The 230686-nt window shown below is 39.1% G+C and carries 186 protein-coding genes, 12 tRNA genes, 8 pseudogenes and 1 riboswitch (2 of these 207 running past the window's edge); of the genes and pseudogenes, 93 read left to right on the top strand and 113 right to left on the bottom strand.

The genetic code is table 11. The features are described from left to right. From J4861_RS07640 to J4861_RS07650, 3 genes are all read right to left on the bottom strand, one after another. Positions 1–1030 carry the 5' portion of an NCS2 family permease gene (locus tag J4861_RS07640; protein ID WP_211817769.1) on the bottom strand. The gene continues 272 nt to the left of window position 1, outside the view, so 1030 of the gene's 1302 nt are visible here — the first part of the coding sequence; its start codon is at positions 1028–1030; its stop codon lies beyond the left edge, outside the window. A gap of 30 nt (positions 1031–1060) precedes the next feature. Beyond that, on the bottom strand, positions 1061–1837 hold the full coding sequence (gene nudC, locus J4861_RS07645) for an NAD(+) diphosphatase (RefSeq protein ID WP_211817490.1): 777 nt from the start codon (positions 1835–1837) through the stop codon (positions 1061–1063). 91 nt (positions 1838–1928) lie between these two features. Further along, entirely contained in the window at positions 1929–3677 is a 1749-nt protein-coding gene (locus tag J4861_RS07650; RefSeq protein ID WP_211817491.1) for a bifunctional metallophosphatase/5'-nucleotidase, read from the bottom strand. Between the two features lie 719 nt (positions 3678–4396). Between J4861_RS07650 and J4861_RS07655 the strand changes: the two genes are divergently transcribed. The 4 genes from J4861_RS07655 (at position 4397) to J4861_RS07670 (ending at position 7421) form a co-directional block, all read left to right on the top strand. Further along, positions 4397–4594: a hypothetical protein gene (locus tag J4861_RS07655; RefSeq protein ID WP_211817492.1), complete on the top strand. Its 198-nt coding sequence runs from the start codon at positions 4397–4399 to the stop codon at positions 4592–4594. 176 nt (positions 4595–4770) lie between these two features. Next, positions 4771–4989, top strand: a complete 219-nt coding sequence (locus tag J4861_RS07660) for a hypothetical protein (protein ID WP_211817493.1) — start codon at positions 4771–4773, stop codon at positions 4987–4989. A 21-nt stretch (positions 4990–5010) separates the two neighbouring features. Continuing rightward, positions 5011–6747, top strand: coding sequence for a hypothetical protein (locus J4861_RS07665; RefSeq protein ID WP_211817494.1), 1737 nt, complete (start codon positions 5011–5013; stop codon positions 6745–6747). Between the two features lie 203 nt (positions 6748–6950). Beyond that, on the top strand, positions 6951–7421 hold the full coding sequence (locus tag J4861_RS07670; RefSeq protein ID WP_089366197.1) for an HU family DNA-binding protein: 471 nt from the start codon (positions 6951–6953) through the stop codon (positions 7419–7421). A gap of 120 nt (positions 7422–7541) precedes the next feature. On the opposite strand, the gene J4861_RS07675 is transcribed toward J4861_RS07670, so the two are convergent. The 6 genes from J4861_RS07675 to J4861_RS07700 form a co-directional block, all read right to left on the bottom strand. After that, the gene (locus J4861_RS07675) at positions 7542–9263 is read right to left on the bottom strand and encodes a DEAD/DEAH box helicase (protein ID WP_211817495.1); all 1722 of its coding nucleotides are present in this window, start codon (positions 9261–9263) and stop codon (positions 7542–7544) included. 59 nt (positions 9264–9322) lie between these two features. Next, the gene (locus J4861_RS07680; RefSeq protein WP_211817496.1) at positions 9323–10540 is read right to left on the bottom strand and encodes an LptF/LptG family permease; all 1218 of its coding nucleotides are present in this window, start codon (positions 10538–10540) and stop codon (positions 9323–9325) included. Between the two features lie 11 nt (positions 10541–10551). Beyond that, complete coding sequence (gene tgt / locus J4861_RS07685; protein WP_211817497.1) at positions 10552–11679, bottom strand: tRNA guanosine(34) transglycosylase Tgt; 1128 nt, start codon at positions 11677–11679, stop codon at positions 10552–10554. Further along, the gene (gene lon, locus J4861_RS07690) at positions 11679–14144 is read right to left on the bottom strand and encodes an endopeptidase La (RefSeq protein WP_211817498.1); all 2466 of its coding nucleotides are present in this window, start codon (positions 14142–14144) and stop codon (positions 11679–11681) included. The genes tgt and lon overlap by 1 nt, the downstream gene beginning before the upstream one ends. A 382-nt stretch (positions 14145–14526) precedes the next feature. Continuing rightward, on the bottom strand, positions 14527–15237 hold the full coding sequence (locus J4861_RS07695) for a tRNA1(Val) (adenine(37)-N6)-methyltransferase (RefSeq protein ID WP_211817499.1): 711 nt from the start codon (positions 15235–15237) through the stop codon (positions 14527–14529). 17 nt (positions 15238–15254) lie between these two features. Next, positions 15255–16286, bottom strand: a complete 1032-nt coding sequence (locus tag J4861_RS07700; protein WP_211817500.1) for a diacylglycerol/lipid kinase family protein — start codon at positions 16284–16286, stop codon at positions 15255–15257. Between the two features lie 195 nt (positions 16287–16481). On the opposite strand from J4861_RS07700, the gene spt reads away from it, so the two are divergent. The 13 genes from spt (at position 16482) to J4861_RS07765 (ending at position 26297) form a co-directional block, all read left to right on the top strand. Beyond that, a complete protein-coding gene (gene spt, locus J4861_RS07705) occupies positions 16482–17672 on the top strand; it encodes a serine palmitoyltransferase (protein WP_004360851.1) in 1191 nt (396 codons plus the stop codon). Between the two features lie 753 nt (positions 17673–18425). Next, positions 18426–18499 (top strand) — tRNA-Pro (locus J4861_RS07710). Positions 18500–18537: 38 nt separating this feature from the next. Continuing rightward, positions 18538–18610 (top strand) — tRNA-Gly (locus tag J4861_RS07715). A 43-nt stretch (positions 18611–18653) separates the two neighbouring features. After that, positions 18654–18735, top strand: a tRNA-Leu gene (locus J4861_RS07720). Positions 18736–18765: 30 nt separating this feature from the next. Then, positions 18766–18849 (top strand) — tRNA-Leu (locus J4861_RS07725). Positions 18850–18888: 39 nt separating this feature from the next. Continuing rightward, a tRNA-Gly gene (locus J4861_RS07730) sits at positions 18889–18961 on the top strand. 34 nt (positions 18962–18995) lie between these two features. Then, a complete protein-coding gene (locus J4861_RS07735) occupies positions 18996–19535 on the top strand; it encodes a hypothetical protein (protein ID WP_004360852.1) in 540 nt (179 codons plus the stop codon). A gap of 30 nt (positions 19536–19565) precedes the next feature. Beyond that, complete coding sequence (locus J4861_RS07740; RefSeq protein ID WP_174254473.1) at positions 19566–19973, top strand: single-stranded DNA-binding protein; 408 nt, start codon at positions 19566–19568, stop codon at positions 19971–19973. Further along, a complete protein-coding gene (gene gldE, locus J4861_RS07745) occupies positions 19973–21292 on the top strand; it encodes a gliding motility-associated protein GldE (protein WP_211817501.1) in 1320 nt (439 codons plus the stop codon). The genes J4861_RS07740 and gldE overlap by 1 nt, the downstream gene beginning before the upstream one ends. Further along, positions 21273–21779 carry a 4'-phosphopantetheinyl transferase family protein gene (locus J4861_RS07750; protein ID WP_211817502.1) on the top strand — a complete coding sequence of 169 codons (507 nt, stop codon included), beginning with the start codon at positions 21273–21275 and terminating at the stop codon, positions 21777–21779. Before gldE ends, J4861_RS07750 begins: the two co-directional genes overlap by 20 nt. Before the next feature lie 591 nt (positions 21780–22370). Then, positions 22371–23618 (top strand): phosphoserine phosphatase SerB, encoded by a 1248-nt coding sequence (serB, locus tag J4861_RS07755; RefSeq protein WP_211817503.1) that lies wholly within the window; start codon positions 22371–22373, stop codon positions 23616–23618. A gap of 198 nt (positions 23619–23816) precedes the next feature. After that, the gene (locus tag J4861_RS07760; protein ID WP_211817504.1) at positions 23817–25697 is read left to right on the top strand and encodes an IS1634 family transposase; all 1881 of its coding nucleotides are present in this window, start codon (positions 23817–23819) and stop codon (positions 25695–25697) included. A 42-nt stretch (positions 25698–25739) separates the two neighbouring features. Then, entirely contained in the window at positions 25740–26297 is a 558-nt protein-coding gene (locus tag J4861_RS07765; protein ID WP_211817505.1) for a transposase family protein, read from the top strand. Positions 26298–26350: 53 nt separating this feature from the next. On the opposite strand, the gene J4861_RS07770 is transcribed toward J4861_RS07765, so the two are convergent. Then, complete coding sequence (locus J4861_RS07770) at positions 26351–27703, bottom strand: alanine/glycine:cation symporter family protein (protein ID WP_211812620.1); 1353 nt, start codon at positions 27701–27703, stop codon at positions 26351–26353. 277 nt (positions 27704–27980) lie between these two features. Continuing rightward, positions 27981–28898, bottom strand: coding sequence for an IS982 family transposase (locus J4861_RS07775; protein WP_211817506.1), 918 nt, complete (start codon positions 28896–28898; stop codon positions 27981–27983). Between the two features lie 765 nt (positions 28899–29663). Between J4861_RS07775 and J4861_RS07780 the strand changes: the two genes are divergently transcribed. The 4 genes from J4861_RS07780 (at position 29664) to J4861_RS13565 (ending at position 32801) form a co-directional block, all read left to right on the top strand. Continuing rightward, positions 29664–29736: transfer RNA gene (locus tag J4861_RS07780), tRNA-Lys, on the top strand. 228 nt (positions 29737–29964) lie between these two features. Beyond that, positions 29965–30879, top strand: coding sequence for a site-specific integrase (locus J4861_RS07785; protein WP_211817507.1), 915 nt, complete (start codon positions 29965–29967; stop codon positions 30877–30879). 122 nt (positions 30880–31001) lie between these two features. After that, entirely contained in the window at positions 31002–32369 is a 1368-nt protein-coding gene (locus J4861_RS07790) for a transposase (protein ID WP_211816589.1), read from the top strand. Between the two features lie 204 nt (positions 32370–32573). Next, on the top strand, positions 32574–32801 hold the full coding sequence (locus tag J4861_RS13565; RefSeq protein WP_428842175.1) for a tyrosine-type recombinase/integrase: 228 nt from the start codon (positions 32574–32576) through the stop codon (positions 32799–32801). Here the strand turns inward: J4861_RS13565 and J4861_RS07800 are convergent. Further along, positions 32798–34003: an ISL3 family transposase gene (locus tag J4861_RS07800; protein ID WP_211815863.1), complete on the bottom strand. Its 1206-nt coding sequence runs from the start codon at positions 34001–34003 to the stop codon at positions 32798–32800. The two genes, J4861_RS13565 and J4861_RS07800, sit on opposite strands and share 4 nt — an antisense overlap. Before the next feature lie 160 nt (positions 34004–34163). On the opposite strand from J4861_RS07800, the pseudogene J4861_RS07805 reads away from it, so the two are divergent. The 3 genes and pseudogenes from J4861_RS07805 to J4861_RS07815 all read left to right on the top strand — a co-directional run. Continuing rightward, positions 34164–34586 (top strand): annotated as a pseudogene (locus J4861_RS07805) (TraG/VirB4 family ATPase); the annotation flags it as partial. Between the two features lie 11 nt (positions 34587–34597). Continuing rightward, positions 34598–36043: a hypothetical protein gene (locus J4861_RS07810; RefSeq protein WP_211817509.1), complete on the top strand. Its 1446-nt coding sequence runs from the start codon at positions 34598–34600 to the stop codon at positions 36041–36043. A gap of 57 nt (positions 36044–36100) precedes the next feature. Continuing rightward, entirely contained in the window at positions 36101–36952 is an 852-nt protein-coding gene (locus tag J4861_RS07815; RefSeq protein WP_211817510.1) for a GAS domain-containing protein, read from the top strand. A 49-nt stretch (positions 36953–37001) separates the two neighbouring features. On the opposite strand, the gene J4861_RS07820 is transcribed toward J4861_RS07815, so the two are convergent. Next, positions 37002–38882, bottom strand: a complete 1881-nt coding sequence (locus J4861_RS07820; RefSeq protein ID WP_211817123.1) for an IS1634 family transposase — start codon at positions 38880–38882, stop codon at positions 37002–37004. Between the two features lie 519 nt (positions 38883–39401). Here J4861_RS07820 and J4861_RS07825 point away from each other — a divergent pair. Next, a complete protein-coding gene (locus tag J4861_RS07825; protein WP_211817511.1) occupies positions 39402–39608 on the top strand; it encodes a hypothetical protein in 207 nt (68 codons plus the stop codon). Positions 39609–40020: 412 nt separating this feature from the next. Here J4861_RS07825 and J4861_RS07830 read toward each other — a convergent pair whose 3' ends face one another. Beyond that, positions 40021–41562 (bottom strand): sulfatase-like hydrolase/transferase, encoded by a 1542-nt coding sequence (locus tag J4861_RS07830; RefSeq protein WP_211817512.1) that lies wholly within the window; start codon positions 41560–41562, stop codon positions 40021–40023. Positions 41563–42053: 491 nt separating this feature from the next. Between J4861_RS07830 and J4861_RS07835 the strand changes: the two genes are divergently transcribed. Continuing rightward, positions 42054–42782 carry an HAD family hydrolase gene (locus J4861_RS07835; RefSeq protein ID WP_211817513.1) on the top strand — a complete coding sequence of 243 codons (729 nt, stop codon included), beginning with the start codon at positions 42054–42056 and terminating at the stop codon, positions 42780–42782. Between the two features lie 175 nt (positions 42783–42957). Here the strand turns inward: J4861_RS07835 and J4861_RS07840 are convergent, their stop codons facing one another. The 3 genes from J4861_RS07840 to rplU form a co-directional block, all read right to left on the bottom strand. Next, complete coding sequence (locus tag J4861_RS07840; RefSeq protein WP_013263974.1) at positions 42958–43362, bottom strand: OsmC family protein; 405 nt, start codon at positions 43360–43362, stop codon at positions 42958–42960. 640 nt (positions 43363–44002) lie between these two features. Beyond that, on the bottom strand, positions 44003–44293 hold the full coding sequence (gene rpmA / locus J4861_RS07845) for a 50S ribosomal protein L27 (RefSeq protein ID WP_004361192.1): 291 nt from the start codon (positions 44291–44293) through the stop codon (positions 44003–44005). A gap of 16 nt (positions 44294–44309) precedes the next feature. Continuing rightward, positions 44310–44627: a 50S ribosomal protein L21 gene (gene rplU / locus J4861_RS07850; protein ID WP_013263975.1), complete on the bottom strand. Its 318-nt coding sequence runs from the start codon at positions 44625–44627 to the stop codon at positions 44310–44312. Between the two features lie 832 nt (positions 44628–45459). Here rplU and J4861_RS07855 point away from each other — a divergent pair. Both J4861_RS07855 and J4861_RS07860 read left to right on the top strand, forming a co-directional pair. After that, positions 45460–46026, top strand: a complete 567-nt coding sequence (locus J4861_RS07855) for an NUDIX hydrolase (RefSeq protein ID WP_211817514.1) — start codon at positions 45460–45462, stop codon at positions 46024–46026. Positions 46027–46057: 31 nt separating this feature from the next. Further along, positions 46058–46306 carry a hypothetical protein gene (locus tag J4861_RS07860; RefSeq protein WP_211793154.1) on the top strand — a complete coding sequence of 83 codons (249 nt, stop codon included), beginning with the start codon at positions 46058–46060 and terminating at the stop codon, positions 46304–46306. Here the strand turns inward: J4861_RS07860 and J4861_RS07865 are convergent. The 6 genes from J4861_RS07865 to J4861_RS07890 all read right to left on the bottom strand — a co-directional run bounded on the left by J4861_RS07865 (position 46286) and on the right by J4861_RS07890 (position 52166). Further along, positions 46286–47647: an MATE family efflux transporter gene (locus tag J4861_RS07865; protein ID WP_211817515.1), complete on the bottom strand. Its 1362-nt coding sequence runs from the start codon at positions 47645–47647 to the stop codon at positions 46286–46288. The genes J4861_RS07860 and J4861_RS07865 overlap by 21 nt on opposite strands. 56 nt (positions 47648–47703) lie before the next feature. Beyond that, on the bottom strand, positions 47704–48381 hold the full coding sequence (locus J4861_RS07870; protein ID WP_211817516.1) for a DUF4230 domain-containing protein: 678 nt from the start codon (positions 48379–48381) through the stop codon (positions 47704–47706). A gap of 2 nt (positions 48382–48383) precedes the next feature. Continuing rightward, on the bottom strand, positions 48384–49052 hold the full coding sequence (locus J4861_RS07875) for a DUF4230 domain-containing protein (RefSeq protein ID WP_211817517.1): 669 nt from the start codon (positions 49050–49052) through the stop codon (positions 48384–48386). Positions 49053–49386: 334 nt separating this feature from the next. Further along, positions 49387–49842 (bottom strand): HU family DNA-binding protein, encoded by a 456-nt coding sequence (locus tag J4861_RS07880; RefSeq protein WP_211817518.1) that lies wholly within the window; start codon positions 49840–49842, stop codon positions 49387–49389. Positions 49843–50346: 504 nt separating this feature from the next. Continuing rightward, positions 50347–51933, bottom strand: coding sequence for an Lcl C-terminal domain-containing protein (locus J4861_RS07885; RefSeq protein ID WP_211817519.1), 1587 nt, complete (start codon positions 51931–51933; stop codon positions 50347–50349). Between the two features lie 32 nt (positions 51934–51965). Beyond that, positions 51966–52166, bottom strand: coding sequence for a hypothetical protein (locus J4861_RS07890; RefSeq protein WP_211817520.1), 201 nt, complete (start codon positions 52164–52166; stop codon positions 51966–51968). A gap of 1148 nt (positions 52167–53314) precedes the next feature. On the opposite strand from J4861_RS07890, the gene J4861_RS07895 reads away from it, so the two are divergent. From J4861_RS07895 to J4861_RS07905, 3 genes are all read left to right on the top strand, one after another. Continuing rightward, positions 53315–54523 (top strand): L-serine ammonia-lyase, encoded by a 1209-nt coding sequence (locus J4861_RS07895; protein ID WP_036922943.1) that lies wholly within the window; start codon positions 53315–53317, stop codon positions 54521–54523. A gap of 517 nt (positions 54524–55040) precedes the next feature. Next, positions 55041–56435, top strand: coding sequence for a DUF2130 domain-containing protein (locus tag J4861_RS07900; RefSeq protein WP_211817521.1), 1395 nt, complete (start codon positions 55041–55043; stop codon positions 56433–56435). A 20-nt stretch (positions 56436–56455) separates the two neighbouring features. After that, complete coding sequence (locus tag J4861_RS07905; RefSeq protein WP_211817522.1) at positions 56456–56911, top strand: DIP1984 family protein; 456 nt, start codon at positions 56456–56458, stop codon at positions 56909–56911. A 251-nt stretch (positions 56912–57162) separates the two neighbouring features. Here J4861_RS07905 and J4861_RS07910 read toward each other — a convergent pair. Further along, positions 57163–58368 (bottom strand): annotated as a pseudogene (locus J4861_RS07910) (ISL3 family transposase). 1010 nt (positions 58369–59378) lie between these two features. Here J4861_RS07910 and J4861_RS07915 point away from each other — a divergent pair. Beyond that, positions 59379–60586, top strand: a pseudogene (locus J4861_RS07915) (ISL3 family transposase). 203 nt (positions 60587–60789) lie between these two features. Here the strand turns inward: J4861_RS07915 and eno are convergent. From eno to J4861_RS07935, 4 genes are all read right to left on the bottom strand, one after another. Next, positions 60790–62097, bottom strand: a complete 1308-nt coding sequence (gene eno, locus J4861_RS07920; RefSeq protein ID WP_211817523.1) for a phosphopyruvate hydratase — start codon at positions 62095–62097, stop codon at positions 60790–60792. 126 nt (positions 62098–62223) lie between these two features. Continuing rightward, complete coding sequence (locus tag J4861_RS07925) at positions 62224–62799, bottom strand: LutC/YkgG family protein (RefSeq protein ID WP_211817524.1); 576 nt, start codon at positions 62797–62799, stop codon at positions 62224–62226. Then, positions 62792–64174 carry a lactate utilization protein B gene (locus tag J4861_RS07930; protein ID WP_211817525.1) on the bottom strand — a complete coding sequence of 461 codons (1383 nt, stop codon included), beginning with the start codon at positions 64172–64174 and terminating at the stop codon, positions 62792–62794. The genes J4861_RS07925 and J4861_RS07930 overlap by 8 nt, the downstream gene beginning before the upstream one ends. A 34-nt stretch (positions 64175–64208) precedes the next feature. Beyond that, the gene (locus J4861_RS07935; RefSeq protein ID WP_211817526.1) at positions 64209–64940 is read right to left on the bottom strand and encodes a (Fe-S)-binding protein; all 732 of its coding nucleotides are present in this window, start codon (positions 64938–64940) and stop codon (positions 64209–64211) included. A 169-nt stretch (positions 64941–65109) separates the two neighbouring features. Here J4861_RS07935 and J4861_RS07940 point away from each other — a divergent pair, with 169 nt between their 5' ends. Beyond that, entirely contained in the window at positions 65110–66978 is a 1869-nt protein-coding gene (locus tag J4861_RS07940; RefSeq protein WP_211817527.1) for a DNA topoisomerase 3, read from the top strand. A gap of 303 nt (positions 66979–67281) precedes the next feature. Here J4861_RS07940 and J4861_RS07945 read toward each other — a convergent pair whose 3' ends face one another. From J4861_RS07945 to J4861_RS07960, 4 genes are all read right to left on the bottom strand, one after another. Further along, entirely contained in the window at positions 67282–67737 is a 456-nt protein-coding gene (locus J4861_RS07945) for a hypothetical protein (RefSeq protein ID WP_211817528.1), read from the bottom strand. A gap of 521 nt (positions 67738–68258) precedes the next feature. Next, positions 68259–69401 (bottom strand): cytochrome d ubiquinol oxidase subunit II, encoded by a 1143-nt coding sequence (locus tag J4861_RS07950; RefSeq protein ID WP_211817529.1) that lies wholly within the window; start codon positions 69399–69401, stop codon positions 68259–68261. Beyond that, positions 69398–70933: a cytochrome ubiquinol oxidase subunit I gene (locus J4861_RS07955; protein ID WP_211817530.1), complete on the bottom strand. Its 1536-nt coding sequence runs from the start codon at positions 70931–70933 to the stop codon at positions 69398–69400. The genes J4861_RS07950 and J4861_RS07955 overlap by 4 nt, the downstream gene beginning before the upstream one ends. 79 nt (positions 70934–71012) lie before the next feature. Then, positions 71013–71228 carry a DUF4492 domain-containing protein gene (locus J4861_RS07960; RefSeq protein ID WP_004361154.1) on the bottom strand — a complete coding sequence of 72 codons (216 nt, stop codon included), beginning with the start codon at positions 71226–71228 and terminating at the stop codon, positions 71013–71015. Between the two features lie 193 nt (positions 71229–71421). On the opposite strand from J4861_RS07960, the gene J4861_RS07965 reads away from it, so the two are divergent. From J4861_RS07965 to J4861_RS07980, 4 genes are all read left to right on the top strand, one after another. Further along, positions 71422–72927, top strand: a complete 1506-nt coding sequence (locus tag J4861_RS07965) for a TolC family protein (RefSeq protein WP_211817531.1) — start codon at positions 71422–71424, stop codon at positions 72925–72927. 120 nt (positions 72928–73047) lie between these two features. Beyond that, positions 73048–74034 carry an HlyD family secretion protein gene (locus J4861_RS07970; RefSeq protein ID WP_211817532.1) on the top strand — a complete coding sequence of 329 codons (987 nt, stop codon included), beginning with the start codon at positions 73048–73050 and terminating at the stop codon, positions 74032–74034. 296 nt (positions 74035–74330) lie between these two features. Then, positions 74331–75512 (top strand): ABC transporter permease, encoded by a 1182-nt coding sequence (locus J4861_RS07975; protein ID WP_211817533.1) that lies wholly within the window; start codon positions 74331–74333, stop codon positions 75510–75512. 89 nt (positions 75513–75601) lie between these two features. Then, entirely contained in the window at positions 75602–76897 is a 1296-nt protein-coding gene (locus J4861_RS07980) for an ABC transporter permease (RefSeq protein ID WP_211817534.1), read from the top strand. Between the two features lie 552 nt (positions 76898–77449). Here J4861_RS07980 and J4861_RS07985 read toward each other — a convergent pair. From J4861_RS07985 to J4861_RS07995, 3 genes are all read right to left on the bottom strand, one after another. After that, the gene (locus J4861_RS07985; protein ID WP_211817535.1) at positions 77450–78214 is read right to left on the bottom strand and encodes an SDR family oxidoreductase; all 765 of its coding nucleotides are present in this window, start codon (positions 78212–78214) and stop codon (positions 77450–77452) included. A 115-nt stretch (positions 78215–78329) separates the two neighbouring features. After that, complete coding sequence (locus J4861_RS07990; RefSeq protein ID WP_211817536.1) at positions 78330–79211, bottom strand: DMT family transporter; 882 nt, start codon at positions 79209–79211, stop codon at positions 78330–78332. Next, positions 79192–80115 (bottom strand): DMT family transporter, encoded by a 924-nt coding sequence (locus tag J4861_RS07995; RefSeq protein WP_036922986.1) that lies wholly within the window; start codon positions 80113–80115, stop codon positions 79192–79194. Before J4861_RS07995 ends, J4861_RS07990 begins: the two co-directional genes overlap by 20 nt. Before the next feature lie 360 nt (positions 80116–80475). After that, positions 80476–80574, top strand: a riboswitch (TPP riboswitch). Between the two features lie 92 nt (positions 80575–80666). Between J4861_RS07995 and thiD the strand changes: the two genes are divergently transcribed. The 8 genes from thiD (at position 80667) to J4861_RS08035 (ending at position 89478) form a co-directional block, all read left to right on the top strand. Beyond that, positions 80667–81482: a bifunctional hydroxymethylpyrimidine kinase/phosphomethylpyrimidine kinase gene (thiD, locus tag J4861_RS08000; protein WP_211817537.1), complete on the top strand. Its 816-nt coding sequence runs from the start codon at positions 80667–80669 to the stop codon at positions 81480–81482. Next, positions 81479–82114 (top strand): thiamine phosphate synthase, encoded by a 636-nt coding sequence (locus J4861_RS08005; RefSeq protein ID WP_211817538.1) that lies wholly within the window; start codon positions 81479–81481, stop codon positions 82112–82114. Before thiD ends, J4861_RS08005 begins: the two co-directional genes overlap by 4 nt. Next, positions 82111–83688: a phosphomethylpyrimidine synthase ThiC gene (gene thiC / locus J4861_RS08010; protein ID WP_211817539.1), complete on the top strand. Its 1578-nt coding sequence runs from the start codon at positions 82111–82113 to the stop codon at positions 83686–83688. The genes J4861_RS08005 and thiC overlap by 4 nt, the downstream gene beginning before the upstream one ends. Positions 83689–83726: 38 nt before the next feature. After that, positions 83727–84500, top strand: coding sequence for a sulfide-dependent adenosine diphosphate thiazole synthase (locus J4861_RS08015; RefSeq protein ID WP_211817540.1), 774 nt, complete (start codon positions 83727–83729; stop codon positions 84498–84500). 10 nt (positions 84501–84510) lie between these two features. Then, a complete protein-coding gene (locus tag J4861_RS08020; RefSeq protein WP_211817541.1) occupies positions 84511–85098 on the top strand; it encodes a thiamine phosphate synthase in 588 nt (195 codons plus the stop codon). Positions 85099–85812: 714 nt separating this feature from the next. After that, positions 85813–86802, top strand: a complete 990-nt coding sequence (locus J4861_RS08025; RefSeq protein ID WP_036864285.1) for a 2-hydroxyacid dehydrogenase — start codon at positions 85813–85815, stop codon at positions 86800–86802. A 306-nt stretch (positions 86803–87108) separates the two neighbouring features. After that, positions 87109–87684: a porin family protein gene (locus J4861_RS08030; RefSeq protein WP_211817542.1), complete on the top strand. Its 576-nt coding sequence runs from the start codon at positions 87109–87111 to the stop codon at positions 87682–87684. 435 nt (positions 87685–88119) lie between these two features. Further along, positions 88120–89478, top strand: a complete 1359-nt coding sequence (locus J4861_RS08035) for an MATE family efflux transporter (protein ID WP_211817543.1) — start codon at positions 88120–88122, stop codon at positions 89476–89478. A 196-nt stretch (positions 89479–89674) separates the two neighbouring features. Here J4861_RS08035 and pncB read toward each other — a convergent pair whose 3' ends face one another. The 5 genes from pncB to nrfH form a co-directional block, all read right to left on the bottom strand. Beyond that, positions 89675–90880, bottom strand: a complete 1206-nt coding sequence (gene pncB, locus J4861_RS08040) for a nicotinate phosphoribosyltransferase (RefSeq protein ID WP_211817544.1) — start codon at positions 90878–90880, stop codon at positions 89675–89677. Between the two features lie 174 nt (positions 90881–91054). Next, entirely contained in the window at positions 91055–91843 is a 789-nt protein-coding gene (ccsA, locus tag J4861_RS08045) for a cytochrome c biogenesis protein CcsA (RefSeq protein ID WP_211817545.1), read from the bottom strand. Then, the gene (locus tag J4861_RS08050) at positions 91840–93153 is read right to left on the bottom strand and encodes a cytochrome c biogenesis ResB family protein (protein WP_211817546.1); all 1314 of its coding nucleotides are present in this window, start codon (positions 93151–93153) and stop codon (positions 91840–91842) included. Before J4861_RS08050 ends, ccsA begins: the two co-directional genes overlap by 4 nt. Before the next feature lie 195 nt (positions 93154–93348). After that, positions 93349–94845 carry an ammonia-forming cytochrome c nitrite reductase gene (gene nrfA, locus J4861_RS08055; RefSeq protein ID WP_036925488.1) on the bottom strand — a complete coding sequence of 499 codons (1497 nt, stop codon included), beginning with the start codon at positions 94843–94845 and terminating at the stop codon, positions 93349–93351. Positions 94846–94864: 19 nt separating this feature from the next. Beyond that, positions 94865–95497: a cytochrome c nitrite reductase small subunit gene (gene nrfH / locus J4861_RS08060; RefSeq protein WP_211817547.1), complete on the bottom strand. Its 633-nt coding sequence runs from the start codon at positions 95495–95497 to the stop codon at positions 94865–94867. A gap of 959 nt (positions 95498–96456) precedes the next feature. Between nrfH and J4861_RS08065 the strand changes: the two genes are divergently transcribed. The 4 genes from J4861_RS08065 to J4861_RS08080 all read left to right on the top strand — a co-directional run bounded on the left by J4861_RS08065 (position 96457) and on the right by J4861_RS08080 (position 100736). Beyond that, on the top strand, positions 96457–96963 hold the full coding sequence (locus tag J4861_RS08065) for a Fur family transcriptional regulator (protein WP_013263943.1): 507 nt from the start codon (positions 96457–96459) through the stop codon (positions 96961–96963). Then, a complete protein-coding gene (locus J4861_RS08070; protein WP_211817548.1) occupies positions 96960–98234 on the top strand; it encodes an adenylosuccinate synthase in 1275 nt (424 codons plus the stop codon). Before J4861_RS08065 ends, J4861_RS08070 begins: the two co-directional genes overlap by 4 nt. Before the next feature lie 101 nt (positions 98235–98335). After that, complete coding sequence (gene hisS, locus J4861_RS08075) at positions 98336–99694, top strand: histidine--tRNA ligase (RefSeq protein WP_211817549.1); 1359 nt, start codon at positions 98336–98338, stop codon at positions 99692–99694. Between the two features lie 169 nt (positions 99695–99863). Continuing rightward, a complete protein-coding gene (locus J4861_RS08080) occupies positions 99864–100736 on the top strand; it encodes an endonuclease/exonuclease/phosphatase family protein (protein ID WP_211817550.1) in 873 nt (290 codons plus the stop codon). 285 nt (positions 100737–101021) lie between these two features. On the opposite strand, the gene J4861_RS08085 is transcribed toward J4861_RS08080, so the two are convergent. The 3 genes from J4861_RS08085 to J4861_RS08095 form a co-directional block, all read right to left on the bottom strand. After that, on the bottom strand, positions 101022–102137 hold the full coding sequence (locus J4861_RS08085; protein ID WP_211817551.1) for a nucleotidyltransferase family protein: 1116 nt from the start codon (positions 102135–102137) through the stop codon (positions 101022–101024). A 13-nt stretch (positions 102138–102150) separates the two neighbouring features. Then, positions 102151–104067, bottom strand: coding sequence for a polysaccharide biosynthesis protein (locus J4861_RS08090; protein ID WP_211817552.1), 1917 nt, complete (start codon positions 104065–104067; stop codon positions 102151–102153). A 167-nt stretch (positions 104068–104234) separates the two neighbouring features. Beyond that, positions 104235–105617 (bottom strand): toxin-antitoxin system YwqK family antitoxin, encoded by a 1383-nt coding sequence (locus J4861_RS08095; protein ID WP_211817553.1) that lies wholly within the window; start codon positions 105615–105617, stop codon positions 104235–104237. A gap of 149 nt (positions 105618–105766) precedes the next feature. On the opposite strand from J4861_RS08095, the gene J4861_RS08100 reads away from it, so the two are divergent. The 4 genes from J4861_RS08100 (at position 105767) to sucD (ending at position 109863) form a co-directional block, all read left to right on the top strand. Beyond that, on the top strand, positions 105767–106678 hold the full coding sequence (locus J4861_RS08100) for a phosphate acyltransferase (protein WP_211817770.1): 912 nt from the start codon (positions 105767–105769) through the stop codon (positions 106676–106678). Positions 106679–106708: 30 nt separating this feature from the next. Continuing rightward, positions 106709–107773, top strand: a complete 1065-nt coding sequence (gene buk, locus J4861_RS08105; protein WP_211817554.1) for a butyrate kinase — start codon at positions 106709–106711, stop codon at positions 107771–107773. 65 nt (positions 107774–107838) lie between these two features. Continuing rightward, positions 107839–108978: an ADP-forming succinate--CoA ligase subunit beta gene (gene sucC / locus J4861_RS08110; protein WP_004361105.1), complete on the top strand. Its 1140-nt coding sequence runs from the start codon at positions 107839–107841 to the stop codon at positions 108976–108978. A gap of 12 nt (positions 108979–108990) precedes the next feature. Then, positions 108991–109863 (top strand): succinate--CoA ligase subunit alpha, encoded by an 873-nt coding sequence (sucD, locus tag J4861_RS08115; protein WP_211817555.1) that lies wholly within the window; start codon positions 108991–108993, stop codon positions 109861–109863. A 146-nt stretch (positions 109864–110009) separates the two neighbouring features. Here the strand turns inward: sucD and J4861_RS08120 are convergent, their stop codons facing one another. The 3 genes from J4861_RS08120 to J4861_RS08130 all read right to left on the bottom strand — a co-directional run bounded on the left by J4861_RS08120 (position 110010) and on the right by J4861_RS08130 (position 113106). Then, positions 110010–110420 (bottom strand): hypothetical protein, encoded by a 411-nt coding sequence (locus J4861_RS08120; protein ID WP_211817556.1) that lies wholly within the window; start codon positions 110418–110420, stop codon positions 110010–110012. Positions 110421–110695: 275 nt separating this feature from the next. After that, a complete protein-coding gene (locus J4861_RS08125) occupies positions 110696–111613 on the bottom strand; it encodes an IS982 family transposase (protein WP_211817557.1) in 918 nt (305 codons plus the stop codon). A 290-nt stretch (positions 111614–111903) separates the two neighbouring features. Continuing rightward, positions 111904–113106 carry an esterase gene (locus tag J4861_RS08130; protein WP_211817558.1) on the bottom strand — a complete coding sequence of 401 codons (1203 nt, stop codon included), beginning with the start codon at positions 113104–113106 and terminating at the stop codon, positions 111904–111906. 781 nt (positions 113107–113887) lie between these two features. On the opposite strand from J4861_RS08130, the gene trxA reads away from it, so the two are divergent. Both trxA and J4861_RS08140 read left to right on the top strand, forming a co-directional pair. After that, complete coding sequence (gene trxA / locus J4861_RS08135) at positions 113888–114397, top strand: thioredoxin (protein WP_211817559.1); 510 nt, start codon at positions 113888–113890, stop codon at positions 114395–114397. 9 nt (positions 114398–114406) lie between these two features. Continuing rightward, positions 114407–114763: a MarR family transcriptional regulator gene (locus tag J4861_RS08140; protein ID WP_211817560.1), complete on the top strand. Its 357-nt coding sequence runs from the start codon at positions 114407–114409 to the stop codon at positions 114761–114763. A gap of 156 nt (positions 114764–114919) precedes the next feature. Here the strand turns inward: J4861_RS08140 and J4861_RS08145 are convergent, their stop codons facing one another. Next, positions 114920–116461, bottom strand: a complete 1542-nt coding sequence (locus J4861_RS08145; RefSeq protein ID WP_211817561.1) for a RapZ C-terminal domain-containing protein — start codon at positions 116459–116461, stop codon at positions 114920–114922. Positions 116462–116583: 122 nt separating this feature from the next. Beyond that, complete coding sequence (locus tag J4861_RS08150; RefSeq protein ID WP_013263827.1) at positions 116584–116793, bottom strand: hypothetical protein; 210 nt, start codon at positions 116791–116793, stop codon at positions 116584–116586. A 260-nt stretch (positions 116794–117053) separates the two neighbouring features. Between J4861_RS08150 and J4861_RS08155 the strand changes: the two genes are divergently transcribed. The 8 genes from J4861_RS08155 (at position 117054) to J4861_RS08190 (ending at position 127782) form a co-directional block, all read left to right on the top strand. Beyond that, entirely contained in the window at positions 117054–118274 is a 1221-nt protein-coding gene (locus J4861_RS08155; RefSeq protein WP_211817771.1) for an HD domain-containing protein, read from the top strand. A gap of 50 nt (positions 118275–118324) precedes the next feature. Continuing rightward, positions 118325–119365, top strand: a complete 1041-nt coding sequence (gene lpxD, locus J4861_RS08160; protein ID WP_211817562.1) for a UDP-3-O-(3-hydroxymyristoyl)glucosamine N-acyltransferase — start codon at positions 118325–118327, stop codon at positions 119363–119365. Positions 119366–119370: 5 nt separating this feature from the next. Next, on the top strand, positions 119371–120759 hold the full coding sequence (locus J4861_RS08165; protein ID WP_211817563.1) for a bifunctional UDP-3-O-[3-hydroxymyristoyl] N-acetylglucosamine deacetylase/3-hydroxyacyl-ACP dehydratase: 1389 nt from the start codon (positions 119371–119373) through the stop codon (positions 120757–120759). An 18-nt stretch (positions 120760–120777) separates the two neighbouring features. Beyond that, the gene (lpxA, locus tag J4861_RS08170; protein ID WP_211817564.1) at positions 120778–121548 is read left to right on the top strand and encodes an acyl-ACP--UDP-N-acetylglucosamine O-acyltransferase; all 771 of its coding nucleotides are present in this window, start codon (positions 120778–120780) and stop codon (positions 121546–121548) included. Between the two features lie 114 nt (positions 121549–121662). After that, positions 121663–122574 (top strand): tRNA (adenosine(37)-N6)-dimethylallyltransferase MiaA, encoded by a 912-nt coding sequence (miaA, locus tag J4861_RS08175; RefSeq protein WP_211817565.1) that lies wholly within the window; start codon positions 121663–121665, stop codon positions 122572–122574. 77 nt (positions 122575–122651) lie between these two features. Next, the gene (locus J4861_RS08180) at positions 122652–125177 is read left to right on the top strand and encodes a transglycosylase domain-containing protein (RefSeq protein ID WP_211817566.1); all 2526 of its coding nucleotides are present in this window, start codon (positions 122652–122654) and stop codon (positions 125175–125177) included. Between the two features lie 296 nt (positions 125178–125473). Beyond that, positions 125474–127249 carry an AAA family ATPase gene (locus tag J4861_RS08185; protein WP_211817567.1) on the top strand — a complete coding sequence of 592 codons (1776 nt, stop codon included), beginning with the start codon at positions 125474–125476 and terminating at the stop codon, positions 127247–127249. Then, complete coding sequence (locus J4861_RS08190) at positions 127249–127782, top strand: hypothetical protein (protein ID WP_211817568.1); 534 nt, start codon at positions 127249–127251, stop codon at positions 127780–127782. The genes J4861_RS08185 and J4861_RS08190 overlap by 1 nt, the downstream gene beginning before the upstream one ends. A gap of 109 nt (positions 127783–127891) precedes the next feature. Here J4861_RS08190 and J4861_RS08195 read toward each other — a convergent pair whose 3' ends face one another. The 8 genes from J4861_RS08195 to J4861_RS08230 all read right to left on the bottom strand — a co-directional run bounded on the left by J4861_RS08195 (position 127892) and on the right by J4861_RS08230 (position 135186). Then, complete coding sequence (locus J4861_RS08195; RefSeq protein WP_004361090.1) at positions 127892–128377, bottom strand: ferritin; 486 nt, start codon at positions 128375–128377, stop codon at positions 127892–127894. A 463-nt stretch (positions 128378–128840) separates the two neighbouring features. Continuing rightward, complete coding sequence (locus J4861_RS08200; protein WP_211817569.1) at positions 128841–129857, bottom strand: branched-chain amino acid aminotransferase; 1017 nt, start codon at positions 129855–129857, stop codon at positions 128841–128843. A gap of 127 nt (positions 129858–129984) precedes the next feature. Continuing rightward, positions 129985–130173, bottom strand: a complete 189-nt coding sequence (xseB, locus tag J4861_RS08205; protein WP_013265025.1) for an exodeoxyribonuclease VII small subunit — start codon at positions 130171–130173, stop codon at positions 129985–129987. A 40-nt stretch (positions 130174–130213) separates the two neighbouring features. Then, complete coding sequence (gene xseA / locus J4861_RS08210) at positions 130214–131518, bottom strand: exodeoxyribonuclease VII large subunit (RefSeq protein WP_211817570.1); 1305 nt, start codon at positions 131516–131518, stop codon at positions 130214–130216. Between the two features lie 28 nt (positions 131519–131546). After that, positions 131547–132968 carry a S8 family peptidase gene (locus J4861_RS08215; RefSeq protein ID WP_211817571.1) on the bottom strand — a complete coding sequence of 474 codons (1422 nt, stop codon included), beginning with the start codon at positions 132966–132968 and terminating at the stop codon, positions 131547–131549. A gap of 97 nt (positions 132969–133065) precedes the next feature. Then, positions 133066–133138, bottom strand: a tRNA-Lys gene (locus J4861_RS08220). Between the two features lie 39 nt (positions 133139–133177). Next, a tRNA-Lys gene (locus J4861_RS08225) sits at positions 133178–133250 on the bottom strand. A 520-nt stretch (positions 133251–133770) separates the two neighbouring features. Beyond that, complete coding sequence (locus J4861_RS08230; RefSeq protein ID WP_211817572.1) at positions 133771–135186, bottom strand: threonine/serine exporter family protein; 1416 nt, start codon at positions 135184–135186, stop codon at positions 133771–133773. A gap of 688 nt (positions 135187–135874) precedes the next feature. Between J4861_RS08230 and J4861_RS08235 the strand changes: the two genes are divergently transcribed. After that, positions 135875–136675: a hypothetical protein gene (locus J4861_RS08235; RefSeq protein WP_211817573.1), complete on the top strand. Its 801-nt coding sequence runs from the start codon at positions 135875–135877 to the stop codon at positions 136673–136675. 361 nt (positions 136676–137036) lie between these two features. Continuing rightward, complete coding sequence (gene tnpC / locus J4861_RS08240; protein WP_211815788.1) at positions 137037–138470, top strand: IS66 family transposase; 1434 nt, start codon at positions 137037–137039, stop codon at positions 138468–138470. Positions 138471–138515: 45 nt separating this feature from the next. Here the strand turns inward: tnpC and J4861_RS13415 are convergent. Continuing rightward, a pseudogene (locus tag J4861_RS13415) lies at positions 138516–138803 on the bottom strand (helix-turn-helix domain-containing protein). Between the two features lie 136 nt (positions 138804–138939). After that, a pseudogene (locus J4861_RS13570) lies at positions 138940–140819 on the bottom strand (IS1634 family transposase). Between the two features lie 264 nt (positions 140820–141083). On the opposite strand from J4861_RS13570, the gene J4861_RS08255 reads away from it, so the two are divergent. Further along, the gene (locus J4861_RS08255) at positions 141084–141428 is read left to right on the top strand and encodes an ISAon1 family transposase N-terminal region protein (RefSeq protein ID WP_211813866.1); all 345 of its coding nucleotides are present in this window, start codon (positions 141084–141086) and stop codon (positions 141426–141428) included. Between the two features lies 1 nt (position 141429). Then, positions 141430–142413, top strand: a complete 984-nt coding sequence (locus tag J4861_RS08260) for an ISAon1 family transposase (RefSeq protein ID WP_428842164.1) — start codon at positions 141430–141432, stop codon at positions 142411–142413. A gap of 148 nt (positions 142414–142561) precedes the next feature. Here the strand turns inward: J4861_RS08260 and J4861_RS08265 are convergent. The 7 genes from J4861_RS08265 to dnaN form a co-directional block, all read right to left on the bottom strand. Continuing rightward, positions 142562–142636, bottom strand: a tRNA-Arg gene (locus J4861_RS08265). A gap of 88 nt (positions 142637–142724) precedes the next feature. Further along, positions 142725–144407 (bottom strand): tetratricopeptide repeat protein, encoded by a 1683-nt coding sequence (locus tag J4861_RS08270; protein WP_211817575.1) that lies wholly within the window; start codon positions 144405–144407, stop codon positions 142725–142727. Positions 144408–144430: 23 nt separating this feature from the next. Then, entirely contained in the window at positions 144431–146101 is a 1671-nt protein-coding gene (gene recN, locus J4861_RS08275; RefSeq protein WP_211817576.1) for a DNA repair protein RecN, read from the bottom strand. 63 nt (positions 146102–146164) lie between these two features. Beyond that, complete coding sequence (gene porD, locus J4861_RS08280) at positions 146165–147049, bottom strand: type IX secretion system protein PorD (RefSeq protein WP_211817772.1); 885 nt, start codon at positions 147047–147049, stop codon at positions 146165–146167. Beyond that, entirely contained in the window at positions 147027–148238 is a 1212-nt protein-coding gene (gene coaBC / locus J4861_RS08285; protein ID WP_211817577.1) for a bifunctional phosphopantothenoylcysteine decarboxylase/phosphopantothenate--cysteine ligase CoaBC, read from the bottom strand. Before coaBC ends, porD begins: the two co-directional genes overlap by 23 nt. Positions 148239–148242: 4 nt before the next feature. Then, positions 148243–149097, bottom strand: coding sequence for a 3'-5' exonuclease (locus J4861_RS08290; RefSeq protein WP_211817578.1), 855 nt, complete (start codon positions 149095–149097; stop codon positions 148243–148245). Positions 149098–149192: 95 nt separating this feature from the next. Further along, positions 149193–150317: a DNA polymerase III subunit beta gene (gene dnaN, locus J4861_RS08295; protein WP_211817579.1), complete on the bottom strand. Its 1125-nt coding sequence runs from the start codon at positions 150315–150317 to the stop codon at positions 149193–149195. Between the two features lie 211 nt (positions 150318–150528). On the opposite strand from dnaN, the gene J4861_RS08300 reads away from it, so the two are divergent. Continuing rightward, positions 150529–150930: a DUF3127 domain-containing protein gene (locus tag J4861_RS08300; protein ID WP_211805747.1), complete on the top strand. Its 402-nt coding sequence runs from the start codon at positions 150529–150531 to the stop codon at positions 150928–150930. Positions 150931–151501: 571 nt separating this feature from the next. On the opposite strand, the gene J4861_RS08305 is transcribed toward J4861_RS08300, so the two are convergent. The 12 genes from J4861_RS08305 to J4861_RS08360 all read right to left on the bottom strand — a co-directional run bounded on the left by J4861_RS08305 (position 151502) and on the right by J4861_RS08360 (position 164911). Further along, on the bottom strand, positions 151502–152869 hold the full coding sequence (locus J4861_RS08305) for a transposase (protein WP_211817580.1): 1368 nt from the start codon (positions 152867–152869) through the stop codon (positions 151502–151504). 435 nt (positions 152870–153304) lie between these two features. Beyond that, on the bottom strand, positions 153305–154741 hold the full coding sequence (locus J4861_RS08310) for an NADH-quinone oxidoreductase subunit N (protein ID WP_211817581.1): 1437 nt from the start codon (positions 154739–154741) through the stop codon (positions 153305–153307). A gap of 12 nt (positions 154742–154753) precedes the next feature. Next, positions 154754–156265, bottom strand: coding sequence for a complex I subunit 4 family protein (locus J4861_RS08315; RefSeq protein ID WP_211817582.1), 1512 nt, complete (start codon positions 156263–156265; stop codon positions 154754–154756). 4 nt (positions 156266–156269) lie between these two features. Then, entirely contained in the window at positions 156270–158324 is a 2055-nt protein-coding gene (locus J4861_RS08320) for an NADH-quinone oxidoreductase subunit 5 family protein (RefSeq protein ID WP_211817583.1), read from the bottom strand. A gap of 12 nt (positions 158325–158336) precedes the next feature. Next, positions 158337–158645 (bottom strand): NADH-quinone oxidoreductase subunit NuoK, encoded by a 309-nt coding sequence (gene nuoK, locus J4861_RS08325; RefSeq protein WP_004360908.1) that lies wholly within the window; start codon positions 158643–158645, stop codon positions 158337–158339. Further along, positions 158642–159181 (bottom strand): NADH-quinone oxidoreductase subunit J family protein, encoded by a 540-nt coding sequence (locus J4861_RS08330; RefSeq protein WP_211817584.1) that lies wholly within the window; start codon positions 159179–159181, stop codon positions 158642–158644. Before J4861_RS08330 ends, nuoK begins: the two co-directional genes overlap by 4 nt. A 12-nt stretch (positions 159182–159193) precedes the next feature. After that, entirely contained in the window at positions 159194–159730 is a 537-nt protein-coding gene (locus J4861_RS08335) for a 4Fe-4S dicluster domain-containing protein (protein ID WP_211817585.1), read from the bottom strand. 12 nt (positions 159731–159742) lie between these two features. After that, entirely contained in the window at positions 159743–160834 is a 1092-nt protein-coding gene (nuoH, locus tag J4861_RS08340; protein ID WP_211817586.1) for an NADH-quinone oxidoreductase subunit NuoH, read from the bottom strand. Between the two features lie 44 nt (positions 160835–160878). Then, complete coding sequence (locus J4861_RS08345; RefSeq protein ID WP_211817587.1) at positions 160879–162453, bottom strand: NADH-quinone oxidoreductase subunit D-related protein; 1575 nt, start codon at positions 162451–162453, stop codon at positions 160879–160881. An 18-nt stretch (positions 162454–162471) separates the two neighbouring features. Next, entirely contained in the window at positions 162472–163398 is a 927-nt protein-coding gene (locus J4861_RS08350) for an NADH-quinone oxidoreductase subunit B (protein ID WP_211817588.1), read from the bottom strand. Beyond that, a complete protein-coding gene (locus J4861_RS08355) occupies positions 163389–163739 on the bottom strand; it encodes an NADH-quinone oxidoreductase subunit A (protein ID WP_013264896.1) in 351 nt (116 codons plus the stop codon). Before J4861_RS08355 ends, J4861_RS08350 begins: the two co-directional genes overlap by 10 nt. 281 nt (positions 163740–164020) lie before the next feature. Beyond that, positions 164021–164911 carry an ATPase gene (locus J4861_RS08360; RefSeq protein WP_211817589.1) on the bottom strand — a complete coding sequence of 297 codons (891 nt, stop codon included), beginning with the start codon at positions 164909–164911 and terminating at the stop codon, positions 164021–164023. 185 nt (positions 164912–165096) lie between these two features. On the opposite strand from J4861_RS08360, the gene J4861_RS08365 reads away from it, so the two are divergent. Continuing rightward, positions 165097–167460, top strand: coding sequence for a mechanosensitive ion channel family protein (locus tag J4861_RS08365; protein WP_211817590.1), 2364 nt, complete (start codon positions 165097–165099; stop codon positions 167458–167460). A gap of 640 nt (positions 167461–168100) precedes the next feature. Here the strand turns inward: J4861_RS08365 and J4861_RS08370 are convergent. Then, positions 168101–168634 carry an outer membrane beta-barrel protein gene (locus J4861_RS08370; protein ID WP_211817591.1) on the bottom strand — a complete coding sequence of 178 codons (534 nt, stop codon included), beginning with the start codon at positions 168632–168634 and terminating at the stop codon, positions 168101–168103. A gap of 268 nt (positions 168635–168902) precedes the next feature. On the opposite strand from J4861_RS08370, the gene kdsA reads away from it, so the two are divergent. The 3 genes from kdsA (at position 168903) to J4861_RS08385 (ending at position 172063) form a co-directional block, all read left to right on the top strand. Beyond that, a complete protein-coding gene (gene kdsA / locus J4861_RS08375) occupies positions 168903–169661 on the top strand; it encodes a 3-deoxy-8-phosphooctulonate synthase (RefSeq protein WP_211817592.1) in 759 nt (252 codons plus the stop codon). Beyond that, complete coding sequence (locus J4861_RS08380) at positions 169658–170629, top strand: KpsF/GutQ family sugar-phosphate isomerase (protein ID WP_211817593.1); 972 nt, start codon at positions 169658–169660, stop codon at positions 170627–170629. The genes kdsA and J4861_RS08380 overlap by 4 nt, the downstream gene beginning before the upstream one ends. Before the next feature lie 87 nt (positions 170630–170716). Next, the gene (locus J4861_RS08385; protein ID WP_211817594.1) at positions 170717–172063 is read left to right on the top strand and encodes a phospholipase D-like domain-containing protein; all 1347 of its coding nucleotides are present in this window, start codon (positions 170717–170719) and stop codon (positions 172061–172063) included. Between the two features lie 27 nt (positions 172064–172090). Here the strand turns inward: J4861_RS08385 and J4861_RS08390 are convergent, their stop codons facing one another. Both J4861_RS08390 and J4861_RS08395 read right to left on the bottom strand, forming a co-directional pair. Then, positions 172091–172705, bottom strand: a complete 615-nt coding sequence (locus J4861_RS08390; protein WP_211817595.1) for a response regulator transcription factor — start codon at positions 172703–172705, stop codon at positions 172091–172093. Positions 172706–172759: 54 nt separating this feature from the next. Beyond that, on the bottom strand, positions 172760–173716 hold the full coding sequence (locus J4861_RS08395; RefSeq protein WP_211817596.1) for a LuxR C-terminal-related transcriptional regulator: 957 nt from the start codon (positions 173714–173716) through the stop codon (positions 172760–172762). A 474-nt stretch (positions 173717–174190) separates the two neighbouring features. Here J4861_RS08395 and J4861_RS08400 point away from each other — a divergent pair, with 474 nt between their 5' ends. The 3 genes from J4861_RS08400 (at position 174191) to J4861_RS08410 (ending at position 177221) form a co-directional block, all read left to right on the top strand. Next, complete coding sequence (locus J4861_RS08400) at positions 174191–175339, top strand: replication initiation protein (protein ID WP_211817597.1); 1149 nt, start codon at positions 174191–174193, stop codon at positions 175337–175339. 114 nt (positions 175340–175453) lie between these two features. Further along, positions 175454–176506, top strand: coding sequence for a hypothetical protein (locus J4861_RS08405; RefSeq protein ID WP_211817598.1), 1053 nt, complete (start codon positions 175454–175456; stop codon positions 176504–176506). A 13-nt stretch (positions 176507–176519) separates the two neighbouring features. After that, the gene (locus J4861_RS08410; protein ID WP_211817599.1) at positions 176520–177221 is read left to right on the top strand and encodes a hypothetical protein; all 702 of its coding nucleotides are present in this window, start codon (positions 176520–176522) and stop codon (positions 177219–177221) included. Positions 177222–177603: 382 nt separating this feature from the next. On the opposite strand, the pseudogene J4861_RS08415 reads toward J4861_RS08410, so the two are convergent. The 14 genes and pseudogenes from J4861_RS08415 to J4861_RS08480 form a co-directional block, all read right to left on the bottom strand. Continuing rightward, positions 177604–178011 (bottom strand): annotated as a pseudogene (locus J4861_RS08415) (transposase); the annotation flags it as partial. Positions 178012–178201: 190 nt separating this feature from the next. Then, positions 178202–178744, bottom strand: coding sequence for a 5-formyltetrahydrofolate cyclo-ligase (locus tag J4861_RS08420; protein WP_211817600.1), 543 nt, complete (start codon positions 178742–178744; stop codon positions 178202–178204). After that, positions 178741–180420: a S41 family peptidase gene (locus J4861_RS08425; RefSeq protein WP_211817601.1), complete on the bottom strand. Its 1680-nt coding sequence runs from the start codon at positions 180418–180420 to the stop codon at positions 178741–178743. Before J4861_RS08425 ends, J4861_RS08420 begins: the two co-directional genes overlap by 4 nt. Positions 180421–180579: 159 nt before the next feature. After that, positions 180580–181080, bottom strand: coding sequence for a dCMP deaminase family protein (locus J4861_RS08430; protein WP_211817602.1), 501 nt, complete (start codon positions 181078–181080; stop codon positions 180580–180582). A gap of 85 nt (positions 181081–181165) precedes the next feature. Continuing rightward, complete coding sequence (locus tag J4861_RS08435; RefSeq protein ID WP_211817603.1) at positions 181166–183253, bottom strand: M3 family metallopeptidase; 2088 nt, start codon at positions 183251–183253, stop codon at positions 181166–181168. 743 nt (positions 183254–183996) lie between these two features. Further along, positions 183997–184440: an HU family DNA-binding protein gene (locus J4861_RS08440; protein ID WP_211817604.1), complete on the bottom strand. Its 444-nt coding sequence runs from the start codon at positions 184438–184440 to the stop codon at positions 183997–183999. 345 nt (positions 184441–184785) lie between these two features. Next, positions 184786–186378 (bottom strand): Lcl C-terminal domain-containing protein, encoded by a 1593-nt coding sequence (locus tag J4861_RS08445; protein ID WP_211817605.1) that lies wholly within the window; start codon positions 186376–186378, stop codon positions 184786–184788. Positions 186379–186434: 56 nt separating this feature from the next. Continuing rightward, entirely contained in the window at positions 186435–186656 is a 222-nt protein-coding gene (locus tag J4861_RS08450; RefSeq protein ID WP_346267020.1) for a hypothetical protein, read from the bottom strand. A gap of 672 nt (positions 186657–187328) precedes the next feature. Continuing rightward, a complete protein-coding gene (locus tag J4861_RS08455) occupies positions 187329–187994 on the bottom strand; it encodes a Crp/Fnr family transcriptional regulator (RefSeq protein ID WP_211817774.1) in 666 nt (221 codons plus the stop codon). A 53-nt stretch (positions 187995–188047) separates the two neighbouring features. Next, positions 188048–189064, bottom strand: a complete 1017-nt coding sequence (locus J4861_RS08460; protein ID WP_211817606.1) for an FAD:protein FMN transferase — start codon at positions 189062–189064, stop codon at positions 188048–188050. Between the two features lie 150 nt (positions 189065–189214). After that, positions 189215–189907, bottom strand: a complete 693-nt coding sequence (locus J4861_RS08465) for a DUF6048 family protein (RefSeq protein WP_211817607.1) — start codon at positions 189905–189907, stop codon at positions 189215–189217. After that, the gene (locus J4861_RS08470) at positions 189861–190364 is read right to left on the bottom strand and encodes a DUF6452 family protein (RefSeq protein WP_211817608.1); all 504 of its coding nucleotides are present in this window, start codon (positions 190362–190364) and stop codon (positions 189861–189863) included. Before J4861_RS08470 ends, J4861_RS08465 begins: the two co-directional genes overlap by 47 nt. Before the next feature lie 142 nt (positions 190365–190506). After that, entirely contained in the window at positions 190507–191460 is a 954-nt protein-coding gene (locus J4861_RS08475; protein WP_211817609.1) for a glycosyltransferase family 2 protein, read from the bottom strand. Positions 191461–191512: 52 nt separating this feature from the next. Next, entirely contained in the window at positions 191513–192052 is a 540-nt protein-coding gene (locus J4861_RS08480; protein ID WP_211817610.1) for a DUF4199 domain-containing protein, read from the bottom strand. A gap of 259 nt (positions 192053–192311) precedes the next feature. Between J4861_RS08480 and J4861_RS08490 the strand changes: the two genes are divergently transcribed. Then, positions 192312–192385, top strand: a tRNA-Thr gene (locus tag J4861_RS08490). Between the two features lie 194 nt (positions 192386–192579). Here J4861_RS08490 and J4861_RS08495 read toward each other — a convergent pair. Both J4861_RS08495 and J4861_RS08500 read right to left on the bottom strand, forming a co-directional pair. After that, positions 192580–192780, bottom strand: coding sequence for a hypothetical protein (locus J4861_RS08495; protein WP_013263873.1), 201 nt, complete (start codon positions 192778–192780; stop codon positions 192580–192582). Between the two features lie 125 nt (positions 192781–192905). Then, positions 192906–193595 (bottom strand): HAD family hydrolase, encoded by a 690-nt coding sequence (locus J4861_RS08500; RefSeq protein WP_211817611.1) that lies wholly within the window; start codon positions 193593–193595, stop codon positions 192906–192908. Positions 193596–194092: 497 nt separating this feature from the next. Between J4861_RS08500 and nrdD the strand changes: the two genes are divergently transcribed. Both nrdD and J4861_RS08510 read left to right on the top strand, forming a co-directional pair. Next, positions 194093–196252, top strand: a complete 2160-nt coding sequence (gene nrdD / locus J4861_RS08505) for an anaerobic ribonucleoside-triphosphate reductase (protein ID WP_211817612.1) — start codon at positions 194093–194095, stop codon at positions 196250–196252. 148 nt (positions 196253–196400) lie between these two features. Then, positions 196401–196744, top strand: a pseudogene (locus tag J4861_RS08510) (IS4 family transposase); the annotation flags it as partial. 239 nt (positions 196745–196983) lie between these two features. Here the strand turns inward: J4861_RS08510 and J4861_RS08515 are convergent. Beyond that, positions 196984–197358, bottom strand: a complete 375-nt coding sequence (locus J4861_RS08515) for an Imm50 family immunity protein (RefSeq protein ID WP_211817613.1) — start codon at positions 197356–197358, stop codon at positions 196984–196986. A gap of 162 nt (positions 197359–197520) precedes the next feature. Here J4861_RS08515 and J4861_RS08520 point away from each other — a divergent pair, with 162 nt between their 5' ends. Further along, a complete protein-coding gene (locus tag J4861_RS08520; RefSeq protein ID WP_282958360.1) occupies positions 197521–197667 on the top strand; it encodes a hypothetical protein in 147 nt (48 codons plus the stop codon). A gap of 370 nt (positions 197668–198037) precedes the next feature. Here the strand turns inward: J4861_RS08520 and J4861_RS08525 are convergent, their stop codons facing one another. After that, positions 198038–198625 carry an SMI1/KNR4 family protein gene (locus J4861_RS08525; RefSeq protein ID WP_211817614.1) on the bottom strand — a complete coding sequence of 196 codons (588 nt, stop codon included), beginning with the start codon at positions 198623–198625 and terminating at the stop codon, positions 198038–198040. 78 nt (positions 198626–198703) lie between these two features. Beyond that, entirely contained in the window at positions 198704–199060 is a 357-nt protein-coding gene (locus J4861_RS08530) for a hypothetical protein (protein WP_346267023.1), read from the bottom strand. Between the two features lie 48 nt (positions 199061–199108). Between J4861_RS08530 and J4861_RS08535 the strand changes: the two are divergent. The 5 genes and pseudogenes from J4861_RS08535 to J4861_RS08555 all read left to right on the top strand — a co-directional run. Beyond that, positions 199109–199392: pseudogene (locus J4861_RS08535) on the top strand (RNA-binding protein); the annotation flags it as partial. Positions 199393–200081: 689 nt separating this feature from the next. Continuing rightward, the gene (locus tag J4861_RS08540) at positions 200082–203402 is read left to right on the top strand and encodes a glycosyltransferase family 117 protein (protein WP_211817615.1); all 3321 of its coding nucleotides are present in this window, start codon (positions 200082–200084) and stop codon (positions 203400–203402) included. A 206-nt stretch (positions 203403–203608) separates the two neighbouring features. Further along, complete coding sequence (locus J4861_RS08545; protein ID WP_211817616.1) at positions 203609–204241, top strand: polysaccharide deacetylase family protein; 633 nt, start codon at positions 203609–203611, stop codon at positions 204239–204241. Between the two features lie 116 nt (positions 204242–204357). Next, complete coding sequence (gene queG, locus J4861_RS08550) at positions 204358–205350, top strand: tRNA epoxyqueuosine(34) reductase QueG (protein WP_211817617.1); 993 nt, start codon at positions 204358–204360, stop codon at positions 205348–205350. Between the two features lie 466 nt (positions 205351–205816). Beyond that, positions 205817–206140, top strand: coding sequence for a cupin domain-containing protein (locus J4861_RS08555; RefSeq protein WP_004360870.1), 324 nt, complete (start codon positions 205817–205819; stop codon positions 206138–206140). Positions 206141–206403: 263 nt separating this feature from the next. Here the strand turns inward: J4861_RS08555 and J4861_RS08560 are convergent, their stop codons facing one another. Next, the gene (locus tag J4861_RS08560) at positions 206404–206784 is read right to left on the bottom strand and encodes a hypothetical protein (protein WP_013264595.1); all 381 of its coding nucleotides are present in this window, start codon (positions 206782–206784) and stop codon (positions 206404–206406) included. A gap of 196 nt (positions 206785–206980) precedes the next feature. Here J4861_RS08560 and glyA point away from each other — a divergent pair, with 196 nt between their 5' ends. Continuing rightward, the gene (glyA, locus tag J4861_RS08565) at positions 206981–208261 is read left to right on the top strand and encodes a serine hydroxymethyltransferase (protein WP_211817618.1); all 1281 of its coding nucleotides are present in this window, start codon (positions 206981–206983) and stop codon (positions 208259–208261) included. Between the two features lie 403 nt (positions 208262–208664). Here glyA and J4861_RS08570 read toward each other — a convergent pair whose 3' ends face one another. Next, complete coding sequence (locus J4861_RS08570) at positions 208665–209966, bottom strand: M64 family metallopeptidase (RefSeq protein WP_211817619.1); 1302 nt, start codon at positions 209964–209966, stop codon at positions 208665–208667. A gap of 568 nt (positions 209967–210534) precedes the next feature. Here J4861_RS08570 and J4861_RS08575 point away from each other — a divergent pair. Further along, positions 210535–210610: transfer RNA gene (locus tag J4861_RS08575), tRNA-Thr, on the top strand. Positions 210611–210613: 3 nt separating this feature from the next. Then, a tRNA-Gly gene (locus J4861_RS08580) sits at positions 210614–210684 on the top strand. Between the two features lie 108 nt (positions 210685–210792). Here the strand turns inward: J4861_RS08580 and J4861_RS08585 are convergent. From J4861_RS08585 to J4861_RS08595, 3 genes are all read right to left on the bottom strand, one after another. Beyond that, on the bottom strand, positions 210793–211785 hold the full coding sequence (locus J4861_RS08585) for an ISAon1 family transposase (RefSeq protein WP_211816388.1): 993 nt from the start codon (positions 211783–211785) through the stop codon (positions 210793–210795). Further along, positions 211751–212137 (bottom strand): ISAon1 family transposase N-terminal region protein, encoded by a 387-nt coding sequence (locus J4861_RS08590; protein WP_211816387.1) that lies wholly within the window; start codon positions 212135–212137, stop codon positions 211751–211753. Before J4861_RS08590 ends, J4861_RS08585 begins: the two co-directional genes overlap by 35 nt. 102 nt (positions 212138–212239) lie before the next feature. Continuing rightward, a complete protein-coding gene (locus tag J4861_RS08595) occupies positions 212240–212698 on the bottom strand; it encodes a hypothetical protein (protein ID WP_013264535.1) in 459 nt (152 codons plus the stop codon). A 266-nt stretch (positions 212699–212964) separates the two neighbouring features. Between J4861_RS08595 and J4861_RS08600 the strand changes: the two genes are divergently transcribed. Together J4861_RS08600 and J4861_RS08605 are read left to right on the top strand one after the other, a co-directional pair. Beyond that, positions 212965–213195, top strand: a complete 231-nt coding sequence (locus J4861_RS08600; protein ID WP_036864078.1) for a YecH family metal-binding protein — start codon at positions 212965–212967, stop codon at positions 213193–213195. A gap of 64 nt (positions 213196–213259) precedes the next feature. Beyond that, positions 213260–213556 carry a glutaredoxin-related protein gene (locus tag J4861_RS08605; protein ID WP_211817620.1) on the top strand — a complete coding sequence of 99 codons (297 nt, stop codon included), beginning with the start codon at positions 213260–213262 and terminating at the stop codon, positions 213554–213556. A 167-nt stretch (positions 213557–213723) separates the two neighbouring features. On the opposite strand, the gene rny is transcribed toward J4861_RS08605, so the two are convergent. The 4 genes from rny to J4861_RS08625 form a co-directional block, all read right to left on the bottom strand. Then, the gene (gene rny, locus J4861_RS08610) at positions 213724–215265 is read right to left on the bottom strand and encodes a ribonuclease Y (RefSeq protein ID WP_211817621.1); all 1542 of its coding nucleotides are present in this window, start codon (positions 215263–215265) and stop codon (positions 213724–213726) included. Positions 215266–215302: 37 nt separating this feature from the next. Next, positions 215303–215593: a cell division protein ZapA gene (locus tag J4861_RS08615; protein WP_004360862.1), complete on the bottom strand. Its 291-nt coding sequence runs from the start codon at positions 215591–215593 to the stop codon at positions 215303–215305. An 11-nt stretch (positions 215594–215604) separates the two neighbouring features. Then, a complete protein-coding gene (locus J4861_RS08620) occupies positions 215605–215898 on the bottom strand; it encodes a hypothetical protein (RefSeq protein ID WP_211817622.1) in 294 nt (97 codons plus the stop codon). A 66-nt stretch (positions 215899–215964) separates the two neighbouring features. After that, positions 215965–216597 carry a hypothetical protein gene (locus J4861_RS08625; protein ID WP_211817623.1) on the bottom strand — a complete coding sequence of 211 codons (633 nt, stop codon included), beginning with the start codon at positions 216595–216597 and terminating at the stop codon, positions 215965–215967. 370 nt (positions 216598–216967) lie between these two features. Between J4861_RS08625 and rfbA the strand changes: the two genes are divergently transcribed. The 3 genes from rfbA to J4861_RS08640 are packed head-to-tail and all read left to right on the top strand — an operon-like array spanning position 216968 to position 220842. Next, entirely contained in the window at positions 216968–217858 is an 891-nt protein-coding gene (rfbA, locus tag J4861_RS08630) for a glucose-1-phosphate thymidylyltransferase RfbA (protein WP_211817624.1), read from the top strand. Positions 217859–217891: 33 nt separating this feature from the next. Next, entirely contained in the window at positions 217892–220405 is a 2514-nt protein-coding gene (locus tag J4861_RS08635; RefSeq protein WP_211817625.1) for a GumC family protein, read from the top strand. 11 nt (positions 220406–220416) lie between these two features. Beyond that, on the top strand, positions 220417–220842 hold the full coding sequence (locus J4861_RS08640; protein WP_211817626.1) for a BT0820 family HAD-type phosphatase: 426 nt from the start codon (positions 220417–220419) through the stop codon (positions 220840–220842). 365 nt (positions 220843–221207) lie between these two features. Here the strand turns inward: J4861_RS08640 and J4861_RS08645 are convergent, their stop codons facing one another. After that, positions 221208–223088 (bottom strand): IS1634 family transposase, encoded by a 1881-nt coding sequence (locus J4861_RS08645; RefSeq protein WP_211817627.1) that lies wholly within the window; start codon positions 223086–223088, stop codon positions 221208–221210. A gap of 829 nt (positions 223089–223917) precedes the next feature. On the opposite strand from J4861_RS08645, the gene clpB reads away from it, so the two are divergent. Continuing rightward, a complete protein-coding gene (clpB, locus tag J4861_RS08650; RefSeq protein ID WP_211812574.1) occupies positions 223918–226506 on the top strand; it encodes an ATP-dependent chaperone ClpB in 2589 nt (862 codons plus the stop codon). A gap of 735 nt (positions 226507–227241) precedes the next feature. Here the strand turns inward: clpB and J4861_RS08655 are convergent. From J4861_RS08655 to ppdK, 4 genes are all read right to left on the bottom strand, one after another. Next, positions 227242–227445, bottom strand: a complete 204-nt coding sequence (locus J4861_RS08655) for a hypothetical protein (RefSeq protein ID WP_211817809.1) — start codon at positions 227443–227445, stop codon at positions 227242–227244. A gap of 19 nt (positions 227446–227464) precedes the next feature. Then, positions 227465–228916 (bottom strand): hypothetical protein, encoded by a 1452-nt coding sequence (locus J4861_RS08660; protein WP_211817628.1) that lies wholly within the window; start codon positions 228914–228916, stop codon positions 227465–227467. A gap of 191 nt (positions 228917–229107) precedes the next feature. Continuing rightward, positions 229108–229347: a hypothetical protein gene (locus J4861_RS08665; RefSeq protein WP_211817629.1), complete on the bottom strand. Its 240-nt coding sequence runs from the start codon at positions 229345–229347 to the stop codon at positions 229108–229110. A gap of 216 nt (positions 229348–229563) precedes the next feature. Then, positions 229564–230686, bottom strand: the 3' portion of a protein-coding gene (gene ppdK, locus J4861_RS08670; RefSeq protein ID WP_211817630.1) for a pyruvate, phosphate dikinase. The gene runs 1601 nt beyond the window's last position; 1123 of the gene's 2724 nt are visible here — the last part of the coding sequence; its start codon lies off the right edge, out of view; the stop codon is at positions 229564–229566.

A 230686-nucleotide genomic window follows, 5' to 3' on the forward strand; every position in this document is an offset into this window, starting at 1 on the left:
TAAGTAGGAAGATAGGGGAGAGGAAGAGGGATACGATGAAGAAAAGACCTACTGTAAATGCTGTTACACCAGATCGACCACCTTCTGCAATACCGCTTGCGCTCTCAACGTATGTTGTCAGCGTTGAACTACCCAACATAGCACCACAAGTTGTACCGATAGCATCACTCATCATTGCTTCCTTAACGTGAGGGATGTTGCCATTTGGTTCAACTATACCTGTTTTATCAGCTAAGCCCATCAGAGTGCCGATAGTGTCAAAGATGTTTATTAAGAGTAGAGAGAATATTACCAATACAGTCTTAAGATTCAGAAGACCTGAAAAGTCAAACTTACAGAAGATAGGAGTTATGTCCTGTGGTGCAGAAACTGGTAGCCATCCATTAGGAAAAACCGTTACGCCCATTGGTATACCTATAATTGTTGTGATGATGATACCCCAGAACAAAGAGCCTTTGACGTTTCTTGCCATGAGCGCACCACTGAGTAAGATAGCAATAATACCAAGAATACAGGTAGGTGTGAAGGCTCCTAAGCCAACGAGGGTTGCATCGTTATTAACGATAATGTTTGCATTCTTCAGACCGATAAAAGCAATGAATATACCAATACCAGCTGATATGGCATAGCGTAAATTTGTCGGGATGGCATTGAGAATCATCTCTCGTACATTGAAAAAAGTAATTGCAATGAAGAGAACACCCTCAATGAGCATGATAGCAAGTGACTGCTGCCATGTAAACTTTAAAGATACGCAGAGTGTATAGGCAAAGAAGGCATTAAGACCCATAGATGGAGCTTGTGCAAAAGGAAGCTTTGCCATAAATGCTAACAACAATGTAGCTATAGCTGCTGCCAGTGCTGTACCAGTGAAGAGCGCTCCCTTGTCCATACCAGTACTTGCAAGGATACTTGGATTAACTGCTAAGATATAGCTCATAGTTAAGAATGTCGTTGCTCCAGCAATAATCTCAGTGCGGAGCTTCATCGACTTGGGGTTAAAGCCGAGGGCTTTTTCTAAGAAAGTCATCATTGTTTTAAGGTTTAAATACTCTTTAGTTTATATTGATGTTTTGTTTATCCAATCATCAAGAATCATTCTCGCTATTGATAAAGGCTCAGGAATGGTTGGTAGGTTGTCCTTTGTAAACCAGGCTCCTTTTGACAGTTCGCTTTGTTGTAGATGAATGTCCCCACCGTCATAATCGGCATTAAAACCTACCATCAGACCACAAGGATAGGGCCAAGGTTGTGAACCAAAGTATCGGATGTTCTTTATCTTGATTCCTGTTTCTTCTTCTACCTCACGGTGTACAGCTTCTTCGAGTGTTTCACCAGTCTCAACAAAGCCTGCTACCAGTCCATAGAAATCTGTTTTGAAGTTACGAGCATGTACCAAAAGGACTTCGTCGCCTCGGTGTACAAGAACGATGACTGCTGTTGCCAATTGTGGCCATACTTCTTTTCCACAGTTCGTACAACGCTTTGATATATCGGTGTGCATCTTCATCGGTGCACCACAAACGCCACAGAACTTAGTGTTATTATCCCAGTAAAGTAGTTCATGACACTTACCAGCCTTGAGATAAAGTTCCTTGGAAAGGTGGTAGAAGGATGGACGTAAGCCACACATCTCATACAGAGGATTGTCTGTAATTGGTTGGTCGATCATGACTGCCTTCACTTCTGTACCGTCTTCCATTGGTGTGACGTTCAGTACGTGTGTCCAAGGATGTAGTGTTACTGGAGCTTCTTCAGAAAGTGGAATGGTATAGCCTTTATCCACTTTCTCAAGCATAATATCTGTCTTACAGAAAACAAACCAGTATTTCTTCATTGGTCTCAGTATTAATCTTTTACCTGATTCTATTAACCCCTAAACTGTCTTTATGTTTATTGCTCTTAGGTTACTTTTCCTTCTGATTTGGTTATTCACCAAAGAGAAGTTTACGATCACGTGCAGCAGCAGGAACGGTCCATGTCTCTGGAATAAATTTCCAGTTATGGTTTGGCTGTGGATTCATCACACCAGCTTTCTTTATCTCTTCCATTAAATAATGGCGTTGGTCTTTTGGACTTTCCCAAATGATTCGACTCTTCAAAGAGTCACGTGGAATACCAGCACCCTTGGTTAATAACTCGCCACCACCATTAGCACGATAGCTATTAACTGCTACTGTATACCACTTATTCTCATCAAATGGTTCTCCATTACTCATGCGAAGGATATGTACCTTTTGTCCATCAGGTTTCGTAACATCGACTTCATAATCGATACCAGCTGCTGAATCAAAGTTGAATGAGAAGTTCTTGAAGCCAAGACGTTGTGCATCATTCTGTGTATTTGAGAGCAAAAGTAGATGATCTTCTGGGCTTTTCATTGTGTTACACCATAGGTCATAACTCATTTCAAGATGCTTACGAATCTCTTTACCAGTCAGACGCATGGTGCAGAGATTGTTCTCATATTTATAAAGATTGAACATATCAGCAACAGTGATAGGACCAGACTTGATAGATGCGTTGAATAATAAAGGTGCATTGAAAGCAATATCTGCCTTAGTAATCTCCAACTCCAAGTTGAGGATAAGGTCGTTGAAAGCAGAGTTGCCGAAATAACTATCTTTTGTATAGATAGTATTTTCAAATCTTCCAATTACCTGGTCGCTCCATGCTTTTACAGCATCAATCTCTGGTTGGAAGTGTTGAATGAAAGCTTCGTCAGCTTTGAGTTCTTTTACATCAACCAATTCACCCGTAGCTTTTGTTACGGTGTATTGACGCTTACCTTTGACAGTCTTAGGTCTAAGGGTTAATGTTGCTATCGCTACACGTTGTGCATTGTTAGCAGGGTCAAGGCAGATTACGTCTTTACCAACAATATTCTTTTCAATAGAACTATGTGGAGTATGGTCATGACCGAAGAAAACAATATCAAAACCAGGCATTTCCTTTGCTACTTTCTTCGAAGCATCTTCATCGTATTCAGGTGTCTTGATACCACCATCCCAGCCAGAATGGAACAAACCAACAATAACATCTGGCTTTTCTTTCGTCTTCACCTCAGCCATTGTTCGCTTGGCACAAGAGACCATTTCTTCAAAGCGTAGACCACTCCAGATACTCTCTTTCAACCAGTTAGGTATAGCAGGGGTGAGCATACCGATAACACAAACCTTAATACCATTCTTTTTCTTGATAGTATAATAAGGTAAGATATAAGGCTTATTAGTCTTTGTGTCGATAATATTTGCACCAAGGATAGGGAACTTCAGCTCCTTAAACCATTTGTCATAAACCTTATGTCCTGTTTCAATATCGTGGTTTCCAACCGTTGCTACGTCATATCCCATATAGTTAAGCACACTTGCAGCGATGTTAGTCTTCTCTGGTGCAACGTAATTATAATAGTAGGAGATAGGCTGACCTTGTAGGATATCGCCATTATCCAATAAATAGACATTGTCTTTCCCATCCTTCTTACGCAGCTCTTCTACTAATGTATAGACTCTTGCCATAGAACCGCTCTTAGGCTTTCGAGTGATGAAATCGTATGGAAAGAAGGAACCATGCACGTCAGTTGTTTCGATAAGTTTGATGGTAACATCCTTCTGTTGTGCCATAGTTGAAGAACTGAGTCCTAACATGATGGAAAGTAATATTGTTGAAAGTTTCATAATTTTATTTTTAATTCAACTGCAAAAGTACTAAATTATACGGAAAAAAACGAACTTGTTTTGTTATGTTTCAACGTCTCTTTTGATGGTTAGTTGAGTTGGGATAGTGTGTATGTCTTAAAGGGTAATATAGAATTGTTTGATAATGTGCTCTGTCGTATAAGAATGTGTAATTCATTTAAGGGGTCTTCAGCAATTTGGAGTGATACCTTTTGAGATTAGAACTCTGAAGAAACGTCACACAGAGAAATGGAGAGCACAGAGGATTGTTTATAACAAAGCTATTGTTGACACAGAGGCACCATTGGTGCGTGGAGAAACAGAGGATACTTGCGAGTTTTATTAATACTATTAATACTTTGGTCTACTTCATTACAAAGCAGTGGTTTCGCAAGATTTCTTAAAACGTTTATTACCAAAGTAATCAGCAACACATACACTACGGCTCTGTCGCTCTTTGTGCCTTCGGCACCTCCGTGATATTGTCTTTTATGCTTTCACCTCCGTGTTCTCCCCCTCTCTGTGTGACTTTTATATGTAGTAGGTTTACTTTATCACTCCAAATTCCTGAAGAACCATTTAAGGTGCATTGTAGGAAAATGTCAGGAGCACACGTCTTCTGTTGCTTTCATAAATAGTTGTTTTTATTTTTTTCTTGATTTGCTTTGATATTTTAATCTTTTTTGTTACTTTTGCGTCCGAATTAGAGATTAATCACGATGATACAAGCAATAAATTTTAATTTTAATAAGCGTAGCGCCTTACAAAACAAAGGTGTTCACCACGCTATTGCTGTATCTAATTCATTGATGGACGAGAGTAAGAAAGTTGAAAAAAAAATAGTAAATTATTTGGTAGTTCCAAATAATTTTATACTCTCTCTCTCTCTCTCTCTCTCTCTCTCTCTCTCTCTCTAGTAGAGCAGGCTTAACTAACTTTTTAATTCCTTTCGTACGCGCGCGAGGCTCGCCGTACAAACCCTGTAAACAAAGGACTTTTAGGAGTTTCCTTTGTTCTTTTTGGTGTTCTTATATAAACCAAAATATTGAGAAATTAAGAACGAGATAACAACTAATTTTATTTAATAAAAGCAATGGTAAAAAAAAGAAACATTTATTCTACACCTACGTGTAAGATTATCCAAATGGAGGCTTCTTGTTTTATTTGTAATAGTATAACACCTCATGGTAGCGCCTCCACAACTGTTTCATGGGGAACAGAAGAAGAACATGAAGGGGGAACCATATCTTTGGGTGATGAAACAACAATAGCTCCAAGCAAAAAATCTTTTTTTGGCGAGGAGAATGATTAACTAACTTACAAAAACTTTAATATGAGATCTTTATTAAATTTTAAATTATTTATTTCATGTCTGTTTGCAGTATGTTTGATGACTGCTTGCAATAATAGTGATGGACTTGGTGAGTCAGAGAACAAAAAGGTCAATGTCGTTGAGAAGATAAAGTTCAAAGTCAACTTTACAGACTACAACGAAGATGAAGAATTACAAGGAACGCGTAGCTCTTCATTGGTAGCAGGCGACACTTTGAATAAGCAAGTAGTGAATTTGGGAAATGGCTTACTAGCCCTTGTTACTATGCAAAAAGATTCTGTGCAAACAAGTCGTCACCCTGTTACACGGGCTCTCGATAATGAAACATATACCATGCTTGCTTATAAGAATGGTACTTTGGCAGGAACAGTAACAGGAACAGTAACTGGCGGGGTTTTCACAGCGACAAGTGCCAATGAAAGTATTCAACTTACTCCTGATACGTATGATTTTGTTCTTTATAATAGTAAAGTAAATCGTAGTGGGGATAATCTCTCCGTTAACCGTTCAGATATAGAATCTGCATTGATAGGTCGTACAACATATACTGTCACTGCTGCCCCGACAAAGCAGCAGGTTGTATTCCAAATGAAGCATGCAGGTGCAAGAATGCGTATCAAGTTGACAGGTTATATGAAAATTGAATCTACAACCAAAGGGGTTCTTTCATCAGTAAATTCGACAGATGTCCCAGGCACAGCTGTTTATAATGCATCCACAGGTGTTTGGTCAGCAGGAACTGGAGCATCTATAAGTGGAAATTGTACTTTCCCTGAAAGTTCGGAATGGCTTAACCCTGTGACATATACTAGTAAAAGTAATGAGTACCAATACTTCCTACCATCAACCGATGCTTCGAATCTTAAATTTACTTTTACAGGTGGTGAAATTTATAAAATAAATATGAGCGGGGCGTCTCTTAAGTTGTCTCCAAATCCTGTCCTAACCATGAAGTCTAATGCTTCTTATCTTGTAAATATAAAACTAATGTATAGTTTTCTGTATCTGTTCAGTGATGGAAGTACAGGACTTATTGATAAATCAATCTATGGTGGGGGAACTAAAACACCTGTAGGAGTCGTTGTAAGCCGTAGTAAGCGATTAGCTATAGCTTTAAAGAATGCTAATAACGGAGCAACAGTCCAATGGACAACCAACACAAGTCTTAATACATGGACAAATACTAACGTTTATCAGTATCAGGATGCAATGTTCCGTTATGATGGTGAAGATGAAACATGGAACCCTGCCAATAATCGACCTAACGCAGGAACAGTGGCAAAAGGAGATAATAATGCACTCTTCCCAGCTTTTTATCGTGCCGGGCATTATTCTGACGAGTTACAAGCTGCTGGTATTTCTATGACTGGAACATTATCAGGTAAGAAATGGCATCTACCAGCTTTTGGAGAAATGAGACTTATGACAGAAGCCCTTGGTTTTGCAAAGCCTGTAACTCCGTCATCATCTAGTTCTGAATTTTATGGGCAACCATGGTATCCAAGATTAGCTGATATCGCCTTTACCCAGGTAGGAGGGACAAGTATCCTTCTAAATGATGGTGGTATAAATCGGATTTATTATTGGACAAGTACTGATATAAATGGTTATGGTGGTGGTTGGCCTGGAGCTATTGGTTTATACAATGATGTATCATCCACAACATTTTGGTTTAGTGGTGGTTTAAATAATTATAAAACGAAATACCATTATGCACGAGCTTTTATCAATTACTAACATTCTGGACTTATTGTAAAGCATATATTGAATGTAGAGAAAAATCTATATGTTTGTCGTAAAATTATATTAAAATATAACGGCTTACAATATATGAATAAAGCAATTTGACAGAAATAATATATATGTTTTACAACGCTCCGTGGGCTAAAAGGTCTCGAGTCCACGGAGTTATCACAAAGAGAGACCACCTTAATAACAATATGGCTAATAAACCTATTCAATTTATCTTAAAAGAGCAGAAGTTGAACATTGGAAAACAGGCAGGGAAGACTGTAATTGTAGCTCGCCCGACAGGTAGGCAACGTGTTGACTTCCGCAACTTTTGTGAACGTATTGCTAAGTCAACAACCTTTAATGCGCAAGAGGTAGCTGCTGTGCTTAATCTTGCCAGCGAAACAGCTCGTGACATTGTAGCCAATGGCGACATCGTAGAGTTTGGCGACCTTGGAACCTTAACACCTTCGTTTAAGAGTAAGGCTGTCTTGAAAGGTGAACAGTTTCGTGCACAGCAGCACATTGAGAAACCTGTAGTAAAACTTCTTGCTTCTCGTAAATATTTCACACTAAATGATGTTACCTTTGAGCAGGTAACACCAGGGGAAAAGAAAGCAAAGAAGGAAAAGAAGACAGAGAAAAAGAACGAAAATCCAGGTCCTGTTCCTGCAGATTAATAAAGACACAATTCGTCAGTCTAAGATATTCAATGTAAAGTTCGCGAACAAATTCAAAAAAGTTCGCGAACTTTTTTGAATTTGTTCGCGAACTTTTTTGTGTTTGTCATAGTAGTATTTTTACTTCTTACCAAGTCCACGAAGCCACTTCAGAGGTTTTTTAATAAGAGCCTTCAAGCCTGATTCGTTGTTGGATGTTGATGGCAACTCCTCACGAATATCATATTTCGTACTTCTTCTTACAGACTTTTCTTCTGGTGTACGCTGGCGGTTGTTACGCTTCTTGCGCTTATTGTTAGGCTTCTTGTTCTGCTGATTGATAGTGTTTTCAGCATTACCTTTATTATTAGCAGGTTTCCGGTCATTGCGCTTCTCGTTCTCAGCTTTTGGCTGACGCTCCTGCTGCTTACCTTTATTCTGACGATTATTCTTCTTGTTTACTGGTTTACCCTCAGTTGCTGCAGGATTGTTATCTTGCTGCTTTTGAGGTCTATGGTTCTGTTTGTTTCCAGTCTTACGCTCCTGTTGGTTCGCGTTGTTCTCGTCAGTGTTGTTCTGAGTCTGCGGTGAAGGACGTCTGTTGCGCTGCTTGTTGTTTCCTTGTTTCTTGTCCTTGTGACTCTGATGGTCACGGTCCTTACGGCGACGGCTCTTTGCACTATTGCCACTCTTCTTAGGCTTTCCGTTGCTCTTATATTCAGGACCTTCTCCAAGTTCTGCAGGTAGTTGTGCCTTCTCAATCTCCTTCTCTAAGAATGATTCAATCTGCTGGAAGAAGTAGATATCGTCTTCATTCACGAAGGTAATCGCCTTTCCGTCACGGTCAGCACGTGCTGTACGACCAATACGGTGAACATAATCCTCTGCGTCATGAGGTACATCATAGTTGATGACCATTGCAATATCGTCGATATCAATACCACGTGAAACGATGTCGGTTGCAACTAATACGTCAATTTGTCCGCTCTTGAACTTGAACATAACGTCATTACGCTGTTCTTGATCGAGGTCAGAATGCATCTCACCACAGTTGATGTGCATGCGATTAAGCGATCCTGCAATCTGCTTTACCTTCTGTTTTGAACCTGAGAAGATAATGACACGCTTGAGATCTCCAGCCTTGAAGATATCCTTAATGATACCCATTTTTTGCGTTTCATAGCATATGTATGCTGTCTGCTTAATCTTCTCTGCAGGCTTACTTACAGCGAGTTTAATCTCAACAGGATTCTTTAGCAATGTCTTAGCAAGTTCTTCAATTTTTGCAGGCATTGTAGCTGAGAACATAATTGTCTGACATGTAGCAGGCAATTTCTTAGCAATAGTCATAATGTCATCAGCAAATCCCATGTCGAGCATACGGTCAGCTTCGTCAAGGATGAAGAAACTCACCTTAGATAAGTCTACGTTACCGAGAGAGATGTGAGAGATGAAACGACCTGGGGTAGCAATCACTACATCTGCTCCTAATGCGAGACTCTTCAACTCTTGGTCGTATCTATTACCATCATTACCGCCATAGACAGCAACACAAGATACACCATCAAGATAGTAGGCAAAGCCCTGCATACCTTGGTCAATCTGCTGTGCTAACTCGCGTGTAGGCGACATGATGACACAATTAATTGCTGACTCAGGGTAGCCACCATCAGCCAGTTTAGAGAGAACTGGAAGGAGGTAAGCCGCTGTTTTACCTGTTCCAGTCTGGGCAACGCCCAATACGTCGTGTCCTTTTAATATTTCGGGAATGCACTTCTCCTGAACTGGAGTACATTCATCAAAACGCATGTCATATAGTGCGTCAAGTACGTTATCGTTTAAATCTAAATCTTCAAAATACATATTTTACTGTTTTTCCCTTCATCATGAGGGTAGTTTTTACTTTTGTTTTATTCGCCTTATTAACTTGGTGCATGTCTATAGCAGAAGTAGGCGATGATAGCAAAGATAATGTTTGGTATCCACGCTGCCAATATAGGCGGTGTGTCATCCTGAATTGCAAAGGTTGCTGAAACGGTCTGGAGCATGATATAGCCGAAACTTAATGCCAAACCGATTCCAAGATAGAGTCCCATTCCACCTTTTCGCTTACGGGAAGAGAGGGAAAGACCAATGATAGTGAGGATGAAAGATGAGAACGACATTGCTATTCGCTTGTGGAACTCAACCTCATATTGTACCACATTACCAGAACCGCGACTGGTCTGCTTGGAGATATAACTCAGTAGCTCTGGGGAAGTAAAGGTCTCCTGTTGACCTTTAGAATAGACAAGGTCGGTCGGTTCCATGAGTAGAACGGTGTCCTTTGAGACTCCACTTTGGATATGCTCCTTTAATCCTTTGAGTGTACGTATCTTCCAGTTACTTACCTTCCAATGATACTTTGTGTCAGCAACGGTATCATACTGAATCTCCATTGCAGTCATGTGGCTGACAATCTTCTTGTTTTTAGTCTTTACAAGTGAGAATCCATAGCCCCGTTTATACTGGTCGTCGTAATGCTGAATATAAGCGGTGGTATTCTTTGCAACAAACAGTTGTACGTTCTCTGCCGATGTGTTCTTTTTAGAATTACGATAGAGAGACTCAAAGTTTTGGCGAATAACAGTCCCATGAGGTATCACAAAACTGTTAAGATAGAATGTTAAGCCTGCAATAAGAATACACGAAATCATGTAAGGGCGCATCAGTCGTCTGATAGACACGCCTGCTGCCATCATTGAAATAATCTCTGAGTTACCTGCCAGTTTGGAAGTAAAGAAGATTACTGCAATGAATACGAATAGTGGTGAGAAGAGATTGGAATAGTAAGGGACGAAGTTGGCGTAGTAATCAAAGATGATTGCTCGCCATGGGGCGTGATATTGCGTGAACTTAGAGAGGTTCTCGTTGAAGTCGAACACAATAGCAATGGAGATAATCAACAAGATAGCATAGATGTATGTACCTATGAACTTCTTAATGATATACCAGTCCAGAATACCAATATAACGAGAAGGAGAGAGCATCTGAAGTAGATGTCCTACCTTCTTCAAGACAGGAAAGCGTGCAAAAACACGTTGCCCGAAATGGTTAATCAGTTTCTTAATTTTATCAACAATCTCTTTAACCTTACTCATTTGGTTTCTTCTTAAATTCTTCTTCCTAACTGTTCAATGACAGAAGCTTTCCACTGTACGAAGTCACCCTGCTCAATATGTGTACGTGCATCCGTTACGAGACGGAGATAGAACGCAAGGTTGTGGATGCTGGCAATCTGCATTGCGAGCAATTCTCCTGCTTTGAAGAGATGATGGAGATAGGCTTTACTTGTGATAACATCAATGTCACAGCCATCTGGATCAATCGGTGAGAAATCATTTTCCCACTTCTTATTCTTCATATTCATCGTACCATTGTAGGTGAAGAGCATTGCATTACGGCCGTTACGGGTAGGCATAACGCAATCGAACATATCCACGCCGCGCTCAATAGCTTCAAGAATGTTCTGTGGTGTACCAACTCCCATTAGGTAACGAGGCTTGTCCTTTGGAAGAATCTCATTGACTACCTCAATCATCTCATACATTACCTCTGTTGGTTCACCAACTGCCAAGCCACCGATAGCATTACCATCTGCACCCTTATCAGCCACAAACTTTGCTGCTTCACGGCGTAAGTCCTTGTAAGTACAGCCTTGGACGATAGGGAAGAGACTTTGGTTATGACCGTAGAGCGGCTCTGTTTCGTTGAATCGTTTGATACAACGGTCAAGCCAACGCTGTGTCATTTCCAAACTCTTTTTGGCATATTGGTAATCGCTCTGTCCTGGAGGACACTCGTCGAAAGCCATCATGATATCAGCACCAATGATTCGTTCGGTGTCCATCACGTTCTCTGGTGTGAAGATATGCTTAGAACCATCGATGTGACTTCTGAACTCACAGCCCTCTTCTGACAGTTTACGAATACCTGTCAATGAGAAAACTTGGAAGCCACCAGAGTCTGTCAGCATTGGACGATCCCAACCATTGAAACCATGCAGACCACCTGCAGCCTTGATGATATCAAGTCCTGGACGCAGGTAAAGGTGATAGGTATTACCTAAGATAATCTGAGCCTTAACCTGTTTTCGCAACTCCTCAAAGTGTACACCCTTAACAGAACCGACGGTACCAACAGGCATAAAGATAGGAGTCTTTATCTGTCCGTGGTCGGTTGTGATGATACCTGTGCGGGCATCACTGGCATTATCTGTATGCTGAAGCTCAAATGTCATTATTTTGTTTCCTCCTTCTTTTCTTCAACAATCGTAAAGTCTACAGGGTGTTCTACCTTTTCATCGGTCAAAGCAAAGTCCCATACCTGCTGAATGTTCTCAACGAAGTGGAATTGAAGACCCTTACGATAAACCTCAGGAATCTCCTCAACATCCTTCTTATTCTCTGAACACATCACGATATCAGTAATTCCTGCACGTTTAGCAGCAAGTATCTTCTCCTTGATACCACCCACAGGAAGAACCTTACCGCGTAAGGTTATCTCGCCCGTCATAGCAGTGTTCTTACGCACCTTACGCTGTGTGAGTGCTGAAGCAATACTTGTTGCAATGGTAATACCGGCTGAAGGACCATCCTTTGGAGTTGCTCCTTCTGGTACGTGGATATGGATGTTCCACTGTTCAAAGATGCGATAATCTACGTTCAATGCGCTGATATGTGCCTTGACATACTCCAATGCAATGACAGCAGACTCTTTCATGACATCACCAAGGTTACCGGTCAGTGTTAACTTACCTGCTTTACCCTTAGAAAGTGAGGTTTCAATAAAGAGAATCTCACCGCCAACACTGGTCCATGCAAGACCTGTTACCACACCTGCATATTTGTTGCCCTGGTAGATATCACGTGTGAAAGGTGGCTTACCTAATAAGTCCTCTAACTTATCTGGAGTAATCTTCGTATAAGGAAGTTGCTTATCCATTGCCTGCTTGAAAGCCAACTTACGCATAGCTTTGTTGATTTGCTTCTCAAGTTGACGCACACCACTTTCGCGTGTATAGCTTTCAATAATCTTCTCCAACGTTGCCTTGGCAAACTTTGGTTTCTCTTCTAACTGATCTAAACCTGTGTTTTCGAGTTCTTTTGGTACGAGATGGCGCTTTGCAATCTCTACCTTTTCTTCCGTGATATAGCCTGAGACCTCAATAAGTTCCATACGGTCGAGTAGTGGACGTGGAATAGTATTGAGGTCGTTTGCCGTAGCTATGAACAATACCTTTGACAAGTCATAGTCCATATCCAGATAATTATCATGGAAAGCGTTGTTCTGCTCAGGGTCGAGTACCTCCAACAAGGCTGATGATGGGTCGCCATTAACAGTGTTCTGAGTAACTTTATCAATCTCGTCAAGAATGAAAACAGGGTTTGATGAACCTGCCTTCTGAATATTCTTGATGATACGTCCAGGCATAGCACCAATGTAAGTCTTACGGTGTCCTCTGATTTCAGATTCGTCGTGTAGACCACCGAGAGACACACGTACATACTTACGCTTCATAGCTTCAGCAATACTCTTACCCAAACTGGTCTTACCAACACCCGGAGGACCATAAAGGCAGAGGATTGGCGACTTCAAATTACCACGCAACTGAAGCACTGCAATGTATTCAAGGATACGTTCCTTGACCTTCTCCATACCATAGTGATCTTTGTCAAGAATACGCTTTGCACGCTTCAAGTCAAGATCGTCCTTAGTATATTCATTCCATGGTAGGTTGACCATTGTCTGCAGATAATTCACCTGCACACTGTAATCAGGGCTCTGTGGGTTTAAGGTGTCAAGTTTGTCTAATTCCTTTTGGAATATCTTGGCAATATCTTCTGACCACTTTTTATTCTTAGCCTTTTCAAGCAATTCTTTCTTGTCAGGTGCAGAATCGCCATCACCCAATTCTTCCTTAATATTCTTAATCTGCTGATGTAGGAAGTATTCGCGCTGCTGTTCGTCAAGGTCCTCACGTGTTTTTGAGCGTATATCCTGACGGAGATGCTGGAACTGAATTTCACGATTCAGCACCTTCATCAACGCAAACAGACGATCCTTGATAGAATTTTCTTCTAACATTTGAATCTTGTCTGTTACTGGGAATGGCATAGTTGAACACACATAATTCACTGCGACAACAGGATTATTAATATTGTCGAGTGCAAACTGTGTGTCATCTGGGATGTCATCGCTACCATGGATATACTCCTTAGTGACCATCTTCATGTCCTCAACAGCCGTAGAGAATTCCTTGTCTCTCTTTGGCTCAGCTTCTTCTGGTATAGCAACGGTATATCCCTTCATGTAGGGTTCAGTAGTTGTGATGTCCTTAATCTTACACTTACCAAGTCCCTGTAAGATGACCGTGCGGTTGTTCCCCTCGTAATTGCCAGGCATATCAAAGGCACGAACGAATCGTGCGTAGATACCTGTCATATAGACATCGTCTACTTGAGGGTCATTAATATTGCTATCTTTCTGACTTACAATTGCTATAATCGTGTTAGGGTTCTCTTCCAAGTGTTCGACAAGAGCCAGAGTTGGTTTTCTGCCAACGAGGATAGGGGAGAGAATACCTGGGAACATAACGAGGTTACGGGTTACGAAAATAGGGATTTCGCCATCAACTTGTACGTCCAAGTTTGGCATGTCTCCTTCGTAATCAGTAATCATTTGTATAGAGCTATTTTGTTTCATAAAGTTCTTTTATACCTACTTTTAGCTTGCAAAGGTACAAAATAAAACCGAAAGACTAAAAGAATAATAGTGCTTTAATTAGCTATCTTGTAAAAAGGTGGGTTATGTACGTAAGAAACAGGTGACAAATAGTAGGGTGTTCGTACTCCGCACATTTGGTGTTGATGCTTCGCACCATTGGTGTTAAGCCTCCGCACCATGTGTGCTGAGCCTCTTTGATCCGATAAAAGCTGGTGGGTGGGTCTGCCGTTGTAAGTATAATAAACTACAGTAAACCCTTAATGTCTTACTTGTTTGTTTATGTGTTTTTAGATGCCGATAGCTTTAAATACGTTTCTTTACAGAAAGATAGTTCTTATCTTATCGTTTATTGCCTTCTTACTTACTTAATGTAAAACGCTTGTGTAATATTTTGATACCACATTGTGCGTACTCCATTATCATCGTTTAGTAATTGTTCTTCTATCTTACATACTGCGGTAGTTTCCTTTCCAAACTCTATTAAGCAGCGTTTAGCAGGTTTTGAAGATTTTGTTTTAATGTTAGTTATCTTTAATATTGATAATCCGTTAAATATAGCTTCTGCTTCAAGTATATCTTTGTTATCAGAAGGGATGATAACGGAGAGTGTTCCGTTGGGTTTAAGAAGTCTTTTAGAATGGTAGATAAGCTCTTGGTGAGAGAGGGAGTCAGTATGTCTTGCAGTAGTTCTTTGTTGTAAAGGATTTTTTAACGAATTAATAAAGTAAGGTGGGTTGCATACAATTGCATCGTAGATCCCTCCTTCTTGGTTCTCACTGCAAGAGGCGTAATCTTGTAGGGAACTATTGAGAATGTTTATTCTATCATTAAATGGAGACGCTGAAACATTATGATGCGCATCTTCAAGCGCTCCCTTGTCAATCTCGATAGCATCAATCTGTGCTGTAGAGAAACGTTGTGCCATCATAAGGGCAATGAGTCCGGTTCCTGTTCCAATATCAAGGATTCTTGTACCACCTTTTGCCCAAGCTCCGAGCAATACACCATCTGTCCCGACCTTCATGGCCGTGTGATCATCAATGATATGAAATTGCTTGAAAGTAAATCCCATTCGTCTCGTTTCAGGACTTATACACCCAGTTTACGGAGCAGATTTTTGTTGAGTGCCTGTACCTTTCTACTTTGTTTAGTAAGGTCTTGTCTCATCAAGTCAATGTTGTAGAATATTTCAGAAAAGGCAGTTTGCAGCATATTGGGTTGTCTACAATCTTTCCCTCCTTTGGGATTGACTACGATGTTTATTCCCTTTGGTACCACAGAGATATCTACGTCAGCATCAGATGTGACAGGATCGCCGTCGTAATGAATAACTCCTTCTTTCTTGCGGCGTATATGAATATGTTTGGCTCTAAAAGTCTTTATCTTTAGGTTTTTATCCAATGTCTTGTTGAAAAGCTCAATGGCAACCTGTGGAGCTTCAATGAGGTCAAATGGTTCCATGATGATAATATCCAGCAGACCATCGCTCATAGATGCTTGCGGAGCGATATAGGCATTGTTACCATATTGTGAAGCATTTGCTGCTGATACGAGGAAAGCCTTATAGCGATGCGTTCCATCCTCATCTTCTATTACATAGGTTTCAGGCTCATAGCTTAATCCTTCTTCAAGAACTTTCTGCATATAAGTGATAGGTCCACGTTTGCCAGCCTCTGCAAATTTCATCGAAATGAAAGCATCAAAGCCCATTCCACAAGTGCAGAAGAACGGATGATCGTTGATGATACCATAGTCGAGTGCTTTAACATCATAACAGTTTAAGATGTCAATACATTTCTTTAGGTTCATCGGTAGGTTTAAATGCCTTGCAAGTCCATTTCCTGAACCACAAGGGAGTATGCCTAAAGCTGACTTAGTATTGATAAGTGACCTTCCAACTTCGTTGACCGTTCCATCTCCACCCACAGCCACAACGAGGTCTATACCTTCTTCCACAGCTTCTCGGGCAAGGTCGGTTGCATGACCTGCATGTTGCGTTTCTGCAATGCGATAGTCAAACTTGTCTTTATCGAGTCGTTCTTCAATAAGGTCTGGAATACCAGCTTTACTAACTGTACCCGATATAGGGTTTAGGATAAAAACTACTTTTTTCTTATTCATTGTGCCAAATAATCAGCGCATGGTTTATTTGTACAAAGATACATATTTATCAGTTATATCATGGATATTATGAGAGTAAAAATGTTTAAAAATCACTTTTCTAATCAAAAAGACTTTTTTGTCATTCTAAATTAGTATCTTTGCAGCCTAAAAATAATATTTAAGTAGTCAATGACTACACCACATTAAAAAATAATGGGACAGTTACAAGACAAGTACAAAAGCTACCGCGAGCCGCAGAAGTTTATGGATGCAGGTGTTTATCCATACTTCCGCGAGATTACAAGTAAGCAAGGAACAGAAGTTACAGATATTGATGGCAACGAGATTCTTATGTTTGGTTCTAACGCCTATACAGGTCTTCCAAACGATCCACGTGTGATTAATGCTGCTCAGCGTGCCCTTGAGAAGTATGGCTCAGGTTGTGCCGGAAGTCGTTTCTTAAATGGTACACTCGATCTTCATGTTCAGTTGGAGAAAGAGCTTGCTGCTTTTGAAGGCAAGGATGAGGCTCTTGTTTTTTCAACAGGTTTTTCTGTAAATGCTGGTGTCCTCTCTGTTGTAGTAGGACGTGGTGATTATGTTATCTGTGATGACCGTGATCACGCAAGTATTGTTGATGGACGTCGTTTGAGTTTTGCTACTCAACTTCGTTACAAGCACAATGATATGGAAGATTTGGAGCGTGTTCTTCAGAGACTTCCTCATGAAGCTGTTAAGCTGATTGTTGTTGATGGCGTCTTCTCGATGGAGGGTGATTTAGCTAATCTGCCAGCAATTGTTGAATTGAAGCACAAGTATAACTGCTCAATCATGGTTGATGAGGCACATGGTTTAGGTGTCTTTGGTCGCCAGGGTAGAGGTGTTTGTGATCATTTTGGCTTGACAGATGAGGTAGACCTCATTATGGGTACTTTCTCAAAGAGTTTGGCTTCAATTGGTGGCTTTATTGCTGGTGATAAGGATACTATTAATTATCTCCGTCATACCTGCCGTACATATATCTTTTCTGCAAGTAATGCACCTGCAGCAACAGCTGCTGCTTTGGAAGCTCTCCATATTATAGAGCAGGAGCCAGAACGTTTGGAGCAGTTATGGAAGGTGACTAATTATGCTTTGAAGCGATTTAAAGAAGAGGGTTTTGAGATAGGTGAAACAGAGAGTCCTATCATCCCTCTTTATGTTCGTGATATTGAAAAGACCTTTGTGGTTACAAAGTTGGCGTATGAGGCTGGTGTGTTTATCAATCCAGTAATTCCTCCAGCATGTGCTCCACAAGACACCTTGGTGCGTTTTGCTTTAATGGCTACTCATACAGAGGAGCAGGTTGAACGCGGTGTTCAGGCTTTGACTAAGATTTTTAAGGCGCAAGGCATCATTAAATAAGTATTATCTATTTCCTTATTTAAAGGGATTTATAATTTTAAAACGATGGGATTATTCTTATAGAGTAAACCCATCGTTTTTTTAATACCTTATATATATAGGGTGATGGGTGGTGGGTGTTGATGTTTTGTTGATACTTGAGTGTAGAGGGTGGTGTATGGAAATAATTAAGATTATGGTATTATTAGGCTAATTAGCCCAATAAGCCCAATAAGCCTAATTGGCCTAATGAGCCTAATAAGCCAAATAGGGCATATAACAAAAGATATTTATTTAATAACTGTTTCTTTGGGCTCATTCGCTTTTATTTCTTTTATTGTGTAGGATGTTCTTTCATGATGAGAAGTTTTATGAAAAGAATTTGTTGGTAATGTGTATAAAAGTTGTGGTTGGACTGTTATTACGAGTGACGACATAGAATGTTTTTTGGTGATTTAGGGCTTACAAGGATAGGAAAGTTTGTCATTTTACATCTATTGTTATCTTGCTTGAAAAGTACATTGTCATATGAAAACATTGTTTTGATTAAAAAATAAGATATTTTTTGAGTTTGGACTTTATAAGTGCTCTATCTTCTTATTTGCTTGTTTATCAATAACTTTGCGTTTGTTTGATACTATATGCAAGTGGGAATCGTAAGAAAAGTATTAATTTTTATTGAAAAAAAACATAGAAAAGTTTGGAGATATCGGAAATATATAGTACCTTTGCACTCGCAATTCGGAAATGAGTCAATCACTAATGAATATGCAACGGGGTGTAGCGCAGCTCGGTAGCGCATCTGGTTTGGGACCAGGCGGTCGCAGGTTCGAATCCTGTCACCCCGACTTTTGTCTAACTCTTTAGAGAAAGAGAGACGTTAAATGCGGCAATAGCTCAGTTGGTAGAGCACGACCTTGCCAAGGTCGGGGTCGCGAGTTCGAGTCTCGTTTGCCGCTCTTTGATATTCTGAATTACATAGAAGTTTTCTTCTAAGTAAATGCCCAGGTGGCGGAATTGGTAGACGCGCACGTTTCAGGTGCGTGTGTTTCACGACGTGCAGGTTCGAGTCCTGTTCTGGGCACTTTCTAAATCAGAATGTCTCGTATATGCTGGAGAGGTGGCGGAATTGGTAGACGCGCTACTTTGAGGGGGTAGTGAAAATTGTTTCGTGGGAGTTCGAGTCTCCTCCTCTTCACATAGAGTTTTGAAGTAAGTCGTTACTTACTTAGTAAATGCGGCAATAGCTCAGTTGGTAGAGCACGACCTTGCCAAGGTCGGGGTCGCGAGTTCGAGCCTCGTTTGCCGCTCTTTTTTTTAGAGAAACATACATAGCATTTCTTTATGAATTTATATTTGCGATATTTCGATAATGAAGTATTAGTACACAATGTTGAGGAAGCTTTGGATTTTTTAAGTTCTATTCCTGACATTCAACTCACTCCAGAATTGGAAGATGATATTAGAAATTATGCTTCCAACGATGTCTTTTATCCAAAACGTTATAAGGTTCGTCCTCGAGTTTATTTTATAGTCATTAAGACTGAGGCAGCTACTATGATGGATTTTAAGCAGAAAAAAGCCCTTCGTCCGGTTGTTGATGGAATCGTTCGTAAGGATAATCCTGCTATTATGCATCTCAATGAGGAACGTGAGGGATGGTATGAAGGTGAACTTGATTTTAAGCGTGTTGTTCTCATTCCTACTTCTGGTAAACATGAATATCGTGATACTCATTTCGTAGCACAGTGTAAGGCTGTTTCTGGATGGGATTGCTATAATCGTATCGTTGAGTATCTAAAAGATAGGGTTGACAATAGAAGTCAGTTCCCTTCTGCTAAAGGTAAGAATTTTAAGTTTAGATATTTAGGTATGTGGAAGTAATCCCACATGCCTTTTTGCTATTGCTTTCTTATGAATAAAGTAATGTTAATTGGTAATGTTGGTCGAGAGCCAGAGATAAAATATTATGAGGCAGACCAATGTGTTGCCTCTTTTACTTTGGCAACAACGGAGCGTGGATATACACTTCCAAATGGTACGGTTGTACCTGATCACACTGATTGGCATAACATAGTTCTCTTTAAGGCATTGGCTAAGTATGCTGAGAAGTATATTCATAAAGGCGATAAACTTTATATTGAGGGGCGTGTGCGTTATCGTACTTATGATGATAAGAAAGGTATGCGTCGTTATGTTACAGAGATTTATGGTGACAACCTTGAATGGCTTTCCGCATCCCGTAAATCTGAAAGTGTGTCTGGAGAGAAAGTAGATGATAATGCTTCCGATACTACAGATAATTCTAATTTACCTTTTTAATGGATAGTTTTTTAGTAGTTTTTTCTTCTTATATAAGTATTAATCCAATAGATATTAGTGTGATTCTTGCAATTCTATTGGCTGTTTTTCTACTAAGTCTTTCGGCTTTTGCAAGTGCGTCGGAGATTGCTTTTTTTAGTTTATCTCCAACTGATATAGAGTCGCTTGACCCAGATAAGAATGCTTCTGATAAACTTATTCAGCAGTTTAGAGACGATAGTGAACGTACGTTGGCAACAATTCTGATTACGAATAATCTTGTCAATGTTGCGATTATTATGCTGTGTAATTATATCTTTTCCAGTCTGTTTACCTTTAAGGAGGAGTGGTTACAGTTTCTCTGTGTGACAATTCTTTTAACCTTTTTGCTTTTACTTTTTGGTGAAATAGTTCCGAAGGTTTATAGTAGAAGAAATCCATTGGCATTCTGTAGAAGTGGTGTCAAAGGCATTGTTTTCTTTCGTAAGTTGTTTTGGCCTATTGAAACTATACTGTTGAAAAGTGGTGCTTTTGCTGAAAAAGTAGTTCAAAAGGAGAATCGTCAGTTGTCTGTTGATGATCTTGAACAGGCTTTAGAATTGACTGATAAGAATGATATTAAGGATGAGCAGGGTATGCTGCAAGGTATTATTCGCTTTGGAGATGAGACTGCAAAAGAGGTAATGACTTCTCGTCAGGATATTATAGATTTGGATATCCGCTGTTCATATGAAGATGTCTTGAAATGTATCGTTGATAATAACTATTCTCGTATTCCTGTTTATCAAGATAATCAAGATGACATACGAGGTGTACTTTATATTAAGGATCTCCTGCCTCACCTATCTAAGCCAACTAACTTTAGATGGCAGAGTTTGATTCGACCACCTTATTTTGTTCCAGAGACGAAGAAGATAGACGATCTCTTACGTGACTTCCAAGAGAATAAAGTTCATATAGCTATTGTCGTTGATGAGTTTGGCGGTACGAGTGGTATTGTTACTTTAGAGGACATTCTTGAAGAAATTGTCGGAGAGATTAATGACGAGTTTGATGAAGAAGAGCGTAACTATACAAAGTTAGGTTCTAATATCTACATATTTGAGGGTAAAACTCTCTTGAAAGACTTCTCTAAGATTCTTAATCTCCCAGATGATGAGTTTGATGAGATAGAAGGTGATGCTGACTCCGTGGCAGGTTTACTATTAGAAATCAAAGGAGATTTCCCTGCAGTACATGAGATGCTGGACTATAAGAACTATAAGTTTGAAGTCTTAGCTATTGAAGAGCGTCGTATTAGTAAAGTTAAAGTTACTGTTTGTGGTAAGGATAACGAATGATGCCGAGGGTAAGGTCGTCATTGGTCTGTTGGAGATAGAGAGAGGAAGACAGGCTGAGAAAGATGGGGTACATTGTATCTTAACGGAAATGTTAGGCTATGAACCTTTAGTAGAACATAATGAGGATGGTAAACCAATGGTAGAGGGCTATCATATAAGTATATCTCATACTCTTGGTTATGTTGCTGTTATTCTTTCTCGTGACTATGAAGTTGGTGTTGATATAGAATACGTTTCTGATAGAGTAAACCGTATATCATCACGTTTCCTAAGAGATGATGAGCTCTTTGCTGATACAAAAGATAAGCTTATTGTTTGGTGTGCCAAGGAAACTATGTATAAGCTCTTTTCTTCTGAACATTTAGCTTTAAAAGATATAAAAGTAGACCCGCAGTTAAGCTTAGTAACTAATATGAAGCGTAATATCACGCTTAAGTTTCAATGTGAGTGTTCTTCAAAGTACATTTTGACTTACACTTGGTATTAAGTATTATTTTATTTCTTCTTTACTGGTACATCTTAATCACAGATAATAGTTTTGATATCATAAATGAATATAATTGTATAAAAAATTCATTATGCAGTAAAAAATGTTTAAATAATTAATTAATTCAGTGTTTAACTTGCTTTTTATTTTCATTTTACCTATATTTGTATCAGTCATTAAGCGGATAACGTAATATATTTACCATTTAGTCTAATTAATAGGAGGTATAAACATGAAAGAAAGCAAAACACGAGAGTTCTTCGAAAATCATGATTTCGAGAATCAGAACAGTCAGGAACATACCGATGCGAATGAAACGCTTGGTGGTGAAATTTGGTACAACTAATGTTGTATGAGTTTAGATTATATATTTTATAATTGATTTTAGGAACGCACTTGCTCTATGAGTTTAAGTGCGTTTTTTTATTTTATTTAAACGTTTCGCATTGTCCCAATAGAGCAATTATACTGGTTTCATACTTATTTTAATGATTCTTACTTATAGTAAACCGCAGAGTATGTATAAATGATAATTGCTATTTGTTTACTTCGTCAGAAATGATTACTTTTGTATCTTTAAAAAAACATATTATGAACGAAGCAAACGTAAAAAGGGAAGAACTGATACTTATACGTATAACAGGACAAGATAGACCTGGATTGACAACAGCGGTGATGTCAATTCTCGCTTGTTATAATGCCCATGTCTTAGATATTGGTCAGGCTGATATTCATTCCACATTATCTCTTGGAATTCTTATTCGTATTGACGAGCAGGGGGCTGGGCAGGTAATGAAAGAACTGTTATTCAAGGCTACAGAACTTGGTGTAAATATCGGTTTTGCTCCTGTAACGGATGATGAATACGAAGATTGGGTAAATAGACAAGGAAAAAATCGATATATTCTCACGATTATTGGTAGGTCTTTGTCAGCTCGCAATATCGAAGAGGCTACTCGGGTGATTACAGAACAAGGTGTGAATATAGATTCTATTCTTCGTTTGACGGGTCGTCAGAGTATTCGTAAAAGTAATCAGAATGTCAGAGCATGTATAGAGTTCTCATTGCGTGGTACCCCAAAAGATTATCGACAGATGCAGGCTGATCTCATGCAGATGAGTCACGAACAAGGAATTGATTTTTCTTTGCAGGAAGACAATATGTACAGACGTATGCGTCGGCTAATATGTTTTGATATGGATTCTACACTCATTCAGACAGAATGTATTGACGAATTAGCAAAACGTGCTGGGGTAGGAGAACAGGTTGCTGCTATTACTGAGCGTGCAATGCGTGGTGAAATTGACTTTAAGAAAAGCTTTACAGAACGCGTTGCTTTGTTGAAGGGGCTCGATGCTGACGTCATGAAGGATATTGCCGAAACAATGCCTATAACAGAAGGTGTTGATCGCTTAATGACTGTTTTGAAGCAGTGTGGATATAAGATAGCCATATTAAGTGGTGGTTTTACTTATTTTGGAGAGTATTTACAGCGCAAGTACGGTATTGATTATGTATATGCTAATGAACTTGAGATAGATGAGAATAATAAACTTACAGGGCGCTATCTTGGTGATATTGTTGATGGTAAACGTAAGGCTGAGCTATTAAAGTTATTAGCACAAGTAGAGAAGGTTAATCTCGCTCAGACTATAGCTGTTGGTGATGGTGCTAACGATCTTCCTATGCTTTCTGAGGCTGGCTTGGGTATTGCTTTTCATGCTAAACCACGTGTACAAGCTAATGCTGAACAAAATATTACTACTATCGGTTTAGATGGTGTACTTTACTTTCTTGGTTTTAAAGATAGTTATTTGGGCGAAGCTGGTAAACTTTAATCTAAATAGCTCCATTAGATTCTGAACGTATTTAGCCCAAGTTTAACCGGCAAAATTATTTTTCATAAATTTTCGGGATGTTTTGTGTAGTATCAATTTGATAAATGGTTGATAATCAAGTATAGGGTATTGTAACGAGGAGTAAAATCTGATTTGTAGGACACAGTCATATCAAAATTATTTTGTTACTTTGCACTCATGCACGCAAATGTACAGACACGATTCAACCCTGCCACAGGCGACATGGCTCCTTATTATCGCATCAAGGAGTCATATCGTGATGTGCAGGGTCATGTACATTCGCTAATTCTGTTGAACATCGGGTTCGAACCTTCACTTACTGCTGTACAGGTTCGAAAAATTGCATACGCTCTTACCGAACGCTTCAAAAATAGAAGTACACCCTCGCTTTTCAAAGAACATCTTGACGGTCTTACTCCTATTGAACAGGCAAAGGCTGACGAATGGTGGATCCGTATGGAGAAAGAAGGTGGAATCGATCGGTTTAATAAGGAAGAGCAGAAGTCGCTGAGAAAATATGAGAACTATATTGACCTTGAGACGGCAAACTATACTGACGCAAGGAATGTTGGTGCAGAGTGGCTCTGCAAGCAGACAATAGACAAGCTACAATTAGAGGGTTTCCTGCGCAAAAACGGCTGGACGGAGAATGCAATACACACGGCTTTGTCAGCATTGATTGTTCGCACGGTATATGCAGTTTCTGAACGTTCATCTTATTATTATTTGCGCGATAACTCGGCTGCCGCTGAACTTTATAGTGGAGTTCCTGGCTGGACACCAGGAATCAATTCTCTGTATAAAATCACTGATAAATTATATGAACTAAAGGAACAGTTAGAGCATCATCTGTGCAGCATTACTGACGTTCTCTTTAATATAGACAACAAGTTGATGCTCTTCGACTTAACCAACTTCTATTTCGAGGGTAGCAAGCGTAATAGCGATAAAGCCAAGTTCGGTCGTTCAAAAGAAAAGCGCTCTGACTGTAAGCTACTTGTACTTGCATTATGTATCAATAAAGAAGGTTTTATACGTTATTCTTCAATCTTAGAGGGTAATACAGCAGATCCCAAGTCTCTACCCAATATGATTGATACGCTGGCAAAGAGGAATCCATCACGAAGCAAGGATACGCTTGTTGTCATGGATGCAGGTGTTGCCACAGAAGAGAACTTGGAGTTAATAAAGAAAAAGGGTTACAATTATCTCTGCGTATCCCGTACGCAAATGAAGGACTATACGCTCAGTGATGATAACAAGAGTGTTACGGTAATGGATGCCCGTCGGCAGAAGATAACGCTGAAAGAGGTTAAGACAGAGGATGATAAGGATTATTATCTCGAAATAACATCTCCTTCGAAAGCTATGACAGAGTCGTCCATGAACAGGGTTTGGAGAGAGCGTTTTGAGATGGAACTGCAGAGGATAAACAATGGAATCTCCAAGAAAGGTGGAACAAAAACCTATGAAAAGGTTGTTGAACGTACAGGACGTGCCATACAGAAGTACCCTTCTATAGCGAAGTTCTACCAGATAAGCTACATAAAAAACGAGAAGAAACCCAAGCAGATGCTGCGTGTAGACTGGGAGATAAAAGACCTCTCGGCAATGGAATCTGGTCATGGAGTCTATTTCCTCCGCAGCAATGTCAGGACACTTTCTGAACGTGTAACATGGGAATACTACAATCTCATTCGTGAGATAGAATGTACGAACAGACAACTAAAGAATGATCTCAACCTCCGTCCTATCTATCATCAGAAAGATGAGCGAAGCGACGCACACCTTTTCTTCGGTTTATTAGCCTACTGGGTGGTAAACACTATCCGTTGTCAATTAAAACGAGAAGGAGAATCCTGTTACTGGACCGAGATAGTACGACGTATGAGCACCCAAAAGCTCGTCACCACAAAAGGGAAGAATCCATTAGGTGAAACCATCGAGATGCGCCAATGTAGTAGTCCTTCGAAGCAAGCAAAACAGATATACGATAAGTTGAACTTAAAACACTCACCATTCAAAAAGAATAAAATTTGTAGGACACAGAGCCCATAAGAAAAACGAGGAAAGTACGGTAACAGTAACAATTAGGCGAAGGTGGGTATTAAACTTGGGCTAAGTATAAATTTGGATGGCAGCCATACTACAGCATTACGTGGTGGAGATTGTCAGAGCCATCAGGGACGCAAGAAGAGCAAGACTACAAATGCTATTTATGTAACTGACCGTCAGGGAATACCACTCGCCCTATCCACTCTAGTTGCAGGTTCTCACAATGATTTGTACAATATTTCGGAAGTGGTTAAAGAAGTGTTCTCACAACTCACAAAGTCTGATATTTCTACTGATGGATTATTTCTCAATGCTGATGCGGGATTCGATGCAAAAGAGTTTAGACACATGTGCCTAAGAATGGGTGTGTTTGCAAATGTAGCATTTAATTATAGAGCAGGGGGTGGGCAAGATTGCTATTTGTTTGACAATATACTGTATAAAGAAAGGTACAGCATAGAAAGAACAAATGCGTGGTTGGATTCATACAGAAGTCTGTTGAACAGATTTGATGTTACTTTGACCAGTTGGCAAGCATGGAATTATATAGCATTTATTATTATTCTGATGAAGAAAGTGAAAAAGAAACAAAAGTCAAGATAAGTTCAATAAGAAGAAACATCAAAAGAAAATAAAGATAGTAGTTGACAAAAGCCTTAAGAATTATTTTCCTTTCTGTGAGCTAAGAAGTTCTTGTATATCTTCTTTACCTGAGGGGCAAGGAAGATAATACCAATAAGGTTAGGAATTACCATCAGACCATTGAAGGTATCTGCCAATTCCCATACCATATCTGCCGCAAAGAGGCAGCCAAGAAAGACAAAGAGAACAACAAGTGCACGATAAGAAAGAATACCCTTCTTACCAAACATAAACTTGATATTCATCTCAGCAAACATATACCACCCTATAATTGTTGTGAAAGCAAAGAAGATTAAACTGATGGCAAGGAAGATAATTCCACCATTTCCAAAAGCTATCTCGAAACCTTCTTGCGTAATAGCAACCGATTTTAAGCTTAGATTTTGGAAAGAACCTGTCAGCATAATGACAAAGGCTGTTGATGTACAGATAAGAACGGTATCAACAAAAACACCTGCCATAGCTACAAATCCCTGCTCAGAAGGGTCTTTAACATCAGCCAGAGCGTGAGCATGAGGTGTTGAACCCATACCAGCCTCATTCGAAAACAGACCGCGAGCAACACCATAACGAATGGCATATTTCATCACCGTACCAGCGGCTCCACCTGCTGCTGACTTCATAGAGAAAGCATCTTGGAAGATTGTACGGATAACATGAGGCAACTGATCAGCAAACATGTAAATGATGACAAGCGAACCCAAGATATACACAATCGCCATGAAAGGAACTAAGAGCTCGGCAATAGCGGTGATTCGGCGTTGTCCTCCAATAATTACTACACCCACAACAGCTGCTAAAACGATACCTATTATATAAGAAGGTATATGGAAAGCATTATTCAAAGCTATTGAGATAGAGTTTGCTTGTACCATATTTCCAACGAATCCCAACGCAAGAACAATAGCAACAGAAAAACAAACAGCAAGCCACTTACTACCAAGTCCATAATAAAGATAATAAGCTGAGCCTCCAACCGTCTCGCCATGATACTCTTTCTTATACTTCTGAGCAAGTACTGCCTCAGAGAAAATGGTGCTCATTCCTAACAATGCAGATACCCACATCCAGAAGATAGCTCCCATACCACCACTTGCGATAGCTGTTGCCACACCACCAATATTACCAGTACCAACTTGAGCGGCTACAGCTGTGGCTAATGCTTGGAATGAATTAACTTTTGTTTCACCAGGCTTTCGCTTCTTAAATATTGGACCGAAAGCATACTTAAACGCCAAGTTTAGATGGCGAATCTGTGGGAAACCAAGGTAGACAGTATAGAAAATGCCTACTCCTAACAATGCGTACATGAGAAAACTATTCCACAAAAACTCATTGAACGCTTTTACATAGTCTAATACATTCATTGGCTACATAGTTTAGATATTAGTAATAGATTAGTGGATAATACCACTTTTGATTGTTTAGTAACAGATTAAAGACTCAATCTTACGCCGCAAATATAGTATTTTATCTTTTACAAAGCAACTATAAAAGCAACTTTTTGAGTTAATCACAGAATTACTTTTGTATTAACCTGAACTCGGGATAAATATCATCCCACTCTTCTGTTTGGTTTAGTACAACGGCTCTTTAGACTCAATCTTTTGATTGGGCCTAAAGATAATAATAAAACAGATTACTTTAGAATAATGTAAGCTGTCCCGAATGTTGCTCTATAGCAAAGTCTATGTTCACTGCTGGCTTCTTCTCAAAGAAGCTGTAAGCTGCAATAGCAGAGAGAACATTCATTGCGAAATTAAATATGCTTCTATGCCTTGAATGCACTAATTGAGCTACATTCTTTAGCTCATCATTGATAGTCTCTATTACAGATCTTTTCCTTAGAAGAAGTCTATCATAAAGTGGCATTAGTTTGTTTTTCATGTTACTCCTAATGCCAGTAACTAAATTTATTCCATCATTGAACAATCGCTCAAATAATCCTTGAGAAATGTACCCTTTGTCTGCAAACAATTTACCAAACACATTGTCTGTCAACCTGTTAAATACATTTTCGTCTCGGTCATCAACATTTGCTTTAGTAAGCATAAAGTTTAGAATCTCACCTCTTTCATTACAGATAAGATGTAGTTTGAATCCAAAATACCATCCCATTGTACTCTTACCCCTTGTTGCATAATTTCTAAAAACCTTATTGCGACAAATACGTTTATTATGGCAAACTGGAATACAAGTTGAATCCATAAAACTAATACCAGTACACCTCCCAAAACAACATATCTGCAGGAACATCATCATCTCTACAGAGACTCTTGCCTCTAATTCAAGAAAACGATTATAAGACAATTGATTTGGAAATAAATCTGCTAAATGCTCTTTTACGAAAAAGGTATAATAGTGACGAAAATTACGATAGGAATTAAAGTGGAAGCAAATTAATATCGTTATGATTTCAGACTTACTCATACGCCACCTACGATGGCGATGACATCCTTTATTCTTTTCTGAGAGACCTATTTTATCAGTTTCTAACTCAAATTCTTTGCAAAAGTCATCTGCAATACAGAAAATTTCAGTAATTTTGTCCTTGGTAATCATTGTTATATTTATTGTAATTGATTGATTTTCAACTATAAAGTTACAAAAATATAATGAGATTACCAACTTTTTGCAGACTTTTCTTATCCCGAGTTCAGGTTATTAACATTTTCATCATGTAGAGCTCAATATAATGCTATCTTATTATCTAATTAACGGTGTAATTATCATTCATAAACTCTCTTATATCCCTCACCTACCTACATTGAAAATCTCATCATGAAATACTTCAACTATACATACCGCATTGAAAAGACTTTACATAAATCCAAATAAACCTCTTATAATGAGGACGAAAAACACATGCAAACATCATCTTTCTAACCAACAGGGAATCAACCACTTAAGTTAAGGCATCTCAAAAGATGCTTAATAGGCTTCTTAAAGGGCGTTAGTAAGACCTCAAAAGGGCGTCTTTTGCAAGGCTATTGGGCGTTAATTGAAAGCCAGAAGAGCATGTATTGATAACGAGGTGACTCAAAATATTTTACAAATATAAGATAAACAGAAAATAAACTACTCTAACTAAGATTGTATCGGATGATATGTTAGCTTAACCCAAATCGGTCATTAGAGGCTAAACATATTGTGGTCTAATGACCGATTTGGGTTTAACTCCTATCCTTCTGCAAATCATCATGCATCAAACTTAAAGATTCATCAAATTGCAATGTATAAATAAAAAGGCACAAGAAAAGTTATAAATAATTTGGAATTATCAGAAATTCTTGTTACCTTTGCACTCGCTTTATAAAAGCATAGGGAGATTCGCTAGCTCAGCTGGTAGAGCACAACACTTTTAATGTTGGGGTCATGGGTTCGAGCCCCATGCGAATCACTTGGTAAATGAAAGAGAATAACTTATACAGTTATTCTCTTTTTATTTGATAATCAGCCAATTATGCGATATTTTAGAGTTCATCCTGCCTTAAAAAGATTATTTTTCATGGTGAATTTATGCGTTTTTAGTTACCGATATTTACCGATATTTACTTATCTTTGTACCCATAGTGATATCACTTGTGATACCACTTTTGATATTTTTCTTGTGATACCAAAATTTAAAATGACGATATTATCATATCCAACATCAAGATTTGTTTTCGATAGAAAGAATCGTTCCTCAGATAAAAGAAAGGGACTTGTACAACTAGAGATAAAACACGATCGGAAGCGTAAGTGGATTAGTACAGGTGTTAAATTGTACAAAGACCAATGGAATGAAAAAACCTATGTTGTTAATTGTTTAGACTCAGACAAGCTAAATGAGAGACTAATGCTTTGTAAGGATAAGATAGAATCCTATTTTAATTCCCTTATGGAGCAGGAAACTGTTTTTTCATGGGAAGACTTTGATATATTCTTAAAAAGAATGGATACCTCTTCTTCAGAGACGTTTGTAGATTATATTGCTCGTAGAATAGAAGAACGAAATGATATTAAATTATCAACAAAAATAAATCATCGTAAACTCCTTACATCTTTAGATGAGTTTGGAAAGATTCTTTATTTTTCAGATCTCACTAAAGGAAATGTTGCTGACTATTACAATTTTCTATTGGGTAAAGAAGTTTCAGTACAAGGGGTTACTCAGAAATTGAGACAAACTACTGTTAGTAGTTATATGAAATTTCTAAAAGTCTATATTAATGATGCTATCCAGCATGAGAAAATTGATAAAAATCCTTGTGATGGATTAAAAATAAAACGTGGTTTTGCAGAAGAAGGACGTTGGTTATCTATTGAGGAACTTAGTAAAATAGAAAATATAGAGAATATTCCTCCTTCTCTTAAGGTCATTCGTGATTTGTTCTTAATACAGTGTTATACAGGGATGGCATACACAGATTTAATGGATTTCAGTCCTGAAAAGCTTACAGTAGTTGATAGCGTTACCGTTCTTTCTGGTAAACGTAAAAAAAGTGGAGAGACGTATGTAACGGTCATCTATCCAGCTTTAGAAAAGTTGCTTGATAAATAGGGATATTCAGAATTTTTCTAACTAATTGTTTGTCAGCATAATATATTATTTGTACCTTTACATAAAATCCCCCGAACGACCCATCACGGGCAGAATCGGGGGAAAACTTAAAATAAATCGTCGTGAAGATACAAAAAATTTCTGATATAACACCAACTTTGCCCTTTACAGAGTTCGATTTTTTACAGAGCTATCGTGAAAGCTTTGCACAAAGCGAACTTGGACGCATTCATTCCCAGCTCCCACTAAAGGAGTTGGCAGCAGAGTATACGATCCTTAGCCATAAGAGCAAGCGAGGCAAAAAGCCTCTTTTCTCGGGTGAAGGAGAAATAGCCCTAATGTTCCTTAAGTCATACACAGGTCTGTCTGACGATGGTCTGATAGAAATGCTTAACGGAAGCATCCACATGCAGATGTTCTGTGGTGTTCTGATAGACCCCTCCTGTCCCATCAAGGATGGAAAGATTGTAAGTGCCATACGCAATCGTCTTGGTCAGTTTCTTGACATAGACAGCTTTCAGGGCATATTGTATGCCAAATGGAAAGACAACCTTAAAGACAAAGACCTGTGCTTGACGGATGCAACCTGTTACGAGAGCTACCTGCGTTTTCCTACGGATATCAAGCTGCTCTGGGAGTGTTGTTATTGGCTTCACACTCTGCTGGTCTCCGAGTGTAAACACCTCTCAGAGCGTATTCCGAGAAGCAAGTATAATAATATTGACAAGGCCAGGCTTGCATACGCTAAGCAGCGCAAGCACACAGCCTCGTCCACGCGCAAGCTCAGGAGAAGACTCCTGAGGCTTCTGTCCAAACTCCTGTCCCAATGGAATCGTCTGCGTAAACAGTACAGTCCTTGCATCTGTCTGTCGGCAGAACAAGAAAAGCGGCTGTCCGCTGTGCGTGAGGTATGCCTCCAACAGTCAGAACTATTCTCCGGCAAGGAAGTCAAGCACCGTATCGTCAGCATCGACCGCCCCTACCTCCGTCCTATTGTCAGAGGCAAGGAAAACAAGCGTGTAGAGTTTGGGGCAAAGGTCAACAACATACAGATAGACGGCATATCATTCATAGAGCACCACAGCTTTGAGGCATTCAACGAGGGTGTCCGTCTTAAGCTATGTATAGAATATCAAGAATCTTTGACGGGAATCAAAGTCAAGCGTGTAGGTGCCGATTCCATATACGCCAACAATGCCAACCGCACTATGTGTACAGAAAAAGGCATAACGACCTGTTTCACTAGAAAAGGTCCAAGACCCAAAGAAGAAGCTGAATGTCTCAAGACAGCGAGAAAGATTATTGGAAACCTCAGAGCTACGGTAATGGAGGGTAGCTTTGGAAATCAAAAGCAACACTATAGCCTTGGACGCATCAAGGCACGCAATATGTTTAGCGAGAGGCTACTACTCTTCTTCGGAATCCATACAGCAAATGCTGCCATTCTTGCCGCAAGGGAGATGGCTCGGAGGGTGAAGAAGGCTGCCTAATAAAACTTAAGGATAATTTTACAAGTCCATAGATAGTATGGAAAGGGCAGGTGTGCTCATATGACTCATTATTTGAGATTTTTGAACAAATAACACAGCATATTCTTTTTCTGGGACCTTCTCCAAGGAAAAGAATGCAGTTTTTGGCTGCCTTGGAGAGCTCTAAGAGGGAATTAACTGAAATTCCCTAAATATAATTATCAAATTCCAAAACGTACAAATCAATCTTACAATCGAGCTTTGAAGATTCTTAGTATGGCTTGTGATATAGACAAACCTTTGGCTACTCATTGGGCAAGGCGCACCTGCGGTATGCTTATGTTAAATAAAGGCTACTCAATAGAAGTCGTTGCTAAAGTACTAGGGCATTCAGATATAAAAACAACACAGCATTGTTATGCAAAAATACTAGATAAAAGGCTCTTCCGTTAAATGCGTAGACTCCTATCATGCAGTGCATATAGTCTTAATTTGAAGTATTCTTCATTTCTGAACCCATATATCTGTCTTTTCAAAACTTTTATTTTGTTGTTAATTCCTTCTATTGTTCCGTTTGTTATATAATGGTCATACCATGCTAATATGTATGTCTTGTATGCTCTAATAGTTGACGCCATTTTCATTAATGGTTGTATTTTGGATTCTATAGCTTGCTTTACCCATTCATCCAACACAGCTTTAGCCTTTTGCTTACTACACTGATTCCATATTTCCTTAAGATCTTCTTTGAGATAATAGGCAATCATTAGCGGACGGTTTAGGCTTAGTGCGTTCTCCAGTCTATTTCTGTGTGCATGATCAAAGATATCATTTCCATTTCTGAGTAACAACCAACGTGTTCCTTTGATTACTTTACGCTTGTTGATGTCCTTTTCCTCATGCCATAACTGTCTCCTTAGCAAGTCCAGCTTTTCGTTCATAAGCTTGGTTACATGAAAGTGGTCTACTACAAGTGCTGCATTGGGAAGATGCTCACTTACAGCTCGTGTATATGCGGCAGAAAGGTCTGTACATACTGCTTGTATATGCTCTTTGTCTTTGCCGAGCCGTTCCCAAAATCCATCAAGAGCATTCTTGCCATTACCATCACCGACATAAACAATATGACCATTATCCAAATCTACAACTATGGTCTTGTATACATGCCCCTTATGAGTGGCAAACTCATCAATGGAAATACGCCTTAACATGGAAAGGTCTGGGTTAGAGTAATTTGACTGTAGAAACTCCATCTGTATATTACGTACTACATCCCAGGATACCTGTAGGAACCATGATATATCTTGAATTGTTGCAAAGCGAGACAGGTCAAACACCATATTTGCAAAAGCTATAGTGTGCCGACGTTTTCCTTTCGCAAAGTCGATGTTTTCTTGTTTGATACAGCCGCAGTCGTGACATTGAATACGATGTACACGCATGTCCAGATAGGTCTTGCTCAGACCTATGGGAACACTTACAAAGCGACGAATATGACTGCCGTTACGATTAATATTATGACTTCCACATACAGGACAACAAAGTTTTTCCTTTGGAGTTTGGATTTCTAAAACTAAGTTATTACCTTCGTAGCGCAGATTCTGACAATCTTGTTGGGAGACGCCTAAGGCGTTTTGCATTATGCTGGTATTCATGTTCTTGAAGTTTGGTCACTACAAAGATACATAATACCAGCTTTTATATATAACTAATCAGAGATATCTATCCATTTAACGGAAGAACCATATTTATAGCCTTTATACGAAGATTTTAGAGGAGAAAATACAGACTGATCAATACCGCTGAATAGTTACTATCAACAACTCTGATGTGTTTATGCTTCTTGATCAAAATAAGTATAAGGAGAAGTTTGATAAAATCAAGACGGTCCTTGCGCTTACAGACATAGACTGTAAAAAGATATTTACCATTAATCGTTTGGATAATAAGGCTGATAGAAGTGCTTTCAAAGAGGTTTATATCAAGCGTGGCATCACAGGTGATGTTTATGGTGTTGAATAACCTCGTGAGTGTTATATGGCATATACGACAGAGAAAGCAGAGAAAGATGCTTTGAAGTTATATAAGCGAATGCTCTCTACTGATTATCAACATGCCATTGAGGTATTTTGTCGAGACTGGGAGCGTAGTGGTATCAAGAAATCATTAGAATTTTCAAAGAAAGTTCTTGCAGAAGGAAAGCCTCTGAACCTTCAGAAGAGTCTTACTTCAAATTAGAATATATCAATATGAAGCATTTTAAGTCTTATTTACGGTTTATATTATTCCTGCTTCTCACGGTTTCGTCCGTGAGGGCAGGCAATGCTGTTTCATGGGTTTCTATCAACCATGATCAGAAAACCGTTGAAGCAATGGTAGCTGCTTTATATACTGAAAATGAAACTGAGAAGGCTTCTAATGAGGCTCTCAATGAGATACTTGCTAATTACAAATCAGCAGCTCTTGCCTCTACTGGTATATATATGTCACCAGAAAAGATTTTCTACTGGGGTACTTATATGTTTCAGACCTGTGACGAGACTATCGAACTATGTAAGTTGTTTCAGTCAGTCTGTACTAATGGTAAACTCGGTTTTGAAGGTATCCGCTTTCGTGAGCTTGCTCCAGACTTAAAGAAGTTTGTAAATCCAGTGAAGATGGATTTAAAGAATTATGAGGAGAAACTCAATGACTTAACTTCTACAAAAGGTTTAGAGGATCTTGATGAGAATGATTTACAAGAAGCTCTCTATGACGTGGCACAAGCTGGCGTAAGCATTGCAGCCAGTGGTTGGCAGGGCGTAGATGATCTTGCTTTGAAACTTAATCCTCAGTCCAGGATTGTAAAAGCCCTGAAAATGAAATATACAGATGCCATGTATCTGTATGAAGGTTTTAGGGAAACACGTGAGCAGATGCAACGCCTTGCAAACATCAATGCTATTAAGAATACTATTCGTAACCTTATTGAAGTCAACGGACATGAAGTAGCAGACCGTATCTTTCATATTGCAGACTACAATGTGAATACCTATATGGCTGACTATGTAAGAAAAGAGTCGGATGGTTACTTCACTCAGCGTTACTATATCTATAGTGAAGATGCTGGGACTAAAGTTCTTTGCAACTATTCGCCTAAGCCCGATGATGATCGTGATAAGCCTTGGATTGGCTGGTTGCATTTTATTAGTCCAGAGGATAAAGTAGTCTGTCATATAATGACCCCATCAGAGGATGCTGCTGCAAGATCAACATCAGAGAGGCTATCTGGCTGGAGTCAAGCTTCAGTAGACAAATATAATATTGAGCATCCTGGTCATAATGCAACTATTACTTATTCTCTTTTACATGAGAACCTTAATGAGACTTACAAGCATTTATGGGGCAAAAAGCATACTAAGCGACACTGCTTTTATGGCTATGCTATTAAAGTTGTCGACATCTGGAATACAAAAAGCGTTGTCTATGATGCCGTCTTCGATAGTCGTACAATGAATAAGCAGGTCTTTGAGGAACAAATGAAGATAAAGCTTGCAGAACTCAATAGTGAAGGTGAGGAGGGTGTCTATAAGATTGGCTATGATGATCCTATCCCTTACCAGTCTGCTTCACCTTCAGAGTTAGCCCAAGCAAGCACAGCTACGTTTACTCTTGATTGTCAATCTGGAGAAAAGCTTGCATCCTCTTCTTTGTAATGGAAAGAGAACGGTGATCAGGGAAAGAGCCTAACTCCTTCCTCTATAAACTTTGCAATGGAAACGGAGTTGGACTTATCTTCTATGAAGAAGGACCTTAACGCTATGGACCGTCTTATAGAAGAAAATACCCAAGCTATGCGCCAAAAGAATCAGGAAATTGAATCTTTAAATAGTGAATATAAAAAGACGTTCACCCTTATGCAGGAGGAGTCACGTAGAGGTAACTATACCAAATATCAAGAATTACGTAAACAATTAAAAGATCTTGAAACAAAGATTCAAGCTTTGAAAAAACAATATAGTGACCTTGAGGTTGAGTCTTCTGTTTTGAAAGATAAGCGTGAAGAATTAAAGGATGACTATAATGATACTATCGATGGAGGTAATAGACTCCCTGCTATCATGAAGTCTCTTGAGTCAGCTTTTGGTCTTACATGGAAAGGTGATGGTCAATGGGATACAAGAGACGGTTCTTGTTACCGTTATACTCGTAAGGCAAACTATCGGAATCTTGGAGAGCTGACCTTTAAGGCAGAACTTACACTTTATTCAGGTCCAAAACATTTTATAGGTATTCGTATTCACAGAGCAAAGTTGAATATTGACTGGAAGCTGACAAATGAGAATCCTCATTCTGATGTCGTGGAGGTCATGCAGTTTAACAAAGAATGGTCAGATAAGGAAAAGGCTGATAAGGTTAATGACCGTATATCCTACTGGCTACAGAATAATTCTAACTGTACTTGTAGAGTAGAGTATAATAAGGAGAATAAGGATAGTCTCAATGATGTTGATGATGCAGCTCATCTACTCTGGGTTAGTGATCGCCTTGCTATAGCCAGTGAGATTGACAGTAGACTTTCAAAAATATATTCTGACTTACAATTTCTTTTAGCCCAAGTTTAACACCCACCTTCGCCTAATTGTTACTGTCACCGTACTTTCCTCGTTTTTCTTATGGGCTCTGTGTCCTACAAATTTTATTCTTTTTGAATGGTGAGTGTTTTAAGTTCAACTTATCGTATATCTGTTTTGCTTGCTTCGAAGGACTACTGCACTGGCGCATCTCGATGGTTTCACCTAATGGATTCTTCCCTTTTGTGGTGACGAGCTTTTGGGTACTCATACGTCGTACTATCTCGGTCCAGTAACAGGATTCTCCTTCTCGTTTTAATTGACAACGGATAGTGTTTACCACCCAGTAGGCTAATAAACCGAAGAAAAGGTGTGCGTCGCTTCGCTCATCTTTCTGATGATAGATTGGACGGAGGTTGAGATCATTCTTTAGTTGTCTGTTCGTACATTCTATCTCACGAATGAGATTGTAGTATTCCCATGTTACACACTCAGAAAGTGTCCTGACATTGCTACGGAGGAAATAGACTCCATGACCAGATTCCATTGCCGAGAGGTCTTTTATCTCCCAGTCTACACGTAGCATCTCCTTGGGCTTCTTCTCATTTTTTATGTAGCTTATCTGGTAGAACTTCGCTATAGAAGGGTACTTCTGTATGGCACGTCCTGTACGTTCAACAACCTTTTCATAGGTTTTTGTTCCACCTTTCTTGGAGATTCCATTGTTTATCCTCTGCAGTTCCATCTCAAAACGCTCTTTCCAAACCCTGTTCATGGACGACTCTGTCATAGCTTTCGAAGGAGATGTTATTTCGAGATAATAATCCTCATCATCCTCTGTCTTAACCTCTTTCAGCGTTATCTTCTGCCGACGGGCATCCATTACTGTAACGCTCTTGTTATCATCACTGAGCATATAGTCTTTCATTTTCGTACGGGATACGCAGAGATAATTGTAACCCTTTTTCTTTATTAACTCCAAGTTCTCTTCCGTGGCAACACCTGCATCCATGACAACGAGCGTATCCTTTGTTCTTGATGGATTCCTCTTTGCCAGCGTATCAATCATATTGGGTAGAGACTTGGGATCTGCTGTATTACCCTCTAAGATAGAAGAATAACGTATAAAACCTTCTTTATTGATACATAATGCAAGTACAAGTAGCTTACAGTCAGAGCGTTTTTCTTTTGAACGACCGAACTTGGCCTTGTTGCTGTTACGCTTGCTGCCCTCGAAATAGAAGTTGGTTAAGTCGAAGAGCATCAACTTGTTGTCTATATTAAAGAGAGCGTCAGTAATGCTGCACAGATGATGCTCTAACTGTTCCTTTAGTTCATATAATTTATCAGTGATTTTATACAGAGAATTGATTCCTGGTGTCCAGCCAGGAACTCCACTATAAAGTTCAGCGGCAGCCGAGTTATCGCGCAAATAATAATAAGATGAACGTTCAGAAACTGCATATACCGTGCGAACAATCAATGCTGACAAAGCCGTGTGTATCGCATTCTCCGTCCACCCGTTTTTGCGCAGAAAACCCTCTAATTGTAGCTTGTCTATTGTCTGCTTGCAGAGCCACTCTGCACCAACATTCCTTGCGTCAGTATAGTTTGCCGTCTCAAGGTCTATGTAGTTCTCATATTTTCTCAGCGACTTCTGCTCTTCCTTATTAAATCGATCGATTCCACCTTCTTTCTCCATACGGATCCACCATTCGTCAGCCTTTGCCTGTTCAATAGGAGTAAGACCGTCAAGATGTTCTTTGAAAAGCGAGGGTGTACTTCTATTTTTGAAGCGTTCGGTAAGAGCGTATGCAATTTTTCGAACCTGTACAGCAGTAAGTGAAGGTTCGAACCCGATATTCAACAGAATTAGCGAATGTACATGACCCTGCACATCACGATATGACTCCTTGATGCGATAATAAGGAGCCATGTCCCCTGTGGCAGGGTTGAATCGTGTCTGTACATTTGCGTGCATGAGTGCAAAGTAACAAAATAATTTTGATATGACTGTGTCCTACAAATCAGATTTTACTCCTCGTTACAATACCCTATACTTGATTATCAACCATTTATCAAATTGATACTACACAAAACATCCCGAAAATTTATGAAAAATAATTTTGCCGGTTAAACTTGGGTTAATGGTTTAGCAGAGGATATAGAGGAGGATATTTGTAATGAAATAATAACGCTTTTCTTAGATAAACGACCTATTATTAGGTGGTACTTAAATAGTTATTGGTGTCCGATAAAACTTTTTTGGAGTTATCTGTGTTAGATAAAATAGGCTTAAACTTATGATTTCATTAATTTATTTGGTTATTATAGGGCTTTCCTTGTCAAAATAAGCGCATTTTATAATGCTTACAGTTTAAAACTAAGAACCAAGCCCCTAGATAAGTAAAACGGCTGCAACACCGATGAATAAAGAGATACAGAACTTTCAGTTTATTTTTACCGGACAGCAATATTAAATAGTACAGAACAGTTAGAAATGGATATTGATGTAAGATTTGTAGATAGTCTGGATATTCACAATAAGATATGTGATTTCTTTACAGGTTTATCTTGCTTAATAAATGACAATATATTCTTATTAGACAATATTATTAAGGAAAAACCTTTGGTATTAATGATTTTCAAACCCCAAACATCACCTCAAATAATAGAAGATACTTTAAGTTTACAACAAGCTACTTAAACAGAACATTAAGTTTCTTCAGAAAACAAGTTAGTTATAATGTAGCATAAAAGAGGGGGATTACTTGGCATCTAACTAATGCCCTTTAAGGATTCTATATTACTCCGCACATATCGTGTTGCTGCTCCGCACGTATTGTGCTGTTGGTAAGCACTAAGCGTGTTGATGGCAAATCAGCTTGTAATTCATTATCAGAGTGAGCTCGGCTTATTGATAGAAGATAACTTTTGCTGTCACTTCTATCACTTTATATTCTCATCTAACTCATTAGTTTACAGAAGGATTACAAGATGTGTTGAAAGTGACAGCAAATTAAAACAAAACTATTCTTGTAAGATATGGAATAGTTTTGCTGTAACCTATATCGAAAGAATGGGAGATCTTAATTTCTTTCAAACATTAATTAATAGTACTATTTATTTCTCTCTTCTTTCAATATTAATTGCATACGAGAAACCTCATCAGGGTGCTCATCAGCAACATTTTTGGATTCAAAAGGACTGACAGTCATATCATAAAGTTGGGGAAAAGGAAGATTTCCTGTTTCAATCTTTGGTCCCCATTGAATCATTTTTGGTCCGTTACTTGGTTCAATGTACCGATATTGAGCGGTAAGCACTGAAAGGACATGTGTGTTAGATTGTCCAATTACATAGTTACGCCCCTTCAGGTCTTTACCAAGAAGGGTAGAAAGGTAGTCACGACTGTCAGGTGCACTACCTTTTGGAAATCTTGCTTGAACGAGTGAACCCAAAGAAGATAAAAGGTCAATCTGACTCACAAGTGCTTTAGACACCATTCCTCCCTTAATCTTACGAGGCCAAGATATAACTAATGGAACAGCTGTTCCACCTTCAAAAGCACTATATTTATTGCCACGGAAAGGACCAGCAGGGCTATGACCATTGAGGAGTTCTTCTGCACCATCCTGATATCCATCATCTACGACAGGTCCGTTATCGCTTGTAAGAATAACGAGTGTATTGTCATCTATCTTTAGTTCATGTAGTTTCTTCATTAACTGTCCGACAGTCCAGTCAAACTGAACGATAGCATCACCTCTCACTCCCATTGGATTCTTTCCCCGGAAACGCTTGTGAGGGAAGCGAGGAACATGAACATCATTTGTTGCGAAATACATAAAGAAAGGTTCTTTCTTATGGTTTTCAATAAATTTCACTGCGTGTACAAGTATTGAGTCGGCAAGGTTTTCATCCTTCCAAAGAGCCTTTCCACCACCTTTCATATAGCCAATTCTACCGATCCCATTAACGATAGACATGTCATGTCCATGACTCGAACGCATATTATATAGGAGTTCTGGATTCTTACGTCCTGTAGGTTCACCCTCAAAGTTTCGTACATAAGAGACTTCTATTGGGTGAGCTGGGTCATAGTTTGCAACCGAACCATTCTCTATAAAGACACATGGTACACGATCTGCAGTGGCAGCCATGATATAATGATAATCAAAACCAAGATCGCCTAACGACTCTGGCAAAGGTGCGTTCCAGTCTTGTTCGCCCCCCTTGTAACCCAGTCCAAGATGCCACTTTCCTATAGCACAGGTAGCATATCCACGACTCTTAAACATATCAGCCATCGTAAATTGACTCGGTTTTATAATCATACCAGCATTACCAGCAGCTACATCTGTACCTTCTCGACGCCAAGCATATTCACCAGTAAGAAGCGAATAGCGAGAGGGAGTACTTGTTGCAGCGACTGCATGTCCATTCGTAAAACGTATACCTGACTGTGCGAGCTTATTAATATTAGGTGTTTGAACATTCTTGGCACCATAACACTCTAAATCACCATAGCCAAGATCATCAGCCAATATAATAATTACATTTGGCTTATCTGTAGTTGTTCCACGTGTTTGAGCTAAAGCTTTCTGACCTGTTCCGATTGCAGAAGACACTAAGGCTATTGTCAAGAGTTTTTGTTCCATTTTGTTTTTAGTTTCCAATTAGGTAAATATTTGGACTTTATAGATGTTATTTATGAGAGAATAGTATTCAAAATATACATTTTCTTTCCAAATTTAAACGACCACAAAGAAAGCAAAAATATTTGAATTAGTCAAATTTTTCAACGTATTAATTACCTCAACATCGTAGTCGAAATAGGGCTTGTCAATGTTAATAGAGTACATAAATAAAATACGTTTATTAACGCATAGCTGCTGTTTGTCGATAAATATAATACATTTGCATATAATTAATAAAAGTAAAATTAACAGTTTTGTTGATAAAAATATTGATAAAAAACTTGTAATGACGGAAAAAAGGATTATCTTTGCTGCAAAAAGAAAGGAAAGGAGGATTTATTATTTTTGAAAGGAATTTTATTATTTACTGTCTACGACCAGCCTTTTATTGGACAAGGTTCAATAAAGAAGAGAATGTTCACGATAACAATAATATCTAATTTTTTAGGCTTATGACGGAGATTTCACTTATAGCATTTGATGCTGATGATACACTGTGGGGTAGTCAGACCTACTTTAATACAGTGGAAAAAGTGTACTGTGAGATTCTTGCCCCGTATGCTTCTGCAGATGAGGTGTCCCATACTCTCCGCGCCACTGAAAAGGCTAACATACCACTTCTTGGTTATGGAAGTAAGGCTTTCATGCTATCACTAATAGAGAATGCGGTCAAAATCAGTCACGGAAAGGTAAAGGGCTATGATATCGGACAGATTGTTGAGGTAAGCAAAGAATTGTTGCGATTACCAGGTCATCCTTTCGATGGAGTTAAAACAACATTGGCAAAACTGCATGACACTGGTAGATATCGAATGATTGTATTTACAAAAGGAGAACTGCTTGATCAGGAAAATAAGTTTCAACGCTCGGGACTACGTCCCTATTTTGATGATATTGTTATTGTATCGGATAAAACACCAGATGCTTATACACGACTTTGCAAACAGTTTGGTGTAAAAGCTGAGCAAGTATTAGCGGTCGGAGATTCATATTCAGAAGATGTAGCTCCAGTATTAAAAATAGGAGGATGGGCGATTCATATTCCAAATTATATGGATAATGAGGGCAGATCATATCTTAATAAGATTCATCCACATTTGATAAGATTATCAAGATTCGCAGAACTGACTAATTTCTTGAGTCCTAACTCCAGGTTAATTGATGAGTGTAAGCTTTCATAACGTAGACTTCTGGCTAAAAAGAAGTCTATTTGGAAGTTACTAATTAGTAGCATATAGAAGGAATAAAGTCCTGTCATAATCAGTTAATAAATTATGGCAGGACTTTTCTTTATATATAGATGATAAGCAGTTTGATAGCTAATTACCTTATATTGTCGACATATTAATAGTGCTTTTAATCGTACACAAAGGTGAAAACCTTTTCTGCAGTTAACGTATTACCCACAAAACATGCTTTGTTAGCAATATACTCAAACTTCTTACGCTGTTTTTCATCAAATGAAGCCTTAAGATGAAAAGTTATCGGAATACGAGTAACTGTGAACTTTTCCATATCTTCTTCGCACTCACCAACTTCAGCATAACAGCCAGTGAAGTCTACACCTCTACGCTCAGCTTGCAAACCCATAAGAGTTAGAACACAAGCAGATAATGCGTTACCTAATAGTTGAACAGGGTTTTGATTTTCTCCAAGGCCACCAACTGCTTTTCCAGCATCTGTTGTTACGAGAACTCCCGATCTTACGTGTTTTGCCTCAACGCGTCCCTTCCCTTGATAAATTGCTTTCGTTACTACCATAATAGATATTCTTTAATTGTGAATCAAAATAATTCTTTATAACTGAATTGATATGACAAATATAATATATTATGTTGAGAATAGCAACTAAAAGGACCATTATTTATTGTCGGATTTAAAAGCATATGGAAACCATAAATACTCAATGCAACACAGAAGGGTTACAAATCGTGAAGTATTCTGGTGGTAGTGTAAAGAAAATGGTTGTTAAATAATAATGCGACTTTTTTTATTAAGGAGTAAGAATAAGGGCTCAAATCATTCATTATGATTTAAGTAGGCTTTCTTTTAGTGTGAGTAGATTTAATCATTAACTTGATTCAGGAACAAACTAATATATAAAGAGTCATTTTAACCCAAATTGGTCATTAGACCACAATATGTATAATTCTTCTTACTATAGTGTTGTTTCCTAACATCTTTTATTTTCTTATCGGTATCTTGTGTGTCTTTGTAACTTGACGTAGCCCGCTATGCCTGCGTTACAAAGCCAAACAATCTGCTCGATAATAAAACAAAATATGTTTAGCCTCTAATGGCCGATTTGGGTTAAAGTACTCCTACAAAAGCATGAATCCCGGCTCCATAAGGAGACCGGGATTATGTTGTTTGTTTGGAATAGTTGTTTGTTTGTTTCGCTTTAAGCTTCTGGCTTTACAGTCTTAGCAGCGTAAACTTCCTCTGAAAGGACAGAAACAGTACTCTTATTGTACTTGCCCTTGTGGAAGTAAACAACACCGTCTGCAAGTGCATACAATGTGTCGTCCTTACCCTGTGCAACGTTCTCGCCTGGGAAGTGCTTGTTACCGCGCTGGCGAACGATAATGTTACCTGCGATAATCTTCTGGCCACCCCAGATCTTAACACCTAAACGCTTTGAAGCTGATTCGCGACCGTTCTTAGAACTACCTACACCTTTTTTATGTGCCATTCTTAAGTCCTCCTTGTTAAGCGTTAATTGATTTAATTTCTACCTGAGTGAAGTGTGAACGATGACCGTTCTTCTTTCTGTAGTCCTTACGACGTTTCATCTTGAAGACAACTACCTTGTCGCCTTTTACGAGAGGAGCTACTACCTCAGCTACTACCTTTGCGCCCTCGACAGTTGGTGCGCCTACTGTGACTGTTCCGTTGTTATCAACCAACAGAACCTTGTCAAACTCAACAGCCTTGCCTTCTTCCGCATCTTTGATGTGGTTTACGAAGAGCTTCTTGCCCTCCTCAGCCTTGAACTGCTGACCGTTAATTTCTACAATTGCGTACATTTTTTATTGTAAACGGGTTTGTACCGCTGGGCGGCTGAGCATCTATCCAGCACTTATTCTGAGCCCAAAACGGCATAATCGGTTGCAAAGTTACTAAAAATTAATGTTATGTAACATAATAATAAATGATAATTCTTGCCTAATTAACAATAATTAGAGCATTTATAGCACATAAAGTTACTTTGATATGGAATCAGTCAATAAAATAAGACATATGATGTATGATAAATACACTTGATGATTTCTTGTCAATATAACCAAGTATACGCACATAAAAGAAGCTACCTTCAAGTTTGATTGAAAGTTTCATAGAATATGATTAATGCCAAAAACTTATAACATTACTACGCATACTAAGCGTTGTTCAAGGAAACTCCATAGATGTTACAAGCTTTAGTAATTGTCATTTATATCTCATATCAAAGGAGCTATCGTCTAAATTATCAAGTTGACGTTCATCCTCTTGATAAACATTATCAAGATTAAACTCTTGTTCGTTGTGCATCTTTGGTTTACGTTTCATAGTTATATTCCTCCATAGAGTAGCTCCGCCGTAAAGCATACCTCTTATTATAATTGATTTAGGATACGGCAAGTCCTTGTTATCTTGTTTACAAATATATAAAATATAATTGATAGTTTCGTCAACAAAAATGATTTTCTTTATTGTTTTTTCTATTGTAAAGAAGGTTTAGGGTAGGGCAGAAGGAATATGAGTCTTTCGTTATTAGTAAAAAGTTAAGCGTAATAAAAGTAAATGGCAAGCATTATATTTGCACATTAAATTGGAATATAATAACTTTGTATCTACTGAATCACAATTAATGATGTTATGGACAAGAAAAAGCAACGTAATGATGAAGATATGAAATGGAGTATACTTGCATCCGAGCAACTTATTAATCGACCTTGGATGAAGGCTCGTCGTGATACTGTTCAGTTACCAAATGGAAAGATCTATGATGAGTATTATGTACTTTCATATCCAAAGTGGATTAATGTAATTGCTGAGACAGAAGATGGGAAACTTATCTTGGAACGTCAATATAGACACGGACTTGGCGTCGTGTCAACAGAGATTTGTGCAGGAGTAGTAGAAGAAGGAGAGGCTCCGCTACATGCAGCACAACGAGAATTAGAAGAAGAAACTGGGTACACTGGTGGTAAATGGGAAGAGATTATGACCATAGCTCCTAACCCAGGAGTTATGGATAATCTATGTCATTGTTTCTATGCTCGTGGCGTAAAAAAGACAAACAAGCAGCATCTTGATGAGACAGAAGACATAGATGTTTTTCTTTGTCCTAAGGAGGAAGTAAAACAAATGTTATTACGTGGTGAGTTTATTCAAGCATTAATGGTAGCTCCATTATGGAAATACTTTAGCATCAAAGATTGATTTAATTTCAAACATTCTAATAGATAAGAACATGATTACAAAAGATAGCATTGAGGCTGCCTATTGCTTTTTCCATCAGAAGTATCAAGTTTACGCATTCTCAAACAGCGAACGACAGAAAGATGACATCGAATATGCCATCAGTTCATATGTAGATGGGATGAGTCCAGAACTATACAAACTGTTAGCTAACGGTCGAGAGGAGTTTCTTCTAACACATAATAGATTTGCTGAAGATATGCAAGAAGCTATTAAAACACTATCCAATTTGTCTCTTTAGTCTTCTAATCAGCCAAATGTAGGCTGGAATAAGGAATATATCTGCCATTATCCATGCTACTGGGTCAGCATAACAAACACCTATCCATGCCAAAGCGGGTACTAACCAAATACTCACACCGCAGCGTGCTATCATTTCCATAACTCCACTCATCATACTCAAGTTACTATATCCAAGACCTTGAATACTGTATCGAAGAATGACGAGAACTCCCAATGAAGGATAGAACCAGTTTGAAATACGCATCAATTGTGCTGCATTTTCAATTACTTCCTGTTCATTTCCATTGACAAAAATCATCATCATTTTGTCTGCAAAAGGATAGATAATAATAACTGTAAGAACGAAATAAGCCATCATTATCCACATTGCATCATTCACACCAGTTTTTATTCGCTGAAGTTTCTTTGCACCAAGGTTTTGTCCACAGTATGTTGCCATGGCTACACCTATATTTTCAAGTACACAAGTGAAAAGGTATTTAATACGAATAGCCGCAGTAAATGAAGCAACATAAACTGTTCCTAAAGCGTTATTTGCACTTTGAAGCATGATAATACCAATAGAGGTAATAGAGAATTGTAGCCCCATAGGTATACCATTGTTCAGCAGAATACTTATTTTTTTGTTATCAAACTGACGTTCATCGCCGATAGGTACGAGGATTGTCATGTGTCGTTTGATAAACCACCAACATAATGATGATGCAAAAACCTGACTGAGGAAAGTTGCTATGCCAGCTCCTTCAACTCCCATTCCCAGTAACAGAATAAAAACAATATCAAGAAAAATGTTTAAGAAAGAGGATACAAGAAGAAAGTAAAAAGGCTGCTTAGAATTACCTAATGCTCGTATCTGACCAGATAAAAGATTATAGGCAATAGTGAAAGGGATAGTGCAAAACTGCAGAAAAAGAAAGATATAAGCATCATGAAAAACATCTTCTGGCGTGTTAACCATTCGTAGAATCTTATCACATAGGAAACAAGAAAGTAACGTGATGACTATGGCTAAAACTAAAGCAATACGCATAGCGTTGCTAACATAACAACGCATTTTATGGTAGTCCTTTGCTCCAAAAGCTTGTGCTACAGGTATAGCAAAGCCTGCACATGAACCATTACAAAAGCCCATGATGAGGAACATAATACTACTTGATGCACCCACAGCAGCCAATGCCCCTACACCTATCCATCTTCCTACTATTGCAGCATCAATAATTAGATACATTTGCTGCAATATATAACCAAGAATGAGGGGTATTGCAAATTTCAAGATAGCACGTGAAGGAGCGCCTTCTGTCATGCTTTCTATATGTTGTGTTGTTTCTTCTGATGCCATTATCCTTTTATAACCCCTCAATTATAAAACTGTGAACTTCCTAATAACTGTGTTTGTTATTGTTTCTTTGAGGCAAACTCAACCTTAATATTTTTATAGCCCATAGAACGGAGGAACTGAGTAAACTGTTGCTTAGCATTTTTTTCAGCTGTGCTAATATTCTCAATTGTCATACAACGAGCTAACATCTTTTTATAGGCGCGATTATAGAGTTGTTCACGATCAGCCGAAGTCCAGTCTCCTTTCTCAAAAAATGAGCGTGACTTTGCCTCGTCGATAAAGTTAGTGTCAAGTAATCCAATAGGTGGCAACTTTGCAACGATAACACTGTCATTCTCAACACGAAGCCAATGAGGTTCTGCCTGATGTAAGTCAACACCTAAACGAACCGTACCATAATAGATACGCACAAGTTCTGAATCAGAGAAGAAGCCACGACTCACCGTATCTATGAGTTCTTCATCATTGATTGCAAGAAATTCCCACTGACCTATATCTTGTATTTGTTGTATCTGTGTTGGCGTTATATCAATACGCTGGTCAGCAGATATACTTATCTCATTGGATGAATTAAACCAGTAAAACAGACCGCCACAAATACTAATGATGATTAAAAAGGTCAGCAGACAGCCTTTATTAAAGGATAAGAAACGACTGAGAAGTCCTTTCTTATTCGGCTTAATATCATTCTTCTTTTGCTCTGTTATTATATTTTCAGGTGTTCTTGTTTCCATTTTCAATCCTTTTTATTTACTTCAATCACCTGCCCTAAATCCTTAAGAGTAAACTTTTTGCGGAATGAGACAGTTATGTCAGATTCTTTATAACCCATAGCAGTAAAGATCGGAACAAGCTGTCGTGCAGCACTTTCTTGTGCCTGTTCGATGATACCCATCTGTGGTATAGAAGCTATAATCTGTTTTCTTCCTTGTGCCTCATAACTTGTAAGTTCAGCATCCGTAAAGTTATGACGTGTCAGTGCCACATATTCCTTCACCTCCTTATGATTAATCTTTGTTGAAGTAAGAACAATCTTTGGATCGGGTAGGGTAATGAGAAGTTCCTTACCTTGGCGTTGAATATTCTTATCACTAAAACCAGATAAGTCTATGTAGGCCTTCAATGTAGCGTCCATTGGGATTGCAATTCGACGGTCGCCTAATGGTAAAGTCACGCTGAAGTCTTGTTTCATGAACGAGCCAGACAGTTTCATCTTATCATCATGAGTGATAATCTTATGAATACGATATTCTGTCGTGTAAAGTCGTGAACATTGCTGTACCTGTGTTACCAGCATTGGAATCGTATCAATAACCTTTGCAACTGGCTCTTCAGTATTTTTTTTATCAGTACAAGCCACTGTCAGCAATGAAAAAAACGACAGTAGGAGGGCGAAATGTTTCATTCTAAATCTTTATAATTATCTGCGCAAAGATACAAAAAACACATGATAAAACACTTACTTGACTAATAAAAAGAAACAAAAAGGTAGAGTAGGGGGATAAGTAAACCTTACGCGTTGATGATAATTGTAAACAAAAACTTGCCCCATTACACCAAGAGTGGTGACAGGGGCAAGAAAACGAAAATTAAATTAATAAATTAAAAAGTATTGCTATTGATATCACATCAAGGGCATATCTCTAAAAACATGAAAAAAATTAATTCAGAATCTTTCAAAACCGAGTTTGTTTCCAAATCTGTTCTGTTAACCCAAAACCTTTCGCATTCAATGAGGGTTAAACGGTGTCTGGTACAGGTCCATTTTCCTCTTCTTTCTTTTCCTTTTCCTTTTTCTTCTTGTCTTTCCCTGCCTCTTCTGTCTTTCTCACCGATTCGTAGGAATTTACGGCAAGCTCACGTTTCAATTCTGTTCCAGGCGTAAAGACCACACGAGGCTTAATCGTCTCGGTCTTAAAAGCTTTTTCTGTTTCTGATCCTTTGCTCGCCAGTGTGACACGCATCGAGCCAAACTCGCCCAATTGAATGCTGAAACCATCACGGAGATAATGGGGCAAGCAATCAATAAAGTTATACAACACGTTCGACACATCACCACGTGTCAAGGACGAACGCCCCGCAATGTCACGCGCAATGTCGTCGAGCGACTTATGCCCAAGATTAACAGGGTTAGCATAAAACTTTACTTCCTCCCGCTTCTGCGGATTTTTCTTTGGTACTAAACGAATTTTCATAATTCTTCGTGTTTAAAGTTATACATTAGATTTTATTTATCATAGCGTAGGGCAGCACGCTTCAGCAGCTTTCTTTGCGCCTCTTCATGCTGCCCCATTCTATTTTCTTGGTTTGTTTCCTGCCTTTCATCGTCTCTTCTTCCTCCTTTCAGCACCCTCTTCCCGCCAGATACGTATTCCCTTGCTGCGCAATGCGTATCTACGTGCCGTTAGATGCGGTGAGCGTTGCTGCTAAATGCGGTGAGCGCTGCTGTTAGATACGCATCTAACAGCTGCGCAATGCGTATCTATAAGTAGCTAAATACGCATCCGTCAACACGTAGATACGGTGAGCGCAGCGACGGAATACGCATTCAGCAGAAATCCTGTCTGTTAGGCACTCCCCCCCTTTACTTCCCTTCGGTCAGTGACCGTTGGTTCGGGGGGGACCGGGGTGGGGTCTTACGGCGGTTCTTTTGGTGTCGCCTTTTAGAGGGCGACACCTATAAAAGGCAATCGCGAGGACTACTGAAGCGCCTCCGCCCTGAACCCGAAGCCGCGGTTGCTGTTGTACACGTAGACGCGACCACTGCCGAAGTACAGATCGTACGCGTCGTAACTGTCCCATGGGTAAGCACTTGACGACCAATAGTAGCCAACGTTGCCAACACGGTACAGCTGACCAGAGTTGTAGTAACCCAAGGCGGGCAGGTAGAAATATTTGTTTGCATCGGCTGCTGATGGGACACCTGAGTTGATGCTACTGCTGTTGTTGTTGTAGTTCTTCCATGTTGTACGCAAGTCGGTTGTATTATCGGCGGATTTCTCGGTGTCGTAATGATGCTCGGCTTGTAATACAGACTTCTTCTTAAACCACATGCCACCTTTATATAAATGACCCATGGTAGTCCAAAGTTCGTCTGCGTCCCAACGTGGTTCGCCGTACATACAATACCAAGACATCTCGTTTGCGTTTGGAAGGTCTTTACATGATGCGTGGGTAGCTGGATTACTTACGCCATAACCTGGGTAATACTCGTTGTAGTAACGTGAGTCAGCGTTGCTCTGGGGGTAATTTGATGAACTGCTACCGTTTAATGTTGGCTGACCTGTGTTTCCTGACAAGTGCTTTGTCCATTCGTAACCGTACCAATATTGATTCTGTGCGTCCCACATATAATAATGGTCGCCGAGGTAGTTCTTTACGTCAAGATTAGCAGTAATGTTGTAATACTTGTTCTGGTCGTAGGTTGCTGATGATAATGTCTTGGTTATAGTTCCCTCTGTACCTGTTGCAACGTCCTTAACCCAATAACGTATCTTTAGTATGTGGGTACCAGGCTTTATTACGACGTATGCACCGTTGGTAGCTGCGCTTGTAGCGTTATTGGTTAAAGGGAAGCCGTTAGGGTATGTTCCGCTACCACCTGTTGAAATAATAATCTGCTTGCCTGTACCAGTGCCTGTTAGTTCGCCTGTTGTTGGGTCGAGCGTGTAAGTACTGGTAATGTCATTGTCAGAATTTACCTCTACCTTAGTCAAGTAACAATTATGCAAAATTGTGTTGCTGGTACGTGGCAAGAAGAGAAGATAAGCTGCCTTGTGGTCGAGTGTAAAGTTAAATTTACGCTCGCTCGCTATGCGTGTTGCTGTTGCCATACCACAATCGCCTGATACACCAAAATGAGCGGTGCTGTTTGGCTCTGCCTGACTTTGGTTTGCAGCGATTGTTACTTGATCCTGATTGCCATTCTTACCAGGGTAATAAACTTCGTAAGACATGTGAGCTGTGTATGTGCCAGGTACTTTGAACTTAAAGTAAGCAGTTTTATCTGTTGGCGAATTGCTACTTGCGTTCCAAGTGCCGTTATCGTCCTTTACGTATATCTTATCGCCTGCTTCCCAAAAGAATTTACCGTCACTTTCCATAGATGTACGGGTTGTTGGGTCACCTGTTGAGAAAGTTGTTAGTCTTGCATCGTAATCTTTGCCATTTTGGTTCTGCGCTATTTCCTCATTGGCACAAGAAGCAAATGCCAAACCTATGCCGAACGTAAGCGCCAAGGACTTTAATCGTGATAAGAATGAATGTTGTTTCATTGTTTTCTTCATTTTTCGTTGTTCTTTTAGTTTATTACTTTTTGTTAGTCTTTCCATGATGGAGTTTCGTCCTCGCCTTCGTCCATCCAATCAAATGCCTTCTTTGCATCTCCTGATGTGCCACCTGATTGTGCAGGATTATGCTGACCAGGATAAGACGTATCCATCAAATAAGTGGTTTCACTTACCTGAACTATTTCACACTTTGGTGCAGAATAGTTCTTCTTTTGTTTCTTTTTATCCATTGTTTTATCAATTAAAATAGTTATTATTTCGTGCTTAATTTCTTTTATTTCGTTTACATAGGGACACAAAAAAGCGAACAAAGGAAACTCCGAAAAGTCCTTTGTTTACAGGGGTTACACAGCACACATCGCGCGCGTATGCGTGAAGAAAAAGTGGGGAGGTTAGGCCTGGCCTATATATGAGAGAGAGAGAGAGAGAGAGAGTACAAAATTATTTGGAACTACCAAATAATTTGCACTATTTTTTTTGTCTTTCTTCGTTAAAGAATTTAATGCAGCACAAATAGAGCCTACACCTTTATTTCCTAAGGTGCAAACTTTTACTGAATTAATATTCTTGATGACGCTCATTGTTATTACAAGTTAATTTTAATTTAACTGGGCGCAAAGGTAGTGAGAATATATGAAACAAACAAGAAAATAGCAAAAAAATAAAAACATTTGTCTCTCCTTGCTCTACGTTACCTTATTAAATAGCAAACATCTTTGCAGAGGGCTTGAATAATGAGGCTAAATCCGTTATCTTTTCTTTGTATCTTCGCCTTTGGTTTAAAACGATAGCTTGGGTCTCTGACGAAATATCACACAGAGAAATAGAGAGTACGGAGGGTTATCAAAACAAAGTTCTGGTAGGCACGGAGGCACCGTCGGTGCGTGGAGCATCGGAGGAAGTATGCCAGTTTTATCAGAGACTCTATACCCAAAGCATTTATCTCAGAAGTTATCAGGAATCTGTATGCTACACCTCTGTGGCATTGCCTTTACCTCCGTCCCCTCTGTGACTCTGTGTGCCTTTGATATAAGACTTTTAGTTTATCACTCCATATTTCGGAAGAGCCATGTTTTAGATTCGAGTTGCATGAAAATTATTTGCAGACGGAGGTTAATAGGAGGATAATTTGTAGAAGACGAGAGACATGGTAATGGATAGACAGGATATTTCTATTTCATTAAATAAATATTTGATAACGCCCTATCCTCATAATAACCGCTTAAAAGGAAAATTAGAAATATAACCTATAGGAACAGGTTTTAGATAATAAAAAATCATATTCGACAATTTAAAAGATGCTTTTCTGCATAATTGACGTTTTTTTTCGTACATTTGCAGCATAATAGTAAATTAGAAGTATTTGGGACAACCATATATGGAATCATTAAGAGAGATATTTAGAATCGGTAAGGGACCATCGAGTAGTCATACGATGGGACCACAGCGTGCAGCAATAATCTTTGCAGAACGTCATCCAGAAGCAGCAAGATTTGAAGTTACATTGTATGGTAGCTTGGCTGCCACAGGCAAGGGCCACATGACAGATAAGGCCATTATTGACGTACTAAAACAAATAGCACCAGTAGAAATAGTATGGGAACCTTCGGTTTTCCTTCCTTATCATCCTAATGGCATGTTGTTTCGTGCCTATAATAACAGTCAAGATCTCTTAGACGAATGGACTGTATACAGTGTTGGAGGTGGTGCTTTGTCAGAAGGAAAGGCCACAGACGACTACTTCCATAAGGAGTCTGTCTATGATTTGCATACACTTAAAGATATCCAAACATGGTGTGAGCATCATGGACGTGGTTATTGGGAGTATGTAAAACATTGTGAGGGAGATGATTTATGGGACTATCTGCGTGAAGTTTGGAAAACAATGCAAGCTGCTGTTGAGCGTGGTCTTGACAGTGAAGGAGCCTTACCAGGTCCATTGAACCTTGCTCGTAAAGCACCTAATTATTATATAAAGGCACGTGGATATAAGCCTTCTTTACAGAGTCGAGGAATGGTTTATTCATACGCTTTGGCAGTTAGTGAGGAGAATGCCTCTGGTGGTACGATTGTGACCGCACCAACTTGTGGTGCCTGTGGCGTTGTTCCTGCAGTTTTATATCACCTGTCAAAGGGGCATGACTTTTCTGAAACTAAGATATTGCATGCACTTGCAACAGCAGGTCTTTTTGGTAATATAGTAAAATATAATGCTTCTATTTCAGGTGCCGAAGTAGGCTGTCAGGGTGAAGTTGGTGTAGCATGTGCAATGGCATCAGCAGCTTCTTGTCAGTTGTTTGGTGGTAGTCCATCTCAGATTGAATATGCTGCAGAAATGGGTTTGGAGCACCATTTAGGTATGACATGTGACCCCGTGTGTGGTTTAGTACAGATTCCTTGTATTGAACGTAACGCTTTTGCAGCTTGTCGTGCATTAGATGCTCAGCTTTATGCATCCTTCAGTGATGGTAGCCATCGCGTTTCATTTGACCGTGTTGTAGAGGTTATGAAGCAGACTGGACATGATATTCCGTCTCTTTATAAGGAAACAAGTGCTGGAGGTTTGGCAAAGGATTATCAGATGTAAAGCTTATTTGTCAATATTACATCTGTCTGATACCTATCAAAGAAGATATATAGATGCTCTTAATGCTCAGTAAACGTTTTACCAGATATTGGTAAAAGCATTTACTGAGCATTGTTTCTTATAATAAGAAAGTTAATTAAGGACTCATCTATCTTATTCATATTAGAGTCTTTTAAACCTATGGACATATTGAAAGAAAATAAAGACTATGCCATTTTATTAGACTTATTCATTTGCAGATAATCTAATTTAAGGTGCTATTAAACAATAATCAACATTCCTTTATAGGGTTATTTCTGTTAGTAATAATGGTGAAACCAATAATTTAACGAGCAATTTACTATTTTTCTTGCTTAATCATTCAGATTGAGCAATTAATTTTGTATATTCGCATTCGGCTTGTTTATTTTATAGCTAACATAAATATAGATGCAGATAGAATGACGAAAAACAATAGAAATATTTATGGTCAGAATTCTGTGAGTAGACTTTTCAAATATCTAAAGATATCAGATTTATGAAAGAATTAATATGCCCTAACTGCCATAAGGCATTTACTGTTGACGAAGCAGACTATGCTTCTATCGTTAATCAAGTAAAGAATACAGAGTTTAACGAGGAGGTTAACCGTCGTATAGCTGAGCTTCATGAGCAGCACAAGGCAGAACAAGCCTTAGCAACTGCAAAGACAGAACAAACCTTTCAGCACCAACTTTCTAAGAAAGAACTTGAACTTGGTGCCAAAGATGCTGAGATTGAACGTCTGAAGAGTGAGAAAGAAAGTGAACTTACAAAGCTAAAGAGTTCATTCTCAGCCGAGATAGAGGTGCTTAAAACACAGTTAGAAAACATTGCAACTCAGAAGAAGAATGAGATGATGATTGCTTTGGCAGAGAAGGAGCAGCAGATATCTAAGCTTAACTCTGTCATAGAACAAAATGAAAATAAGTTGCAACTTGTACTCATGGAGGAACGTAGTAAAGCTCAGAAAGAGGTTCAAGCAAAGGACACTGAAATCTCTCAGCTTCGTTCTGCAGTAGAATTAGAGAAGCGTGAAGCACAACTTCATGAGGCATCACTCATCAAACATCATGAGAATGAACTTCGAATGAAGCAGGATTTAGTGGACTACTATAAAGACTTGAAGACCAAGATGTCTACCAAGATGGTTGGTGAAACGCTTGAACAGCATTGTAGTATAGAGTTTGACCAGTATATCCGACCAATGATGCCTACTGCTTACTTTGAGAAAGACAATGATGCAAGCGATGGTACAAAGGGAGACTTCATCTTTCGTGCGGAAGAAGATGGTACGGAGTATATCTCTATCATGTTCGAAATGAAGAATGAAATGGATACTACTGCCACAAAACATAAGAACGATGACTTCTTGAAAAAGCTTGATGATGACCGCAAAAAGAAAGGTTGTGAGTTTGCTGTTTTAGTCAGTCTTCTTGAAGCTGATAATGAACTTTATAATACTGGCATTGTAAACAAGAGTCATCTGTACCCAAAGATGTACGTTATTCGTCCACAGTTCTTCGTTCCATTTATTAATCTTCTTGTACAAACGTCAAAGAAGAGTTTAGAATATAAGAAGCAACTTATTCTTTCACAGAGCAAAGAGGTGGATGTCACCAACTTTGAAAATAAGATTGAAGACTTCAAAACTAAGTTTGGGCGACATTATGAGATGGCATCTAAGAAGTTTAATGATGCTATTAAGGATATTGATGCTACAATTATAAAACTTCAAAAGGTACGTGAGGAACTTTTAAGTAGTGAGAATAATCTTCGTCTTGCTAATAAAGACACAGACGATCTTACAATACGTAGGCTAACGTACATGAATCCTACGATGAAAGCTAAGTTTGACGAAGCCCGTAAGAATAACCAGAATATAACAGAATAATTACAAAAAAGCATATCACAATGAAATTAGCAGAGGCATTAGCTATTCGTAAGGATACACAAAAAAGAATAGAACAGCTTAAAAGTAGAATACTGAATAATGTTCGAGTACAGGAAGGAGATTCTCCATCAGAAGAACCTGAGGAGTTGATGAAAGAAATGGATGCTTGTCTGAATACTCTTTTCGCTTTAATATTCAAGATTAACAAGACAAACATGAATACTATTAGTGAAGGGCGGACTATTACAGAAATGATGGCAGAACGTGATATTCTCTCTATGCGTATTACGTCACTTCGAGAAATCTTTAATAAAGCGTCAGAATCTCAGGAGCGTTACAGCCGTTCTGAAATCAAAATGGTAACAACTATAGATATCAAGCCTTTAGGTAAGAAGATTGATGACTTATCTAAGCAATTACGCGAACTTGATATGAAGATACAGACACTAAACTTCACAACTGAACTAATGGAGTAATCTTTATAAAGAATATAAGAAGATTAAAGAAACATTTTAAGGTGTAGTCTTATTATGTTGTAGGTGTGAGCTAAAAAAACATTACATCAGAGTACGGGGTTTCTGAGGATTTATTTGCAGGTTGCATTTCCCAGCATATAATGTCTAAAAAGACTGGTACGGTGTACTTTGCATTTTGCATATAGCATTACCATTAGCTGACTATAACATATTTGACGAGGGTGGGATAGGGAATTTTTCTGGCTCTTCCGTTAAATGCGTAGACTCCTATCATGCAGTGCATATAGTCTTAATTTGAAGTATTCTTCATTTCTGAACCCATATATCTGTCTTTTCAAAACTTTTATTTTGTTGTTAATTCCTTCTATTGTTCCGTTTGTTATATAATGGTCATACCATGCTAATATGTATGTCTTGTATGCTCTAATAGTTGACGCCATTTTCATTAATGGTTGTATTTTGGATTCTATAGCTTGCTTTACCCATTCATCCAACACAGCTTTAGCCTTTTGCTTACTACACTGATTCCATATTTCCTTAAGATCTTCTTTGAGATAATAGGCAATCATTAGCGGACGGTTTAGGCTTAGTGCGTTCTCCAGTCTATTTCTGTGTGCATGATCAAAGATATCATTTCCATTTCTGAGTAACAACCAACGTGTTCCTTTGATTACTTTACGCTTGTTGATGTCCTTTTCCTCATGCTATAACTGTCTCCTTAGCAAGTCCAGCTTTTCGTTCATAAGCTTGGTTACATGAAAGTGGTCTACTACAAGTGCTGCATTGGGAAGATGCTCACTTACAGCTCGTGTATATGCGGCAGAAAGGTCTGTACATACTGCTTGTATATGCTCTTTGTCTTTGCCGAGCCGTTCCCAAAATCCATCAAGAGCATTCTTGCCATTACCATCACCGACATAAACAATATGACCATTATCCAAATCTACAACTATGGTCTTGTATACATGCCCCTTATGAGTGGCAAACTCATCAATGGAAATACGCCTTAACATGGAAAGGTCTGGGTTAGAGTAATTTGACTGTAGAAACTCCATCTGTATATTACGTACTACATCCCAGGATACCTGTAGGAACCATGATATATCTTGAATTGTTGCAAAGCGAGACAGGTCAAACACCATATTTGCAAAAGCTATAGTGTGCCGACGTTTTCCTTTCGCAAAGTCGATGTTTTCTTGTTTGATACAGCCGCAGTCGTGACATTGAATACGATGTACACGCATGTCCAGATAGGTCTTGCTCAGACCTATGGGAACACTTACAAAGCGACGAATATGACTGCCGTTACGATTAATATTATGACTTCCACATACAGGACAACAAAGTTTTTCCTTTGGAGTTTGGATTTCTAAAACTAAGTTATTACCTTCGTAGCGCAGATTCTGACAATCTTGTTGGGAGACGCCTAAGGCGTTTTGCATTATGCTGGTATTCATGTTCTTGAAGTTTGGTCACTACAAAGATACATAATACCAGCTTTTTATATATAACTAATCAGAGATATCTATCCATTTAACGGAAGAACCATTTTTCTTAAGTGCTATTGCTGAATTTAAATTCTAAGATTAAACATAAAGCAATAGATTCCTAATTTTTGAGAAAACAAAAATTCTCATTATAACATTAAACAAACGAACGCTACGATACCTTTAGCGGACCTATAAGAGAAAGGTACACTCTTTTCTAAGAATCAGTTTTGGTAACTTTCATTCAAATTTCATGATATATTGAAAGTTAGTAACATAAATCATTGAAAGTCAGAATCAGATGATAAAGTAGGGATTTATATGATTTTATAATTTGACAGTGAGTTACAAGTTATCTATTTATCATAATATTCATTATATATTAAGCATATAAAGAGATATTAAAAACCATTAGGCGTTAGTTATATTCTTACTTATAAAATTAGTAATCAAAGAGAAAATAAGTCTGTTTGCATAACAGAAACTATACAAATAAGCTAAAATGATAAAATAAGAAACAAAAAAACAGCTTCAAATAAAAATGAATAACTTTAAAACTTAAGAAATAAATCGTTTCTAAATATCATGTCATACTAACCTAATTAAAACATCTTTGTAAATAATTTTCACCCATTGCTTTTTAATTGAAGTTAAATTAGATGTCAATTAAGGCTTAATTGACTTGCTAAAGACGCCCTTTTGCAACCTTATTAACGCCCTTTTGAAGTCCAACTAAGCACCTTTTCTTTTGCTGTTTTGTAACTTGTTGAGGTTTAAATACTTACAAAGGACGTCCAGAATAGCATTTTTGAACATTATAAATGACTATTTTCAAGAATTAGTGTAAAGTTTTGTACACGACGAAAGTACTAAAATTCTAATTATTTTATGGTTCTTCCGTTAAATGGATAGATATCTCTGATTAGTTATATATAAAAAGCTGGTATTATGTATCTTTGTAGTGACCAAACTTCAAGAACATGAATACCAGCATAATGCAAAACGCCTTAGGCGTCTCCCAACAAGATTGTCAGAATCTGCGCTACGAAGGTAATAACTTAGTTTTAGAAATCCAAACTCCAAAGGAAAAACTTTGTTGTCCTGTATGTGGAAGTCATAATATTAATCGTAACGGCAGTCATATTCGTCGCTTTGTAAGTGTTCCCATAGGTCTGAGCAAGACCTATCTGGACATGCGTGTACATCGTATTCAATGTCACGACTGCGGCTGTATCAAACAAGAAAACATCGACTTTGCGAAAGGAAAACGTCGGCACACTATAGCTTTTGCAAATATGGTGTTTGACCTGTCTCGCTTTGCAACAATTCAAGATATATCATGGTTCCTACAGGTATCCTGGGATGTAGTACGTAATATACAGATGGAGTTTCTACAGTCAAATTACTCTAACCCAGACCTTTCCATGTTAAGGCGTATTTCCATTGATGAGTTTGCCACTCATAAGGGGCATGTATACAAGACCATAGTTGTAGATTTGGATAATGGTCATATTGTTTATGTCGGTGATGGTAATGGCAAGAATGCTCTTGATGGATTTTGGGAACGGCTCGGCAAAGACAAAGAGCATATACAAGCAGTATGTACAGACCTTTCTGCCGCATATACACGAGCTGTAAGTGAGCATCTTCCCAATGCAGCACTTGTAGTAGACCACTTTCATGTAACCAAGCTTATGAACGAAAAGCTGGACTTGCTAAGGAGACAGTTATGGCATGAGGAAAAGGACATCAACAAGCGTAAAGTAATCAAAGGAACACGTTGGTTGTTACTCAGAAATGGAAATGATATCTTTGATCATGCACACAGAAATAGACTGGAGAACGCACTAAGCCTAAACCGTCCGCTAATGATTGCCTATTATCTCAAAGAAGAGATCTTAAGGAAATATGGAATCAGTGTAGTAAGCAAAAGGCTAAAGCTGTGTTGGATGAATGGGTAAAGCAAGCTATAGAATCCAAAATACAACCATTAATGAAAATGGCGTCAACTATTAGAGCATACAAGACATACATATTAGCATGGTATGACCATTATATAACAAACGGAACAATAGAAGGAATTAACAACAAAATAAAAGTTTTGAAAAGACAGATATATGGGTTCAGAAATGAAGAATACTTCAAATTAAGACTATATGCACTGCATGATAGGAGTCTACGCATTTAACGGAAGAGCCTATTTTATTGCTATAAGACGTTGGATTATACATTAATAATTTATTGTATAACGAAGAAATCTATTTATGTTATGGGAACCCCAATAGCATTTGTCATAACTACAAACAATAAAAATAGGAGATAATCACTATTATAAGCAATTATCCCCTACTCTATAAAAATTCATTTAATCACACAAGGTGATAAAATGGATTACTTCAACTTTGTGTAACTATACTTAGCACAAGCACCAAGTTCCTCCTCAATACGGATGAGCTGGTTGTACTTAGCCATACGGTCTGTACGAGACATAGAACCAGTCTTAATCTGACCAGAGTTTGTTGCAACAGCGATGTCAGCGATAGTTGTGTCCTCAGTCTCACCAGAACGGTGTGAAGTTACAGTTGTGTAACCATGACGATGAGCCATCTCGATAGCCTCGAGAGTCTCTGTCAAAGAACCAATCTGGTTAACCTTGATAAGGATAGAGTTAGCTGCACCCATCTTGATACCCTTCTCGAGGAACTTAACGTTAGTTACGAACAAGTCATCACCAACGAGCTGGCAACGATCACCGATAGCAGATGTCAACTTAACCCAGTTCTCCCAGTCGTTCTCATCGAGACCATCCTCGATAGAGTCGATAGGATACTTTGTGATAAGGTGCTCGAGGTAAGCAATCTGCTCATCAGCGCTAAGCTTCTTACCATTAGGATCCTTTGGCATACCATTCTTCAACTGACGATAGTCATAGAACCACTTACCATCCTCGCATACAGCGAACTCAGAAGCAGCACAGTCCATAGCAATCTTAACATCCTTGCCTGGCTCATAACCAGCGTCCTTGATAGCCTGAATGATTGAATCGAGTGCATCCTCGATACCATCGAACTTAGGAGCGAAACCACCCTCATCACCTACTGCAGTAGAGAGACCGCGCTTCTTCAAAAGCTTAGCAAGTGCGTGGAATACCTCAGCACCCATACGGATACCTTCCTTCTCAGAAGGAGCACCTACAGGGCGAATCATGAACTCCTGGAATGCGATAGGAGCATCAGAGTGAGCACCACCGTTGATGATATTCATCATAGGTACTGGCAATACATAAGTATTTGCACCACCGATATAACGATACAATGGAATGTTCAATGCCTTAGCAGCAGCCTGAGCTACAGCCAAAGAAACACCGAGAATAGCGTTAGCACCGAGCTTACTCTTAGTAGGAGTATCATCGAGTTCAAGCATCTTGTAGTCAATAGCACGCTGATTCAGCACGCAGTCACCCTTCAAAGCTGGAGCGATAAGGTTGTTTACATTCTCAACAGCCTTGAGAACACCCTTACCCAAGAAACGGTTCTTGTCGCCATCACGAAGCTCCAGAGCCTCGTTCTCACCAGTAGAAGCACCAGATGGAACGCTTGCACGACCCATTACACCATTCTCGAGAGTTACCTCTACTTCAACTGTAGGATTGCCACGTGAGTCCATAATCTCGCGAGCATGTACTTTTTCAATCTTCATAACTTATATGTTTATTAAAAATCAGTTATATTTTTAACTTTCTTTTTCTCCTTGCAAAGTTAATAAAAAAAGTCGTAAACCTCTCCTAACAATACGTTATATTTATGTTTTTGACAAAATTAACGTTTATCCCATTATGATAACTGTAACTCCACGTGCTGCTTGTGCTCCCATGACAAGTGCTTGTTCAATATCGGCTGTTTTGCTTGGACCGGATATAAAACAGCCGTAACCATAGTCTGTCATGTTAATCTTTTTATATGCTTCATGCATATTATTGACGATATTGTTACGTTGAACGAGGATAACAAGGTTTTCTGATATGAAACAAACAACTCTTTCTTTCATTGTTTGTGGCACCCATACACATCCGTTCTCTGCTACAGCAATTTCTCCCTGAATGATTCCAACATCTGTTCCATTGAGGTCTTGTGCCTTTAAAACAGTGTCAGGATTAAGGTCTGCCTTTATTCCTTTTACACTTGAAGCCAATATCTTAGCATCAGGATAAGCCTTTTGTATCAGTGCATTGATATCATCTTCTGCCTTAGCCTCAATGACTTCACAGCCTACAATATGACTCATCTCGATAAATCGCTGTACTACATCTTGATATTTAATACCCTCAATAGGCTTCTCGGGCATATCAAACTGTTCTTTTGTATTACGTCGTAATTTGCTAAATAAATCTTCTTTATTCATGCTTCAATTCCTCCATTGCGTGCTTAAATATGACATGGAAAGGCTTTTTCGCAAACTTTGGCATTGTATGACCAATGCTCCATGGATTAAGCTTTATATCCATTAGCGATTCTGGTATGTGATTGGCTACTGATGAATTACGAAGTAAAGCATCATAAATATGATAGTTTTCGTAAACAACTTTCATTCCTTCTGCCATCACTTTCTTCTCTTTGTTCTCTGTTCCATACGTTTCAAGGCTCTGACGCCAGCGATAAATCTGACTACCAGGAGTTACCTTTGCAGGGCAAACACAATCACAACTCAAACATAATGAGCATGCAGAAACATTACCACTGTGCTGTTTTGAATTCTTTAGCATACCAAGATTAACTCCAATAGGACCTGGAATAAAGTAACTATATGAATAACCTCCTGAACGACGATAGACAGGGCAAGTATTCATACATGCACCACATCGAATACACTTCAGTGTCATCCAATGTTCTTTATTAGCAATCATGTCACTACGACCATTGTCTACTAATATTACATGCATCTCACCTCCTGGTCGTGCCTTACGGAATTGAGAGGTAAAGGCAGTTGATGGTTGCCCTGTTCCACTACGTGCTAATAAGCGTTGGAACACTGCCAACGAATCATAATCAGGAATAACTTTCTCAATACCCATGGCAACAATATGTAATTTAGGTACTGAAGTTGACATGTCAGCATTACCTTCATTAGTGCAGACAACGCAATCTCCTGTCGCAGCAACACCAAAGTTACAACCTGTAAGTCCTGCATCAGCATCCATAAAATCACCACGCAAATCTTCACGTGCACAACGTGTAAGATAAGTTGGGTCATGATTTCCTTTCTCTTTAGAGATTCCTTTCTCTTCAAACATCTCTCCAATCTCATCACGAGTCAAGTGAATAGCAGGCATAACAATATGCGCTGGCTTCAAATGCATGAGTTGAAGAATTCGCTCACCAAGGTCGGATTCAACGACATTGATTCCTCTCTTTATCAGATAAGGATTCATTTCGCATTCCTCGGTCAGCATTGATTTAGATTTAACGAGTTTCTTTACTTTATGAGATTCAAGTATCCCATAAACCATTTCATTAAACTCTTGTGCATCTTTTGCAAAATGAACAATAACACCATTACGTTCCAAACTATTAGAGAATTGCTCTAAATAGTCAGCTAAATGGGTTGCTGTATGCTCTTTTATTCGACTTGCATGTTCACGTAAATCCTCCCATTCTGGTAGCTCTGCCGCTGCAGCATCTCTTTTCTGACGTAATGACCAAAATGTACGGTCATGTCGCTCAACCTTCTTAGGGTCTTTCAGAAACTCTTTTGCTTTTTTAGAATGATATGTTGACATAACTCTTTTGTCTTTTATAACCTTTATATAAATATCATAAACCTGCAGCTAAGATCTCAGCTACATGCATGAACTTGATAGGATAGTGGTTCTTTCCTGCTACACCCTGCATGTGCATTAAGCATGAACTATCCGAACCAGTAATAAACTCAGCTCCCGTATCCATATGACGTTTCACTTTATCGTTACCCATGGCAGTGCTGATATAAGGTTCTTCAACAGCAAACATACCACCAAAACCGCAACATTCATCCTTGCGATCAGGTTCTTTAACTGTGATACCTTCCTTGAGTTTCAATAATTCAACTATCTTATTTACAGGTTTCTCTTGCAATTCAGAAGGTGTACTAAGCGTTAATTCACGTACACCATGACAAGAGTTATGAACAGACACGACATGAGGAAAACTTCCAGGAAGTTCCTTTACCTTCAGAACATCATGTAAGAATTCTACCAACTCCATTGTTTTCTTAGGTGTCTGACACTCATGATCGAGTATTTGTGGGTAATTAACCCGCACAAAAGCAGCACAAGATACACTCGGTGTTACGATATAATCGAAGTCTTTAAACTTATCCTCAAAACGTCCAGCAAGGTGATTTGACATACGCTGAAAGCCACCATTTGCCATTGGTTGACCACAACAAGTCTGATGTTCGGGATAGACTACATCTATTTTTAGCTTTTTCAAAAGCTTATAAGTTGCTACGCCTACTTGTGGATAAAGTGCATCGACGTAGCATGGAATAAAGAGACCAACTCTCATAATTTTATCTTTTCTTGTTCGTTTCTATGCTACAAATTTAGATAAAATTACTTAGATAGCATAGGAAAATCGCAAAAAAGACAGGGAATAAAATAAGTTTAATCCTTAACAAAGAATATTTTTCTTACCTTTGCAAAGGTAAAATGGCTTAAAACTAAGAAGAAATTGTATGATAGTTTGCATTGCAGAGAAACCCAGTGTTGCTAAAGATATAGCTCGAATCCTTGGTGCCAACAAGGCTTGTAACGGCTATATGGAGGGCAATAATTACCAGGTAACATGGACCTTCGGCCACCTTTGTGAGTTGAAGGAACCTAATGATTATTTTACGAACTGGAAATATTGGAGTCTTGCTGCATTGCCAATGATACCTCCACGCTTTGGTATTAAGCTCATTGAGGATGAAGGTATCAAGAAGCAGTTTGCTGTTATTGAGCAGCTTTACCAGTCGGCAGAGATGATTATCAACTGTGGTGACGCTGGTCAGGAAGGTGAACTAATTCAGCGTTGGGTAATGCAAAAAGCAGGTGTAAAGTGTCCTGTGAAGCGTCTTTGGATATCTTCGATGACGGATGAAGCTATTCGCGAGGGGTTTGCCAACTTAAAGGAACAAGAGCAGTATCAGCCACTTTACCTCGCAGGATTGTCTCGCGCGATAGGTGACTGGCTATTAGGAATGAATGCTACACGCCTTTATACATTAAAGTATGGTAACAATAGTTATGGCAGAGGTCAGGTTCTGTCAATTGGTCGAGTACAGACACCAACCTTGGCACTCATCGTACAGCGACAGAAAGAGATAGATAACTTTAAGCCAGAGCCTTATTGGGTATTAGCTACAGTGTATCGTGATACGCAGTTTACGGCAACAAAGGGTAAATTCACCTCTAAAGAAGAAGGAGAAAAAGCCTTCTCTACGATTGAAGGAAAGCCTTTTACGATTACAAGTGTGGCAAAAAAGAAAGGGGCAGAACAGCCTAAGCAGCTTTATGATCTCACCTCTCTGCAGGTAGATTGTAACCGTAAGTTTGGATTCTCTGCTGAGATGACACTCAATACGATTCAAACTCTCTACGAACGTAAGCTTACAACTTATCCGCGTGTTGACACACAGTTCCTCTCTGATGATATTTATCCGAAGTGTCCACAGATAATGAACGGACTCTTTCAGACTACCTTTGCGGGTAAAAAGCCTTATGCCGATATTGTAAAGACGTTGGGTGGCAAGCCATTGCCTAAGACAAAACGCGTCTTTGATTCCTCAAAGGTGACAGATCACCATGCCATTATTCCGACTGGTGTACTACCACAAGGACTGACAGATGCTGAGCAAAAGGTGTATGACCTCATTGCTCGTCGTTTTATCGCTGCTTTCTATCCTGATTGTAAATTCTCTACGACAACAGTATTGGGCAAGGTAGACGAGATAGAGTTTAAGGTTTCTGGCAAAGAAATATTGGATTTGGGTTGGAGAGTTTGCACTGATACCCCTGCAGGCTCCTCCTCTACCCCATCAGATGACAGCCAAGAAGGAACCGCAACAGCCTCCCCTCTACTTCCTACCTTTAAGAAAGGGGAATCAGGACCACACACCCCTACCCTTACTGAAAAGCAAACAACCCCTCCAAAACATTACACTGAGGCCTCTTTGCTTCGTGCAATGGAAACAGCTGGTAAGTTTGTTGAAGACGAAACCCTGCGTGCTGCTATGAAGGAGAATGGTATCGGGCGCCCTTCATCACGTGCAGGAATTATTGAAACGCTCTTTAAACGCCATTATATTCGTCGTAAAAGAAAGAACATAGAAGCTACTGATACAGGTATTGCACTGATTGATACGATTCACGAGAAACTTCTTACATCAGCCGAATTGACGGGTATCTGGGAAAAGAAACTTCGTGATATTGAAGCAAAGAAGTATGATGCTTCTCAATTTATTAATGAGTTAAAAGAGCAGCTTACTAACATAGTCAACGACGTGTTAGCTGACAATTCTTCACGAAAAATTGGTGAAGTAGAAGGTAATAAAGAAAAGTAAAAATGATAATCTTTCATTTTTCTGCAATCAACGGTATCTAAATAAAATAGAATAAGTAAAGAGCTGGCAGACTTGTAATCATACCTTCAATTAGACTTACCCACCATTTGTCTTCAAATATGACTGCAAATGAGGCAGATGAAAGTATGATAGATGGTACGTATATTACCAAGTTTAGATATGAAAAATAGCTTTGCGTTATGGCAGTTATGAAAAGAATCAAAATGGATATACATAAGAAAATGGCAATCCATACCGTATAAATTAATAATCTCTGTTTCATTTTTCTTTTATCTATGTTATTTACATCCTCTTTACATACCAATCATTGCCAATATATTCATATTCTTGCTTATGCAAATCGAAAAGGTATAATTTGTCATGATAGTCTTTATTTATTTTTATATAGTCAATGCCATTAGAAATAACTCTTATTATCTTCCCATGATCTATGCGACAATACGATAAATTTAATTTCTTGTAAGCCTTGAAAAACTTAATTATCTTGTTATCCTGTAAGGGATAGTTCTTTGGCTTTTTAGTTATTCTTAGATGATTATCTACAAACACAAGACCACTCCCCTTTTCCCTAAATAGTTCAAAAACAGTCACGTCAATATCTCTATTATAGATTAAGACACCATCTAATTGATTAAAATCATAGTTTATTATTTGACTACTATAGTTTACTTCGGAAGAACAACCACCGAAGATAAATAGAGTAATCAATAAAACAAATATCTTTATCTTCAAATTCATGCAGCTATTTTCTGCAAAGATATAAAAGATATTCTCTAAATCGAAATTTGAACTTTACTTTTTTTATTCCATTTTGATTGATACGATACAAAACTACTATTTTGTAAAGATAATTCTAAACACGCAAAATAAAAGATGCCCAATAAGGGTTCTATTAAGGCTTAATTGACCGCTAACTAAGGCTTAATTGAAGCCTTAAAGGGCGTTAGTTAGAAGCTAATTAAGCACCTTTTGTATTCGGACTTTGTAATCTATTGATTAACTGATAGTTGCAAGTGTCATTTTTAGTGGTCGTTTTTTGACTCTAAAAGTACTTTTTACAGAAATATTTGTAAACATATTTCAAGCGCCTAAATTGTCTGGTTTTTGTAAAAAAGTGAGGGTTATTATCTAATGAACAAGCTGAGTTGAAATGAAGTTTAGTACTTCTTTCTATAAGAAGAAGGGGTGAGAGAAGCTCATAAATAGATACTTCTCTCACCCCATAGACTTTTATCTATATAGAACAGGAGGACTAAAACTTAGTAAGCGTGGTCGTCCTCAGCAATTTCCTTACGGTCAATAGCCTTCTTGTCGATTGCACGCCAAGCATAAACAATGTATGCCAAAACGAATGGAACAAGGAAGCTAACATAGAACATAGCCTTCAATGTGAACTCGCTTGAAGAGCTATTCTGAAGTGTCAATGAACTCTGTGGATCGGCTGTTGATGGATAGTAAGCTGTGTTGTTCCATCCTGCAATGAGGAAGAGGACCAAAACAACCAATACCACACCAATACCTGCAGGCCAAATACCACGTACATACTCTGGCTTAAGAACAGTCTTAACGATTCCGAAAAGCAAGAGAACAACACCTACAAGCAGAATGATAGCTAATGGCCACATTGCTAATAAGTTGTTCAAATACTTCATTGGCTCCATAACGATTACACCAGCTTCATTTACTGCATAGCCCTCGCCTACCAATGTTACAATCAGGAAAGGCAAGAAGAACAGTAAGAAAAGAACAGTATTTACGAGCAGCTGCTTGCGAACACGTCCACGGATAATATCATCGTTCACATTATTATTAATATAGAGTGTGCCGAGGATACGTGCAAGGAATACTACTGAAATACCAAAGATAACTACCCAAGGATTGAGCAGTACGTCGAGTCCACGTGAACCATTTGCCCAATGAGAGATAACAGGCTGCATGAAGTCAGTAATGTTACCTTTCTCTACGATGAAGTTAGAACCTGTAAAGAAGGTTGCAACAGCTCCACCTAAGAGCAATGGACCAAGAATACCATTAATAATCAATCCTGTCTGGAAGGTACGAACACCAAAGAGGTTACCTGCCTTGTTCTGGAATTCATAGCTAATAGCCTGAATGATAAATGTGAAGAGAATCAATACCCACACCCAGTAAGCACCACCAAAGCTGGTACTGTAGAACAATGGGAATGAAGCAAAGAATGCTCCACCAAATGTTACAAGTGTAGTAAAGGTGAACTCCCACTTACGACCTGTTGAATTAATGAGCATGCGGCGCTCTTCTTCAGTCTTACCCAACTGGAAAATCATTGAGTTTGCACCCTGCACGAACAGCAGGAAGACAAGTAGTCCACCTAAAAGTGAGATGATGAACCACCAGTAGTGTTGCAGAAAATCGTATGTCATAGTTCTGGTCCTTTCTTAATTTGCTTACACATAATACTAACTTCAACTGTCAACATTGCAGTAAAGAGAACAAGGAAGAGGAAGAAGGTGAATGCGATACCTCCACTTGAGAGGTCGCTCACTGCTGCCCATGTTGGAAGCATATCCTGGATTGTCCATGGCTGGCGGCCAAATTCGGCAACAAGCCATCCACACTCACTTGCAATAAAAGCTAATGGGATGAGTGCAATACCTACTCTCTGTAACCAGCGTGGACGAGTTATATCTTTCTTATAAACAATAAATAATATCACTGCAAAGATAAGGATGAAGAAACAGCCAAGGCCTACCATAATGCGGAATGACCAGAAATTAACAGGAATGAATGGTACAACCTGCTTAGCATCCTTAATATATCCATAGCCAAAGTACTTCATATCCTTTTCAAGAACTTTGAGATTAGACTCTTTGTTCTTTCCTGCACGATAGTCTTTAAGTGCTTGGATGGCATTACGGCCGCGTTCCTGCTTCTCCTTCAGCGATGGTTCCATTGTGCCGTCAGCCTTCTTATAACCACGGATGATATCCTTTACACCTGGGACATAACCATGTGCATCCTTTGTTGCAAGGATAGAAAGCATGTTAGGTACAGCTATTCGCATAGGAGGTTCAGACTGGTTCATGTAATCAGGCTGCTCAAATGGGTTCACCCAAGCAACTGCTGTCAAACTCTGATCAGTACCTCCTTCATAGAGAGCTTCCATGGCTGCAAGCTTCATTGGCTGTGATTGCGCTACCATATAAGCAGAGTTGTGACCTGTAGAACCTGCTAAAAGAGAAGCTACAAGACCAACAGCAGCACCTACCTTAATACTCTCCTTTGCAAGCTCTATGTGACGCTTACGAAGCAGATACCAGCAACTTACACCAACTGTGAATGCTGCACCCAATATCCAAGAAGAAGTAATGGTATGTGTGAACTTGTCAATTGCAAATGGACTCAGTGCAACATCGAGGAATGAGGTCATCTCATTACGCATCGTATCAGGATTGAATGTACAACCGATAGGATACTGCATCCACGCATTAGCCACGAGAATCCACCATGCTGAGAGCGTTGCTCCCAATCCAGTAAGCCATGTTGATGCAAGGTGGAAGCCCGCTGAAACCTTGTTCCAACCGAAGAACATCACTGCAACAAATGTTGACTCCATAAAGAAAGCCAAGATTCCTTCGATGGCAAGTGGTGCACCAAAGATGTCACCAACGAACCAAGAATAATTGCTCCAGTTTGTTCCAAACTCGAACTCAAGGATGATACCAGTAGCAACACCCATGGCAAAGTTAATACCAAATAATCGCTGCCAGAAGCGAGTTGCAGTACGCCAAAACTCCTTTCGGGTGCGATAATAACAAGTCTCCATGATTCCCATTACGACAGCTAAGCCCAGTGTCAAGGGAACGAAAAGCCAGTGATAGATGGCTGTCAGTGCAAACTGTGCACGTGACCAGTCAACAGTTCCTGGATCAATGGCTAAAAGTAGGTTTTCCATTGTTTGTTGTTATTTATTAAAATGTTATGAATTGAATATATTGCTAACGGTAATAAATGATGATAATAATTGAAGTTCGTTATCTTTTCATCAGCTGTTGCTCAATGAATTCGCCCTCTTTTCCTTTTTCCGCATTCGCTTTTAGAAAGTTTGGAAAGAAGAAAATCTTTAACACAAGGAACATAATAGCCAACTTAACTATTATCACTGTCCAAAGTGTTTTACCCAATGTCATGTGCCGAAACCCGTCATAATAGAGGTCAAACGCACGATAAAAGAAATTGTTTTTGTTCACTGTATGAAATGTTTTCGTACTTGTATTTTATACAAACCTATCTTGCAAAGTTAAACATTTATTTCCAAAGTTGTTCTATATTTCCCTAAAAATAGGCATATTTTTGTATTTTAATGATTATCAGCCTACCTTTCCTTGTTAATCAATATAAAAAAGCTACTTTTGCAAAAGATATTTTTAGAGGCATTTAACAATGAAAAAGTTATTCACCATAGCAATGTTATTGGGTGTCACCTTGGGCATTCATGCACAGGAAGTGTACTCTCTGCAGAAGTGTCGTGAGCTGGCTTTACAAAACAATCGTCAGTTAAAGGTTTCGCGTATGACAGTAGATGTGGCAGAAAACACACGTAAGGCAGCTAAGACTAAATACCTGCCACGTATTGATGCACTCGCTGGTTATCAACACTTTTCACGAGAGATTTCACTTCTCAGTGACGACCAGAAGAATGCATTTAGCAATCTTGGAACAAATACCTTTGGGCAGTTAGGTGGTCAGATCGGACAGAACTTGACCTCTTTAGCACAACAAGGTATCCTCAGTCCACAGATGGCTCAGCAACTTGGTCAGCTCTTTAGCAATGTTGCGACACCACTCACTCAGGTAGGAAACAATATTGGACAAAGTATCAATGACGCATTTCGTTCAAACACAAAGAACGTCTATGCCGGTGGTATTGTTGTCAATCAACCTATTTATATGGGAGGTGCTATCAAGGCAGCTAACGATATGGCAGCTATTGGTGAGCAGGTTGCACAAAACAATATCAGCCTTAAACGACAGTTAGTCCTCTATGGAGTTGATAATGCGTATTGGCTTGCTATCTCCTTAAAGAAGAAAGAAGCGTTAGCAACTCGCTATCGTGATTTAGCTCAAAAGCTCAATGAGGATGTTAAGAAGATGATACGCGAGGGTGTAGCTACTCGAGCTGATGGATTGAAGGTTGAGGTAGCTGTTAATACAGCTGACATGCAAATTGCTCGTATTCAAAGTGGTGTATCATTGGCTAAGATGGCATTGTGCGAACTTTGTGGTCTTGATTTGAATGGTAATATACCTCTGTCTGATGAAGGTAATGCCGACCTCCCTCCTACTCCATCAACGCAGTTTGACAACTATACTGTCTCTTCTTCAGATACAACAGGGCTTAACGAAACTCGTCCAGAGCTACGCCTCTTACAGAATGCTGTTGATATGAGCATACAGAACACCAAACTTATTCGTTCGCTTAATATGCCTCATGTACTTCTTACAGCTGGTTATTCCGTGTCTAATCCGAATCTCTTTAATGGTTTTCAGAAGCGTTTTACAGATTTATGGAACATAGGAATAACAGTCCAAGTACCAGTATGGACTTGGGGAGAAAACAAATATAAGGTACGTGCAAGCAAGACCGCTACGACTATAGCACAGTTAGAAAAGGAAGATATACGTAAGAAAATAGACTTAGAGATAGAGCAAAATAGACTCCGTCTTAAGGATGCTAACAAGCAACTTGCTACATCTCATAAGAATATGGCTGCAGCAGAAGAGAATCTACGTTGTGCAAATGTAGGCTTTAAGGAGGGCGTTATGACGGTTACAGAAGTCATGGCTGCTCAGACTGCTTGGCAGACTTCACGCATGGCAATCATTGATGCTGAAATTAGTGTCAAGTTAGCACAGACTGGATTACAAAAGGCTCTTGGCGGTTTATAATACAAGTTTGAACTTTGATACTTGCGTTTCATGGAGTATTAGAAAGTCACCAACTCATATCTTAAAGGTTCATATTGCAAGAATAAAATACTTAACATATAAAAATCAAACCTCAAAAATATGTCAGCAAAATCACAACATAACAACATTCTATTAGCCGTGTTGGGCTTTGTTTCGGTTGTAGTTATTGTAGCCGTTATTGGTTATTTCACCATTGACCGCACAGAAGAGACCATACAAGGAGAAGTAGAAGTAAGTGAATACCGTGTTGCTTGTAAGTACCCTGGTCGTATCACAGATATTAAGGTGAAGGAAGGTGACTTTGTTCATAAGGGAGATGTCCTTGCAACATTAGCTATCCCTGAAGCAAGTACACAAGAGAAAGTGGCTGAAGCTGCGGCTGGTGCAACAGATGCTTTGAGTGCTTTAGCAGAAGGTCCTACACGTCGTGAGACTGTTGAAAGTGCTTATCAAATTTATCAGCAGGCTATTGCAGCAAATGATATTGCCGAAAAGACTTATGGCCGTATGCAGCGACTCTATGATGAAGGAGTGATGAGTGCACAGAAACGTGATGAGGCTATGGCAGCATACGAAGCAACAAAGGCTGGTGTACAAGTTGCTAAATCACAGTGGGAACTTGCTAAGAATGGTGCCCAGCGTGAGACAAAAGAGGCTGCAAGAAAGCAAGCTCAGGCTGCTCGTTCTGCAGTTGATGTTGTTCGTTCAGTCTTGAAAGAAACCGTACAGCATGCAACAGCAGACGGAGAGGTTGAAACAATCTATCCAAAGGTTGGCGAACTTGTCGGCTTAGGTAGTCCGATTATGAGTATCTCAATGGTTGATGATATATGGGGAACCTTTAATGTTCGAGAGGATCAACTCAAGGATATGAAGGTTGGAACAGTATTGAAAGCGTATGCTCCTGCTCTTGATAAGGACATCGAATTGCGTGTAACTTCCTTAAAGGATAAAGGTTCTTACGCAGTATGGAAGGCCACTAAGACCAATGGACAGTATGATTTAAAGACATTCCAAGTTAAGGCAAAACCAACAAAGAAGGTTGAAGGTTTAAAGCCTGGTATGTCGTTGATACTAAAGAAGTAGGACCTCCCCCAGCCCCTCCAAAGGAGGGGAGTTGCCTAACGGGATGTTAGTTCTCTAATAATGGCAAAAGCAAAACTCTTTTAGCACCTTCCATAGATGTGCTGATGGTAAACACATGTGGTGCTGATGGCTAACACCAATGGTGCTAAGGCTTAACACTAAAGACAGAGGGGCTTGCTTTACTAATAAGCTATTAAAAATTCATTATTTAAAGACCATCTAACAAAGACATTTAAAGGCAGTTTTCCTCACATAATATCCTTTTATAGAGGGAGTTGAGGAGACTTTTAATCATAATGAAGAAGTTACTCTTATACATAAGAAGGATTGTTAATCTCTCTGCTCGTGAAGTTGGATTGATGATACATAACCCCATCTACATCTGTTGTATGGTGGTTTTCCCTCTTGTTATCATCTTTTTCTTTACATCTCTGATGAGTACTGGGCAGCCAGAGAAACTCCCTTGTGGTGTTGTCGACAACGATAACACTTCTGTTACACGTGCTATGATTCGTCAGTTGGATGGTTTTCAAAGTACTCGTGTCGCAGGGCATTACAACAATGTATCTGAAGCACGTAAAGCCATACAGCGCAATGAGATATATGGTTTCCTCTATATCCCAGAAGGAACAACAGCTAAGCTTGTTTCTCAGCGGCAGCCAGAGGTATCTTTCTATTATAGTAATGTGACACTTGTTGCAGGCGGTATGCTTTTCAAAGACCTCAAGACCGTTACAACACTTAGTTCCGCAGCTGTTGGTGCTGCCAAATTACAGATGCTTGGCAAGACTCCTGATGAGATTAAAACAATCATTCAGCCAATAGGTCTCGACGTACACATGGTTGGTAATCCTTGGATGAACTATAATGTTTATTTAAGTAGTATTATGATTCCTGGTATTCTGGTGCTATTCATGTTTCTCATTACAGCCTACTCTATTGGAACAGAGTTAAAGTTCGGACGAGCAAAAGAATGGATGTCTATGGCGGGCAATAATATTCTTGTTGCTCTTACGGGTAAGCTATTACCACAGACCCTCATATTCTTGACTATCTTCTTGGGATATGAATGGTACGTCTATGGTTATCTGAACTTTCCACATCCGGGTGGTCTACACATGATAGTTTTCCTTACTATTCTTACCGTATTGTCATCTCAAAGTTTCGGTGTCTTTGTCTTTGGGTTAATGCCTTCTTTGCGAATGTCAATGAGTGTATGCTCGCTATGGGCAGTGGTAGGGTTTTCAGCTTGCGGTGCAACCTTTCCTCTCTTTGCAATGGATGGTATGATTGAAGCTTTGGCACAGATTATTCCGCTGCGTCATTATTATATGATTTATCAGATATGTATCTTCAATGGTTATCCATTGATTGATGCATGGGTAAATGTCGTTGCGCTGATAGCCTTTGCCTCACTTCCTATTCTTGTGTTTAGGAATATTAAACGGGCGATGGTTGAGTATGTGTATATACCATAAGGGATCTCTCCACTCCTTCCAACCAATGGTATTAGGTTTTACCTATTAAAATGAACTCTCGTAAAAGAGGACTCAATAAACTGTCAATTATGTCAGAAACAAAGAATACAACGAAGCCTACTAACAAAAAGAAAGCAAACTCAGGACCACTGAGTTTTCTGTCTTCGCTTTGCTATATATGGTGGTTAGAAACAAAAAGTACTGTTAAAGACGAAGGTGTGTTGATTTTCTTCCTCCTTGTTCCTTTGGCTTACCCACTGCTCTACTCATGGATATATAATAATGAAGTGGTGCGTGAGGTTCCTGTAGCTATTGTTGATTTATCTCACTCTGTCTCTTCTCGTGAGTTTATTCAAAACTTTGATGCATCACCCGACGTACGTGCTGCCTACTATTGCAATAATCTAAAGGAAGCAGAAGCATTGGTCGGAAAGCAGGCTGTCCATGGTGTACTTTATTTCCCAAGTGACTTTGATCGCACTTTACATCGTGGAGAAAAGGCACACGTGGGTGTTTATTGCGATATGAGTCTGATGCTTACTTATAAAGCTATTTATCAGACTGCACTGGCAGTATCAATGGACATGGGTACTGAATTAAAGAAAGGACATACCTTCTCATTTACAGAGCGAGATGAAGAGGTGAACACCGAGCCGATGATAGTAGATGCAGAACCCATCTTCAATACAACGGGAGGTTATGGCAACGCTATCCTGCCCGGTGTGTTGATTCTTATTATACAGCAGACATTGCTTCTTGGTATTGGTTTATCAGCAGGTACAGCACGTGAAAACAACCGTTTCCAAGACCTTGTCCCTATCGGTAAACACTACAATGGAATTATGAAGATAGTACTTGGCAAATCCTCTTGCTATTTCATGATTTATTGTGTTATGGCAGCATACGTAACAATGGTTGTACCCCATTTGTTTAACTTCACGATGCTTGCCCATCCTGCTGACCTCTTTTGGCTTCTTTTGCCATATCTGTTAGCGGTTATCTTCTTCGGTATGACTATCTCGTGTCTTGTGCGTTATCGTGAGAATGTAATGCTTTTAGTGGTGTTCACGTCTATTCCATTCCTCTTCCTTACGGGTGCTTCATGGCCACAGAGTAGTATTCCTGGTGGTTGGCAGGGTGTTAGTTGGCTTATTCCTTCTACCTTTGGTGTTCGTGGATACCTACGAATAGCCTCTATGGGTGCGACCATTGATGATGTATTGCCAGAAGTTCGTGCTTTATGGATACAAGCAGCTGTATATTTTGTTACAACCTGCTTTGTCTATAGATTCCAGATTATCAATGCTCGTAAACATGCTATCTCACACTATCAGATGATTCAAGATAGGATTAAGACTGCTCGTGAGAAGAAGTCTAAGGAATAATAAACATTCTAAGAAAAGGTTTTAGCATACAATGCTCTTTATTGATATAATAGAAAAGTAGAACCCTTTACAGCAGAAAGGACAACCCAATTTGTTAATATTTTTCATTAACCCTGTTCTTATCAAGGCTTAATAAGCTTTGAAAAGACGCCCTTTTGGCTTGCAAAAGGTGCCCTTTTGAAGTCTTACTAACGCCCTTTTGAAGGCCAATTAAGCACCTTTTATCATGCTTCCTCGTAATATCCTAATAACAAGATAGTTGCGAAGATAAACAAAACGACGTGTTTTTACCTAATTTCTATAAAGAGATTAAGGAGTAATGTAAAATAAATTCAAACACTGGCTATTCTAAAAAGTAAGTGTTTATAGTCCAATTTGAATTGAATAAGACAAATGGGAATATAAGTTTATACGTCTATTAGATATATCTACATTAGATTATAAACTTGTATTCCCATAACCAATATATCCTTTTATATCGCTCTTACAAGTGGAAGTATCCTCTCTTCTTTTCGTTAAATGCAATCTTTAAGTAAATCAGAGGAGAGAGACTTACTTTGATGTATCTCTATGTAACACACTTCCGCTTGCCTGATGCGTAGCAAGAACGAGCACTTCGGCAATCTGAACATGGGCAGGAGCGGAAGCAGCATAGAACACAACCTCAGCAATATCGGCACCAGTGAGTGGCTTAACACCTTCATATACTTTTTCTGCACGAGAATCATTGCCATGGAAACGTACGTTAGAGAAGTGGGTCTCTACCAATCCTGGTTTTACATTCGTTACACGTACAGAGGTATGTGCAAGGTCAATACGGAGTCCGTCGGTAATCGTCTTTACCGCTGCCTTTGTACCACAATAGACATTACCGCCTGCATAGGCTGCATCACCAGCCACAGAACCGATGTTAATAACATGTCCGCTGTCACGTTTTACCATTCTTGGAACAACAAGGCGTGTCATGGTTAAGAGTCCTTTGATATTGGTATCAATCATCGTTTCCCAATCTTCAAAGCTACCTTCGTATTCAGGTTCTAAGCCAAGAGCCAAACCAGCATTGTTAATTAAGACATCAATCTGCTGCCATTCGAGTGGTAGACTGTTGATAGCTGCAGTTGCCGCATTACGATTTCGTACGTCAAAAGCAAGTGCTAACACTCTCACTCCTTCTGCTTCGAGTTCTTTCTTTAGGTTAGCAAGGAGTTGTGCTCTACGGCCAGTAATGATAACATCATACCCTCCTTGTGCAAACTTACGTGCGCAGGCTTCGCCAATTCCACTGGTAGCACCAGTAATCAATACTATTTTTCTCATATTATGACTAAGTTATTATTGAAAGACAATATAGTTTAAGACGGATTTATAGAAAGGAGAACTTGCTCCCCTACTCGTTTCTTATCTAACAGTTAGTGTCTACAAAATACTACTATTATTTATTCGACACCGCCACACCTATTAATATCAACGCACTTCCGACATAGGCTATGGCTGTCATTGGCTCGTTGAGGAAGATAGCACTGGTTGCTACTGTGGTGATAGGGTTTAGGTATAGATAGTTCGATGATGTCATGGCACCAATCTTCGCAATGACTAATGTCCATAGAACAAAGCAAAGGAAAGACGCTACAAGACCAAGGAACAATAGGTTTAAGATTACTTTCGGTGTAAGAAGCATGGAAGTAGTTGCCGTCCATGGGTCAAAAAGAAAGGCTGGCAATACCGTTACAAGTCCGTAGAAGAAAATCTTACGTGTTATAAAAACAGCTGAATAACTGTTTGATATCTTCTTCATTAGTAAGGAATAGACAGCCCAACATAATGATGCCAATAACGTGAGGAGGTCGCCCCAAGGATTCAGATGTAGGACAAAACTACCATTGAAGATAACGATGGCAACACCCATTAAAGCTATTAGCGAACCGAGAATCAGTGACCAACTTGCTTTAATACTCTTCACAAAGGTAATACCAAGTAGTACTGTAAGCAGTGGTGCAGTACAAACAATGAAACTAACGTTATTGACATAGGTAAGTCCCACAGCATAGTTTTCAGCAAGGAAGAACACCGAACCTCCCGTTATACCTAATAAAACCATGATTAACTCATCACGCCATGTACGAGAAAAAAGCTGACGTGGCGAGATAAACCATATACAAATATAGGCAATAACAAAGCGTAGGAAAAAGATTTCCAACGGTGTCACCCCACTGTTATAAAGCACCTTCGTGTTTACAAAGGTAGTGCCCCATACGGCGACAATAGCAATGGCAAGAAGATGCCATAGTATGTTTTTATTCTTGATGTTCGGCATATTTCCTAAGAGGATTAGGTAAGGTTTTGCCCTTTGTGATAAGAATGATTACGGAAGTAATGATAAGTACACAACCAATAATAATAGATGTTGTGAGTGGTTCGCCCATGAGTGTGATACCAATAGTCATTGCAGTGAGTGGCTCAAAGGCTCCTAAGATAGCAACACTGGCAGAATCAATCAAGGTGAGTGAACGAACCAACGTAACATTACTGATAGTGGTTGGAATCAAACCCAATAGTATCAGTGAAAGGAAAGAGTCTGCATTCGTGATTCGTTGTACCCCTCCTGTCGTAAATGTTGCATAAAGGATTAGTAGCAACATTGCCATAAAGAAGATATAGAAATTAACCTTCAACGCTGGCAATTTACGAATACGCATGTTAGGGAAAAGTACCATATAGATAGCATACAGCAGTCCTGACGACATGGCAAGTGTAACACCCCACATCGACTTAATACCGTCTGTATGCCCTATTCCACCAAGAAAAGCTACACCAGCAATAGCAAGTAAAATGGCTAAGGATATGCGAATTGTAAGTTTTTCGTTAAAGAAAAGAATGAGAAGAACCTCCGTCCATACCGGATAAGAGAACAGCAGGGTAGTAGCTATACCACCAGGCATATATTCGTAACTACTGAAAAGGCATACAGCCGACACAGCATACAGAATCGAAAGGAACGTGATACGGAGTCCATCTCCCCATCGTATATGTAGATTTTGCTTACGCCATAAGAGGATCGCCATCATAAAAAGACAACCGAAGGCGAAACGATAGATTAAAACTGACGGCAATAACATTCCCGATTCCATTACAGGAATAGAGAAAAGCGGGATAGTACCGAACGTAATTGCAGAAAGGCTGGCATAACCATAACCCTTTATAGTGGAAGAATTATTCACGATTTAAATGTGTGTTGATTAACGCTAATATAAGTGCAAATTTACATATTTTTCTGCAATATATGTATTGAAAACTCCTATAAAAAGGTCAAGAATAGAGAATAATGACTATATCTGAGGTATGGCAACAATAAATAGCTTTCACTTTGGATAACTATTGCAAGGCATTTAGTACCCAACACCATTGGTGTTTACCATCAACACCATATGTGCGGGGCATCAACTCCTTGGCAAACATAGGCTTTTAATTAGGGAGGGAGCTATATAATATGACGTGCTAAACGTTAAATATAAGTTAAATATCAGGTAACTATTTCTTATTTAAGTAATAACATATACTTTTGTCAACAAATAAATAAATTAAGAAACAAGGGGTGCTTCACGGTTGTGTTGCTGAGATTATACCCATAGAACCTGACGCTGATAATGCAGCCGCAGGGATTGTCTCATTCTATACTTACACTTTCTTCGTCATTGATGAGACTGTTTTCTATCTCGTATCATCTTTTGAAAAACTGCAATAGACGTACCTCTACAAACCGATATGGTGCATGAGATATATTTGTGCATTGACAATTGCAGGCTCTGACTGTAGCGGTGGAGCTGGAATACAAGCAGACATAAAGACTATGTCAGCCTTAGGCGTCTATGCAGCAACTGCTATTACATCTATTACTGTGCAAAATACGAAAGGTGTACAGGCTGTTCATGGGGTGAGCCCTTTTATCGTTGCAGAGCAGATTAAGGCGGTTATGGAAGATATAAAACCTGATGCTGTAAAGGTTGGGATGGTAAATGACAGTGTTACTATACACGCCATAGCTGATACGCTGAAGTTTTATCCGAACATTCCGACAGTGATTGATCCGATTATGGTATCTACAAGTGGCTTTAGACTTATGAAACAAGATGCTTTAGAACTATTTTGTCAATCCTTGCTTCCTATGTCTACCCTACTGACCCCTAATCTTCCTGAGGCAGAAATATTGTCAAACATGAAAATAAAAAACATTGATGACATGGATATAGCAGCACAAAGAATCCTGAGTTTGGGCTGTAAAGCTGTCTTGATAAAAGGAGGACATATGACAGGAGATAGAAAGATAGACCGATTATATATGACGAATGGAATAGTACAAACTTTTACCCATAAGACAATAGACACCCAAAACACTCATGGAACAGGCTGTACCCTCTCCTCTGCTATCACTTCCTTTATAGCACGTGGACTGAATTTAGCTGATGCCATAGCTGCTGCAAAACACTATCTTTCTCAAACATTGGCGGCTGGTAAGGATATTCATATAGGCGAAGGACACGGACCTGTTAACCATTTCTTTAATCCTGAGAAACTAATAACTTTATGATACAATTTATTACACATGCCAATAATCGCTATGATTACTTAGATGGCGTTCGTATGGCACTTGAAGGAGGATGCCGATGGATTCAACTTCGAATGAAGGATGCTTCAGAAGAGGAGATTCTGAAGACTGCAGAAAGTACGAGAAAACTATGCAGACAATACGATGCAGTCTTCCTTCTTGATGACTATGTAGAACTGGTAGAAAGGTCAGGAGCTGATGGTGTGCATCTTGGTAAGAACGATATGCCTATCGATAAAGCACGTCGTCTTCTTGGAAAGGATAAAATCATTGGTGGTACAGCAAATACTTTTGAGGATGTCAAACGTATCTATTCTGCTGGAGCAGACTACATTGGTTGCGGTCCATTCCGCTTTACTACTACCAAGAAAAAGCTATCTCCTATCTTAGGGTTAAATGGCTATAGCCGTATCATTGAGCAAATGACTGCTTACGGGATTAATATCCCTGTCATTGCTATTGGTGGTATACTTCTACAAGATGTATCGGATATAATGCAGACAGGGGTAAGTGGCGTAGCTATTAGTGGTGCTATCCTTAATGCTAACAATGATGATAAGCCAGTTACCACAATGAAAAGATTTATCAATGAACTTAAATCAAACAATAAATGAAAACAGAATTCAAGTTTAGTTATCCTTCCTCTGAGAAGGTTTACCTAAGTGGAAGACTCTATCCTGAGCTCAAAGTGGGTATGCGTAAAGTACATCTTACTCCTACTGTTACTATCAAGAAAGGAGAAAGATGTGAGGAAAACAATGCTCCTGTGTATATATATGATACCAGTGGAGCTTACAGTGATCCTAATATTGATATCAACTTAGAGTGCGGACTGCCTAAACTACGACAGTCTTGGGTCATAAAACGTAAGGAAAGACAGACCCAAATGTATTTCGCCAAACAGGGTATTATAACTGAGGAGATGGAATATGTTGCCATCAGAGAGAATATGAATTGTGAGGAATTGGGTATCGACACGCGTATCACTCCAGCGTTTGTATGCAAGGAAATTGCCGAAGGAAGGGCTGTAATACCAGCTAACACAAAGCATCCAGAGTCTGAACCAATGATTATCGGGACAAACTTTCTTGTGAAGATAAACGCCAATATCGGCAATTCCTCCACATCTTCTGATATCGAACAAGAGATTGAAAAGGCGGTTTGGAGTTGTAAATGGGGTTGCGATACATTAATGGATTTATCTACAGGTAAGGATATCCATGAAACACGAGAACGGATTCTTCGCAACTGTCCTGTCCCTGTTGGAACAGTACCTATGTATCAAGCTTTTGAGAAAGTTAATGGAAAGATTGAAGCTCTTAACTGGGAAATCTTCCGTGATACCTTGATTGAACAGTGCGAACAAGGAGTGGATTACTTTACAATTCATTGTGGCATACGACTAAAGAATATACATCTTGCTGACAATCGATTGACAGGTATCGTAAGTCGTGGTGGTAGTATTATCTCTAAATGGTGCAAGGAACATCAGAAAGAGAGTTTCCTCTATGAGCATTTTGATGATATATGTGATATCTGTGCAAGGTATGATGTTGCAATATCATTGGGAGACGGACTACGTCCCGGTTGTACGCACGATGCGAATGATGCGGCTCAATTTGCTGAACTTGACACGATGGGCGAATTAGTTGAGCGTGCATGGGATAAGAATGTACAGGTCTTTATTGAAGGTCCAGGTCATGTTCCAATGCATAAAATCAAAGAGAATATGGACCGACAGATTGATAAGTGCCATGGTGCACCCTTCTATACATTAGGTCCACTTGTCACTGATATTGCTCCAGCTTACGATCATATCACGTCTGCTATTGGTGCATCTCTCATAGGATGGTACGGTACTGCCATGCTATGTTATGTAACACCAAAGGAGCATCTTGCCCTGCCTGAGAAAGAAGATGTACGTATTGGTGTCATCACTTATAAGATAGCTGCTCACGCAGCAGACCTTGCAAAGGGTCATCCAAGTGCTTCTATCCGTGATAATGCATTGAGTAAAGCACGTTATGACTTCCGTTGGAAAGACCAGTTTAACTTAGCACTTGACCCAGAACGTGCGCTTGAATATTACAAAGCAAGCAACTCAGTTGATGCGAACTATTGTACAATGTGCGGTCCACACTTCTGTGCTGCTCGTATTAGTCATTCTCTCAAGAACTGTGAGGAATAAGCAAAAGAATAACAATTATCCATAAATATAATTTTATTATGATTGAGACACAAGTATCAAAAGGTATTATTAGTACCTATTTCGACAAACTTCAGCGTAATTTACAACTTGATGTTGCCATCGTTGGTGGTGGTCCTTCAGGCATCGTTGCAGCTTATTATCTGGCAAAAACAGGGTTAAAAACAGCTCTATTCGATCGTAAGCTGTCACCTGGCGGAGGTATGTGGGGTGGTGCAATGATGTTTAACCAAATCGTTATACAGGAAGAAGCGTTGCACATTGTCAAGGACTTCAACATCAGCTATCAGCCTTATGAAAACGAACTTTACACCATTGACTCCGTTGAAAGTACCTCCGCTTTGCTTTATCATGCAGCTCATGCTGGTGCAACAATCTTCAACTGCTATTCTGTTGAAGATGTTGTTTTCAAGAATGATGTTGTAGGTGGTGTTGTAGTCAATTGGACTCCGGTTCTTCGTGAAGGACTACATGTTGACCCATTAAACATCATGTCTAAATGTGTGATTGATGGTACTGGTCACGACAGCGAGATATGTAAAGTTGTAGCACGTAAGAATGGTATCCAACTTGACACTACTACAGGCGGAGTTGTGGGTGAAAAGTCCTTAGATGTGGCTGAAGGCGAACGCATGGTCGTTGAAGGAACACATGAAATTTACCCTGGGCTCTATGTCTGTGGTATGGCTTCTTCAGCCGCAGCAGGAACTCCAAGAATGGGTCCAATATTTGGTGGTATGTTACTATCTGGCAAGAAGGTAGCCGATTTGATTATAGATAAACTAAAGAAATAAATATCATCTAATGAAATGGATAACCATTACCTCTCCCGAGTTTTTATCGGGAGAGGCTACCTTCATAAGTAAACTCTTTTCACAAGGGCTTGACTTATTGCATCTGCGTAAGCCAGAAGCATCATTAGAAGCCTACAAGCAGCTTCTTCTTCAAATACCCGAACAGTGGCACAGTAGAATCGTTCTGCACGAACATTTCGAATTGGCAGAAGAATATAAGCTTCATGGTATTCACTTGAATCGGCGCTGTTCTGTAGCTCCCAATGCTTATCATGGAAGCATCTCTTGCTCTTGTCATACAATAGAGGAAGTTATAACACAAAAAGACTCAAAAGACTATGTATTCTTGAGTCCTATCTTTGATAGTATTTCTAAGGTTGGATATCATGCAGCCTTCTCCCCTACCTTACTTAAGCAGGCTGCTATCGAGAATGTAATTGACGAGAAAGTAATTGCCTTGGGAGGTATAACTGCTAATAACATTCCACTTGTCAAAGAATGGCACTTTGGTGGTGTTGCGTTATTAGGAGATATATGGAAGCGTATGTCAGACCCACAAGTAGATGAATATCTGAACCATATTCGAACACTTCTTTAATTAAGTTCAGACTAATATGAATTCAAACTCAATAAAAAAGATTCTTCAATTGACCTTTTATTATTCCTCTAATAAATAAAAATACCTTTCATCTTGTTTCACTCTTCACCTTTCGCACTATTGGTGTTTACCATCCGCACCATTGGTGTTGGGCTTCCGCACCATATGTGCTGAGCCTTTACAAATTGATCAGAAAAGAGAAGAAAGCTTTATAAAGGCTCTTTTTCTTAGCGAAGAAAAGAGACTTGTTGATAAGGGACGTTATCAAGGTGAAAAAACTTAATCATGAGTAATTCTGAACCATTATACGCTACGTCATCAATTCATTCCAACTTTCTACTTTCTCATAACAACACAAATTCTCTAAAATAGATTTCCTGTCACTCCCATCATCAGATTATAGGTTGTAACTTGTTGGTTTATAACAAGTCTACACGAACTGTTAAAAGTGACAGCAAAATAAAATTAAAACTATCATAGTATTATAGCTTTCATTTCTGCTAAATGGTAAACTGTCCTATCTCATAAGGAACAACTATAAAAGATAATTATTTGCAAGAATTACAAATTATGTGTACCTTTGCATTGTCTTAAGTAAGTTGGATAACTTACACATTAAAGATTACCTGAGGAATCAGAAAGAAATAAAGAAATCCTTTTACCGTATAAAGGATTATCTATAGCACTTATAATAATTAAATTAGGTAAATAGCAATGAGGATAGCATTTTTCGACGCAAAGTCGTATGACATCGAGTCTTTCAACGAAGTAAACAAAGATTATAATTTCGATATTCGCTATTATCAAGAGCGTCTCAGTATTAGTACTGTGCCTTTGGCAAAGGGTGCAGACGTGGTTTGTATTTTCGTAAATGCAGAGTGCGATGCAAGAGTTATTGATGAATTAGTGAACAATGGTGTAAAACTTGTAGCTCTTAGATGTGCTGGTTTCAATAATGTTGACCTTAAAGCTGCTGAAGGTCGTATTAAGGTGACACACGTACCTGCTTACTCTCCACATGCTGTTGCTGAGTATGCTGTAGCGCTGATGCTAAGTCTTAACCGTAAGATTTATCGTGCTGTGAACCGTACACGTGATGGAAATTTTACATTACATGGTTTGTTAGGCTTCGACATGTATGGTAAGACAGCAGGTGTTGTTGGTATGGGGCGTATTGCTAAAGAGCTTATCAAGATTCTTCACGGCTTTGGTATGAATATTATGGCATACGATCTCTATCCAGATCAAGAGTTTGCAAAGCAGTATAATGTGAAGGTTGTTCAACTTGACGAACTTTATGCGAATAGTGATATCATCTCCCTCCACTGCCCATTGACACCAGACACAAAGTTCCTTATCAATAAGGAAAGTATTGCGAAAATGAAGAAGGGTGTGATGATTATCAATACTGGTCGTGGTCAGCTTATCCACACAGAAGACCTTATCGAAGGCTTGCGTACAAAGCAGGTGGGTTCAGCTGGTCTTGACGTTTATGAAGAGGAGAAGGAGTACTTCTATGAGGATAAGAGCGACAAGATGATTGACGATGACGTATTGGCTCGCTTACTGATGGTTCCAAACGTTGTATTGACCTCTCATCAAGCATTCTTTACAAAGGAAGCGCTCTACAATATCGCTGTTTCAACCCTTAGCAGTGTAAAAGAACTATCAGAGGGTAAGGAACTTAGTTGCCAGGTGAAGTAAATATTAGAATCTTATAATCCTCATAAAGATTATAAGGTCAGTATTAGGTATATAATAAGGTGGATTGAAAGAAATATCTTTTTCAACCCACCTTTTTCTATGTATTTTCTTTGTTATTGTATCATATAAATAATATTTAACGCAAAAACCTTTGAAGTTACATTAGTTTCGTTTAATTTTGCGCACATAATTAACGAAATATTCAATATAAAACTTCTCTATTGGAGGCTTTAAAAGGCTTATAAACGAGGAGTATAATAAAGGATAACTATAGAATAAAATATACTTAATAAAAAACAAAGAGTTATGAAAAAGATTTTAGTTGTAGCAGCACTGATGCTTTCATCAGTATCTACATTCGCACAGCATGCAGTCGGTTCATTCAACCTTCAGCCAAAGGTTGGTGTTAGTATTGCTAATCTTACAGAGGTTAAGGGCTCAGACCCTCGTGTAGGTCTTGTATCTGGTGTTGAGGGTGAGTATCAGGCAAGTGACATCTTCTCTGTAAGTGCAGGTGTACTCTACTCTATGCAGGGTGCAAAAGCTAATTTCGCTAATTTAGTTGATGCAACAAACCGCCTTGATTACATTAACGTTCCTATCATGGCAAACGTTTATGTTGTTAAAGGTCTTGCTGTTAAATTGGGTGTTCAGCCTGGATTTAATGTTAGCAACAAAATTAAGGTAAATAATCTTGATGCAGTTGAAAATCCAGCAAAGGCACAGTCTGTAGATGTTTCTATCCCAGTAGGTCTTTCTTACGAATACAACAATTTCCAGCTTGATGCTCGTTACAATTGGGGTGTTAGCAAGGCTTTCAAATTGACTGATGCTAAGAACAGCGTATTCCAGATTACTTTGGGCTACAAGTTTGACTTGTAAATCATTAAAACAAATACTATATTGTTTTGAGGAGACCACAGGGTCTCCTCTTTTCGTTTGTACATTATCGTCCTCATAAACCCGAATCGGTCATTAGACACAAAATGTATTGTTCTCTTACTATGGTTTTGTTTCCTAACCGATTCGGGCTAAAACGATAATATTAGAGGGCTTTACTCCTAATTACTTCATGAAAAGACTTTGGATGGATTTTTATGTTTCTTATATAATAAAGGTGGACTTTCTTACTTGTAAAAACACTCTTTTAACCCAATAAATAAACCGCCAGAGAATAGAGAAAGTGGTCTTTTCTTATCCTATACACCTCTTTTTTATCCTCAACTAAGATAAAGTAATTTATGAAAATTGTATGAAAATACAATATTTTTTCGTACCTTTGCAGCACACTTAGGATAATAAATAGCAAAAATTAGTATGTCATATCAATTTTCAAAGTACGAAACACACTATCGTAACCTTACTTATTTAGGCGTTCCAATCATTATCGGACAATTAGGAAACCTTATTCTTAACTTTGCCGATACACTTATGATTGGACATCATAGTACAGAAGAATTGGCTGCAGCGGCATTTGTCAACAATATGTTTACGTTAGTCATTATTTTTGCTATTGGCTTTACATATGCTATTACAGCACTTGTTGGTATTCTGTATGGACAGGATAAGACGCATCGTATTGGTGAAGTAATGAAGAGTGCTGCTGCAGCTAACACCTGTATGGCAATACTTTTATCTGCCATTATGATTGTTCTGTACTTGAACATTCACCGTTTGGGACAGCCAGAAGAGTTATTACCACTCATACGACCTTACTTCCTTATCCAACTTGTATCTCTCCCATTTGTATGTTGGTTTAATACTTTCCGCCAGTTCACCGATGGTATCACTGACACAAAGGTGGCAATGTGGATTCTTGTTGCAGGAAATGTAATGAATATCTTTGGTAACTGGGTACTTATCTATGGTCATTTAGGACTTCCAGAGATGGGATTGGTTGGTGCAGGACTATCTACAATGATTTCACGTATTGTGATGGCTTTCATTATGGTAGGCATCTTCTTCTTTAGTAGGAAATATAAAGAATACAAGAAGGGATGGAGCTTGGGCCAGGTGAAATATGCAGACTTCAAGCAGATTACAGTTCTTGGTATTCCTTTAGCATTACAAATGGGTATGGAAACTGCTGCCTTTAGCCTTTCAAGCTTGATGGTTGGCTGGTTCGGTACAGAATCCTTAGCGGCTCATCAGGTTATGTTGACGATTTCACAGTTAGGCTACATGATCTACTATGGCTTGGCAGCAGCGGTAGCAGTACGCATTAGTAACTTCATGGGACAACGTGACTATCTTGCTGTAAGACGAACAGCAACGGCAGGAATACATTTGGTTTTCTTGCTTGCCATACTCACTTCTGTGCCAATCTTTATTTGCCGTCATATCATCGGTGGTCTTTTCACTGATAACGTAAACGTTATTTCAATGGTTTCTATGACGATTATTCCATTTATGATTTATCAGTTTGGTGATGGCTTGCAGTGTAATTATGCCAACGCAATGCGTGGTACAGCTAATATTCGTCCATTAATTTGGATTGCGTTTGTTTCTTTCTTCATCGTATCTCTACCTTTAGGCTATCTCTTTGGAGTCGTTATGAACTATCAGCTGGTCGGTGTCTGGTTTGCCTTCCCATTTGGTTTAACACTGTCAGGCATACTTTACTATATCTACTATCAGAAGGGATTGAACAAGATAGAGTCTGGAGCAAAGATATAATTCATAATTATGATTACTACTACACTTCATAAGTATGATTATCATTATTTGCTATTCTTAAAATATGACCTTGATAATAGATTAAGAGCAATATAACTTCAAAAGGCGATAATAAGTAATGACATTAATTCATCAACTTATTATCGCCTTTTGAAGTATCCCTCTGCAATATTCGAGGTAAAAATTAGATAGAAATCTACTCTTTATAATTGATTGCCTCCATGAATCGCTTGATAACCTCTGGCTTACCCGTATGCTTACCTTTATCTTCAGAGATCTTACAGGTCTCGTTATAGAACGGCCATGACTCCGTAATCTTTACAGCGACCAACTTAATAACAATGTTCATTGGCTTTACATGTGGGAAATCATTGGTGAAGTGAGTACCAATGCCAAATGAAGGCTTCACTCGATTCTCAGCATAACGCTGTATCTCAATAGCCTTATCCGTATCTAAAGCATTTGAGAATAGCACCTGCTTATCACGTGCATCAATACCGAAAGAATTATATTTTGCAATAATCTTCTCTAACTGCTCAAAGTTATCACCAGAGTCTATGCGCAACCCCTTGAACTGATTAGCAAAGTCTTCAGAGAAGTTATAAGAAAATATATCCCACCCAAAGGAATCGTAAAGGTAAGTTCCCAAAGCACCTCGATAAGTCCTACGCCATGCTTCCATGGCCATATAGTTTGCCATCTGAGGGCCAAACATACCGCCAATAGCACAAATAAACTCATGCGCCATCGTACCAACAGGCATAAGATTATACTTCATGGCAAGGTGAATATTGCTGGTGCCGACAAAGCGTCCTTTCCATTCGCGACTGTCATAACAGTCCTTCATAGCACGAACAGCAGTATCCTCTGCTGTAAGGCTGGCACGGCGACGTGTACCAAAGTCTGAGAATACACATCCAGCCTCAAGTAATCGCTCTGTCTTATGGTAAGTCTTATCGTAAAGTTCTTGATAATCAAACTCCTGAGCTTGGTCGTTAAACATATAGAATAGCTCTGAAATGATGGCAAGAACCTTTACCTCTAACAGAATAGTATCAGCCCATAATCCTTCAAACTCAATATGAAGATGCCCATCCTCATCCTGCCATACCTTCACCCACTCACGTGAAAAGCGAAAGCCGCGAAGGTATGTCAAGAACCATTCTGGAAGATAATTGCACTTCTGTCGAAGAAAGTTTATTTCTTCGTCGGTAATAACAACCGTCTCAAGTAACTCTATTTGATGTTCCACTTCACGTGCAAAACCTTCTGGGTAGACCGTATCGTCACGGTCAACAAACTGATAGCAAACATGTGCACGTGGATAATTGTCAATGACAGCGCAGCACATTGTAAGCTTATAAAGGTCATCGTCTGTAAAGTGATTAATAATCTGTCTCATCTTATTATTGTTGAATTCAGTCGTCAAAAGTATAAAAAAGATATGGAAGAACAAAGGATTTTGTCAAAAATATGACTTAATGATAATATCAAGAGAAGCTATATGAGTAAAACAAAATCGGTTCATTAGAATTAAGAAATAACCTTCTAATGAACCGATTTGGAGTAAAGTCTTTTAATTTAAGTTATATGTATGTACACTCACACCTTGCGCTGACGGCAGATAATTAATTCCCCACCAGCACATCTGCAGTAAGATGAAGGCTATAATGAGTACCCATAAGGCTGGGCGAACAATGCGAGGACGATACTGACGATAGTGAACATAGACCAAATAAGCAAGCCAAGTAATAGCAGCCCATGTCTCCTTTGGGTCCCATGACCAATAATGTCCCCATGCCTCTTTTGCCCACAAAGCACCCATAAGCATACCAAGTGTCATAAATGATAGTCCAACGTAGGCAAGATTGTCAGTTATCTCCATCTCTTTATCTGTATCAGTTCCCTTCTTAAAGAAAAGAAGATAGACCGACATGACTACTGCTGCACCCAAAAGTGCGTATGCCATCATATACACAATTACATGAGGAGCAAACCATGGACTCTGCAAGGCAGGCATAAGCGTCTTGGAATGAATCTCAGGCTTGAAGATATTAACACATACAAACACTGTTGCAAGAAGTGTTGAGAAGCTCAATATCCATTTATACTGCCAACGACTAAAGACAATAATACCTGCCAAAGGAAGGAAAAAACTATACCATAAACGCGTTTCTCCCATCGTTCGAAGTGGTGGACGTTCCAATGTTATCCACATAATGAGAATGTAGGAAAAGAAGATTACAAGTCCAAGACCTGTTGCGCCAAACGCTAAGATACGACGGTTACGCCATGCAGCCCATGCACCTATAGCCCATAAAACTACTGATACAACTGCAAATATGATAAAATAACTCCAAATCATAGCTTAACCTCCTTCTTACGACTTGCTGTCAAGAACATTCCAACAGCTCCAAATAACAACATGAATATACCTACATAGACAACTGGCATCCAAGGGTCTGTTACAATCTCAAAGATACTTAGATTACTCCACTTGCCCATTTGTTCATTATAACTTAACTGATAGATTTTCCATCCATCAATACTAAAAGGTTTGTTAACCTCTATCTCGGTGTGAATATTCTTTCCATCCTGTGTATAGATGTCAACAAGTGAAGCGAAACGACGTGGCTCACGATTTGGCATAACCAATCTTCTACCATCACTAAGTTTCAAAGACTGATAAGGGAAAAGATAGCTTCCACAAGTGAGCCAACCAGTGTAGCTATGCTGCACACCCTTGTAGGGTGCATTGCCAGTAGTGACCTTCACCAATATCGCACAAGCAGTACCTGTTGCATCCGAAGCTATATAGCCATCCTTATTACGTGCCTGTCCTAAAGAGTCCATACGGATATTGCCCATCATACCACCAGGTATCTTACCCACCATCTTACTAAGCATAACTGGCATAGCATTATCAATGCGCTTGAGAACCTCAATCTTACAATCTAACAGTTGACCAGACTTTACATTCTTATCTAAAAGAATATTCTCTGGCTTTCCTTTAGGAAGCGGAAGTCCCATATTGTCAATAAGCATGAGCTTAGGTGGATATTCATCAATGGTAAACTTCTCCAGCTGTATTGCCACAGGGAGGTGATGAACAGCACTAAAAGCATCAAGACCACGCCACTCAACCTGTCCTTGCTCGCAAAACATCTTTACTCGAAGCATATCTGCACTACCAAGTGTACCGCATGTAAGAACAAGGAACAGTCCGACATGACTCGTTAGTGTTGGCAAGCGACGCCAAGAGAAATGTGCTATTTGATTCAAAGTGACTTCACCAACAATGGCTGTCATCCATAGGTAAACAAGGATAAACGGCCAGAAATTAAGCATCTTTGTTAGACCAAGTGGGTCAATGGGAGCTTTCCCCTCTGCCACTTGTTTGGTAAGTCCCATAAGAAGAGTGAGTATTGCAGCTGTAGCAATAGCTGGAATCGCCGCTTGCATGGTTGACATGAAACGACAGAAATAAGACCGCTTACGAAGTGCATAGACTATGATAAGTGCCAATACGAGTAAGATTAATGTAATAATGTTGGCTGGCCAAGCAAAGATACCCCACTCTAAGGGACCTATTGTTACCTGTAATAATCCACCTGTAACCAATAAACCAACGACTATTGCTGTACCTTCTCTAAGTGTATAAGGTTTATTCCACATAGTAAAAGAGGCTCTCCCCCACTATTAATAAGGTCTTGAAAAACTTTATTTTATGTTTGTGAAGTACGAGCAGATAAATGATTTCGTTTTGATATATAAAATATTAGGATACAAGAATATTCTTCAAATAGAATATTCCTATTTTACTGAACAAGATTCCTCCCCTAATGGGAAGGAATCCTGGGTGTAGTTTGTTTACATCGGTTTAGTTATAAACCGCTTATTCTTGCGTGCCTGCTCTATCCACTTCGGAACGATAGTGTCAAGGAACTGCTTCTTTTGTGCATTAAGCTTAGTCATATCTAAGCCAATGTAAGACTGTGCCTTAGCCTTAGTAGAAACGTCAGGAAGAGGAATCTGTCCTGTAAAGCCGTGACGAGCAACTACACGTGCGATCTGTAAGCGTGCATCCTTTGCATATTCCATTGCACTTCCAAGGAGTCGCATTACTTCTTGTGGAGCATGGAAAGCAGCACCGTGGCTGGCAACGGCATAGTCCCAACGCCACTGACCCTTACGAAGATCTTTCAAAACAGGCTCCATCTCAGCCTCAGTTGCACCCTTTTCCCATGCAAATTTAGCTTCAATATGTGCTGCAGCAAGTTCTCTTTCGACATGAGTACGGAAGTCATAAATCTTCTGTTGACGCTCATATACATTCTGACGAAGTGTTTCAGCATCTTGACGGTGACAAGTCTGGCAAGTACGACTGATGTTTGCTAATGGACTTGTAATATGATGATCTGTATATTTCACACCACCCTCAGAGATGTAAGGCATATGACAATCAGCACATGAAACACCACGCTGTCCATGGATTCCCTGTAAATACAATTCATAACCAGGGTGCTGTGCCTTTAGAATCTTCGCCTTTGATAATGGATTAATGTAATCATAGAAGCCAATACTATCGTAGTATTCCTCTGCTGCCTCACACGTCATACCCTTTTCTTGAGGGAAATGTAGATAGTTGCCATTCTCTTTCTCGAAGTAGTATTCCGTGTGGCACTGTGCGCAGACCAGGCTACGCATCTCTTGATGGCTGGCTTTTCTCACGTCTTTACCGACACGAGCCCATGCCTCATAGAGAGCAGGACGAGCGGGACGAAGTTCCATCGTCCTTGCATCATGGCAGTCAGAGCAACCGACGGTGTTCATGACCTCTGGTCCCCAGTCGCTCCACTTGGCAGCATAGAATTTATCAGTTCCTTTCTCACGCATTAGACGTGGAACATCAGGACCCTTGCAGGTCCAACAGGTTCCTGGCTGTATGTCATCTTGTCCATCAACACCTGGACTTCCTGTACGCATAATCTTACGTAAGTCATCAATACAATGACGGTGTCCACGTGGTGTATTATACCCTCTTGAGAAAGAATAGCCAGCCCATAGGATAACCATTTCGGGTCTCTCTGCCAGTACATCTACTTCCTGGGAAGAATTGTACTTACTCACGAAACTTGTGTCTTCTGTCATTGCCCACGTCTCATATTCACGTGGGAAATCAGCTGCAAATTTCTCATTCTGAGATACAATGGAGTCAGTCATCGGTGTACGTCTGTTGTTGAACACACTTACAACCTCAGCTCTTCTTTCAAGCATTGAAGAACAGAGCAGTCCAAGAATGAACACGAGAACCATTGCTCCTCCAAAGAGTAGCCAGCCTTGCCATTTCTTTAATGTCTTTGCCATAATTATCGATTTTTAGTTCTTATTTTTTCTTTCCTAACACTTTTTGCAACCAATCTGGAACAGGAGAAGGTGGCATTGGTTCCACATATTCTGCACCAGGGGTGCTTGAGAGAGAATTCATCTTCATGTGTGCTACATCACGATGACAATCCCAGCAGGCTTTACCTTCACCACGCTGAGCCTCCATGTAATCTATTCTGCCTGTATTTACAAACTCTTGATTTAATTGTTTATGGCAGCGGATGCAGTTATCCATTATCACTTCTGCCGATGCTGATTCTGCCTGAATAGTTTGCGATTCATTAAATGTAACAAAATAAGCTACATGCTTCATACCATCCATACCTTTAAAAGCATAGTGTGCAGCAACGTTATCATTAGGAACGTGACAATCGTTACATGTGGTGTTACGAGCATGTGCAGAGTGTGACCACGTAGCATAATAAGGTGACATGATATGGCAATTAATACATGCCGCTGGGTCATCACCTATTATATAGGTATGCATACGTAGAAGATAAAAGAATAACCCTGTTAATCCTACTATCACACCGCACAAAATAGATAATGTAACCTTTTGCCGATATGAGATGCATGATAGAAACTTATCTATCATACTTTTCAATTTGGTAGGTATGGTTTTTAGTTTCATAGGATTTATATCTTGTTTCGTGCACAAAGATATGTATTATTTTTCATTAGACAAGTAAAGAAAAAAGAAAAAATCATCATAAATTATGATTTAGACTAAATCTAATATATTTTTATCGTGAAGAAAAGAATTTATGTCCATGACAAGAATTACTTATTTCCATGAAGAGAAATGTTTTTTGGGTTCTTCTGTTAAATGTGTAGACGCTTTTCGTATTGCTATAAAGGAAAAAACGAAGTTACTCATTAAACAAAAACATGGCTTAGGCAGTCAACATTCTATCCATTTATCATCCACTTCATTGAAAACCTTTCCATTTTAAGACTTCGATAATCAATAGACAATAGATTGAAAAATCATTACATAACTTCAAGCAAGACATCTATAAATAACGGCAAAAACACATACAAAATATAGGTTTGTAACCATAAGGAAATCAATTAGTTACAAAGTAGTAAAGTAAAAGGTGCTTAATAAGACATCAAAAGGGCATTAGTAAGGAGCTTAAAGGGCACCTTTTGCAAGTCAATTAGGCGTCTTTAAGAAGCCAAAAGAGCATGTCTTGGCTTTGACCCACACGAAAATAATTTACAAACTTCTATTAATAAGGGAGTAAGTTGTTTATAAAAGACAGATAGACATCGCACCTAATCATATTTGTCATGTAGTTTATCCCCCTTTCTAAAACCCTCTAATTGGGGGTAATCATACCATGTATATGGATTAATCTCATTCTATTAACAATCTACGCATTTAACTGAAGAACCTTTTTTTATGAAAATAATTCGATATAGTACTTGTATAAAGAATAATACCATAGTGTAATAAACATGTAAAAAGAATTACAAGACAGCTTTTATACTATTATTCAAGCACAATGTTTTTAACTTTTTTTCATTACTATATAGTAGTTATATCATTTAAAAATAGTAACTTTGTGCGAATTTAATCAGTAAGTTGTGACTAAAGATATAGTCAAAAAAAGAGTTCGAGACATTCTGGATGAATACCTCGAAGCTAACAATCATCGCAAGACTTCAGAGCGATATGCCATCTTGGATGCGGTCTATGACATGGGAGAACATTTCTCCTTAGATGAATTAGGTGCAGCACTTGAAAAGAATAATTTTCGAGTTTCGCGTGCCACACTTTACAATACGATGCGTCTTTTCATCGAATTACGTCTCGTAGTCAGACATCGTTTTATCGGTCAAACCAAGTATGAGGCATGCTATAACAATGAAGATCATATCCATCAGATCTGTACGCTATGCGGAACAGTGACAGAGGTTGATTCCCCAGAGATTGCGGATGCTATAAAGAACACAAAGTTCCACCGCTTTCGCCGAGATGGTTTCTCCTTATATATATATGGCATATGCTCACGCTGCCAAGCTGCCTTGTCGCGTCAGAGAAGCAAGTTTCTTACACAGAAACAAGTAAAAAACTCACATAAAAGCAAATGAACACAGGTAAAGTAGACGTCCTGTTGGGTCTCCAATGGGGTGATGAAGGAAAAGGTAAGGTTGTAGACGTGCTCACACCACGCTACGATGTAGTAGCTCGTTTCCAAGGAGGTCCGAACGCAGGACATACTCTTGAGTTCGAAGGTCAGAAATACGTGCTGCGTTCTATACCATCAGGCATCTTCCAAGGTGGCAAAGTTAACATCATTGGTAATGGAGTTGTATTAGCTCCAGATCTCTTTATGGGTGAAGCAAAAGACCTTGAGAAGAGTGGACATCCTCTAAAGGAGCGTCTACATATCTCAAAGAAAGCCCACCTTATCATGCCAACACATCGTATCCTCGACCGCGCTTACGAAGCAGCAAAGGGTAAAGACAAGGTTGGAACTACTGGTAAGGGTATTGGTCCTACTTATACTGATAAGATCAGTCGAAATGGTTTACGTGTTGGTGATATCCTCTGCGACTTCGAACAAAAGTATGCTACTCATAAGGAGCGTCATATGAAAATGCTTGCAGCACTTGGTTGGACAGACTTTGAGGGCTTAGAAGAGACCGAGAAGCTTTGGATGGAAGGCATAGCATATATGAAGGAGTTTAAGTTTGTTGATTCTGAAAATGAAATTAACCACCTCCTTCGTGAAAGTAAACATATTCTTTGCGAAGGTGCACAAGGAACAATGCTGGACGTAGACTTTGGTTCTTATCCTTTCGTAACTTCATCAAATACAATTTGCGCAGGTGCTTGTACAGGACTTGGTATTGGCCCTAATAAGGTGGGCAATGTCTATGGTATTATGAAGGCCTACTGTACTCGTGTCGGCTCTGGTCCATTCCCAACAGAATTATTTGACGAGACAGGAAAGACCATTCGTGATCTCGGCCATGAGTATGGAGCTGTTACCGGACGTGAGCGTCGTTGTGGTTGGATTGACCTTGTTCAGCTTCGCTACTCTGTAATGGTAAATGGTGTAACTGAGCTTATTATGATGAAGAGCGATGTTCTTGATAGCTTCGAAACCATCAAGGCATGCGTTGCATACGAGTTACCAGATGGTACAGAAACAAAGGACTTCCCTTACGAGATTGATAACGTGAAACCAATCTACAAGGATTTCCGTGGTTGGAAGAAAGATATGACAAAATGTAAGTCACAGGATGAATTCCCAGAGGAGTTCCGTGAGTATGTAGCTTTCCTTGAGAACTATCTTGAGACTCGCATTGGTATTATCTCTGTTGGTCCTGACCGCGAGCAGACAATCGTTTTATAATCCCGTTTAGGCTGTGAATGGCGGCTATAAGCATTCTAAAAGCTTATATTCGTTTCTCACAGCCTAATATATTTTATTCGTAAAACATAAATACAAGACAAATGGCAAACAAACCTTCCATCCCAAAGGGTACCCGCGACTTCGGTCCAGATGAGATGGCAAAACGAAATTACATATTTGATACCATCAAGCGTGTTTACGCTCTCTATGGCTTTCAGCAGATAGAGACACCTTCTATGGAGACCTTACAGACGCTGATGGGCAAGTATGGTGAAGAAGGAGATAAACTTCTCTTTAAGATTCTGAATTCAGGAGATTACTTGAAGGCTGTTAGCGATGAGGAACTTAAGGAGCGCAATACACTTAAGATGCAGACAAAACTCTGCGAAAAGGGATTGCGTTATGACCTTACAGTACCTTTTGCTCGCTACGTGGTGATGCATCGTGATGAGTTGCAGTTACCTTTCAAGCGTTACCAAATACAGCCAGTATGGCGTGCAGACCGTCCACAGAAGGGCCGTTATCGTGAGTTCTATCAGTGTGATGCCGATGTAGTAGGCTCTGACTCATTATTAAACGAGGTGGAGTTAATGCAGATCATTGACACTGTATTTACAGAGTTTGGCATTCGCGTACAGATAAAGATTAACAATAGAAAGATTCTCACAGGTATAGCTGAAGTAATTGGTGAGAAGGATAAGATTGTTGACATCACAGTTGCTATCGACAAACTTGATAAGATAGGACTTGATAATGTAAACGAAGAACTGCGTAATAACGGAATCTCTGAAGAAGCAATAGAGAAGTTGCAACCTATCATTAAGTTAGAAGGAACCAATGAAGAGAAACTTGATGTTATTGCAGAAGTCTTGAAGGAGAGTGAAACTGGACTAAAAGGTGTTGAAGAAACGCGTTTTATCCTTGAAACATTGAAAGGCTCTGGACTAAACAATGAGATACAGCTCGACCTTACTTTGGCACGTGGATTGAACTATTACACAGGTGCTATCTTTGAGGTTAAGGCCCTTGATGTACAGATTGGTTCTATCACAGGTGGTGGACGTTATGACAACTTAACTGGTATCTTTGGTATGCCAGGTATCTCTGGTGTCGGAATTAGCTTTGGTGCTGACCGCATTTATGATGTTCTTAATACGCTCGACCTCTATCCAAAGGAGAGCGTACAGGGTACACAGCTTCTCTTTATTAACTTCGGAGAGAAGGAAACTGCCTACTGTCTGCCAATTGTTGCAGCTGCACGTAGGGCTGGTATTCGCACTGAAATGTTCCCTGACAAGGCTAAAATGAAGAAACAAATGAGCTATGCCAATGCAAAGAACATTGGTTTTGTTGCCCTTGCAGGTGAAACAGAAATGCAAGAAGGTAAGATAATACTAAAGAATATGACTACTGGCGAACAGGAGCTTGTAAAGCCAGAGGAGATAATTAGTAGATTTTAGAAGACACTCCCCTCCCCCTGTTAAGGAGAGGGGACTTCTTTTTTATTAATGCCTTTTATTAGTTTGCTTAGTAAGTAAGACACAAGCAGAAGCTAACTATATTACCACTAAACATAAAACTGTATGTAAAAGTATATTACAGATTGTGGAACAATAAAGAACTTAAATCATGAATAAACTAACAACACTATTCTTTGCATTGCTACTGAGCTGTAGCCTTTCGGCTCAACAACTCTATGTGGGCACTTATAATATCCGTTATAACAATCCAAATGACGAAAAAGAAGGTAACGCATGGGCACAACGCTATCCGCAATTATGTGACTTCATAAATTTTGAACAACCCGAAATATTTGGTACACAAGAAGTACTTGTAGACCAACTACATGATTTAATGAAAGGCTTAGATGGTTATGGTTATATTGGTGTTGGACGAGACGATGGTAAAGAAAAGGGAGAATATGCAGCAATCTTTTATAAGAAAGATCAACTAAGTTTATTAGATAGTGGCAATTTCTGGCTCTCTCCTACTCCAGAAAGAGCTTCTTTAGGATGGGATGCAGCGTGTATTCGTATTTGCACATGGGGAAAATTTCAAGATAAAATATCTGGTAAACAATTTTATTTCTTCAATACTCACATGGACCATGTGGGTACTGTGGCACGGAGAGAGAGTGCTCAATTAATTTTAAAACGCATTAATCAGTTATCAAAAGGGTTACCTACAATTTTGACGGGTGATTTTAATGTAGACCAAACAGATGAAATCTATCAAATCTTCTCTAACTCTGGGGTTCTACGTGATTGTTATACCAACGCTCTACAACGCATGGCACCTACTGGGACATGGAATGACTTTATGCAGGATAGTCGTAGTAAAGCCCGAATTGACCATATTTTCGTTTCTTCTGATTTTAAAGTTCCACATTATGCTATCTTTACCAACAGCTATTGGCTTGGTAAGTCACGTCGTAATATTTCTGATCATTATCCTGTCATGGTAAAACTTATATTCGCGCAAGATAAGACTCTTACAAAATGATACCCACCTTCTTTATACTAACACAATAGAAGTTGAACTGGATTACCTAATTACTCAAGCGCGATTTCAACTTTGATGATACAATACAAAGACTAAAACACCAATCGTGTTAGTACTGAACACCATTAGTGTTTACGCACAGCACCATTGGTGCTCACGTATGGCACTGCTATTTATCTTTATAAATTCACTTTTTACTATCAAATAGAAAATCTCTTAAATATAAGTCTTAAAGTAACATCCTTTCATCATCAAAATAGGTATAGTAACAAGAAGCTACCCTGATTAAATACCTTTCAAATCTCCTTTGATGGCCTTAAGTATTTTATGGGGAATAGACGAAAAGACAGAAGCTTTAATTTCTCGAGGTGAAAAACGGTAAAATCGATAGTAAAGTTTCAACTTTCTGTAGGTGGTAATAGAAAAATATTGAATTTTAAACTTAAATCTACGATTATGACCATGAAATCCAAAGTTGCCACCAAACCATACAACATCCATAAACTGATTCATTGCTTTCAAAGAATCCTTATCATAAGATAATGGTGATAGTGCATATTTTTCATCCATACCCAAAATATTTACCAATATCAACTGTACAACATCAAAAGCTTTTCTAAAATCTAATGCGTCTAACCAATCGAAGAATTTCTTCTTATCAATAAGATTATAATGCGTTTTCAATAGAACAGCAACATCAGAGAACTGACGTAATCCAACTCCCAACTCTACAAGATGATGGTAAAGATGAAGAAAAGTATACAATACATTTAAAGTTGGTTCCAACGTTGGAACCAAACACCCATCAACTTCAACAATGGTAGGAGAAGATGAACGAAAGATTTCATCCCATATTTTCTGAGATTTATTGCTTGCGAACTTCATCAAGCAATGATGTAACTCTAAAATAATAGAGTTATGAACTAACTCATAGTGTTGCTCTGATGGCTTTCCCTCTGTATGAATACCCCAAGTATTTGCCATTGCTAATATAACCTTAGGAAGATTTGTTTCATTACAATAGAAATCAATATCCCCTGGGGTACGAACAAGAGGATTAGAATAATATCGTCCTATAGTCTGCCCTTTAACAACAATAGATTCTATACCATTATCAACAAATAGCTTACACAATAAAAGTAACTCTGAATTAACAGCCTTATTAGAAGCTATTATCCTACCCTGCACTGCTAACACCTTCATAACATCTTCTCGGTCTAAACTAACGTTATTCCGAATCAAGCTGTTAGCAACCATTCCTAACACAGCCTGCTTTGAAGCCAACTCATAGACTGAAAGAAACTCAGAATGACTCAAAGTTAATTCCAGAGGAGTTTGCCATAGCTCACTTCTCAGAAGTTTTAAAAAGTTAGAATAAGAAGTTGACTGAAGCTGAGTCATATATAATATAGGATTATTTATCGAGCACAGAGTATTTACTATTATTACTTACATACTCTGGTACAATTTCTTTCATTTTTTCAACAATAGCCATATCATCGTAGGTGTGACTCAAAGCTATAAGTGATTCTATCTGCTTGTTTACCTCATTAAAATCGTACTCACGTACCTCTGCAATACGAATCTTCTCGTGGAAACTTGGAAGTGTATTTTCAGTTGTACTTAAGACCTCTTCATATAGCTTCTCGCCAGCACGCAAACCTGTATATTTAATTTCAATATTCTTAGCACCGGAAAGCTTAATCATTCGTTTAGCAAGATCAGCTATTCGAACAGGTTTACCCATATCGAACACGAAGATTTCTCCACCACCTCCGTGTGTACCTGCTTCAAGTACCAATTTACATGCTTCAGGAATCAACATGAAGAATCGAATGATGTTAGGATCTGTAACAGTAACAGGTCCTCCAGCCTTTATCTGCTTTTCAAACAAAGGAATAACAGAACCATTTGAACCTAATACATTACCAAAACGGGTGGTAACAAATTGTGTAGTAGGTTTACCATTTGCCTGCTCATTAATCATTTTGTTAAGGCTCTGACAGTATATCTCACAAATACGCTTTGAGCAGCCCATTACATTTGTTGGGTTTACAGCTTTATCTGTTGAAACCATAACAAATTTCTTAACACCGTACTTAACACTAAGGTCTGCAATAACTTTTGTTCCCCAAACGTTATTTTGTATACTTTCAGACGGATTATTTTCCATCATCGGTACATGCTTATACGCAGCTGCATGGAATACATAATCAGGCTTATAAGTTTGGAAAATCTTCTCCATTCTTTCCTGATTAGAAATGCTTGTAACAATAGTATGCGCCTTAATATCAGGCCATTCAAATTGCATCATCAAGCGAATGTTATGTTGAGGTGTCTCTGCCTGATCAATAAGGATTAGCTCTGCAGGTTTATAGACAGCAATCTGACGTACCATCTCAGAACCAATACTACCTGCAGAACCAGTAATCATAATCTTCTTATTACGTAAGAGATTACCAATGGAATCCATGTCAACATTAATTTGATCACGTGGAAGCAAGTCTTCAATACTAATCTCCTTAAGTTGAACCTTTGTATAATCATCATTTTGAGTCCATTCTTTCTCTGCTGAACTCATAAAGATTTGTACACCAAGACTTAAAAGTATATCCTGTAACTTAGCATCATTACGAAAGCGCTCATTTTGCAATGGAGAGACTAAAACTGCCTTTATTCTCAATGCTTTGATATGTTCTGCAAGATTATCATCTACAAGATAAATCTTCTCACCCATGAGAATTCGACCTTTGATATCTGGATCATGTGCAATAAATCCCTTTAATAAGAACTTACGTGGAACATTACTTCTAATACTTTTTGCCAAACCAACACCACCATCCTTCACACCATAGATGAAAGTGCGAATACCTTTATCTGTATTAAATAAGACATCATAAACTGACTTTGTTAATATACGAAAGGCCATCAGACCAATGGTCGCAACAAGATACATTGTTGCAATTTGTCTTCCTTGAAGACGAACAAATTCAAGATCCCAATGATAAACAACATAATGCATTGCCTCTGCAACAATAAGAGAGAGGAGCATAGCCAATACTACTCGTTGCAAATCAACAAAGGAAGAGTAACGAATAATCCCTGAATATGTACGAAAAATTCTAAAACCAATAAGGTTAAATATCATGTACATAAAGATTGTTTTACTTAACAAAACAATATGCTGAGGGGATACAGCACCATGATAATATAACCAAAAGACAAAGATACCTGAAAGATAACAGATAACAATGTCTATAGCCAATATAACCCAATATGGTAATGCATTCCTCGAAAGATACCAATCCAACAGTTTGTCAAATACTTTCATAATCACTTTAAATAGTTTACAGGTGATTGCTCATTATGAATAATGAACTTGTTTGTTCTCTTCTTAGCAGAAAATTAATTTTATGATGCAAATATACTCAAAAAAAACTAAATGATATACATCAATCGGGTAATATTTGATTTAATAAATCTAAAAAAACAACTGCATCATTTTATATCCATTTGAATATAATAAAGTCCTGCATAAAGGTTTGACTGATGAGTGAAGGTGACAATAACTTCACGCTCACCATAATCCATAGGTTTCATCTTTGGCTCAAGAATAAAATTTCCATCTGTTGACTTATAGTCTATACCTCCAAGAGTTTTATAACCAGCCTTGATAGCTTCTTGGGCGATGAGATACATTTCTTCTTCTGACCAAGTGAAAATATTAATACGATCTATAAGAAGATTATTCCCAGTAATTGTGCCGAAGAAGCCTATTTGCCTTGGCTTTCTACCTGTAACTTTATCCTTGCTATTCTGTACATCATAAATCATATTATGATGAAAAACAACTTCCTTCTGAGCTCCAAACCCATCAATTATTTGTGACGAATTTAACTGAAAATTATGACTAATGCTTGTTAGTACGTCTATACTCTTTGCTCTTTCATTTTCTTTGCTAAGCAAACTATGAAGATAAGTAAAATTAAACCATCCTTTCTGTGGTATTATACCAACTGAACACATCTTATCACTAATAGTTCCAGCTTTTTCATTTGGAGCATCTGGATACTTTATATTAGCAAGATATTTATCCTCCTTTAATGTTTGACTGGACGCAACCTCTTTCACCTTATTAATAGAATTAGTACGTCCCTTCTTTGCCAAATCATCATGTGCAGGCTGAGGTTCTTTAGATTCAGTTGTAGGATTACTATTTAATTTCTTTGTAGCTTTAAGCTCAACCTTTTGCTCTTTATTTTCTCTTGCTTTATAGATGCTTTTTGATTGTGCCATTATTAACGCCTCATCATGGCGATATCGTTCACAGAATTCATCTTCATTAGTGTTTTTATCAATGTAATGATCCTTTCCACCTTTAATCTCATTGACTTTAGAACCATTGCGCCAGATAGTAGTAAATTCTAATCGACCATTCTCTGTATAAGTATAACAAGGACCGTCAAGTAATCCATTGCGATATGATAACTTCATTCCAATGTTACCACTTGGAAAAAATGACAAAGCACGACCATTTGCTTTACCATTCTTATATTGTAACACAGACTCTACTCTACCGGACTTATGGAAAGTTCTACACACGCCATTTAAGACCGTGTTTCTATCATTTTGTCTGTTTATACTTATATAATGTTTCTCTGCTTGAAGTTGTCCTGTAATATAATAATCATAAAACATCTTCTGCCCCTTATCATCAATAGCCAAAACTCTATAGTAAGCAGCTTTATCAGCACTGCTAACTCCTTTCCACTGACTATCATAGAAAAAAGCACCATGAGGAATATAACTACGTGCTACACGTTGAGCTGTAGCAACTGTAAATAAAGTACTTACAAGTAAAACAAAGTACAAACGTTTCATATATAAATCTCTAATTCTTTTGCAAATATACACCAACCAATACAAAAAAAAGAATTTTCTTCTGTTTTTTTCTTTAAATATCAAGCATATTTCAAAACAAAGTATTATCTTTGTCACAATATAAAACTGTAACTGAAAATCGATTAACTATGCCTGGAGAAAGAAAGACTATCAATGACTTTAAGTTGCTCATTCATCTTCTTAAAGAAAGGAAGATTTGTAAACGAACAGTAGTTGTTTGGCCTGAAGAAAGCCATACACAAGAAGCTGTGTGTAAAGCTGTACACGATGGTTTCATTGAGCCCATATTAGTATGCTCTAAACAAACTATGGAAGACTATGCCAAAAAGAATGCTTTTCAATGTATTATTGCAGAATCGCCAGAGGATGCAGCTCGCAAAGCTGTTGAATTAATTAGAAGAGGTGAGGCTGACATTGTAATGAAAGGCTTTCTTAATACAGACGTCCTTCTACGTGCTATACTTGATAAAGAAGTTGGAATTTTACCGAAAGATACTGTATTAACACATATAACCGTAGCAAAGTTACCCGAGTATCCGAAATTACTTTTCTTTACCGATGCAGCTGTTATTCCTGCTCCAAATGACAAACAGCGAAGAGCACAAGTACAATATATTGTAGACTTCTGTCATGCCTTTGAAATAGAATGTCCTAAAATTGCTCTTATCCATTGTTCTGAGAAAGTGGACGAACGTCATTTCCCATATACAGCTTCATACAGAGCACTAAAGGCAGAATCTGAAACTGGTGCCTTTGGTAAATGTACAATAGATGGACCATTAGATTTGATTACTTCTTGTTCTGTTGAAGCAATGAAAATCAAACAAATAAACTCTCCCATCAATGGAGAAACTGATGCATTAATTTTCCCAGACATTGAAGCCGGTAATTTGTTTTATAAAACCGTTACCCTTTTCTGTCATGCGAAAACAGCAGCTATTCTTCAAGGTACCATGGCGCCAGTAGTGCTCCCAAGTCGTGGCGATACAATTGAATCTAAGTACTATAGTCTTGCACTTGCAAGTCTTATCTCCAGATAGTATATATATAAGGTATATAAAGAAAACATTATGGCTTACAAGATTTTAGCTATTAACCCTGGATCAACATCAACTAAGATATCACTTGCCAATGATGATCAGCCCGTCTTCGTTGCTGACATTGCACACTCAAGAAAGGAACTGAGTAAATTCAAGCGTATATCCGATCAGTATCATTTCCGCAAACAAGTTGTTATTGAGGAGTTAAAGAATAGGAATATCCCTTTGGATTTTGATGCCGTCATCGGACGTGGTGGACTTGCAAAACCAGTGTCAAGTGGTGTGTTTACAATCACAGAACAGATGATAATTGACCAGCAACGAGCTATTCACCAGCATGCTTGTGACCTTGGCTGTATGATTGCTGATGAGATTACGCGAGAGATTCCAGGATGTAAGAGTTTTATTGCAGACCCTGGTGTGGTAGACGAAATGGAACCAGAAGCGCGTTTGTCAGGTTCTCCTCTTATGCCGCGTATGTGTATTTGGCACGCCCTAAACCAAAAAGCTATTGGTAGACGATTTGCTAAAGACATGGGTACAACTTATGAAAAGCTTAACCTTATTATATGTCATTTAGGCGGAGGAATATCTATTGCAGCACATTCACAAGGGAGAGCTATTGATGCTAATAACGCATTGGATGGTGAAGGACCATTTTCTCCAGAACGTGCAGGAACATTACCTGCAGCCGACTTGATTCATCTTTGCTTCAGTGGAAAATATACTGAGGAACAATTATTGGAGAAAGTGAGTGGCCAGGCAGGTCTAATAGCTCATCTCGGAACAAATGATTTACGAGAGATAACAAATTGGATTAAGGCTGGTGACAAACATGCTGAACTCGTCGTTTCTGCTATGATTTGGCATATTGCTAAAAATATAGCAGCAGAAGGAGCAGTACTATGTGGCAACATTGATGCAATTCTGCTGACAGGTGGTATGGCAAAGTCAGACTATATTATTGAACGTCTCAAGAAACGTCTCTCCTATCTTGCACCGATTCATGTTTATCCTGGGCAAGATGAGATGCAAGCTTTGACAGAGAATGCACTGGCAGTTCTTCGAGGTGAACGCGAAGCAAAGGAGTATTAAATACTCCTACAAGTACAAGAACCCTAAACAATTAATACATAGTTTATAAATCAAAACTAAATCTTATGAAGGTACATGAATACCAAGCAAAGAAATTCTTTGCAAGTTATGGGCTTCCAGTAGACCGCAATATTATTTGCCGTACTCCTGATGAAGCTGTTGAAGCCTACAAGCAATTAGGTATTGAGAAAGCCGTAGTGAAAGCTCAGGTTCACACGGGTGGACGTGGTAAGGCTGGTGGCGTGAAACTTGGCTGTAATGAAGCAGAGATTCGTCAGCATGCTGAAGCTATCTTAGGTATGGACATCAAGGGGTTCATTGTAGACAGAGTACTTGTCAGCGAAGCTGTTGACATCGCTTCAGAGTACTATATGAGTATCCTTGTTGACCGTAAGTCAAAGTGTCCTATGTTAATGCTGAGCCGTGCAGGTGGTATGGATATCGAGCAGGTAGCAAAGGAGACACCAGAGAAGATTGAGAAGATTGTCATCGACCCAGTTATCGGAATGAGCGACTATCTCGCACGTGAGGCAGCCTTCAAGCTTTTCGATGACATGGCACAGGTTAAACAGGCTGTACCAATCTTCAAGAATATTTATAAACTCTTTACAGAGAAGGATGCCTCATTGGCTGAAATCAACCCATTAGTCATGTTGAAGGATGGTTCTTTGAAGGCCATTGATGCCAAGATGACCTTCGACGACAATGCCCTTTTCCGCCATCCAGATGTAGCCGAACTTTTTGAACCTACAGAGGAAGAACGCAAGGAGCGTGAAGCTAAAGACAAGGGATTCAGCTATGTGAACCTTGGAGGAAGCATCGGCTGCATGGTAAATGGTGCTGGTCTTGCAATGGCAACCATGGATATGATTAAGTTATATGGTGGCGAACCAGCTAACTTCCTCGATATTGGTGGTAGTTCTAACCCTGAGAAGATAGTTGAAGCTATGAAACTTCTCTTGAGTGATAAGCATGTAAAAGTAGTGTTAATCAATATCTTCGGTGGTATCACCCGCTGTGATGATGTTGCTAACGGACTCTTGGAAGCATTCAAGGTTATCGAAACAGATATTCCTATTGTCATCCGCTTAACAGGAACCAACGAGGCTGAAGGTAGAGCCATCCTTGAAGGAACCCACTTCACTGTCGGCACAAGTATGGCAGATGCTGGACATAAAGCTGTAGAACTGAGCAAAAAACTTTAAAACACAAGAGTTATGAGTATTCTAATCAATAAAGATACAAAGTTAATCGTACAGGGCATTACAGGTCGTGATGGTAGTTTCCACGCTTCTAAAATGAAGGAATATGGCACCAATGTGGTTGGTGGAACATCTCCTGGCAAGGCTGGTCAGGAAGTATGCGGCATCCCTGTATTCAACACAGTTAAAGACGCTGTTGCAGCAACTGGTGCCAACGCATCTATTATCTTCGTCCCTGCCCCATTCGCAAAAGATGCAATGCTTGAAGCAATTGATGGTGGTGTGAAACTCGTCATCTGTATCACTGAAGGCGTGCCAACACTCGATGCAGTTGCAGCACAGCGTTACGCAAAGATTAAGGGTGTAAAGGTAATTGGTCCAAACTGTCCAGGACTTATTTCTCCAGAGGAAAGTATGGCTGGTATTATGCCGACTAATATCTTCAAGAAGGGACATACGGGTGTTATCAGCCGTAGTGGTACACTGACCTATGAGGTTGTTTATAACCTCACACAAGCTGGTCTAGGACAATCAACAGCAGTTGGTGTTGGTGGTGACCCAGTCGTTGGACTTTATTTCGAGGAACTTCTCCGTATGTTCCAAGATGACCCAGAGACAGATAGTATTGCACTCATTGGAGAGATTGGCGGTGATGCTGAAGAGCGTGCAGCTAAGTTTATCAAAGAGCATGTTACAAAGCCTGTAGCAATATTCATCTCTGGTCAGCAAGCTCCTCCGGGCAAACAGATGGGACACGCTGGTGCTATTATCTCAAGCGGCTCTGGTTCTGCAAGCGAAAAGATTGCAGCTTTTGAGGCTGTAGGTGTACCTGTTGCACGTGAGACAAGTGAAATACCAGAACTCCTTAAGAAGCAATTAAATAAGTAAAAGGCTTGGTATTTAAACCACTTTCTATAAGATTTAGAGGAATATCCACTAAGGGTATTCCTCTATTTTATTTCTAATTGTCCTATTTTAAACCCGAATCAGTCATTAGAGCCCAATAATAAGAGACGCTTAGACTAAAAGCTTCATTACTTCCTCCCATGATATTGCTTTATATAACGGTACATAAAGCTTATCGAAATTAAACCTAATAAGAGAATTCCAACTCTAACCCAAATATCATCTTTTATATCATAAAATAGTGTATCATTCCATTCATTATAATATAAAGCCTTATATAGTTTTCCTTCATTAATATCTTTTCTGCTTACAGTAACGGTATAGTCCTTCCCCCCATAACGTACTATAATATATGAACTGATATTAATAGCTCCGCTATGCTTAGAAATGATTTCGTATGACTTAATAGGTCCAGCCTTAATTGCCTTATTATCATAATAAACCACAACTATGCTGTAGACTGAATATATAAGACCAGCCAGCACTACAAACAAGAGATATTTTCGTATTTGATGATATTCTATCTTATTGACTACCATAGTCATTAAACATTTACACCTTCTTTTAACCCTAATCTATCATTAGAGCCTAAACAGATTTTGTTTTATTGTCGAGCAGATTACCTGTCTTTGTAACGCAGGCGTAGCCGGGCTACGTCAAGTTGCAAAGACAGACAAGATGCCGACAAGAAAATAAAAGATGTTAACCTGAACTCGGGCTAAGTATCATACGACTCTTCTGTTTGGTTTAGTACAACGGCTCTTTAGACTCAATCTTTTGATTGGGTCTAAAGATAATAATAAAACAGATTACTTTAGAATAATGTAAGCTGTCCCGAATGTTGCTCTATAGCAAAGTCTATGTTCACTGCTGGCTTTTTCTCAAAGAAGCAGTAGGCTGCAATAGCAGAGAGAACATTCATTGCGAAATTAAATATGCTTCTATGCCTTGAATGCACTAATTGAGCTACATTCTTTAGCTCATCATTGATAGTCTCTATTACAGATCTTTTCCTTAGAAGAAGTCTATCATAAAGTGGCATTAGTTTGTTTTTCATGTTACTCCTAATGCCAGTAACTAAATTTATTCCATCATTGAACAATCGCTCAAATAATCCTTGAGAAATGTACCCTTTGTCTGCAAACAATTTACCAAATACATTGTCTGTCAACCTGTTAAATACATTTTCGTCTCGGTCATCAACATTTGCTTTAGTGAGCATAAAGTTTAGAATCTCACCTCTTTCATTACAGATAAGATGTAGTTTGAATCCAAAATACCATCCCATTGTACTTTTCCCTCTTGTTGCATAATTTCTAAAAACCTTATTGCGACAAATACGTTTATTATGACAAACTGGAATACAAGTTGAGTCAATGAAACTAATACCAGTACACCTCCCAAAACAACATATTTGCAGGAACATCATCATCTCTACAGAGACTCTTACCTCTAATTCAAGAAAACGATTATAAGACAATTGATTTGGAAATAAATCTGCTAAATGCTCTTTTACGAAAAAGGTATAATAGTGACGAAAATTACGATAGGAATTAAAGTGGAAGCAAATTAAAATCGTTATGATTTCAGACTTACTCATACGCCACCTGCGATGGCGATGACATCCTTTATTCTTTTCTGAGAGACCTATTTTATCAGTTTCTAACTCAAACTCTTTGCAGAAATCATCTGCAATACAGAAAATTTCAGTAATTTTGTCCTTGGTAATCATCGTTATGTTTGTTGTAATTGATTGATTTTCAACTATAAAGTTACAAAAATATAATGAGATTACCAACTTTTTACAGACATTTCTTATCCCGAGTTCAGGTTGTTAGGAAACAACACAAAATAAGAATTCTTGAAACATTGTAGTCTAATGACCGATTTGGCTTTAATTCCCTATAATCCTCCATATGTATCTTAATACAATTTCACGTCGAAAAAAGCACTTAATAAAAGCAACATCCCAAAGCAGTAACATGCATGTAGAGAATTAGGAGAAAGTTTTATCATATCCTCTTACTTGAAAAGCTTTTGCGCAAATGTTGCTAAATATTCTCTCCAGTTTCGCCAAGTATGTCCGCCTTTCGTCTTAAGATAAGCGTATTTATAAGATTCTTTATCCAATGCTGCACGGAGGTTTTCATCGTCGTGTGAGAGAAAATCATCCTTACCAATACCAATCCATATAAGCTTAGGAGATTTCTTACACAGCGTCTTAAACTTCTCGTCAATGTTCTTATAAATAGGAGAAAAACTATCACCATCCTTTGCCATTTGATTAAATGCAGCAGAAAATAAGCCAATATAATCAAAGGCATCAGGATTATTCAATGCAGTATAAATCGAATGAAAACCACCCATAGACAGTCCAGCAATAGCTCTATTTGCTTTATCTTTCTTCACACGATAAACCTTTTCTACAAACTGGATGATATCAGGAAATGCCTTTTCAAAGTTTCCGTCCATTGTTTTAGGGTATCGCATTGCAGCAGTAACAAATCCACGAGACCCCTCACCAGGTGCTGCTTCCTGTGAAATATTACCATTTGGCATTACCACAACCATTGGTTCTGCTTTCCCCTCAGCAATAAGATTATCCAGAATTTGTATGGCACGACCCAATTCTTCCCATGCATTCTCATCTCCTCCCATACCATGAAGTAAGTAAAGAACAGGATAGCTTCGCTTACTTGTTTCGTAACCAGCTGGCGTATAAACCGTCATACGACGTTTAAGCCCTGCTGTTGGACTATCATACCACACTTTTCTAACCGTTCCATGAGGTACATTCTTCACTGCATACAAGCCATCTACACCGTCGCCAACAAGCGCAACACTATATGTATTACCAATATCACGCACCATATATATGTTCTTTGGATCTGTTATCTTTACACCATCAACAATGAGATTATAACTATAAAACTCAGGCTTTAAAGGTGCAGTTGTCAGTGTCCACCGTCCATTTGTATCCTTATTCATCAACTGCGGACTCCAATCACCATCTGCATACTTATCTGGAGTTTCTTTCCCTGCATAGAGAAAATTACCTGTAAGTTCAACCTTCTTTGCATTTGGTGCAAAAAGACTGATAGTTAAAGTATTATCTGCATTTACCACAGGAGACACTATCTCGTCATCTTTCCAATTAAGAACCTCCTGAGCTGCTACTAATGAAATGCTTGTAAGGCAAGCAAAAAACAGAATAAACCTTTTCATGATTTCGTATTTTAATTTATATCATTAACTTAATTCTTAATCTATGCGCAATCAATATTCGAAGTGTAAACACTTATTCGATTATGATTATATACTTTATAGAGTCCAAAACATTATTACCAATGCGTAAGAAAGGTTTTAGATAAAAAATGAAGACTTCTACCCCACTTTCTTAGATACCTTTTACTTATGATACCACATAGAATCAGTAAATCCTAAATCGTTTTATAGTGTCATCAGTTTATGTCTTTTGGAACTTCACGACTCATCGGCAAAGGTAATTAAAAAACATATAAATTCAAATTCATAAACAAAAAAAACTAAAAGGCAAGTGCAATTAAAGAATATCTGCGCCCCCATTACGACACATACACTTTCTTTTAAGTTTCTTTCTTATTATCCAATTAAAGATATGTTTAGGCATAATAACTGATTCAACTTTAACAACAAGTTGATACCATTTCGGTAAGGTTTTGCAGTGTGTTTAGTGCTCCGCACCATTGGTGCGGACCCTTAGCACCAATGGTGTTAACCATCAACACGATGTGTGTTGACTAAAAGCACATCAAATGAAGATGGGAAAAGGGAAGCATTATCAGTACAAAGTTTCATCATCTTACAATCTAATAAAAAGTTAAAGTACAACGAATAATTTTCCATTGGAAATTTGGTGGGAAATAAAATAATAGTTATCTTTGCAACGTTTTCCTTAGGAAACAAAATAAACATTAACAAAACCGAGTAGTAAAAGAACTTCGGTAAATTAAAATTTACATATATAATGAAACGTACAGCAACACTTGTAGTGGCTATTATGGCATTAACACTGACAGCTTGTAAAGCAGATAACAATCCTAAAAAGCAGGATAACAGTGTCATGACAACCGAACAAACAGAAGTAAATAATCAAAATGAAGGAAAGGAAACAAAGATGAATGTAACAGAAATGAACTCAGAGATGTTCCAGCAGAAAGTGATGGATTTTAAGAATAATCCAAAGACATGGAACTTTAAGGGTGATAAGCCTGCTATTATTGATTTTTATGCAACATGGTGTGGTCCATGTAAAGCAACTGCGCCAATTCTCGAGGAAGTAGCAAGTGATTATGCAGGGCAGATTGACGTTTATAAGGTTGATGTTGACAAGCAGCGTGAGTTGGCAGCCCTCTTTGGCATTCGTTCAATCCCATCAATCCTCTTTATTCCTAAGGCAGGTGAACCTACAATGCAGAACGGAGCTATGAACAAGGCTCAGTTTGAAGAGGTTATTAAGTCTGTCTTGTTGAAGTAATGACACATAATGGACAATCATTGTATCAGTAAGATTCGCGAAATATTTCGTGTCATCACTGCTTTTGAATGTGGATTACAAGAGCAAATAGGCTTAAACATCAACGAAGCAATGCTATTGTATCTACTCTCAGAGAGTGAGAAACCTATGTTGGCTGGTGAAATAGCAGAAAAGATGGGCTTGACACGTTCGAATACTTCAAAGGTAATCGCCTCATTGGAGCAGGCGTCGCTTATTCGCCGCCGCGCTTGTTCAGAGGATGGACGCTGCCAAAGGTTTCACATTACAAAACATGGTTTAGAGAAGTTAGACCATTTGCATTGTGATTCCATAGCTGTTCCAGAGGAGTTAAAAGAAATCATATAAGATATATCGCAATCTTTCTGAACAAAAGTAAAGCTAAAATAAAGATAGGGACGTATAGCGTGTGAGTTGCCAACTGGCATTTTAATAACTCGCAAACTATACGTCCCTATTTATATCGATTATCTCAAGATACCAACTCTTTTGAATCCAAGAGAGTTACTTCGCCTTTAATATTTGCTCAATACCTTGTTCTCTATGCTTTATGCATACTTCAATTCCATACTTCTCATTAAGATGTTCAGCAAGATGTTGTGCACTATAAACAGAGCGATGCTGTCCACCGGTACAGCCAAATGAGAACATTAAATCAGTAAAGCCACGTTGCATATAACGTTCTACATGATGGTCAGCAAGCTTATAAACAGGTTTCAAGAACTCAAGTATCTCACCATCATCTTCAAGGAAGCGGATGACAGGCTCATCTAAACCCGTAATCTTCTTATAAGGTTCGTATCGACCTGGGTTATGCGTACTTCTACAATCAAAGACATAACCGCCTCCATTACCAGATGTATCTTCAGGAATACCCTTCTTAAATGAGAAACTAAAGACACGCACGACCAATGGTCCTTTACCATCATATTTAGAGAAAGTTGCAGGACCATCTAAAGGATTAGCCTTATAAACATCTTTCTCTGCTATTTTTAGTCCATCTGTTCTATTAGCTGCAGGCTTCTCAATATGCGCAAACTGTGGTAATAATGTGAGACGTTTCAACATATCCATCATGTATGGATATGGGAAAACATCAACACCTAATGCCAAGAGATCACGCAGATTTTGTATAGCAGGAGGAATAGAATCGATAAAATGCTTCTTACGTTCAAAGTATCCACGGAATCCATAAGCACCTAAAACTTGCAATGTACGGAAGAGAACAAACAATGACAAGCGGTTGACGAAATGACGTTTAGAAGGTACCTCAGTATAATTCTTAAGGCTCTGATAGTATTCAAATACCAATTCACGACGCAATTTGAAAGAATACTTTGCGCTTGCTTGCCATAAGAACGAAGCAAGGTCATAATAAAAAGGACCTTTTCTTCCACCTTGAAAATCAATAAAATATGGTTTCCCCTCCTTATCTAACATAATATTTCGTGCTTGGAAATCACGATAAAGGAAGGAATCCATCTGCTCCGATGTCAGGTCTTTTGCAAACATACGGAAGTTTGCTTCAAGTTTTAATTCATGGAAGTCAAGTTCGGTTGCTTTGAGAAAGCAGTACTTAAAATAGTTCAAATCAAAGAGTACACTCTCCTGATTGAATTCTGGTTGTGGGTAACAATTAGAAAAATCAAGTTCTCTTGCGCCGCGCAACTGAATATTTGGCAATTCTCTGATTGCATTGCGCAACAACTTTTGCTCGGCAAGATTATAGCGTCCACCAGCCTCACGTCCACCCCGTATAGCATCAAAGAGTGACGTGTTACCAAGGTCTGATTGTAGGTAACATAACTCATCAGCAGACACTGCTAAGATATGTGGTACTGGTAAACGTCGTTTCTCGAAATGTTTAGCAAGATAGATAAAGGCATGATTTTCATCACGACTTGTTCCTATAACACCAATGACAGTATCACCCTCTTCGTCAAACATTCGGTAATACTCACGGTTACTACCTGCCCCTGCTAACTTTTCTACGTTTGAAGGGTTACTACCCTTCCAATTCTTATATAGTTCTAATAGTTGCTCCATAATTCTTTAACTTATGTAGAAGCTTTGTAAACTACTATTAAACCATAGCTCTCGCACTACATAATGAAACATAAGAAATCACAACTTTACATGAAAAAAGCTGCAAAAAGTATATGTAAAGGTTAGTCGTCTTGCTCCTCAAGCTTTTTCTTTATATCTTCAGCTTGTTTCTCACCACGCTTCTTGTGGTCATACTGACGTAGTAAGCCATCTACCAACAGTAGAAGTGCAAGGACACCACCAGTAATAAGCCATGACCTTGTAATATAATATATGCCTCCAATAACGATGAAGAGCACAGCAAATTCTTTCCAGTTAATCAATTGTTTCATGCTACAAAGTTAACGAAAAGATTACAGATAAGGAATGAAAACAGAGAAGTTTTTATTTTAATTATTCTAATCTTATTAATTTATAGCTGTCAGCATATAGCTGTCTTATAGTCAAATATATTCTATTTTAGCGAGACAAGTCTGTTAAAGTGGCTTTCTTACATCTACACTTAGAATTATTTATATTAAAGGGCTGTCGTCTAAAGGAAATATACTATCTTTGTATTTTAATGATAAAAGAGCAAGATAACATAGATAAGATGACAGACGCAAAGATAATTAATGACCCTGTTTTCGGATTTATAAAGGTGCCACGTGGACTGTTACTTGACATAGTACGTCACCCACTTATGCAGCGATTGACACGCATCAAGCAATTAGGATTGACACAAGAGGTTTATCCTGGTGCGCAGCACACACGTTTTCAACATTCTTTAGGTGCCTTTCATCTTATGAGTGAGGCACTTATATCACTACAACAGAAGGGAGTGTTTGTCTTTGACAGTGAGGCTGAAGCAGTACAAGCTGCCATCCTAATGCATGACATTGGGCATGCTCCATTTTCTCATGTGCTTGAAAACACACTGATTAGTGGTATTACTCATGAAGAAATATCGCTGATGATGATGGATCATATCAACCAAGACATGCATGGAGCACTCAACCTTGCGATTAGTATCTTTAAGGATGAATACCCTAAATCCTACCTTCATCAACTGATTTCCAGCCAACTTGACATGGATAGGCTTGACTATCTCCGTCGTGATAGTTTCTTTACGGGAGTGACAGAAGGCAATATTGGCTCTGCACGTATTATCAAGATGCTTAACGTTGTTGATGATGCTTTGGTTGTCGAATCAAATGGTATTTATTCTATCGAGAATTATCTTACTTCACGTCGCCTTATGTATTGGCAAGTATATCTGCATAAGACAACCGTTGGATGTGAGAATGTTCTTATCAATGCTTTACATAGAGCAAAACAATTAGCAAAAGAAGGAGTTGAACTTTTTGCTTCACCAGCTCTTCGTTACTTCCTTTACAATGATATTACAGCTGAAACTTTCCATACAGATGACAAGGCATTAGATAATTATATAGCTTTGGATGACAATGACATATGGAGTGCTATTAAAGTATGGCAACAACATGAAGATAAGATACTTTCACTCCTATCTTCAAACATGATCAATCGAAAAATATTCAAAGTAGAAGTACGAGAAGAGGAGCCAACGACAGAGGAAATCAACAAACTTAAACAGCAGATTTCTGAACGATATGAGATAAGTCTCGCTGATTGTGATTACCTCATTGGAGTAAATCGGGTGCAGAAAGATATGTACAATCCTTATGATGACCATATTAGCATTCTGTACAAAGACGGAACATTGAAAGATATAACTGAAGCATCGGAGATTTTGAACATTGAATTACTCTCGAAAAAAATATGTAAATATTACCTATCTTATCAACGTTTCTAATAAAAAATCCCTATCTTTGCACAAATTATAATCAATAAAAGGCAATATAAATGGAATTCTCTGCGAAACAAATATCGCAATTTATACAAGGTCGTATTGAAGGTGACGAAAACGTAACCATTAATACCTTCGCCAAGATTGAAGAAGGTAAGAAAGGAGCTATCTCTTTTCTTGCAAACCCTAAATATATACACTATCTCTTTGAAACAGAGTCAAGCATTGTACTTATAGATGAAGACATTCAATTGGACAAGGAGATAAAGCCTACTCTTATCCGTGTAAAGAATGCACGAGACTGCGTTGCTAAATTGTTGCAACTCTATGAAAGTATGAAACCTAAGAAGCAAGGCATTGATTCTCTTGCTTTTGTTTCATCGAAAGCAACAATTGGCAAGGATGTCTATATCGGTGCATTTGCATATATTGGTGATGGTGTGACTTTAGGTGACGGCTGTCAGATTTATCCTCATGCAACTATCATGGATGGCGTGCAGCTGGGAAATAATTGTATTGTCTATCCAAATGCAAGTATTTATCATGGTTGTAAGATTGGCAGCAATGTTATCCTTCATTCTGGTTGTGTAATTGGTGCGGATGGTTTCGGCTTTGCACCTAATCCGGAAACTAATAGTTACGATAAAATACCTCAGATTGGTATTGTAACAATAGAAGATAACGTAGAGATTGGTGCCAACACTTGTATTGATCGCTCAACCATGGGCAGTACATACGTTCGTAAGGGAGTAAAACTTGACAACCTTGTTCAAATAGCACACAACAATGATATTGGTGAGAATACAGTGATGTCTGCTCAGGTAGGTATTGCAGGCTCAACCAAAGTTGGTCAATGGTGTATGTTTGGCGGACAGGTGGGTATAGCTGGTCATATCACTATCGGTGACAAGGTATTCCTCGGTGCACAGTCAGGTGTTCCTGGTAGCCTAAAGAGTAATCAGCAACTCATTGGAACTCCTCCAATGGAGCAGCGTCCATACTTTAAGTCACAGGCTATCTTCCAGCGTTTGCCAGAGATGTACAAGCAGTTGAATGCACTGCAGAAAGAAATTGAAGAATTGAAAAAGAATAAATAACATACATGGAAACAGTTAAGCAGAAAACTTTAAAGGGAAGTTTTTCCCTCTTCGGAAAGGGACTTCATACAGGATTGAGTCTTACTGTAACATTCAACCCTGCCCCAGAAAATACTGGCTATAAGATTCAAAGAATTGATCTTGATGGACAGCCTATTATTGATGCTGTTGCTGAGAATGTTGTTGATACACAGCGTGGAACAGTATTGGCTAAGGATGAGGCACGTGTTAGTACGATTGAACATGGTATGTCAGCCCTTTATGCAATGGGTATTGATAACTGTCTTATACAGATTAATGGTCCAGAATTCCCTATCCTCGATGGTTCTGCAACAATGTATGTTGATAAAATCAACGAGGTTGGTATCGTTGACCAGAATGCTCCAAAGGATTATTATATCATTCGCAAGAAGATTGAGATTAAGGATGAGAATGGCTCTGTAATTACGATTCTCCCTGACGAACAGTTCTCTATCACTGCGATGTGTAACTTTGACTCTAAGTTTATTAGCAGTCAATTTGCTACATTGGATGATATCAATACTTATGCAACCGAGATTGCTCCAGCACGTACATTCGTTTTTGTACGTGACATTATGCCACTCTTGCAGGCTAATCTGATTAAGGGTGGTGACTTGGATAATGCAATTGTTATCTATGAGCAACAGGTTTCACAAGAGAAACTCGACCAGTTGGCTGACCTCTTGAAGGTACCACGTATGGATGCGAATAACATTGGCTATATTCAGCATAAGCCTTTACAATGGGATAACGAGTGTACACGCCATAAGCTCCTTGATATCATCGGTGATATGGCATTGATTGGCAAACCTATCAAGGGCCGTATTATTGCGACTCGTCCAGGTCATACTGTAAACAACAAGTTTGCACGTCTGATGCGTAAAGAAATACGTAAGCATGAGATACAAGCACCAATGTATGATCCAAATGATGAGCCATTGATGGATAACATTCGCATCCGCGAACTTTTACCACACCGCTATCCAATGCAGTTGGTTGATAAGGTCATAGCAATGGGTTCAACAAGTATTATTGGTATTAAGAATGTAACCAGCAACGAACCATTCTTCCAAGGTCACTTCCCACAGGAACCTGTTATGCCAGGAGTATTACAGGTAGAGGCTATGGCTCAATGTGGCGGACTCTTAGTACTTTCTCAGGTTGAAGAGCCTGAGCGTTGGTCAACTTACTTCTTGAAGATTGATGATGTCAAGTTCCGTCAGAAGGTTGTTCCTGGTGACACGCTTATGTTCCGTGTTGAACTTCTTGGCCCTGTACGTCATGGAATCAGTTCAATGAAGGGTTATATGTTTGTTGGAGAGCGTGTTGTTGCTGAGGCTACATTTACTGCCCAAATTGTAAAGAACAAGTAATAATTACACAAGACAATTATGAACCAGATAAGCCCATTGGCCTTTGTTCATCCAGAGGCAAAACTTGGTGATAACAATATAATTGGTCCATTCTGTTATATCGATAAGAATACAGTTATCGGTGATAATAATGTGTTCCAAAACAGCGTAACCCTCCATGTTGGTGCACGTTTAGGCAATAACAACGAAATATTCCCAGGTGCCAGTATCTCTACAAAACCTCAAGATTTAAAGTTTAGAAATGAGGAAACACTTTGTGAGATTGGTGACAACAACTCTATTCGTGAGAATGTTACTATTTCACGTGGTACGGCTTCAAAGGGTAAAACAAAGATTGGTAGTAATAACCTACTGATGGAATGTGTACATATTGCACATGATTGTGTTATTGGTTCTGGTGACATTATTGGTAATGCAACCAAATTTGCAGGCGAAGTGACAGTTGATGATAATGCTATCATATCTGCCAATATTCTCTGTCATCAGTTCTGCCATATTGGTGGATACGTTATGATACAGGGTGGAAGCCGTTTCTCTATGGATATTCCACCATATATCATTGTAGGAAAAGAGCCTGCCCGCTATATGGGAATTAACCTCATTGGTCTTCGCCGTCGTGGCTTTTCAAATGAACTCATTGAACTTATCCACAATGCTTACCGCATCCTTTATGGAACAGGTACACGTGCCGAGAACATTCAGAAGATTAAGAACGAACTACAGATTACGCCAGAAATTCAGAAGATTATAGACTTCGTTGAATCATCAGAACGTGGTATCATTAAATAAAGACTATCCCCTCCCCTTTCAAAGGGAGGGGGAATCTTTAAAAGCGAACGAATAGGTTGAGTATTTCCACAACTTAAATAAATTGGAAAATATTATTTATAATCATTTATCAGCTTGAAAAACAAAACATTAATAGTCATCACTGGCCCAACAGGCATTGGCAAGACAGAAGCCACTCTCCGTATTGCAGAGCATTTTAATGTACCTGTTATCAATGCTGACTCCCGACAAATATTCTCTGAGATTCCTATAGGAACAGCAGCACCAACGGCAGAACAGCAGCTGCGTGTACAACACTATTTTGTTGGTAATCATCATTTAGAAGATTACTATTCTGCAAGTCTATACGAACAAGATGTACTTTATATTATTAACAGCCAGCACACACCTATCTCGTTACTCTCAGGTGGTTCAATGATGTATATTGACGCTGTATGTAATGGTATTGATGATATCCCGACGATTCTTCCTGAAATACGAGAGAAAATGATGAAACGCTTAGAAGCAGAGGGATTAGAACAGATGTGTAATCTGTTACGAGAACTGGACCCTGAGCACTGGAAGATAGTTGACAGGAATAATCCACGTCGTGTTATCCATGCCCTTGAGATATGTATCCAAACTGGAAAAACATATACATCTTTCCGTTCCAATACTATTAAAGAGCGTCCTTTTAATATCATCAAGGTTGGATTAAACCGTGATAGAGACGAACTCTATAATAGAATCAATCAGCGAGTATTAGACATGATTGAAGAGGGAATGATAGAAGAAGCACTACAAGTTTATCCTAAGCGAACTCTGAATTCACTCAACACGGTTGGATATAAGGAGCTATTTGAATACCTTGATGGCTTAACAACACTTGATGAAGCCATATTTAAAATACAGAGTAATACTCGAAGATACGCTCGCAAACAGCTCACATGGTATAAAAAAGATACCGCTTTTCAATGGTTTAATCCCGATAACATTGAAGAAATCTTAAATTATGTCCATACAATGATATCAAATACAAGTAAATAAGTACTTTTGTATTAAACGTATTATAGCAATATTATAAACATAGGCAAGTAGCTTTAAAACTTGAAGATTGTCAATCAATGATAAAGAAAATATTTAAATTCATTAGAAGTATATTCCGAGGAATTTTCAATTTCTTCCCATGGTACGCAAAACTGTATAAAGGTCGTGCTTGGTACACGAAGATGGCTGTCGGAACAGTATCTTTCTTTGTAGCTATCTTCCTCTATTTAGGAATGGTAGACATTAACTTCCTTTGGCTCTTTGGCAAGTCACCAGGTTTTATTGATATAAAAACTCCTCCAACCTATGCTGCATCAGAGATTTATAGTGCAGACTCTGTCCTCATTGGTAGATTCTATAAAGAGAATCGTACACCAGTAAAGTATGAGGAGGTAACCCCTGCCTTCTGGAATGCACTCATCAGCACAGAGGACGAGCGCTTCTATAGCCATAATGGTATAGACTTTATGGGTATCGGTGGTGCTATCAAGGATGCCGTAACAGGTAGTGGAGGTCGCGGTGCATCAACCATCACACAGCAGTTGGCGAAGAATATGTTCCGTGTTCGTACGCAATATTCTTCAGGTCTATTGGGTCATGTACCGGGCTTGCGAATGCTCATTATGAAGAGTAAAGAATGGATTATTGCTGTGAAGTTAGAGTTAATCTATTCAAAGAAAGAAATTCTGACAATGTATGCCAACACCGTTGACTTTGGCAACAATTCCTTTGGTGTAAAGACAGCTGCTAAGACTTATTTTAATACAAGTCCTTCAAAGTTATCTATTGATCAAGCTGCAACGTTAGTAGGTATGTTGAAAGCTACTACTTATTATAATCCAATCTTGCACCCAAAGAATTCTATTCGTCGTCGTAACACCGTGCTGTATAATATGGTTACACATAATGTATTACCACATGATGAGTACGCACTATACTCTAAGCGACCTATGAAGCTGGATATACACGTGGAAGAAAACTATGATGGTCAAGCCCAGTACTTTCGTGAGTATATATCAGAATACTTCAAAGATTGGATGAAAGACAATGGTTATGATCTTTATAGCAGTGGTTTAAAAATCTATACCACCATTGACACTCGTATGCAGAAGTATGCTGAGCAAGCTGCAACAAAGCAGATGGAAAAGGTTCAACAGACTTTTGATAACCACTGGCGAGGTATGCAGCCTTGGCGAGATGCAAAGGGAAATGAGATTCCAGGCTTTATTGAAGGTATTGCTGAACGTCAGCCTTTCTATAAGAAGCTATTACAGAAATACCCTAACCAGCCTGATAGCGTTCTCTACTATCTCAACAAACCACATAAGGTGACTCTCTTCGACTATGAAAAGGGGCATATTGAGAAAGAAATGTCATCAATGGACTCTATCCGTTATATGGTTAAATTCATGCACTGTGCTATGGTTGCTATGGAACCAGAGACTGGTGCGGTAAGAGCTTGGGTGGGTGACATTGATTTCAAAACATGGAAATATGATAAGGTTGTTGCACAGCGTCAACCAGGTTCAACCTTCAAACTATTCGTCTACTCAGAGGCATTCAATCAAGGACTGACCCCTTGTGATAAACGTCGTGATGAATATATCAGTATGCAGGTTCTCGATAAGAAGACTGGTCAGATGAAGACTTGGACACCACACAATGCCAATGGCAGATTCTCCAATGATTCAATCACACTGAAGAGTGCTTTTGCTCGCAGTATAAACTCCATTGCTGTACGCTTAGGACAGGAGATGGGCATAAAGAATATTATCCGTACAGCTCAGGAGATGGGTATCAAGAGTCCGTTGGATGATGAGCCTTCATTGGCACTCGGTTCAAGCGACGTAAACTTATTAGAATTGGTAAATGCCTATAGTACTGTAGCAAATGATGGTGAACATCATGTTCCAGTTGTCGTTACACGCATCTTAGATAAAGACGGAAACGAGGTATATGTAGCACCAAAAGACCACGAGAGAGCATTACCTTACAAGACAGCATTCCTCATGCAGGAAATGTTGAAGGCTGGTGTGAACGAAGGTGGTGGTACAAGTCAAGCATTACGTCATTATACTTTTGGGGATACAGACTGGGGAGGAAAGACTGGTACAAGTAATAACCACTCTGATGCTTGGTTTATGGCAGTCAGCCCTAAACTTGTCGTTGGTGCATGGGTTGGTGGTGAATATCGCTCCATCCACTTCCGTACAGGAGCCTTAGGACAGGGTTCAAAGACTGCACTACCTATCTGTGGAGAGTTTATTTACAGCTTAATGCGCGACAAGACTTTCCAAAAGTATCATGCTAAGTGGCAGTTAGATCCAGACGAGGATATCGACCCTTCAATGTACAACTGTCAACCTACAGTAGTTCGGCGTGCTGCTCCTGATTCTTTGCGTGACTTTACAACAGGACATAGACGTCATCAGGAGGAAGAGGAAGAACCTATCGACGGACACGAAAATACAGACGAGGGTGGCTTTATATTAGAACCAGCTCCACAACCTACTCCAGAACGGCAGGGCAATAGTTCTAATAATGAATCGCCTCAAATTATAAAGAAGGCGAAGAAGCCACGCAGTGAAGATATGGAAATTTAAGTAATTCATAATTCTTAAAATGGAACTTATGATTACTTTTGGTTGATAAAGAAATCAGAATACTTTGGTAATTGATTAATAACTATCAATTCTCTTCCTCAAACAACAAACTTCTATATATTCACAGAGATTTTTACCTCTGTGAGTATATATGAAGGTTTTTGTTTTCTCTATAGCCTCTTGTCAGTAAACTTAACAATAGGTTGTTGTAATTATACAGAAAAGGCGCAAGGCATAAATATAGCTTAGTAGCAAACATAACTACCAACTACAAAGGGAACTAAAGCCGCCAATCAATGTCACAAAAGAAGGTAAACATAGACGTAAATACGATTGACTTGGATAATACAGAGTTGCAAAAAGCACTTCAGATTATTCAGTTTACAAACAATTCCCTATTCCTCACTGGAAAAGCAGGAACAGGAAAGTCTACATTTCTACGTTACATTGCTGCAACAACAAAGAAAAAACATATTATTCTTGCACCCACAGGCATAGCTGCTATCAATGCAGGTGGTAGTACCCTGCATAGCTTCTTCAAACTTCCATTCTATCCTCTTGTCCCAACTGACAAGCGTTATTCTGCTCGTAATCTACGCAGCACAATGAAATACAATGGTGACAAGTGTAAACTTTTGCGGGAAGTCGAACTAATCATTATTGATGAGATTAGTATGGTTAGAGCTGACATCATTGACTTCATCGACAAAGTACTGCGCATATACAATCGTAATATGCGCGAGCCATTCGGTGGGAAACAGCTTCTCTTGGTAGGCGACATTTATCAATTAGAACCAGTTCTAAAGGAAGAGGATCGTCGACTCTTACAACCCTATTACCCAAGTAGCTACTTCTTTGATGCAAAGGTGTTCCAGGATTATCCACTTGTGAGTATTGAACTCAATAAAGTCTACCGTCAAAACGACCCTCACTTTATTTCCATTCTTGACCATATCCGTACTAATCAGGTCACTGACACTGATTTCAACCATATCAATGAACATGTTGGTGCAAGTTTGGAGAATACAAACAAGCCAGAAGGAGATCTCACCATTACCCTATCGACTAAGCGAGATACAGTAGACTGGATAAACAACGAAGGACTTGATAGCCTTGATGGAGACCCTGTGATGTTCTTAGGTGAAATCAAAGGAGAGTTTCCTGAGAGTAGCCTCCCTACTCCTATTGAGTTAAACCTCAAGGTGGGAGCACATATCATGTTTATCAAAAATGACATTGAGAAGCAATGGGTTAATGGAACCTTAGGTATTATTATCGGTATTGATGAGGAAGCAGGAATCCTCTATGTTCATACAGAAGAGGGAGATGACTTACAGGTGCAACGTGAGATGTGGGAGAATATAAGATACCGATTCAATGAGGAAGAGCAACGAATTGAAGAGGAACAAATAGGTACTTATATACAATTCCCCATCAAGTTGGCTTGGGCTATTACTGTACATAAGAGTCAAGGACTGACATTCAAGAATGTAAATATTGATTTCACAGGCGGTGTCTTTGCCGGTGGCCAGGCATATGTTGCTTTATCACGCTGTACAAGTCTTGAAGGTATTACACTCAAGGAACCACTGCGGAGAAATGAGGTCTTTGTAAGAAGTGAGGTAACACATTTTGCCAGACACTACAACGATAATAATATTATATCGACAGTACTCAAACAAAGCAAGGCTGATAAAGAATACTACGATGCTATATGTGCTTTTGATAAGGGAGACTTTGATGCTTCCCTACGTAGCTTTTTTCTTGCTATTCATAGCCGTTATGATATTGAACGACCAGCAGCTAAGCGATTTATCAGACGGAAACTGGACCTCATTAACCAGCTACGTCATGAAAATGAGGAACTTAAGCGACAACAAGATAAGAAGAATGAGTATCTCAAAGAGCTGTCAGTAGAATATGTTATGATGGGTAAAGAGTGCGAGCGTGAAGAAATGAATGAGGCAGCTATTGCCAATTATGAGAAGGCTATTGCACTCTATCCTGATAATCCAACAGCACAGAAAAGATTGAAGAAATTAAAACCTTCAACCGAAAAAGATAATAAATAATGGAAAAGAAAAAGAGTCTTTCAAAAATTATAGCAACAATCGTTTTTGGTATTGTTTTCATCATTATTACTATTGTATCTTGTAATCAAAGCAAAACAATAGAAGGCAGTAACAATGGAGATACTGTTGCCGCAAAGGAGTTTACACCACATGTTGAGAATGGTAAACTAAATATTGATTTACAGAGTATTACCTCTATTCGCTTTCCTAAGTATAAGACAACAAAAGCAATACCTTTTATACCCGACTCTGTTAGTTTAGCGGCTGATGAAGAATCGGTAGAAAGTGGCAACTATTCAGCAATACTACTTCTTGATACGATTCCAAGTAAGGAATTTTATCAGAAAATAGACCTTGCAGCACAGCATGATACGTGTTGGGATATTAACAAATTTGCTTATACTTACGAAAGAAAAGATAAAGCTGGAGGTGTGTATAAAGTCGTATTTAGTAAAGGTGGACAGCAGATATTTGTCACTCATCTGAATAAAGACATGATAAAAAATACGAATCAAAAGAAGCCGAACAAATAAACATCACAATAATTCTGAATTAAGTATAGCTTCTAATAGGTTTAATAAAACGCATAAAAAAAGTGTCAAAGCAAGTAGCTTTGACACTTTTTTATATCCTTTTTAAGTCTTAACGAGCCTGCTCAAGCTTGCTATCAATATGTGCAATAGCATGGCTTTCCAAGTGAGCGAATGAATCGAGAATATCCTTAACATTCTTCTCTTCCTCTACTTGCTCATCAATATACTTTGCAATGAAGTTCTGTGATGCGCGGTCCTTCTCCTCATCAGCAACATCTGCCAACTTGTTGATAAGTTCTGTAACCTTCTGCTCATGCGCAAAAGTATCAACAAAAGCCTCCTTAGCGTCTGTCCAACTTGTCTTAACGGCATCGATACTGGTAAGAATAACCTCACCACCACGATGAAGAACAAACTGAGCCATATCCATTGCGTGCTGTCTCTCCTCTTCTGCCTGCTTGTACATCCAGCCAGAGAAACCCTTCCAGCCTTCCTTACGGAACCAGCATGACATCTGTAAATAGAGATTTGATGACCACATTTCTGCCGCAATCTGCGCATTGAACGCATCCTGCATCTTCTTTGATATATTCATTTCTTATTCTTTTTAATTAGCAATTAATTACTTACTTTGTTAGTCACTAATAATAATTCCGACTGCAAAATTACAACATTATTATTATTTTTCCAAATTATCAGCCAAAAAATATGATTTTTCACATGCTTATTAAACTCATATCACACATCTATTTTATCATCCCAGCTATATTTATACTCCTTTTTAGATGATGTGTTATTGCCCCGCACATGTCGTGCTAATGGTAAACACCAATGGTGCTGGGCACTAATTAAGTTGCTATATATAGCTATGAAAAAGTGTATCTTATATTATTAGGAATATGGTTTACACCCAAACAGAAAGACAAACGTATTTCATCGTGCTTTTATATATCAAAAAAATTTGCATCAAAGCGGTTACTAAAAGTAAACCCAAACTTTGATACAAATCTTTGTTTTCTATACTTATCTTTATAAACGTATTCTCGTTCTACAAAATATTATTCAATTACTACAGTTGTCCAACCATGCTTGTCTTCTATCGTGCCATACTGAATACCACGGAGGGTTTCATAAAGCTTGGTAGACCATGGTCCTGGTTTGTCACCAAAACAATAAACCTTACCCGTCTCCATATCATCAAGATGTGATATCGGAGAGATAACTGCTGCTGTACCACAAGCACCAGCTTCTTCAAAGCTATCCAATTCATCTTCTGAGATAGGACGACGCTCTATCTTCATTCCAAGGTCTTCAGCAATCTGCATCAGACTCTTGTTCGTTATAGATGGCAAGATAGAACTTGACTTAGGAGTAACGTAAGTATCATCCTTGATACCAAAGAAGTTGGCTGCACCACACTCATCAACATACTTCTTCTCCTTTGCATCCAAATAGAATTCTGATGCATAACCTTGCTCATGTGCACGACGATTTGCTCTAAGTGATGCAGCATAGTTACCACCAACCTTATACATACCAGTTCCCAATGGAGCAGCACGGTCAACATCACGAACAATAACATAAGGATTAGCACAGAAGCCACCCTTAAAGTAAGGACCAACAGGGGTGACAAAGATTAAGAAGCAATATTCCTCTGCTGGACGAACACCCACCTGAGCAGATGTACCAATTAACAATGGACGAATATAGAGTGAAGCACCACTCTCGTAAGGTGGGATATATTCTTGATTAAGACGAACAACTTTTTTAACCATTTCTGCAAACAACTCTGTTGGTACTTCTGGCATTACAATACCACGACTTGTATTCTGCAAACGTTTTGCATTTTCTTCTACACGAAAAACACGTACTTTACCATCTGGACAACGATATGCCTTCAATCCCTCAAAAGCCTCTTGACCATAGTGAAGACAAGTTGCTGCCATGTGAAGTTTAAGATACTCATCTGAACTGACTTCTACCTCACCCCACTTTCTATTGCGATAGTAACAGCGAACATTATAATCAGTTGGCATATAGCCAAATGATAAACTTGACCATTCTATATCCTTCATATTATTTTCGTGTTAAGTTTTTATTCATGACAATTATCTACAAAAGTAAACAAAATATTCTTACCATGCAACCAAATAACAAGTTAATTAAACTTACATTTCGTTTTCTAAATAAGAAAAAAGAGAGTTATTGCTTTTCTAAAAGCTTCTGAATCTCGTTGTCGGTACGCTTAAGCTTTTGTTTACAGAGCTTTACTAACTCTTGAGCTTCTTTTAATTGGGCAGCCATAGAGTCTATATCAAGTTCTCCACGTTCCATTTTATCTACAATAGCTTCCAATTTATGAACTGCTTCTTCGTATTTTATTTCTTTCATTGCCTTTTTACATTTATAATATATGGAATAATATGCTCTTTTAGGATAAACGTTCCACCTTACTCTCTACCTCGCCAGTCTCAAAACGTGTTGTTATCGTATCACCTATCTTTAAGTCTTTAGCGTTACGAATTGTCTTACCATTACACAATGTAATACTGTACCCACGCTTTAAGAGTAAAGAAGGATCAAGTAACCTTGCCCGCTGCTCAAGTATATCGAGTCGATGCTGCTCAACAGACAGCTTATTTTGCAGTGTCAGTAACATACAATTTTGTAACGTGCTTAAATGAAATTCTGCCTGTTTTATAGCTTCATTCATTCTCATCACCAGCCGTTGGGATAAGCCTTCAAGCCAAGCATCCTGCTTTGTACGAACCACAGAGAACAATACTGGAATATGTGAACCAATATGTTGAATACGCATTTTCTCAACCTCTAAAGCCTTCTTCACACCATCGATTATTGCAGCTTGTGCGTTTTCTACTCTCATCAGCGTTGAAGCAAGATGGTCTATGAGATAAGCAGCAGCAGCAGTTGGCGTCTTCATACGTTGAAACGATACCATATCCAAGATGCTTTCATCACGTTCGTGTCCAATACCTGTTATAATTGGTAATGGAAAGTTTGCCACATTCTCAGCAAGATTCAAGGTATCAAAACCGCTAAGGTCGGCTGTTGCGCCACCACCACGAATGATAACAACACCATCGAAATCTTCTTCACGACTATTGATTTGATTCAATGCGTTTATTATACTCTGTTCAACAGAGTCGCCCTGCATAATAGCAGGAAACAATTCTACGTGGAAATAGAGTCCATAATCATTAGTTTCTAACTGACTACAGAAGTCACCATAACCAGCAGCGGTCTCAGAAGAGATAATAGCTATACGCTGAGCAAACATCGGAAGACAAAGTTCTTTTTGCAAATCAAAGACTCCTTCTGCCTTTAATTGACGGATAATCTCTTGCCGCTTACGCATCATATCACCCATCGTGTACTCAGGATTGATATCATCAACTATCCAAGAGAAGCCATACTGGGGATGAAATTGAGCATGAACTTGTAACATGACTTTCATTCCTGCCCGTATTTCCTGACCTGTAATACGAACAAAAGCTGGCTTAATAAGTGTCCAAATGTTGCTCCAACACTTTGCTGAAGCACGTGCTATAGGCACATTGCTCCCTGCGTTCTTCTCAATCAACTCCATATAACAGTGTCCACGATTCTCACGAGCCTCAGACAATTCTGCCTCCACCCAATAAGAACGTGACAGGGTTGTGTTTATAACATCTGTCACAAGACTGTTTAATTCAAATAACGAAAGTGCTTTGGTCATCTTTTAGAAATATTTGTTTCAATAACCACTACTGATTATTACGAGTTGCAGCCTGATAGGCTGACCAAAAGTCAGGTATACCATATCCCATTATATTGTCAGGAGATTGACAATTATTTCCCGATTGACGAACAATATCTAATATCTCTTTTGCAGATTTATTAGGGCATGCCTGCCACAAACAAGCAACCATACCAGCTATGAGTGGACAAGCGAACGACGTTCCATTGTCTGGTATGATATATCCCCTACCCGATACGACATTTGTTGGACATCCATAAGCCATTACATCTGGCTTAATACGCCCATCAGCTGTAGGTCCTATCGATGAAAAAGGAGCATTAACTTTATCAAGAGTAACCGCTCCCACGGTAAGAATATCATGAGCATCAGCAGGAACATTAATCTTCTTCCAAGTCCCCATACCATCGTTACCAGCACTATTTACAAGTATCATTCCCTTACTTGCCAAACGTGATGCTGCTTGAGAAATTGCTGCAGTTCGCCCATTTAAATCTGAGTAACGATAGTTCATAGATTTGTCATCAAAGCCGTGATAGCCCAAAGATGAACTAATGATATCAACACCTACAGAATCAGAAAACTCAACTGCAGCTATCCAAAAATCTTCTTCTGCAGGGCTTTCTGTCGAATAGTCTTCCGTACGAAGCAACCAGAAATCAGCTTTAGGAGCAGTACCCACAAACACCGTAGGCTGGTTCATCGCTATTGTTGACAAAGTCTTAGTACCATGATCCATCTCTTTATAGACATCATTATCGTACCCTGCAACAAAGTTATGTGTACCTTTTATATTGAGATTCCTAAAGGCAGCAATCTTATCCACATTCATAAAGCCTGCATCCAACACTGCGATAGTCATGCCTTGTCCCATAAAACCAAGGTCGTGCAGCTTTCTACCATTCAAACTCTCAATTTGCCCCTTACCCATACCATAATAGTCGTGAACCGTAGAATCAAGAGATTGAAGTTCAGAATTATAACGAACACGTTGAGAGAGTGGACGGATAGAGTCTGGAGAGACAAATACTAACTTACTATCTTTCACAAAAGACAATACTTTTAAGTCTTCTAACGTTTGGCGATTATTGCCACGCACAAGAACAGAGTTATTCCATTTACTCACAGCAACAACCTTACCACCTCTCTTCTTTATCTGTTGAATATAATCAGGTGATACCGGTAGGTCTGTCGAATCAAGCTTTAATCCCTGACGTTGACGTCGAAGAAGAGAAGCTTTTGATAGAAATTTCTCTGGTTTATCCAAGGAATAAGGTGTTCCATTCTTATCTTTTAAGGTAACACGGAACATATAACACTTTCCTCCTGGGTAACCAATCAAGCCACCACTCTTATTAGAAGCTAATAAAGTAGCGCTTACCAGTATAAATAGAAATGTAATATAACTTCTGAGATGACTTTGTTTCATAATCTGCAAACTTACACAAAATAATCGAATTATACCGCAGATATAGAAAGAAATTAAATAAATAAAAAGGATTTCCTTTATTAGGAAATCCTTCTTGTACACCCTTAGGGACTCGAACCCTAGACCCACTGATTAAGAGTCAGTTGCTCTACCAACTGAGCTAAGGGTGCATGCTAAACGAAAAGACCTGGGTTAGAAATCAATTCTTGTACACCCTTAGGGACTCGAACCCTAGACCCACTGATTAAGAGTCAGTTGCTCTACCAACTGAGCTAAGGGTGCTCATTTCGTTTTTGCGAGTGCAAAGGTATTACTTTTTTGCGAATTAACCAAACTTTTCTTTCTTTTTTTAGTCATAAATCAGTCGAATATATTAGACATTCACGCAGCAAGTTTAGTATAACTACATGATAATATGACAATTACAAAATGACATAGTACTAAGAGGATGCGATTATTTTTATCTATTTATAATTATCTTTCGCTCCAGACAAGTAAATTCAGACGCCTTTGATGTCTACTCGGCTTATGTAATTTAACCCAATTCGGTCATTAGAGCCTAAACATATTTTGTTTTATTATCGAACAGATTGTTTGGCTTTGGAACGCAGGCGTAGCGGGCTACGTCAAGTTAAAAAGACGGACAAGATGCCGATAAGAAAATAAAAGATGTTAGGAAACAACACAAAAACAAGAATTCCTGAAACATTGTGGTCTAATGACCGATTTGGGTTTAAACAAAATGAGGATGAAACCTACAACAGTTTCATCCTCGTAATATCGTTTTATAATGATTTCTCTATTATATATTATACTGATGCAAATCAACGAACTCACCACGCTGACGACGCTCATCAATCATACGTTGTAGCTTTGCTTTACGATGTGGCGCAATCCATTTCTTCGCGAAAATGTTAGGAATAGCAACACCAAGAGCAATACAAACTAAGACTAACGAACCATTGATTGCAAAAGACATGGCATGCGTTACTTCTCCAACAACACCCTGCATTCCCATAAAACCATAGAGTGCACGATACATTAATACACCTGGAACGATAGGGATAACAGCAGGAATAGTAATACACTGATGTGGTGTATGGAGAATATGAACAGCCTTAATATTAATGATAGATATTAATGCCGAACCACAAAGTGAACCAACGACTATTCCAAGTCCAAGACCAGCATTTCCTGTTGAAGGGTCAAGGAAAACGAAGTTACGCGTACAAACACAGATTATACCTCCAACCGCAATCCAAGGCATTAAACGATATGGAATATTATAAATCGTTGCAAAGCCCATAGCAGAAATTGCAGCAGCAACAGCATAGACATAGAAAGAGTGATGAGGAATTGTTGATAGGTTTTTAGCAAAGCCATCAAAACTACCACACTTAATTGCCAACATAATACCAAATGACATTGCTATGACAATAAGAAGCGTGTTCATTGCACGAACTAATCCTGTATTTATATGATTGTCTAACAAGTCATTAACAGCGTTTATTAAAGGTACTCCTGGAACAATATAAAGGGCACAAGCTAAGAGTGGATGCCAAGGAGTTTCTGTAAACAGAATTGGACGAAGGAACTCTGGTAGCGCTGCTTGAACGGTAGGTGTAGAGAGAAAAGATGACAACCATGCAAGAATTGTACTAACAAAAGCCGCAACTGCAAAGTTGGCATAAAGATTAGAACCAGAATGATTCAAGAACATACGAAGACGATTACCCAATATAGCGGCAATAGAAGCATAGAAGAAAGCTGTCCAATCACAACCGAACTGAATACAGAATCCACCACAAGCAAGTCCTGCACCAATAGCAATCATCCAATCCTTGTAATAGTGTTTACCATTAGCAATCTTCTCAAGTTCCTCTTCATACTTATCTAACGAATAGTCCTTTTGAATAGCACGCCATGAGAGTTTTGAAACTTCCTGAATAGCAAGCATATTAATTACATGCTTATCACAACGCTGCATCTTAGAAAAACTATGATATTCGTCACTAACATTCACCTGCAACATATAATAATCAATGTTCATGTGCAGATTCTCTTTTGGAAGTCCCAAATAAGCTGCTGTGCGCTCCATATTTCGCTTCACACGACTCGTATCAGCAGAACTTTCCATAAGAATTTGCCCTGTACGAAGGAGCAAATCGAGTTTTCTACGAAGGGTTTTCTTGGAACAATCCATCTGTTTTTCGTCCATACAAAACAATCTTTAAACTTTAAAACTTTTGCAAAGGTACAATTTATTATCCGTATAGGAAAATTACGCTGCTAAAAATCAAATCTTTAGCTTAATAATTATAGAACTTTGTTCTCAATGGTAAAAAGCTCATCAGACTTTTCGAGTAATACTACTATAGATTTTTACGACGCAAACCCCTACTCTCTTTTAGACCTATTCGTAATAAACAAGTTTTCTTATGCTTAGTAAATCTGTACATTGTAACCGTCCGCACCATTGGTGTTCACCGCCCGCACAAGATGTGCTAACCCTCCGCACAATATGTGCTGTCCCTCTGCACCAAATCATTTCACAAACAGTAAAATACGGTTTAATAGAAGTTTGAGAAGGTATATATCAAAGAGTCGATGAATAAAAACAAACGAGTTTCTTTCCCTCTCCTTATTCTTCAATGCCCAAAGAATCTTCTATCAATGCCGCAACGATAACAATTTTCTCGTAGAAAACGAAGTGGACGAGAAAAATCCGAACTATAAACATTGAGTTTCTTACATCTTCGTTAGGGAATCTCTTCAAAGCCGTTTTTCATCGAGGTGTTAATACCGACAACTTTCTGGTAACCAAAACCTTTCTGTAGGATAAATCGATTTTAATAGAGTGTTGTAACTATGAAAATAAAGCTTCTCAAATAATTATAAAATGCAAGATGTACAATAAAACAAATAATCTTCAAAAAGAAATTCCGATTTCTTTGGATTTCTCAAGAATGTTATATACTTTTGCTCATATCATTATGAGAAAATATGTTTTTACTGCCATTATAGCATCTGTAACTTTAACGAGTTGCTTTAGCTTCTTCCCCAATCGGTACGAGAAAGCTCTTGTATACAATGGTTTTCGAGTAAATACCAATACAGGGATAGCTACAAAAGTGAATATAAAAGGCTATTATTCTTTAGTTAATGATAGCACCGATTCTGTTACTGTAGGAGGTTCTTCTATCATTAGCAAGGGTGGCATGTCGACGCTTGCAGGGTATAATCCTTTTATCCTTTATGAGGATGGAACATACGGAAATATTCTTTTTAATGCTGTAGAAAAGGATTTTTATGCCAATGAGCATTATAAGAGAGCTAATGTGGAATTGGATAAGGAGTGTACTCCTTTGAATAACATATATCTTATGAGGAGTGGGTATTATAAGCTAAAAGAAGATACAATCTGTGTAACGACATATATATTTTATTTACTACGCACAGAACTGGTATTACTGAGGTATAAAATCATTGATAGTAGTCATCTGCTACTTTTAGATGAGACTTATATTTCTGGAAATAAAAATGAAAACGATACTTGTGTTCAGAATAGGATATTTGAATTTATCCCAGCTAAAACACTTCCTTCTCCATCTTTGTTCCCAATTAAAAAGAAAAGGTGGGCTTGGGCTAACAAGAAGGATTGGAAACAATTTAAGCATAGTATTGCAAGAACATCAAAAAACAAATAAGAATATACTATATTTTTTTACAAGTTTATCAGAGATACATTTTATAGCAGTTATTGCTTATCATCCTTTAACCCAAATCAATCATTAGAGCCTAAACATATTTTGTTTTATTATCGAGCAGATTATTTGGCTTTGCATTGGATCATTTTTGATTCTTTAATCTCAAAATCTACAGCGATAGTATTTATTGTTTTATTTTACGGTAGTTGACTTCGATTATCTCTTTGAGATTATCAGAATTTTCGTAACTATTCAGCGGTATTGATCAGTCTGTATTTTCTCCTCTAAAATCTTAGTATAAAGGCTATAAATATGCTTGTTTTTCTTGCGTATTTCAGATTTTCTTTGTACCTTTATACCTATGAAAGAGCAGGTTACGGACATATCAAAAGTATTACAAGGCATGACGGAAGAGATGCGATTATTACGTGCAACTGTTAATCAGCAGTATGCCGAGATTATCAAATTGAACCGTAACATAAATGCTTTGAACCTCCAAATTCGCAAGAAAGATACGGAACTTATAAACTTACGGGAACGCTTAGCTAAGTATGAAAAACCTGACAAAAACTCTAATAACAGCAGCACTCCTCCAAGCAAGGAGCGTATAAAGGATGAGGTTATCAGAAGAACAAGAAGCCTCCGTAAGCCAAGTGGTAAGAAGCCGGGAGGACAAAAGGGGCATGATGGGCATAAGTTGTCTTACTCTTCCATACCTGACGAGATAATTGATGAGATACCCAACTATTGCACTCGTTGCGGAGAATCTTTATCAGATGCAGAACGTGTGCTTGATTATGTGACGCAGGTTATTTCCATTCCAGAGTTGAAGCCCGTAATCAAGGAAATCCGACACTATGTGATGGTATGCAAGAACTGTGGTGAACGTATTCGGACAGTACCGAGACGGCGGTCAAACAACGTGGTATATGATTCAAGCATAAAGTCCTTAGTGGTTTATCTGAGTGTCGTACAATTTCTTCCTTACGGTCGCATAGCAAGTTTTTTGCGTGAGGTATTTGGACTCACTCCAAGCGAAGGCTCACTGGTGAACTGGGTAAATGAGGCAAAGAGAAATGCGCAACCTGTGATTGATAAAATTAAAGGATATATTAAGTCATCAGCAGTTGTTGGTTTCGATGAGAGCGGCTTGTACTGTAAGAAAAGACTCGACTGGGCATGGATTGCACAAACCGTTTATTACACACTGCTTTTCCGTGCTAATGGAAGAGGGTCGAAGGTATTAGCAGACAAATTTGGCGATAGCCTGGAACGAATGACTGCCGTTACCGACCGCCATAGCGCATACTTTGCACTCCATTTCCTCAATCATCAGGTATGCCTTGCTCACTTACTGCGCGAACTGCAATATCTCTCAGAGTTGAACACTAAGCAAGAGTGGTCTGGGAAAGTAACCAATCTGTTCCGTGAAGCCATTCACGAGCGGAATACCAATCCGAACAACGTTATAGACAAGGTGTCATGGACCCGACGTTTAGACAATCTACTCAAACAGAATATAGAGGAGCTTGGTAAAAAGTTTATTACGTTCAGAAAAGGCTTGGTCAAATGCAGAGATTACATTTTCAATTTCCTCGAAAATCCGATGATACCATTTGACAATAATGGAAGTGAACGTGGAATACGCAAGCTAAAAATCAAACTGAAGAACTCCTGTGCTTTTCGTTCAGACTTCGGAGCAGACGCTTTCCTTGAACTTCATTCGATTGTAGAAACAGCTAAGAAGCACGACAAAACTCCATATAATGCGATTCAAGCCTTATTTAAGGTTTGATAATATATATCAATTATCGCTGAATAGTTACGAATTTTCTTCATTTTAAGACGCATTGATTTCGAGGAGAACAGATATCTTAGCATTCAATAAACCCGTAATGTCTCTCTCCTTGCAATAACACTTGTGTTCAATCATTGAATAAGGAATTTTACCCGCATCTCTGTATGATTTCAAGGTATACTTACTGATAATCAAACGCTTACATGAATCTTCGTTATCAAGCCAGCCCTCCGCATTGAGCGGATTGCCGATGAATTATTCGATACAATGAATAAAGTTTGCAGAACAAAACAATTTATTAAAAATATATTTTCCTATCATTGATGTCATCCAAAAAGAGTCTATAAATTATTGAAATGCAACATCTTTATGTGAAGTGTTAAAAGTGACAGCAAAATAAAATTAACCCAAGTTTAACACCCACCTTCGCCTAATTGTTACTGTCAGCGTACTTTCCTCGTTTTTCTTATGTGCTCTGTGTCCTACAAATTTTATTCTTTTTGAATGGTGAGTGTTTTAAGTTCAACTTATCGTATATCTGTTTTGCTTGCTTCGAAGGACTACTACATTGGCGCATCTCGATGGTTTCACCTAATGGATTCTTCCCTTTTGTGGTGACAAGCTTTTGGGTACTCATACGTCGTACTATCTCGGTCCAGTAACAGGATTCTCCTTCTCGTTTTAATTGACAACGGATAGTGTTTACCACCCAGTAGGCTAATAAACCGAAGAAGAGGTGTGCGTCGCTTCGCTCATCTTTCTGATGATAGATAGGACGGAGGTTGAGATCATTCTTTAGTTGTCTGTTCGTACATTCTATCTCACGGATGAGATTGTAGTATTCCCATGTCACACGCTCAGAAAGTGTCCTGACATTGCTGAGGAGGAAATAGACTCCATGTCCAGATTCCATTTCCGAGAGGTCTTTTATCTCCCAGTCTACACGCAGCATCTGCTTGGGCTTCTTCTCATTTTTTATGTAGCTTATCTGGTAGAACTTCGCTATAGAAGGGTACTTCTGTATGGCACGTCCTGTACGTTCAACAACCTTTTCATAGGTTTTTGTTCCACCTTTCTTGGAGATTCCTTCGTTTATCCTCTGCAGTTCCATCTCAAGACGCCCTCTCCAAACCCTGTTCATGGACGACTCTGTCATAGCTTTGAAGGAGATGTTATTTCGAGATAATAATCCTTATCATCCTCTGTCTTAACCTCTTTCAGCGTTATCTTCTGCCGACGGGCATCCATTATCGTAACGCTCTTATTATCATCACTGAGCATATAGTCTTTCATTTTCGTACGGGATACGCAGAGATAATTGTAACCCTTTTTCTTTATTAACTCCAAGTTCTCTTCCGTGGCAACACCTGCATCCATGACAACGAGCGTATCCTTTGTTCGTGATGGATTCCTCTTTGCCAGCGTATCAATCATATTGGGCAGAGACTTGGGGTCTGCTGTATTACCCTCCAAGATAGAAGAATAACGTATAAAACCTTCTTTATTGATACATAATGCAAGTACAAGTAGCTTACAGTCAGAGCGTTTTTCTTTTGAACGACCGAACTTGGCTTTATCACTATTACGCTTACTACCCTCGAAATAGAAGTTGGTTAAGTCGAAGAGTATCAACTTGTTGTCTATATTAAAGAGAGCGTCAGTAACGCTACACAAATGACGCTCTAACTGTTCCTTTAGTTCATATAATTTGTCAGTGATTTTATACAGAGAATTGATTCCTGGTGTCCAGCCAGGAACTCCACTATAAAGTTCAGCGGCAGCCGAGTTATCGCGCAAATAATAATAAGATGAACGTTCAGAAACAGCATATACCGTGCGAACAATCAATGCTGACAAAGCCGTGTGTATTGCATTCTCCGTCCACCCGTTTTTGCGCAGAAAACCCTCTAATTGTAGCTTGTCTATTGTCTGCTTGCAGAGCCACTCTGCACCAACATTCCTTGCGTCAGTATAGTTTGCCGTCTCAAGGTCAATATAGTTCTCATATTTTCTCAGCGACTTCTGCTCTTCCTTATTAAACCTATCGATTCCACCTTCTTTCTCCATACGGCTCCACCATTCGTCAGCCTTTGCCTGTTCAATAGGAGTAAGACCGTCAAGGTATTCTTTGAAAAGCGAGGGTGTACTTCTGTTTTTGAAGCGTTCGGTAAGAGCGTATGCAATTTTTCGAACCTGTACAGCAGTAAGTGAAGGTTCGAACCCGATGTTCAAAAGAATTAGCGAATGTACATGACCCTGCACATCACGATATGACTCCTTGATGCGATAATAAGGAGCCATGTCGCCTGTTGCAGGGTTGAATCGTGTCTGTACATTTGCGTGCATGAGTGCAAAGTAACAAAATATTTTTGATATGGCTGTGTCCTACAAATCAGATTTTACTCCTCGTTACAATACCCTATACTTGATTATCAACCATTTATCAAATTGATATTACACAAAACATCCCGAAAATTTATGAAAAATAATTTTGCCGGTTAAACTTGGGTTAAAACCGGGACAGTAGATATTTAGGGTCAGTCCTAAAACCCAGTTGCAAGTCTACCCTCTTAAGCACATAATTTCATAAGTATTTATTACCTTTGCATCATGAAGAGTCACCAATTATTACGTTGCATCTTTCCAGATGTACTTGCCGACTACTTTGATGTGGTCGATATTCAAGAGAGTGTTTCTCAGTTTGATTTTTGGCTTGACGAGCGTAATTTTATGGAAAAGTCAGACCATAAGTTAGGCACCGTAAGCAGTTATGGTTTTACCAGCGAGCGTGTTATTCAGGACTTCCCCCTTCGTGGCAAAGCAGTTTACCTCCATGTTCGCCGTCGCAAATGGCGTGACAGTTCCAACGGAGAGATATTTACTTATTCATATGATGATTTGACGGCTGAGGGCAGTAAACTATCCCCCGAGTTCGTTTCTTTTTTAAAAGAATAGAATTGAGTCCACTGCAGAGAGCATCGCAAGTATCGGTGCTCACTATGGCGTAAATGGCAAGCTGTTATCCACACAGTACAAGGAACATCTCAGTGATTATCGTAGCTGGGATCAGTTAGATCATGCTCAAGACTGGCTATTGTTTGAAGACAACATAGGAGAGAATCTAAGTATTGATGAGACCTGTCTAAGTAGTGGCGAGGTTTATACTTTTCTGACCAACAAGGCGGGAAAGGGCAGAAAAGGGACTTTGGTAGCTGTGGTTAAAGGGACCAAGGCTGAGGACGTCATCCAAATTCTCAAGACGATAAACCTTTCTAAACGGGAGACTGTCAAAGAGATAACACTCGATTTATCATCTTCTATGATGCGTATAGCCCGCTCTGTTTTTCCCAAAGCACTTATTACCAATGACAGATTTCATGTACAGAAACTATATTATGATGCTCTGGATGACATGCGTATCGCTTACCGATGGATGGCAAGAGATAAAGAGAATGAGGAGATAAAAGAAGCTAAAAGTAAGGGAAAGGAATATATACCATTTAGATACAGCAATGGTGACACGCGTAAGCAGTTGCTCGCCAGAGCAAAGTTCATATTGACCAAGCACAAGACCAAGTGGACTGAAACACAGAAAGGTAGGGCACAAATCATCTTTGAACATTATCCGACACTGAAAAAGGCATATGACTTGGCTATGAAACTTACCGATATTTATAACATCAAGAGCATCAAGGATGCTGCAAGGCTGAAGCTGGCAAAATGGTTTAATGAGGTTGAAGAGCTGGGAGTGGACAATTTCTACACAGTGATTGACACGTTTGAAAATCATTATCAAACCATACTCAATTTCTTTGTAAACAGAGCTACGAATGCAAATGCCGAGTCATTCAATGCTAAGGTTAAGGCATTCAGGGCACAGTTCAGAGGAGTCACAGATATTCCTTTCTTTTTATATAGGCTTATGAAATTGTGTGCTTAAGAGGATAGGCTTGCAACTGGGTTTTAGGACTGACCCGATATTTAGTGGGGATAGGCATATTAAAAATATAATTTATAACGCTATATCACATTGATAATCAAAAGAAAAAGAGGAATACCCTTGCGAATATTCCTCTTATAACACTCAGTGATTCCGTTGGGGTTCGAACCCAAGACCCACAGCTTAGAAGGCTGTTGCTCTAATCCAACTGAGCTACGGAACCATCATGCGGGTGCAAAGGTACAGATTTAATTCGATTCTACCAAATTCCATTCCCCCAAATTTCGTGACAATAAACTTATCTGGTAAATTTATTTGTACTTCTGCAAGAAGGTATCAGCTTGTGTATTGCCAAGTTCCTTAGCCTTTTGAATATTCTTAAGACCTTCTTCCTTCTGTTTACTTTCGCATTGTGCAATACCAAGAATAAGATGAGCATCAGGCTGAGAGGCATCAAGTTGAATTGCCTGTTGAGCAGCACTGATAGCAGCATCAACCTTGTTTAAACGTAACAAAAGGCTACCTGCTTCTGTTGGATATAAGGCTTCCTTAGGATCAAGTTGTGAAGCAATGAGAATATCCTGCAAAGCTTGCTGCCACATACGTCCTTCCACCTCGCACTGTTCACGCATATAATAGAAAGCAGCACCAAGACGTCCTTGGTTAAAATATTCATATGTATAATAATCCTGTACAGCCTTTCTATATTCTCCCATCTTCTCTAATTGCTGACCACGTGTATAGAAATATGGTGCAGACGTAGATACATATGGTGTGTCACAAAGTTCGATACTCTTATTAAGTAAGTCGAGAATCTCCTGATCATTAGCTCCCAAATGCTGACGACTCTGTGCCATCTCTAAGTAAAGTTCTGGATTATTAAACTTAGTCTTTGTCAATGTTTCAAACTCCGTATAAGCTTTTGCATAATCGCCTTTCGCATAGATAATCTGTGCCTGAAGATGACGATAAGCATCGTTTGCTTTAGTAGTTTCAGCCTTTTTTATCTCATCCAAAGCCTTATCCAATGTCCATCCCACAGACTTTGTCTTTTCAGCAAACTCTTGAATAAGTGCATTACGATAAATAAGACGAGCAAAGTTATAATGTGCTTCATCCTTTGCAGTCACCTTACTAATAGCCGTTTGCATTGTTTTATCCGCATTAGCAAACTCACCTTTTGCAACTTGTATATTCGCTAAAGCATAATAACCATCATTTGCTTGTGGGAATTTTGAAATAAATTCGTTGACAATAGCTTCATGTATATTAGTAGGTTTCTCTGAAGAGAGCATCAATGCAACAACAGCCTCCTCTACTGTGTTTGGTAAACCTATACGAATATTGCTCTGTCGAAGAGTGATATCATTCTGTGAGAGGCCCTTAACAACAAAGTCCTTGGGGTAGTTTGCATCTGTTGAACTCTGTGATTCACCAGCAGAACTAAACAAACCAATAACCTGTCCTTTAGCATTAAATACCGGAGCACCATTCAACTTGTCAGTAGCTGAAGACTTCAGAATCGTATAATTATACTTATCCATGAACTTTTCAACACTTGACACATCAGCCTTCTCGGCATTACCACTCTTTGGCATTGGTGTAATCCATGCTTCATCACCTACAGAAACTGTTGTTGCCAAGGGAGCAGCAATAGTCTTACCACTCACTTGAAACTTAACTATATCATAAATCTCATTGACACCAAGCAAGCAATCCACCTCGTGTTTCTGTCCTTTAGCATCAATAATAACAGCTTTATCTGCTCCTATAAAGGGCTTCCAAGGGCTTACAGCAACACCATCAGTACTAATACATACACCATTAGATGTTGCTAAAATACTGCCATCTGCCTTAAAGGTTGTCAATGTAAAAGCTGCATCTGCAGCCTTCTTAATCGCACCAGGTTGAGCAGAAATGTTAGTAGAAACACCCAATATAAGGGCAATGGTCAAAATTAAAGTTTTCAGTTTCATGTTCATTATTTCTTTCATTGAATATTTTTAGTAAGGTATTATTATTTCTTCTTACTTAAATCTAATAGTTCACGAGCATTCTGTAAAGCTGCATCAGAAATATCAGCACCCGAAAGCATCTGTGCTATCTCATTCACACGCTGCTCTTGGGTCAACTCACGCATGTGACTGCGTGTCCCTTCTGCAGTTTCCTCCTTCTCTACTTTATAGTGTGAACTACCCAAAGCTGCAATCTGTGGGAGGTGTGTGATAGAGATAACTTGACGATTATTATTACCCATTTCTTGCATGATGAGTGCCATCTTCTGGGCAATTTTACCACTAACACCCGTATCAATCTCATCAAAGATGATTGTTGGTAACTTCACGGCACCACTTACCATAGCCTTTAACGATAACATTACACGAGCAATCTCACCACCAGAAGCTACCTGTGCAACAGGTTTCATAGCCGTACTTGTATTGGCAGAGAAAAGAAATTGAATCTTATCTGCACCGTCCATTGATAAAGGCTTTGGTGACAAATCAACCTTAAACCTAACATTCGGAATACCCAATGGAATAAGTCGGCTACTCATCTGTTCCTCAACAATCTTAGCAGCCTTACGCCTAAGTGCAGTCAACTTCTCTGCTTGCTTTTCACAAGTGGAGAGTTTTGTCTTTACTTCTTGCTCAAGTAATTCCAGTTCTTCATCACTATTATCAATATTCTTTAGCTGTTCAGCAATGTTATCACGAATCTCGATGAGTTCTTTCTCTGTTAAAACGTGATACTTCTGTTCAAGTGTATTCAGTAAGTCAAGTTGTTGGTTTATGCTATCCAGACGAGAAGGGTCAAAGTCAATATTCTCAACTTCACTACCAATCTCACCTGAAATATCTTTCAGTTCTATATGTACTGATGACAAACGTTGTACGAGTTCTTGTGCTTTAGGATATACCTTCTCAATATTTCCAAGACTATCCAGACTCTGGCCCAGCTTTCGAAGAACTCCGTTGTCATCATCACTCAACAGATTATCAGCCTCGTAGAAAGCTGTTTTGATATCTTCTGAATGAGAGAGCGTTTCACTTTCTTGCTCAAGTTCTTCTTGTCTGCCCTCAATTAGACCAGCATTGTCCAACTCATTGAACTGAAAACGCATGAATTCTTCATTTTCCTGTGCTTTGGAAATCTGCTCTTTCATATCTGAAAGACGTCTTTCAGTTTCTTTATAGTCTTGATATGCCGAACGATAATTAGCCAGTTCCTTACTATCTTGAGCGATAATATCCACAACATTCAACTGGAAGTCATCCTTCTGTAACAACAGATTCTGATGCTGTGAATGAATATCTATAAGTTGTTCACCCAATGCACGCATCATTTGTAACGATACAGGTGTATCATTAATGAAGGCACGTGACTTTCCTGTAGCCGTTAGTTCACGACGAACAATTGTATCTTCAGGTTCAAAATCAATATCTTGTTCCTCAAAGAAGGACTCAAACCCATAGTTAGAAAGGTCAAAATGTGCCTCAATTGTACATTTCTTTTCTCCTTTCTTTATCTGTTTGCTATCAGCCCTATTGCCTAACAGCAAACCAATTGCACCCAAGATAATACTCTTTCCCGCTCCTGTTTCACCAGTAATAACCGAGAAACCCGAGTGAAAAGTAATATCTAATTGATCAATCAACGTGTAGTTTTTAATATATAGATGTTTCAGCATATATTTGTCAATTATAATAATTGAAGTTAAGGCAGAGGATAACTGTGTCCTACAAAAAAATTACTATTGTTTTATTTTATCCCATGTAATATTCTGACTGGCATTGATACCAAAGAGAATATCGTAGACCAATTCTTTTTCTTTTTGTGTTCCTTTGCCTTTATATATATTAGCCAACTCGTCCTTCTTGTAGTCTGTCCATATTTGTGGTAACATACTTATTGGACGATTCTCATGTGCTTTCTTTAATCCATTCTCCAAAGCTGACGTGATATTTGTACGACCACGTTCTGCATTATTAGCCATTTCATCCAAACCTGTTCGGTAATAATCGTACTGCAATTGGCGGAAAGGCTTCATAGCACCATCAAGATAATCGTTGATAATAGCAAAGCGGTTGCGTGAATTATCAAAAGCTTTCCAACCCGTAAAGTTAAGATTCTGTGCATTATTCGTCAAAACCATGCAGCGTTGTAGGATATCATCACCACCCATAGGAGAAAAAGAGTCTAAATCTAACCCTATGATAAGATAAGCATAATAAGCTATCAGAGCCGTCAGTTGATTATCTATATTCTCCTCATTAAACTCAATCTGATCGAATTGAGCAAAGGTGAAATTAAAGTCACCATCTTGATTATTATAGAGTGTAGAACTATAAGCTGCATTATAAACAGGTCGGTTTGCTTGAATCAAAGCAGAACAAGTAAAGAGGTTGCTACTTGGGTCATATTTGCTAACTGTAATATTAAAGTTACAGTTTATACGTTCATTTCTTTGAAACTGATAATGAGTCCATTGCCGTGTATTAATAAACTGTTCTAAAGTCTGTTGTAGATTCTCAAAGACAGAAGCATCTGTACCCTGAATCTGATTATGATTCACGGTTACCTTTGCATTTAGCTCTTGCGCAGATAATTCTCCATTAGAGAATAGAAACAAGCTCATTAATAATATCACGAGCCACTTCTGTCTTTGGTTTCTTAGCATAACTCTTCTTACCTTCTTTGTTGATAATCGTTATTTGGTTATCATCTGCTTGGAAAGTTGTACCTGGAATTCTTGTTGAGTTCAAAACTATGAAGTCAGCATTCTTCTTTTCCAACTTTCTTTGGGCATTGCTTTCTTCTTCATTTGTTTCTAATGCAAAAGCAACAATGCGTTGTCCTTCTCCTTTCATAGTGCCAATAGTTGCGGCAATATCCTGAGTTGGCTTCAGTTTTAAGAGTAAATCGTCACCCACTCGCTTAATCTTTTGTTCTGCAATCTCTTCTGGACGGAAGTCAGCAACAGCTGCACAAAGTATTGCTGCATCACAATGAGGGAACTCCCCTACTGCTGCTTCATACATTTCCTTACAGCTTTCAACATCAACTCTCTGAATACTTTCAGAACAAGTAAGGCTCACAGGACCAGCAACAAGCACAATCTTTGCACCACGTCGACTGCACTCTTCTGCCAAAGCAAAACCCATTTTACCTGATGAATAGTTACCAATAAAACGTACAGGGTCAATCTTTTCGTATGTAGGACCAGCTGTTATAAGAATCTTTTTACCTTTTAAATCTTCTATATAAGATTGCGACTCCGATGAAGTAGAGAAGAAATCCGCCAAAGCCTTAACAATATTCTCTGGTTCTTCCATCCTTCCCTTACCCTCAAGACCACTGGCAAGAAAACCGCTACCTGGCTCAATAATATGATTTCCAAAGCTACGCAGTGTTCTTATATTCTTCTGCGTTGATGGATGCTTATACATATCTAAGTCCATTGCAGGTGCAATGAAGACTGGTGCTTTCATTGAGAGATAAGTCGTAAGAAGCATATTGTCAGCTACTCCATTTGCCATCTTACCCAGCGTTGCAGCTGTACAAGGAGCAATAACCATTGCATCCGCCCATAGTCCGAGGTCTACATGAGAGTTCCACGTACCATCCTTTTGTGAAAAAAACTCACTTACAACAGGTTTATGTGTTAATGCAGACAATGTGATAGGAGTAATAAACTCCTTACCAGCAGGCGTAATAACTACCTGCACTTCTGCTCCACTCTTTATCAGCTCACGGATAATAAGGCAACTCTTATACGCTGCAATAGAGCCTGTTATGCCTAAAACTATTTTCTTTCCTTTCAGCATTATCTTACTTATTATTAAACTCTCTCAGGCGAATACGTGTCAAAACCTGCTTTGTATTATAAGTAAAATCACTTGCAAGCATCCAACTGTAATAGCCAGGATCTTTACGCAGAACCTCTGCAACATCCCAACCTTTATATTTACCAAAGTTGAATACTTCATGACGACGTGGCTTTCCTGTAGCATCCAACAACTGGTTACCATCCTTATCAGTCATGTCACACCATACTATACGACCAGCAAAATCTACAAAGTCATTCATACGAGAGAACTCTGCAAGTTCATCTATGTCGTTATTCAATACACGATCCGCTTCTTCCTGATTGCCGGGAGCATACATATCAAGTTCACCCTGCAGCACACGCCATGTAGCTTCAGTATCCTGATCCGCCTTATGTGCTTCAAAGTCGTCCTCCATCTTCCTACCACAGTAGAACTTATAGGCAGCGGCAAGATTGCGGCGCTCCATCTTATGATAGATATTCTGTGCATCAATCAGACGGCACTTTGAGAAATCAAAGTCAACACCTGCACGCAGAAACTCCTCTGCCAACATTGGCACATCAAAACGATTAGAATTATATCCAGCAAAGTCACAACCAGCAAACTTATCTGATAACTCCTTAGCCTTCTGTTTGAAGGTTGGCGCATCAGCCACATCAGCATCAGAAATACCCGTCAATAGCGTGACCTCTGCAGGTATTGGCTTCTCAGGATTGATAAATATATTTTCTCTTTCTTCCTTTCCATCAGGATGAACCTTGATAAAAGAAATCTGGATAATACGGTCGTTTACAAGGTCAAGCCCTGTCGTTTCCAAGTCGAAAACTATCAAAGGCTTTGTCAAATTCAGTTTCATACGTCTGTGTATAATCCTATATATAATCATAAAGGAGAATGGCTATATAGAAGATACACAGCCATCCTCCCGATAAAATCTATCTCACTTGTTTCTTAATCGTTCAACAGCATCGGCATAATCAGCATGAGAATATCCTCATTCTCAGGCTGACTTCCTGGTACGATTACACCAGCACGTGATGGATCAGCCAACTGAATGACAACATCATCACTCTCAAGGTTATTCAATATGTCAAGCATGCTTGAGCCTTTGAAACCAATGCTCATAGGATTGCCACCATACTCACAGGTAACACTCTCCTTAGCACTTGTTGCAAAATCAATATCTTCAGCATTCAACTCTAACAAACCTGCTGATACATGGAAACGAATCAACTGTGAAGAGTCACTTGCAAAAGGTAACACACGACGCAAAGCACCAATCAATGACTTACGATCAATCGTAACTTGATTAGGATTATCCTGTGGGATTACACTGTTATAATTAGGATATTTACCTTCAATCAAACGACATGCGAGGTTGCCTTCTGCAAAAGAAATCTCTGCAGAACGCTCATCGAAACGAATGATCACATCGCCACCATCCTTTGAAAGAACATTCTTCAACAATGAAGCTGGCTTCTTAGGAAGAACAAATGATGCTGGAGAATCACTCTTAATAGAGAAAATCTTATTTCTTACAAGCTTATGACCATCACTGGCAACTACTGCCAAACCATCTTCCTTCAAATCGAAGTAAACACCATTCATCACTGGGCGAAGCTCATCCTGTGCTGTTGCAAAGAGTGAACGTGTCAGACTATCTGATAACTTCTCAGCTTGAAGCGTAATTGTTGTAGCATTATCTGATACAGACTGCGCCTTTGGATACTCATCTGCACCAAGAATTGGGAAGTTATAAGAACCATTCTGATAGGTAACATAAATCTTCATTTCATCCAAATTAACATCCAATGTCAATGGCTGCTCTGGGAGTTCTTTCACAGCATCAAGAATCGTATGATTGTTCACTGCAAAATTGCCCTCGCCTTCACAACTCTCAAGATTCAATGTTCCGCGCATGACATTCTCACTATCTGAAGCAGTAATAGTAAGCTGACCATCACGAACTTCAAACAAGAAGCAATCCAAGATAGGAAGAGAATTCTTACTATTAATTACTCGAGAGAGAGTCAACAACCGGCTGCTCAATGCAGTGCTTGAAAGGTTAAATCTCATTAGTATCTATTTTAGTTAATATTCTGTTACACTTATTAGATATCCAGACGGCTGAAACGTGTTCACTACCATCTTTCAACTTCATCGTACAAAAATACAAAAAAGGGACGTGAAAAACAAAAATTAAGTATAAAAGTTTCGCTTTTTAGAACTATTTTAGTAATTTCGCAAACAGAATAAAGTATTAAAACAACCAAAACAAGTAAGATAAATGGATTTACAAGGAAAAGTAATTGCTGTTCTTCCTGCACGTGAGGGAACTTCAGCTCGAGGACCATGGAAGTCACAAGAGTATGTGATTGAGACGCACGACCAGTATCCAAAGAAGATGGTTTTCAATGTCTTTGGTGCTGATAGAATTGAGCAGTTCGCTATCAAGGCTGGTGAAGAGCTCAACGTAAGTTTTGACATTGATGCACACGAGTACAACGGCCGTTGGTTTAATAATATTCGTGCATGGAACGTTCAGCGTGTAGACGCTACAGCTGCTATGGCTGGTGCGCCTGTTGCTGCAGCACCTGTCACTCCACAGCCAGCTCCTGCTGCGCCACAGGCTACCCCATTCCCTCCTGCACAACCTGAGGAGAATTCTACAGATGACTTACCATTCTAATAGAATTACACTATTTTCCGATATAGATAAAGACAGACTCTATGATTTTGTAGAGTCTGTCTTTTTGAATAAACCCAATCAGTCATGATAGGTTAACGTATTTTGTTTATTATCGAGCTGATTGTCTGTCTTTACAACGTAGGTGTCTTCTTTGTAAACATAAAACCACAACTACATTTTAAGAGAGGACTGTTTGCCTTCAAAAAGGTGCTTAGTTAGCTTGCAAAAAATGCCCTTTTGAACGCTTATTAACGCCCTTTTAGACACCAATAAAGCATCTTTTACGAAACCGCCTTTATAATCCTATGATAGTCTGATAGTTATCATACTGATAAATGATAAGATTATATTTACTTTTTTTGATGCTTATAAGACTATACTTAGGGAATTTCAGTTAATTCCCTCTTAGAGCTCTCCAAGGCAGCCAAAAACTGCATTCTTTTCCTTGGAGAAGGTCCCAGAAAAAGAATATGCTGTGTTATTTGTTCAAAAATCTCAAATAATGAGTCATATGAGCACACCTGCCCTTTCCATACTATCTATGGACTTGTAAAATTATCCTTAAGTTTTATTAGGCAGCCTTCTTCACCCTCCGAGCCATCTCCCTTGCGGCAAGAATGGCAGCATTTGCTGTATGGATTCCGAAGAAGAGTAGTAGCCTCTCGCTAAACATATTGCGTGCCTTGATGCGTCCAAGGCTATAGTGTTGCTTTTGATTTCCAAAGCTACCCTCCATTACCGTAGCTCTGAGGTTTCCAATAATCTTTCTCGCTGTCTTGAGACATTCAGCTTCTTCTTTGGGTCTTGGACCTTTTCTAGTGAAACAGGTCGTTATGCCTTTTTCTGTACACATAGTGCGGTTGGCATTGTTGGCGTATATGGAATCGGCACCGACACGCTTGACTTTGATTCCCGTCAAAGATTCTTGATATTCTATACATTGCTTAAGACGGATACCCTCGTTGAATGCCTCAAAGCTGTGGTGCTCTATGAATGATATGCCGTCTATCTGTATGTTGTTGACCTTTGCCCCAAACTCTACACGCTTGTTTTCCTTGCCTCTGACAATAGGACGGAGGTAGGGGCGGTCGATGCTGACGATACGGTGCTTGACTTCCTTGCCGGAGAATAGTTCTGACTGTTGGAGGCATACCTCACGCACAGCGGACAGCCGCTTTTCTTGTTCTGCCGACAGACAGATGCAAGGACTGTACTGTTTACGCAGACGATTCCATTGGGACAGGAGTTTGGACAGGAGCCTCAGGAGTCTTCTCCTGAGCTTGCGCGTGGACGAGGCTGTGTGCTTGCGCTGCTTAGCGTATGCAAGCCTGGCCTTGTCAATATTATTATACTTGCTTCTCGGAATACGCTCTGAGAGGTGTTTACACTCGGAGACCAGCAGAGTGTGAAGCCAATAACAACACTCCCAGAGCAGCTTGATATCCGTAGGAAAACGCAGGTAGCTCTCGTAACAGGTTGCATCCGTCAAGCACAGGTCTTTGTCTTTAAGGTTGTCTTTCCATTTGGCATACAATATGCCCTGAAAGCTGTCTATGTCAAGAAACTGACCAAGACGATTGCGTATGGCACTTACAATCTTTCCATCCTTGATGGGACAGGAGGGGTCTATCAGAACACCACAGAACATCTGCATGTGGATGCTTCCGTTAAGCATTTCTATCAGACCATCGTCAGACAGACCTGTGTATGACTTAAGGAACATTAGGGCTATTTCTCCTTCACCCGAGAAAAGAGGCTTTTTGCCTCGCTTGCTCTTATGGCTAAGGTTCGTATACTCTGCTGCCAACTCCTTTAGTGGGAGCTGGGAATGAATGCGTCCAAGTTCGCTTTGTGCAAAGCTTTCACGATAGCTCTGTAAAAAATCGAACTCTGTAAAGGGCAAAGTTGGTGTTATATCAGAAATTTTTTGTATCTTCACGACGATTTATTTTAAGTTTTCCCCCGATTCTGCCCGTGATGGGTCGTTCGGGGGATTTTATGTAAAGGTACAAATAATATATTATGCTGACAAACAATTAGTTAGAAAAATTCTGAATATCCCTAATTATGTAAACATTTTTGCGAGCAATTGATAACCTTTTGCAGGCTAATTTATACTCAGCACCATGGGTGCTTACCATCAGCACAACACGTGCTGAGCATTAGCACAATATGTGCTAAATAGTGATACATCAAGAAAAGAAGAGAGAAAAAGGGCATTATAATCATCGTATAATAAGAGATTAATGACCAACTGAAATAAAAAGCGGTATTATATCTCACCCCATTAAAACCTATAATCAGCAAAAATCGCCCAAGGATTTATTGAAACCCTTGGGCGATTTATATATTTATTTAATAAGTATGTAGCCTATTAAACTGCTGCTGCAATCCACTCATATACAAAGCTGCAAACACCGAAGAGGAGGATACCTGCCATGCAGATAGCCAAAGCAAACTTAGTGTTACAGTCACTCTTGAAGGTTGGCAATGGATTGTCTGTGCGAACAATATACATAGCCTTTACAATCTTAAGATAGTAGTAGAGTGAGATAACAGTGTTGAGTAATGCGATGAATACAACTCCGTAAGCCCATGCTCCCATTGTGGTGTTGATGTCAGCACCATTAACGCCTGACATGAAGATGAAGAACTTTGAGAACATACCTGCAAACGGAGGAATACCACCGAGTGAGAACATTGCTAAGGTCATCAGGAAGCTCAGACGTGGGTTGGTCTGATAGAAACCGTTGTAATCATCAATATTCGTCTTACCACCATTATTCTGTTCTACAACAGAGATAATAGTGAAGACTGCCATGTTAGCAACAACATAAATCAAAACGTAGTAACTAAGTGCAGCAACTGAATCTGCCCAATTATTACCAATAGCTGCCAACATAATATAACCTGCCTGAGAGATTGAACTGAAAGCCATGAAACGCTTCAACTCATTCTGACGTACAGCAAAGAGGTTGGCAATAGTAATTGAAAGAACAACTATAATCATCAGCAATACGTGCCAGTATTCCATCATGTCACCGAAGACATGGAAGAGAATGCTCAACAATGTGAAGGCTGCAGCACCCTTTGAGATTACGCTTAAATAACCAGTAACAGTTGTTGGTGCACCTTGATAGGTATCAGCTGTCCAAAAGTGGAATGGAACAAGAGAAATCTTGAAGCCAAGACCACTGAAGAAGAACACAAGACCCATGATTACCAATGGGGTTGCCTGCATCTTTGTAGCGATATCAGCGAAGTAAAGAGTACCAAACTGACCATAGAGGAAGCTGATACCATAGAGCATTACACCGCTTGAGAAGGTTGCTGTCAATATGAACTTAGCTGCACCTTCTGCAGAGTTCTTACGATACATATCGAAGGCAACAGTACATGCCAAAGGTACAGATGCCATTTCAAGACCGAGGAAGAACATCAGGAAGTTGCCTGAGCTCATCATGGTAAACATACCGAGCAATGTTGAAACGATAAGCATATAGAACTCTGCTTCTTTACCGCTCTTTGCAGCCCAAACACGGCTCTGAACGACAACAATAAAGATACCCATAGAGAGGATAGCCTTCATCACATCAACAGCAGGTGTTGTTTCATACATACCACCGAACAGACTCTGTGTGCCCATAGGATAAAGACACACGAAGGTGTTCAAAAGCAAGAGTACAGAAGCCAGCGGATTGAACCACTTGCGTTCTTCAGTCTTTGCCGTTGCAAAGTCAGCAACGAACAAAACAATCAGGATAGCAATGAGACTTGCCTCCGGAATCATCTTAAAGAAATCACTATACATTTCGCCAGTTTATTAAAGATTACCCAAATTTGGTATATATGTGAAGATGTGATCAAAGATAGGATGAACTGCGTCCATAATCATATTCTCAAAGAAGAGTGGGCAGAGACCTAAACCTGCAACGCAGAAGATTAGACAGCCGATAGCGAATCGCTCGTCCCATGTAGCATCATGTAACTCATAGAACTTCTTATTTGGAATTTTCTGGAAGAGAATCTTTCCTACCACACGTAAGATGTAAACAGCAGTGATTACAATTGCTGTACAAGCAATGATTGTTGCTACACGATGGAATGTACCTGCATTCTCAAATGAACCTATGAAGATTGTCATCTCAGCAACGAAGCCTGAGAAACCTGGCAAACCAAGGTTAGCAAGACCTGCTACTACATAAGATACAGCCAAGAATGGGATAACCTTCATAAGACCACCAAGGTAACGAACATCACGTGTTCCTGCACGGTGATAAATCATACCGATACATGCAAAGAACAAGGCTGTCATCAAACCGTGTGAAAGCATTTGGAGAATAGCACCTGTGATAGCAGTCTGTGTGGTCATAACCAAAGCAAAGAGTACCATACCACAGTGTGAAACTGAAGAATAAGCATTGATATACTTCAAGTCAGTCTGTACACAAGCTGAAAGTGCACCATATACTACAGAGATTGTTGTCAACACAAGGAATACTGGTGCCCACATCTCCAATGCATCAGGCATAAGGAACATTGCAATACGCAAACAACCGTAGCCACCAAGTTTCATCAATACACCAGCGTGGAGCATTGATACTGCTGTAGGCGCTGAAGCGTGACCGTCAGGAGACCATGTGTGGAATGGGAACAAAGCACCGAGTACACCAAAACCAATAAACACCAATGGGAAGAAGATATTCTGAATGTTCTTAGGCATAGCATGCATACGTGCTAACTCCATTACATCCATTGTGGTAGCACCACTAAAGTAGTAGATACCAAGGATGCCGAGTACCAAGAGAGCAGAACCACCCATCAACATCAAGGTAAGCTTCATTGCTGAATACTCCTTAGGACCAGTACCCCATACACCGATGAGGAGGTACATTGGAATCAGCGCAACCTCATAGAACATGAACATGGTGAACATATCCGTAGAGATAAAGAAGCCAAATACACCTGAAGACAAGAGTACAAACCAAAGGAAGTATTCTTTCTTCATTGGTTCAAGCTGCCAGCTGGCAAAAGTACCTGTGAAAACAATGATTGCAGAAAGCAAAATCATTACAACAGAGATACCATCTACACCTACCGAGAAGGCAATATTTAGAGGCTTGAACCACATTACGGAGTTTGTCAACAGCATCGCATCATGATTACCTGCGTTGCGCTGCTGAACGAAATAAACAGTCAGCCAAATTGCACCTATCAAAAGTGCCGTAGAGCCGGCTACCATCACACCGCGTACCTGATTATCATTCTTCGCTACCCAAAGAGCGAAAAGCATCAGGACGGGGATAATTACAAATACAGTTAATATCCAACTCATTTCTTTAAATCAAGCAAAGTAATACTAATGTTAATGCTATAGTACCAGTGATGAACCATACGGCATACTGACGAACATCGCCACTCTGCCATGAACGGATAGACTCACCAGCCTCCTGTGTACCCCAAGCCATGAAATTAAACGTACCATCAATAACGTGGCGGTCGAACCATGCGATTGGAATAGAGAAGCAACGGAATACGATCTTGTGTGTAAAGAACTGCCATGCGTTATCAATATAGAATCTGTTGAGGGCAGCCTTGTGCAAACGTGGGAAGGTACGCTGCAAAGCATCAGCAACAGGCTGCTTCTTGCCCATGTACATCCAAGTTGCAAGTGCGATACCGATAACTGCTGCAATGATACTGGTTGTAGCGATGCTCCAGTCGAGATGGATATCATAGCTGAGACCATTAGCACTTACAAAGTGACCAAATGGAATCCAACCTGCAGTGATAGAGATAATTGCGAGGAATACCAATGGACCCCACATTACGAAAGGTACTTCTTGTGGACGACGACGATTCTCTGGGTCCTGCTCGTAGTAAGACTCACCCCAAAAGATTACGTAGTAGAGACGGAACATATAGAATGCTGTCATACCAGCTACGAGTGTCATAATCCACTTTAAAGCCTGTCCTTCCACACCAGGAAGTGCATTACATGCTGAGATAATCTCATCCTTAGAGAAGAAACCTGCAAATGGAGGAATACCTGCAATTGCCAAGCAACCAATCAAGAAACAGATATTCGTAATTGGCATGTATTTGTGCAAACCACCCATATACTCCTTGAAGTTGCTACCAATAATAACAATAATAGCACCAGAGCAAAGGAAGAGCAGAGCCTTGAACATTGCATGAGTGAAGAGGTGGAACATTGCTGCCATATAGCCGAGACCACCATGATGGAGATACTCTGCACTATAGAATGAGCCGTGCTCCTTCTCATAGAAGCAAACACCAAGTGCAACGAGCATGTAAGCAATCTGTGAGATAGTAGAGAATGCTAAACCACGCTTAATATCACGCTGAGCACAAGCTACTGCTGCTGCATAGAAAGCAGTAAATGCTGCTATCCAAGCAATCCAATGGAGTTGCTCCTGTGCTCCAAACTGTACATAGATTGGTAACAATGATGCAACCTGGAAAACACCAGCAACAACCATCGTAGCAGCGTGAATCAAAGCAGATACAGGTGTTGGTCCCTCCATAGCATCTGGCAACCAGATATGCAATGGGAACATTGCAGACTTACCTGCACCACCAATGAACATCAAGAAGAGAGCTGTTGGAAGTACCCAAGCTAACTTTGGATTAGTAGCCAAGCCATTCAGTGTCTCAACAAGACCTGGGTTTACACTAAGATCATAATTAAATGTTCCAACATAGAAGCTGAAGAACAAGATACCAATCAAGAAGAACAAGTCAGCAAAACGTGTGACAATAAATGCCTTCTTGCTGGCATGAACTGCAGTGTGCTTTGGATAATAGAATCCAATCAACAGATATGAACATACACCTACCAACTCCCAGAAGAGATACATCTGGAAAATATTAGTTGCCACTACAAGGCCAAGCATTGACATCGTAAAGAGTGACAGGTAGGCATAGAAACGCTGGAAGCCGTGCTCATACTCCTCAAACTTATAATTCTCATCACGTTCAGCCATATAACCGAATGAATAGATGTGAACCATCAAGCTGACAGTAGTAATGACGATTAACATCATCACACTGATTGGAGAAAGGCGGAAACCAATGTTAAAAGTCAAAAGTTCAGTAAACTTCAACCATGTAATGTTGAAGACTGTAACAGTTGGGTATGTACCATTTGCCAAACGACCATCAGTTACATTGAAGGTCTCGCCCATAGCTGTATACTCACCAGTATAGAAGAAATAATGGTAAGCAGTGTAGAGGCTAAGCACAAATAGTGTTCCCAACATACAGGTGCCGATAATACCAGCGACCTTGCGAGGCATCTTCATACCGAACAAGCCAAGCACAACAGCGCTTAGGAACGGGAGAAGAAGTATCAAAAATGCGTAATCAAACATATTTGTTTCTCTTTATAATTTCATATTTTCAATACTGTTCACCTGATCGCTGTGGAAATGACGGTAAACATTGATGATAATAGCAAGTGCAACAGCTGATTCAGCAGCACTTACACCGATAGAGAAGAGCGTAAAGAACATACCCTCATATCCATCAGGGAAAAGTAGACGGTTGAATGCAGCAAAGTTGATATCTACGCTATTGAGAACTAACTCTACGGAGATAAGCATTGCAACAAGGTTGCGACGGGTTACGAAACCAAATACTCCGATAAAGAACAATAGTCCACTAAGGACAAAGAAATATCCTACTGGTATCATTTGCTTTCCTCCTTCTTTTTGTTATTCAATATAACTAAGCCACCAATGATACAAGCCAAAAGGAATACAGAGATGAACTCAAATGGGAGAACATAACCATACTTATCAGCTGTCATCAAATTACGACCGATGGTTTCCATTGTAACCTCATTTGATAAAGAATCACCGTTCACTACAGTGTGACGCAGAACTTGATTCTTTAACAGAACAAGGATTACTGTACCAAAACCAACTAAAGCAATGAAGGCTGCAAGGAAAGTACGCTTTCCTAACCAACGCTCAGAAAGACCCTGCAATGTACGCTTACTTACTAACTGAATAGCGAAAATGTACATCATTGTGATACCACCAGCATAAATACTGATTTGGGCAGTACCAAGGAATGTGTAATCGAGCAGGAAGTAGAGACCTGCAACGCCAAAGAGCACAAACAGCAATGCTGTCGCAGCTCGCATGATACGCTTCGTCGACACGCAGAATACGGCTGAAGCCAGTATAATAACGGCGAGAACCGCAAACATAATTAATCTTGCCATATCTCTAAACCTTTATTTCTTTTTAGTATTGAATGTTCCTACCTTCCAGTCTGCACCACCGTCGATAAGACCTGGCAGTGAACCTCCTTCATATACCTCCTTATCAAGGTGAAGGATTAACTTAGAACGGTCGAAGACAGCATTCTCAAAATCATTCGTAAACTCAATTGCATCGAAGTTGCAGGCATTAACACACAACTCACAGAACATGCAATCGCCTAAGTCATACTCATAATCAACGAGCTGTTTCTTCTTCTTACCTGTCTCTTCGTTGGTAACCATCTCAGAAAGAATCTTGATAGTACCATTTGGACAAGCCTTCTCACACATTGTACAAGCAGTACACTTGTGATTCTTTTCTTCGTCACGCTTGAAGACCAAACGGCCACGGTGACGCTTGGCTACGTGAAGGGTTGTCTTGCGATTCTCAGGATATTGCTCGGTAGACTTTGGTGTGAAGTATTCCTTCATGGTCACCTTCATACCCGTAGCAAGTGTCTTGAGTGCGCTCCCGACCTCACCCAAATATGATTGTTTTTTATCTTCCATTCTCTTTAACCATTAATAGTGAATCGTCCAACCGAATGCAACACACACTGTCATCAACACAAGGATAACCAATGATAGTGGCATGAGATACTTCCACTCTAATTTCAGAATCTGATCGATACGGAGACGTGGGAATGTCCACTTAATCCACATCAGCAAGAATACTACTGCGAATGTCTTACCAAGGAACCAAACAAGACCTGGAATATAATTCATAATAGCATCAAAGCCATCTAACCCAATGTTCAAAGGAGCCCAGCCACCTAAGAATACAGTAGTTGCAAGACCTGCTACAACAAAAAGATTAAGATATTCTGCCAAGTAGTAAAACCCAAATCCCATACCACTATACTCTGTATGATAACCTGCAGTCAACTCACTCTCAGCTTCTGCCAAGTCGAACGGACCACGGTTAGCCTCTGCATTACCAGCAACACAGAATACGAGGAAAGCCAAAGTAGCAGGAACATGTCCCTGTACGATCAACCACTGCCAAGGACCAGTCTGAGCTTCAACGATACCTGAAACCTGCATTGTACCAGTCAAGATAACTGCTGAAATCAAACAAATACCTAAAGACAACTCATATGAAATCATCTGTACGGCTCCACGCATAGCTGAAAGGACAGAATACTTGTTGTTACTACCCCATCCCGCAATAAACACACCAATAACACCAATAGAGCTAATGGCTGTTACAAGGAAAATACCTACATTGAAATCAAGGATATGAGCTCCCTTATTCCAAGGAAGGAAAGAGAATGTACCGACAGATGCTATGATCACCAAGAAAGGAGCCAAGTAATAAAGCAGTTTATCTGCCTTATCAACAGCAAAGATTTCCTTAATCAACATCTTCAATACGTCAGCAAAGACCTGTAAGGTACCCCACCATCCTACTCTGACAGGACCAATACGGCACTGGAAGTAGGCGCAGACCTTACGCTCCATAAAGATAAGCACAATTGCAAGCAAAGCATAAGCAAGAAGTATTGCCAGTCCCACCGCAACGCACTCAATCAGAACGGTCCAGAAATTACTCAAGCCACAAGTGACGCGAAGCAATTCATCGAACCATGTTGTTACTATTCTAAAATCGAACATAGTATGATTTTAATTCTTAATTGATTACTTTAAAGATAACCTCGTTAGCGGTCAATATCTGGAATAACGAAGTCGAGCGCAGCACCAGTAGTCACCAAGTCGGCAATCTTCTGACCACGCAACATCTTATCCATAGCACCAACAAGTGTCAGACCCATAGGACGGAACTTCAAACGATATGCAGTCTTGTCACCACGTGAATCCAGATAAGCACCAAACTCACCACTTGCACCCTCAACAGCGAAGTACCACTGTCCTTCAGGAACTTTGATGATTGGCTTCTGCTTAATATAGAACTCACCCTCAGGAATGTTGTCAATCAACTGCTCAATAATATTGAGACTCTGATAGATCTCCTGAATATGACAATAGTAACGATCCATAGAATCGCCATGAGTCAAAGTAATCTGCTCAAAGTTTACCTTTTCATACATAGCATATGGATGGTTCTTACGAACATCATTCTTCCAGCCACTTGCTCTACCAGCAGGACCAGTCACACCATAGCTGATACAATCCTGTTCATCCATAACACCAACATTACGGAAACGCTCATGGGTAATGACATTATCACCAAAGACATCAAGATACTCTTGAACCATTGGACGTAGATACTTGCAGAGTTCCTTAACATTTGAAACAAAGTTTGGATCAATATCAGCCTGCAAACCACCTATTCTATAGTAGTTCTGAATCAAACGACCACCTGTTGTCTCCTCCATCACATTCAAGACATGCTCACGATCACGCATACCATATAGGAAAGCTGTGAGGGCACCCAAATCCTGAGCACAACAAGATGTATAAAGGAGGTGATTATCAATACGCTGCAACTCATCCATAATTGTACGGATGTAGAGGATGCGCTCTGACAATTCAATACCCATACCTTCTTCGATAACACCAACAAGAGCATGACGATGCATCATTGCTGACAGATAGTTCATACGGTCAGTCAATGCCAAGGTCTGAGGATATGTGAACTGTTCACAAAGTTTCTCGATACCACGATGAATATAACCCAAGTGTGGATAAATCTTGGTTACAGTCTCACCATCCAACACCGTCTGTAGACGAAGCACACCGTGTGTAGAAGGGTGCTGAGGACCAATATTTACAACGAAGTTATCATCAGTAAACAGCGGACGCTGTGTACCAACGAGTTCACCATTGTTATTAAGATTCCACTCTGTAGTTGTATCAAGTTCTACATCATCCTCCGTAGTATACATGTTCTTAGCAGGATCCATGTCATAATCCTTACGGAGTGGATAACCCTTAAAGTCGTTTCTCAAGTAGAGACGACGCATGTCTGGGTGACCAAGGAACTTAACACCATAGAAGTCATAGACCTCGCGCTCTAACAAGTCAGCATCAGCCCAAATATTGTAGACAGAAGGAATAACATGCTCCTCTCCTACCTTCTTTGCAAGCTGCTTTACAGAACAACGCTCGTGTGTATTTGTATTCTCAAGAATATAGATACATCCAAGACCTTCCTCTGCGCCAAAGTCTTCGCCGACAACAGTTACAAGGTAATCGAAATGCTTCTCATTCTTCAGCTTTGCCATTTCTGAAGCAAAGCTATCAAAACCGAATTCTTTATTTTCTAATTTCATTCTCGCGTACCTTATATATTAATTGTTAGTAGCTGTCTCATCTGTAGCCTTGCTTGCAGCATCAATCTGATCGATTTCCTTACCCAGCTTCTCAACATCTTCTTGTGTCACTGGCTGGTTAACGACAATCGTATCTTTCTTTGGAGCAACAGGCTCAGAAGAAGTAGTAGCAGCTTCTGCAGGTTTAGCAGAAACATCAGCTGGTTTCACAGCGGCAGCTGTAGGCTTCACAACAGGACGTGCAGGCTTTGGAGCAGGATTTTTAGCTTCATTCCAAGCTGCTTCACGCTTCTCCTTAATCTCTTCAGGGTTGATACCTAACTTCTCACTAAAGATAAGTTCGGCATTACTCTTGCCCAACTCACACTCCTCAGCAGACTGCTTGTGGTTTACGCCACCAAAGAATTTCTCAATCTTCACCTTACGTTGAAGCTGCATCATACCATAGATAATAGCCTCTGGACGTGGAGGGCAACCTGGAATATAAACATCCACAGGGATAATCTCATCGATACCACGCATCACATGATAACTATCCTTGAATGGACCACCAGAGATAGCACAACCACCAACAGCAATTACATACTTAGGCTCAGCCATCTGGTCATACAAACGCTTTAAAGCTGGAGCCATCTTGTTGGTGATAGTACCAGCACACATAATCAAGTCAGCCTGACGTGGAGAATTACGTGTCACCTCAAAACCGAAACGTGAGAAGTCATAACGCGCACATCCAACAGACATAAACTCAATACCACAACATGATGTTGCAAAGGTAAGTGACCAAAGAGAGTTACTACGACCCCAATTGATAAGTTGATCCAAGTTACCGAGAACGAGGTTAGTTCCACCATCGTTCAATTCGCTTGCCATTTTGCTAAGCGTGTCATTGTCTTTCCATTCATCGTATGGAAGAGACTTGATTTTTGGCTTTCTTATTTCCATTCAAGTGCTCCTTTCCGCCAAGCATACGCAAGACCAAATACTAATACCAACATAAAGAAACCAATCGTAGCAAGTGCGAGAGGTCCAAATGTTTTTACAACAACAGCCCAAGGATAAAGGAATACGGTTTCCACGTCAAACATCAAGAAAAGAATGGCAAAGAGGTAGTAACCGATATGCACTGGCAACCAAGAGGTTCCGTAAGTCGGAATACCACACTCATAAGGCTCACCCTTCGCCGGATTATATGAACGCGGACCAATCCATTTAGCAATAGCATAAGCTGCTACCACCAAGAATGCGGCCGTTATCAAAACGGTAACAAAAAGTGTGAAATACATAAACTTTATATAGCTATAATTTAATTGTTCAATCTTGCTCTAAGAAAACATGTTTCAAAACGTGTGCAAAGATACAAAAATATTTGAGAACGTGTGCAAATTAAGCAGAAAAACATACCACTTTTTGCAAACTCCACTTTACAAACGATGTATTGGCAGATTTACAAGACGATAATATGAAGTCTATCAAATACGACATGTTTACTTCCTACGACAATTAGGTTACTAATGAAGTTGTCCATGAAAATATCTTATCGACAGCTTACATGAAAGAAAACAAATTAAGAATAGTATTCTATCAATCCATCTATTGGTGAGGCTATCACCTTGCCAACTTGGAAATTAAACGTACTGGCACTCGCTCTTAACTGTTCTTCAAAAGCTGCTGCAATCCCCCCAACAGCAGAAATTGTACGGACTGAGGTTGCTGTATACTTCAAGATATTTTTCTTAAAAAAGTTATCGAAGTTATATCTTACTAAAGATTCTAATTCAACGTATTGCAAGTTCTCTTTAATAAACTTTGAAATACCTCCTAAATAACGATTTGCAAGCGGTTGACGATAAACTTTATCAATGATTTCTGGATAGGTTAAACCACTCCACGCTAAATATAAATCACGTATTTCTGTAGATAAATCACCCTTAAAAATACCATTGAGTAGCAACTTGCCAAGTACTGCTCCACTACCTTCATCTCCTAAGATATAACCCAAAGGGGGAATATTTGCCACAATATTATCACCATCATACTGACAGCTATTGGCACCCGTACCCAAAATACAAGCAATACCTGCCTCGTGTCCACAGACAGCATGAGCAGCCCCTAACAAGTCACTCTCCACCTTTATCGACGCTGAAGGAAATGAAACCGTAAGTGCTTCACTCACAACTGAAGAAAGATTCTTTGTACAGCCTGCTCCATAAAAAGCTATCTGTGAGACATATTCTGCTATATCTTTCTTTGGTAAAAAGCTATCATTTTGCTCTGCAGCCTTGTATAGTGCAGGCTTTAGCTCCTGCTCTAAGACTTTCAAAATAACATCCTTCGACTGATGAAAAGGATTTACTCCTTGTGTACGAACTTTCAGAACATACTTGCTTGTATCTGTGGGCAAGCCAATCAATGCCCAGTCAGTCTTAGATCCTCCGCTATCAGCAATTAATATCATAGTATATTTTTTTCGTGCAAACTTACTATTTTTTATCCATTTATATGAATTATAACCCAAGAAAAGCACATACAAAGACATCTTTAGTATCATTTTACATTCCGATATAAGTCTAAATGACAAACTTTCCGTACCTTTGTAGACATTAAAACAATCATAAAAACTATTCTTTACAACAAATAGATATGCGCAAAAAGCTATTCTTTATCACCATATTGCTGTTCATCCTGACCCTTCCAGCAAATGCTGTACTGCAGGAGGACTCACTGAAAAACTCACTCCAAGTACTACGCCATGAATTGATTGCACAGCATCTTGAACAAACAAAACAGCTGAATAATTCAAGATTCATAACTGAACAAGTGACAAATCAGTTAAAAGAAATTGGTGATAAGTCTGCTCAAGTATCATTGATGCTTTATTCACAGAAGACGGATAACATCTTTGACCTTACCTATGCTTGCCAACAAGCAACTGAATTATGGAAAGACTTCCAAACAAAAACACGTCCTTTTCATGACCTTATCACGGAAAGTAACGAAGAAATAGCGCGCTACGACTCCCTTGTCAATGTGCTTAGCACGATGTACACATTCGGTCTTACTCAGAAAATGAAGACTGACCGAAACGTATGTCTTACTCTTGCTGTAAGTATTCGAAGAATGTTAAAGGAGCGCAATGATTCTTATCAAGAATATATACAATACTACAATTACAGCCAGCATCAGTTGCAGGCACTTGATGCCTATGCCCAAAAACGCTATGCCGAGATTCAGTCTGGCATCTTTACAAACACAGGAGATAGCTACTTCAAGGTTCTTAAATCGGTTCGTTTTCGTCTTAGTCAGATGAACACGACACTCTCTGAGAAATATACACCAAACACCGTAGTAGTATCTCAATGGGATGTAAAATGGATTATCACTCTCTTCAGTATGATTCTGATTTATGGTTTGATAGCCATTATCATTAATTATCTGAGTATTCGATTCCTTGTGACACGAGTCATGAAGACAAATCGTTTCGAGCAGAAGAATCAAAGTTTCCTTGCCAAGCGTACTTGTATTATTATGCTTGCTTCAGTCATTACATTCAGTATTGTACTTATCATTATCCGATTGTTCTCGCCTTCTAACTTCGTACACATGGCTTGCAGCCTACTTTTGGAGTACACATGGATGCTATCCGTCATTTTTGCATCGTTGCTTCTGCGTGTAGAAGGTTCACAGACACATAATGCTTATCGTATTTACTATCCACTGATTATGATTGGCTTCTTTGTCATCGCGTTTCGTATCGTGATGCTACCAAGCTCAGTCGTAACGCTTCTCTTCACACCTTTATTATTCATAGACACATTGTGGCAGGCAAGAATGATACACAAATATCATAAGCTTGTACCTCATTACGACTTATACTTTGCGTATATTTCGCAATTTGTATTCATCTTCTCACTTATAAGTGCATCGATTGGATACACAATGTTTGCCGTTCAGGTAATCATCTGGTGGTCAATGCAGTTGGCTTGTATTCTTACAATTGCTTTCTTCAAAGACTACCTCAACCAGTACAGGGAGAAACATCCAATAAAGAAACTATCACCAGCAAAGGTATGGCTTCTTCGTTTTGTTGACATTGTGCTCATTCCAACAACTTTAGTAATATCATTTATCCTTGCTATTTATTGGGCAACCGATGTCTTTAATCTTAGTGGATTGACATGGAACTTATTCCGCGCCAACTTTATTGACTCTGATAAGATACAGATTAGTGTTTACTCAATAGCTGTGGTAACTATCCTATGGTTCATCTTTAACTATCTGAATCTAACGATTCGAGATGCTATCAAGTTATATCTCAAACGCAATGACCCATCTACAGCCGAAGCACGTGCTACGATGTATATCAACGTATTACAAGTAATCGTGTGGGGAGCTTGGCTATTGATTACACTTGGTTTCTTTAAAGTCAGCAGCACATGGTTAGTTGTTGTAACAGGTGGCTTGTCAACGGGTATCGGTTTCGCCATGAAGGATATTCTTGAGAACATTTATTATGGTATTTCTTTGATGGCTGGACGTATTAAGATTGGCGATTATATCATCTGTGATGGCATACGTGGTAAGGTAAGTTCCATAAACTATACCTCGACAGTGATTGATGCACTCGATGGTTCAACAATTGCCTTTCAGAACTCACAACTCTTCACTAAGAACTATAAAAACATGACTAAGAACGATGGTTATGAAGTGGGAATTATTGAAGTAGGCGTTGCATACGGTACGAATGTAAAAGAAGTAAGAGAGCTTCTTATAGATGCTATCGCTAAACTTGGTATCACTAATGAAAATAAGGATATTATTGTCAGACTTAAAAGCTTCGACGATAGCTGTATTACACTGAAAATTCTTGTTTGGCTAAATGTGTTAACACAGGGAAATGATATATCAGTTGTTATGGAATGTATCTATGATACGCTGAACAATAACGGCATTGAAATCCCATTCCCACAGCGTGAGATTACAATTAAGCATCAACAAGAAAACTAACACATTAGCCTATTTACTTAGATATAAGGACTATAGGTAGGTAAAACACACTCCATTTTGTTAGTCAGAACAGGCTTACTTCGTCATATATATGATGACGATTATAAGCCTTTTTACCCTCTCCTACGATTGTGTTGAGGCTTAGCACGTGTGGTGCGAAGGCTTAACACCAATGGTGCGAAGGGCAAACTCCAAGCTATATATTATTGGAGAGAATACAACTCAACGTTTGGAACGATGAGTACCAGTATGTAATAAGAAATTTATTACTTGTTTTTTCTACATATATCAACAGCTATTATGCTAAAAAAGTTATTACAGAATAACAACATAAACTTAATTAAAACAACTCAAGAATACGCTTTTCAAAGATACTTATAACTATCATAAAATCAATTGATTACATATTACAGAAGTAAAAGATGCTTGTTTAGCATTTAAAAAGCGTTAATAAGAGATCAAAAGGGCATCTTTTAAAAGCCAAGTAAGGCTTAATAAAGACACCGTTAAGCATTGATTAGACCTGACAAAGAAAAGAAATATTGACAAATATAAGACCAATGGTTAGTATTATAACATAAAAAAGAGGGATGCAATATGCACCCCTCTATATAATTTAAACTTTGTTCAATTCAACTTATTAGAAGTTATAGTAAACACCGAAAGTAATGTTGTTGCCATCGAGGCTTGCACCCCAAGTGTGAGCATCTACGCTTGAACCCTTCAGCTTAACAGACTTCCAACCAGCAAAACCGACGTGAGCTATGAAACTTACCTTTGGGCTAACGTTTACAGATACACCTGGCTTCAAACCTACAGACCATGCGTTTATACCGCCTCTATAGTGCTGATAACCAAAACCACCATCAATGAAACCATTTACATATTTGCTGCGTGCGAAAGTGTAACGAACGTATGGCTCCAACTTAAAGTAGTTGTTAACTAAGTTCTCATTCGCAATGTTAACATTACTTTTACCCCAACCAACAACTGTACCGATTGCCCAATTCTCGTCGAGATTAATACCAACCTCAGGGAGAACCTGATAAGTTGTTACATTCTCAGAATTACCATCTTTTGATGAAGCAATACCTACGCTACCACCAACATAACCCTGTGCGCTTGCTGCAAGTGATACACATGCTACAGCAAATGATAATAAAATCTTTTTCATAATAGAAAACTTTTAAATTAATACTGAATTAAATCTATTTACCTTATGCTACATACCACTCATAAAGAGGTAATAAGCGTTGTTTTCTGGGTGCAAAGTAAAAGGTTTTCTATTAAACAACCAAATTTTATGCATAAGTTTTACTTTAAACATCTAAATGAACGTTAATCATTTGTCTGTTCACCTTATTATATATAACTTTGCAGTAACTCTTGGGAGAATATATCAATATTTTTGTAATAACAGGAGCATTATATACTATTGAATTATGATGAATAAACCTACTTTCATTGCAGGTCCCTGCGTTATTGAAAGCCAAGAATTACTCAACACGGTTGCTGAAGAGTTGGTTAGGCTTAATAAGAAATACGATATAGATATCATTTTTAAAGCAAGCTTTGATAAGGCTAATCGTACAAGCATACACTCTTTCCGTGGTCCAGGACTTGACAAAGGACTTATGATGCTTCAAACAATCAAGGAGAAGTACGGATTACGATTGCTGACCGATATTCATGAAAGCTATCAAGCTGAGGCTGTTGGAGAAGTTATTGACGTTATTCAGATTCCTGCTTTCCTTTGTCGTCAGACTGACTTATTAGTGGCTGCAGCAAAGACTGGTAAGATTGTAAACATCAAGAAAGCACAGTTTCTTAGTGGTAGAGATATGCGTTATCCTGTACAAAAGTGTCAGGAAAGTGGGGCTAAGGATGTGTGGTTGACAGAGCGTGGAAATAGTTTTGGGTATAACAACCTCGTTGTTGACTTCCGTAATATCCCTGATATGAAAGAAATCGTTCCGAATGTCATCATGGATTGTACGCATAGTGTACAGCGTCCAAGTGCAGGAGATGGTAAGACGGTTGGCGATCGTAAGTTTGTTCCTTCAATGGCATTAGCGGCTAAAGCCTTTGGTGCTACAGGCTACTTCTTTGAAGTTCACCCTACTCCAGACGCAGGACTATCAGATGCAGCTAATATGTTGGAACTTGAAAAGTTAGATGAATTAATAGGAAAACTGGTATGAACGAAGCAGAACAAAGATTGACACAAGTCAGAGCGTATGCTACGCAATGTATCAGAGAAGAGGCTGAAGCTACACTTAATTTGATAAATCAGTTAGATGAGAACTTTGATAAGGCTGTTAGCTTGATGTTCCATTGTACAGGTAAGGTTATCGTTACGGGTGTTGGCAAAAGTGGAAACATTGGTGCTAAGATTGCTGCAACCCTTTCTTCTACTGGTACACCTGCATTCTTTGTTAATCCTTTAGACGTCTATCATGGCGATTTGGGTGTAATGACAAAGGATGATGTTGTGTTGGCATTATCAAATTCTGGACAGACAGACGAGCTACTCCGCTTCATTCCAATGGTGCTTCACATGAATATTCCTATTATCGGAATGAGTGCCAATCCAAATTCGTTATTAGCAAAGTATTCTACAGCCCATTTGAAGGTGTGGGTTGAGAAAGAAGCGTGCCCTCTTAACCTTGCTCCAACCAGTTCAACAACGGCAGCTCTTGTCATGGGTGATGCCTTAGCGATTGCGCTTATGCGTGTACGCAACTTTAAGCCACAGGACTTTGCACAGTTCCACCCTGGTGGAGAGTTGGGAAAACGCTTGTTAACTACAGCACAAGATGTAATGCGTTCAGATGAACTTCCTATCATTCCAAAGGATATGCACTTAGGAGAAGCTATCATACATGTTAGTAAGGGCAAGCTTGGCTTGGGTGTATCGCTTGACAATGGGAAGGTGATAGGCTTGATAACAGATGGAGATATCCGTAGAGCTATGGAACGATGGCAGGCTGAGTTCTTTGACCATACAGTCAGTGATATTATGACAAGGGAACCGAAAATTGTCTTACCAACTACGAAGATTACAGAGATTCAACAGATTATGCAGCAGAATAAGGTACATACAGTGTTAGTATGCGATGAGGAAAGACACTTCTTAGGTGTTGTTGACCATTATAGTTGTATGCTGTAAAGATAGTTTTTATTATCTTATCTACGATATTTATATTGAGCAAAATAACCTTTGTTTGCCATAGGTTATTGTTTGCTATTGACGAAAATGAGAGAAAGAAAAGTGAACTTTAATACAAAAAAAGCCATTACATGCGTAATGGTATTATGTTACATACTATTTCCAACATATCTTTTAGCACAAACAGAGACACAAAACGCTGAATCTGGAGGGCATGAGATACTTACGAATAGAGCCGATTCTATGATTGTGAATCAGCTGCGCAAAAAGAATGTACACTTCTCTCATAATAACTCAGTAACCTTACTTACAACAGGTAAAGATAAGTTTAATGATCTATTCAAGGCCATTGACCAAGCACGCTCAAGTATTCACTTGGAATACTTCAACTTCCGCAATGATTCTATCAATGACGAACTCATACAACATTTAGCGGCAAAAGCGAAAGAAGGAGTTGAAGTTAGAGCAGTTTTTGATGGCTTTGGTAATGCAAGTAACAACCGTCCCATGAGGAAACGCCACCTGAAAGCGATTTGTGAAAAGGGCATTGAGATATATGAGTTTAAGCCAATGGAGTTCCCTTGGCTACACGATATATTCAACCGTGACCACCGTAAGATAGTTGTTATTGACGGAAAGGTTGCATATACGGGTGGAATGAATGTGGCTGACTATTATATTAATGGTACAGAAGTTGTCGGATCATGGCATGATATGCATTGTAGAATCGAGGGAGACGAGGTAAATACATTGCAGAATATCTTTCTTAATATGTGGTTTTTAGCATCTAAGCAGAGAATACATGGTGCTAAATATTATCGTGGAATCTCTAACGCTGATTATATAAAAGGCTTGAAACCTGATACTTGTGGATGTTCAGGAAGTAAAATGGTGGGTATTATTAACCGTGAACCACACATTTCAAAGGATATTATCCGTTATTTCTATGTGAATGCTATCAATGATGCAAAGGACAGTATAAAACTTATCAACCCATATTTTACACTGAGCAGAGCCTTGAAAAAAGCATTAAGAAATGCCGTAAAGCGAGGCGTAAAAGTAGAAATCCTACTGAGTGTAAAGAGTGATATCCCACTAACTCCTGATTGTGGATTCTATAATGCACATCAATTAATGAAGCAAGGTTGTACAATCTGGATGTATGAGAAAGGCTTTCATCACACGAAGATTATTACTGTAGACGGACAATTCTGTACCGTTGGTTCAGCCAATCTTAATGCAAGAAGCCTACGATGGGACCGTGAAGAAAATGCAGTAATAGTTGATGCTTGTACAACACATGAATTAGATGAACTCTTTGAAGCTCAAAAGAAAGATAGCTTTAAGCTTACAGAAGCAAAGTGGAAACAGTGGCGTACACCATGGCAACGTTTCCGCGGCTGGTTTGCTCATCTGTTATCTCCATTCCTATAACGGATAGAAAACAGCAAATTAGCCGTATTAAATCTTATTGATATCTATATAACCATTCATCACCGCATAGATGGTCAAGGCTGAAACACTCTTCATTCCAAGCTTATCCATAATATTCTTGCGGTGAGTAATAACGGTTGTAAGACTGATATTCAACTTCTCAGCAATCTCTTTATTAATCAATCCTTGAACTATCAAAGACAAAACCTCTATCTCACGATTGCTTAAAATCTTATTCTTTAATACTTGAGGGAGTTGCGGTAAGTTCTTACCACCTGAGTGACCATACTGCGCTATCTTTAGAATAGCTTTAACAAGCTCATCCTCAGGAACATTAATACAAAAACTATGGAAACCAGAAAGTTGTGCATTTGGGTCCTTTGTAATAGTCAGAACAATGGTCTTGTGGATACATTGAGAGAAGAATTGTCTATTTTCTAAGACAATTACTTGTGACACAAAATAATGATAATACGAATTTGGCTGTGCCTTTTCAAACTCTTGGAAGCTTGAAAAAGAATCAACAGTCATGATAGGCATAACATTCTGCAGTAGCTGTTTCAATCCTAACACAACAAGCGTGTTAGCATCAACGATAGCAATCTTGGGACGTCCCATATTCATATTAACTGGATGCTCCATCGTTTTATTTATAGAGTAATAGGGTGACTCACCCACCCTATTAACTGATTTCTGTTAAAGTTTCACGCTACTGATATCCACAAGATTATTAACAATCGCATAGATTGTCAATCCTGCTGGTGAATGTATTTGCAACTTACGAGCAATATTACGACGATGCGTAATCACCGTGTTAGTTGAAATACACAAATGGTCAGCTATTTCCTTGTTTGTCATTCCTTGTGCAACTGCCACAATTACATCCTTTTCGCGATCACTAAGAACCTCATTTGACACAGGATTCTGCGTAATCATGTTCGAAATCTTTACACTTACATCATTTTGCTTACTCTTTTGTTCTAAGCGTCTGATTACTGGAATAAAGATTTCTTCTTCTACCAAAGCATGCTGTTCAAGCCACGCTTCGCAATTATATATATCATATAATGTAGCAGTAAGACGGTTGTTATGATGCGCGTCGGAAGGCAGATACTTGATGATAATACTCTTCAATTCACGCAACTTCACGTCTGTTTGGCTATGATGCTTCGAATAAGTCTCTACATCATACTTATCATTCGCCTCACCCTTCAGCAGGCTATCAACATATGGAAAGACATTCTTCTCCTCATATTGCATGTGATTATGGATAGAATGAGCATACTCATCATAGAGGCGGAGAATAAGACGGGCAAGATTATCCGTTTCATCCAAAGAAGCACACAACTCTTTGCGTATGAAAGGTAACTTATATTCAAGATAGTAAGTATGGCTTGCTCTAAGGTATTGCATAAGAGTTGGAATAGACAATCTGTCTACATCATCAAATCCCTTGTATCCATTTATCGAAAAATTGACTACAGCCAAGAATGTGTAAGTGTCTACATTCTGATCATCACACACTTCTCTCACGGTCTTATCGCCAAAGCCCAAGCTGATACCAAAGCTCCCTAAGCTCTGTAACAGGTCATAATTATCTCTGATAAGATAAATCATCTTATCATCGGGCTCGTACATTTTCTGATTCTTCATCTTGTCACGTTGTAATGATATCGTATGCAAAATAACAAAAAAAAAGTCAATAATGCAATAGTTGTTGTCAAGTATTTAGTTTTTTATCATTAATTATCATCCTAAAAAATTACACTATAAAAGAGCTACTTAATCATCTAATATTCTTCTAACCCTATAATCTTACGATGTATTTATCTTGATATTGGCAACTTATTCTCCCCTTTTTATGAAGGTGTTTATGCCCCGCACATATCGTGCGATAGCTTAGCACCAATGGTGTTGTTGGTTAGCACCAATGGTGTTGATAACTAAACACCTTACTATATGTTGTAAATAAAAGAACGACTTGCTACTAAAATCGTTTCGCATAATACACTATAAACGACAAAGAAAAAACTATTTTTGTTTATTTAGTGGTTTGTTCCAAATAAAAGCGGTATCTTTGTAACTTCTAAAGTGTTATAAAATACATGATAAGCTAAGACAACTGATATGACAACAGATAAAACAGCCATTAGAAAGGTTACTCGTAAACGTGGAGCAAAAGCACAGAAAGCACCGTTGAAAAGTCGTACTATCTCGAATGACCTTATCCCTATTGAAGAAGAAACATGGCTTCTTCAGCCTATTGCCGTGACGATGATGCGTCATGACTATTCACTCATTCAAGTGAGGATTCTGGTGTCTATTGTTGAGAGTCTGCAATCAATCTTACATGGTATTTTAAATAACAAACGAGGATTTCAGCTCGACTTATTCCACACTGATGAGTTGGATGAGGACGGACGTATGCCTATAAAACTGCCATTCAAGGAATTAGGTGTCGACCCAAATCACTATCCTCAGTTGAGAAATTCACTGAAGATGCTTGCTTCTATTCCTGTAGAAATACCTTATAAGACAGCTGAAGGAAGAAAGTACACCAAGGCAACCAACCTTTGTGACGTATATATTCCAGAGGATCGTTCTTATAACAAATATGCTATTCTGAAGCTTGATCATAGTGTTGCAGAGCGTCTTGTATCGTTAGACTTTGGTTATCACCGCTTAGGCAAACAGATTGTCTTTGCATGTAAAAACCGCTACACCCAGCGTATCTATATGTTTATAGAGTCATGGGTGGACAAAGGTCGTACTGTCATTAAGACTTTGGAGTTCCGTAAGATGCTTCGTTTGGAGAACAACTATAAGAAGTTCTCAGACTTCTGTCGTCGTGTTCTTGACCCTGCCATGCAGGAATTAAAGGAGCTTGCAGAGAAAGGTTTCTGCGATTGTCACTTTGAGTATGAGAAGAAGTATGACCATGGTCAGCGTGGTGGTGAGCCAGATGAGCTTATCTTCATCATACACCGCACTAAGGATAAGATGAATCTACAATTGCAGGAAATGACACAGAACCAGCGTCGACAGTTCCAGCAATACCTTGTACAATACTTCGATTTCACACCAGTAAATGCGCAAGCAATGGCTGATCGTATCACAGCCGAAACCTATCAGGAGGCTGTACAGAAGCTTATGAGCCTACGCGATCGTTTTGCAAAGACATTCGTTAAGGACAAAGCTGCCTATACTTTCAAGAGTCTTGATGAAATGTTGAAGTCGAAGGAAGTTCCCAACACCATAGTAGAGGAAGTGGAATAACATATAGGAACTTTCCCTTACGGAATAGGAATTTACCTATTGGATATTTGAAACCAAACGACTACTTTTGCAATAGAGATATAACATAAGTAGTCATTCTTAAAGGTTACAGATATGAAAAAGAATATTTTATATACATTCGCTTTAGGTTGTTTAAGCCTTTCACTATCTTCATGTGGTACATACCTCTCTGCAGGGGGTGGATATGGTGGTCCTGTTTCTGTATATGACGATGGATATAATGTTGGATACAGCAGTACATACGGCAGAATTGGATATGAAGAGGCGCGACGACAGGCACTCTTCTTATCAGACAAGATGGCTTACGAACTTGGTTTGAGCGATGCACAGTATCAGGCTGTGTATGAGATAAATCTTGATTATCTCCTTAATATGCAGGGAGAACGCTCACTCTACGGAGACTATTGGGCACGTCGTAACAGCGATTTGTTCTATGTATTGAATACTCGCCAATATAATTATTACATAGGTGAAGATTACTTCTACCGTCCAGTTTATTGGTACAATAATGATTATGCTTATAGGGTTTACAATCGTTACACCGACCGCAATTATTATTACCGCTCACGCCCAGCAGAATACTACACCTATCGCGGCGGACGAAACAGATACAATGACAGCTATTACGCTGGACGCTTCGGTGCACGACGTAATCCACCTACGGTAACCAACCGTACAAGAACGAGCCAAGAGGTTTATCAGAATGGTGGCTCATGGAATTCTCCTCAGCAGAATAATGGCTATAGCAGCTTTGGTAATGCAAGGAGAGAGAATATGAACACAGCGCCAAGTAGGTCTTATAACGAGCAATTTGGGGGAGCAAGACCACAGTCTGAAAGACAGACTTATCAACCTCAACAGCAGCAGTATTCTGTTCCTCCACAGCCATCAGGTAGCAGGTCTTCATTTGGAAGTGCTTCTCGTTCATCAGCACCAAGTGCTCCAATGAATTCTAATCAGCCTTCATTTGGCAGTGCTTCTCGCTCATCAGCACCAAGTATTCCAATGAACTCTAATCAGTCTTCATTTGGAAATGCTTCTCGCTCATCAGTGCCAAGCGCTCCAATGAATTCGAATCAGTCATCATCGGGTTCAACCCGTTCAGATGCACCAACGAATAATAGTCGATTCGGTGGACATAGATAGTAGAAAAATATATATGAGAATAACGGAAATAAACCGCTTAAGAGTAGCCTCTGTAATGGTCAGGGGCTACTTTCATGCTTTCTTCTCGGGACTGGCTGATGCCTTATATCCAGGGAAGAAAAGATTAGAACCAAAGGAATATAAGCAATTATTGGTTAACAACTTTGATAACCTTTCAGGTCATTTCGTATCTGTACTCTTTCCTGTCCTTATCCGCCTGAACTACTCAGACCTTGAGACTGTGGCAGAAGATATGAAGCGACGTCATTTCTCTGAGACAACTTCTGCAAAGATTTTATTGCGTTATGCCTGTGGGAGCAAGGAGTTATATGACCTTGTAACAGCCGAATATCAAAAACAGATGTTTGCTCTGCTTGACGGACATTTACAGTCTGCTGAAGACTATTTTGCTGATTGCCCTACTTTAGTACATGAAAACAACGTACCTGTTTCACTCGCTATCCGCTCTATTGTTCGTGTACAAATGCAAGCCTATGCTGCAGGAATAACACAAGCAAAAACAGAGATTAACGGATTGCATCAGGCTACTGTATATCGTTTGATGATTGCAGGAATGATGACACTTCTGCATGAAGAGCCTGTAAAGTTTGAAGAGGAGAACTTGGAAATGATGTTCAGAAAGGTATCATTAAACTCTGATAACTTTGAACATCTCATGAATGAAATGAATCAAGCCTACGAAGACTTGGTTTAATACAAATATTTTTAAAACAAAGACTTTAGAAAGGTAGCACAGAAGCTCTCTTTTATCCGTCTCCATAAAGCAGTTATGCAACATCATTTTTTACGGCTTTTAAGATTAGAAATTATTTTACATTTTATTCTATAAAAGCTATTAGATGACGATATAATATGTCTTTCTTTAACGCATCTATAACCAATTGTAATTCAACATCTTACAATACAGCATAAGAAAAGGTGCTTAGTTGGCTTTGAAAAGGGCGTTAGTTAGACCTTAAAAGGGCACCTTTTACAATACAATTAGTGCTTAATTGGAATCCAATTAAGCACTAACTATTTTTATTGCAAGAATATTTTTTTCTGTGTTTTGATAAAAGTACTAACAAACCTTAAACACTTTCAAAGTATGCCTCATAGTCATCAGAGAGTGTATAGATGCTGTCCCTCTGCCCCATAATCTCTCGCAATTTCATCATCATCAACCATGCGGGAGAGTAATATTCGAGTTCAAGCTGATGCTGGATCTCCTTAGCCGACAGTACCTGCTTGATGGATGTCATCATGTGCGCAGTAGAGAACCAATCATACAGCGGTAGTTTGCTATGTTCCATAACGGTACCCTTTGTCAACGAGATTCTGTTGCCACAGTTCTCACATTGAAAGGATTTCCTTCCAGGCAGCCATTTATACTTTGTAGCTCCACACTTAGGACACACAACACCTATTTCCTCTCGAACAGCTCTAAGGTAGTTCTCGCAGCTATCCTCATCAGGGAACATCTGGAAGAAGTCTTTCAATAACATAGGTCTCATATTTGTGACAAATATAATTGATTTTCAGATTTTTACAATGGAGCTATATTGAAATTAACATACCTTAGTACTTTTATCAAAACACAGAAATATTTTTTTACATTATCTATAAAATCTAAAGATACAATACACTATCTTTTTGACTTATAGTAAAGTGATTTTTCCACAGATTCTCATAATCTTAGTAGATACATTCATCTACCTTTATATCTGTCTCTTCAGTTGGTATGTTTGGAAGGAACTGAAAAGGAAAACAGATACCAACCTTATATGCATTTGTGAGCAAAGGAAGAAAACGATCATAATAACCTTTTCCACGTCCAAGACGATTCCGTTCCTTATCAAAAGCCATACCTGGAATGAGCGCAAATTCTATAGAAGAGAAATCCGTAAAAGCTTCACCTATAGGCTCAAGTATTCCATAACTACTCGTTTCAAAGGAATTTGGATTACGATAGAGTCGAAGTTCCATTTCGGTATCACTGATGACAACAGGAAGAAGAATAGTCCTTCCTTCATTATGAAGTTGCTTGATGAGGTCATGTGTATATACCTCATCAGGCAGCGAATTATACAGAAGAACTGTCTTAGCACTTTGAAGACGTGGGTGATTGAGTACTCGCTGGATAAGTGGACATGACTCCTTTATCAATTCTTCTGTAGAAAACTGCTTCTTACGTGCCCTCACTTCTTTCCGTAAGGACTTTTTATCAAGATGTATCATCGCCGTAGAGGGATTATTTTACGTAGAGAATCAGAATGCTTCAGAGCCTTCTGCTTTGGTTTAAGCAAAAGTAGAGAAGGCATATGGAACACTCTGATAGCCTCTTTTACAGTTGCATCGTCACGGTTTACATACTCTATCCAAGCCTGCTCATCAAGTATATTATAAATGATACGGCTGTTAAGATAATCCTGCAGAAGTGAGTGTGAACGCATAATCATCAAATTACGTCTGCGCAATCCATTCTTTTCTGCAAAGTTAACGAAGTCACCTACAAGATTCTGATGTTCCAAGTAGTTTGCCAAAGGTTTCATTTCCCCAAAACTACTGAGTTTTTTTCTGTTGCTATCAGTATAATTGAAAGCATACTGAAGGATAAGTCCACTCATCACAGCTTCCTTATAATAAGAAGTTACCTTTGATGTATCCTCTGGTACAAAGATGTCTGGCGTAATACCACCGCCACCATATACAGTACGTCCGTTTACTGTATGATAAGCTGGTCCCTCATGTTTGATGCTATCCTGAGAGAAGAACTCACCATGCTGATAACGTGTGAGAATATCATTCTCATAGTCAGCATTATCACCAGGCTTGAATGGCTTTTGAATACAACGTCCTGAAGGAGTATAATAACGTGCTATTGTCAATCGAATCAAACTACCATCATTAAACTGAATTTGCTGCTGTACCAATCCCTTACCAAAGGAACGACGACCAACAATCGTGGCACGATCGTTATCTTGCATAGCACCAGCGAAGATCTCTGCAGCAGAAGCTGAACCTTCATTGATAAGTACAACCATAGGAATATGCTGATAACTTCCCTTACCATCACTACGATAATTAACACGTGGACTCTTTCTACCTTGTGTATAAACAATCAGACGATTCTTTGGAAGGAACTCATTAGCCATCTGTACAGCAGACTCTAAGATACCACCTCCATTATCACGAAGATCAATAACCAAGTGATCTGCACCCCGAATATTGAGAGTTTGCAAAGCTGCTAACATCTCTGCATAGGTTCTTTCGCCAAAACTCTTAATACGAATATAGCCTGTTGTATCATTAAGCATATATGCAGCAGAGACACTCTTCACAGCAATGTCACCACGTGTTACTGTGAACATCTTTACTCCCTTTTCACCATATCGCTTAACACCAATCTTTACCTTCGAATCCTTTGGACCCTTAAGGCGGTGCATAGCTTCCTCATTTGTAACGTCTTTACCAACAAACGATTTACCATTGATACTAACAACCTTGTCACCTGCTAACAAACCAGCCTTATCTGCGGGTCCATCCTTGATAACATTCTGTATACGCAATGTATCTTGACGAATAGTAAATTCAATTCCAACACCTGAGAAAGAGCCCTTCAAGTCATCCGTAGCCAACTGCACATCCTTTGCACTGATATAGACAGAATGTGGGTCAAGCTCTGACAGAATCTCGGGAATAGCCTTATCAACAAGTTCATCGATATTAACAGAATCAACATACTGATCATCGATGATATGCAACAGATTACTAAGTCGACTACTACCACTATTAATGATATTTAGACGATTACCTGAGAAATGATTGGCATAGAAAGTACCAATAAGAATACCGACGACAACACATAGTGCCATCAGTAACGGCATGAAATGATTGTTTTTACTCTGATTCATAAAAGCCTAACCCCCACTCTTCCAGATAAGATGAAAGCACCAAGAGGGATTCGATAAATACTTGTTATACTTTGTTTTATTAACAGTGGGGATAAACTATATTAGGTATGAGACCTATTTGATTATACTCCAACAGTTTACTCAAATTCTTATTCTTGTTTATAAAGACGCTGAAGAAGGACTACTGCCATCCTCAAGACTTTTATACTCTACTTCAACTCCAGCTCTTGTCAGTAGGTCTATACCATCTGTAAGACGATACTTCTCTGCATAAACAACTCGTCGAATACCTGCCTGAATAATGAGCTTTGCACATTCAATACAAGGAGAAGCTGTTACGTAAAGCGTTGAACCTTCACTATTGTTACCGCTTCGAGCGAGTTTCGTGATAGCATTGGCTTCAGCGTGGAGGACGTATGGCTTTGTTACGCCAGATTCATCCTCACATATATTTTCAAAACCACTCGGTGTACCGTTATAGCCATCGCTAATAATCATCTTATCCTTCACAACCAAGGCACCTACCTGACGTCGTTTACAATAAGAGTTCTCAGCCCAAATACGTGCCATACGAAGGTAGCGATAGTCAACAGCAGCCTTACCTCTTCTCTCTACAGAAGAAGATGTTGATGAGTGTTCTGATATATGTTCGTTATTCATTGTCTTGATAGTTTTTATAAATAAACATAGAAACAAACAGCAAAATAGCTATTATCCTTTATCTATTATCCGATTTTCAAAACTATTACTGCCCTTTCGTAAGTCCATCTCTCGCTTTCAACGCATCAATAGTTGGCTCTTGTCCACGGAAACGTTTGTAGAGAGTCATAGGATGTTCTGTACCACCACGTGAGAGAATATTATCTCGGAAACGCTGTGCAGTAGCTTGATTAAAAATTCCTTCTTTCTTAAATACACTGAAAGCATCAGCATCAAGGACCTCAGCCCACTTATAGCTGTAATAGCCAGCAGCATAACCTCCTGCCATAATATGAGAAAACTGTACTGTCATACATGTATCCATACGCTGCTCATCGATAATTGCTGGTGCCCATGCTTTCTTTTCAAAGGAAATGATATCCTCAGTGAACTCTTCTTTCTGAGTGTAATAAGCCATATCTAAGAGTCCGAAACTTACCTGTCTCAAACATGCTGTCGCAGCTCCATAATTACGGCTGGCTATTACCTTTTCTATCAACTTATCAGGCATTGGTTCACCTGTCTGATAATGGAAAGCAAAGGTACGGAGGAATTCTTTTTCTACAGCAAAGTTCTCCATAAACTGAGAAGGAAGTTCTACAAAGTCCCACCAAACATTGGTTCCTGATAGACTCTCGAAACGCGTGTTAGCAAATATACCGTGAAGCGAATGACCAAACTCATGCAAGAAGGTCTCAACCTCACCTAATCTTAACAATGCAGGCTTATCCTCTGTAGGCTTAGAGAAGTTCATAACAAGAGAGGCATGTGGGCGTACATTTGTACCATCACGCTCAATCCACTGACCTTGGAACTCTGTCATCCATGCTCCATCACGCTTTCCTTTACGTGGGTGGAAGTCAACATAGAGTACAGCCAAATAACTACCGTCCTTGTCGTAAACCTCATAAGGTTTTACATCTGGATGATAAACAGGTATATCCTTATTCTCTTTGAAGGTAATACCATAAAGACGTGTAGCCAAGCCAAAGACTCCCTTGATTACATTGCCTAACTCCAAGTAAGGGCGAAGCATCTCGGGATCAAGGTCGTATTTCTTCTTCTTCAGTAACTGACTATAATAAGCTAAGTCCCAAGGCTCCATCTTAAAGGCTGCGCCCTTTTCTTCCTTAGCTAAAGCTTCTACTTCCTCACGCTCCTCAATAGCCTTTGGTTTATAAGCCTCAATAAGGTCATTAAGAAGTTTATACACATTCTCAACCTTCGTAGCCATGCGATGTTTCATCACATAGTCAGCAAAGGTATCATAACCAAGAAGTTGAGCCATCTCTCTACGAAGATTTATCAGACGCTTACAAAGTTCAAGGTTGTTTGTGTCGTTGTCTTTTATACAGAGCGTGTTGCGAGCCATATAGAGGTCTTTACGCAGTTCACGCTGAGTACTATACATCATAAAAGGACCATAACTTGGAGCATCCAAGGTAAATACCCAGCCATCTAATCCATGCTCTTTTGCAGCTTCATGTGCCGCTTCACGTGCTGTATTAGGAAGTCCATCAAGCTGTTGTTCATCAGTAATGTGCAGAGTATATGCTTTATTCTCCTTCAAAACATTCTGTGAGAACTGCAGTGATAGCATAGAGGCTTCCTCAGTAAGCTTGCGCAAACGGTCCTTTCCAGCTTCATCCAATAAGGCACCACTACGCACGAAACCTTCATAACTTTTCTCCAACAGACAGTTTTCCTCTGGTGTCAACTCCCCATGATGTTCATAGACATACTTGACACGTTCGAAAATCTTAGGATTTAAACTAACATCATTACCATGCTTAGTGAGAATAGGACTCATCTTCTGTGCCAAAGCGTCCATTTCATCATTTGTTTCAGCACTGAGCATATTAAAGAATACACTCTCCACACGACTCAGAAGATCATAGTAATGCTTACGTCCTTTAACCTCATCCTCTGGTATAATCGTATTCTCAAAGGTTGGTTCATCGGGGTTATTAATAATCTTCTCAATCTGCTCGTCCTCACGGCGAATACCTTCCATCATTGCCTCTTCATAATCAGCAAGAGTAATACGGTTGAAAGGTACCGTATAATGCGGTGTATCATAAGGTAGGAAGAAAGGATTTATACGCTCTTTCTCCTCTGTTATATTATCTATCATTTCTTTTTCTGCTTTCTCTTAATTTAGGTCACAAAGGTAACTTAAAAAAAGGAGAAAGGTCATATAAAGAGATAGAATTTAACGCAATTTTATTTCTACATAACAAGTAAGGCCCATAAGTCTCTACCGCTTGAACTAAATATTTGTGGGTTTTCAGCAATTTGGAGTGATTCCTTTTGAGATTAGAACTTTGAAGAAAGGTCACACAGAGCAAAGGAGAACACAGAGGTTTTATATAGCAGAAATCGTTAGGCACAGAGGCACCGTTGGTGCGTAGAGGAACAGAGGATATTTGCGAGTTTAATTAATGATTTTGTCTACATCATTACAAAGCAGTGGTTTGCAAGATTTCTTAAAACGTTTTTACCAAAGCTATCAGCAACCCGTACACTACGGCTCTGTCGCTCTTTGTGCCTTCGGCACCTCCGTGAGATAGTCTGCTTTCATCTCCGTGTTCTCTCCCTCTCTGTGTGAGGTTTCTTCAAAGTTCCAATCTCAAAAGGTATCACTCCAAATTGCTGAAGATCCAAAAAACTTGCCCCTCAACACCAAGAGTGGTGACAGGGGCAAGAAAACGAAAATTAAATTAATAAATTAAAAAGTATTGCTATTGATATCACATCAAGGGCATATCTCAAAAACATGAAAAAAAAATCATTAATTCAGAATCTTTCAAAACCAAGTTTGTTTTCAATTCTGTTCTTTTCAATTAGGCGTATAAATACTTTCGCGTTCAGTGAGGGTTAGACGGTGTCTGGTACTGGTCCATTTTCTTCTTTTTTCTTTTTCTTCTTGTCTTTCCCTGCCTCTTCTGTCTTTCTCACCGATTCGTAAGAGTTTACAGACAGTTCACTCTTCAATTCTCTTCCAGGCGTAAAGACCACGCGCGGCTTAATCGTCTCGGTCTTAAAGGCCTTTTCCGTTGCAGCTCCCTCGCTTGAAAGTGTCAAGCGCATCGTGCCAAACTCTCCTAACTGCACGCTAAAGCCGTCACGAAGATAATGAGGCAGACAGTCCATGAAGTTTGCCAGTACGTTCTCTATATCACCACGTGTGAGCGAAGAACGCCCCGCAATGTCGCGCGCAACATCCCGCAAGGTTTTCTTCCCAAGATTTACAGGATTAGCATAGTACTTTTCTTCTGTCCGCTTCTGCGGATTCTTTTTCTTTTGGAGTTTAATCTTCATAATTGTTTTGTTTTTGAAAGTAAATATTTAAGTTTTTACAGCATTTCCATTCCTCGGAAATTCTCCTTCCCCCTCATCTATTTTCACTGTCAAAGGTAAGCCTTAAAATTACCTACGGTCAGAAGAAAATTTTCCTTTGTGAAAAATTTCTTTCCAACCATAGGTACGTAAATTTCTCACCGTAGAGAAATTTTCTTCCGACCCGTTAGAAATTTCTCGTTAACCCGTTTCCCATAAATTTCTAACACGTTAGAAATTTTCTTCAAACGGTTTGCTTATTTACTTTTTTTACCCCGTTAGGCACTCCCTCCCCTTTGGGGAGAGGGTCGGGGTGGGGTTTTAGGACTACTTGAACCCGCCGACTCTGTACCCGTTGCTGCGGTCGCCGTAGTTGTTCACGCTGACGTAACCACTGGCGAAGTACAGGTGGTACGCGTAGTTGCTGTGCCCTGGGTGAGCACTTGACGACCAATAGAAGCCGCCGTCGCCAACGCTGTACAGCTGACCAGAGCTGTAGTAACCCAAGACGGGCAGGTAGAAGTAATTACCTGCGTCGGCAGCGGAAGGGACACCTGAGTTGATACTACTGTTGGTGTTATTGTAAAACTTCCATGTTGTACGTAGGTCGGTTGTACCGTCGGCAGAAAACTCGGTGTTGTAATGGCCCTCACCTTGGAGCACGGACTTCTTCTTAAACCACATGCCGCCTTTATATAAATGACCCATTGTTGTCCATAATTCATCATCATCCCAACGTGGATCGCCGTACATTGCATACCAAGACAGCTCGTTAGCGTTGGGAAGAGTTGCAAAACTCTGGGTAGCGTCGAAGCGACCTGAACCGCCGCCCTCGTGGTACCAACGATTGTTAGCGTCGCTACTGCTCTGGGCGTAGTTTGATGAACTGTTACCATTAAGGGTTGGCTGACCTGTGTTTCCTGACAAGTGCTTTGTCCATTCGTAACCGTACCAATATTGATTCTGGGCATCCCACATGTAATATTTGTCGCCCTCGTAGTTCTTTACGTCAAGTTGTGCGGTCATATCGTAGTAGGTGTTCGAAGCGTATGCTGTGGATGTATATGTCTTTGTTATGGTGCCCTCCACATTTCTTGCCACGTCCTTTACCCAATAACGTACCCTTAAAGTATGAGTTCCTGGCTTAATCACCATGTAAGCTCCGTTAGTAGTTACGCTGGCGCTGTTGTTGGTCAGTGGGAAACCGTTTGGGTTGCTGCTACCGCCACTTGTGGTTAAGACTATCTTATTGCCGTCTGTTACTGTGGAAGCGTCTAATGCACCTGTAGTTGAGTTGACGGTGTATTTCACCGCGATATCGTCGTCTGAGGTTACTTCTACCTTTGTTAAGTAACAGTTCTGTAGAATTGTGTTACTTGTGTAAGGCTGGAAAACTAAGTAAGCTGGCTGATGCTCCAATTCGAACGCAAACTGATTTTTGCCTGTCACCTTATTTGCAGTAGCTGTACCGTAATCGCCTGCTGTGCCGAAGTGCGCGGTATTGTCTGGAGCTGTCTGGCTTTGGGCGGTTGAGATACTTACTGAGTTGCCGCTACTGTTTTTGCCCAAGTAATAAACCTTATAACTGCTACTTGCGGTAAACTTGCCTGGAACCATATACTTAAAAGCAGCCACCTTGCTCGTTGGAGCGTTCGTGCTCTTTCTCAATACGCCGTCGTCGTCCTTTACGTAGATATAATCGTCTTTCTCCCAATAGAAGTCACCGCTATTATAATTCAGTGACGTACGCGTCTTGTTCTCGCCACCAGCCACGAAGGTGGTCAAGTTCTTATTCTCTTCCTCGTTTGGCTTTGCTGGGTTCTGAGCCACGTCGTCCTTTGCGCAAGATGCAAAGGTCAGGGCAATGCCACACAGAGCGGCAAAAGATAATAGGCGCGTCTTTAACAAATGCTTTTTCATTGTCTCTTCTTTCTTTGTAATTGTAATCTTTAATCTGTTCATAACTCTCTCTAAACTTAGTCGTCCCATGAAGAAGTACTCTCCTCATTGTTCCCTTCCTCAAAGTGCTCATCATTCCATAAGCCGAAGGACTTCGCTGAAGCTGAAGGACCGCTGGCGTGGGTTGCCTTCCTGTGCTGACTCGGGAAGGACGTATCCATAAGATAAGTCGTTTCACTCACTTGGATTATCATGCAACATGGTGCAGAATAAACCTTCTTTTCTTGTTTCTTTCTCATTGCTTTCTTAATTTTAATGGTTCATAAAATAAATCTAATGAATTAATGATTTCTGAATATTTGTAAGTCGCTTTTTTTGCTTATCTTGATGTTGCTTGTGATCCTCCTTTTCTTCCTTGTCTTACCTCTCTTCCTCTAAAAGGCAGGCAGCATATCACTGCTGCCTGCCCGAACAATCAACGAGATAAAACAAACTATTATCAGAGAATTACAATTATTTGTTACGGTAATTTCAGTGCTTAAAACGTCCTTATTTTGCTTTTTTGACAGCTCGCAAACGGGCACAAAAAAGCGAACAAAGGAAACTCCGTGAAGTCCTTTGTTTACAACGGTTACGCCACGCTTCGCGCGCGCGTAGGATAAAACAAAAAATGTTGGCTTAGACGTTAGTAGCGCCTGTGTGTGTGTGTGTGTGTGTGTGTGTGTGTGTGTGTGTGTGTGTGTGTGTGTGTTAGCAAAATATCTGAGACTACCAAATATAAAGCACTAAAAAAGGCAAAGAAATCAAAGTTTCTTTGCTGCGCTATAGTCGTCGGATATGTCGTTAATAATCTCATCACGACCGCAAAGGTATAACATCTTTTTAGAACTGACAAGAAAATCTAAAAGAAATATGGTAAATATTTATCGAACAATATTAATACATTAGTAAGATGGTAGAAGAAAACGCTTTTATCCTCTTAAATCTTCCAACTGTGCGACAGTAATAATTCCTCTACTCATAGTCAATAACCCCTCACTTTGCAAGGTGTTGAGCATACGAGAGACATTTAGACGACTTTGATGTAACTCTTGCGCAAGGTCTTCCATCGTTATCCTTAACACTTTACGACCTGCTTGTGTAAGACAGCGAAGACGTAAAAAATTAACAAACTGCTGGCGAATGTCACTGGGCTGTTGCCTCCATGGGATATGACTCATTCGCTGTGCTTGCATAGAAATACTATTGAGAAGATTAAGGCGGAAAATAAGATAATTATCAAGTAGACGTAACACCTCAGACTTATCCAACGAAAGCAGGCTACAATCTGTCTGCGCTATAAAATCCTTTGTATAGCGTTGCATAAGTCCGAAGAAGTGTTCGGGCTGAATAACTGCTGGTGCCGACAATTCTTCCTCTATACGATAACGATGGTTGTCAGCATGACTTATCACACGAAGTGTACCATTCATTAGAAAGAATAGCTGTGTACATTTATCATCCATGCTTACAAGCGGTTTGTCTGCAATAAGTTTATGAAAGCCAAACTTTGTTTGCCCTACGATATCTGACAATTCATCCGTACTAATACCGATGAAAAGTGGCAGTTCGAGAAGTTTATCGTAGAGTTGGAGCATAGTAATAAAAAACATATATAGCCACCTTCTCAAGAGAAAAAGCGGCTATCTTTTTATTTAACAATTTTTCCTTTCATTGAAGGGCTATACCATACTTGCAAATTACCTTTCGCATCAGAATAGATGAAGTAAGCCATCAACTCTGGATGACGTTCGAGTAATTTACGTGCTTTCTCGATACCCATCACCATAAACGAAGTAGCATAAGCATCAGCTGTAGCACAGTTTTTAGCTAAGACAGTTGCAGAAAGAAGTGAATGCTGTACAGGATATCCAGTCTTTGGATCAATGGTATGAGCATATTTCTTTCCACCTTTATAATAGAAATTACGGTAGTTACCACTCGTTGCCATAGCCTTATCCGTAACATTCAATACCGTCTGTATCTCTTGATTAACCTTCACGCTATCATCTGTTGGCTTTGTAACACCAATCTTCCAAGGCAGACGCTGTTCACTATTACCCATCGTAACAATCTCACCACCAATCTCCACCATAAAGTTTTTAATACCATTACGAAGTAAGAAACGAGCAACAATATCAGAGCCATAGCCCTTAGCGATTGCAGAACAATCAAGCATAACACGCTTATCTGTCTTCTGAATTGTGTTACCAACAAGCTTCACCTTATGATATCCTACAACCTGATGCAAGCTATCTATAGCCTGCTTAGAAGGATGCTGACCAGTCTTAAAACCAAAGCCCCACATATTTACCATTGGAGCAACTGTGATATCAAAAGCGCCATCAGTTTCTTTAGAAATAGACTCAGCGAGTGTAAACACCTCACGAAACATCTCATTCACCTTCACAGGTTTGTTTTGATTAATCTGTGAAATCAACGAATTAGCTTCAAAAGTAGAGAAGGTCTGATTTACCTTCTTTAATTCTGCTTCTATCTGCGGCTGAAGATCTTCATTGCTTTGATAGGTAATATTATAAACTGTACCAAAGATAAATCCCTTGTTATGCTGATATGGCATTGAACGCTGACAACGAACAATAGCTATGGAACCGATTATCAACACAAGAAGAAAAGGAATTTGCCAATATAGTTTTTTCTTATTCATATAATGTTTTTATTTATTAAGAGTTAAGAGAAAGTTAGACTTAGAAGGGAATAACTTTTACAGTTAGGACGCACAAGCAGTACGTCCATTAGTAAAAACTATTAGAGAAACTAACAACAATTTCTCTCTGACTTCTAAATAACTATCTCATTATAGTTCAAAAAGTACATTAAAGGTAGCACCAAGCTGTGATGACCCACCACGACCATAACCAGGAACATACCAAGCTTCACCTATTTCTCCCATCTTATGAGCTACACGGAGTTTATAACGAACACTCCAACCCATACGAATAGGGCCTAAAATCTTTGCATCAACACTACCAACGAGTTCTGCCCAAAGTTGACTTCCCTTATTGCCAAGAGCACCATAAGAGGATTGTGTTCCCCAAATAGGGTCAGCAAGTCCTGGACTAAGAACATCATACTTAAACGAAGTGTAGCCTACTCTACCACCCACCATGAAGCGATAATCGTCATGCTTATTCTTAAGCATATTAAAGTCGCAACCCACTCGTCCATAAGGTGCACTCGTCTTAAAGTTCGTTCCTGTTGTTTCATCGGTCTTATCAGCTTGTCCTACACCTACTTCAACTACAGGGAAATATCTATCCTTGAGATTTACACGTAGCAAAGCTTCATACTGACCATATGATGCAAGCCAACGCATAGCAGGTCCAACGAGATCTACACCCACTGCTGCTCCCCTAAAGAAAGGAATACTATCCTCCTTTACCTTTGGCAAAGATGGTCGACGTTGCGCATTAGCTGTAGCTGAGCACAACAGAAATAATACATTAAGGATTAGTAAAAGTGATAAGTATATGTTCTTTCGTACCATCATAATCAATATTAGGATTACTGATTTCAACCTGACTCACACGTGTACCCTTTGCTGATACGGCAGTAAGGGTATGAAAGAATGCTGGCGGACAGTCAACACTCTCAAAATGACTTATATTTGTCTTTGACACCGTAACAGTATCAACAGTTGTTACCCCAGCCTTACTTATGAACACAAAGCGTAACTTGTCACTATCGCCACTATAGCTCATAGGCAAACTGAATTTTGTCGTGTTAACCTGTTTATTCAACAAAATCGTATCTGTTTTGTTCTCACGTATTACCGAGATAGTAAGTGTATCGTGCAAAGTATCGCCCTGTACAACATAATTAGCCCATACACCATTGGTTACAGGACAATCAATATCAGAACAAGAACTCATCCAGATTATTCCTCCAAAGAGAAGAGTAATCAAGAAAGCTTTACTTACTATATGCTTAATCTTGCTATAGTTCATTTCCTATTGAATTATATAAATAAGTAACATCAGTTGATAAGAGTTTTCAAACTTATTCTCACAGCTCTCCATTAAGTATGGCATATAAAAAGAGACTGTTGCTGTAATCATCTATCAAAAACTACAGAAAGGGGGACTTCTCCTACATTTCTTTCTCTATCTGATAGTCATTTCTGCGTGGATTACTGCGACTGATAAGGTCGCCAATAAAGCCGGCAAGGAAAAGCTGTGTACCCAATACCATCGCAACAAGAGCGATAAAGAAGGAAGCATGATCAGAAAGTAGGTCGCCATATACACCATTAACAAGCATAAAAACCTTTTCTACAATCAGCCAAAGGAATGCTATAAAGCCAATGAAGAACATAAACGAGCCCATCAAACCAAAGACATGCATTGGCTTCTTACCAAAGTTGGTGAGAAACCAGAGTGTCAATAGGTCAAGATAACCATTGAAGAAACGATTAATTCCAAACTTTGATTTACCATACTTACGTGCTTGATGCTGTACAACCTTCTCACCTATACGAACAAAGCCTGCTTCTTTTGCAAGATAAGGGATATAACGGTGCATCTCACCATATACTTCAATATTCTTCACTACATCACGACGATAGGCTTTCAAGCCGCAATTAAAGTCATGCAAATTATGTACACCACTAATCTTACGAGCCGTAGCATTAAAAAGTTTTGTTGGTATAGTCTTTGTCAATGGGTCATAACGTTTCTGCTTATAACCACTGACAAGGTCATACTTCTCCTCCATTATCATACGATAAAGTTCTGGTATCTCGTCAGGAGAATCCTGCAAGTCAGCATCCATCGTAATAACAACATCACCTTGAGCAGCATTAAAGCCACAGTAGAGCGCAGGGCTCTTACCATAGTTACGACGGAACTTTATAGCATGAACATGTTCCGCATCTTTATGATGTAAATCCTCAATGACATCCCAACTCCTATCTTTAGAGCCGTCATTGATAAATATTATTTCATACGTAAAGCCATTAGCGTTCATCACGCGCTGAATCCACGCGTGTAATTCTGGTAAACTTTCTTCCTCATTGTAAAGAGGAATAATTACTGATATATCCATATTCTATATTAGGAGTTTTCTATTAGAAATGAGGAGTTTATTAAGTTTAAATTTAAGATATCTGTCTCTTGCCTTTCTTAGACATAATAGCTGCAATAAATAGAGAGCATAAGCCACCTAACATTACGGCAGTAACAAAAGTGCTTGAGGCTAACGAGTAGGGTTGAAAAGCCTCTGGCAACGCTGCTATAAACTGGTCATATGGAACACCTATAGCTGCGAGAGTGCTTTTTCCCTCATTACTGGAATAGAGATTAGTAACCATCATGAGTAATTTCCCATTATCAAGATAATGCATATAAAGCCATTGCAGCAAGCTAAAGATAATTGCAGCATTAAAGAAAACACGTACACAATAAAAAAGACTACAACGAAAAGATATAACTCCATTACGTCCCTCCTCACGAAAAATCTTCAATCGATAAGCAACAAAGAAAGGAGTTGAAATAGAGAGTAAAAAACTAAATTGTGCCAAAACTGGCAGAATGGTTATACCCAACAAGCATGCGAAACTTGCTGCCCAAATGATAGCAAGATAAATACCATCATATCGAGTATAAGCTGTCAGTTGTTTAAAATCTTCATAAATCATGATACAAAAGTACGGAATATTTATTATAAATAATGTAGTACACTGCCAAATTTATGTTTTTTTGTTAAAAACAGAAAAAGTTTTGATTTCTCTTTGCCAGAAATAAATAATTTATATATCTTTGCACCCGCTTTACCAGCAATGGTAAAGCATTAGACGGGCAAGTCTCTTACGACCAGCTCCCTTTGAATCCCCCAGGACGGGAACGTAGCAAGGGCAGAAGGTTGTAGCGGTGCGATAGGAATCGCTTGTCCACCCCGCCTCTTTAGCTCAGTTGGCCAGAGCACGTGATTTGTAATCTCGGGGTCGTTGGTTCGAATCCGACAAGAGGCTCAAATTAATAGAATGACTAAGAACACAGAAGAAGGTATGTCGTGAGGCATACCTTTTTTGCATTATATGGCATCAGAAAAGTTTCTGATAACCTAATTGGAAGATCTAAAAAAAATAAGACGTCCCACAGAAACCCTAAATTATCAGGACTATATTTTATATTGGAATTACATTGTCAAGCAGGAGAAAGCCCCCTACTCCCAAATCTTCGCAGCGAGTTTGACAAATTCGACCTTACCATCAATGTAATCTGCAAAATATTCTGCTGCTGGTACACCATCAGGAAGATTACATGAGCCACAACCGCCACACGAAGGTGCCTTACAATGGAAACGTTCTTGAATAAACTCAATTCGCTCTTCTCGGTCTGAATATTCTATTTGTGGTGCTAACATCTAATTAACTATTTGTTTAAAAAGTATTTTATCTCCTTATAATAATCGATTTGCAAACTTACACAAAATATTCGATATATAATGAAATAATTACAAAAGTTTCAGCAAGTAAAAACAAAACAAGTTTACAAAACTTGCTTCAACTGTGTAAAATACTCCAACTTTAACAAATGAGGGTGTTCATACTCCTCTACAACTTCATGCTGCCATGTTGTATGAAAAGGAATATGAGCTGCCCAACCACCGAGTTTTAATACAGGTTCTATATCCGAACGAAAAGAATTACCCACCATCAATAACTGCTCAACATTAATAGAAAACCTCTCACACAATTGGTAATAAGATGCCTCTGTCTTATCTGAGACAACTATAATATCATCAAAATATGGCTTTAAGCCTGAACGATGAAACTTATTTTCTTGATCAAGCAGTTCACCTTTTGTAAAGACAACTAAATGGTATTCTCCTCTCTCATGTAAAACCTTCAAAGTTTCTTCAACTCCATCCATTGGCTTGCCTGGTAATTGGAGAAGTTCTTTCCCTAATTTTATAATCTTCTCAACCTCATCTGCTTTTAACCTTCCCCCACTTACCTCTATTGCATTCTCCAATAAAGATAATAAGAAAGCCTTACTCCCATAACCTAAAAGTGGCATATTTGCTGTTTCAACAGCAAAAAGAGCTTTAGAAATTTCATCGGCTGAGGCGTATGACTTTAATAGCTCACAATACTCTTTCTCTACCGCCTCAAAATAAGTTTGACACTCCCACAGAGTATCATCTGCATCAAAGGCTATTAATGATATATCTTTCATAACTTTATTGTTTCCACCTGCAAAATTACATTATTTATATATGTAACACAAATAACAGCCACAAAATAATCTCTATATTTAACTAACTACCTTAATGATGTAAGCGTCATTCTAAAAAGATCATTATAGACTTAACTTAAATAGGTTCTCCATAAAATTCAAATAATTATTTTCTTAGACTTTAGGATACATCCTTCAAAAAAAATCTTAGAAATGAAATAAACATCAATCCCTTTTGCCACCAAGAGTCCAAGCAAAAAAGTACAGGAAATTAGTAATTTATCCAATATTTTTTAGCCCAAATAATTTTTGCAGAATGAATAGTTTTATATAAATTTGCAACAGAAAGTTTATCAAAATGGAAAACTTTTGAAGAAGAAAAAATAGAAAAGTTATCCAAAACAGACAACTTTCACAAGAAAACAGTGTATAAAAATTACACCTTCTGATAGACAGTAATAACAGAGTTATAAACACCTAAAAAGATAAAATGAGCAATGGAAATGAAGAACTTTACAATCACAAAACGTGATGGGTCAAAGGATCGGTTCTCCCTCGACAAAATTATGAATGCTATTCTCAAGGCATTCGAAAGTGTCAACGAACCTACTGATTTGGGTACTTTATCAAAAATCATCGCTAACTTGAATATTCAAAACGACATCAAGGTAGAAGACATCCAGAATCAGGTTGAGTTGGCACTTATGAAAGAAGGCTATTATCAGGTAGCAAAAAGTTTCATCGTTTATCGTCAACAACATACTGAAGACCGTGAAACTCTTGAAAAGATGAAGTTTCTTTCTGACTATTGTGTTGCGTCAAATGCAGCTACAGGTTCAAAATTTGATGCCAATGCAAATGTTGAACATAAGAACATCGCAACACTTATTGGCGAACTTCCTAAACAGGGATTCATTCGTCTCAACCGCAGACTACTTGTTGATCGTATTAAGAAGATGTATGGTAAGGACTTGGCTGATGAGTATATTGACCTTCTAAACCACCATTTTATATATAAGAATGACGAGACAAACCTCGCCAACTATTGTGCATCCATCACTATGTACCCTTGGCTTATTGGAGGTACAAATTCAATTGGTGGAAATTCGACTGCGCCAACAAATCTGAAAAGTTTCTGTGGTGGCTTTATTAATATGGTATTCATGGTGTCATCTATGCTTGCTGGAGCTTGCGCTACGCCAGAATTCTTGATGTACATGAACTACTTTATCCAAAAGGAATATGGTAAAGACTACTGGGAGCGTGCTGATGAAGTTGTTGATCTTAGCCTAAGAAAGCGTACCATTGACAAGGTGATTACTGATTACTTTGAGCAGATAGTTTATTCACTGAACCAGCCTACAGGTGCCCGCAACTATCAAGCGATATTCTGGAACATTTCTTATTATGACCGCCCATACTTCGAGTCACTCTTCGGAAACTTCTATTTCCCAGATGGCTCACAGCCTGACTGGGAGAGCCTTTCATGGTTACAAAAACGCTTTATGACTTGGTTCAACCAAGAGCGTCTAAAGACTGTTCTCACCTTCCCTGTTGAAACAATGGCTTTGTTAGCAGAGAATGGTGATTGCAAGGATAAGGAATGGGGTGACTTTGCCGCTAAGATGTATTCTGAGGGACATAGTTTCTTCACATACATGAGCGATAATGCCGACTCACTCAGTTCATGCTGTCGTCTGCGTAATGAGATTCAAGATAACGGCTTCTCTTATACGCTCGGTGCTGGTGGCGTCTCAACTGGATCAAAGAGTGTATTGACAATCAACCTCAATCGCTGTATTCAGTATGCAGTCAATAACAACCTTGATTACAAGGAGTATCTGACGCATATTATCGAGTTGTGCCATAAGGTACAATTAGCATACAATGAAAACCTCAAAGAGTTACTACGTAATCACATGCTCCCACTCTTTGATGCTGGATACATCAACATTGATCGCCAGTATCTGACTATTGGTATCAATGGTCTCGTAGAGGCTGCAGAATTCATGGGACTTGACATCACACCGAATGAGGACTATAAGAAGTTCGTACAGACTGTACTTGGATTGATAGAAACACAGAATAAGGCTTTCCGTACAAAGGAAGCTATGTTCAACTGCGAGATGATTCCTGCAGAAAATGTGGGAGTAAAGCATGCTAAATGGGATTCAGAAGATGGGTATTTTGTTCCACGCAATTGCTACAACAGCTATTTCTATCGCGTTGAGGACAACTCGTTGACGATTCTTGACAAGTTCAAACTGCACGGAGCACCTTATATAGAACATCTAACTGGTGGTTCTGCACTTCACATGAACCTCGAAGAGCACCTCTCTGAGCCTCAGTATCGTCAGTTGTTGCGTGTCGCTGCACAGGAAGGTTGCAACTACTTCACATTCAACATTCCAAATACCGTCTGCAACGACTGCGGTCACATAGACAAACGTTATATGCACGAATGTCCACATTGTCATTCTCAGAATGTTGATTATCTCACTCGCATTATTGGTTACATGAAACGTGTTAGCAACTTCTCTGTACCTCGCCAGGAGGAAGCACACCGCCGTTTCTACGCAGGAGAAGATAAATATACAGTTAATACAACAAATGAGAAGTTATGTGAAGAAACGGTTACTGAAACCAAGAAAGCATAACAGACATTATTGTAACAACGCTTTAACTTACTAATAGGGCTGACAGACTTCACGTCTAATACACCTAAAATCATTTACGGACACACGCTTATGTGTGTCCGTATTTGTTTATATTCCTCTTCATAGAAAAAAGGAAACTAAGTAGTAGCTCGGATTAGGTGATTTTAAAGGTTGCTACTTTAATGGTCAGATAGCCGACGCAACGCTGTGTTACCTAACATATATAGACATGCCTTTGGAAAAATAATCACAAAACATCAAACCATGGGCGAACTCTTTTCGGATATGGAGGACGACCTCATGGCACTCATGTTATGGAAGAGAGTTCTTGCTTGTCTCGAGCGCATTCTTCGCGTTTTAGGAGAAACGCTTGGGGTGACACCCCCAACACCTTATGGCTACAATCAGCGGTAATAACAAAGCGATGTGCAAAATCCTCGTAATGGCTGAAGTATTGGAAAATGGGATAAGGTATATGGACACACTGCATAACCTCAGTTAGTCATGTGTTAAAAGTCAATGGATATAGGGGAACGACAGGCAAAGGGGAATGAGAAAAGACAATGTTTTAAGGGGGGTGGGAAACTTTAGTTATTTTGATAATTCCCATTTTAGAGCATTATCTCTGAAATTGAGCATATTAAAATACTCCTCAATGAGCCCACTTAATCTGGAATCAGTAACCTCTTTTGCAGTTATTAAATTCACTATTTACTCTTTAGTATAACCACTTATATTTTTATATACGCCCATCTTGCCTCAAATTTAATTTTATCACAATTCGCTTTATTCGTAAGAATAATGATATGTTCATTTCCTCGTAATCTCTCTATTCTAAAACAATAATTACTTCCATTATCTATATTAAAATTTATAATCCTCACCCCTATAAAATCAAATTCAATTTGAACTGTATTTACCTTGCAGTCTAACCATTTTAAAGGTAATTTATCAGGAAGTTCTGATGTATCTAATGTTAGTATAAGTTCGAGGTCTTCGCCTGGAACTACGATAATGTTTATTATTTCAACATCTTGGAGTTGAGGTATGTTTTTATATAGTGCTGTTAGACTACGTACATTTTCAAATAGTGTTATGTCCATCATTTATTTTATGAGATAATGTTTACTTATTTTGGGATTTCAATGTTATATAACTAACTAAAGTTTCCCACCCTAATAAATAGAGAAATAACAGTTTGTCGAATTTTCTTTGTAAATTAGTAATCGCTAAACAACTGATTTTAAAGACAAGACAACACAACAGTTATGGAAGCAAAAATAGAGAAAAAAAGCGAGTCATCCAAACTTTTGAGTATTAAAACTCGAATGAGTGATGATTTATTTTATCTTTTTGGTAAGTCTGGCTTTGGTCACTTGTTATCCCGCCTGTCATTGGAGAAACGCTTGGGGTGACGCCCCCAACACCTTATGGCTACAATCAGCGGTAATAACAAAGCGATGTGCAAAATCTTTGTAATGGCAGAAGCATTGGAAAATGGGATAAGGTATATGGACACACTGCATAACTTCAGTTAGTCATGTGTTAAAAGTCAATGGATATAGGGGAACGACAGGCAAAGGGAAATGAGAAAAACCTGTGTTTTAAGGGGTGGGAAACTTTAGATTATTATTTATTGTTTTTTTTATGTTATATACTCTAATAACGTTTCCGATTCGGATTTATTGTATACCCGTTGTTAGTACCCTTATAAGAGTGTTCGTCAATACCCTTGTATGGGTGTTCACTGATACCCTTATATGACTAATATCACGAGGCTTTATATTACCTTTTAATTGGGGTGGTATAAAGGTCTTCATCTATTTTTCTTCCCCTCTCATCAAACAGTGAGTATATCCTCTTTAACTCTGATATAAGCATTTGCTCGAACGTTTCCCATTGGAATAGGGAGGTTGCATCGTCTCTATCACAATAGTGCACGGTGCTTGTTCTTTTATCTATATAAAGATAAGAACCGTCCCAGTCATAACCGCCTATAAAGAAATGGTCGTCTGTGGCATTTCGAGGTCTTTCCCGAATGTTTGCCGTAATAATCGAAAACGGTTGGCGGCTTTCATCAGTGCTTCTTTTATAGTTTCTTCTTAAACCGTCTAAACAAAAGGTTCCAACCAATATGTCCAAGCCATTGCTTACATCTAACAAGAATTTTTTATAATCGATGGGAATTTCCATGCCCAATTCTTTCTCCAATGCTTGGACATCGTTCTTACTTAGCGGAGGATACAGGGTGTTTAGCCAAGCCTCGGGGGCTATATGGGGCGCTTTTTCTATAAGGATTGCACCAGTGGATTGGGATTCTTCAATACCCTGGTTCTGAAATCTATAAATTAAATCCCTATATGTTTTATTCATATTCTATTCTTCTATATACGCTATACTATTTATGGTAAAGGCTCATCATTAAAAATGAAGAATTTGACAATAGTTGATTTAATCTCTATTGATTTTCTTCCCACTTGATGGATTCCTGTAATTACCATTATGCCTACTAAGATGTTCTCCACCTTTCTTCACAAATTCAATATTTGACGGATCACCAGCATCTTCTGGATGTCCTTTTACACTATTAATGTGATGTCCTTCGTAACCCTTTACTTTTCCTGTTTCTTTTAATTCCTTTAATTCTTTCTTTGTCCATCTTCTGGAACCGCACCCTATCCTTTCCACCAATCTTTTCTCTGCTTTCCATGCATCTTTAACAGCTTTTTGTCTTAAATATTTAACTAAAGTTACCCACCCTAATAAATAGATAGAGAAATAACAGTTTGTCGAATTTTCTTTGTAAATTAGTAATTGCTAAACAACTGATTTTAAAGACAAGACAACACAACTATTATGGAAGCGAAAATAAAGAAAATAAGTGAGTTATCCAAACTCTTGAGTGTTAAAACTCGGATGAGTGATGATTTATTTCATCTTTTTGGTAAGTTTGGCATCAGTCACTTGTTATCTCGCTTTTCATTATAGATGATACCATGCTTGGGAAGAATGGCGTGAGAATGCAGGGTATTAGTCGTGTTTTCAATCATGTAAGAGGCAGATGTGTATTGGGCTATAAACTGCTACTTCGTGCATCCTTTGACAGCAAGACAACCATACCCTTTGTTTTTTTTCATCACTCCAGTCCAATTTGACAATATACAGCTAAGTGAAAAGTACTCCATCCCAATGGTGTTAGTACTTCGCACCAATGGTGCTTATCAACAGCACAATATGTGCTAAGCAACACTACAAGTATTTTAAAGTTTCTATATGCAAACTTATATCAAGATGTAAAAAAATGAATACTCATCTCAAACATTTGAATAGTTTAATCATCATTCTTAAACACAATCATTTGCGATTCCCTAAAACTTATTGGTATATCCATAATAACCAAATGGACTTTAATGCACCCATCCTCAGTATTCAGAGAACAAAGTATTTCTCTAAAAATAATTTTGCTGTCACTACTGTCATTCAAAATCATCATATAACTTGTTAGTTTACAGTAGTATTACATGAAATGTTAAAAGTGACAGCAACTTAAAATAAAAAATACTCTTGTAAGATGAGTAATATAATCCTTCTATTCGAGTATAGAACTTCAAAAAAACACATTTGCATAATCTTACCTTTATGCTTTAAACCAAGCAAATAAAGTCAATTCCAAACGTTAGTCATGTTCTTTTCATCACATTTTATTATAATTTCTCCACTCTCTTTATGTTGTTTTGATTAATATTATTATCTTTGCAGTGATTATTTCGAAATAAATATCTCTGTTTATCCGAGAAAGATGAGCAGACAGTAAATTCTAATCGTATAAATGAAACAATTCAGACTGGTGGACAACATCGTCGGATGGCTTGCATTCTTTGTTGCAGCTTTCGTCTACTGTTCCACAATTGAACCGACAGCCAGTTTCTGGGACTGTCCCGAATTCATTACAACAGGCTATAAACTGGAGATTGGACACCCTCCTGGGGCACCATTCTTTATGCTTACAGCCAATCTCTTCTCACATTTTGCAAGCGACCCAACAGAGGTAGCACGTATGGTTAACACCATGAGCGCATTGCTTTCGGCAACGTGTATCATGTTCCTTTTCTGGACCATTACCCACCTCTCACGTCGACTGATTGTGCGTGATGGTGAAGTTCCTTCACTTGCAAAAACTATCGCCATCGAAGGTGCAGGCCTTGTTGGTGCACTGATTTATACTTTCAGTGACACTTTCTGGTTTTCAGCAGTTGAAGGCGAGGTATATGCCTATTCATCAGCATTTACAGCTGTTGTATTCTGGCTTATATTGAAATGGGAAGATAATGCAGACAAACCTCATTCTGACCGTTGGTTGGTACTGATTACCTATATGACTGGTCTGTCTATTGGTGTGCACCTACTCAACCTCCTTTGTATTCCAGCCATTGCACTGGTTTACTATTATAAGAAGGTGCCAGATGCAAACTTGAAAGGTTCACTCTTTGCCTTGCTCCTTTCAGTAGTCCTCGTTGCAGCCGTTCTGTATGGTGTTGTTCCAGGTATTATCACAGTAGGTGGATGGTTTGAGTTGTTCTTCACGAATACACTTGGCATGCCATTCAACACGGGTACCATTATTTATATAGCCTTACTTATTGCTTCCTTCATTTGGGGCATTTATGAGACATATCAGGATAAGAACCCACGCCGTCAAAATATAGCATTCTTGGCAGCACTGGGACTGATTGGTATTCCATTCTATGGCTATGGATGGACAGCATTCTTTACAGGACTTGTTGTTCTTGCACTCGTTTACGTACTGCTTCAGTGGCAACGTCCATTTAACAAGGATGGCAAAAAGCAGCGTGTTGCACTTGTTTCTTCACGCATAAAGAATACAGCTTTGCTTTGTATGCTGATGTTGTTTATCGGCTACTCTTCATATGCTGTAATCGTTATACGCTCAACAGCCAATCCACCAATGGATCAGAACTCACCAGAGGATATCTTTACTTTGGGTAGTTATCTGAGTCGTGACCAATATGGTGACCGTCCATTACTTTACGGACAGGCATACTCAAGTCAACCTGCTGTGGCAGAAGATGGTATGCACTATAAGTTTGATGAGGGTGCACCAGTTTATGAGCGTAAGGAGAAGGCGTCTAAAGACGAGAAAGACTCTTACTTCATTGTCCGTCATAAAGCAACACAGGTATTCGAACAGAATATGTTATTCCCACGTATGTACAACCCTGGTTCTGCAGGTCTATACGAACAGTGGATGGGTGGTATTACTGGACATGATGTTGATGGCGTAAAGATGCCTACACAATGGGAAAACTTAAAGTTCTTCCTTTCTTATCAGTGTAATTTCATGTACTGGCGTTACTTCATGTGGAACTTTGCAGGACGACAGAACGATATTCAAGGTAACGGTGAACCAGAACATGGTAACTGGATTACAGGTATATCATTCATTGACAATTCGCTTTATGGTGACCAAAACTTATTACCAGATGAGTTGAAAGCAAACAAGGGACACAACGTCTTCTATTGTCTACCATTATTGCTCGGATTAATCGGTCTTTTCTGGCAGGCATGGCGTGGAAAACGTGGTATACAACAGTTCTGGGTCGTATTCTTCTTGTTCTTTATGACTGGTCTTGCCATTGTTATCTACCTGAATCAGACACCAAGTCAGCCACGTGAACGTGACTATGCTTATGCTGCATCATTCTATGCATACGCTATCTGGTGTGGATTAGGAGTATTGGCACTCTACGACTGGGCACGTAAACTCAAGGTTGCACCAGTATTATCAGCCTCTGTCATCTCACTTGTTTGTCTGCTTGTTCCTATCCAGATGGCATCTCAGACATGGGATGACCACGATCGTTCAGGTCGATATACTTGCCGTGACTTTGGTCAGAACTATCTTAATTCATTACAGCAGAAGGGTAATCCTATCATCTTTACGAATGGTGACAACGATACCTTCCCACTTTGGTATAACCAAGAGGTTGAGGGAGTGCGTACAGATACACGTGTTTGTAACCTTTCTTATTTGCAGACAGACTGGTACATCGATCAAATGCGCCGTCCAGCATACAACTCACCAAGTGTACCTATCTCATGGCCACGCCTTGATTATGTAAGCGGAACAAATGAGTATGTACAGATTCAACCAGAATTCAAGGAACAAATACGAGAGTTCTATAAGCAGGATCCTGTTTCAGCAAAGGCACAATTTGGTGACGACCCATTTGAATTAAAGAATATTCTCAAGTATTGGGTACGTTCAAAGAATGCTGACAGCCATGTTATCCCTACTGATACCATCTACATGACTATCGATAAGGAGGCTGTTCGTCGCAGTGGTATGATGCGTCCAGGTGATTCTATTCCAGATCGAATGGTTATCTCATTGGCAGGAAAACAAGCTTTATACAAGAATGATTTGATGATGCTTGAGATGATTGCTAACTGTAACTGGACACGTCCTCTCTATGTAGCTGTAACCGTTGGAGCTGAGAACTTTATGAACTTAGGTGAAAACTTCATTCAAGAAGGTCTCGTAAATCGTATTACTCCATTCTCTACAATGGACAATGCAAATTCTACAGGCATCAATATGCGTAACTTCGATACAGAGAAGACTTATGATGTCATGATGAATCGCTTCAAATGGGGTGGTCTTAGCAAGCCAGGACTTTACATCGATGAAACTGTAGCTCGTATGTGCTATACACATCGTCGTGAGATGGCTGACCTTGCACTTCACCTCATTGCAAAGGGTGAGAAGGCTAAAGCGTTGAAAGTATTACAGAAAGCTGAGAAGGAAATACCAAGCTATAACGTGCCAATCAGCTACATGAGTGGTTCATCAGATATGGCACGTGCATACGCATTACTTGGTCAGAAAGTAAAGGCACGCCAGCTGTATGATGATTTGTGGAAGATTTCACTTCAGTATGTAAACTACTATTTGAGTCTTGATCCTCGTCTCTTCAATATGTCTCAGAGTTCATGTAAGATGAATTTCCAGATTATGATGAATCTTGTTAACGAGAATGAGCAAGCTGATCGTGAATGGGCAAACAAACATGCAGCCCAGCTTAACAATCTTTTTGTAAGATTCAAAAATAGAGGTGGTGCATTGATGTAGGATTACTATAATCCTATTAAAGAGATTCAAAACTAAAAGCCAGAATCTGGTTGTCCTTAAAGACAGCCAAACTCTGGCTTTTTGCTTTACACTATCCGTTCTTAGCTTTACACAAACAGAATCTTAGTCGAATAGACGATAATAATATTAAAGTACAAATTCTTTCTCAGTCATTGAGAAAAGAGTTTAGGGATGTATTGAATAATATGCTAATAGAACAACCTGCACGTTGGCTACGTATCTTTTATCCACACGCTCTTTGGCGTATGGACAAGAACGATCACTCCATTTATCTCACATTTGATGATGGACCAATACCCGAAGCAACACCATTTATTCTCGACATACTTGACCAATTCAATGCAAAGGCAATGTTCTTCATGGTTGCTGACAATGTAAGAAAACATCCAGAAATCTATGAGGAAGTAATACGTCGTGGACATAAAGTGGGAAATCACACTTATCATCATCTTGGTTCTTTCAAACACTGGACACTAACCTATGCTGTAGATGTTACTAAGGCAGATGCACTTCTCAACACTCCTTATTTCCGTCCACCACACGGATGGTTACGCCATACAGTATATTGGTGGGTAAAACAAAATTATCGTGTTGTTATGTGGGACCTTGTAACACGTGATTATTCTAAATGGTTATCAGCTGCAGATGTTGTAAACAATGTAAAGCGATATGCTCGTAATGGGTCTATCATCACATTTCATGACTCTCTCAAAAGTATTGATAAACTTCGTACAGCACTCCCTGAATCATTGCAATGGCTTAAAAACCAAGGTTATGAGTTTAAAGTCTTCCCTGATGACCCTGCCGAAACATTTTAATCACACATTCCTCTATGGTATAAAAAATAAAAATATTGTGGTAGTAGTTTATGTTTCTCATTTAACTATCATCTAATTACACCCTTTCTTTCTATAAGGAAATTTAAACTCATTATATGTCATCAATAGATGCTTTATGCCCTAACATAAATAAGGAAGATTCAATTGTCGTCCAATCATCAACAATAAAATCTTTAGCACACTCTATGGGATTCTTTGCTTGTGGCATAGCAAAGGCAGCACCTGTTGATGAAGCTGTAGCACAGAAATATCGTAAATGGCTGGAGAATGGTGAAGAGGCTTCAATGGCATATATGACAAATTACTTAGAGAAACGACTTGACCCACGACTTCTCGTTCCTGGTGTACGGAGTATCGTTTCACTTGCTCTCAACTATGCTCCAGCTCAACAGCTACCTAAAGGCGAGTATCAAATAGCAGCATATGCACTTGGTTTAGATTATCATGACCTAATGAAGCAAAAGATGAGGGAATTAGCGATAAAGATAACAGAACGGTGGCAACTCCCCAAACAAGAAGAAGGCGAAGAACCCTCAGTACGTTGCTTCTGTGATACTGCTCCTGTCCTTGAACGTTATTGGGCACAGAAGGCAGGACTTGGATGGGTAGGACGCAATCATCAGCTCATCATTCCTCATGCAGGTTCTATGTTCTTTTTGGGTGAGATTTTCTTACCTTTTGATGTTGATGTATACGATGAAGCGATATCAAACCGATGTGGAAGTTGCCATCGTTGTATTGATGCCTGCCCTACTCGCGCAATCATCCCTGATGAAGATTTCCATGCAGAACGATGTCTTTCATATCAACTGATTGAAAATCGTGGAGAACTATCTGACGAAGCAAAAAGCCATATGGGTGATACAATATATGGCTGTGATCGATGCCAAACAGCATGTCCTTGGAATCGCTTTGCTACACCTAATACAGAACCAGCTCTCCAACCGAAGCCTGAGCTTCTCAGTATGAGCAAAGAGAAGTGGCACAATCTAACAGTTGAAGATTATCAACGGTTATTTAAAGGATCTGCAGTTAAACGAGTTAAATTCGAGGGTCTGAAAAGAAATATAACCGTAAAGAAAAAATAAGTCTTTCCTTAGATATATGTAGTAATAAAACCTCTTTAACAAGAGAGATTACTATACTTCCTACAAGAATAAGTTTATTTTATATTTGCTGTCACTTTTAACACTTTCTGTAACTATACTGTAAACTAAGTCTTTAGCCAAAGACCTTGAATGACAGAAGTGACAGCAAAATTAATTTTAAGGAAAAACATCTTATTATCAGTACTCAGTAGTAAAGTGCATCATCTATCTCAGTACTTTTAAAATTCTTTAGAAAAAGGAGTCAAACACAATTAAGAATCTTATCAATACCCCATTCAAAAAATGAGATGGACCAAATAAGTTACCATTATATCTACCTACAACGCACCATAAACAACTTTAATAGTAACATTTGTTCCCACTTTCTAATTTGGCACCAACTTTGTTGCATTTAATATAGAGAAATAAAACAAAATATTATAAATCAAATAAAGAAGATACAAACATGGCTAAAGTAGAAAAAGGAATTGTTTTCACTTCAAACAGTGTGATTGATTATGCAGAAGGTGGCGTAGTAAGTAAAGAATTGGTACACAGCAATGCTGGTAGTGTTACTTTGTTCAGTTTCGATGCTGGCCAAGGACTTTCAGAGCATACCGCACCATTCGATGCTTTCATTCAGGTTGTTGATGGAAAAATGGAATTGACCGTTGAAAACATAAAGCACGTGATTAGTGCTGGCGAAAGTTTCATCATTCCAAGTGGTGCACCTCACTCTGTGAATGCACCTGAGCGATTCAAGATGATTATAACAATGATTAGAGGGTAGGTTCGATTAGTTGACAAGTTAACGAGTAAACAAGGTGCTTGATAGAATATAGGCAATGAGTTAACGGGTTGACAAGTTAACAAGTAAACAAGTTACTTAATAATAAGATTTATAATAACTTATTAGTTGGTTAATAAAACGAGTTGGCAAGTTGAAATGATTAAAAGGGATTGAATCCTTCTTATCAAACAACTTGTCAACTCGTTTACTTGTCCACTCGTTTACCTGTCCACTCGTTAACTTATCAAATTGTCAACTATCTTCTACTTCACAATAGCTTGATAATCCTTTTCAAATGAACGAGGATGGCGACCTATCAAAACAGTATTCAATAAACAGTTAGCAACCAATTCTTCATTTGTAAGGTCAACCTTAGGTTCTTTCTTAACTTCCTTACCAAGAAGAACTTCCCACGGACCATTAAAGTCATGGTCATCTGCTCCATAGAACATCTCGTTAGTATCTGGATCTTCCATTAACTGATAACGAATCTGCTTCTTTGACGCAACTGGGTTAAGCGTTAACAATAAATTGTATGCATTACCAAACTGCACACGCAAATGGCGACCTTTAGGAAACATAAGTCCTATCTGTGGATAAATTTCATCAAACTCGTAAGCTTGGAATAACTCTTTTAGCTTCATAGATAATGTTGTAATATATTATCAATTAATACTTTCGACACACCATTGTAATGATGCAGACGAACCATTATAAATGCAAAGTTACATTATTTTTTTGATACACTTGCAAGTTAGAACATTAATTCGTATATTTGCAACGTATCACTAACCAGGGGTTCATTTACTGAAAATGATTCCCCATAAACATTCAATACACATGAGAAGAGACCAAGAAATTTTTGACCTTATTGAGATGGAACACAAACGCCAGCTCAAAGGTATGGAGCTGATTGCATCAGAGAATTTCGTCAGTGACGAAGTTATGCAAGCCATGGGATCTTACCTAACAAACAAGTATGCTGAAGGTTATCCAGGCAAACGCTATTATGGTGGTTGTCAAGTGGTTGACCAAGTTGAAACACTTGCCATTGAGCGCGTAAAGCAACTCTTTGGTGCTGAATATGCCAATGTGCAGCCTCACTCTGGTGCGCAGGCTAACCAGGCTGTGTTGCTTGCCGTGCTGAAACCAGGCGACACATTCATGGGACTTGATCTTGACCAAGGCGGTCATCTATCTCATGGTAGTGAGGTGAATACATCTGGTATCCTCTATAACCATGTTGGCTATACATTGAACCGTGAGACTGGTCGTGTTGACTATGACGAGATGGAGCGTCTCGCACGTGAGCACAAGCCAAAGCTTATCATCGGTGGTGGTTCTGCTTACAGCCGTGAGTGGGATTATAAGCAGATGCGCAAGATTGCTGATGAGGTAGGTGCATTATTAATGGTTGACATGGCTCATCCTGCTGGTCTTATTGCTGCAGGTCTGCTCGATAACCCTGTAAAATATGCTCATATTGTTACCACAACAACTCACAAGACACTCCGTGGTCCTCGTGGCGGTATTATCCTTATGGGTAAGGACTTCGATAATCCTTGGGGTTTAACAACCAAGAAGGGTGATTTGAAGCCTATGTCTATGCTCTTTAATTCTGCTGTATTCCCTGGTAACCAGGGTGGTCCATTGGAACATATTATTGCAGCTAAGGCTGTTGGCTTTGGTGAGAACCTCCTACCAAGCTGGAAGGAATATGCAACACAGGTGAAGAAGAATGCTTCTGTTCTTGCTCAAGCACTTGTTGAGAAAGGCTTCAGCATTGTTAGCGGTGGCACAGACAACCATTCTATGCTGCTCGACCTACGTCAGAAGTATCCAGACCTTACTGGTAAGGTTGCTGAGAATGCACTTGTTGCTGCTGACATAACAGCTAATAAGAATAAGGTGCCATACGATGAGCGTTCTGCGTTCCAGACCAGCGGTTTGCGACTTGGAACAGCTGCTATGACAACACGTGGCTGTAAGGAAGATATGATGTTACTCTGTGCTGACCTTATTGATGAGGTATTGTCAGACCCAGAGAACGAGCAGGTTATCAAGCGTGTACGTGAGAAAGTGAATGTGACGATGAAGGACTATCCTCTCTTCGCTTACTAAACACAAGATTTATAAAAGATATTATACAATAGAGGTGTACCAAATGATTGGTACACCTCTATTCGTAAAATTACCATATAACAAAATTAGCGTTTTCCAATACCCCACATTATCCATTAGCAATTTACAATATTCAATAAAACGGGTATAATATCTCCTAAATTCTCATCTTCAATCATTGTAATACAGCTCCGCACACATCGTGTTGATGCCCAGCACATGTCGTGCGGTGGGTAAACCCCAATGGTGCTAAGCACTAAACACAATACACGATGTAAGCAACTTCTTACATACCAAACGGCTTATGTATTCTCAGAACAATACTAAAGTAATACATAAGCCGTTTTTATGAGTTCATTAATACAATCCAATTCAATGGAATGTAAACTAAACTAACATTCCCCTACTCTCCCGTATAGAACTTAATAAGTTTTGTAAGTCCTAAATTGCAAGCAGGACAGAATTCAGGGTGCATATTTGTACGCATACGGCAGTCTGGATATGCGCGATAAACACCATGCTGAGAATAGCCTGCAGGTTCATAAACACCCACCTTCCACTTATCATAACGTGCATTAGGTTTATCAAGATCAGCTGGCTGAGGAGTTGGAACTGGTGTCTTCTTGTTAATAAGATTCTCCCATTTTCCATGGAAGTCAACTAAAGTTGTAAGGTTTGGCTCCCAAGGTTCTACATCAGTTGGATACATATTAATCTGCTCCTTTTCGTATGCATATTCATCACCCAGACCAGCAAAGGAATGTCCAAATTCATGTACAACAACAGGCTTGAAATAAGGATTACGCACCATTGAAAGGTTATAAGAGTTCAGAATACCACCGCCGCCATACTTCTCTGTATTTACAAGTACGATGATATGCTCATAAGGTGTACCAGCCAACCAGTCATGTAAATCCTTTAGATGCAATGTTGTCAGATAACGGTCACTGTAGAATGTATCAAAATGTGAGTGAAGTGCCGTGTTTTTCCAAATACCCTTTGATGGTTCAGACGTACCACTCTCCATAGATGGTGACTTAACAGCTACAACATTAAAGCGTTGACGCAGTGACTTAAATGGCTCATGCGCAAAAAGAGCTTCATTAGCAGTGCGACAATCTTCTATAAAGTTTGCCATCTCCGCCTCTGTATATCCCTCTGCAACATAAGCAATGTGAATACAACGTGTCGTGTCTGCAGCCTTTTGCAATGTTTCGTAAGGTGTTACAGAACGTTCACCAATGTGACGAATGAGAATATCCTTTGGATTAACAGTATGACTCATAGATACTGTTACCTCACGACGGTTGTTCCTTAGTTCTACTGTTATATCTACAGAATCCTTTGGGAAAGGAACGAGAAAGACATTTTCAAATGCTTTACCAGAAGGTTTCTTTGCCTCATCATACGTCAACCATTCCTGAAAAAGTGTTGAGAATGAATTTCGATAAATAACCTTTTGTGTACGATGGTCACGAACAATAACTTGACCATTTCCCTCGACAGGCACCTCAGCCAATCGTTCATGCTTACCATACCATCGTGGTATGCGTGACAACTCGTCTACAGCAATGGCCTGATGCTTAGCATTACCTGAAAAAATGTAATCAAGACGAAGCGTTGCATCCTCAAAGTAATGATTAAAATCCTGTGCTGCGGCAGTTAGTGTGACAACCAAGAACAAGAGCGTGATATTTTTTTTCATAAGGTTATAATGAATTAGGTTTCTACATTATGATCTATTACATCAATCATGAACAGGCATTTGTATAGCTTTACGCCTATTCTCAATTAGATAAATATCATACCATATATTATCGAATACAAAGTTATCAATAATAATGAAAAAGTCAAAACGAAATACCATAAATCACAACTGAAAAACACATAAATTATAAAACAATAAACAACAAAGAACTGTCTCAGCCAGAGTAAAGTCTATACTAACCCAAAATCGTTCATTAAAATACACTATAGATAGTTTGTTACTATGGCATTGTCTCCTAACATCTTTAATTTCTTATTCTTTGTAACTCAACATAGCTTACTTGACGTAGCCTGCTCGCCTGCACCCAAAAGACAAACACTCTGATCAACAATAAAACAAAAAGTGTGCAGGCTATAATGTGCAATTTAGATTTAAGAAACCAACAATATAATTTACCTTCCTTATAACTAAAATATATATCGCTTAACTACAAAACTAATAACAAAAACATAAATCAAAAATTTGGCTGTTTGTTTTTTTTAATGTAACTTTGCAACGCAATACCGCCGATATGGCTCAGTTGGTAGAGCAACGCATTCGTAATGCGTAGGTCCCCGGTTCGAGTCCGGGTATCGGCTCCATTTGCGGAATTAGCACATCGGTAGTGCACGGGCTTCCCAAGCCTGGGAGGCGGGTTCGATTCCCGTATTCCGCTCACTGATTATTAGATATAAAAATAAGGACAACTTAAGAAAGTTATCCTTATTTATTATTACAAGATTCAGTAGCATCTAAACAGTATCTTTTGGGGGGCAGTAGATATTTAGTGGGGAAAGGCATATAGTTTGGCAAGTCTAAAAAGAAAGAAACTTTTATCTACAACTCCTCTTAAGTTAGCCCTAAATAGTTTTATTTTTGCATTGAAGGATTCCGCAGCAGCGTTTGTAGATCTGTTAATATAAAAGTTAAGTATGTCTTCGTAATGTTCGTAGAAAGTTGCAGCAATGACATTAAAGGAATGAAAGCCAGCTTCTGCGACGTTATTATACCATTTTGCCAATGATAGTCTGGCTGCATCTTTGATAGTATTCTTAGCAAAAATCATTCTTAGCGAATGTGATAAACCGTAAGCCTTTTTAATGTCAGGATATTCTCTGAACAGTATTTTGGCTCTTAGCTTCTGTTCATCAGTCCATTTCTCTGATGATTTGAACAACAGGTACCTACTTCTTACCAGCAGTTCACTACGTGTATCTCCATTTTCAAAAGTCAGTGGTTGATACGCTATCTTTTCTAACTTCGCATTCTCTTTCTCGTCATTTGCTTGCTGTAAAGCTGCCCAGCGATACTCTATTCTCATCTGTTGCACGGCATCACTTGCAAGTTTCTGTATATGAAAGCGATCAATCACTCGTTTAGCTTTTGGAAAACAATGCCTTACAATCTTACGCATACTATCGGACAAGTCCAAGGTGACCTCTTCTACAGCTTCCCGTTTCTTCTCATCTATCTTATCCAATACCTTGCAGACATCCAAGGATTTGGTTCCAGCAACAATGGCTACAAGACATCCTTGCTTGCCGTGTTTGTCCCTATTAGTGATAATCGTATAGAGTTCACCATTGGACAAGGATGTCTCGTCTATTGCTATGTTCTTACCAATATTATCCTCAAAGAGAAGCCACTTCTGAGCATGAGACAACTGATCCCAGGACCTGTAACCGCTTAATGTTTCCTTGTATTGTTTCTCAAAACTACGTCCATTGATATGATAGAATTCCTCAAGCGTACGGCAGGTCACTGGGGATGTCTCCATACGTTTCTTTTAAAAAAGCTCCGAACTCTTTGGAATAACGAGTGCCGGAGGCTGTAATATCTATCTGCAAGGGAAGAGAGAAACTCTTACCTGTACGAATATCTATCCAGCGACGTCGACGAAGAACCAAAATAACCTTATGGTCACGAATCGGAAAGTCCGTCACCTCGACAGCTTCCATAAAGCCTTTTGATTCAAAATGAAGATCATCGGAAAGTTCTTTCTCCATCTTCTCATCAAGATAAATACGTAACAATGAAGTATCAGACTCTATCTTAACAATAGAGAAATAATGTAATACATCACTGGGTAAAACGAATTCGGCTAAATGATATAGATATTTTTCTTCCATGATACAAAGGAAAGAAAAATATATTAATTAAGAAAATTTCCCCACCTTTTTTCTACTGAGCCTCTTTTGGTTAAGACATGCTGCTTCCATTAGACACTACTACTAATCCCAACCTTTAATTTCTACAATATTATAATCAACATATTTCTTATCAACGACGATAATGAAAAATGGTTGTGTAAAGTAGGTTTGTGCCTTTCCTTGTTCTAACTTGTATTGCAATTCAAGACGCTTCTTCTTTAAAGTCAATGAAAGAGGTGCCAAGTCTGTCTTCCGATTTGTTTGCGGGAGAATATAAGCAATTGCAAAGTTCTTATTAAAATCAATCTTGGTTGGTTCACCGCCCTTACCCATAAAAGCTGCCTCACCAAACTCTTTTGCAAGAGTTTCCTGTGAAGTAATCTTCTTTATTATCGGTTTGGTCTCATTACCAATATGAAAATAATTACGAGCTTCTGTATAACTTACAATATTAGATTTCTCTACCCCCATTTTAGAAGTGCCACATGAAGATAACAACAACATTGTAGCTGCAAAAGCAAGCAAAAGTTTCTTCATCATAATATAATTACTATCAAATATTTTTATAAACACTATACTTCTCTAAGTGAATATGAAAGAGTCACTTAAGTAGTTTTTACATCAAATGTGACTGACATTTTACCAATAATATCTGTCAGCAAAGACAAAAGTAATTAAATTATGTCATATTATCACTTTTAAGCAATTAAAATTAGTTAATTTAACACATGGCACATCTTTTGCTTATATAAGATTGTACAAAGAATGATTCAATGCACGAATTTATTAACAAAATAGAATAAAATATGGCACATGGACATGATGTACTCCATATGATGGAGGGTAATAGTTATGAAACAAAAGAAGATTTAGTAAAGGCAATTATAGAGCACTTCGGTGAAGAGGAGCGTTTTCATACTTGTTCTATAGACGGAATGAACGCTGAGGAATTAGTAGATTTCTTGACAGAACGTGGTAAGTTTATGCCTGCTAAAGGGGGATTCACTGTTGATACAACTAAGATTTGTAATCACTAAGATAGTGAAAAATTGAGGTAAAAAATATAATAAACTTTAGAGTTGAATCTAAAAACATTTGATTATGATTAAAATATATGGAATGAATACTTGTCCTGACTGTATTGCAGTTGATAAGCGCGTAGAAGGTGACAACCGTTACGAGGTAATTGATATTGGCTCACATATAAAGTATCTTAAAGAATTCCTCCGTCTTCGCGATAACAATGCAGTGTTTGATGAAGCTAAGAAGCACGGATATGCTGGAGTTCCTTGCTTTGTCCTTGAGGATGGTACTGTGACACTGTCACCTGAAGAAGCAGGTATCAACCTTAATGAGGCACCAGCAGCATCTTGTCGCCTTGATGGTTCTGGCTGCTAATAGAGTAGATAAAAATAGAATAAAAGCCCTCGACAATCCGTGGAAATAACTCCATGCATTGCGAGGGCTTTTGTTTTTCATATAAATTACTTCAAATTATGAATAGTAAAACAAAAAAGCACTCCATATTGGAGTGCTTTCTATAATAAATCAAATTACTTCAAACTTTACTTTGCATAAGCAACAGAACGAATCTCACGAATAACCGTAATCTTAACCTGTCCTGGATAGGTCATTTCATTCTGTATCTTCTCTGCAATCTCAGAACTGAGCTTCTCGCTTTCTGCATCATCCATCTTGTCAGCACCAACGATTACACGGAGTTCGCGACCAGCCTGAATAGCATAAGTCTTTGTTACACCTGGATAACTCATTGCAATCGCTTCAAGATCATTCAGACGCTTGATATAAGCTTCCACAATCTCACGACGAGCACCTGGACGAGCACCAGAGATAGCATCACATACCTGAACGATAGGTGCAAGAAGTGTAGTCATCTCAACCTCATCGTGGTGAGCTGCAATGGCATTGCAAATATCTGGTTTCTCCTTATATTTCTCAGCAATCTTACCTCCATAAAGAGCATGTGGTAAATCAGTCTCTTCGTCTGGTACCTTACCGATATCATGCAATAAGCCTGCACGCTTTGCCTTCTTTGGATTCAAACCTAACTCACTTGCCATAACAGCACAAAGATTTGCTGTTTCACGGGCATGCTGTAAAAGGTTCTGACCATATGAAGAACGATATTTCATCTTACCAACAATACGAATCAACTCTGGATGGAGACCATGAATTCCAAGGTCAATAGCTGTACGCTTACCTGTTTCAATGATTTCATTATCAAGTTGTTTCTTAACCTTAGCAACAACTTCTTCGATACGTGCTGGGTGAATTCGTCCATCAGCAACAAGCTGATGAAGTGCCAAACGACAAATCTCACGGCGAACAGGATCAAAAGCTGAAATAACAATAGCTTCTGGAGTATCATCAACTACAATCTCAACACCTGTTGCAGCCTCCAAAGCGCGGATATTACGACCTTCACGACCAATAATACGTCCCTTCACCTCATCGCTATCTATATGGAAAACGCTTACTGAATTCTCAATAGCTGTTTCGGTTGCAACACGCTGGATGGTCTGGATGACTATTTTCTTAGCCTGCTGATTAGCATTTAGTTTTGCTTCATCAACAATCTCATTAATATATGAAGCTGCGTCAAGCTTTGCTTGATCCTTCAAACTTTCAATCAAACGCTTCTTAGCTTCTTCAGAACTAAGACCAGAGAGTTCCTCGAGTTTCATTCGCTCCAGCTCCTGCATCTTCTCAAGATCCTGCTGCTTAATCTGCAGCAGCTTCTTCTCATTATCAACACGCTGCTGCTGCTGATCAACATCCTGCTTACGACGATTAATCTCTTCTTGACGTTGATTCAATGCAACCTCACGCTGCTTCAAGCGATTTTCACCCTGCTGAATCTTCAATGTGCGCTGTTGAACCTCTTTCTCGAGTTCACTTTTCTTATTAAGAAACTTCTCCTTAACTTCAAGAAGTTTCTTTTCTTTAATTACCTCTGCAGCTTTCTCTGCTTTATCCATTGTATCTTTGTATTTTCCAGTTAAGATATAACGGAAAATAGCAAATCCACCAGCACATCCTGCTGAAAGGCATACCACAGCTATTATAACTGTTACTATTGGACTCATTGATTCTTTTTATGATTTAAATTAAATATTCTCACTATTACTTCAGTGCATCTTCAATTTCTGAAGTGAGTTTACTGAGAATATCATTGAATGGAGCAGTATCATTACGTACACCTTCTTTCTTATATCGCAATGCAATATCCAACATTGCCATATATATAATATCCTTATCCCCCTTCTTACCCTTAAAAAGAGTTGAATAAGTATTAATTGTGTCGGTAATAAGCTTGGCTGCCGAACGATAATACTCCTCATCCTCTCGTGGAACGTTTACGGAGAGTTCTGCATCATAGACATGCAATCTTATATGTAACTTATCGTCTGCCATTATATTCTGTTTTATTTCTCACTTAGAAGTGTGATACACTTATTTACATCTCGGATAAGTTTGGCCACACGCTTTTGCGCAGTTTCCATATCACCATCCGTAACTTCAAGCATTTTAGCCATCTTCAACGAGTTATAATCAGCTTCTGCTTGAGATAACTCACCCTGCAGTTGCTTTATCTCCTGGTCACGTTGGTCGACAAGCGCATATAACTCGTCATTTTCCTTCTTCAGTGCTTCGTACTGAAGAATCATCTGACGAACACGCGTCGCAAACGTATTCAGAATCTTCTCATTTGCATTCATAGCTAATCTATTCGTTTTGGCTACAAAATTACATTAAAGTTTCTATTTAAGCAAATATATGCTTAATTATTTTGACTCTGCCTCTTCAGCAGGTTTAGGTTCCTTCTTAGCAAGTGAAACTACTTGATAAACGAAGTCTGTGGTCCATTTACGACTAAATCCAAGACGCTGATTATATTGGCGAACTGACATAACAGCCTTAATAACACCTGGATCAGAGAAACTATTCTTTTCGTATATGTCATTTACAGTCTTCTCCGTCATCGTATAGATAGCTTTCTTGAAAAAGCCAGGAACACGCAACTTAAACTTCATCAAATTACCCACAAGCATCATCAAATCTTGTGTGAAACCTTGGAATTGATAAAGATAAGGCTGAATATCCTGCATCTTCTTACAATTCTTTTTGATACTTGCATCTATCTCATCAAAGAAGTTATCATCAACATTATAAATATTTTTCATAGTCTTTCGTACGCTTGCTTTTTCGCCAGGTCCCAACTTATTATTCAACGTAGGGACACGGAAAGTCTGCTTGTAGGTACGTAAATCTGGAAGCATTGCTAAATTATTGATACCCAAACGAGTTGCAAGCACTGCTTGAAAATAAACTCGAACAAGTGTCATATAGTCCTCCATACCACCAGTCTTTGACTGTGTAGCATCATTCTTCCCAAAGAGTTTTGATAAGAATCCCATATCTTTTGTTTAAAGTTTTAAAGTTATTAAGATGCACTTTTAATTTTTACTCGATTGCAAAGTTAATAAAAAAACATGAAATTCACCTATTCAGTAAATGATTTCTCATTTTCACAGCTTTTAATTAAATTAAATTTATTACCTTTGCAATCAAGATAGCAATATTGCAAATGAAAGCATGTAACAACAAATACTTAACGAAAGGATTGGTTGTCCTCAATGACTTGCTCATATTGAGTACAACCCTATTACCACCCATATTTACACTTAAAGCACATATGGTAGGATACGACTATAGGTATTTAGCGTTAAAGCATATAAAGGTAAACAATAACTACTAATTAAAAAACAGATATCAAACCACACTATTATGAAAGGAATAGTTCTCGCTGGCGGTTCAGGCACACGCCTCTACCCTATCACAAAAGGAATAAGCAAGCAGCTTATACCAATTTACGATAAACCAATGATTTACTATCCGGTATCAGTTTTGATGCTGGCTGGAATTAAAGAGATCCTAATCATCTCTACCCCATTTGACTTACCAGGCTTTAAACGTCTTTTAGGAGATGGAAGTAGTTTTGGAGTACGCTTTGAATACGCAGAACAACCTTCACCAGATGGTCTTGCGCAAGCATTTATCATAGGCGAGAAGTTTATTGGGAATGATTCTGTTTGCTTGGTCTTGGGAGATAATATTTTCTATGGAGCAGGCTTCAGTTCATTATTACAAAATAGCGTACAAATGGCTGAAAAAGAGAACAAAGCTACAGTATTTGGCTATTATGTAAATGATCCTGAGAGATATGGTGTTGCTGAATTTGATAAGACTGGAAAATGTCTTAGCATAGAAGAAAAGCCCGAACATCCAAAGAGTAACTACGCTGTTGTAGGACTTTACTTCTACCCTAATAGTGTTGTTGAGATTGCGAAGAATATTAAACCATCACCACGAGGAGAGTTAGAGATTACAACTGTCAATCAGTGTTATCTTAAAGAAGATAAATTAATGGTACAGACTCTACAACGTGGTTTTGCATGGCTTGACACTGGCACACATGACAGTTTGTCGGAGGCAAGTACTTTTATAGAATGTATTGAGAAACGACAAGGACTTAAGGTTGCATGCTTGGAAGAAATAGCATACAAAAAAGGGTGGATAACCACAGAGAAGCTTCGAGAAGAAGCACAACCAATGATTAAGAATAACTATGGTAAATATCTCCTTCAGCTTGCTGAGGAGAAGAGTAATCCAAAATAAATTCCTTACTGAATGATAAGAAAAGTAATAAATATGGAAGAAACAACTAAATTAGAGCAAGGGAAGGAACTTGAAGTTAATGAAAGTAACTCCTCCTTTGATTTTGCCACCTTGTATCGAACCATTGTACTCAACTGGTACTGGTTCGTACTGTCATTAATTATTTTCGGTAGTTTAGGAGCAATCTATCTTAGATATGCCACACCAATGTATCAGTCTACTGCAAAGTTGCTGATCAAGGACGAAAGTAATAGCAATAGACGTGGTTCCTCTTTACAGAACATGTCAAATCTTGGTATTATCTCAAATTCAACTGGTATTGATAACGAGATGGAGATTCTGACATCACACTCTATTGCAGAAGATGCTATTAGAGACTTGAAGTTATATGTTAACTACACAACAAAGGGAAGAGTTAAGGATATTATTCTTTATCGCAATCAGCCTCTTAACGTTGATGTAGATCAGACTCATCTTGAAAGATTGAATGCTCCTATTAACTTGAGCATCACAAGAGACAGTTTAACTTACACTGTTACTGGAACTTACTATGTACCAACTAACGACAATTCAAATGAAGGTCCATATTCTATTAATAGAAAGTTCACCAGCCTTCCTGCAACAATAGCGACTCGTGCGGGTATTATTACGATTAGTCCTAATTACGTACATTCATTAAAGAATGCAGATGTTCTTAATGTAAGTATTCTCTCACCAAGAATGGCATCTAATAAGTATGTCAACGAACTTCAAGTTGCACAGACAGCAAAGTCAACCTCTATTGCGCAGCTACAGCTTACAGACGAAGTACCACAGCGTTCTCTTGATTACTTGAAGCAGTTAGCAATTGTATATAACCGTCAAGCAAATGAGGACAAGAATACCATTGCACTTCGTACAGATAAGTTCATCAATGATCGTTTGGGTAAGATTAATGCCGAACTGGGCAAGACTGAAGGTCAGTTGCAGAACTATAAACAGCAAAATGGTATTGTAGAGTTGAAGATGAACGCAGGTAACTCTGTAGCAAATCAGAATAGCTCTGAATTAAAGCTTGCAGAGGTTGAGACACAGATTGAATTGTTCAATACAATTGCAAGAGAGGTTGAAAGTTCATCTCGTAATCTTTCTCAAGTAATTCCTTCTAATGTAGGTTTGGATGACCAAAGTTCTACATCTCTGATTAACAAATATAACGAGTTAGTACTTGAGCGTAATCGATTACTCCGCAGTGCTTCAGAAAGTTCTCCTGTTGTAGAGCCACTTACAGCACAAATTCGTGAGCTAAATGGTAACATTCGTCGTGCGATTGGTGCTGCACGTCAGAACCTACAGATTCAGCGTGATGCAGTTTTGTCACAAGTTAATAAGTTTAATGAACAGGTTGCTGAGACTCCACAGCAGGAACGAATGCTGACACAGATTGACCGTCAGCAGGAAGTAAAGTCTGGTTTGTACTTGATGTTACTCCAAAAGCGTGAGGAAAACAACATTTCTTTGGCAGCAACAGCCGATAAAGGTAAACTTATTGATGACCCACAGTTGTTAGGTAAGATTAGTCCAAAGTCAACATCAATTATGCTTGTTGCTTTACTAATTGGCTTAGTACTTCCAGTATTGGTAATCCTTATCTTACAATTCTTCCGTTATAAGATTGAGGGCCATGACGATGTTGCTCGCCTTACCAAGTTACCAATCATTGCAGACGTTGCTATTGCAAGTAATAAGGCGAAGGGTAAAGCAGATATCGTTGTACATGAAAACCAGAACAACCAGATGGAAGAAATCTTCCGTTCAATGCGTACCAACCTTCAGTTTATGCTTAAGGAAGGACAGAAGGTTGTACTCTTCACTTCATCTACTTCTGGTGAGGGTAAGACCTTTAACGCAGCAAACCTTTCTGTTAGTTTCGGTCTCTTAGGCAAGAAAGTTATCTTGGTTGGTCTTGATATTCGTCGTCCACGTTTGGCAGAGTTGTTCGGTATCAACGATCACAAGCATGGTATTACAAACCTTCTTGTAAAGGATAATCCAACGATAGAAGATATATATGAGCAGATTTTGCCTTCAGGAGTTAATAAGAATCTTGATCTCCTCATGGCAGGTCCAATTCCTCCAAACCCAGCAGAGCTTATTGCACGTAATTCATTAGATATTATCATTAATCTCTTGAAGGAGAAATATGATTATATCATGATTGATACCGCACCAGTCGGTCTTGTTACAGATACTCTTCAGATTGCGCGCGTTGCAAATGCTTCTATCTATATGTGTCGTGCAGACTATACTCCAAAGTCAAGCTTCAACTTGATTAATGCACTTGCAAACGAGAAGAAGTTCCCTAACATGGCTATTGTTCTCAATGGTATTGACATGTCTAAGAGAAAATATAGCTATTACTATGGCTATGGCGGTTATGGCAAGTATGGTAGGTATGGTAGAGCAAGCTACGGTACAAGCTATGGACAGTATGGAAACTATGGCAATTATGGTAACTATGCTAACAGCCACTATGGCAATAAGCACGATGACTCTATAAAGCGATAAACTAACAGACAATGATTATTGCAGTTGACTTCGATGGAACCATCGTAGAACATAAATATCCTAAAATCGGTAGCGAAATCCCTTTCGCTACCGATACGCTTAAAATGCTAATTAAAGATGGTCACCAACTTATCTTATGGAGCGTCAGAGAAGGCGAACTACTCCAAGAGGCTGTTGATTGGTGCCATGAACGTGGGGTAGACTTTTGGGCTGTAAACAAGGATTATCCTGAAGAAGAAAAAGAGAAGAACAATCATTTTTCAAGAAAGTTAAAGGTAGAAATGTTTATCGATGACCGTAATCTTGGTGGATTACCAGACTGGGGAACTATCTATCAAATGATTACCAATAACGAAACATGGGAAAGCCGTAACTTTGCGCATCATTCGTTTGAAGATCATAAACCACCTAAGAAAAAGCACTGGTGGAATTTCTAACAAATTAAATAGGATACTCTACAAGGGTATCCTATTTTATTTGTACTATAACTTACCAACAACACTACGTGTGCGGAGCATCAGCACCATATGTGCGGAGCATAAACACAATATGTGCTAACTTACAACACATGCATAAAGAACGAATAGTGAGAGGCGTTATAGCGAAAGAATATATTGGAAAACATAAACACTAAGCCTATATAAAAAGAACTTGCCAAACAAAAATAAGTTTCAATAAAAAAGATGTATCAAATATATTCATAAAATAGAATTACGATATATTTGATACATCCCCTATCTAACCCAAGTTTAACACCCACCTTCGCCTAATTGTTACTGTCACCATACTTTCCTCGTTTTTCTTATGGGCTCTGTGTCCTACAAATTTTATTCTTTTTGAATGGTGAGTGTTTTAAGTTCAACTTATCGTATATCTGTTTTGCTTGCTTCGAAGGACTACTGCACTGGCGCATCTCGATGGTTTCACCTAATGGATTCTTCCCTTTTGTGGTGACGAGCTTTTGGATGCTCATACGTCGTACAATCTCAGTCCAGTAACTGGATTCTCCTTCTCGTTTTAATTGACAACGGATAGTGTTTACCACCCAGTAGGCTAATAAACCGAAGAAAAGGTGTGCGTCGCTTCGCTCATCTTTCTGATGATAGATAGGACGGAGGTTGAGATCATTCTTTAGTTGTCTGTTCGTACATTCTATCTCACGAATGAGATTGTAGTATTCCCATGTTACACGTTCAGAAAGTGTCCTGACATTGCTGCGGAGGAAATAGACTCCATGACCAGATTCCATTGCCGAGAGGTCTTTTATCTCCCAGTCTACACGCAGCATCTGCTTGGGTTTCTTCTCATTTTTTATGTAGCTTATCTGGTAGAACTTCGCTATAGAAGGGTACTTCTGTATGGCACGTCCTGTACGTTCAACAACCTTTTCATAGGTTTTTGTTCCACCTTTCTTGGAGATTCCTTCGTTTATCCTCTGCAGTTCCATCTCAAAACGCTCTCTCCAAACCCTGTTCATGGACGACTCTGTCATAGCTTTCGAAGGAGATGTTATTTCGAGATAATAATCCTTATCATCCTCTGTCTTAATCTCTTTCAGCGTTATCTTCTGCCGACGGGCATCCATTACCGTAACACTCTTGTTATCATCACTGAGCGTATAGTCCTTCATTTGCGTACGGGATACGCAGAGATAATTGTAACCCTTTTTCTTTATTAACTCCAAGTTCTCTTCTGTGGCAACACCTGCATCCATGACAACAAGCGTATCTTTGGTTCTTGATGGATTCCTCTTTGCCAGCGTATCAATCATATTGGGTAGAGACTTGGAATCTGCTGTATTACCCTCCAAGATAGAAGAATAACGTATAAAACCTTCTTTATTGATACATAATGCAAGTACAAGTAGCTTACAATCAGAGCGCTTTTCTTTTGAACGACCGAACTTGGCTTTATCGCTATTACGCTTGCTACCCTCGAAATAGAAGTTGGTTAAGTCGAAGAGCATCAACTTGTTGTCTATATTAAAGAGAACGTCAGTAATGCTGCACAGATGATGCTCTAACTGTTCCTTTAGTTCATATAATTTATCAGTGATTTTATACAGAGAATTGATTCCTGGTGTCCAGCCAGGAACTCCACTATAAAGTTCAGCGGCAGCCGAGTTATCGCGCAAATAATAATAAGATGAACGTTCAGAAACAGCATATACCGTGCGAACAATCAATGCTGACAAAGCCGTGTGTATTGCATTTTCCGTCCAGCCGTTTTTGCGCAGGAAACCCTCTAATTGCAGCTTGTCTATTGTCTGCTTGCAGAGCCACTCAGCACCAACATTCCTTGCGTCAGTATAGTTTGCCGTCTCAAGGTCTATGTAGTTCTCATATTTTCTCAGCGACCTCTGCTCTTCCTTATTAAACCGATCGATTCCACCTTCTTTCTCCATACGGCTCCACCATTCGTCAGCCTTTGCCTGTTCAATAGGAGTAAGACCGTCAAGGTATTCTTTGAAAAGCGAGGGTGTACTTCTGTTTTTGAAGCGTTCGGTAAGAGCGTATGCAATTTTTCGAACCTGTACAGCAGTAAGTGAAGGTTCGAACCCGATGTTCAAAAGAATTAGCGAATGTACATGACCCTGCACATCACGATATGACTCCTTGATGCGATAATAAGGAGCCATGTCCCCTGTGGCAGGGTTGAATCGTGTCTGTACATTTGCGTGCATGAGTGCAAAGTAACAAAATAATTTTGATATGACTGTGTCCTACAAATCAGATTTTACTCCTCGTTACAATACCCTATACTTGATTATCAACCATTTATCAAATTGATACTACACAAAACATCCCGAAAATTTATGAAAAATAATTTTGCCGGTTAAAATTGGGCTAAAAGTGATTTGTTTTAGCACCCCTGTAAGTTTCTTACTATCAACAAGTTGCAAAAATAGATTTAAAAAGGTGCTTAGTAAGGCTTCAAAAGGGCATCTTTTGCAAGCCAATTGGGCGTTATTTGCAAGCCATTTTATGGTCTTTATAAAATCAATATACGAAAAATACGGACAAAAATGCGTCTTCAAAACTTGGAAATGATAAAGTTTACCTTTTGTATTTAGAATTATAAGAAATATCAAACAGAGCAACTTTAAGTTTCTTACTGCAAACTTAGAGTTGCTATAAGTGACTTATTATATAATTGCTTTAGCTCGTCCCTTTATATATTGGATAAGTCTTATATCTTTTCTTATCTTTGGATGGAACAAACAGATATGCCTTACGAAAGGTTTTCTATATTCTTTGGGGCTTACTTATTTATATCTGTGCATTTATATGCTGTAAACACCAAGAGAACTGAACATTGAAGAGCACGTTCCCAACCTCCTCCCCCTCCCTTTTCTAAAATCGACTAACTGACAATTTGTCTAAAACAAACGACAATTTGACACAAAACACCTATAGGCACAAGGTTTGAGATATAGGCAATAGAAACAAAAAATAAGAACAAGTTCCGAAACCTATTATAAAGGTGTAGGGCTATAGGAAGGAGATTTAAATATGACATTTGAGAAATTTACAATCAAAGCACAAGAAGCTGTTCAGAGTGCGATAAACATTGCACAGCGAAATGGACAGCAGACCATTGAGCCAGTACACATATTAGCTGGTGTAATGGATAAAGGAAAGGACGTAATAAATTACGTCTTCCAGAAAATTGGCGTCAATGCACAAGCTGTGGAGACTGCTATTCAGAATGAGATGAGCCACTTACCAAAAGTATCTGGTGGTGAACCTTACCTATCTTCTGAGACCAATCAGGTAATGCAGCGTACTATAGAGACCTCTCAGAAGATGGGTGATGAATTCGTTAGTATCGAACCGATGCTGCTCGCCCTACTTGCGGTGAACTCAACTGCAAGCCGTATTTTGAAAGATGCGGGTTGTACTGAGAAGGAGATGACAGCTGCTATCAATGATCTTAGACAAGGTCAGAAGGTACAGTCACAAAGTGGTGATGAGAACTATCAGTCATTACAGAAATATGCACGCAACCTTATCGAGGATGCACGTGCAGGAAAACTCGACCCAGTGATTGGTCGTGATGAGGAGATTCGAAGAGTATTGCAGATTCTTTCTCGTCGTACAAAGAACAACCCTATCCTCATTGGTGAGCCAGGTACTGGTAAGACAGCTATCGTTGAGGGCTTAGCAGAGAGAATCGTTCGTGGTGATGTGCCAGAAAACCTAAAGGACAAGCAACTCTATTCATTGGATATGGGTGCGATGTTGGCTGGTGCTAAGTATAAAGGTGAGTTCGAGGAGCGTCTTAAGAGTGTTGTTAAGGAGGTGATGCAGGCTGATGGTAACATCATTCTCTTCATTGACGAGATTCACACATTGGTTGGCGCAGGTGGTGGCGAAGGTGCCATGGATGCTGCTAACATCCTTAAACCAGCCTTAGCACGTGGCGAATTGAGAGCTATCGGTGCAACAACACTGAATGAATATCAGAAGTATTTTGAGAAAGATAAGGCTCTTGAGCGTCGTTTCCAGACCGTATTAGTAGATGAACCTGACGAGTTGGATGCTATCTCTATCCTTCGTGGATTGAAGGAACGTTATGAGAATCATCACAAGGTACGTATCCAAGATGATGCTTGTATCGCAGCTGTTAAGCTTTCTGAGCGTTATATCTCAGACCGCTTCTTGCCTGATAAGGCTATCGACTTAATGGATGAGGCTGCAGCAAAACTACGTATGGAACGCGACTCTGTACCAGAGGAGTTGGATGAAATCAGTCGTAGATTGAAGCAGCTTGAGATTGAGCGTGAGGCTATTAAGCGTGAGAACGACACAGAGAAGATTGCACAACTCGACAAGGAAATCGCTGAACTCAAAGAGCAGGAACATGGATTCCGCGCTAAGTGGGAAGGCGAACGTGGACTGGTGAATAAGATTCAGCAGGACAAACAAGAGATTGAGCAGCTCAAGTATGAGGCTGACCGTGCCGAGCGTGAGGGTAATTACGAGCGTGTTGCCGAGATTAGATACTCACGACTAAAGCAATTAGAAGACGATATCAAGAACATCCAACAGCAGTTGCAAGCGACACAAGATGGGCAAGCTATGGTGCGCGAGGAGGTTACAGCAGATGATATTGCTGAGGTTGTGAGCCGTTGGACAGGTATTCCTGTCACACGAATGTTACAGAGTGAGAAGGATAAACTGCTCCACTTGGAGGATGAACTACATAAACGTGTCATCGGACAAGATGAGGCTATCACAGCTGTAGCAGATGCGGTTCGTCGCTCACGTGCAGGATTGCAAGATCCGAAGAAGCCTATTGCATCCTTCATCTTCTTAGGTACAACGGGTACCGGTAAGACTGAGTTGGCAAAAGCATTGGCTGATTATCTTTTCAATGACGAGTCTATGATGACGCGAATTGATATGAGTGAGTATCAAGAGAAGTTCAGTGTAACTCGACTCATCGGTGCGCCTCCAGGATATGTAGGCTATGATGAGGGTGGTCAGTTGACTGAGGCTGTACGCCGCAAGCCTTACTCTGTCGTACTCTTTGATGAGATTGAGAAGGCACATCCTGACGTATTCAACATCCTTCTGCAGGTGTTGGACGATGGTCATCTGACAGACAATAAGGGACGAACAGTGAACTTCAAGAATACGATTATCATCATGACGTCTAATCTTGGTTCACAATACATCCAGCAACAGTTTGAACATCTTAACGATACTAACCGTGAGGAGGTAATCGACAAGGCAAAAGTTGCGGTAATGGATATGTTGAAGAAGACGATACGTCCTGAGTTCCTCAACCGTATCGACGAGACTATCATGTTCTTGCCATTGACAAAAGAGCAGATTGGTGATGTTGTTCGTCTGCAGCTCGAAAGAGTTAAGGATATGTTAGAGCCACAGGGTATTGAACTTCAGTGGACTGACCCAGCCATCAACTATCTTTCAGATGTTGGCTACGACCCAGAGTTCGGTGCGCGTCCTGTCAAGAGAGCTATCCAACGTTACGTATTGAACGACCTCAGTAAGTCATTGCTTGCAGGTACAGTCAACCGTGACAAGCCTGTTATCATCGACAGCTTTGGCGAGGGCTTAGTATTTAGAAACTAGAAAGGATTGTATTTAGAACTGAAAAAAGGATGTGTCCAGGCACATCCTTTTTAAATTTACATGTAATTTGCTTGGTTATAAACGATTCCTCAGATGCAATCCAACTTAATAAGGAGTGTCTAATAGCAGACATCAAACAAATTATTTTCAATATACTAAAAGTAGGGGCAGACGCTCCCGTCTGTTCGCTTAAATACATTTGTTAGTCAATGTGTTGTTGCTTACATAGCGGACAGACGAGGGAGTCTGTCCCTACTGGTAATGCTAAAAGCTCAAAGGTCAGTGCTGAAATTATATACGGTTAGCCGAAAATTTTTATTTGATAAAAATATTTTTCTAACCGCTTCCCCGTAAATTTCTAACCGTATATAAATTTACGGGGAACAGTATATAAATTTTCTTCTAACACGTTCCCCGTAAATCGCAAACACGTTGGAAATTTACGGGGAACAGCATATAATTTTTCTTCCAACAGCATACGAGTTTCTTTCTAACTTTTAAGTCAGAACTGTTAACATCAACGAAATGTACTTTCGTGGGGCACGGGTGTCGGACTCGTGCCCCACGGATCCGACACCCGTGCTTGATGAATTTGGCACCATAATAAGAGGCATAAAAAATAGTTCGCGAACAAAACAAAAATTGTTCGCGAACAAAATCAAAATTGTTCGCGAACTCTTTTTAGATTCTTCGCGAACAATTTTCTGCGTTTCTTATCAGTCGTTTAAATGCGTCTTAATTTCCCTTTGATTCCTCCGAATCAGCCTCCGAAAAATCAGAAGCAGATTCATCTTCTTCGTCAAAGAAATAATTAGCCTTTGCTTGTCCGCCACCGCCGGGGCCAGGACCAGGTCCAATAGGGATGGAAAGACAAATAAATTTCTCAACATTCATTTGCACAGCGGTACATTGTGGGGCGTTATAGGTTTTCTTTTTCATTGTTTGTAACTCCATTTGATTAAATCTTATAAAACTTCTTTCCATTCACGATGTAAATCTGACCACTTTCGAGCGCGTTATAATCGTTACCTATCAACTTGCCGTCAACAGAATAGAAAGGATATTTTCCGCTCTTGATGTCCTCATTTGTTTTGTTTTCGAGCGATTTAATACCGGTTGTATTGTTGTCTTCTTCGTCAAGCACCATTAAGAAACTCTTTGCTGGCACGGCACCTGTCGGACTACTGATAAAGCAACGGAAAGGAGCAATATAGTCGTTCGTTACGCCATTCTGCACTGCCCACCATTTGTTACCGTTCAAGTAATAAGCTTTCTTAGCATACGCCTTGTCGTTCTTTATTCTCAACGTGGTACCGTAGAACTTCCAATCGCTATCGGCACTTGCCATAACGGCTGTGCTCTCAATATCAGGCGTTGCGGGAACAGTCACATTGTGCATTGTCGGCAATGTATGGCTTGCGCCATCGGTTATCTGTACCAAGTAAGGCTTATAAGCCTCTAATCGTGTGCCGGCTGGAACAGGTGCAAAGCAGAAAGCCTTGTCGCCGTTCTCGTCAAATCCTTTTCTTATCAATGTGTAGGCGCGCATGCCATTTGGGAGATCGGTTGGATAAGGCAAGTAAAGGGTGCTAACTGCTTTGCCAACAACGTTGGAGAATACACGCTCGTATTTCGCTTGTGTAGCGGTGAACGTGCGTGGGCTCTCAAAGTCTTCTTCATCATCGATATGTAATGATGCACATACACCATCACGCACAACATTATCAGAACCTGTAAAGTTCGACTTCATGCGCCGATCGTTGAATTGGAAGTTCGTTGTAGCTTTAGTAAACAGAAGGGCATTATCGTGCGTAACAAAGAAAGCTAGATTTTGCCCCGGATCACCTGTAATATTATCCAAAGGACATTCCGAGAAGTCATAATAAAGAACATTACCTATAGCTGTTTCATCTTTCGCAAAATCTGCAGGTGGCCAACCTGCTAAGCCAAACTGACCAAACTCAGAAATATGATTTCCAGGTTCCGCAACTATTCTTCGTATGCAGGAATGAAAAAGTATCAACTGTGAACCTTCTAATGAAGCAGGAAGTACAAGTTTTTCAATCTCAAAGTAAGTACCGTTCATAAATAAACCTGACACAGATTTTACGGGATAAACATTTGTGCCATTACTGACTGTTGATGGCAAATGAAGGATATCCCCAGTATATTTACGATAATTCTGTGTCACTCCGAATGAATTGACAGCTGCTCTGTCTACCCACATTGGTCCTGTCGGACCATTGGTTATAGGATCCTTGATCAGAATTGCAGCATCACCAGCCGTATTCAGTTGATAAGTCCATATTGTTCCTTCTGAATCTGTATAGTGATATCTCGTTTGAGCAAAAAGGCTTCCTGGCAACAATCCTAAGAGAAGCAATAAAAGCGAATAAATCTTTGTTTTCATTTTGTTTGTTTTGAATTAAACTTGTTATTTTGTTTGTTATTTCTAGAATAATAGTCATTCTTATTTTGCCCTTTTTCTTCTCAATGATAGACACGAAAAAACAAACAAAGGAAACTTACGAAAAGTCCTTTGTTTACTGGCTTTACGGCACGCTTCGCGCGCGCGTATGCGAGAAGAAAAAAATGTGTAATTTACGCCTGCTCTACTAGAGAGAGAGAGAGAGAGAGAGAGAGAGAGAGAGAGAGAGAGAGAGAGAGAGAGAGAGAGAGAGAGAGAGAGAGTATACAATTATTTGGAACTACCAAATAATTTGCTATCTTTTTCTCGTTTTGAGATGTTAAAGAATCCAATGCAATAGCACGTGCATTTACACCTTTATTATATAAGGCGCAAACGTTAGCTTGATTGAATTTCGTTGTTTGTAACATCATTATTAATTGGGTTAATTCTCACTCAACGGGCGCAAAGGTAAAAAGAAATATTGGAATAACGAAAGAATTAAAGAAAGAAATATGAATTTAACGAGAAAATAATGGGATAAAAGATTGAGAGAATGCATACTTCACCTTATATTATATAAAGAAATTAGGCTGTGAACCTTGTTTTACCAAGGATTCACAGCCTAAATATCAAAACTAAGAAAGTATCTACATTTCTTCCACCGCTGCTTGTGCCGCAGCAAGTCTTGCGATAGGCACGCGGAATGGAGAACAGCTAACGTAGTTAAGACCTACACGATGGCAGAACTTAACAGAACTTGGCTCACCGCCATGCTCACCACAGATACCACACTTGAGGTTCTTGCGAGTCTCACGGCCCTTCTCAACAGCCATTTTGATAAGCTGACCAACACCCTTCTGGTCGAGAACCTGGAATGGGTCAACATCAAGAATCTTCTTCTCTAAGTAGCTTGGCAAGAAGCTGGCGATGTCGTCACGGCTATAACCGAAGGTCATCTGAGTCAAGTCATTTGTACCGAAGCTAAAGTATTCAGCCTTCTGTGCAATAACATCAGCTGTCAAAGCAGCACGAGGAATCTCAATCATCGTACCCACCTTGAATTCAACCTCAACGCCTTCCTTCTTGAAAAGTTTATTTGCAGTCTTGCGAATAATGTTCTCTTGAATATCCAGCTCATTAACAATACCTACCAATGGTACCATAATCTCTGGCTTAGGATTGAAGCCTTCCTTCTTCAACTGAACTGCAGCACCGAGGATAGCCTTAGTCTGCATTGCAGTAATCTCTGGGAATGTGTTACCCAAACGGCAACCACGAAGGCCCAACATTGGGTTGCTCTCAGAGAGTGCACTTACACGACTCTGAATAAACTGAACACTAACACCCATCTCTTCAGCCATGACTTCCTGTCCCTTAAGGTCATGTGGAACGAACTCATGCAAAGGAGGATCGAGCAGACGGATGTTAACTGGTAGACCGTCCATACACTTCAAGATACCGTAGAAGTCCTGCTTCTGATAAGGCAAGAGTTTGTCAAGTGCCTTCTCACGCTCCTCAGTAGTGTTTGCGAGAATCATCTCACGCATAGCCTTAATCTTCTCGTTCTCAAAGAACATGTGCTCTGTACGGCAAAGACCGATACCAACAGCACCGAAGTTGCTTGCTACTTCTGCATCGTGTGGAGTATCTGCGTTGGTACGAACAACCAACTTGCTATACTTCTTACAAAGATCCATCAACTCAGCGAAGTCACCTGTTACCTCAGCTGGACGAGTCTTAACCTCACCGAGATAAACTTCACCTGTTGAA

This window comes from Prevotella melaninogenica (assembly GCF_018127925.1).
In the GTDB taxonomy this organism is placed as follows: domain Bacteria; phylum Bacteroidota; class Bacteroidia; order Bacteroidales; family Bacteroidaceae; genus Prevotella; species Prevotella melaninogenica_C.

Excerpts from the sequence above, each read along its gene's own strand:
- nrfA (WP_036925488.1), bottom strand. The coding sequence starts at position 94,845 with ATGGCAAAGACATTAAAGAAATGGCAAGGCTGGCTACTCTTTGGAGGA.
- J4861_RS07770 (WP_211812620.1), bottom strand. The coding sequence starts at position 27,703 with ATGAATGTATTAGACTATGTAAAAGCGTTCAATGAGTTTTTGTGGAAT.
- J4861_RS08570 (WP_211817619.1), bottom strand. The coding sequence starts at position 209,966 with ATGAAAAAAAATATCACGCTCTTGTTCTTGGTTGTCACACTAACTGCC.
- J4861_RS08400 (WP_211817597.1), top strand. The coding sequence starts at position 174,191 with ATGACAACAGATAAAACAGCCATTAGAAAGGTTACTCGTAAACGTGGA.
- J4861_RS08430 (WP_211817602.1), bottom strand. The coding sequence starts at position 181,080 with ATGAATAACGAACATATATCAGAACACTCATCAACATCTTCTTCTGTA.
- kdsA (WP_211817592.1), top strand. The coding sequence starts at position 168,903 with ATGATGAATAAACCTACTTTCATTGCAGGTCCCTGCGTTATTGAAAGC.
- J4861_RS08360 (WP_211817589.1), bottom strand. The coding sequence starts at position 164,911 with ATGATATTAATTGCTGATAGCGGAGGATCTAAGACTGACTGGGCATTG.
- J4861_RS07990 (WP_211817536.1), bottom strand. The coding sequence starts at position 79,211 with ATGCCGAACATCAAGAATAAAAACATACTATGGCATCTTCTTGCCATT.
- J4861_RS08150 (WP_013263827.1), bottom strand. The coding sequence starts at position 116,793 with ATGAAACAATTGATTAACTGGAAAGAATTTGCTGTGCTCTTCATCGTT.
- J4861_RS07810 (WP_211817509.1), top strand. The coding sequence starts at position 34,598 with ATGAAGCATTTTAAGTCTTATTTACGGTTTATATTATTCCTGCTTCTC.
- J4861_RS08590 (WP_211816387.1), bottom strand. The coding sequence starts at position 212,137 with ATGGAAGAAAAATATCTATATCATTTAGCCGAATTCGTTTTACCCAGT.
- J4861_RS08385 (WP_211817594.1), top strand. The coding sequence starts at position 170,717 with ATGAGAGAAAGAAAAGTGAACTTTAATACAAAAAAAGCCATTACATGC.
- J4861_RS07865 (WP_211817515.1), bottom strand. The coding sequence starts at position 47,647 with ATGGCATCAGAAGAAACAACACAACATATAGAAAGCATGACAGAAGGC.
- J4861_RS08645 (WP_211817627.1), bottom strand. The coding sequence starts at position 223,088 with ATGCACGCAAATGTACAGACACGATTCAACCCTGCCACAGGGGACATG.
- J4861_RS07965 (WP_211817531.1), top strand. The coding sequence starts at position 71,422 with ATGAAAAAGTTATTCACCATAGCAATGTTATTGGGTGTCACCTTGGGC.
- J4861_RS08070 (WP_211817548.1), top strand. The coding sequence starts at position 96,960 with ATGAACACAGGTAAAGTAGACGTCCTGTTGGGTCTCCAATGGGGTGAT.
- nuoK (WP_004360908.1), bottom strand. The coding sequence starts at position 158,645 with ATGATACCAGTAGGATATTTCTTTGTCCTTAGTGGACTATTGTTCTTT.
- J4861_RS07885 (WP_211817519.1), bottom strand. The coding sequence starts at position 51,933 with ATGAAGAAAACAATGAAACAACATTCATTCTTATCACGATTAAAGTCC.
- dnaN (WP_211817579.1), bottom strand. The coding sequence starts at position 150,317 with ATGAGATTTAACCTTTCAAGCACTGCATTGAGCAGCCGGTTGTTGACT.
- J4861_RS08020 (WP_211817541.1), top strand. The coding sequence starts at position 84,511 with ATGAAATGGATAACCATTACCTCTCCCGAGTTTTTATCGGGAGAGGCT.
- J4861_RS08660 (WP_211817628.1), bottom strand. The coding sequence starts at position 228,916 with ATGAAAACAAAGATTTATTCGCTTTTATTGCTTCTCTTAGGATTGTTG.
- J4861_RS08620 (WP_211817622.1), bottom strand. The coding sequence starts at position 215,898 with ATGAATGCAAATGAGAAGATTCTGAATACGTTTGCGACGCGTGTTCGT.
- clpB (WP_211812574.1), top strand. The coding sequence starts at position 223,918 with ATGACATTTGAGAAATTTACAATCAAAGCACAAGAAGCTGTTCAGAGT.
- J4861_RS08520 (WP_282958360.1), top strand. The coding sequence starts at position 197,521 with ATGGAAGCAAAAATAGAGAAAAAAAGCGAGTCATCCAAACTTTTGAGT.
- J4861_RS08335 (WP_211817585.1), bottom strand. The coding sequence starts at position 159,730 with ATGGAAGATAAAAAACAATCATATTTGGGTGAGGTCGGGAGCGCACTC.
- J4861_RS08470 (WP_211817608.1), bottom strand. The coding sequence starts at position 190,364 with ATGAACTATAGCAAGATTAAGCATATAGTAAGTAAAGCTTTCTTGATT.
- J4861_RS07945 (WP_211817528.1), bottom strand. The coding sequence starts at position 67,737 with ATGAATTTGAAGATAAAGATATTTGTTTTATTGATTACTCTATTTATC.
- J4861_RS08320 (WP_211817583.1), bottom strand. The coding sequence starts at position 158,324 with ATGTTTGATTACGCATTTTTGATACTTCTTCTCCCGTTCCTAAGCGCT.
- J4861_RS08330 (WP_211817584.1), bottom strand. The coding sequence starts at position 159,181 with ATGGCAAGATTAATTATGTTTGCGGTTCTCGCCGTTATTATACTGGCT.
- J4861_RS08120 (WP_211817556.1), bottom strand. The coding sequence starts at position 110,420 with ATGGTAGTCAATAAGATAGAATATCATCAAATACGAAAATATCTCTTG.
- J4861_RS08100 (WP_211817770.1), top strand. The coding sequence starts at position 105,767 with ATGCCTGGAGAAAGAAAGACTATCAATGACTTTAAGTTGCTCATTCAT.
- J4861_RS07880 (WP_211817518.1), bottom strand. The coding sequence starts at position 49,842 with ATGAAAATTCGTTTAGTACCAAAGAAAAATCCGCAGAAGCGGGAGGAA.
- lon (WP_211817498.1), bottom strand. The coding sequence starts at position 14,144 with ATGAAACAAAATAGCTCTATACAAATGATTACTGATTACGAAGGAGAC.
- J4861_RS07735 (WP_004360852.1), top strand. The coding sequence starts at position 18,996 with ATGAATTTATATTTGCGATATTTCGATAATGAAGTATTAGTACACAAT.
- tgt (WP_211817497.1), bottom strand. The coding sequence starts at position 11,679 with ATGACATTTGAGCTTCAGCATACAGATAATGCCAGTGATGCCCGCACA.
- J4861_RS07955 (WP_211817530.1), bottom strand. The coding sequence starts at position 70,933 with ATGGAAAACCTACTTTTAGCCATTGATCCAGGAACTGTTGACTGGTCA.
- J4861_RS08095 (WP_211817553.1), bottom strand. The coding sequence starts at position 105,617 with ATGAAACGTTTGTACTTTGTTTTACTTGTAAGTACTTTATTTACAGTT.
- J4861_RS08185 (WP_211817567.1), top strand. The coding sequence starts at position 125,474 with ATGTCACAAAAGAAGGTAAACATAGACGTAAATACGATTGACTTGGAT.
- J4861_RS07785 (WP_211817507.1), top strand. The coding sequence starts at position 29,965 with ATGACGATATTATCATATCCAACATCAAGATTTGTTTTCGATAGAAAG.
- J4861_RS07760 (WP_211817504.1), top strand. The coding sequence starts at position 23,817 with ATGCACGCAAATGTACAGACACGATTCAACCCTGCCACAGGCGACATG.
- hisS (WP_211817549.1), top strand. The coding sequence starts at position 98,336 with ATGGCAAACAAACCTTCCATCCCAAAGGGTACCCGCGACTTCGGTCCA.
- J4861_RS07840 (WP_013263974.1), bottom strand. The coding sequence starts at position 43,362 with ATGGTAGTAACGAAAGCAATTTATCAAGGGAAGGGACGCGTTGAGGCA.
- eno (WP_211817523.1), bottom strand. The coding sequence starts at position 62,097 with ATGAAGATTGAAAAAGTACATGCTCGCGAGATTATGGACTCACGTGGC.
- thiD (WP_211817537.1), top strand. The coding sequence starts at position 80,667 with ATGAGATATATTTGTGCATTGACAATTGCAGGCTCTGACTGTAGCGGT.
- J4861_RS08140 (WP_211817560.1), top strand. The coding sequence starts at position 114,407 with ATGGACAATCATTGTATCAGTAAGATTCGCGAAATATTTCGTGTCATC.
- J4861_RS08425 (WP_211817601.1), bottom strand. The coding sequence starts at position 180,420 with ATGAATCAGAGTAAAAACAATCATTTCATGCCGTTACTGATGGCACTA.
- pncB (WP_211817544.1), bottom strand. The coding sequence starts at position 90,880 with ATGAGACAGATTATTAATCACTTTACAGACGATGACCTTTATAAGCTT.
- J4861_RS07985 (WP_211817535.1), bottom strand. The coding sequence starts at position 78,214 with ATGAGAAAAATAGTATTGATTACTGGTGCTACCAGTGGAATTGGCGAA.
- J4861_RS08480 (WP_211817610.1), bottom strand. The coding sequence starts at position 192,052 with ATGATTTATGAAGATTTTAAACAACTGACAGCTTATACTCGATATGAT.
- J4861_RS07890 (WP_211817520.1), bottom strand. The coding sequence starts at position 52,166 with ATGGATAAAAAGAAACAAAAGAAGAACTATTCTGCACCAAAGTGTGAA.
- J4861_RS08090 (WP_211817552.1), bottom strand. The coding sequence starts at position 104,067 with ATGAAAGTATTTGACAAACTGTTGGATTGGTATCTTTCGAGGAATGCA.
- J4861_RS07700 (WP_211817500.1), bottom strand. The coding sequence starts at position 16,286 with ATGAATAAGAAAAAAGTAGTTTTTATCCTAAACCCTATATCGGGTACA.
- recN (WP_211817576.1), bottom strand. The coding sequence starts at position 146,101 with ATGCTGAAACATCTATATATTAAAAACTACACGTTGATTGATCAATTA.
- J4861_RS07905 (WP_211817522.1), top strand. The coding sequence starts at position 56,456 with ATGAAATTAGCAGAGGCATTAGCTATTCGTAAGGATACACAAAAAAGA.
- J4861_RS08300 (WP_211805747.1), top strand. The coding sequence starts at position 150,529 with ATGGATTTACAAGGAAAAGTAATTGCTGTTCTTCCTGCACGTGAGGGA.
- J4861_RS08655 (WP_211817809.1), bottom strand. The coding sequence starts at position 227,445 with ATGAAAAAGAAAACCTATAACGCCCCACAATGTACCGCTGTGCAAATG.
- J4861_RS07665 (WP_211817494.1), top strand. The coding sequence starts at position 5,011 with ATGAGATCTTTATTAAATTTTAAATTATTTATTTCATGTCTGTTTGCA.
- J4861_RS08380 (WP_211817593.1), top strand. The coding sequence starts at position 169,658 with ATGAACGAAGCAGAACAAAGATTGACACAAGTCAGAGCGTATGCTACG.
- J4861_RS07970 (WP_211817532.1), top strand. The coding sequence starts at position 73,048 with ATGTCAGCAAAATCACAACATAACAACATTCTATTAGCCGTGTTGGGC.
- J4861_RS08255 (WP_211813866.1), top strand. The coding sequence starts at position 141,084 with ATGAAGAGTCACCAATTATTACGTTGCATCTTTCCAGATGTACTTGCC.
- J4861_RS08555 (WP_004360870.1), top strand. The coding sequence starts at position 205,817 with ATGGCTAAAGTAGAAAAAGGAATTGTTTTCACTTCAAACAGTGTGATT.
- J4861_RS08445 (WP_211817605.1), bottom strand. The coding sequence starts at position 186,378 with ATGAAAAAGCATTTGTTAAAGACGCGCCTATTATCTTTTGCCGCTCTG.
- J4861_RS08310 (WP_211817581.1), bottom strand. The coding sequence starts at position 154,741 with ATGTATAGTGATTTCTTTAAGATGATTCCGGAGGCAAGTCTCATTGCT.
- J4861_RS08165 (WP_211817563.1), top strand. The coding sequence starts at position 119,371 with ATGGAAACAGTTAAGCAGAAAACTTTAAAGGGAAGTTTTTCCCTCTTC.
- J4861_RS07855 (WP_211817514.1), top strand. The coding sequence starts at position 45,460 with ATGGACAAGAAAAAGCAACGTAATGATGAAGATATGAAATGGAGTATA.
- gldE (WP_211817501.1), top strand. The coding sequence starts at position 19,973 with ATGGATAGTTTTTTAGTAGTTTTTTCTTCTTATATAAGTATTAATCCA.
- spt (WP_004360851.1), top strand. The coding sequence starts at position 16,482 with ATGGGACAGTTACAAGACAAGTACAAAAGCTACCGCGAGCCGCAGAAG.
- J4861_RS08035 (WP_211817543.1), top strand. The coding sequence starts at position 88,120 with ATGTCATATCAATTTTCAAAGTACGAAACACACTATCGTAACCTTACT.
- J4861_RS07900 (WP_211817521.1), top strand. The coding sequence starts at position 55,041 with ATGAAAGAATTAATATGCCCTAACTGCCATAAGGCATTTACTGTTGAC.
- J4861_RS08465 (WP_211817607.1), bottom strand. The coding sequence starts at position 189,907 with ATGATGGTACGAAAGAACATATACTTATCACTTTTACTAATCCTTAAT.
- J4861_RS08370 (WP_211817591.1), bottom strand. The coding sequence starts at position 168,634 with ATGAAAAAGATTTTATTATCATTTGCTGTAGCATGTGTATCACTTGCA.
- J4861_RS07830 (WP_211817512.1), bottom strand. The coding sequence starts at position 41,562 with ATGGAACAAAAACTCTTGACAATAGCCTTAGTGTCTTCTGCAATCGGA.
- glyA (WP_211817618.1), top strand. The coding sequence starts at position 206,981 with ATGAGAAGAGACCAAGAAATTTTTGACCTTATTGAGATGGAACACAAA.
- J4861_RS08625 (WP_211817623.1), bottom strand. The coding sequence starts at position 216,597 with ATGGGATTCTTATCAAAACTCTTTGGGAAGAATGATGCTACACAGTCA.
- J4861_RS07650 (WP_211817491.1), bottom strand. The coding sequence starts at position 3,677 with ATGAAACTTTCAACAATATTACTTTCCATCATGTTAGGACTCAGTTCT.
- J4861_RS08125 (WP_211817557.1), bottom strand. The coding sequence starts at position 111,613 with ATGATTACCAAGGACAAAATTACTGAAATTTTCTGTATTGCAGATGAT.
- J4861_RS08395 (WP_211817596.1), bottom strand. The coding sequence starts at position 173,716 with ATGAAGAATCAGAAAATGTACGAGCCCGATGATAAGATGATTTATCTT.
- J4861_RS08235 (WP_211817573.1), top strand. The coding sequence starts at position 135,875 with ATGTACAATAAAACAAATAATCTTCAAAAAGAAATTCCGATTTCTTTG.
- J4861_RS08155 (WP_211817771.1), top strand. The coding sequence starts at position 117,054 with ATGACAGACGCAAAGATAATTAATGACCCTGTTTTCGGATTTATAAAG.
- J4861_RS08420 (WP_211817600.1), bottom strand. The coding sequence starts at position 178,744 with ATGATACATCTTGATAAAAAGTCCTTACGGAAAGAAGTGAGGGCACGT.
- J4861_RS08200 (WP_211817569.1), bottom strand. The coding sequence starts at position 129,857 with ATGAAGGATATAGAATGGTCAAGTTTATCATTTGGCTATATGCCAACT.
- ccsA (WP_211817545.1), bottom strand. The coding sequence starts at position 91,843 with ATGATTTGGAGTTATTTTATCATATTTGCAGTTGTATCAGTAGTTTTA.
- nuoH (WP_211817586.1), bottom strand. The coding sequence starts at position 160,834 with ATGTTCGATTTTAGAATAGTAACAACATGGTTCGATGAATTGCTTCGC.
- J4861_RS08145 (WP_211817561.1), bottom strand. The coding sequence starts at position 116,461 with ATGGAGCAACTATTAGAACTATATAAGAATTGGAAGGGTAGTAACCCT.
- lpxD (WP_211817562.1), top strand. The coding sequence starts at position 118,325 with ATGGAATTCTCTGCGAAACAAATATCGCAATTTATACAAGGTCGTATT.
- J4861_RS08345 (WP_211817587.1), bottom strand. The coding sequence starts at position 162,453 with ATGAAATTAGAAAATAAAGAATTCGGTTTTGATAGCTTTGCTTCAGAA.
- buk (WP_211817554.1), top strand. The coding sequence starts at position 106,709 with ATGGCTTACAAGATTTTAGCTATTAACCCTGGATCAACATCAACTAAG.
- J4861_RS07740 (WP_174254473.1), top strand. The coding sequence starts at position 19,566 with ATGAATAAAGTAATGTTAATTGGTAATGTTGGTCGAGAGCCAGAGATA.
- J4861_RS08635 (WP_211817625.1), top strand. The coding sequence starts at position 217,892 with ATGGAAGAAACAACTAAATTAGAGCAAGGGAAGGAACTTGAAGTTAAT.
- J4861_RS08050 (WP_211817546.1), bottom strand. The coding sequence starts at position 93,153 with ATGTGGAATAAACCTTATACACTTAGAGAAGGTACAGCAATAGTCGTT.
- J4861_RS07935 (WP_211817526.1), bottom strand. The coding sequence starts at position 64,940 with ATGAGAGTTGGTCTCTTTATTCCATGCTACGTCGATGCACTTTATCCA.
- J4861_RS08640 (WP_211817626.1), top strand. The coding sequence starts at position 220,417 with ATGATTATTGCAGTTGACTTCGATGGAACCATCGTAGAACATAAATAT.
- J4861_RS08355 (WP_013264896.1), bottom strand. The coding sequence starts at position 163,739 with ATGTATTTCACACTTTTTGTTACCGTTTTGATAACGGCCGCATTCTTG.
- J4861_RS07695 (WP_211817499.1), bottom strand. The coding sequence starts at position 15,237 with ATGGGATTTACTTTCAAGCAATTTCATATCATTGATGATCACACGGCC.
- J4861_RS08475 (WP_211817609.1), bottom strand. The coding sequence starts at position 191,460 with ATGGATATATCAGTAATTATTCCTCTTTACAATGAGGAAGAAAGTTTA.
- J4861_RS07815 (WP_211817510.1), top strand. The coding sequence starts at position 36,101 with ATGGAAACGGAGTTGGACTTATCTTCTATGAAGAAGGACCTTAACGCT.
- J4861_RS08080 (WP_211817550.1), top strand. The coding sequence starts at position 99,864 with ATGAATAAACTAACAACACTATTCTTTGCATTGCTACTGAGCTGTAGC.
- J4861_RS08005 (WP_211817538.1), top strand. The coding sequence starts at position 81,479 with ATGATACAATTTATTACACATGCCAATAATCGCTATGATTACTTAGAT.
- coaBC (WP_211817577.1), bottom strand. The coding sequence starts at position 148,238 with ATGCTGAAAGGAAAGAAAATAGTTTTAGGCATAACAGGCTCTATTGCA.
- trxA (WP_211817559.1), top strand. The coding sequence starts at position 113,888 with ATGAAACGTACAGCAACACTTGTAGTGGCTATTATGGCATTAACACTG.
- J4861_RS08450 (WP_346267020.1), bottom strand. The coding sequence starts at position 186,656 with ATGAGAAAGAAACAAGAAAAGAAGGTTTATTCTGCACCATGTTGCATG.
- J4861_RS08190 (WP_211817568.1), top strand. The coding sequence starts at position 127,249 with ATGGAAAAGAAAAAGAGTCTTTCAAAAATTATAGCAACAATCGTTTTT.
- sucC (WP_004361105.1), top strand. The coding sequence starts at position 107,839 with ATGAAGGTACATGAATACCAAGCAAAGAAATTCTTTGCAAGTTATGGG.
- J4861_RS08525 (WP_211817614.1), bottom strand. The coding sequence starts at position 198,625 with ATGAATAAAACATATAGGGATTTAATTTATAGATTTCAGAACCAGGGT.
- J4861_RS08665 (WP_211817629.1), bottom strand. The coding sequence starts at position 229,347 with ATGATGTTACAAACAACGAAATTCAATCAAGCTAACGTTTGCGCCTTA.
- xseB (WP_013265025.1), bottom strand. The coding sequence starts at position 130,173 with ATGAAAGAAATAAAATACGAAGAAGCAGTTCATAAATTGGAAGCTATT.
- xseA (WP_211817570.1), bottom strand. The coding sequence starts at position 131,518 with ATGACCAAAGCACTTTCGTTATTTGAATTAAACAGTCTTGTGACAGAT.
- J4861_RS08350 (WP_211817588.1), bottom strand. The coding sequence starts at position 163,398 with ATGGAAATAAGAAAGCCAAAAATCAAGTCTCTTCCATACGATGAATGG.
- J4861_RS08230 (WP_211817572.1), bottom strand. The coding sequence starts at position 135,186 with ATGGACGAAAAACAGATGGATTGTTCCAAGAAAACCCTTCGTAGAAAA.
- J4861_RS08405 (WP_211817598.1), top strand. The coding sequence starts at position 175,454 with ATGAAAAAGAATATTTTATATACATTCGCTTTAGGTTGTTTAAGCCTT.
- J4861_RS07675 (WP_211817495.1), bottom strand. The coding sequence starts at position 9,263 with ATGTATTTTGAAGATTTAGATTTAAACGATAACGTACTTGACGCACTA.
- nrfH (WP_211817547.1), bottom strand. The coding sequence starts at position 95,497 with ATGAAACTAAAAACCATACCTACCAAATTGAAAAGTATGATAGATAAG.
- J4861_RS07895 (WP_036922943.1), top strand. The coding sequence starts at position 53,315 with ATGGAATCATTAAGAGAGATATTTAGAATCGGTAAGGGACCATCGAGT.
- J4861_RS08365 (WP_211817590.1), top strand. The coding sequence starts at position 165,097 with ATGCGCAAAAAGCTATTCTTTATCACCATATTGCTGTTCATCCTGACC.
- J4861_RS07860 (WP_211793154.1), top strand. The coding sequence starts at position 46,058 with ATGATTACAAAAGATAGCATTGAGGCTGCCTATTGCTTTTTCCATCAG.
- J4861_RS07660 (WP_211817493.1), top strand. The coding sequence starts at position 4,771 with ATGGTAAAAAAAAGAAACATTTATTCTACACCTACGTGTAAGATTATC.
- J4861_RS07870 (WP_211817516.1), bottom strand. The coding sequence starts at position 48,381 with ATGGAAACAAGAACACCTGAAAATATAATAACAGAGCAAAAGAAGAAT.
- J4861_RS07800 (WP_211815863.1), bottom strand. The coding sequence starts at position 34,003 with ATGAATACCAGCATAATGCAAAACGCCTTAGGCGTCTCCCAACAAGAT.
- J4861_RS08180 (WP_211817566.1), top strand. The coding sequence starts at position 122,652 with ATGATAAAGAAAATATTTAAATTCATTAGAAGTATATTCCGAGGAATT.
- J4861_RS08085 (WP_211817551.1), bottom strand. The coding sequence starts at position 102,137 with ATGACTCAGCTTCAGTCAACTTCTTATTCTAACTTTTTAAAACTTCTG.
- J4861_RS07825 (WP_211817511.1), top strand. The coding sequence starts at position 39,402 with ATGGATATTGATGTAAGATTTGTAGATAGTCTGGATATTCACAATAAG.
- J4861_RS08455 (WP_211817774.1), bottom strand. The coding sequence starts at position 187,994 with ATGCTCCAACTCTACGATAAACTTCTCGAACTGCCACTTTTCATCGGT.
- J4861_RS08560 (WP_013264595.1), bottom strand. The coding sequence starts at position 206,784 with ATGAAGCTAAAAGAGTTATTCCAAGCTTACGAGTTTGATGAAATTTAT.
- lpxA (WP_211817564.1), top strand. The coding sequence starts at position 120,778 with ATGAACCAGATAAGCCCATTGGCCTTTGTTCATCCAGAGGCAAAACTT.
- nrdD (WP_211817612.1), top strand. The coding sequence starts at position 194,093 with ATGGAAATGAAGAACTTTACAATCACAAAACGTGATGGGTCAAAGGAT.
- J4861_RS08545 (WP_211817616.1), top strand. The coding sequence starts at position 203,609 with ATGCTAATAGAACAACCTGCACGTTGGCTACGTATCTTTTATCCACAC.
- nudC (WP_211817490.1), bottom strand. The coding sequence starts at position 1,837 with ATGAAGAAATACTGGTTTGTTTTCTGTAAGACAGATATTATGCTTGAG.
- serB (WP_211817503.1), top strand. The coding sequence starts at position 22,371 with ATGAACGAAGCAAACGTAAAAAGGGAAGAACTGATACTTATACGTATA.
- J4861_RS08130 (WP_211817558.1), bottom strand. The coding sequence starts at position 113,106 with ATGAAAAGGTTTATTCTGTTTTTTGCTTGCCTTACAAGCATTTCATTA.
- J4861_RS08435 (WP_211817603.1), bottom strand. The coding sequence starts at position 183,253 with ATGATAGATAATATAACAGAGGAGAAAGAGCGTATAAATCCTTTCTTC.
- J4861_RS07950 (WP_211817529.1), bottom strand. The coding sequence starts at position 69,401 with ATGACATACGATTTTCTGCAACACTACTGGTGGTTCATCATCTCACTT.
- J4861_RS07925 (WP_211817524.1), bottom strand. The coding sequence starts at position 62,799 with ATGAATAAAGAAGATTTATTTAGCAAATTACGACGTAATACAAAAGAA.
- rpmA (WP_004361192.1), bottom strand. The coding sequence starts at position 44,293 with ATGGCACATAAAAAAGGTGTAGGTAGTTCTAAGAACGGTCGCGAATCA.
- J4861_RS08215 (WP_211817571.1), bottom strand. The coding sequence starts at position 132,968 with ATGAAACAAAGTCATCTCAGAAGTTATATTACATTTCTATTTATACTG.
- J4861_RS08605 (WP_211817620.1), top strand. The coding sequence starts at position 213,260 with ATGATTAAAATATATGGAATGAATACTTGTCCTGACTGTATTGCAGTT.
- J4861_RS08600 (WP_036864078.1), top strand. The coding sequence starts at position 212,965 with ATGGCACATGGACATGATGTACTCCATATGATGGAGGGTAATAGTTAT.
- J4861_RS07835 (WP_211817513.1), top strand. The coding sequence starts at position 42,054 with ATGACGGAGATTTCACTTATAGCATTTGATGCTGATGATACACTGTGG.
- J4861_RS08270 (WP_211817575.1), bottom strand. The coding sequence starts at position 144,407 with ATGAAAGAAATAATGAACATGAAACTGAAAACTTTAATTTTGACCATT.
- J4861_RS08440 (WP_211817604.1), bottom strand. The coding sequence starts at position 184,440 with ATGAAGATTAAACTCCAAAAGAAAAAGAATCCGCAGAAGCGGACAGAA.
- J4861_RS07875 (WP_211817517.1), bottom strand. The coding sequence starts at position 49,052 with ATGAAACATTTCGCCCTCCTACTGTCGTTTTTTTCATTGCTGACAGTG.
- J4861_RS08595 (WP_013264535.1), bottom strand. The coding sequence starts at position 212,698 with ATGATGAAGAAACTTTTGCTTGCTTTTGCAGCTACAATGTTGTTGTTA.
- J4861_RS08460 (WP_211817606.1), bottom strand. The coding sequence starts at position 189,064 with ATGAATAAGAAAAAACTATATTGGCAAATTCCTTTTCTTCTTGTGTTG.
- porD (WP_211817772.1), bottom strand. The coding sequence starts at position 147,049 with ATGAGCTTGTTTCTATTCTCTAATGGAGAATTATCTGCGCAAGAGCTA.
- J4861_RS08015 (WP_211817540.1), top strand. The coding sequence starts at position 83,727 with ATGATTGAGACACAAGTATCAAAAGGTATTATTAGTACCTATTTCGAC.
- J4861_RS08615 (WP_004360862.1), bottom strand. The coding sequence starts at position 215,593 with ATGGCAGACGATAAGTTACATATAAGATTGCATGTCTATGATGCAGAA.
- J4861_RS08290 (WP_211817578.1), bottom strand. The coding sequence starts at position 149,097 with ATGAAACTGAATTTGACAAAGCCTTTGATAGTTTTCGACTTGGAAACG.
- J4861_RS08495 (WP_013263873.1), bottom strand. The coding sequence starts at position 192,780 with ATGTTAGCACCACAAATAGAATATTCAGACCGAGAAGAGCGAATTGAG.
- J4861_RS08390 (WP_211817595.1), bottom strand. The coding sequence starts at position 172,705 with ATGGAGCATCCAGTTAATATGAATATGGGACGTCCCAAGATTGCTATC.
- J4861_RS08540 (WP_211817615.1), top strand. The coding sequence starts at position 200,082 with ATGAAACAATTCAGACTGGTGGACAACATCGTCGGATGGCTTGCATTC.
- J4861_RS07655 (WP_211817492.1), top strand. The coding sequence starts at position 4,397 with ATGATACAAGCAATAAATTTTAATTTTAATAAGCGTAGCGCCTTACAA.
- J4861_RS08500 (WP_211817611.1), bottom strand. The coding sequence starts at position 193,595 with ATGAAAGATATATCATTAATAGCCTTTGATGCAGATGATACTCTGTGG.
- rplU (WP_013263975.1), bottom strand. The coding sequence starts at position 44,627 with ATGTACGCAATTGTAGAAATTAACGGTCAGCAGTTCAAGGCTGAGGAG.
- J4861_RS07775 (WP_211817506.1), bottom strand. The coding sequence starts at position 28,898 with ATGATTACCAAGGACAAAATTACTGAAATTTTCTGTATTGCAGATGAC.
- J4861_RS07670 (WP_089366197.1), top strand. The coding sequence starts at position 6,951 with ATGGCTAATAAACCTATTCAATTTATCTTAAAAGAGCAGAAGTTGAAC.
- rfbA (WP_211817624.1), top strand. The coding sequence starts at position 216,968 with ATGAAAGGAATAGTTCTCGCTGGCGGTTCAGGCACACGCCTCTACCCT.
- J4861_RS07940 (WP_211817527.1), top strand. The coding sequence starts at position 65,110 with ATGATAGTTTGCATTGCAGAGAAACCCAGTGTTGCTAAAGATATAGCT.
- J4861_RS07980 (WP_211817534.1), top strand. The coding sequence starts at position 75,602 with ATGTCAGAAACAAAGAATACAACGAAGCCTACTAACAAAAAGAAAGCA.
- J4861_RS08030 (WP_211817542.1), top strand. The coding sequence starts at position 87,109 with ATGAAAAAGATTTTAGTTGTAGCAGCACTGATGCTTTCATCAGTATCT.
- J4861_RS07930 (WP_211817525.1), bottom strand. The coding sequence starts at position 64,174 with ATGTCAACATATCATTCTAAAAAAGCAAAAGAGTTTCTGAAAGACCCT.
- J4861_RS08410 (WP_211817599.1), top strand. The coding sequence starts at position 176,520 with ATGAGAATAACGGAAATAAACCGCTTAAGAGTAGCCTCTGTAATGGTC.
- J4861_RS07820 (WP_211817123.1), bottom strand. The coding sequence starts at position 38,882 with ATGCACGCAAATGTACAGACACGATTCAACCCTGCCACAGGGGACATG.
- queG (WP_211817617.1), top strand. The coding sequence starts at position 204,358 with ATGTCATCAATAGATGCTTTATGCCCTAACATAAATAAGGAAGATTCA.
- J4861_RS08315 (WP_211817582.1), bottom strand. The coding sequence starts at position 156,265 with ATGAGTTGGATATTAACTGTATTTGTAATTATCCCCGTCCTGATGCTT.
- rny (WP_211817621.1), bottom strand. The coding sequence starts at position 215,265 with ATGAGTCCAATAGTAACAGTTATAATAGCTGTGGTATGCCTTTCAGCA.
- J4861_RS07680 (WP_211817496.1), bottom strand. The coding sequence starts at position 10,540 with ATGAGTAAGGTTAAAGAGATTGTTGATAAAATTAAGAAACTGATTAAC.
- J4861_RS08515 (WP_211817613.1), bottom strand. The coding sequence starts at position 197,358 with ATGATGGACATAACACTATTTGAAAATGTACGTAGTCTAACAGCACTA.
- tnpC (WP_211815788.1), top strand. The coding sequence starts at position 137,037 with ATGAAAGAGCAGGTTACGGACATATCAAAAGTATTACAAGGCATGACG.
- sucD (WP_211817555.1), top strand. The coding sequence starts at position 108,991 with ATGAGTATTCTAATCAATAAAGATACAAAGTTAATCGTACAGGGCATT.
- thiC (WP_211817539.1), top strand. The coding sequence starts at position 82,111 with ATGAAAACAGAATTCAAGTTTAGTTATCCTTCCTCTGAGAAGGTTTAC.
- J4861_RS08195 (WP_004361090.1), bottom strand. The coding sequence starts at position 128,377 with ATGAATATATCAAAGAAGATGCAGGATGCGTTCAATGCGCAGATTGCG.
- J4861_RS08025 (WP_036864285.1), top strand. The coding sequence starts at position 85,813 with ATGAGGATAGCATTTTTCGACGCAAAGTCGTATGACATCGAGTCTTTC.
- J4861_RS07975 (WP_211817533.1), top strand. The coding sequence starts at position 74,331 with ATGAAGAAGTTACTCTTATACATAAGAAGGATTGTTAATCTCTCTGCT.
- J4861_RS08585 (WP_211816388.1), bottom strand. The coding sequence starts at position 211,785 with ATGGAGACATCCCCAGTGACCTGCCGTACGCTTGAGGAATTCTATCAT.